This is a genomic window from Streptomyces alboniger (assembly GCF_008704395.1).
GTDB lineage: Bacteria > Actinomycetota > Actinomycetes > Streptomycetales > Streptomycetaceae > Streptomyces > Streptomyces alboniger.
In genome coordinates, this window is sequence record NZ_CP023695.1 from 916,624 (window position 1) to 1,140,516 (window position 223,893).

The following is a 223,893-nucleotide window of genomic DNA, read 5'->3' on the forward strand; positions in this document are numbered from 1 at the left end:
CCCTCGTCCCCGACCACCACATCTGTGTCGTACGCGTTCCCGGCCAGGTCGTCCCGTCCGTGCCGGGGGCCCTCGGACGGCTCGACCCGGAACGGCCGCTGACCTGGATCTCGGGACCGTCCGCCACCAGCGACATCGAGCTGGACCGGGTCGAGGGGGTGCACGGGCCGCGCACCCTGGAGGTGGTGCTGGTGAGCGGCGGGTGACGGGCGCGGCTAGCGTGAGGGCATGATCCGGTTCGAGCAGGTGACGAAGCGCTATCCGGACGGCACGACGGCCGTGGACGACCTCTCCTTCGAGGTGGCCGAGGGCGAACTGGTCACGCTCGTCGGCCCTTCCGGCTGCGGCAAGACCACGACGATGATGATGGTGAACCGTCTCATCGAGCCCACGTCGGGCCGCATTTTCGTGAACGGCGAGGACATCGCCGGCGTGGACCCGGTACACCTGCGCCGCCGCATCGGCTACGTCATCCAGCAGGTCGGCCTCTTCCCGCACCGCACGGTCCTCGACAACACGGCGACGGTGCCCGCGCTCATCGGCTGGAAGAAGGCCAGGGCCAGGGCCCGTGCGGCCGAACTGCTCGACCTGGTGGGCCTGGACCCGAAGACGTTCGGCTCCCGCTACCCCGAGCAGCTCTCCGGCGGCCAGCGCCAGCGCGTCGGCGTGGCGCGCGCCCTGGCGGCCGACCCTCCCGTCCTCCTCATGGACGAGCCGTTCGGCGCGGTGGACCCGGTAGTGCGCGAGCAGTTGCAGGACGAGTTCCTGCGGATGCAGGCGGCCGTCCGCAAGACGGTCCTCCTCGTCACGCACGACATCGAGGAGGCCGTCCGCCTCGGCGACCGCATCGCGGTGTACGGACAGGGACGCATCGAACAGTTCGACACTCCGGGGGCGGTGCTCGGGGCGCCCGCGACGCCGTACGTCGCCGAGTTCGTGGGCGCCGACCGCGGTCTGAAGCGGCTCTCGGTGACCGAGATCCAGACGGACGACCTGGAGGAGCCGCCGATCGCCCGCCTCGACGAGCCGGCCGCGCAGGCCGCGGCCCGGCTGCGCGCGGAGGAGGCGCGCTGGGCCGTCGTCCTGGACGCGGGCGGCGATCTGCACGGCTGGGTGGGCGTCGACGAGGTGGCGCTGGCCGGCACCGGCGGAACGGTCGGCGACCTGGCGCACCGCATGAACTCCTGGGTGCCGGTCGGCGCCCCGCTCAAGCAGGCGTTCGGCGTGATGCTCCAGCACGACGCGGGCTGGGTCGCGGTCCTCGACGGGGCGCGCTTCCTCGGCGTCCTGACCCCGGCGAAGCTGCACGAGGCGCTGCGCCGCTCGGTGGACGCGGACGCGCAGGGCGTGGCACGGGACGAGGTGGAGTTCGACTCGGTGGCGGACGCGTGACGCTCCGCTGGTGAGGCGGTTCTTCGCCTGCGGGCCGTCCGTGGCCGGTCGCGGGGTTCCCCGCGCCCCTGATGGGGCGCTACAGCAGGCCCTTGTCCTCCAGGTACGTCCGTGCCACGTCCTGCGGCAGCCGCCGCCAACTGTCCACCTGCTCATTCATAGACGCGAGGTCGGCCGTCGTCAGCACGGAGTTGAGCCGCCCCAGCGCAGCCGCGACCCCCTCACTGCCCGCCTGCGAGCGGTTGACGACGGGCACGATGTAGTCGGCGTTCTGCAACCGCTTGTCGTCCTTGAGGAGTACGAGCCCGAAGTCGTCGAGCGTCGCGTCCGTGGACGTCGTGAGCACCATCTGGTCCTGTCCGCTCTGCACGGCCTTCTTGGCCTGCGTCGTGCCGACGCCCTTCGGGTCGACGCCCGCGATGTCGATGCCGTAGACCTTCTTCAGGCCCGGCGCGCAGTAGGGGCGCCGTACGCATTCGTCGCCCGCCGCGAGCCGTACCCTCAGGCCCGACCTGCCCAGGTCGCCGAGGGTCTTCAGCCGGTGCTGCCGGGCGTACGACGCGGCGACGGCGAAGGCGTTCTGGTCGACCGCCCTGCCGGGGTCGAGGACGGTCAGGCCGCGCGGGGCGGCGAGGCGGCGCAGGGCCTTCATGGTCGTGTCGAGGTCGGGCGAGCCGACGGGCGGCGCGTCGGCGCCGTTCTTCTTGGCGTTGAGCCAGTCCGCGAAGGTCGCCGCGTACTCGGGTACCACGTCGATCTGACCGGCCTCCAGGGCGGGTTCATAGAGCTCGCGATTGGCCACGGAGAGGATCCGCGTACCGTATCCGGCCTTCTTCAGGAGCAGCACGTACATCTGGGCGAGCAGGTCGGACTCGGTGAAGCCCGCGGAGCCGACGACGAGGTTCTTGCTGTCGCCGGGGGGTGCGGTGACCTCGCCCCGGTTCTCCAGCGCGGGCCCGGACGCGCAGCCCGTGACCAGGACGAGGAGGGCCGCGGCCGGGGCGGTGTGCCGTCTCATCCGGCGCTCCCCCGCCCCCGCGCCCACCTCGGCGCGACCCGCTCGGCCACCTCGAAGACGCCCTCGACGAGCAGCGCGAACACGGCGACGAGCACGGCGCCCGCCACGACCTGCGGGGTGCTCGCCAGGTTGAAGCCCGCGGTGATGATCCGGCCGAGCCCGCCGCCGCCCGCGAGCGCGGCGATGGTGGCGGTGGCGACGAGTTGCACGGCGGCGATGCGCACGCCGCTGAGCACCAGGGGAAGCGCGAGCGGCAGTTCGACCCGCCAGAGCATCTGGCGCCCGGTCATCCCCATGCCGCGCGCCGCCTGCACCACACCGCGGTCGACCCCGCGCATCCCCACGTACGCGTTGGTGAGCAGCGGCGGCACGGCGAACAGCACGAGGGCTACGACGGTCGGGCCGTCGCCCCACTTGCCGAGCGGGGTGAGGAGCAGCAGGACGAGCACCGCGAAGGTGGGGACCGCGCGGCCCACGTTGGAGATGTTCACCGCGAGGGCGCCGCCCTTGCCGAGGTGGCCGAGGACGAGCGCGACGGGCAGGGCGATCATGCAGCTGATGAGCAGGCAGACGACGGTCAGTACGAGGTGCTGGGTGAGCCGGTGCCAGATGCCGTCGTCACCGGCCCAGTGGGCGGAGTCCGCGAGCCACGCCCAGGCGTCGCCGAGTGTCTTCATGGGCGGGCCGCCCCCGACGCTCTTTCCCAGGGGGTGAGGAGGCGCTGTACGCCGAGGAGCAGCATGTCGGCGGCGACGGCGATGACGACACAGAGCACGGAGGCGGTGAGCACCTGTGCCTTGAAGTAGGTGTTCATGCCCGCGTAGATGAGGTTGCCGAGCCCGCCGAAGCCGACGATCGCGCCGACGGTGACCAGGGAGACCGCGGAGACCGTGGCGATGCGGAGGCCCGCCATGGCGGCGGGCAGCGCGAGCGGCAGTTCGACGGCGAGGAGGAGACGGACCGGGCCGTAGCCCATGCCACGGGCGGCCTGCCGGGTGTCCTCGGGGACCGCTCGGAGCCCGGCGAGGATGTTACGGACGAGCAGGGTGAGCGAGTAGAGGACGAGGCCCGCGACGACGAGGGACGCGGAGAGGCCGTACACCGGGAGCAGCAGCGAGAACATCGCGAGCGAGGGGATGGTGTACAGGATCGTGGTGAGCGCGAGGACCGGGCCCGCCGCCCATCCCCAGCGGCGGGCGAGCACGGCGAGGGGCACGGCGATGACCAGCGCGATCAGTACGGACAGGGCGGTCAGCTGGAGGTGCTGGACGACCGCGTCGAGCAGGATCTGGCGGCGGGTGCTCAGATACTCGCCGCAGATCCACTCGTTGCGCGCGAGGCAGTCGTCGGGAGGCGCGGTCACCTGTCCATTCAAGGCCGGGGCGGCGGACGCGGCTCGTTCTGGTGACCCGTACGGGCGCGCCCCTGCACGGCACCGGGGTGGGCTTCGGCACCGCCGGACCCGGACTCAGCGCGAGACGAGCAGTGCCACCAGCCGTTCCGTCTGCTCGCGGGGGTCGGGCATGCCCGCCCAGCCGGTCATCAGGAGATGGTGGACGGTACCGACGAGGGCGAGCGCCATCGCGGCGGTGTCGGCACCGTCCGTCAGGCGGCCGAGGCGCAGTTCGGCGTCCAGGTAGTCGGTGAGCGCGCCCTGGATCGCGGTGAAGCCCGGCGCGCCCGCCGCCAGCGCCTCGCGGATGGCCCGGGAGGTGGCGTGGCTGGCCATGGCCAGGCCCACGACCCCGGGGTCGAGGGAGTTCAGGAGCGACAGCGCGACGCCTACGAGGTTGTCCGCGACGGTGTCCTGGCCCGCGCGGGCGGGCAGCTTCGCGGCCTCTGTCGCGGTGCGCGCGAACCGGTCGAGCACCAACTCGGCGACGAACGCGTCCACTCCCCCGAAGTGCGTGTGCAACACCCCCTTGGCGCAGCCCGCTTCGCCCGTGATCGCCCTGCTGGTCAGGGCCGACGCGCCGTCCCGGGCGACGATCCGCTCGGCGGCGTCGAAGAGCCGCTCCCGTAGGCCGGGGATCGCTACTCCGCGCGGTGACATGGATTCTCCTCCTGTGGCACGGGCACCCCTTGCCAGTATGGGCGCTCGCCCATACTGTTTGGGCGAGCGCCCATACTAGTCGAGTGGGGCGCCTCGGCCACCAGGGGGCGGACAGCGTGCGGGACATCGTCAACACCGAGCAGGCGCAGGCGTGGAACGGATACGAGGGCGACCACTGGGCGCGCAACCAGGACCGCTGGGACGCGGTGAACGGGGGCTTCGACGCCCCGCTCCTGGCGGCCGCCTCGATCGACGAGCACGACCGCGTCCTGGACATCGGCTGCGGGGCGGGCCGGACGACCAGGCTCGCCGCGCGCCGGGCGAGCCGCGGCCATGCCCTCGGCCTCGACCTGTCGGCGCCGATGCTGGAGCGCGCGCGCCCGACCGCGCGGCACGAGGGCCTCGACAACGTCACCTTCGAACAGGGGGACGCCCAGGTCCACGCCCTGGCGGAAGGCGCGTACGACGTCGCGATCAGCCGTTACGGCGTGCTGTTCTTCGCGGACCCCGTGGCCGCGTTCGCCAACATCGGCCGGGCGCTGCGCCCCGGCGGTCGCGCGGCGTTCATCTGCGGCGCGCACCCCGAGGACAACGAATGGCTGCGGGCGTTCGACGCGCTGCGCGGCATCCTTCCCGTCGGCGGTTTCGGCGCGCCCGGAGGCCCCGGCATGTTCTCCCTCGCGGACGCGGGCCGGACACGCGGTCTGCTGTCGGACGCCGGGTTCGAGCGGATCGGGACGGAGCGCGTGGAGGCGTACGGAATCTGGGGGCGGGACGCGGCGGACGCCGCAGGCTTCCTCCTCGGCTCCGGCCCCGGACGCCATCTGATGAGCCAGGTCGCGCCCGAGGTCCAGGACCGCGCCCGGCACAGGCTCACGGAGATCCTGCGCCCCTACGAGCGTGGCGGCGCCGTGCGTCTGCTCAGCACCGCCCTCCTGGTGACCGCCGTCCACCCCGGCCGGGACCGGCACCCGGCGGACTCCGCGAACTCATCTACGGGGCCACAGGGCTGCGGGAGGACCGTCAGGTCAGCAGGTCTGTGACGAACTTCCTCAGCCGGCCGCCGCGTACGGGCCGTACCCCGTGGATGACCTGGGCGCCGTAGGCGACGGCGACGCCCGCGCCGGCGTCCGTGAGCCAGCGGGTGCGGTCGGCGGCGGCCAGCCATCCCGGGACGCTGTGGTGAGGGTTGCTGTCGGGGCCGGGGGCGTGGGGCACGCTTCTGGTCAGCGGTGTCCCGGCCAGGAAGTTCTCCTTCTCGCCGACGACTCGCCCGCTCCAGATGCCGTCGTCGGCGGTGGTCTCGACGTAGAACTCCCCTCCGCTGTCCGCCTCCTCCAGCACGACGCCGATCCTGCCGAGACGGCAGTGCTCGGTCCCCGGGTCCGGTATGCCGTCCACGTGTGTCGGGATGCGCTGCCCGGCCGTCAGGACGGTGTAGGCCCAGGGTGCGGCGTACCGCAGGGACGGGATGGCGCGCCGGAGCGCGGGCATGGCCCTGGTGGTGGCCTGCTGGAGAATTTCCTGGGCCTGCGGCGGAGCGGTGACGACCTCCGCCTCGAAGCGCGGGGCCCAGTCGGCGAGTTGCGGGTCGGCGTCCATGATCTTGCGCAGGGTGGTCAGCTCGTCGGGGGTGAGGAAGCTCTCGACGGTCTGGAGCACGAGGGATTCGCTGATGTGGATCACGGGCATCTCCTCTGTCGCAGGTGCCGGACGTGATGCTGCGTCAACCGTCGGGGGATGGGCGGGCCCGGTCCATGGTTCCCGCACGTCGCGCGGGAGCACGAGGGGCGGTCGGCGGAGCGGGCGCGAGGCCCCTGTGCGCCGGTGAGCGCCCGGCACTTCAAGCCGGAAGCCGAGAGCCGAACCGGAGAACGCCCGGCGCCCGCGGGGTGGCCGCGTCCGGCCGCCCCGCGCCGCAGCGGACCGCGCCGCGCCGCACCCGCGTATACCGTTTGAAGCAGCCGCCCTCTCACCAGGAGGTCCCCCGTGAAGATGCTCATCAATGTCGCCGAGACGGTCGTCGCCGACGCACTGCGGGGCATGGCCGCCGCGCACCCCGAGCTGACGGTCGACGTCGAGAACCGCGTGATCGTCCGCAGGGACGCCCCCGTCGCCGGGAAGGTCGCCCTCGTCTCGGGCGGCGGGTCCGGGCACGAGCCGCTGCACGGCGGGTTCGTGGGGCCGGGGATGCTCTCCGCCGCCTGCCCCGGGGAGGTGTTCACCTCGCCCGTGCCGGATCAGATGGTGCGGGCCGCGGCCGCCGTGGACAGTGGCGCCGGCGTGCTGTTCGTCGTGAAGAACTACACCGGTGACGTGCTCAACTTCGACATGGCGACGGAGCTGGCCGAGGACGAGGGCATCCAGGTGGCGAAGGTGCTCGTCAACGACGACGTGGCGGTCACCGACAGCCTCTACACCGCCGGGCGCCGCGGTACCGGCGCCACGCTCTTCGTCGAGAAACTGGCGGGCGCCGCGGCCGACGCGGGCATGCCGCTGGAGCGGGTCGAGGCGGTCGCCCGTCGGGTCAACGAGAACGCGCGCAGCTTCGGCGTGGCCCTGACCGCGTGCACCACCCCGGCCAAGGGCGGCCCCACCTTCGAACTGCCTTCCGGGCAGTTGGAGTTGGGCGTCGGTATCCATGGCGAGCCGGGGCGTGAGCGGCGCCCGATGATGACCTCCCGCGAGATCGCCGACTTCGCCGTGAACGCCGCACTGGAGGACCTGCGCCCGCGCAATCCGGTGCTGGTGCTCGTCAACGGCATGGGAGGCACGCCGCTCCTGGAGCTGTACGGCTTCAACGCCGAGGTGCAGCGCGTACTCGTCGAGCGGGGCGTGCCCGTGGCGCGCACGCTCGTCGGCAACTACGTGACCTCGCTGGACATGGCCGGAGCGTCCGTCACGCTCTGCCAGGTCGACGAGGAACTGCTGCGGCTCTGGGACGCGCCGGTCAGGACCGCGGCGCTCCGCTGGGGCGTCTGACACCCGGCCCAAGCCCGCTCGACCGATCACGCAAAGCCGATCATGCAAGACCGATCACGCAAGACCGTTCACGCAAAGGAGAACCCGTGCTCGACGCCGACTTCTTCCGCCGCTGGCTGACGGCCGCCGCCGCGGCCGTCGACCGTGAGGCCGCGCGGCTCACGGAGCTGGACTCGCCCATCGGTGACGCCGACCACGGCAGCAACCTCCAGCGCGGGTTCACCGCCGTCGCGGCCGCCCTGGAGAAGGAGGCGCCCACCACCCCGGGGGCCGTCCTCACCCTGGCGGGGCGGCAGTTGATCTCCACCGTGGGCGGCGCGTCCGGGCCGCTCTACGGCACGCTGCTGCGCCGCACCGGCAAGGCGCTCGGCGACGACGCCGAGGTCGACGAGGCGAGCTTCGCCGAGGCGCTGCGTACCGGCGTCGACGCCGTGGCCGCGCTCGGCGGTGCCGCGCCCGGCGACAAGACGATGCTGGACGCCCTCGTCCCCGGGGTGGACGCGCTCAGCACGTCGTTCGCCGCGGCGCGCGACGCCGCGCGGGAGGGCGCGCTCGCGACAACGCCGTTGCTGGCGCGCAAGGGCCGGGCCAGCTATCTGGGCGAGCGAAGCATCGGGCACCAGGACCCGGGTGCGACCTCGTCGGCGCTGCTCTTCGAGGCGCTCGCCTACACGGCGGTGGGCACGGGCGGGCGGGCGGCGGGCGATGACTGACGGTCCGTTGGCCGGCCCGCTGGTCGGCATCGTCCTCGTATCGCACAGCGGCCCCGTCGCCGAGGCGGTGGCCGCCCTCGCCACGGGGCTCGCCGGGGGCGCCACCACGGCCCCGGTGGCCGCCGCCGGCGGGACGGAGGACGGGGGCCTCGGTACGAGCGCGGAGCTGATCTCGGCGGCCGCGGCGCGGGTGGACCGGGGCGCGGGCGTCGCGATCCTCGCCGACATCGGCAGCGCCGTCCTCACCGTGAAGGCGCTCATCGCCGAGGGCGACGAACTCCCGGACGGCGCCCGCCTGGTGGACGCGCCGTTCGTGGAGGGAGCGGTGGCGGCCGTGGTGACCGCGTCGGCCGGCGCCGACCTCGCCGCTGTCGAGTCGGCGGCCCGGGAGGCGTACGACTACCGGAAGGTGTGACCCGCCCTCGGAGGCGAGCGCTGGCAGCGGCGGCCCCCGGGGCCCGCCGACCGGAACGGGACACGCACGACCTCTTGATGTGGCCCGCTCACCCCTGTCCAATAGGTCCGGACCAATGGCGTCGAGTGGAAGGCGGCACCGTGCGACGGACCCCCCACCTGTCCACCCCGTCGGCCCTGCTGAGCGTCGTCGTCGCAGTGGCGCTGAGCGGTTGCGCGGGGGGCGGCCGGGACGACCGGCAGGACACCGCGCCCCCGGCGGCGCCCCGGGGCCTCACCGTGGAGGCGGGCAGCGCCACCACCGCCCACGTCATGTGGAACCAAGCCACCGACGACACCGAGGTCACCGGCTACGAGGTCTACCGCGACGCCAAGAAGGTCAAGGACGTGCCCGGCAGGAAGCACATGGTGGACATCGTCGGCCTGAAACCGTCGACTACGTACGCCTTCACCGTGCGCGCCCGCGACGCCGAGGGGAACGTCAGCCCGGACAGCAGGAGACTCACCGTCACGACGCCCGCCGCGGCCGCCGCCGACCGCAGGCCGCCGACCCGTCCCGCACGGCTTCGGGCGCGGGCCGAGGGGAGCCGGTCGGCGATGCTGTCCTGGGGGAGGTCGACGGACAACCGGGCCGTGGCCTCGTACGAGATCTACCAGGGCACCTCGAAGATCCACAGCGTGGGCGGCGGGCAGACCGCGACGCTGGTCACCGGGTTGCGGCCCGGCACCGACTACACCTTCACGGTCAAGGCCCGCGACGCCGCCGACAACTTCTCGGCCGCGAGCCCGGAGGTCCGGCTCACCACCGCGACCGGAAAGGACGCGGGGCGCGCGACGGCACCCACCGGGTTCCGTGCCGCGACACACCGCGCCGACGGGGCGTACTACATCGATCTGTCCTGGACGCCGCCGCGCACGGGCGGCGCGGTGACGGAGTATCAGATCGAGCTGGACGACCGCACCGCCACCTCGCTCGTCTTCGGCGGAACGGCGCCGCGCGGCAAGGCCGAGCACAGCTTCTACATCGGCAGGAAGGCCGGGGAACGGCACCAGGTGCGGATCCGCCCCAAGCTGCCCGACGGAACGTGGGGCGCCTACTCACCCGAGCGGACGGTCACCACGGGCTGAGGCCGCCCCTCGGCCTCGCCCGCGCTCGACGGCGGCCCGCTCGCTCAGCAGGGCCGCCGCGCGCCGGCACCAGTCACGGGACTCGCGTTCGAAGGCAAGCCCGCGCAGACAGGTCAGATAGGGGCCGACGCGCTCGCCGGTGCGCAGGAACTCGTCCTCGCCCGCGCCGCCGCGCAGCTTCACCAGGAGCTTCTCGAGAAGCTCGATCTTGGCGTCGGCCATGTCGGCGCGCTCGGTGAGCTGCTCGATCACCGGTCCGGCGGCGACGCCGTCGACGGCCTGCACCTTGACGAGCAGGTCGTCGCGGATGAAGGACGGCTTGGCGGCGCGTGCCACGAACCGCTCCATCTCGGCGAGGCCCTCGTCGGTGACGCGGAACAACCGCTTGTTCGGACGGCCCTCCTGGACCACCTCCCGGCCGGTGATCAGGCCTTCCGTCTCCAGCTTGGCCAGTTCGGCGTAGAGCTGCTGGGGCAGGGCGTGCCAGAAGTTGGCCACGCCGATATCGAAGCCCTTGGCCAGCTGGTAGCCGCTGTACTCGCCGTCCAGCAGTGCCGCGAGCACCGCGTGCCGCAGAGCCATCGCCCGGCTCCCTTCCCTTTGGCTGCCTCGCACTCCATCATAGTCATCAATCTGAATAGTCAGATTGATGACTATGCCCTGGAGGACCGCCATGCATCCCACCACCGCCACGCATCCCACCGCCGAGCGTTTCCGCTCCCTCGTCGAGAAGCGTGACCTCGACGCGCTGGAGGATCTGTTCACGCCGGACATCCGCTTCTACAGCCCGGTGAAGTTCACCCCCTTCGAGGGCAGGCCGATGGTGCTCGGGCTCTTCGGCGTGCTGCTGCGGACGTTCGAGGACTTCCGGTACGTCGGGTCGCACACCGGAGAGGCGCGGACGAGCGCCGACGGCGGCGAGGCCGAGTCGGCCGTACTGCTGTTCCGCGCGACCGTGCACGGCAAGGAGATCCACGGCATCGACCTGCTGCACTTCGACGCGGAGGGCCGGATCAAGGAATTCACGGTGATGGTGCGCCCGCAGTCCGCGGTGCAGGCGCTCGGTCAGGCCGTGTACGAGGGCCTGGTCGCGGACGGGCTCGTGCTGGCCCCCGGTGAGGCCCACAGCGGGTGACGGCGGGTCAGCTCTGCGCCGGACGAAGGATTCCGTCACCTGCCCGGAGGCAGTCCGCATGCGGTCCTCGCCCACGGCACGTTGGCTCTTCGTCAGGTAGCACGGGCGTTCCCCGATCCGCGGCGGCGCATGGGTTGTACCGCCTCCCGTGCCACCGGAGGGCAGACTCATGCGTACTAGTCAGATATATGTCCGTGCCGGCCTGACCGTAGCCGCCGCCGCGCTGCCGCTGGCGCTGGCCGCTCCGTCGGCGTTCGCGGGCGGCGGGATCTCCGTGACCGCCACCGGGTCCACTGTGCAGGTCACCACCGCCGCGTGTGCCACCGGCGGAACGGCCTCACTGATGGGCGCCGGCAACGCGAGCTTCGCCGGCGGCCAGCAGATGCCGCTGACGAATGGCAGCGCCACCTGGCGGAATGTCAGTGCCGGCTCCTACACGGTCCTGGTCGCTTGTCAGGACGGCTCGCAGGCCGGGCCTCAGACCGTCACCGTCGGCGGCACGCCGACGGCCTCCTCGACGGCCACGCCATCGCGCGGCGTCCGGGGTGGACTCGGGGGCGGTTCGGAGGACCGGGGCTCGCTCACGCTCGTCACCGGCGGGGCCCTGGTGGCCACGGCGGCCGCGGGCGGCGGCCTCTGGTACCTGCGGCGACGCGCCGCGGGCAACCGGATCTGACACCGGCCCCATCTCAACAGCGGCACCCACGGCTGCCGCCCACCCGTCATCACACCGGGTGGGCGGCAGCCGCCGCGCGGGGACCACCACTCAGGACGGCTCATCACCCCCTGGCCCGGCACGCCCTTTCCCGCCGCCCACCACCCGGACGGCCCGCCGCCCCCGCACCTTTGCCCTCCCGCGTACGCGTCGCCCCGGGAGGGGCCGCGCCTGTCGGGCATCCGGGGCGCGCGCCCCGGCGCCGACCCCGGGCCGCGGGGACCCTCCGGGACTACCCGTCGCCCCCACGGCTTTGCCCCTCGGGCGTACGCGCCATCTCCGGGAGGGGCCGCGCCCATCCGGCATCCGACACGCACGCTCGCCCCGGCCCCCGCCGGCCCCGGGCCGCGTACCTCGGCCAGCGCCCCGTCGTCAGGGCGCGTCCAGTTCCTCGATCGTCCGTGTGAGCCACTGCGTCCAGAACGTCTCCAGGTCGATGCCCGCGCGCAGCACCACATGCCGCAGCCGGTCCTCGACCGCGTCCCTCTCCGGGGGGAAGTCCCGCCGCTCGATCTCCTCGTACTCCGCCAACTGGCGTCGGTGCAGGTCGAGATGGCGGTGCAGGTCCGCCTGGATGCCGTCCATGCCGACGACCGCCGCCGCCCGCAGGCGCAGCAGAAGGGTGTCGCGCATCGGCTTCGGGTCCTGGCCGGCCGCGGTCCAGCGGGCCAGTTCGGCGCGGCCCGCCGGCAGGACCTCGTACTCCTTCTTCTGGCCGCGCGCCGCCCCCTGCCGCGGCAGCGCGCGGATCGACCCCTCGCGCTCCAGCCTGCCCAGCTCGCGGTAGATCTGCTGGTGCGTGGCCGACCAGAAGTAGCCGATCGACTTGTCGAACCTGCGGGTCAGTTCGAGCCCCGACGACGGCTTCTCGAGGAGAGCGGTGAGGATCGCGTGCGGGAGTGACATGGGGGCAATCCTAGGGACGGGCGGCCCCTCGGCGGGGGGCCGGGCTCACAGCGCCGCGGCCAGCTCCGTGCCCTGCTTGATGGCGCGCTTGGCGTCCAGCTCGGCGGCCACGTCGGCGCCGCCGATGAGGTGCGCGCCGCACCCGGCGGCGAGCAGCTCGTCGTACAGACCGCGGCGGGGTTCCTGGCCGGTGCACAGGACGACGGTGTCGACGGGGATGACGGAGGACTCGCCGTCGACCGTGATGTGCAGGCCCGCGTCGTCGATGAGGTCGTAGCTCGCGCCCGCCACCATCGTGACGCCGCGGTGGCGCAGCTCGGTGCGGTGGATCCAGCCCGTGGTCTTGCCGAGGCCCTGGCCGACCTTGGACGTCTTGCGCTGGAGCAGGTGGACCGTGCGGGGCGGGGCGGGCCGCTCGGGCCTGGTGAGCCCGCCGCGCTCGCGGTAGTCCATGTCGACGCCCCACTGACGGAAGTACGTCGCCGGGTCCAGGCTCGCCTTCTCACCGCCGTCGGTGAGGTACTCGGCGACGTCGAAGCCGATGCCGCCCGCGCCGATGATCGCGACCCGCTCCCCCACGGGCGCGCCGTCGCGCAGCACGTCGAGGTAGCCGACGACGCTGGGGTGGTCGATGCCGGGGATCTCCGGGGTGCGGGGGGTCACGCCGGTGGCGACGACGACCTCGTCGTAGGCCGCCTCCTTGAGCTGCTCGGCGGTCACGACGGTGTTCAACTCGACGCTCACGCCGCGCAGTTCGAGCTGCGTGCGGTAGTAGCGCAGGGTCTCGTCGAACTCCTCCTTGCCGGGGACCTTGCGGGCGACGTTGAGCTGCCCGCCGATCTCGGAGGCGGCGTCGAAGAGGGTCACGTCGTGGCCGCGCTCGGCCGCCGAGACGGCGAAGGCGAGTCCGGCGGGGCCCGCGCCGACGACGGCGAGGCGCTTCTTCGTGCGGGTCGGCGCGAGCACCAGTTCGGTCTCGTGGCAGGCGCGCGGGTTCACCAGGCAGGAGGTGATCTGGAGGTTGAAGGTGTGGTCGAGGCAGGCCTGGTTGCAGCCGATGCAGGTGTTGATCGCCTCGGACCGCTCGGCCTCGGCCTTGGCGACGAAGTCGGGGTCGGCGAGGAGCGGGCGGGCCAGGGACACCATGTCGGCGGCGCCGTCGGCGAGCAACTGCTCGGCGATCTCCGGGGTGTTGATGCGGTTGGTGGTGACGAGCGGCACGGAGACCTCGCCCATCAGCTTCTTGGTGACGAAGGCGTAGGCGCCACGCGGCACCGAGGTCGCGATGGTGGGGATGCGCGCCTCGTGCCAGCCGATGCCGGTGTTGATGATCGTGGCGCCCGCGGCCTCGATCTCCTTGGCGAGCTGGACGACCTCGTCGAGGGTGGAGCCGCCGGGGACCAGGTCGAGCATGGAGAGGCGGTAGATGATGATGAAGTCCGCGCCGACGCGCTCGCGGGTGCGGCGGACGATCTCGACGGGGAAGCGGATGCGGTTCTCGTAGGCGCCGCCCCAGCGGTCGGTGCGCTGGTTGGTGGGGGCCGCGATGAACTCGTTGATCAGGTAGCCCTCGGAGCCCATGATCTCGACGCCGTCGTACCCCGCGAGCTTGGCGAGGCCTGCGGCGCGGACGAAGTCCTCGATGGTCTGCTCGACCTCGTTGTCGGTGAGGGCGCGCGGCACCGAGGGACTGATCGGCGCCTGGATGGCGCTGGGCGCGACGAGGTCGGGGTGGTAGGCGTACCGCCCGAAGTGGAGGATCTGCATCGCGATCCTGCCGCCCTCGGCGTGTACGGCCGCGGTGACGCCCGCGTGCTGCGCCGCCTCCGCCTCGGTCGTCATCCTGGCGCCGCCGGGGTAGGGGCGTCCCGCGTCGTTCGGGGCGATGCCGCCGGTGACGATGAGGCCGACGCCGCCGCGCGCGCGGGTCGCGTAGAACTCCGCCATGCGCGCGAAGCCGTTCGGCGCCTCCTCCAGGCCCACGTGCATGGAGCCCATCAGAACCCGGTTGGGCAGGGTGGTGAAGCCCAGGTCCAGCGGGTTGAGCAGGTTCGGGTAACGGCTCATGCGGGCCCCTCCGTACGCGGTGTCTACAGGACAGTTGTAGACGACGCGCGAAGCGTTGTGCAACTAGTTGCATAAAGCGTGAGCGGCATCTCACGGCACGGGCTGGTTCGGGCGGACTGGGGCTGGCTCGGGCTGGCAGGGGCCGGCTCGGGCGGGCGAACGCCATGTCCGAATCCCGCCAGCCGCCGCCTCGCGCGGGACGCAGACTGGACTCCAGTCACCCAGCGCACCCAAGGAGAGTCCGATGACCGTCTACACGACGACAGACAGCCCGCTGGGCGAGTTGCTGCTGGTGGGCGAGGCATCGGCCACCGCCAAGGGCGGCACCGCGCTCGCCTCGCTGTCCATGCCGGGCCAGAAGGGCGCGGCCGTCGTCCTGGACGGCTGGACCCGCGACGACGACGCGTTCGAGGCGATCGCCGCCCAGCTGCGTTCGTACTTCGCCGGGAGCCTGACCCACTTCGACATCGAGTACGCCGCCGGGGCGGGCACCGCCTTCCAGCGCAAGGTCTGGGACGCCCTGGACACGGTCCCCTACGGCACCACGACCACCTACGGGCGCCTCGCGGAACAGCTGGGCCTGTCCCGGGCCGCGGTCCGGGCCCTGGGCACGGCCATCGGCCGCAACCCGCTGCTCGTCGTGCGCCCCTGCCACCGGGTGATCGGCGCCGACGGCTCCCTGACCGGGTACGCGGGCGGCCTGGAGCGCAAGCGCCACCTGCTCGACCTGGAAGCGGCATGACCAGCGCGCGGGCGATCACGGCGGCGGTCGACGCGGCCGACTGGACCGCGCTCGCCACCGAGCTGGACACGCACGGCTGCGCGCTCACACCGCGGCTCATCGACCCCGCCGAGTGCCGCCGGATCGCGGGGCTCTACGACGACGCGGCCCGGTTCCGCTCCACGGTCGACATGGCACGCCACCGCTTCGGCTCCGGCCGGTACCGCTACTTCACCCATGACCTCCCCCGCCCGGTGGCCGCACTGCGGGCGGCCCTCTACCCCCACCTGCTGACCGTGGCGCGCGACTGGGCGGCCCGCCTGGGCCGCCCGGCGCCCTGGCCCGACTCCCTCGACGAGTGGCTGGCGCGGTGCCACGCGGCCGGCCAGGCCAAGTCCGCGCAGATCCTGCTGCGCTACGAGGAGGGCGACTGGAACGCCCTGCACCGCGACCTCTTCGGCGACCTGGTCTTCCCGCTCCAGGTCGTCATCGGCCTGGACGAGCAGGGCGCCGACTACACGGGCGGCGAGTTCCTGCTGGTCGAGCAGCGCCCTCGGGCACAGTCACGCGGCACGTCGACCGTCCTGAAGCAGGGTCACGGCCTGGTCTTCACCACCCGCGACCGCCCCGTCCGCTCGGCGCGCGGCTGGTCGGCGGGCCCGGTGCGCCACGGCGTCAGCGTGGTGCGCTCGGGCCTGCGCAGGTCGCTCGGGCTGGTCTTCCACGAAGCTGCCTAGGCCCCTGCCCAGGCCCTTGGCCAGACGTCGGCAGCACCGGCTGGCTGACGCGCGGCCGTGTCCTACAGCGGGGGGCGTCTGGTGAGGCGGACGCGGAGACGCTGGACACGGCGGGCCACGAAGCCGCATCCATAGGTCACCCGGTCCTCGGCCAGCTCGGGTCGGCCGCGCAACAGGGCGGGGAGCATGAGCTGTGCTTCCAGCCGGGCAAGAGGCGCCCCCAGACAGAAGTGGGGTCCGAGGCCGAACGCGAGGTGTCTGCCGGTGCGCCGAAGGTCCAGGCGGTGGGGATCGGCGTAGACGCCGGGGTCCCGGTTGGCGGCGTTGAGCATCAAGGTGAGGATCGTCCCTCGGGGGACTCGGGTGTCACCCACCTCGGCCTCGGTGAGCGCGGTGCGCACCGCGATGTGAACGGGCGGGTCATAGCGCAGCAGCTCCTCCACGGCCGTGGCCATGGGAGCGGCGTCGCAGCCGGTGGCCTCCAGGCGGTCGCGCTCCTCGGGATGGCGGAACAGGGCGTACAGGCCGTTCGCGATCAGCCCCACCGTCGTTTCGTACCCCGCGGCGATGATCTGTCCACACGTGGCGACCGCCTCGCTCAGCGGTACGGGACCCTCTCCCCGCGCGCCACCGTGGGCCAGGGAGCTGATGACGCTGGCACCGCAGTCCTCGGGAGGACGGCGCAGCACCTGGGTGAAGATCCGGACGAAGTCGGTGCGGGCCCGGGCGATGCGCGACCGGGTAGCGGGATCGGTGGGCTGTTGCGGCTCGGTGCCCCGCACGAGGAGTTCCGCGATCTCCTCGAAGCGGCGCTCGTATCCAGGTGGCAGGCCCAGCACCTCCGAGAGCACCGAGGCCGCCAGCGGTCTCGCGAGGTCGGCGACGACGTCCGCCTCACCTCGTCGCCAGGCCTGGTCGATCAGCTCGGCGACACGCTGTTCCGTCCTGGGACGGAGCTGGTCGGTGGCCCGGGCGGTGAAGGCGTTGCTGACCTGGCCCCGCTGGCGGTCGTGAGCGGGCGGGTCGGTGAGCAGGAAGGAGCGCGCGGGCACGCCGTAGCCCGTGATGTCGCGAGCCGTGGCTGCCCCGTGCCCGAACCGTGGATCACGCAGCACGGCGGCGCACTCGGCGTAACCGAGGAGCACCAGCGCACCCGAGGGAAGTCGGTAGACGGGGCCGTGCCGGCTGCGCAGGCGTTCAGTGAAGTGGTTCGGGTCGTCGCGATAGGCCTCACTGAAAATATCGAAGGGTGCTTGCTCCGCGATGCGGTCGGCCCAGGAGACAGGGACGGCGGCGGTGCGCGTGTTCTCCATAGCGAGGACAGTAGGGGCTGCTCACCGGCCCCGGTCGTCATCACGGGGCCCTGGCTGCCGCCGGGCAGCCGCAGTGATTCACCCCATCGCGGGGATTGTCGCCGGCCCGAGGGTGTGTTTGGCCGCAGGGCTCCGACGAGGCCGGTACCAAGGTGGCCACCTCATGATCCTCACGATCACCGGAAGGCCGACGTGACCACCTCGGAAGCACCCTTCACCGAAGAATCGCTGAAGACGATCGTCGTCGAACAGTTCGAGATCCCCGCAGACCGACTGGCGGAGGACGCCACCCTTGAGGCTCTGGGCCTCGATTCCCTGGGACTTCTGGAACTCCTGGTGGCCATCGAAGCCCAGACGCACAAGGAGATCTCCACCCTCGACCTGCCGATCACCCCCGGTATGCCGTACAGCGAGGCAGCGCGGGTCGTGATCCAGGCCGTGGCGGACGCCCCCGTCGTCGGCGCCGGTGACCTGGTCCCCGAATGAACGCGTCGGCGGAGATCGCTGTCACCGGCATCGGTCTGGTCACCGCAGCCGGGGTGGGCGTCCCCGACACGTGGCGGCGTCTGTGCGAAGGCACCTCGACCGCGGCGCCGGACCCCGGACTCACGGGCCTGCCCGTTCCCTTCGCCTGCCGTGTCCCCGCCGCACCCGTCAAGGCGGCCGCACCCGGTCTTGCCTGGCGAGCGGACCCGTTCATCAGCTTCGCGGTGGCGGCCGCCCGGGAAGCCGTCACCGACGCGGGCCTGGATCAGGACGCCTGGGACGCGCCCCGCGTGGCGGTCGTCATCGGCGTGGGCGGCACGACCCACGACCACTCACCGGCCACGTGTACTGCCATGGACAAGGGCCGCTTCCAGGCCATCCCGCCCACACTCGTGCCGCGCAGCGCGCCCAACATGGCCGCCGGATACGTCGGCATGCTGCTGAGCGCCCAGGGCCCCACCTTCTGCACCAGCACGGCATGCGCGTCGGGAGCGACCGCCATCGGGACCGCCGCCCTGCTCCTGCGCGCGGGGATGTGCGACATCGCCATCGCCGGCGGGAGTGAGAGCGCGAGTCCGGTCACCTCGGCGGCCTTCTGGCGCATGGGGGCGCTGTCCACCCGAACCCACGACCCGGCCGGCGCCTCCCGCCCCTTCGACTCCGAACGCGACGGATTCGTTCTGGGCGAGGGCGCGGGCGTCCTCGTCCTCGAACGCGCCTCCCACGCCCGCGCCCGCCGGGCCCGCCCCTACGCGCTGCTGACCGGGTACGGCGCGACCGGCGACGCCTACCACGCCACGGCACCGCACCCGGAGGGCGTGGGCGCGCAGCGTGCGGTGCGCGCCGCCCTCGCCGACGCCGGCCTCTCCCCGCAGGACATCGACCACGTCAACGCGCACGCCACCTCGACGACGCTCAACGATCGCGTGGAAGCCCGCGCGCTGCACGGCGTTTTCGGCACGCCGCCGCCGGTCACCGCCACGAAGAGCGTCCTCGGGCATTCCCTGGGCGCGGCCGGAGCCATCGAGGCGGCGGTCAGCGCGCTCACGCTGAGGCACCAGCTGATCCATCCGACCGCCAACCTCGACCAGCCCGAGACCGGCATCGACTTGGACGTGGTGACCAAGGTTCCCCGGCCGCAGCGCATGCGAGCGGTGGCCACCACGTCATTCGGCTTCGGGGGGCAGAACGCCGCCCTGGTCTTCCAGGGCTGCTGAACCAGCCGCCCGCGCCAAGGAGCTGCCGCGATGTCCCTCCCCACGCCACGCCCCCACACCCGTGGCCAGATCGACATCCTCACCGAACTCGAACCCGGCGTCGAGCGTCGCCTCGACAGGCATCTGGCCACGGCTCGTGAATGGTTCCCGCACACCTACATTCCGTGGTCGCAGGCCCGCGACTTCGACGGCCCGCTGGACGGATCCCCCTGGCGTCCGGCCGACTCCCCCCTTCCGGATGCCGTACGTGACGCGCTGGTCGTCAACCTCCTGACCGAGGACAACCTGCCCAGCTATCACCACGAGATCCACGGCCAGTTCGGACGCGAGGGAGCCTGGCTCAGCTGGCTGCACCGGTGGACGGCCGAGGAGGCCCGCCACGCCGACGCTCTCCGCACGTACCTGCACGCGCGCCGGGCCGTCGACCCCGTACGTCTGGAACGCGACCGCATGCACCACGTCTCGGCCGGCTATCGGAGCGAACACTCCGACGTTCCGCACGCGCTGGCCTACGTGATGGTGCAGGAGATGGCCACCCGGCAGGCCCACCGCAACACCGGCCGTGCCTGCGGCGATCCACTGGGCGAGCAGCTCATGAGCCGCATCGCCGCCGACGAGAACCTGCACATGCTCTTCTACCGTGATCTGTGCGCCGACGGTCTCGACCTCGCACCCGACCTCTTCACCCAGGCTGTCACCGACGTCATCTGCGACTTCACCATGCCGGGTCACGGCATCCCCGGCTTCCGCACCCGTGCCGCCCGCATCGCCGTCTCCGGTATCTACGACCTCGCCACCCACCGCGACCAGGTCCTGCGTCCCCTGCTGCACTCCCTCCGCCTGATGGAACGGACCGGCCTCGGCCCGCGGGGAGAGCAAGCGCTCGACCGTCTCGGCCGCCATCTCGAACAGCTCGACGCACAAGCGGAACGCTTCCGTCAACGCAGCAGCGCCGTCCGGCTCCCACCGCGCACCTGACGGGCTCCGCGCCGACGCGGTGAGCGGCACGCTCAGGGCCCGCCCGGCCCGTCCTCCCCGAGGCCGCTCACCCGCAGCGTGATGTTCAGCCGCCCGGTCAGGCCCAACTCCGGCGGCGCCGTGCCGGGCAGCACCCGCGGTACCCCGTGGTACGCCAGACGGGACGGCCCCCCGAAGACCACGAGATCACCGCTGCGCAGCTCGATGTCCGTATACGGCTTCGTCCGCGTCCGCGGGTTCCCGAAGCGGAAGACGCACGTATCGCCGAGGCTCAGCGACACCACGGGGGCGCCGGACTTCTCGTCGCTGTCGCGGTGCATGCCCATGCGGGCGTCGGCGTCGTAGAAGTTGACCAACGCGATGTCGTACGCCTCCTCACCTTCGAACCCGGCCGCCTCGGCCGCCGAACGGCCCAGTGCGGCGAGCCACGACGGCATCGGTTTCACCGGCGCCCCGTCCCCGTCGACGGCTTCGCGCGCGTACCCGTACGGAAACCAGTGCCAGCCGAGGCCGAACTGCCGCGCCGTCATCGTGCCGCCCCCGGGCGTCCTGACCAGCCGCAGCCCCGCGGGCGGCTTCGCCCACCGCCGGCACGCCTCGACCAGCCGCAGCTGCGCCGGCGGTGTCAGCCAGTCCGGTAGGTGCACGGCCCCCGGGCCGATGTCGGTGCGGGCCCGGGGGAACAGCTCATCCGCCACTGGTGTGCGGCCACGTCCAGTCGGCCACCTCGGGCAGGTCGGTGCCGTGCTCGCGGATCCAGGCGTGGTGGCGCGTACGGGCGTCGGTCATCGCCTGCCGCACGGCCGTGGCACGGACGGCGAGGCCCGGCACGCGGTCGATGACGTCCATGACGAGGCGGTACCGGTCGAGGTCGTTGCGGACGACCATGTCGAACGGCGTGGTCGTCGTGCCCGCCTCCTTGTACCCGCGTACGTGCAGGTTCGCGTGCCCGGTGCGGCGGTAGGCGAGCCGGTGGATCAGCCACGGATAGCCGTGGTAGGCGAAGATCACGGGCCGGTCCCTGGTGAACAGCGCGTCGAACTCGGAGTCGGGCATGCCGTGCGGATGCTCCTCGCGGGGCATCAGGCGGGCGATGTCGACGACGTTGACGACGCGGACGGCCAGCTCGGGCAGCAGCTCCCGCAGCAGCCCCGCGGCGGCCAGGACCTCCTGCGTCGGCACATCACCCGCGCATGCCAGGACCACGTCGGGATCGCGCGTGCCGTCGTCCGTGCCCGCCCACTCCCAGACGCCCGCGCCGCGCGCGCAGTGGGCGCGGGCCGCGTCGAGGGAGAGCCAGTCGAAGCAGGGCTGCTTCCCCGCGACGACCACGTTCACGTAGTCGCGGCTGTCCAGGACGTGCTCGGTCACCGAGAGCAGGGTGTTGGCGTCCGGCGGCAGATAGACGCGTACGACGTCGGGACTCTTGTTGAGCACGTGGTCCACGAAGCCGGGATCCTGGTGCGAGAAGCCGTTGTGGTCCTGGCGCCACACGTGCGAGGTGAGCAGGTAGTTGAGGGACGGCACCGGCGCGCGCCACGGCAGGGACCGCGAGGTCTTCAGCCACTTGATGTGCTGGTTGACCATCGAGTCGACGATGTGGACGAACGCCTCGTAGCAGGAGAACAGGCCGTGGCGGCCGGTGAGCGTGTAGCCCTCCAGCCAGCCCTGGCACAGGTGTTCGGAGAGGACCTCCATGACGCGGCCGTCGCGGGCGAGGTGCTCGTCGGTGTCGAGGGTCCGCTCCTGCCAGGCCTTGCCCGTGGCGCCGTACAGCGCGCCGAGCCGGTTGGACTCGGTCTCGTCGGGGCCCACGACACGGAAGTCGCGGCGCCGCGCCGTGTCGGCCATGACCTGGGCGAGCAGCTCGCCGGCGACCCGGGTCGGCTCGTGCGAGGTCGCGCCGGGCTCGTCGACCGTGACGGCGAAGCGCTCCAGCGGCGGCAGGGGGAGCGGGCGGCTGAGCAGGCCGCCGTTGGCGCGCGGGGTGGCGCCGAGGCGGCGCTCGCCCTCGGGCACGCACGTCAGGACATCCTCCGTGGGGCCGCCCTCCGCGTCGAAGAGTTCGTCGGGGCGGTAGGAGCGCAGCCACTGCTCCAGCTGCCGCAGGTGGCCCGGGTTCTCGCGGACTTCGGAGAGCGGCACCTGGTGGGAGCGCCAGGTGTTCTCGACGGGCACTCCGTCCACGGTCCGGGGGCCGGTCCAGCCCTTGGGGGTGCGCAGCACGATCACGGGCCAGCGGTGCCGGGTGTGCGCGCCGCCGCTGCGGGCCGCCCGCTGGAGGGCGGCGATCCGGTCCAGCGCCTGGTCCATGGCCTCGGCCATCGTGTGGTGGACCGTGAGGGGGTCGTCGCCCGCGACGTACAGGGGCTCGTGGCCGTAGCCCTTGAGCAGCGCGTCCAGTTCGGCGTCGGGGAGCCGGGCGAGCAGCGTCGGGTTGGCGATCTTGTAACCGTTGAGGTGGAGGATCGGCAGGACCGCGCCGTCGTGCACGGGGTCGAGGAACTTGTTGGAGTGCCAGGAGCCCGCCAGCGGCCCCGTCTCGGCCTCGCCGTCGCCGATCACGCAGGCCACGACCAGGCCGGGGTTGTCGAAGGCGGCTCCGTACGCGTGCGCGAGGGAGTAGCCCAGCTCGCCGCCCTCGTGGATCGAGCCGGGCGTCTCGGGCGCGACGTGGCTCGGCACACCGCCGGGGAACGAGAACTGACGGAACAGCCGCGCCATGCCCTCCGCGTCCCGGGTCACGGCCGGATACCTCTGCGTGTAGCTGCCCTCCAGCCACGCGTTGGCAAGCACGGCGGGCCCGCCGTGGCCGGGCCCCCACACGCACAGCGCGTCCAGGTCGCGCTCCTTGATGACGCGGTTGAGGTGGGTGTGCACGAGGTTGAGGCCGGGTGAGGTGCCCCAGTGGCCCAGCAGGCGCGGCTTGATGTGCTCGGGCCGCAGGGGCTCGGTCAGCAGAGGGTTGCCCATCAGATAGATCTGGCCGACGGACAAGTAGTTGGCGGCACGCCAGTGTGCGTCGAGTGCCGCCAGGTCCTCCTTCGCCATGGGCGCCATGAGGTCTCCTCGCGAGGGTCGGGGGTGCCGCGGGATCCGCGGGTACGTGGCTGGGGCGCGGGTTCCACGGGAGCGCCGGGTCAGTCGTGCGGAACGGACCGGCCTCGGTTCTCCTCCCCCGACGCTGCCATCGCCCCGGCGCCGCCGCGAACGCTGGGCGGCCCCGAGAGGGACCGTCCGGCCCCGGGCCTGCGGGCCCGCGCGGCACGGGCGGGCCTCAGCGGCGGCCCCTCACCGCCCGCAGCACGACGAACTTCGGGTCGCTCGCCACGACTTCCGCGTTGCCGAAGAGCTTGCGGAGTTTCACGTGGTAGCCGAGGTGGCGGTTGCCGATGACCCACAGCTCACCGCCGGGGCGCAGCGCGGCGCGCGCACCGCTGAACATGCGCCGGGCGGTCGCGCCGGTCGTGGCCTGGTGGCTGTGGAACGGCGGGTTGTTCAGGACGAGGTCCACGGTCCCGGCGGGTACGGCGGCGAGCGCGTCACCCGCTACGAAACCGGCCTCGGCGCCCTCGGCCGCGTTGGCCCGGAAGGTGGCCTCGGCGGAGGCGACGGCCTGGAAAGACTCGTCGATGAAGGTGACCGTGGCGTCGGGTGCGGCCACGGAGGCGGCGGTGCCGAGCACGCCGTTGCCGCAGCCGAGGTCCACGACGTGCGCGCCGGGGCGGGCGCGTGGCAGGTGCTTCAGGAAGAAGCGGGTGCCGATGTCGAGCCGGTCCGCGCAGAAGATCCCCGCGTGGTTGACGACGGTCAGGCCCGCGCCCGCACCGGAGTCGGCGGGCAGCACATAACGGCCGGGCCACGGGCTGGGCCCCGGTGTGCGTGCCGGGTCCGGGGTGCTGAGGATGAGCCGCGCCTTCTGCCGGGCCAGCGTGGTCCTCGTCGGCCCGACGAGCCGCTCGAAGAGCTCCAGGGTCGACGTGTGGATCTCGGTGACCATGCCGGTGCCGATGACGACGGTGTCTTCGTGCAGGGCGGGCGCCAGCCGGTGGAGCTGGTCCTCCAGGAGCGCGAGGCTCTTCGGTACGCGGATCAGGAGTACGTCGATGCGCGGGGGCGGAGTGTCCCTGGTCGTCAGGAGCCGCGCGGCGTCCGGTGCGTGTCCCGCTCGGGCCAGGTTGGCCCGGGTGGCCTGCTGCGCGAGGAAGGAGTCGGTGATCTGCACCAGCACGCGCGCGTGGCCCGCGAGGGCGGTGGTGAGGGCTCCCCACCGGTCGCCGACGACGGCCACGGTGCCGCTGAGGTCGACGGCCGCCGCCCCCTCCTCACCCGCGAGGTGCCGCAGCAGATAGGCGTCGGCCGCCGACCAGGCGCGCAGCTGGTCGCGGGGGTCCTCCGGGAAGCGGGTGAGGTCGTACGCGCCCCATGACGTGCTCAAACGGTTCATCGTGCCCTCAGGCTAACGGAGGGCTCACGGGGCGCGGGGGTCAGCCCGCGGGCCTCATCGCTGGTGGGCCGGCTCGAACCACGTGGGGCCGTCGGCGAGCGCCAGCTTGATGCGGGACATCGAGTACTCGTGCAGGTCCGGCAGCGCGTCGACGTAGAACCACGCCACCTCCAGGGACTCGTCGTCGTTGACGCGCGCCTCGCCGCCGACGGCACGGCAGCGCAGGGTGGTGTCCATGTACTGGCACGTGTCGCCGTTGGGATAGGTGACCGGTTCGAGTGCCTGCACGAGGACGACGCGTTCGGGTACGCAGTGCACCGCCGTCTCCTCGTACACCTCGCGCACCGCGCACTCCGCGGGCTGCTCCCCCGGGTCCGGGATCCCGCCGATCACCGACCACCTGCCGTTGTCGGTGCGCCGCCCGAGCAGCACTCTGCCCTCGTCGTCGAAGACGATGGCGGTGACTCCGGGGAGCCAGAGGAGTTGCCGGCCGGCGTCGGCCCTAAGGGTGCGGATGAAATCAGGAGTGGCCATAAACCGACCCTAACGGCGTCCCGCCACCGCTCTGCGCCGACGAGGGGTCACTCTCCCCCCGCCGCGGCTACTCCGCCGCTGCCCGCCGGGTCCGCGCCGATGCCACGGCCCAGCCGAGGCCGCCGAGAGCGACCAGGACGAGGATGCCCTCGGGCAGCACGCCGAGGCGGGTGGCGGGGGTCCGCGAGGAACGCAGCGGCACGTCCTCGACGAGCGAGGCGGCGGTGAACCACTTGGTCTTCGCCTTCACCGTGCCGTCCGGCATGATCACCGCGCTGACGCCGCTGGTCACCGGGACCGTGACGGCGCGGCTGTGTTCGACCGCGCGGACGCGGGACATCGCGAGCTGCTGGTAGGTCATCTCGCTGCGGTCGAAGGTGGCGTTGTTGCTGGGCACCGAGAGGAGCTGGGCGCCGCCGGTCACGGTGTCGCGCACGGCCCAGTCGAAGGCGGCCTCGTAGCAGGTCGCGATGCCCACCTTGGTGCCCGCCATGGTGAAGACGCCGGGCTCGGAACCGCGGCTGAAGTCCTGGCGGACCATGTCGACGTCACTGCTGAAGACGCCGATGAGGCCCCGCAGCGGGATGTACTCGCCGAACGGCTGGATCTGCCGCTTGTCGTAGGTGTCGGTGGGGCCCTTCTCGGGGTCCCACAGGATCTGCTCGTTGTAAAGCTTGCCGTCCTTCCCCTCGACGACGCCGCCCACGGAGAGGGGCACCCCGATCGCCTTGACGGCGGCCTCGATCTCCTGGCGCGCGTCGGGGTTGGTGAACGGGTCGATGTCGGAGGAGTTCTCCGGCCACAGCACGAGGTCCGGGCGCTTGACCGTGCCTGCCTTCACCGCGGCGGCCAGGCGTTCGGTCTCCCGCACATGGTGGTCGAGGACCGCGCGGCGCTGGGCGTTGAAGGCGAGTCCCGCGCGCGGGACGTTGCCCTGGATCGCGGCGACGGTCGCGGTGCCGTCCTCGGCCTCGTCGCTGACGAGCGGGCGGGCGGCGAAGGCGCCGGCGAGCGGGACGAGCACGCTGAGTACGGCAGCGGCCGCCGCGCCGCGCCGCAGGACCCGGGTGGTGCGTACGTCACGGAGCCGGCGCACGATCTCGTACAGCCCGAAGCCGCTCAGGACGACCGCGAACCCGAGCACGGGGGTGCCGCCGAGCGCGGCGAGCGGCAGGAAGACGCCGTCCGCCTGACCGAAGGCGACCTTCCCCCAGGGAAAACCGCTGAACGGCACGCGCGCGCGTGCCGCCTCTCCCGCGATCCACAGGGCCGCGGCCCAGAGCGGGTAGCCCGGCAGCCGGGAGACGGCCGCGACGCCCGCGCCCACCAGGGCGACGAAGACGGCCTCGATGGCGGCAAGCGCCAGCCACGGGCCGGGGCCGACCTCGACGCCGGTCCACACCAGGAGCGGCAGCAGGAAGCCGAGGCCGAAGAGGTAGCCGAGGCCGAGGCCCGCCTTCCAGGTGCGGCCGTGCAGACACCGGGCGAGCACGGCGAAGGCCGGGAGCGCGAGCCACCACAGTGTGCGGGGCGGGAAGCTGACGTAGAGCAGTACCCCGGAGAGAGCCGCCGCGGCGGCGGGCACGAGCCCCCGCCGGACACGCTCGGCACGAGAGCCCCGCACGGGCTGCGGATCGAGCTGGTCCGGCTCGTCTACGGGAGTGGTGGTGGCGGTCACTCCGGGAGTGTACGGCGCGTCATCCGGGCGCCGACAGCGCGGTCGCGGGCGCCCTCGCCGCATCGCGTTCCCGGGCGGGGACAGGTCGGCGGGCGGTCAGCCCGAGGTGCCCGGCGTGCCCCTGACCCGCAGCCGGTCCCGGATCGCGCGGACCGCCGATTCGGCGTCGTCGACGGTCACCGTGAACTTGTGGCCGTCGCCCAGCCTGATGACCACGCCCTCGCCGCGCCGCACCACGACCGCCGTGCCCTTCTCGGGACGCCAGCGGTAGCCCCAGCCGCCCCACTGACGGGGCGTGACCGTGGGCGCGAAGTCCGCTCCCACGACATGGGAGAGGGGGATGTGGCGGCGCGGCAGGCCCAGATGGCCGCAGCGCACCTCCAGGAAGTCCTTGTCGATCTTCACGGCCACGTGGACGAAGGCGAGGGTCCCGAAGAGCATCAGAAGGCCTGCGGCGATGCAGCCCACGACGGACATGAGCAGCGGGGCGAAGCCCGAGGTCCACATGGAGCCGACCGCCAGGGCGATGCCGAGCGCCAGACAGGCGGCGCCGGCGCTGGCCAGCAGCCACTGGACGCGGTTGGTCGCGCGGCCGGTCCAGACCTCGGGCCGGCCGTCGGTCACGGCGCGCTCGCCGTGTTCCTCACGGGCTGGGTCCTTCATGCCTCCGAGCCTACTCAGGTTCCAGCGCGAAGGCACCGCGTCGCGGAGAGTGACCGCCACCCCGGCGACCTGGGGAGATCAGAGCGCGGGGCTGACCGCCGCGAGCATGCGCCCCTCGGCGTACGTGAGCGCTTCTCGCGGCAACTGCTCCGCGCGCCCGCTGAGCAGCACGGTGAGGCCGGGAGCCGCGGCGTCCGAATCGGCGACGGCCGCGGGGGCGGCGCCGGGCCGCTCTCCGGTCCTGCGCAGCGCCTGGGCCGCGACGGCGCCGGCCGAGCCGTGCAGCACGAGGGGCGGCAGCTGGGGCTGCTGCACAGCGGCGCGAATACGCTCAGCGACCAGCTCGTAATGGGTGCAGCCCAGGACGACGGCTCTTACATCGGGCGGGGTGAGGGCGGCCGCGGCGGCGATCGTCTCGTCGATGGCCTTCTCGTCCGCGTACTGCACGGCGTCGGCGAGACCCGGGCAGGGCACCTCCGTGACGGCGACGTCGCTCGCGAACTGCTCGATGAGGCCCCGCTGGTAGGGGCTCCCGGTGGTGGCGGGCGTGGCCCAGATGGCCACGGGTCCGCCGCCCGCGGCGGCGGGCTTGATCGCCGGGACGGTCCCGATGACCGGGATGCCGGGCTCCAGGCGGGCCCTGAGCGCGGGCAGCGCGTGCACGGACGCGGTGTTGCAGGCCACGATCAGCGCGTCGGGCCGGTGCGCGGCGGCGGCCTCGGCGACGGCGAGCGCCCGCGCGGTGAGGTCTTCCGTGGTGCGCGGCCCCCACGGCATCCCGTCGGGATCCGAGGAGAGTACGAGATCGGCGTCGGGCCGCAGGCGACGCACCGCGGCCGCCGCGGCGAGCAGTCCGATACCGGAGTCCATGAGCGCGATCTTCACCCGGTCACCATAGTCGATGGGCCCCACGGGCCCCGTCCCATGGGGCAGACTTCGGCGGATGAGCGCCGTTGCGTGGACCGCCGCCGGATCGCTTGCCGCGTGGCTGTGGCTGCTGTGGGGACAGGGCTTCTTCTGGCGTACGGACGTGCGTCTGCCACCGCGAAGGGACCCCGCGCGCTGGCCTTCGGTCTGTGTTGTCGTGCCCGCGAGGGACGAGGCCGCCATGCTGCCCAAGAGCCTGCCGTCGCTGCTGGCGCAGGAGTACCCGGGCCGGGCCGAGGTCTTCCTCGTCGACGACGGCAGCTCGGACGGCACGGGCGAGCTGGCCCGCGCGCTGGCCGGGCGGCACGGCGGCCTGCCGCTGACCGTCGGCTCCCCCGGTGAGCCGCCCCACGGGTGGACGGGCAAGCTCTGGGCGGTGCGCCACGGAATGGGTCTCGCCCGCGCGCGGGACCCCGAGTATCTGCTCCTGACCGACGCGGACATCGCCCATGCGCCGGACAGCCTGCGGCAGTTGGTGGCCGCCGCGGACGCGGGCGGTTTCGACCTGGTCTCCCAGATGGCCCGGCTGCGGGTGCGGAGCCTGTGGGAGCGGCTGGTGGTCCCCGCGTTCGTGTACTTCTTCGCCCAGCTCTATCCCTTCCGCCGGATCGGGCGGAAGGGGGCGCGGACGACCGCCGCGGCGGGCGGTTGCGTCCTGCTGCGCGCCGACACCGCCGAGCGGGCGCGGATCCCCGACGCCATCCGGCACGCGGTGATCGACGACGTCGCGCTCGCGCGGGAGGTGCGGCGCGCGGGCGGTCACATCTGGCTCGGACTGGCCGAGCGTGTCGACAGCGTCCGCCCCTATCCCCGCCTCGCGGACCTGTGGCGCATGGTCTCGCGGAGCGCGTACGCCCAGCTGCGGCACAACCCGCTCCTGCTCGTCGGCACGGTCGCCGGACTCGCGGTGGTGTATCTGGCTCCCCCGGTGACCCTGTTCGCGGGCCTGGCCGCCGGCAGCGCACCGGCCGCGACGGCCGGCGGCCTGGCCTGGCTGGTGATGACCGGGACGTATCTGCCGATGCTCCGCTACTACCGGCAGCCGCTCTGGCTCGCTCCCCTGTTGCCCGCCACCGCCTTCCTGTACCTCCTGATGACCGTGGACTCGGCGGTGCAGCACTACAGGGGGCGGGGCGCGGCGTGGAAGGGACGTACGTACGCGCGTCCGGACACCGTCGCGGAGCCCGCGCCGGAGCGGCGCTGAGCCGTCACTTCCTGCCGGGGGTCCAGTTCATGCCCCAGCCGTAGGCGTGGTCGATGGTGCGCTGCGGGCTCACGCCGCGCTCCGGCACGAGGTAACGGGCCTCTCGCTGTACGACGAGGTCGCCGCCGTTGTTGGTGAGGAGGGCCAGTGCGCACACCGTCGAGGGGACCGTGCACTCGTCGAGCGAGAAGTCGACCGGGGCGCCGTGCTGGGGCATGAGGGTGACCGTGGCGTTGAGGTCGGCGAAGCTGCGCGCGCCCTCGTAGATCGTCACGAAGATGACGATGCGGCGGAAGTCCTTGATGTGATCGAGGTTGATGGTGAGGTTCTCCCCGCTGTCGACGGCGCCCGTGCGGTCGTCGCCGTCGAGCAGCATGTAGGGAGGCTGGTGCAGGGCTCCGAAGGCATTGCCGAGGGCCTGGACGACTCCCTTGCGGCCGTCGGTGAGTTCGTAGAGCGCGCAGAGGTCCAGGTCGAGGTCGGCGTGCATGGCGACGGCTCTGCCGAGCTTCGCGCCCCAGCCCTTGAACTGCTTGCGCGTCTGCCAGTTGAGGTTCACGCGCATGCCGCCCGACGTGCCGCCCTGTTTCGTCAAGGAGACCGACGGGGCGTCCTTCGTGAGGGTGACCTTGGCGAGGCGCACGGGCTCGGGCGCGGGCGGGGCGGCAGCGGGCGTTCGCTGCTGCGGCTCGTCCACCGTGATCCCGTAATCCGTCGCGAGCCCCTCAAGGCCGCTGCCGTACCCCTGGCCGACGGCGCGGAACTTCCACGCGCCCTGGCGCCGGTACAGCTCGCCGAGGACGAACGCCGTCTCCACGGTCGCGTCCGCGCTGTCGTAGCGTGCGAGTTCGGCGCCGCTCGCCGCGTCGAGCACCCGGATGTACAGACCGGGGATCCGACCGAACGTGCCGCCGTCGGCCGACGCGGCGACCACCACTCTCTCGATCGCGGGCTCCACGCGCGCGAGGTCGACCGTCAGCACATCGCGGACGCCGCCGTCGGAGCGCTGCTTGCCCTCGTACCGCACCGCTCCGGAGGAGTGCGCGGGCTGGTTGTAAAAGACGAAGTCCGCGTCCGAGCGCACCTTTCCGGAGGAGGCCAGCAAGAGGGCGGACGCGTCGGCGTCGGGCACCCCGGCGCCGGAGCCCCATCCCAATTCGACCCGCACGGCGGGCGCCGGCACGGGAACATTCGATCCTTTAGGCATTGTCATGTCCGCCCCCATCGCAAGTCGCCGCGTCCGGCAGGGCCGCCGATTCCGTTCGCGGCCAACCTATTACCCCGATCACCGGGAGGCCCACGATCGCGTCTGGAGGATCCTCCTGTCCGCGCTCCCGCCAACCCTGGGTAACCCGCCAGGAACTCGGCCTTTACACGATCCGTACGCCGTTCGGCGACCGATTTTCCCAAGTTCGCTCGCATTGGGGGTCCGTCATCACTGCCGACACGGAAAACAACCCTCTTATCGGTCTCCCCAACCAACACATCTAGGGCTTAACTTATGGAGCATGACCTCCCCCCGCTCCACCTATGGCGGCGGTTACTACTCCGCGCCGTCCTTCACGGACACTCCGATCTACGACTCCCTCGTCGCAGAGCGGGGCACTCCTCAGATCGCCCCGATCCGGGTTCCTTCCGCGTACGACACAGGTAGTCACCTGCCCGCCCTCCCGGCCGCGCTGCCCGCCCTGCCGGCCGCCCCTTCCCCTCACCAGCCGTCGTACGGCTACGCCCAGGCCCAGCAGCACGCCCCGCTGCAACAGGCCCCCGCGCCGTACATCCCGCAGCAGGCCGCGGGCCCGCGCGGATACCCGGGCGCCCAGCCCCAGCGGCCCGCCGCCGGTACGGGGTACGAGGCGATGCGCCCCGCGGCGCCGCGCCCCGCCCCCGCGCCGTACGAGGATCCGTACAACCGCCCCTATCGCGGGTACTGATCGCCGGGGGCGCGGGGGCTGAACGTCCGGGGACATCACTGTCAGTGACTGCTGGCAGGATGTCCCCATGTCGAATCCAGCGCTTCTGTCGATCCATGTCCACCCGCTCAAGGCGGCGCAGGGGCACGCCCCCCGCGAAGCCGTCGTGGAGCCCTGGGGGCTCGCGGGTGACCGGCGGTGGATGCTGGTGGACACAGACGGCCGGTTCGTCTCCCAACGGCCGCATCCGCGCATGGCGCTCGTCGCCGCCGAGCCTCTGCCCGGCGGCGGCCTTCGTGTGTCCGCGCCCGGCAGGAGAGCCCTGACCATCGCGGTGCCCGACCCCGTCGAGACGGTGCCCGTGGAGGTCTGGAAGGACAAGGTCGAGGCGGTGCCCGCGAGCGCCGATGCGCATGCCTGGTTCAGTGCCCATCTCGACACGGACGTGCGGCTCGTCCACCTCGACGACCCCGCGAAGCGCCGCCCCGTCGACCTCGCGTACGGCAGGGAGGGCGAGACGGTCAGCTTCGCGGACGGCTTCCCGCTGCTGCTCACGACGCTCTCCTCGCTCGACGCCCTCAACTCCCTGATCGCCCAGGGTGATCACGCGGACGAGGGCCCGCTGCCGATGAACCGCTTCCGGCCCAACGTCGTCGTGGACGGCACCCCGCCCTGGGCCGAGGACGACTGGAAGCGCGTGGCCATAGGCGACGTCGTCCTCCGCGTCGTCAAGAAGTGCGGGCGCTGCGTCGTGACGACCACCGACCAGAACACCGCGGAGCGCGGCAAGGAGCCGTTGCGCACGCTCGCCCGCCACCGCCGTGTCGGCGACCAGCTCGTCTTCGGGCAGAATCTGGTGCCCGAATCCACCGGCGTCATCCGCGTCGGTGACGCATTCAAGATCCTCGAATGACCGGTGCCCGAATGGGGAACTCAATGGCGGAGCAAGGACGTTGAGTTTCGGGGACGCGAAGGGAGCGCGACTTCACCGGCGGACTTCGCGGGGCGGCCGCGCACGGTGATTTCGCTCTCTCTTCTCGCCATCCGCGCGCGAGCCGTGCCGTTCCTGATCAAGACGGACGCGGAAGGGGGTGCAGGTCTGTGCGGGCAATCGTCGGGCTCTGGCGCTGGCGGCACAATCCGCTGCGCCGCGGCACCGACCTCGCCGAGGCGTGGGTGGCCCTTGTCGCCCTGATGCTGATCCTCGTCGCCGTCCCCGTCATCGGCACGCTCACCACCGACCTCTCGCGAGAAGCCCTGCTCACCTCGGTGCGCGAGCAGCGCGAGGCCCGCCACGCGATCGTCGGCACGGTCCTGCGGAAGGTCTCCGCTCCCCCGCTCGACCCCGACCCCGAGACCTCGTCGGCGCGCGACGCCCACAGCCGCGTGCTCGCGCGCTGGTCGGCCCCGGACGGCACCGACCGCTCGGGGGTCGTCGTGGCCCAGCTCGACGCCCCGCGGCCCGGCGACCGCTTCAGACTGTGGACGGACGAGCGCGGCCGTGTCGTCGGCCGCCCGCTGGACAGCGCGACGGCGAGCGCGCACGCCGCCCTCGCCGGGCTCGGCGCGGCCACGGCGAGCGTCGCGCTGATCGAGGGCGCCCGCAGGCTCGTCGTGTGGCACCTCGTGCGGGGGCGTCATGCCCGCCTGGACCAGGCATGGGCCAAGGCCGGCCCCGACTGGGGCAGGACCGGCGCCGGTTCCTGACCGCCCGTTGACCGGACCCTGCGGGCGGGAGCCTGGCGATCGGGTCAACTCGCCCTGCTCACCCGCGCTACGGTGGACCGGCCGAACTCTTCGGCTCCTTGCGCATCGACGCAGCACATCGGGGCGAGATCCCGCATACGACTGAGGTGGGGGCAGAGCAACTCCATGGCACAGGGCACGGTCCAGGTGACGCACACCGGCACGTCGCGGTGGCGGCGCCGCACCGGCGAGTACGCATCGCTCGCCGCTGCCTTGGAGGCCGCGAGCGACGGCGACGTACTGACCGTCGCCGCGGGCACCTACCGCGAGAACCTCGTCGTCCAGCGTGCGGTGACCTTGCGCGGCCCCGAGGGCTCCGCCGGTTCCGTGCGCATCGCCCCGTCCGAGGGGGTGCCGCTCACGGTGCGCGCCTCCGCCGTCGTACAGGATCTGCACGTCGAGGGCCAGGACTCGTCCGCGCCCGCGCTGCTCGTCGAGGACGGCGCCCCGGAGCTGGCCGGCATCCGGGTCGTGACCCGCTCCTCGGCCGGCATAGAGGTACGGGGCGGCGCGCGCCCCACGGTGCGCCGCTGCACCGTCGACAACCCCGGCGGAATCGGCATCGCGGTGCTCGACGGTGGCGGCGGTGTCTTCGAGGAGTGCGAGATCGTCGCGGCAGGCCAGTCCGGCGTCGCGGTGCGCGGGGGTGCGCACCCCCGCCTGGAGCGCTGCCGGGTGCACCACGCCTCGGGCGCCGGTCTCTCGGTGACCGGCGAGCACACCGGCCTGGAGGCGATCGGCTGCGAGGTGTACGAGATCAAGGGCTCGGGCGTCCAGGTCACCGGGCGGGCGTCGGCGCATCTGACCGACTGCGACGTGCACCGGACCACCTCCGACGGCGTCACGCTCGACACGGACGCCGTTCTGACGCTGGCCGACTGCCGCATCCACGACATCCCGGAGAACGCGATCGACCTGCGCTCGCGCTCCGTTCTCACGCTGACGCGCTCCACGGTCCACCGCTTCGGGCGCAACGGCCTGTCGGTGTGGGACCCGGGCACGCGTGTGGACGCCAACCAGTGCGAGATCCACGACAGTACGGGCGACTATCCGGCGGTGTGGGTCAGCGACGGTGCGACGGCCGTCCTGGAGTCGTGCCGGGTGCGCGACGTGCCGGACGCGCTGTTCGTCCTGGACCGCGGCTCGCGCGTCGACGTCGTCGACAGCGACCTCTCCCAGGTGCGCAACACGGCGGTGTCGGTGAGCGACGGCGCGACCGCGCAGCTCGACGACTGCCGCATCCGCGAGGCGGCCACGGGCGCGTGGTTCCGTGACCACGGCAGCGGCGGCACGCTCGCCAACTGCACGGTCGACGCCGTCCAGACCGGTGTGATCGTCACCAAGGGCGCCGACCCCACCATCGAGCGCTGCACGGTCACCTCACCCGCCGAGGCCGGTTTCTACGTCTCCGCGGGCGGCCGCGGCAGCTTCCACGGCTGCCGGGTCAGCGGCAGCGGCGGCTACGGCTTCCATGTCATCGACGGCTGCCGTACGACGCTGAAGAAGTGCCGCACGGAGCGGTGCGCGCGCGGCGGCTTCGAGTTCTCGGAGGAGGGTCCGCTCGTCGAGGACTGCGCGAGCGACCAGAGCGGTGGCGTGCCCGCACCGGGGTCGGCGCCGCTGGAGACGCCCGCCGCGCAGACGCTCACGCAGACCGTCGGGCTGCTCGGCTCCGTCCCCGTCCAGCAGGCCCAGCAGCCGACAGCTCCTGAGAAGAGCGCCCGTGCCTCCAAGGAGGTCCTCGGCGAACTCGACGCGCTGGTCGGCCTGGACAGCGTCAAGCGGGAGGTGCGCGCCCTCACCGACATGATCGAGGTGGGCCGCCGCAGGCAGCAGGCCGGGCTCAAGGCCGCGTCCGTCCGCCGCCACCTGGTCTTCACGGGTTCGCCGGGTACGGGCAAGACGACCGTCGCGCGGCTCTACGGCGAGATCCTCGCCTCGCTCGGCGTCCTGGAGAGCGGTCACCTCGTCGAGGTCTCGCGCGTCGACCTGGTCGGGGAGCACATCGGCTCGACGGCGATCCGCACCCAGGAGGCCTTCGACCGGGCGCGGGGCGGCGTGCTGTTCATCGACGAGGCCTACGCCCTCTCCCCCGAGGACTCCGGGCGTGACTTCGGCCGTGAGGCCATCGACACGCTGGTGAAACTGATGGAGGACCATCGCGAGGCCGTCGTGGTGATCGTCGCGGGCTACACCGAGGAGATGCGGCGCTTCCTCTCCGTCAATCCGGGTGTGGCGTCCCGCTTCTCGCGGACCATCACCTTCAGCGACTACGTTCCCGAGGAGTTGCTGCGGATCGTGGAGCAGCAGGCCGAGGAGCACGAGTACCGGCTGGGCACGGGCGCGGGCGAGGCGCTGTTGAAGTACTTCACGGCGCTCCCGAAGGGGCCGGCGTTCGGCAACGGCCGCACCGCGCGGCAGACGTTCGAGGCGATGGTGGAGCGGCACGCGGGCCGGGTCGCCCAGCTGCCCGAGCCGAGCACGGACGATCTCACCCTGCTGTATCCGGAGGATCTGCCGGAGCTGGTGTGACCGCTTCCGGCGCCGCCGGCCTCGGGGACGGCACGACCGCCTTGAGGCGCGCGAGGAGCCGTGCGCGCTCCTCGGCGAAGGCGGGGTCGGCCTGGTAGCCGCCGTGGCCGTGGATGGGTGCCGGGAGCGGGTGGGTCTCCGTACGGCCGTAGGCCAGGGGGTCCTTGAGGGCGGCGCGGTCGACCTGGGGGCCGCAGGCGCCGCGGAGGTTGATGGGGCCGCCGATCGGGTCGGTGGGGCGGTGCAGATTGCGCCAGCAGTCGACCTCGCGGTGCAGGGAGGTGAGCGCCGCCGGGCCGAAGTGGGCGGGGAACCAGCGGCCGTAGAGACGCTCCAGGGGTGAGCCGTAGGTCAGCAGGGCGACGCGCCTGCGGACCGAGGGGCGCAGCTGCCAGGCGGCGGCCGCCGCGAGGACGCTGCCCTGGGAGTGCCCGGAGATGACGAGGCGTCCGCCCGTGGCGCTGGTGGCGCGGGTCCAGGCCGCCATGCGCCAGGTCAGGTCGGGGACCGCGCGCTCGGCGTAGCAGGGCGGCGCGAAGGGGTGGGCGGCGCGCGGCCAGAACGTACCGACGTCCCAGAGGATGCCGATGGTGCGGCGGGCCGAGGCGTCCTTGTAGGCGCGGCGGCCCCAGGTGACGAACAGTATGAAGCCGAAGCCGATCAGCCAGGAGCCGAGCGCCTGGGACGTCTCCCCCGCGCCCTCGACGACATCGGGCGCGCCCTGGGCCGCTTGTGCGGGGACCTTCTCCGTCAGCCACGCGCCGATGAGGGCTCCGGCGCCGAACAGCAGTGTGACGGCGGAGATGATGCCGACGAGCAGGGGGGCGCGGTCGGTGAGGGCGGCACGCGCGCGTGTGCCCGCGATGCGGCGGGTGCGCGCGGAGTCCTTGGGCTCGCCGGGGTAGTCGAGCGTCACCTTCGTCATCTCGCGGCGCTTGCGCTGGAGGGTGCGCAGGCCCAGCCAGGCACACAGTACGGCGACGACGACGAGGAGCGGCGGGATCACGGACGCCTGCCAGGTGAGCAGCACGGGCGGTCCGTCGATCGAGCCGTGGGTGCCGTCCAGCCAGTCGGCCACGCGCTGTGCGCCGCCGCCGGACATCACCCCGCCCAGCGCGCAGGACAGCATGGCGACGGCGGGGCCGCCGAGGCCGCGGATGGCGGTGCGGGCGTCGGGCGAGGTGCGGTACAGGGAGTGCGCCACCACCGCGAGGGCGACAACCAGCAGGCCCTGGGCGATCGCGATGCCGCCGAAGGTGGCGTCGCCCGGCAGCCTGCCCTCGGAGCGCCAGCCGGGGCGCGTCCAGCCCGCGTACAGGAAGGTCAGGACGAGCAGGGCGAGCGCGGCCAGGGGGAGGCCGCGCACGAGGGCCCGGTCCAGCTTGCGGTCGAGCTTGTGTTCGCTGCGCCCTCTGCGGCACACCACCCATACGACGGCTCCCCCGCCCAGGACGAGCGTCATGACGAGGGCCCAGCCGAGGATGTCGAGGAGCGCGGGGCCGCCGGGGCGCCGGTCGTGCCGCGCGGCCGAGGCGCCGACCGCCGCGGCGACGGTGAGCAACCCGGCGGCGGTGTGGGCGGCGCGCAGCCGGGCGACAAGGCGGCGGCCGTACCAGAATCCGGGCCTGCTGAGTGCGGTGCGGGTCGCCTCCTCCTCCTCGACCTCGGGCTTGTGGGGCAGCGGCTGCTGGGATTCGTACGCGCTCCAGGTGCGGTGGGAGAGGTACCAGAGCAGGCCGGTGAGGGCGGCGGGCAGCAGGGCGGCGAGGGCGAGCCGTCGGCCGGGCTGCGACCACCAGCCGCCCCGGCCCGCGTCGTCGGTCGCGAGGAAGCCGAGCCAGGCGCGGTCGGCGGCGCACCGGGGGGTGCCCGCGCACTGCCAGGCCGTGAGGTCGAGCGCGACCTCGCAGGCGGCGGCGACGAGCAGCACGGTGAGGGTGAGCCCGGTCAGCCGTACCAGGAGGCCGTAGGTGCGCACGAGGGGGCGGCGGTGGCGCGAGGTGGGGCGCATCCAGTGGGCGAGGTTCACGACCATGAAGGGCAGCAGCAGGAGCCACAGGGCGCGTGAGCCGTTGCCGGAGGTCAGGTTGCACCAGACGTAGGCTTCGGGGACCGGTTTGCCGCGGTAGTCGTCGGGGCGCTGCTCCGCGTCGGCGTCCTCGGTGCGGCGGAAGACGGCCGCCGTGTTGTCGCCGGAGATCCGCACGGTCCGCGGATCGCCCAGCATCTCTTCCGGTGTGGTGCCCCCGACTCCATGGACCAGGAGTTCCAGGGCGGTCTCGTCCTGCGTCGCACGCTCCACTGTTCCGCTTCCCCCGACATGTGCGTGGTGTGGGCACAAGGATCCCGGCTCGCGGATCCCGGCGCACCCCTCGTCACGTAATCTCCCCCTTCCGGGGCGGGCGTGAACCGCGCGCGGGGGGTGGCACCGGTGTCAGTGGCACATGCGAGGATGAGGCCCTGCGCGCCGGTCGGGCGCGGTCGGTGGACGAGGCAGAAGGGCCGGGCCGGGCGTGAGTGAGAATCAGAACCTCCTCGCCGAGCAGCGTCGTGCCCTGATCCTCGACGAAGTGCGCCGCAGGGGCGGGGTCCGTGTCAATGAACTGACCCGGAAGCTGGGCGTGTCCGACATGACCGTCCGCCGCGATCTCGACGCGCTGGCCCGTCAGGGCGTGCTGGAGAAGGTGCACGGCGGGGCGGTGCCGGTCGTCGAGGCGAGCACGCACGAGCCGGGGTTCGAGGCGAAGTCGGGCCTGGAGCCGACCGCCAAGGAGGACATCGCGCGGACGGCGGCGTCGCTGGCCGTCCCGGGCTCGGCGATCGCGCTGTCCGGTGGCACGACGACGTACGCGCTGGCGCACCACCTCCTGGACGTGCCGGACCTGACGGTGGTGACGAACTCGGTGCGGGTCGCGGATGTCTTCCACTCCGCGCAGCGCAGCTCCGGGCAGCGGCAGGGCATGGCGACGGTCGTGCTGACCGGCGGGGTGCGCACTCCGTCGGACTCGCTGGTGGGGCCGGTCGCGGATCAGGCGATCGCGTCGCTCCACTTCGACGTGCTCTTCCTGGGTGTGCACGGCATATCGCCGGAGGCGGGCCTGTCGACGCCGAATCTGGCCGAGGCGGAGACGAACCGCCGCCTGGTGCAGTCGGCGCGGCGCGTGGTCGTGGTCGCGGACCACACCAAGTGGGGCACGGTGGGCCTGAGTTCGTTCGCGGAGCTGTCGCAGGTCGACACGCTGGTGACCGACGCGGGGCTGCCCGCGGAGGCCCGTGCGGAGATCTCCGAGCGTCTGAACCGGCTCGTGGTGGCGGGCGAGCGCGAGGACGGCGGCGACGCGGAGGCTCTCCGCGCCGGGCACTCCGAGGGCGTCGAGGTCACCGCGGACGCTGAGGGCCCTGAGGGCACTTACGACCCCGGCGTCACTGAGCGGCACGAGGACTCCGCAGACATCTGACGAACCGCCAGCTATGGTGACCTTTCCCGGTCAACTACTCCGCTGGGGGGCAGAGTTCGATGACGCGCCGACTGAGCCCTGTGGGGCTCGAGTTCATCGAGTCCGCCGCGCTGCGCCTGGTGTTCACCCGCGAGCTGAGCGCCCCGCCCGAGGCGGTCTACCACGCCCTCGCCGTCGATGTGATGGCCTGGCCCACGTGGTTCTCGTCGGTCACGCGGTGCCGCCCGACCGACGGCGGCAAGGGACGCGAGGTCCTGCTCAAGGGTGGTACGCGCTTCCGGGAGACGATCCTCGCGGCCGAGGCGCCGGAGCGGTACGCCTACCGCGTCGACGAGACGAACGTGCCGGGTCCGCGGGCGCTCGTGGAGGAGTGGCGGCTCGTCCCGGCCGGGGCGGGCACCCGCGTGCGGTGGACGTTCGCCGCCGACGGTCCCGCCCCCTTCCGCCTCTCGCTCAGGATCGGCCGCGCGGGCCTGGGCCGGGCCTTCCGCGACGCGGTCACCGCGCTGGACCGCAGGCTCACGCAGAGCGAGGCGTAGCGTGTGCCCGCCGCTGCGTGGCTTGCTGAGCCTGCTTGCCGTGCCGGCGCGGCCCGACTCGGCCTACTTGGGCCACGCTCCCGTCGTCAGGAGCGTGTCGATGGCCTCGGCGTACGGCGTGATGTCCAGGCCCTGTTCGGCCAGCCACGCGTCCGAGTAGTACTTGTCCAGATAACGGTCGCCCGGGTCGCAGAGGAGGGTGACCACGCTGCCCGTGCGGCCCGCGGCCACCATCTCGGCGACGATCCTCAGGGCGCTCCACAGACCGGTGCCGGTCGAGCCGCCCGCCTTGCGGCCGATGGCCAGTTCCAGGGCGCGCACGGCGGCGACGGACGCCGCGTCCGGCACCTTCATCATGCGGTCGATCGCCCCGGGCACGAAGCTCGGTTCCATGCGGGGGCGGCCGATGCCCTCGATGCGGGAGCCGCAGTCGCTCGTGGCGTGCGGGTCGTGTTTCGTCCAGCCGTCGAAGAAGCAGGAGTTCTCCGGGTCGGCGACGCAGATGCGGGTGTCGTGCTGCATGTAGTGGACGTAGCGCGCGATGGTCGCCGAGGTGCCGCCGGTGCCGGCCGTGGCGACGATCCACGCGGGCTCGGGGTAGCGCTCCAACCTCAGCTGCTGGTAGATCGATTCGGCGATGTTGTTGTTCCCCCGCCAGTCGGTGGCCCGCTCCGCGTACGTGAACTGGTCCATGTAGTGGCCGCCGGTCTCGACGGCGAGGGCGGCCGACTCGGCGTACATCGTGCGCGAGTCGTCCACGAAGTGGCACTGCCCTCCGTGGAATTCGATCAGCCGGATCTTCTCGGCGCTCGTCGTGCGCGGCATGACCGCGACGAAGGGCACCCCGATCAGCTTCGCGAAGTACGCCTCGGAGAGGGCCGTGGAGCCGCTGGAGGCCTCGATGACCGGGCGGCCCGGCCTGATCCAGCCGTTGCACAGGCCGTAGAGGAAGAGCGAGCGCGCCAGGCGGTGCTTGAGGCTGCCGGTCGGGTGCGTCGACTCGTCCTTGAGGTACAGGTCGATGCCCCACTGCTCGGGCAGCGGGAAGCGCAGCAGATGGGTGTCGGCCGAGCGGTTGGCGTCGGCCTGGACCTTGCGGACGGCTTCTTTGAGCCAGGCGCGGTACTCCTCGTCGCTGTGGTCGACGTCGAGTGTGGGCATCGGCTCGTCGGCTCGATCCTGTCGGGGGGTGCTCACGGCGGGACTCCTTCGCGTCGTGCCGGACGCGATTCGGCGCGGCCGTACCCCTCGATCTTAAACACCCTTCACACGCTCCCCACCTGCATAAACACACCTTTGGGCGCCTCAAAGACACTGCTGGCGCAGCGGGCGGGCAGGCTCTGCGGGGAGGGGTGCGGGAGGGCGTCGACGGCCTGTCCGGACATCTCCGTGCGTACTGGTGCTCGACGCCGCGTGCGTGCAGACTGCCCCGCACGGGGCACCTGTCCCGGCAGGAGCAAATTCACCGGAGCCCATAGGTTCTGTGGAACCCATAGGTTCACCGAAGCCGAAGCGCACAAGGGGGCGGAACGTCATGGCGGAGCCGGAGTTCACGGCCACGGGCGTGCGGATCGGGCGGCGCTTGCGCTCCCTCACCCGAGCGGGGCAGGTCCGTATCGCCGACGGCAGGCTGGAGTTGCTCACCAGCTACGGCAAGGAGATCGACAGCGCGCCGGTGCAGGCGGTGCGCACGGGCAAGCCGTGGTTCGCCGCGGACGACCACGCGCTGGCCGAAGTGAACGGCAGGCGCTACCGGCTGACCCTCGGCGAGCGTGAACCGGGTCCGGGGCAGGGCGGGCCGCCGACCGTACGCCGGTTCATGGAGGCGGTACGCAGGGCCGCGGAGCGGTGTCGGCGAGGTTGAGCGCAGGGGCAGCGGAGCGGCGTCGGCGGGGCTGAGCGACAGGCAGCGGAGCGGCGTCGGCGAGGTTGAGCGGCGGTCGCGCGGCGCCACGCGCGAGTTGCACGCCCGCACCCCCTGAGTCACTCTGGTCTCACATCACTCTGGGTTTACCGGCGATGACGCTGAAGAACCAGCCCGCCGCCGGCCACGCAGCAGGCGGCAGACCACGCGGCCCCCTGCTCCGATCCGAACGTCGTCTTCTTCCGGACCTCAATTCGGGGAGTCGCAGCCGTGATCAGCCAACCAAGCAGGCATTGCACGGTAGAGCTCCAAGCTCTGCCATCGCGGATCCGCCAGGTCCGCAGAATCGTCTCTGCGCAGTTGCGCTACTGGCATCTCGATCCCTTGATAGACCAGGCAGCCCTCGGCGTGACCGAGTTGCTCAGCAACGTCCACCGGCACGCCGAGCCCGACAAGGAGTGCACCGTGGAGATCGAGCTGCTGCTCGACCGCCTCACGGTCTCCGTCCACGACCACGATCCACGGCTGCCCGAGGTCCACGAAGCCGACCCCTTCGACACCTGTGGCCGCGGCCTCGCGATGGTGGCGGCGGTGAGCGAGTCCTGGGGCGTGTGCCCGCAGGGTGACGCGGGAAAGACCGTGTGGTTCACGCTCCCCGCGCCGTGCCCCTCGGCGGTGGCGACCGTGCCGTCGTACCCCCTGTACGGGGCGGCCGGGTCGGCCGCGAAGACTCCCGCCCGGTCGGCCGTTGCCGGCTGACCGGGCGGTGACAGGCTCGCCGCGAGCGGCGGGATGGGGTTCGCCTTGTCGCGCCGGGAGCAGCGGGGCGGGCGGGGTTGTGTCCCCCCTGCTGTGCCAGGAATGGCGGGCCGCCGACTTGAGCCTCCTCCCCATGAACCTCGTATCTCACGGGACAGGGCATGCCACCCCGGCCCCCGCAGCACATCGAGGCGTGCCGCCCGCCGAGCGGGGCGCGGGCCCGCCGCGGCTCCCGCGGCCGGGCCCACCGGCGCGGCCACCGCGAGCCGCCCCGGCGGAACGGCGAACGCGAAGGCGCTGAGCCGATCTCACCGGAGGCGAAGCGGCGGAGCGGGGTCGCGGCGCCGATCACGACGGGCGTCCGGATCAGCGGGAAGACCAGGATCCACGGGCCACAGGCCCGCCGTCCTCGTGCGCCACGGTCTCCAGCCGACGCACTTCCTTCAGCCGACGCCATTCTGTACCTACTAGTATGTACACTGGCTCCATGAGCACTCCGGAGCGCCTGATCGAGTCCACGCGCGAGCTGCTGTGGGAGCGGGGCTATGTCGGTACGAGCCCCAAGGCCATCCAGCAGCACGCGGGCGCGGGGCAAGGCAGTATGTACCACCACTTCGCGGGCAAACCCGACCTCGCGCTCGCCGCGATCCGGCGTACGGCCGAGGAGATGCGAGCCACCGCCGAGGCGGCCCTCGGCGGCTCCGGCTCGGCGTACGCGCGCGTCGAGGCGTATCTGCTGCGTGAGCGCGACGTGTTGAGGGGCTGCCCGGTCGGGCGGCTCACGATGGATCCGGACGTCATCGCGAGCGACGAATTGCGCGCGCCCGTGACCGAGACCCTCGACTGGCTGCGCGACCGGCTCGCGGGGATCCTCGAAGAGGGGGTGGCCCAGGGCGAGTTCACCGATGCGCTCGTGCCCCGGGAGATCGCGTCCACGGTCGTCGCGACCGTGCAGGGCGGCTATGTCCTCGCCCGCTCGTCCGGCGCGCCGGCCGCTTTCGACGCGGCGGTACGCGGCCTGCTCGCGCTACTCGGCGCCTGCGCCGCCCCTTCCGGCACCACCCGTCACTAGGGCGTGTCCGGCTACTGCCGCCCCTACCACCACTACCGCCCACGGAGTCGTACGTTGCACATCACCCGCAATCGGCCCGACAGCCGGCGAGGGCCCGCCGAGCACTTCACCGGTACGGTCTGGCTCGACGAGCTGGCCGCACCCCCGCCCCCCTCCCGGCTGCGCATGTTCAGCGTCCACTTCGCCCCGGGCGCCCGCACCGCCTGGCACCGCCACCCGCACGGCCAGGTCCTGCACGTCACGGAGGGCGAGGGTCTCGTGCAGCGCGAGTCGGGTCCCGTCGAGGCGATCCGGGCGGGCGACACGGTCTGGATCGAACCGGGTGAGGCGCACTGGCACGGCGCGGGGCCGCGCACGTTCATGACGCACCTCGCCGTGGTCGAGGCCGCCGAGGACGGCACGACCGCCGACTGGGGCGCCCTGGCCGGCGCCGACACCTACCCCAACTGCTGCTGAAACCACGGGAGTACGCGTTGCACGCGATGCAGTACGAGATCACCCTGCCCGCCGACTACGACATGGGCATCATCCGTCACCGCGTCGAGACGAAGGGGCACCTCCTGGACGCCTTCGCGGGGCTCGGATTCAAGGCCTACCTGATGCGCGAACGCGGCAGGGACGGCTCGCCCGTCAACCAGTACGCGCCGTTCTACCTCTGGAACACCGCGGCGGGCATGAATTCCTTCCTCTGGGGGCCGGGCTTCCAGGGGCTCATCGACGATTTCGGGCGACCGGTGGTGCAGCACTGGTCGGCTGTCGCCTACGAGGATTCGGCTCCGTCCGCGGTTGCGCCGAGGGCGGCGGTGCGCCACCGCCGGCGGATCCCCGAGTCCACGCGGCTCCCTGAGCTGGCCGATCAACTCACCCATGAGGTCGAGACATTGGTCAGGGTGGACGGCGCGGTGAGCGCGATCGCCGCCGTTGACCCCCGGACCTGGGAAGTAGTGCACTTCTCACTCTGGGAGCACGAGGCGCCCGAGGGGACGGGGGACGTCTTCCAGGTACTGCACCTGTCGACGCCCGAGCGCGGGAAACTGGCGACAGGGCGGCAGTGGTGACCTCCGCCCCCGGAAAGGTCCGTACGGTTCTCGGTGACATCGCCCCGGCGGACCTCGGGGTCTGCGACGCCCACGACCATCTCTTTCTGCGCAGCCCCCAACTGCCCGGCCAGGAGCTGGAGTCGGCCGGAGCGGCCGCCGAGGAGCTGGCCGAGTTCCGGGCGGCGGGGGGACGCGGCCTCGTGCAGTGGACACCACACGGGATGGGGCGGCGCGCTGAGCTGCTTCCGGAGCTGTCCAGGGCGACGGGCGTGCGTATCGTCGCCGCGACGGGGTTGCATCAAGCCGTCCACTACGTACCGGAGTCGCTGGAGCGGCTGCGCACGGGGGGTCTCGCGGAGCTGTTCTTCCGCGAACTCACCGAAGGCATCGCGGACTCCGGGGTGCGGGCCGGGCTGATCAAGGTCGCGGGCGGCTTCCACGGGCTCGACGACCACGCCCGCTGGACGATGACCGCCGCGGCCGAGGCCCATCACGCGACGGGCGCGCCGATCGCCGTCCACCTGGAGCTGGGCACCGCCGCGCTGGACGTACTCGACCTGCTCTGCGGCGAGTTGGCGGTTCCTCCGCACCGGGTGATCCTCGGCCACCTCAACCGCTTCCCCGACCTCGGCCTCCACCAGCAAGCCGCCGAGGCGGGCGTCTTCCTGGCTTTCGACGGCCCCTCCCGGACCCACCACGCCACGGACTGGCGCATGCCGGACGCGGTGCGCTCCCTGGCCGACGCGGGCTTCGGGGACCGCCTGCTTCTGGGCGGCGACACGACCACGGCGGGGGCGCGGTCAGTGCGCGGCGGGCCCGGAATGCCGTACCTGCTGCGCGGGATGCGACCCCGGCTCGAAAGCGCCGTGGGCGAGGAGCTGACGCAGCGGATCCTCACGCTCAACGCGGCGCGCGCCTTCGGGGTCGAGTGGGCTTAGCCCCGGGCGCGGAGACCACGTATTGCACTGACTGTTCCAAAATCGTGCTTGCTGTGGAACGTGTTGTAGATGCTGCTGCGGCCCAGGCCGGTCGCTTCGCACAGGTCCTGGGTCGAGGTGTCTGCTCCGGCGCGCCCTGGCCCGCTACATGGAGACCATGAACGCCGGGCAGATCGAGATCCTGGAGGACGTGGAGCGCCCGGGCATCGAGCGCGTCCGCGCCCTGCTCGCCCGGGTGATCGAGGGCGAGTTCGAGCACCGGGAGGACGGACACAGCATCGGCTGCCTCACCGTCAACACGACCGTCGAACTCGCCGCGCGCGACCCCGAGGCCGCCGCGCTGCTGGAGCGGGACCTCGCGACGCGGCTCGCCATGCTGCGCACCGCGATCCGGTCCGGACAGCAGGACGGCGACATCACGACGCGGCGGAGTGCGGACGCCCTCGCCCGGTACGTCAACGCCGTCATCGGCGGCATGCGGATCTCCGCGCAGGGCGGCGCCGACCGGGCCACCCTGGAGTCCATCGCGGAGACCGCGCTCGACGCGCTGACGGTCCGCTAGCCACAGGCACCCCACCCGCCCACTCACTTCTCCACGCCCTTGTTTTGTACTCACCTATCTAAACCCTGCCCGACAGGAGTACACCGCCATGCCCCCCGCCGTATACGTCCTGGCCCTCGGCATCTTCGCCCTGGTGACCAGCGAATTCGTGGTCGCCGGCCTGATGCCGCAGATGGCCGAGGGACCGAACGCCACGATCCCTGAGATCGGCTATCTCATCACCGCCTTCGCCGCCGCGATGGCACTCGGCGGCCCCTTCCTGACGGTCGCCCTGCTGAGGATGCGTCAGAACTCGTCCCTGCTCCTGCTCTTCGGCATCTTCCTCGCCGGCAACGTGCTCGCGGCGCTCGCGCCCGACTACCGGACCATGCTGGCGGCCCGCGTACTCACCGCATCGCGTCACAGGCCTTCTTCGGCGTCTCCATCTGCCTGGCCTCCCGCATCACCGCGCCCGCGGTGCGCGGGCGCGCCGTCGCCGTGGCACTCAACGGGCTGATGCTGGGCACGCTGCTCGGCCTGCCGCTCTCCACCGTCATCGGTGAGCACCTGGGCTGGCGCGCCGCGTTCTGGGCCATCACCGCCCTGACCACGCTCGCCGGGGTGCCGAGCGCCGACGGCGAGTCCGACGAGGGCGGCGGCCTCCGTCAGGAACTGGGCGCCTTCCGCAATCCACGACTCTGGCTCACCCTCACCACCAGCACGTTCGTCATCGGCGCCACCTTCTCCGCCTTCAGCTACCTGAACCCGATCCTCACCGAGATCACCGGCTTCTCCGCCGGGACCGTTCCGCTGCTGCTCATCGCGTACGGCGCTGCCACCGTCGTCGGCAACACGGTCGTCGGACGGCTCGCCGACCGCCGCACCGTCCCCGTGCTCGTCGTCGGCCTCGCGCTGAACCTCGCCTTCCTCACCGGGTTCGCCCTTTTCGCCCAACTGACCGTCCCGGCTGTCGTGTTGCTGATGGGCATCGGCCTGGTCGGGGTCACCATGAACCCGGCGCTCGTGACCCGCGTCCAGCGCACCGGCAACGCACGGCCACTGGTGAACACGGTCCACTCCTCGTTCATCACGCTCGGCATCATCATCGCCACATCCGTAGGAGGCCCCGCCATCGACACCTTCGGTCTGCGCGCACCGCTGTGGATCGGCGCGGGGCTCGCGGTGCTCGGGCTCGGCACGCTGCTGCCGGACGTACTGCGCCGCCGCACCGAAGCGCGTACAGCCACAGCCGTGGTCGCGACTCCGGCAACGGAGGCAGCCACCGCCGCCGGATAGGAATCAGCCCAGCGCGCGCAGGGGGTCGTCCAGCACCGGCTGCCAAGCCAACTCCGCGGCCCCGACCAGGCTGTTGTGGTCCAGCGTGCAGGCGAGGATCGGTACGCTGCCGCTGCGCCCCCACAGGCTGCGGTCCGCGACGACGGCGCGCAGCCGCTCCGGGTCCGCCTCCAGGAGGGCGCGGTGCAGGCCGCCCAGGATGATCCGGTCCGGGTTGAGGAGGTTGACCAACCCCGCGAGGCCGAGCCCCAGCCGGTCGATCAGCGCCTCGGCGGCCGAGCGCACGGACGGGTCGTCGTACGCCTCGCGGAGCAGGGCGCGGGCCTGCACGAGCAGCCCCTCGGGCCCGGGCTCGCGGCCCGACTCCGTCAGGAAGGCGAGGGGATCCGTCTCGACGTCCAGGCAGCCCCGGCTCCCGCAGTAACACGGCCGCCCCTCGGGGTTCACGGTGAGGTGGCCGACCTCCAGGGCGAGACCCGAACTCCCGGTGTGCAGGCGGCCGTCGAGGACGAGGGCCCCGCCCACGCCACGGTGGCCGGTCGCCACGCACAGCAGGTCCCTGGCGCCGCGCCCCGCGCCGTGGCGGTGCTCGGCGAGCGCGGCGAGGTTCACGTCGTTCCCGGCGAAGGCCGGCCCCTCGATGCCCGCCGCGCGGACGCACTCGGTGAAGATCTCACGGACCTGCGCGCCCGCGGGCCAGGCCAGGTGCAGCGGATTGAGGGCGGTGCCCTCCGGCTCGGCCACCGCGGACGGCACCGCGAGGCCCGCCCCCACACAGCGCCTGCCGGTCTCCCGCAGCAGCCGCGCGCCCGCGTCGACCACGGAACCGAGGACCTGCGCGGGGTCGGCGTCGATGGTCTCGCAGCCGGGTGCGGTCGCGACCGTACGCCCGCCGAGCCCGACCAGCGCGGCCCGGAAGCCGTCGGCATGCACCTGCGCCGCCAGCACGACGGGCCCCTCGTCCGCGACCGCGAGGCGGTGCGAGGGCCTGCCCTGCGAGCCCGCGGCCGCGCTCGGCCTGGCGTCGATCCGGATCAGACCGAGCGCTTCGAGCTCGGCGGCGACGGCACCCGCCGTAGCGCGCGTGACGCCCAGCTCGGACGTGAGCACGGCACGGGTGGGAGCGCGCCCGGTGTGCACCAGTTCGAGCGCGGGACCCAGCGCGCCGCGCCCTCGCTCCAGGCGGGTACGCGTGGTCACTTCCCCCTCGGCACGGGGGTCAGCCTTGCCGTTCATGAGGGCGAGTCTCCCATGATCCGTACACGGCCTCGCCGTTCGCGCGCCATCCGTCGTTCCTCCATGAAGCCGCCCGCCTCCCCGAGACGGCCTTGTACGCCGTCGGTCCGCGCCCCTACCCTGATTTTGTGCCGCTACTAAACAAACTAGGAACCGCAGCGCCGCGGCCCACCGCCCCCGGTCTCCGCCGTCTGCGCGTGGCGCTCACCGTCTTCTTCGCCCTCGACGGCTTCGTGTTCGCCGGGTGGGTCGTCCGCATCCCCGCCATCAAGGAATAGACCGGGGCCTCCGCGAGCGGGCTCGGGCTCGCCCTGCTCGCCGTCTCCGCAGGCGCGGTCGTCACGATGACCCTGACGGGACAGCTGTGCCGTCGCTACGGCAGCCTGCCCGTGACGGTCGCCTGCGGAGTACTGCTCCCGCTGAGCGTGGTGCTGCCTCCGCTCACGGATTCGGTCCTCGTCCTCGGGCTCGTCCTGCTCGTCTTCGGAGCCGCGTACGGCGGTATCAGCGTCGCGATGAACAGCGCCGCCGTCGACCTGGTGAGCACGCTGCGGCGGCCCGTGATGCCCAGCTTCCACGCGGCCTTCAGCCTCGGCGGCATGCTCGGCGCGGGCCTCGGCGGCCTGGTCGCGGGGCACCTCTCCCCCACCCCTCACCTGCTCGGCGTCACCGTCCTCGGCCTCGCGGTCACCGCCGCGGCGGCGCCGACGCTGCTGCGGCGCGGGGCGGCGGACCTCCTGCGTGAGCACACTCCCGCCCGGCCACACGTCCCGTCCGGGGCAGGCGGTTCGCGCCGCATGGACCGTCGTACCCGCGGCCTCGTCCTGGTCTTCGGGCTCATCGCCCTGTGCACCGCGTACGGCGAGGGCGCCGTCGCGGACTGGGGCCCGCTCCACCTGGAGCAGGATCTGCACGCGCACCCGGGAGTCGCCGCCGCGGCCTACGCGTGCTTCGCCTTCGCCATGACCATCGGCAGGCTCTCGGGCACCACCCTCCTGGAACGGCTCGGGCGGACCCGCACGGTCGTCGGCGGCGGCGCGACGGCGTGCGCCGGGATGCTGCTCGGGGCCCTCGCCCCCTCCACGGGCCTCGCCTTCGTGGGCTTCGCGGTCACCGGGCTCGGCCTCGCCAACATCTTCCCCGTGGCGGTCGAACGAGCCGGAGCGCTCGCGGGCCCCGGCGGGGTCGCCGCCGCGTCGACGCTCGGCTACGGCGGCATGCTCGTCGGGCCGCCCCTCATCGGGTTCATGGCGGACCGGTACTCCCTGCCCGCCGCCCTGACGAGCGTGGCCGTGCTGGCCGGGGTCGCCGCGTGCGTCGGGTTCGCGACGCGGCAGACAGAGCGCACGGAGCGTACTGATCGTTCGGAGTACATGGAGCGCACGGGGCGCATGGAACGTACGGAGCACACAGCACATCCGGAGCGCAAGCGATCCACGGAAACGGTCTGACATATTCCGGAGGCTTCCGTTCGAGCGCGCTCCATCCGACACAATCCCCGCATGGACATTTCCCGGCACGTTCAAGTAGTCAGCGAGGAAGGGCGGTTGCTGGCCCGGGCCGCCGAGGAGGCCGGGCCCGACGCCAAGGTGCCCACCTGTCCGGACTGGGAGGTACGGGACCTGCTGCGGCACACCGGCATGGTGCACCGCTGGGCCGCGGCGTTCATCACGGAGCGGCGCACCGAGTTCCGGCTCGGCGGGCAGCTGCCCGACCTGGACGGCGCGGCACTCCTCGACTGGTTCCGCGAGGGGCACGCCACCCTGGTGGACACGCTCACCACCGCGCCGCCGGACGTCGAGTGCTGGGCGTTCCTGCCCTCCCCCTCGCCGCTGGCCTTCTGGGCGCGGCGACAGGCGAACGAGACGACCGTCCACCGGGTCGACGCCGAGGCCGCGCGCGGCGGCACGCCGTCGCCGGTGGGCGTCGAGTTCGCCGTGGACGGGATCGAGGAGCTGCTGCTGGGCTTCCACGCCCGCGAGAAGAGCCAGGTGCGCAGCGCCATCCCCCGGGTACTGCGGGTGCGGGCCACGGACGCGGCCGCCGAGTGGAGTTGGACCGTACACCTGTCCGAGGGGTCGCCGATCGCGGAGCGCGGCGCGACGGCCGCCGCCGACTGCGAGGTGTCCGGGCAGGCGGCGCGCCTCTATCTGGCGCTGTGGAACCGGCTGCCGTTCCCCGAGGTGACCGGCGATCGCTCGCTCGCGGCGCTGTGGCGGCAGAAGTCCGGCATCGTCATGCGGTGAGGGCGGGCGTCGGGGCCGGCCCGGTGGGTGCCCCGCTCAGCCGCCGCATTCGGCGCCTGCGGCACCTTCCGCGAGCATCCGCCTGAGGACCGCCCGTTGCAGCGGCCGCACCTCGCGGTGGAGTTCGCGCCCCTTGGCGGTCAGGGAGACCCGGACGCCTCGCCGGTCCTCACTGCACATGCCGCGCTCGACGAGCCCGTCCTTGTCCAGCCGGCCGATGAGGCGGGAGAGGGCGCTCTGGCTCAGATGGACCTGTGCGGAGATCTCCTGCACGCGGAACGTACAGCCGCCGTCGTCCGACGACCCTTCGGCCAGCACGTCGAGGACCTCGAAGTCGCTCGCCCCGAGGCCGTGCGGATGAAGCTCACGGTCCAGTTCGCACTGGGTGCGCGCATGTACCGCGAGGATGCCCCGCCATTGATCCACGAGCTCCTGCTCGGCCGTTTTCGCCGCCATGACATCGCACGGTAGCAGAGAAGACCCTCATTGTTGCATCGTAATTAAATGCACTTGCAGTCAATGCATGTGCATGTAAGTTACTCCGCATGACTTCTCCGCTCACGCCGGTCTCCGCGTCCCCGGAGCGCTGGACCCCCCGTCTGTGGGGCACGCTGCTGGTGCTCTGCGCCGCGATGTTCCTCGACGCACTCGACGTATCGATGGTGGGCGTCGCCCTGCCCTCCATCGGCTCCGAACTGAACCTGTCCACCTCGACCCTCCAGTGGGTCGTCAGCGGCTACATCCTCGGCTACGGGGGGCTGCTGCTCCTCGGCGGACGCGCCGCCGACCTGCTCGGCCGCCGCCGCGTCTTCCTCATCGCGCTCGGCGTCTTCGCGCTCGCCTCGCTGCTCGGCGGCTTCGTCGACTCGGGCCCGCTGCTGATCGCCAGCCGCTTCATCAAGGGCCTGAGCGCCGCGTTCACCGCGCCCGCCGGCCTGTCCATCATCACCACCACGTTCGCCGAGGGCCCGGTCCGCAACCGCGCCCTCACCATCTACACCACCTGCGCCGCCACGGGCTTCTCCATGGGACTCGTCCTGTCCGGACTGCTCACCGAGGCCAGCTGGCGCCTGACCATGCTGCTGCCCGCGCCCATCGCGCTGCTCGCGCTGCTCGCCGGGCTCAAACTGATCCCCCGTAGCGCCCGCGAGCAGAACAAGGGCGGCTACGACGTGCCGGGCGCCGTCACCGGCACGGCCGCCATGCTGCTTCTCGTCTTCACCGTCGTGGAGGCCCCCGAGGTGGGCTGGGCCTCGGCCCGCACACTCCTGTCGTTCCTCGCCGCGGCCGTCCTGCTCGCCGTCTTCGTCCGCATCGAACTGCGCACCGCGAGCCCGCTCGTCCGGCTCGGCGTGCTGCGCTCGGGGCCGCAACTGCGGGCGCAGCTGGGTGCGATGACGTTCTTCGGCGGCTATGTGTCCTTCCAGTTCCTCGCCACGCAGTACTTCCAGTCGCTGCTCGGCTGGTCCGCGCTGGAGACGGCGCTCGCCTTCCTGCCCGCGGGCGCGCTGGTCGCCCTGTCGTCGACGAAGGTCGGCTCGGTGATAGACCGGTTCGGCACGCCGCGCGTGATCGTCGCCGGGTTCGTGCTGCTCGTCGCCTCGTACGTGCTGTTCCTGCGGATCAGCCTCACCCCCTCGTACGCCGCCGTGGTACTGCCGTCGATGATCCTGCTCGGCTTCGCGTGCGCCCTGGTCTTCCCCTCGCTCAACATCCAGGCCACCAACGGCGTGGACGACGACGAGCAGGGCATGGTCTCCGGGCTGCTCAACACCTCGATCCAGGTTGGCGGCGCGATCTTCCTCGCGATCGTCACCGCCGTGGTCACGGCGTCGTCCCACGCCGACGACTCCTCGCCGCAGGCCGTCCTCGACAGCTTCCGGCCGGGCCTGATCGTGGTGACCGTCATCGCGGTCGCCGGGCTTCTCATCACCCTCACCGGCCTGCGCACCCCGCGTAGGCGGGGATCGCTCGTCGTCACGAAGTCGGTCCCGCTGGAGGCCGGGCGGGAGGAGGCCGAGCGGGAGCACGTGGCCGTACGCGACTGAGGCGCGCCCCGAGGTGAGCCGGATGCCCGGCGGCGGTCACTTGCCCGCCGGGCACCCGGATGTGACACTTCCTCCCATGGCGGCGACGGGATATTCGGGGCGGCGGTCGGCCGCCGAGCGGGACGCGATCACCATCGAGATCGGATACGCGCTCGTCAGCGGGTTCGTCGTCGCCCTCGCCGTCATCGGCGTGGTGATCGCCGGTCCGCTCCTGGCCTTCGACCCGCCGCGCGCCGTCGTGAGCGCGCTCAAGGTGACCGGGGTCTCGCTGGCGGCGGTGGCGTTCGTCGTACGGGTGGCCACCGTGCTGTGGAAGTTCCACGACCGGCGTCCTGGGGCGTCTCAGCCCAGCCAGCCGGGGCGGACCAGGCCCGACTCGTAGGCGAGGACGACCTGTTGGGCGCGGTCGCGGGCGCCCGGTTTCACCATCGTCCTGCTCACGTGCGTCTTGGCGGTGAGCGGGCCTCCCTCTCCCGCTCGGTCAGCCCGAGCGTCGTCGGCCAGAGCAGTCGGCGTCGCGCTCCCTCCGCGGGGTTCCACCAGGACGGCCCGTGGCGGGACGCTCCGGCCGCCGGGACCGGAAGCGGGCCACCGAAGTCGCGTTCGCGCTGCTCGTCCATGCCGCGCACGCTGTGCCGCACGCGGGTCGACGGGCGTCCGCCGGGCGTGGTGATCACGTGTACTCCCGCGGGAGTATCCGCGCCCGGCCCGGCGGCGCGGTCGCCTGACTAGCGGTCCATCGTGCTCAGCGCTCGGCCCGCCAGGGGGTGCGTCCGCACCAGTTCACCCAGGGTCGTCGAGCCGCGGGTGATCTTCGCGAAGGCGTTCCACGCGGGGCGGAAGCCCGTGATCGCCGCGTGGAACATGCCGGGGCGGCGCTCGAAGATCTGGAGCATGCGGCGGCCGACGCTCATCTCGACGCCGAGGCCCGCCTTGATGGCGAACGCGTAGTTCAGGGCCTGGCGGCGGGCGTCGACCGCGTCGTGCGCCTCCGCGATCCGCACCGCCCACTCCCCCGCGAGCCGTCCGGAGCGCAGCGCGAAGGAGATGCCCTCGCGGGTCCACGGCTCCAGGAGTCCCGCCGCGTCGCCGCAGACCAGGACCCGCCCACGGGACAGCGGCGAGTCGTCACTGCGGCAGCGGGTGAGGTGCCCGGAGGAGATGCTGGGCTCGAACCCGGCGAGGCCGAGCCGGGCGATGAAGTCCTCCAAGTACCGCTTGGTGGCGGCGCCTTCGCCGCGCGCGGAGATGACACCGACGGTGAGCGTGTCGCCCTTGGGGAAGACCCAGCCGTAACTGCCCGGCATGGGGCCCCAGTCGATGAGGACGCGCCCCGCCCAGTCCTCGGCGACGGTCGCGGGCACCGGGATCTCGGCCTCCAGACCGAGGTCGACCTGGTCGAGCTTGACCCCGACATGCGCCCCTATGCGGCTGGCGCTGCCGTCGGCGCCGACCACGGCGCGGGCGAGGACGGTCTCGCCGCCTTGCAGCACGACGGCGACGGTCCGCCGGTCGGGCACCTCGGACCCGTGCTGCTCCACGCGCGCGACGGTGACGCCCGTGCGCAACTCGGCACCCGCCTTCTGCGCGTGCTCGACGAGCTGCTGGTCGAACTCCGGGCGGTTGATGAGCCCGAAGAGCATCTGCCGGGAACGGCGGGTGCGCGTGAACTTGCCGTCCAGGGAGAACGTCACCGCGTGCACCCGGTCGCGCAGGGGCAGCTCGAAGCCGGGCGGCAGGGAGTCGCGCGAGGGGCCGATGATGCCGCCGCCACACGTCTTGTAGCGCGGCAGTTCGGCTTTCTCCAGCAGCAGCACGCTGCGTCCCGCGACGGCCGCCGCGTAGGCCGCCGAGGCCCCCGCGGGGCCGGCTCCGACCACGACCACGTCCCACACGTACCGGGCGTCGTCCGCTGAGTTCTCGCTGCTCACGTTGGTCTACCGCTCCTGATCCCGCTGTTGGCCGCGCTGTCCCCAGGCATCCTACGGCCGAGGCCCCGGGAACCCTCCTGTGGGAGGATCACCTGTATCCACACATACAACGTCGCACCCACGAGGAGCGTGCCCATGTCGCCGGATCCGATCGCCGGGACCATCGCCTCACTCATGCCGAAGGCGAAGGCGGAGCTGACCGAACTGGTGGCCTTCAAGTCGGTGGCGGACTTCGCGCAATACCCGAAGAGCGAGAGCGAGGCCGCCGCGAACTGGGTGGCCGACGCGCTGCGCGCGGAGGGTTTCCAGGACGTCGCACTGCTCGACACCCCGGACGGCACGCAGTCGGTGTACGGCTTCCTGCCGGGGCCTGAGGGCGCTCCGACCGTCCTGCTGTACGCGCACTACGACGTGCAGCCGCCGCTGGACGAGGCCGGGTGGGCCACCCCGCCGTTCGAACTGACCGAGCGGAACGGCCGCTGGTACGGCCGCGGCAGCGCCGACTGCAAGGGCGGCATCATCATGCACCTGCTCGCGCTGCGCGCCCTGAAGGCGAACGGCGGCGTCCCGGTGCACGTCAAGGTGATCGCGGAGGGCTCGGAGGAGCAGGGCACGGGCGGCCTTGAGCGGTACGCGGAGGAGCACCCCGAGCTGCTCGCGGCCGACACGATCGTCATCGGTGACGCGGGCAACTTCCGGGTCGGCCTGCCGACGGTGACGGCGACGCTCCGCGGCATGACCCTCGTACGCGTCAGGGTGGACACCCTTGAGGGGAACCTGCACTCGGGGCAGTTCGGCGGCGCCGCCCCGGACGCGCTCGCCGCGCTGATCCGCGTCCTCGACTCGCTGCGCGCCGAGGACGGCTCCACGACGATCGACGGACTGGAGGGCGAGGCCGTCTGGGACGGGCTTCAGTACGAAGAGGACACCTTCCGCAAGGACGCCAAGGTTCTCGACGGGGTGCGGCTGATCGGCGAGGGCACGGTCGCCGACCGGATCTGGGCGCGGCCCGCCGTCACCGTCCTCGGCATCGACTGCCCGCCGGTGGTCGGCGCGACGCCGTCCGTGCAGGCGGGCGCACGGGCACTGATCAGCCTGCGGGTGCCGCCGGGCGTGGACGCCGCCGAAGCGACGAAGCTGCTCCAGGCCCATCTGGAGGCGCGCACGCCGTGGGGCGCGCGGGTGCACACCGAGCAGATCGGGCAGGGCCAGGCGTTCCGCGCGGACACCACGAGCCCGGCGTACACGGCGATGGCCGAGGCGATGGGCGAGGCCTACCCGGGCCAGCAGATGCAGTTCGCGGGCCACGGCGGCTCGATCCCCCTGTGCAACACCCTCGCCTCGCTCTATCCGGACGCGGAGATCCTGCTGATCGGCCTGAGCGAGCCCGAGGCGCAGATCCACGCGGTCAACGAAAGCGTGTCGCCCGAGGAGCTGGAGCGGCTCTCGTTCGCCGAGGCACTGTTCCTGCGGAAGTACGCGAAGAGCTGACCGCCCGCGAGTCGTCCTCCCTCCGCAGGGGCGGCTAGCCGTCGATCGGGGCGCCCGCCTCCAGATAGAGCGCGGCGCCCCGCTCGCGTGCGCGCAGCGCCCAGCGCAGCCGTTCGTAGCGCACCGACGGCAGCAGGTCGGCGGCTTCCCGTTCGGTGACGAAGCGCCAGTCGCGCAGCTCGGGTCCTGGCAGCAGCAGGCGATGGGCCTCGGTGCTGTCGAGCCGGCCGCCGTCGAAGAGGAACCGCATCCCTCCGTAGCCGGGCGGTTTCGGTGGCTCCCAGTCGGCGACCAGCAGGCGCAGGTCGTCGGGGAGTCGGATGCCGGTCTCCTCGGCGACCTCGCGTACGCCCGCGCGCGCCGGTGCCTCGCCGGGTTCGACGACACCGCCGGGGAACTCCCAGCCCGCCTTGTACGTCGGGTCGACGAGCAGCACCCGGTCCTGCTCGTCGAAGAGCAGCACACCGGCGGCGAGGGTCTCGGCGGTGGGCTCGGGGGTCTGCACGATGTCGCAGGCGGACGCGGCGCCGGTGCGCACGGCGTCGGCGACGCGTTCGGCGGTCTCGTAGGGGGTGAGGGCGCTGGTGTCGACGCGGTGGGCGTCCGCGCCGAGCCAGCCGGCGAGGGCCGCGCGGTACGGCTCGATGTGGTCGGACGACCACTGCCGTACGCGCAGGTCGCCGTCGGGCAGGTCCGGGGGTACCTCACGGCCGGATATTCGGCCTCGCAGGATCGTTTCATCCGGGGCGAGCACGATGTGACGTACGGGAATCCTGCGCGAGGCGAGACCGCCGAAGATCTCGTCGCGGTACTCCTGGCGCAGCAGTGTCATCGGCACCACGAGGACGCCGCCCACTTCGGCGAGGAGCGCGGCCGCCGTGTCGACGACGAGACGGCGCCAGATCGGCAGGTCCTGGTAGTCGCTCACCTCGGCGAGGCGCTTGGGCGGCAGCAGACAGGGCAGTGCGCCGCCGATGACTTCCGGGTCGAAGAGCGTGCTGTTCGGGATCAGCTCGATCAGTTCCCGTGCGGCGCTGGTCTTGCCCGCACCGAACGCGCCGTTGATCCAGACGATCACGGTTCCCCCTCTTCCGTCGGCCCCCTGTGGCTTGCCCGCAACACCCTGTCACGGAAACCAGGCACTGATGGGTGAGGAAGTCTCGCGTTACCGGACGTAATGTCAAGCGGTTTGTTTAGATTTCACCCGATCGCATGATGCTGGGTTTCCGCGAATCGTTCCCGCACTCCAGAGTGCGCCGGTCCCGGCTAGCGTGGCCTTCCGGGCGCCCCGGTCCCCGGTGCTCCAAGAGAACTGGCATGCACGGCGCGCCGCCCCCTCCTCGTAGAGAGACGGCGCAAGCACTGGGGGATTGATGCGGCAGGAAGAACTGAGCGGATACGCGCGCGAGAACCTCGATCAACCGCGCGTCTACGGGCTCGACCGTACGATCGTGATCGAGTTGCACGGCGAGATCGACCTCGTGGCCTATCAGCGGATGGCCCCGCTGTTCGATGCCGTGGCCGCGGGGCCGGAGCCGGTCGTGGTCGTCGACCTGAGTAAGGTCGGCTTCTTCGACTGTTCCGGCATCTCCTTGCTGATGCGGGCCCATCGGCGGGTGAGCGACAGAGGCGGTGTGCTGCGTGTCGTCTGCACCCACCCACTGACCCTGCGCATGCTGCGCCTCACGGAGCTGACCGGGGTCCTCTCCCCGGCGCCGACCGTGGCGGCGGCGCGGGCCTCTCTCGGTGATGTCACGCAGCGCGACGCTTGAGCGAGCGCGCCGCGCCTCCTCGTCTTACGTTGGCCGGGTAAGTCCCCCAGCGGAAAGCAGAGGAGTGACCATGGGTGACAAAGGCGGCATGGACAAGCTGAAGGGCAAGGCCAAGGAGATGGCCGGCAAGGCCACCGGCGACGACCGTCGCGAGGCCGAGGGCAGGACGGACCGGGCCAAGGGCGAGGCCAAGGACGCGATGGCATCCGCCCGTGACAAGGCCAAGGGCATGAAGGACTCGATGAAGCGGGACGATTCCTAAAGACCTTTTCGGCCTTGTGCGTGCCGCGCCCCCCGCCCTGTGCGGGGGGCGCGGGCGTGTTTCCCGCCCGGGGCCGGGCGGGGTCCGGTACTCGTGGTACTGGTGGTAGTGGTGGGGGTCCGTACTCGTCGGTTCGGCTCGGTGTGACTGGCCTGTTCGTGCCGCTGTTTCTCAAAGCGACTCTTGCGGTGGCAAACGGCCCGCGGATAGTAGGAGTGCGGCTCCGGCGGCCGCGCATCCAGCAACACGCCATCTTCCGCGAGTACGGAGGAACGTAACGATGCGTCACCTTGCCTCCCGCACCCCCCATCGAAGAGCGGCCGGATCGCTCGCCGCCGCCGTGTTGTGCGCCGGTGTCCTCGCCGCCCCCGCCGTCGCACATGACGCGACCGAGCGGCCCGCCGCCGAACCCGCCGCGAAGCTCCCCGACGGTCTGGCGGCCACGCCGCCCATGGGCTTCAACAACTGGAACTCCACGCACTGTAGAGCTGAGTTCGACGAGGCGATGGTCAAGGGGATCGCGGACATCTTCGTCGAGAAGGGCCTGAAGGAAGCCGGTTATCAGTACGTCAACATCGACGACTGCTGGGCGCTGCCGGAGCGTGACGCCCACGGCAAGCTGGTGCCCGACCCCAAGCGCTTCCCCCAGGGGATCAAGGCGGTCGCCGACTATGTCCACTCCAAGGGTCTCAAGTTCGGCATCTACACCAGTGCGGGCACGAAGACCTGCAACGCGGCCGGGTTCCCCGGCGCGCTCGGCCACGAGCGCAGCGATGCCCAGCAGTTCGCGGAGTGGGGCGTCGACTACCTCAAGTACGACAACTGCAACAACCAGGGCGTGGACGCCAAGAAGCGGTACATCGCGATGCGCGACGCGCTGAAGGCCGCTTCCGAGACCACCGGCAGGCCCATCGTCTACAGCATCTGCGAGTGGGGCGAGAACAAGCCGTGGGAGTGGGCGGCGGACGTCGGCCATCTGTGGCGCACCACCGGTGACATCAGCGACAACTGGAACTCGATGTTGTCGATCATGAAGCAGAATCTGCCGCTCGACGCGTACGCGGGGCCCGGGCACTGGAACGACCCCGACATGCTGGAGGTCGGCAACGGCGGCATGACGGACACCGAGTACCGCACCCACTTCTCGATGTGGTCGATCATGGCCGCGCCGCTGCTCATCGGCTCCGACCTGCGCAAGGCCTCCCCCGAGACCTTCGAGATCCTCGGCAACCGGGAGGTCATCGCCGTCGACCAGGATCCGCTCGGCAAGCAGGGCGAGGTCGTCTCGTCGCGGGACGGCCGGTGGGTCGTCGCCAAGGAGATGAAGGACGGCAGCCGGGCCGTCGCCCTCTTCAACGAGACCGGCACCGCGCGGTCCGTCTCCACGACCGCGAAGGCCGTCGGGCTCCCCGACGCCCCCGCGTACACGCTGCGCGACCTGTGGCGGCACAAGAGCTACCACACGGCGGGCAGGATCTCCGCGACCGTTCCCGCGCACGGCACGGTCCTGCTGCGCGTGTCGGCCGACGGCAAGTGGTCCACGCACCCGCCCGCCGTCGAACTCGGCGTGGACGGCGGCGACTTCTTCGAGGCCGGCAAGCGCACGCCGCTCACCACGTCGGTCACCAACCTCGGCCGCGTACCGGCCCGCCAGGTGACCGCCGAGGTCGAGGCGCCCGGCGGCTGGCGGACCGAGGCGACCTCGCCCACCACCGCCCGGTCGCTGGCGCCCGGCAAGACCTTGCGCACCTCGTGGCAGCTCACCGCGCCACCGGACGCCACCCCAGGCTCGTACGACGTGAAGGTCGCGGCGGCGTACCGCTCCCCCACGGGAACGCGCGCCGAGAACGTCCTGCCCCTGACCGCGCGGGTGGTCCTCGCGCCGCCCTCGGGCGCCTCGGCGCTCGGCGATCTGCCGTGGCTCTCGATGAGCAACGGCTGGGGGCCCGTGGAGCGGAACACCAGCAACGGCGAGGGCGCGGCCGGCGACGGCAGGCCCATCACCATCGGTGGAAAGGTGTACGACAAGGGGCTCGGCGTGCACGCCGCGAGCGACCTCGCCTTCTACACCGGCAGGGCCTGCGAGAAGGTCACCGCGGATGTCGGGGTCGACGACGAGACACGCACCGACGGCACGGTCGCCTTCGAGATCTGGGCCGACGACAAGAAGGTGGCGTCGACGGGCACCCTCACCAACGCGATGCCGGCCCAGCCGCTCACCGCGGACGTGACCGGCGCCCAGGTCGTACGCCTGGTCGTCACGGACGGCGGCGACGGAATCTACGCCGATCACGGCGACTGGGCCGGGGCGACGCTCAACTGCTGACAACTGCGGGGCGGTCGGCTCGCGCGAGGGGCTTGGGTTCGCCGCGAGCCGCTCGGGGCTAGCGGGCACGCGTACGGGTACGGGTACGCACGGGTACGAGGGCGGGCCTCCGAAGCGGGCACGCGCCGCGGCCCCGCCCCGCACGCTGATCAGCCCACCCCGCGCGGCCGGTGCGCGGGTCAGCTGCGGGGTCGCGCCGCGACCGCGGGTACGTGTGATCGGCTCACGTAAGCCGCTCGGGGCCATCGGCAGGGGCGCGCTCGTCAAGCGCGGCTGGGCGCGACCCTCGTAAGCGGAACACGCAACACGGCTGGGCTCACGTGCCTGTTCCGGTCGGCTCCTCGTGCACTGGGTAGGCACTCCATCCGCGCACGCGTACGCCGCTCAGCTCCGCGCATCCGGCGTCGGCGCCCGCACCGGGCGGCCTCAGCCGCCCACCGCGGAACGCGAGGCGACCTCCGCGCTCGGCGTGCCGCTGAGCGCGGCCGCCGCCGCTCCCACCAGGCCCGCGTCCGTGCCCGTCACGGCGGGGGCCACGGTCAGCCGGCGTACGAAGGACAGCGTGGCGTACTCGCGCAGGGCCCGGCGCAGCGGTGTGAAGAGGATGTCGCCCGCCTTCGCCACTCCCCCGCCGATCACCGCGATGTCGATCTCGACGAGCGTGGCCGTGGCGGCGATCCCGGCGGCCAGCGCCTGGGCGGCGCGTTCGAAGGAGGCGAGCGCGACGGGGTCCCCCGCGCGGGCGGCGCTCGCCACGGCGGCCGCGGACGTGTCGCCGTCGGGGCCCGGACGCCAGCCGCCCTCCACGGCGCGGCGGGCGATGTTCGGGCCGCTGGCTATGCGCTCGACACAGCCGCGCGCCCCGCACGGGCAGGGGTCGCCGTCCAGGTCCACGCTGATGTGGCCGATGTGGCCCGCGTTCCCCGTGGGACCCGGGTGGAGCTTGCCGCCGAGGACGAGGCCGCCGCCGACGCCGGTGGAGACCACCATGCACAGCGCGTTGTCGTGGCCGCGGGCCGCGCCCTGCCAGTGCTCGGCCGCGGTCATCGCCACGCCGTCGCCGACCAGGTGGACCGGCAGCCCGTCCGTCGCCGCGCGGACCCGGTCCACCAGCGGATAGCCCCGCCAGCCGGGGACGTTGACGGGGCTGACCGTGCCCGCCGACGCGTCCACCGGGCCCGCGCTGCCGATGCCGACGGCGGTGACCTCACGCCAGAGATCGCCCGCGGTCAGCTCTGCGAGGACCTGCTCGACCGCCCGCATCACCGTGTCGCCGTCCTCACGCGCGGGCGTGGGCCGCTGGGCGCGCAGCAGGATGCGGCCCCGCCCGTCCACCAGGGCGCCGGCGATCTTGGTGCCGCCGATGTCGAGTGCGGCGACGAGGTCCATGTGCATCTGTGTCGGGTCTCCTGGTGTAAGGGCAGGCCGGAGAGTGCGAAGGTCAGTCTCCCTTGCATCTGACAACGTTGTCCAGGCCCTATGCTCGACGCCACGGGCCCAGGGACCCCCTCATGCCCCAAGCGAGTCCCCAAGAGAGCAAGGGTCCGAGAAGGCTCGTAGGCAAGACCCCGTGACCGTTCGTCGACGACAGGACAGGACAGCGCACCGTGGCCGAGACCGCCGCCCGACGACCCGACAACCGCTACGGCAACCGTCCGACCATGAAGAACGTCGCCGCCCGCGCCGGAGTCGGCCTGAAGACGGTCTCGCGGGTCGTGAACGGCGAGCCCGGCGTCACCCCCGACACCGAACGCCGCGTCCAGGAGGCCATCGAGGCCCTGGGATTTCGCCGCAACGACAGCGCGCGCGTCCTGCGCAAGGGCCGCACCGCCAGCATCGGCCTCGTCCTGGAGGATCTCGCGGACCCGTTCTACGGTCCGCTGAGCCGCGCCGTCGAGGAGGTCGCGCGTGCGCACGGCGCGCTGCTCATCAACGGGTCGAGCGCCGAGGACCCGGACCGCGAGCAGGAGTTGGTGCTCGCGCTGTGTGCGCGCCGGGTCGACGGACTCGTCATCATCCCGGCCGGTGACGACCACCGCTATCTGGAGCCGGAGATCGCCGCCGGGGTGGCGACCGTCTTCGTCGACCGGCCCGCCGGGAAGATCGACGCCGACGTGGTGCTCTCCGACAGCTTCGGCGGGGCGCGGGACGGCGTGGCGCACCTGATCGCGCACGGCCACCGCCGCATCGGCTTCATCGGCGACCAGCCGCGCATCCACACCGCCATAGAGCGGCTGCGCGGCTACCGTGCCGCGATGGAGGACGCGGACATCCCCGTCGACGAGACGTGGGTGTCGCTGGGCGTCACCGACCCGGAGCGGGTGCGCGCGGCGGCGGAGGCGATGCTCCGCGGTCCCGAGCCGGTCACGGCGGTCTTCGCGGGCAACAACCGCGTGACCGTGACGGTCGTACGGGTCCTTGCCGCTCTCGACCGCCCCGTGGCGCTGGTGGGGTTCGACGACATCGAGCTGGCCGATCTGCTGAACCCCGGTGTGAGTGTCGTGGCGCAGGACGCGGCTCAGCTGGGCAGGACGGCGGCTGAGCGGCTCTTCCGGCAGCTCGACGGCGCGTCCGTTGCTCCGGAGCGGGTCGAGCTGCCGACGCGCCTCATCACACGCGGGTCGGGCGAACTGCCGCCCGCCGACTGAGCGGACGCCGCGGAAGGTGAGCCCTCAGTTCAGCGGGCGGCTGCCGCCGGCGTCGGACAGCGCGGTGAGCGGGGTCAGCGGCGCCTGACGTCCGTCGGTCACGCCGTTGTTGGTGAGGTCCTTGGTGCCGGGGTCCTGTGCCACCGGTCCGACGAGGCCTCCGAGCAGACCGGTGACGAGGTTGAGGAGAGAGCCGAGGACACCGCCGAGCGGTTCCTGGCCGGGAGGTGTGGGGGCGGCCGTGGCCTGGCCGGGTGCCACCGCAGCGGCGGCGGGGGGACGGTCGGGGAGGGAGGTGGCGGCTGCTGCCGGGACGGTGGCGGCCAGGAAGCCGGCGGCGGTCAGGCCGAGGGCGGTCACGACGGTGGGCACACGCATGGTTGCTCCTGAGGTTCCTCGCTTCGGGGAAACAGCGGTTATTGACCGAGCTTCGTGTGCGGTCGGAGCGCGCGCACCAGGGGTGCCTCCGAATGCGCGACGGCCCGCGAGGCCGTGTCCCCCCGAGCGCCTGTCCGATCAGGGCCAGAAGACCACCGCGAGAGCGACCAGCGTGCCGACGGCGATGAGTCCGCCGAGGGCGCCCGCGACGAGTGCGGCCTTCTCGGTGGCCGGCCTGGTCTCGCGCCAGCCCAGCTCCTGCGCCACGCCCCGGATCAGGCGGTGTCCCTCGGCCGAGGAGAAGGAGTGCCGCTCGGTGCCGTCCAGTGAGCGGCTCCATGTGCGGTACCGCGCCCGGCCGCTCTCCACGGTCTTCTGCGTGGTTCCGAACGGCCCCCGCTCGTGGGTGCGGACCACGTCCGTCAGCGTGAAGGTCCCCTCGGCCGGACGCAGTCGGACGCGGTAGGTGTGCACCTGGGTGACCCGGCCGCTCGGCTGCGGGACGTCGACGACCAGGTCGAATCCCGGCTCCGTCCACCGATAGCGGTACGGCGTGCCGGTGGTCGCGGCCTCGGCGCGGGCGCGCAGCGCCTCGGCGCCGCGCGGGCCGGCGGCGTCGTTCCGGCCCGAGCGGTCGTCCGGGCCCGAGGCGTCGTTCATGAGGGCGTCGTCCGATCTCGCCGCGTCAGCAGGTGGGCAGCCCGGGCAGCGGCTTGTCGTTGTCGCCGCCCTTGATGTAGACGTCGCTGACGAAGACGCCGGTGTTGCCGCTGTCGTCGTCCGTCTTCGCCCACCAGACGTTCGTCCACTCGCCGTGCGTCTCGCGGCGGCCCAGGTTCTGCTGGCAGTAGAAGTAGTTCGTCCCCGCGTTCAGGACGCCCACCTCGGTGCCCGAGGCGGTGTAGGACTTCGCGGTCGTCCACACCGAGCAGTTGTACTTGCCGCCGCCGACGGGGTGGCAGACGGGCTCCTCGGCGGAGCCGCCGCCGTCGCCCGGCCTGCTCGCGTCGCTCGGCTTGGCGGTGGGGTCGGGGCGCGAGACCGGCTCGTCGCGGTCCTCGGCCTTGTCCCCCGCCTTGCCCTTGTCGCGCTCCGCGCCGCCGGTGTCGTCCTTGTCGCCGCCCTTGGAGCGCTTCGCGTCCGGCTCGCGGGACTTCCCTTCGTCCTGCTTGTCCGGTCGGGGGCGCTTCGACTCGCCTCCCAGCGAGCCGCGGCTGCCGTCGTCCGCGGTCGAGCCGGACCCGGCCGGGGCCGCGTCCTGCCGCGACTGGCCGCCGCGGTCGTCCTTGCCGTTCAGGAAGACGACGGTCGCGCCGGTCGCCACGAGGACCACGGCCACGGCGACGGCGGCGGGCAACGCCCGGCCTCGGCGCGGGCGTTGCGTGGAGCGCGTCTCCCCGATGGTGACGGGCGGCCCCTGCGGCGACAGGTGCGCGGGCGACGGCGCCTGCGGCGAGGGATGCGTCACCGAAGGCACTGAAGGCACCGGCATCCGGGGTGCCGGCTGGGCCACCGAAGGCGGCGGTCCGAAGCCCGGTGGCGGCGTGCTCGGGATACTGCGCTCGGTGCCGCCGCGCGGCCCGAAGCCGGCACCGGACCCGGTTCCTGCTCCCGCTCCCGCTCCGGCGACCGCGTCGAGCAGCTGCCGCGCCGACTCCGCGTCGGGGCGCGCCTGCGGGTCCTTGTCCATGAGCCGGTGCAGTACGGGTGTCAGCGCGCCCGAGCGGCGCGGCTCGGGCATCGGGTCGGTGACGATCGCGGTGAGCGTGGACCACGTCGACGTACGGCGGAAGGGCGAGGAGCCCTCGACCGCGGCGTACAGCGTGGCGCCGAGGGCCCAGACGTCGGAGGCGGGACCCGGGTCGTGGCCCTGGGCGCGCTCGGGCGCCAGGTAGTCGAGCGAGCCGACCAGTTCGCCGCTGCGGGTGAGGTGTGTGGCCGAGCCGTCGCCGGGGTCCTCCATGGTGGCGATGCCGAAGTCGGTGAGGACGACCCGGCCGCCGCTCTCCAGGAGGATGTTGCCGGGCTTCACGTCGCGGTGCAGGACGCCCACGCGGTGCGCGGCGGCGAGGGCCTCCATCACCTTGGCGCCGATGGCCGCTGCCTCGCGGGGGTCGAGGGCGCCGCTCTCGCGCAGCACGTCGTCGAGGGAGGGGCCGTCGACCAGCTCCATGACGATGAGGGGCCGTCCGTCGACCTCCGCCACGTCGTGCACGGCGACGACTCCCGGGTGGCGTACGCGGGCGGCCGCGCGGGCCTCGCGCTGCATCCGCAGGCGCAGGTCGGCCAGCTCAGGTCCGCCCGCGTCCGTGAACGTCCGCAGTTCCTTCACCGCGACCTCGCGGTGCAGCACCTCGTCGACCGCGCGCCATACGACGCCCATGCCGCCCCGGCCGAGCTGCGCCACCACGCGGTAGCGCCCCGCGAGGAGTCTGCCCGACTCGCCCGTCTGTTCCTGGTCCCCCGAAGACACCGCTACCCCGTTCCTGCGACACCGCGTTCCGTGGCGTACAGACTAAGGCTCGGCACCGCCCGGTTCCCCCGCGCCTCCGCTAGTCGCGCGCCCGCGGAGTTCGCCCCGCGCCGGGCGTTACTTGCCCGAGCCCGTGAGGTCGCCGCGGCGCGGGCCCGCGAAGCCCTGGAGGCGGGCCAGGGTCAGGCCGGTGAGCCGGGTGACCTCGCCGGCGTCGAGGGCGCCGCAGTCCAGCCCGCGCAGCAGATAGCCGGCGAGCGCCTTGGCGGTGGCGGGCTCGTCGGCCACGCCGCCGCCCTCGTGGTGACCGGCGTAGGCGGCCAGGCGCTTGGCGGCGGCCCCGAAGCCCTCGCGGTAGAAGGCGAACACGGCGGCGTAGCGCGTGGGGATGTGACCGGGGTGCATGTCCCAGCCCTGGTAGTAGGCGCGGGCCAGGGCGCGCCGGGTGAGGCCGTAGTGCAGCCGCCAGGCATCGTGAACCTGCTCGGTGGTGCCGACGGGCAGGACGTTGGTGGAGCCGTCGGAGACGCGGACCCCGGTGCCGGCGGCGGCGACCTGCATGACGGCCTTGGCGTGGTCGGCGGCGGGGTGGTCGCTGGCTTGGTAGGCGGCGCTCACGTGGAGGCAGGCGCTGTAGTCGAAGGTGCCGTAGTGCAGGCCGGTGGCGCGGCCCTCGGCGGCCTGGATCATGCGGGCGACGGCGGCGGTGCCGTCGGTGGCGAGGATGGACTGGCTGGTCTCGATCTGGATCTCGAAGCCGATGCGGCCCCGCTCGATACCGCGCGCCTTCTCGAACTCCTCCAGGAGGCGCACCATCGCGGTCACCTGCTCGGGGTAGGTCACCTTCGGCAGTGTCAGGACGAGTCCGTCGGGCAGGCCGCCCGCCTCCATGAGGCCGGACAGGAAGATGTCGAGGGTGCGGATGCCGCGGTCGCGTACCGCCTCTTCCATGCACTTCATGCGGATGCCCATGTACGGGGCGGCGGTGCCGTTCCCGTACGCCTCGGCGATCAGGCGCGCCGCGCGGGCGGCGTCCTGGTCCTCGTCGGCGCCCTTGTAGCCGTCCTCGAAGTCGACGCGCAGGTCCTCGACGGGCTCGCGCTCCAACTTGGTGCGTACGCGCGTGTAGACGGCCTCGGCGAGGTCGTCGCCCAGGCCGAGGACCGCGGCGAAGGAGGCGGCGTCCGGGGCGTGCTCGTCGAGCATCTCCAGGGCCTTGTCGCCCCAGGTGCGGATGGTGTCGGCGGCGAACCTCTCACCGGGCACGTACACGGTGTGGACGGGCTGGCGGGTGCCGGGGTCTCCGGGGTAGCGGCGCTCCAGCTCCGCGTCCACGGGGGCGAGGGAAGCGCTGATGCCCTCGCTGACCGCGCCGGCGAGGCTCGTTGCCACCTTCTCTTGCTGACCCATTCCTGCATCCTCCACACGCTCGGTGCCGCGCCCGGCAATTCCGCTCCACGGAATCAACAATCCGTATAGCGAAGTTATCCGTGACCTTCGTGCTGGTCAACACCTTCCCGTGTCCTGCATCCGTAGCCGACCGCGCGCCTTCACGCGTGTCCCGGGCCCGGTCGGCGGCCGATGCGGACAGTCTGTGGCCCATATCCTCCCCGCGCCCCCGGTGCCGACCGCGCGGACCGACCCCAAGGAGCCTGAGTGCCGATCGACTCCCCCTTCACGCGCCGCTCCGGCCTGCGGGCCGCGCTCGCCGCGGCCGTGGCGCTCCCCACGCTCGGCACCGCGCTGTCCCCCCGGCGGGCCCATGCCGCCGAGGGGGAGGCCCGCCTGGAGGTCATGTCGTACAACGTCCGCTTCGCGAGCAACAACCCGCCGCACACCTGGGCCGAACGCCGCCCGGCGACAAAGGAGATGCTCCTGCGCGCCCAGCCGCACATCATCGGCACCCAGGAGGGCCTCTACTACCAGTTGCAGGACATCGAGAGCGACATCGGCGCGAACTACGACTGGGTCGGCACGGGGGTCGGCGGCGGCAGCCGCGACGAGTTCATGGCCGTCTTTTATGACAACCGCCGACTGTTCCCGCTCGAATACGAGCACTTCTGGCTCTCGGACACCCCGTACACCATCGCCTCGAACACCTGGGGCGCCAACTCGCCCCGCATGGCCACCTGGGTGCGCTTCCTCGACCTGGTCACCAACACCCAGCTCTACGTCCTCAACACGCACCTCGACCACGTCAGCCAGAACGCGCGCGAGCGTTCGGCGACCCTCATGGCCGAACGCATCGCCCTCATGAAGACGAGCACGCCGCTCATCGTGACGGGCGACTTCAACGCGACGGCGCACAACAGCGCCGTCTACACCACGATGCTGGGCGCTGGTCTCGTCGACACCTGGGACGCCGCGAAGGAACGCGGCCCGGCGTACGGCACGTTCGGCGGCTACAAGCCGCCCGTCCTGGGCGGCGGCCGCATCGACTGGATCCTGACGCGGCCGACGGCGCAGGTCCACTCCGCGAAGATGAACACGTTCTCGCTCGGCGGGCAGTACCCGAGCGACCATCTGCCGGTGCAGGCGACGCTGACGCTGTGACGCGCGAAGGCCCCCGCCCCGCGTGCGCGGGGCGGGGGCCTCAGGAGCGGAGGGATCAGCCCTTGCGGGACTTGACCTCTTCGGTGAGGGCCGGCACGACCTCGAAGAGGTCGCCGACCACGCCGTAGTCGACGAGGTCGAAGATCGGGGCCTCGGCGTCCTTGTTGATGGCCACGATGGTCTTCGAGGTCTGCATGCCCGCGCGGTGCTGGATCGCGCCGGAGATGCCGGAGGCGATGTACAGCTGCGGGGAGACCGACTTGCCGGTCTGGCCGACCTGGTTGGAGTGCGGGTACCAGCCGGCGTCGACGGCGGCGCGCGAGGCGCCGACGGCGGCACCGAGCGAGTCGGCGAGCGCCTCGATGACCGAGAAGTTCTCGGCGCCGTTGACGCCGCGGCCGCCGGAGACCACGATCGCGGCCTCGGTCAGCTCGGGGCGGCCCGTCGACTCGCGCGGGGTGCGCGAGACGACCTTGGTGCCGGTGGCCTTCTCGGAGAAGGAGACCGAGAGGGCCTCGACGGCGCCCGCGGCCGGGGCGGCCTCCACGGGGGCCGAGTTCGGCTTGACCGTGATGACCGGGGTGCCCTGGGTGATGCGGGACTTGGTGGTGTACGAGGCGGCGAACGCGGACTGCGTGGCCACCGGGCCCTCGTCGCCGGCCTCCAGGTCGATGGCGTCGGTGATGATGCCGGACTTGATGCGTACCGCGAGACGGGCGGCGATCTCCTTGGCCTCGGCGGAGGACGGCAGCAGCACGGCGGCCGGGGAGACGGCCTCGTACGCGGCCTGGAGCGCGTCCACCTTCGGTACGACGAGGTAGTCGGCGAACTCGGGGGCGTCGGCGGTGAGGACCTTCACCGCGCCGTGCTCGGCGAGCGTGGCGGCGGTGTCGGCGGCGCCGTTGCCCAGCGCGACGGCGACGGGCTCGCCGACGCGGCGGGCCAGGGTCAGCAGCTCAAGGGTGGGCTTGCGGACGGCACCGTCCACGTGGTCGACGTAGACGAGAACTTCAGCCATGGGACTTCAATCTCCTGCGAGTGCGAAGAATCTGGGGGCGGTGGGAAAGGTGACCGAAGCTCAGATGAACTTCTGGCCCGCGAGGAACTCCGCGAGCTGCTTGCCGCCCTCGCCCTCGTCCTTGACGATCGTGCCGGCGGTGCGGGCCGGACGCTCGGCGGCGGAGTCGACCTTGGTCCAGGCGCCCGCGAGGCCGACCTCGTCGGCGTCGATGTCCAGGTCGTCCAGCTCCAGGGCCTCCACCGGCTTCTTCTTGGCGGCCATGATGCCCTTGAAGGACGGGTAGCGGGCCTCGCCCGACTGGTCCGTCACGGACACGACGGCCGGCAGCGAGGCCTCCAGCTGCTCGGAGGCGGCGTCGCCGTCGCGGCGGCCCTTTACTGTTCCGTCGGCGCCACCCTCGACAGAGACCTCGGAGAGCAGCGTGACCTGCGGGACGCCCAGGCGCTCGGCGAGAATGGCCGGGAGCACGCCCATGACGCCGTCCGTCGACGCCATGCCGCAGATGACCAGGTCGTAACCGGTCTTCTCGATGGCCTTGGCGAGCACCAGCGAGGTGCCCATGACGTCGCTGCCGTGCAGGTCGTCGTCCTCGACGTGGACGGCCTTGTCGGCGCCCATGGAGAGCGCCTTGCGCAGCGCGTCCTTGGCGTCCTCGGGGCCGACGGTCAGCACGGTGATCTCCGCGTCGTCCGCCTCGTCGGCGATCTGGAGCGCCTGCTCGACCGCGTACTCATCCAGCTCCGACAGCAGGCCGTCGACGTCGTCGCGGTCGACGGTCAGGTCATCGGCGAAGTGCCGGTCGCCGGTGGCGTCGGGCACGTACTTCACACAGACAACGATCCTCAAGCTCACGCCGGCTCTCCTACTGCATCGTCTTTACTGGGCTGCTGCCTTGGCTTGGCTACTGCCTTCTTGCAGGCAGCATAGGCGCCTGAAGCGGCGGATCCCGGTCGGGGCGGCCCGCGCTCCGACCGAAATATTACTCATGAGTACACCCAGTTCATTCCCGCTGAGCAAGCGCTTTGAACTGTGACGTTCCCAACGCTCCGTAATCGGGCCGCGCACCCGTCGGACGGGAACCCTCCGTCGCGCGGGAACTCTCAGTCGCGCAGGGCGTTGAACCGCCCCTGGTGATACAGGAGCGGGCGGCCCTCGCCCGCGGGATCGCCGGTGACCACCTCCGCGAGCACCAGGCGGTGGTCGCCCGCGGGCACGCGCGCCACGACCCGGCAGACCAGCCAGGCGAGCGCGCCGTCGAGCACGGGCACCCCCTCGGGCCCCTCGTGCCAGCTGGTGGGCGCGCCGAAGCGGTCCGCGCCGCTGCGCGCGAAGGTGGCGGCGAGATCCCGCTGGTGCTCGCCGAGTATGTGGACGCCGACGTGCTCCGCCTCGGAGACCGCGGGCCAGCTGGAGGCGCCGGTGCCGATACCGAACGAGATCATCGGGGGCTCGGCCGAGACCGAGGTGAGCGAGGTGGCGGTGAAGCCCACGGGGCGGGAGCCGTGCGCCGCGGTGATCACGGCGACCCCGGCGGCGTGCCGGCGGAAGACCGAGCGCAGCAGATCGGGGGTGGCGGTCGTGGGGGTGCCGAGGGCGGGCGATGCCGTCATCGAGTGGTCCTTCTGCCGGAGGTGCGAGCGAAGACGTCGGTGCTCAGCGGTGCGGACAGCGCGCACTGGCGTGGCGGGCGAGGTCGAGGTGGACACGCTCGTACAGCAGGAGGTCCCGGGGCATGGCAGCAGGCTCGCGACAGGTGTGGCATGCAGTCAAGTCCGTGACCGCATATGAAAGACACGTCACTGGCGGGCAGCCGGCCGGGGAGCGGACGGTCACACGGCCTCCCCCAGCGCGGCGATCACATCGGCCTTGCGGGGCTGTCCGGCGGCGCGGCGCACCACGCGGCCGTGCGCGTCCAGGACGAGCACCGTCGGCGTCTTGAGGACGCGCAGCTCCCGGACCAGCTCCAGGTGGTCCTCGGCGTCGATCTCCACATGGGCCACGCCGGGGATCATCGAGGCCACGTCCGCGAGGACTCTGCGGGTCGCGCGGCAGGGCTGGCAGAAGGCGCTGGAGAACTGTACGAGCGTCGCCCGCTCCCCCAGCCCCTGTCCGATGTCCGTCGCGCCGAGCCTTCGCCCGGTGTCGCGTCCTGCCACGTACGCCTCCCGCCCCTCGTCCTTGTTGTGGTCGCCTCCCCCGTTCAGCGCTCGCGTACCCGCGAAAGATTCCGACGTGACGAGAATCTCCCGGATTGAGGGCACCAAGGCTGGTCACTCGTCCGTTCTTGGGGCACGATCTGCGCAACGCCGAAAAACCTACGGCTGCGTAACCTCCCGCCCGGAGCCCCCTCCCCAGGCAGAAACGAAGGGCCCTCCCCACCCATGGCAGAGCTTGTCTACCGTCCGGTCATCGGTGCCGCGAAAACGCTGTTCAAGGCGTGGGACCTGAAGATCGACTGCAAAGGCTCGGAGAACATCCCACGGTCCGGCGGCGCGGTCCTCGTCAGCAACCACATCAGCTACCTCGACTTCATCTTCGACGGGCTCGCAGCGCTGCCGCAGAAGCGCCTCGTGCGCTTCATGGCCAAGGAGTCGGTCTTCCGGCACAAGATCTCCGGGCCGCTGATGCGCGGGATGAAGCACATCCCCGTGGACCGCAAGCAGGGCGAGACGGCCTACGCGCACGCGCTGGACTCGCTGCGCTCCGGGGAGATCATCGGCGTCTTCCCCGAGGCGACGATCTCGCAGTCCTTCACGCTCAAGACCTTCAAGTCGGGCGCCGCGCGCCTGGCCCAAGAGGCCGGGGTGCCGATCATCCCGATGGCCCTGTGGGGCACGCAGCGGCTGTGGACCAAGGGGCACCCGCGCAACTTCAGACGCAGCCACCTGCCGATCACGATCCGTGTCGGCGAGCCGGTCGAGGCGCCCAAGGACCAGTACGCAGGCGCGATCACCCGGCGGGTCCGGGAGCGCTGCCAGGAGCTGCTGGAGGCCGCTCAGCGCGCCTACCCGGTGCGCCCCAAGGGCCCGGACGACACCTGGTGGATGCCGGCCCACCTCGGCGGGACGGCGCCGACCCCGGCCGAGGTGAAGGCCGCCGAGGCCGGCTGACCGGCCCTCGCCCTACCGCGGCGCGTGGACGGTGACGTGCGCGCCGGGGCTGAACTTCTCCAGGAGTCCGGCGAGTTCGGCGCCCGCCGCCTCAAGACCGGCGTCCGGCCCCACGCCCTCCAACAGGAAGATCGCGTTCACCGACTCCTCGGTGAGACGGGTGCGCGGCCCCTGGCGCCAGTTCCAGCGCCGGCAGGTGACGCCCTCGTCGTCACACCAGACGACCTCACCGGCCTCGGGGTGCTCGACGACCCCCTCCCCCGCCGCGGCGGTCACGAAGTCCTCGGTGCCGGTGGCCCGCACCAGGCGCATACCGCCCTTGATCAGGTCCAGGTCCTCGCCACCGACCGGGATCAGATGGGCCACGCTGATCGCGTTGTAGACGTCGACGAGGGTGTTGATCCTGGGCAGTCCGCCGTCGGCGAGCGCCCGCTTGGCCAGCGCCTCGGCGGAGTTGCGAGTCCGCGAGGGCTTCGCGCCGAAGGCCGTGTAGGCGGCGCGCCAGGCGGCCATGTGCGGGTCCTCGTGCGGTGCGCGGCCGTCGAGTCGTACGGCGAGACGCCGCGCCGCGTCGTCGAGGAGGGCCGAGCTGTCGTCGGTGCTCGGGCCGTTGACGAGGCCGTGGGCCTCGATGGCGAGGTGGGTGAAGCCGGGCGCGAGGGTGCGCACCTCGTCGGAGACGGTGAGTGTCAGGGGTGCTCGGGGCGCTACTGGCGGGACTGTCATGTGGCGGGCCTTGCTGTGTCGGGGCTCGTCAGAGCGCGTCGGGGAGGTTCTCCCACAGGTGCGGCCGGTCCGGCGCGCTCTTCATGGCGCTCAGGACCACCGGATGTGGTGCAGCATAGAGTACTGGATAGTCCATCTCATTGGACTCGCCGTCGGGCGAAAAGGCCAGCCGCTCCCCGGCCAGTGAGAACCGGGCGTCGACGCCCGGTTTGTTGCCGCGGCAGTCCTGCCGGTGCCACTTCCCGTCGAAGCGCACGGCGACGAGGCCGTGGACGCAGTGACCGCTTCCCGCGTCATGGGTCAGCCGCTGGTAGCAGAGCGCGGTCGGGATGCCCTCGGCACGCAGCAGCGCGGCCAGCGCGTGGGCCTTCGCGTGACAGATGCCGGTGCCCTGCTCCAGGACGTCCGAGGCGCGCCACGTGACGCGCATGTCGCCGCTGTCGGCGGAGTGCGGGATGGCGTCCCGCACGAACTCGTACGCGGCCTGCGCGTATACGTATGAATCGACGGCCTGCGCGGCCAGGCGCCCAGCGATCTCGCGTACGAGGGGATGCTGATGGTCGACGACCTCATCGGCAGCCAGATAGGCGGGCAGGTCAGGGTTTTCCTGGATCAGCTGCATGAGACGGGAGCATAGAAATGCGGCCGACCGCAAGTCAATGACTTTCCGGTCGACCGCATATTCATGCAAGGAGCGAAGGGGATGCGATCAGCGCGCCATCTCCTCCTTGAGCGCCGCGAGGAACCCGTCGACGTCCTCCGCACGGGTGTCGAACGCGCACATCCAGCGCACGACGCCCGCCGCCTCGTCCCAGAAGTAGAAGCGGTACCGCTTCTGAAGCCGCTCGCTCACATCGTGCGGCAGGCGCGCGAAGACGGCGTTGGCCTGCACCGGGTAGAGGATCTCCACGCCGTGCACCGAGCGGACACCGTCCGCGAGGCGCTGGGCCATCTCGTTGGCGTGCCGGGCGTTGCGCAGCCACAGGTCCTTGGCGAGCAGCGCCTCCAGCTGCACGGAGACGAAACGCATCTTCGAGGCGAGCTGCATCGACATCTTGCGCAGGTGCTTCATGTGGCGCACGGCGTCCTGGTTGATCACCACGACGGCCTCGCCGAACAGCGCGCCGTTCTTGGTGCCGCCGAGCGAGAGGATGTCGACGCCGACCGCGTTCGTGAACGTGCGCATCGGCACGTCCAGCGCGGCCGCCGCGTTGGCTATCCGCGAGCCGTCGAGGTGCACCTTCATGCCGAGCCGGTGCGCGTGGTCGCAGATCGCGCGGATCTCCTCGGGCGTGTACAGCGTGCCCAGCTCGGTGTTCTGCGCGATCGAGACGACCTGCGGCATCGCGCGGTGCTCGTCGTCCCAGCCGAACGCCTGCTTGTCGATCAGCTCGGGGGTGAGCTTGCCGTCCGGCGTCGGCACCGTGAGCAGCTTGATGCCGGCCATGCGCTCGGGGGCGCCGCCCTCGTCGACGTTGATGTGCGCGGACTCGGCGCAGATCACCGCGCCCCAGCGGTCGGTGACCGCCTGGAGCGCGACGACGTTGGCACCCGTGCCGTTGAACACCGGGAACGCCTCGGCGGTGGGGCCGAAGTGTCCTCGGATCACCTGCTGGAGGTTGGCCGTGTAGTCGTCCTCGCCGTACGCGATCTGGTGGCCGCCGTTGGCCAGGGCCAGGGCGGCCATGACCTCGGGGTGCGCGCCCGCGTAGTTGTCGCTCGCGAAGCCCCGCACGTCCGGGTCGTGGTGGCGCCGGGCGTCGGTCTTCGGCGGGTTCACGGCGTCTTTGGCGGCAGTGGTCACGGCTTCTCGGTCAGCCACAGGCGGTTTCCGTTCACTTCCCCGGCGGGCCGCTCCCAGACGCCGGCGATGGCCTCGGCCAGCTCCTTGACGTCCGTGAAGCCCGCGAACTTCGCGTTGGGCCGCTCCGCGCGCATCGCGTCGTGCACCAGCGCCTTGACCACCAGGATGGCAGCCGCCGCGCGCGGCCCCTCCTCGCCCCCCGCCTTGCGGAAGGCGTCCGCGAGGGCGAGCGTCCAGGCCTCGGCCGCCGCCTTGGAGGCCGCGTACGCCGCGTTGCCCGCGGTCGGCTTGGACGCGCCCGCCGCGCTGATCAGCAGGTAACGTCCCCGGTCGCTGCGCCGCAGACCGTCCTCGAAGGCGAGGGTGGTGTGCTGCACGGTGCGGATCAGGAGCTTCTCCAGGAAGTCCCAGTCGGCGAGGTCGGTCTCGGCGAAGCTCTTGCTGCCGCGCCAGCCGCCCACGAGGTGGACGAGACCGTCGATCCGCCCGAACTCCTTCTCCGTGCGCGTCGCCCACTCACGGGCGGCGTCCAGGTCCAGGAGATCGACCGTGTCACCGATGACGGTGGCCCCGCCATGCGCGTACCGCGCGGCGTCCACGGCCTCGGCGAGGCGCGCGGGATCGGCGTCCGACGCCACGACCGTGGCCCCTGCCTCGGCCAGCCTCAGCAGCGTGGCGCGCCCGGCGGCCCCGGCGGCGCCGGCCACCGCGATCACGGCTCCATCGAGTACGGACATGGTCCTCGCCTCCTCCTGGCGGCCGCTCACGCGGCGACCCTCTCGGCGCCCGAGGCGGTGATCCCCTTGGTGGAGGCGATCACGTTCTTCAGCTTCTTGGAGAGCGCCTCATAGAACATGCTGAGCGGAAACTCGTCCGGAAGCACCTCGTCGACGAGCTTGCGCGGCGGCAGCGAGGTGTCCAGGGCGTCCGGGCCCTTGGCCCAGCGCGATCCGGGGTGCGGGGCGAGGTAGGTGGAGACCAGGTCGTAGGCGGCGAACCAGTGGACCAGCTTCGGGCGGTCGATGCCCGCGCGGTAGAGGTCCTCGATCTCGCCGCACAGCTGGTTGGTGACCTGCGGCGCGCGCTCCCAGTCGATGCGGAGCTTGTTGTCGGTCCAGCGGATCACGTCGTGCTTGTGCAGGTAGGCGAAGAGGAGCTGGCCGCCGAGCCCGTCGTAGTTGCGGGTGCGGTCCCCGGTGACGGGGAAGCGGAACATGCGGTCGAAGAGGACGGCGTACTGGACGTCCCGGCCGTGCCGGTTGCCCTCGGCCTCCAGCTTCACGGCCTCCTTGAAGGCGGTGAGGTCGCAGCGCAGCTCCTCCAGGCCGTACATCCAGAACGGCTGGCGCTGCTTGATCATGAACGGGTCGAAGGGCAGGTCGCCGTGGCTGTGGGTGCGGTCGTGGACCATGTCCCAGAGCACGAAGGCCTGCTGGCAGCGGTCCTGGTCGCCGACCATCTCACGGATGTCGTCAGGCAGTTCGAGCCCCAGGATGTCCACGGCGGCGTCGGTGACCCGGCGGAAGCGGGCCGCCTCGCGGTCGCAGAAGATGCCGCCCCAGGAGAAGCGCTCGGGGGCCTCGCGCACCGCGATCGTCTCAGGGAAGAGGACGGCCGAGTTGGTGTCGTACCCGGTGGTGAAGTCCTCGAAGGTGATGCCGCAGAACAAGGGGTTGTCGTAGCGCGTGCGCTCCAGCTCGGCCAGCCACTCGGGCCAGACCATGCGCAGCACGACCGCTTCGAGGTTGCGGTCGGGGTTGCCGTTCTGCGTGTACATCGGGAAGACGACCAGGTGCTGGAGGCCGTCCCGGCGGTCGGCCGCGGGCTGGAAGGCGAGCAGCGAGTCCAGGAAGTCCGGGACCGTGAAGCCGTCCTCCGCCCAGCGGCGCAGGTCCGCGACGAGCGCGTGGTGGTAGGCGGCGTCGTGCGGCAGCAGCGGGCTGATCTGCTCGACCGAGGAGACCACGCGGTCCACGGCCAGCTCGGCGGCAGCCTTCGCCGGGGCGCCCTCCGCCGCGAAGTCGATGGAGCCGTCCGCGGACTGCCAGGGCCTGATCTCCTCCACGGCCTCCTTGAGCACCGGCCACGCCGGGTGGTCCACCACCCGCACTTCAGCGGGAGGAACCGCGCCCTCCGTACCCGCCTGCACAAGAATTTCCGTCATGTCCCACCTTCCACGGGAGAACCTCGCGTATGGACACCGTATGTGTGCAAGGTTCTCCGGGACAAGGGGCACCTCCGGAAATTATCCTGCGCCACCCCCTCCTTCGCCGCGTTTTTTCCCGTCCCTCAGGAGTGAGCCGCTCGCTTCAGCGGCGGGGCAGGTCCGCCCGTACGGTCTTCCCCTGCGGGCCCGTGCTCACCTCGACCGCCAGGGCCAGGCTCCGCACCATCGGCCAGCCGAAGCCGCCGGTCCCTCCCGCGAGATCCGGCGTCCGCTCGCGCGGCGGGCGGGGGTCGGCGTCGGTGACGGCGACCGTGAGGGCGTCACGATGCGCCACCAGACGCAGCGAGCAGGCGTCGCCGCGTGCGTGTCGTATGGAATTGGTGACGAGCTCGGACACGGTCAGCTCGACGCTCGCCGCGGCCTGTACGTCCATGGCCGGACTGAGCCCGCTCATGAAGGCGCGGGCGAAATCCCTTGCCTGCGCGACGACTTCCGGCCGCTTGTCGAAGACCGTTCGGTCCAGGATCTTGCTACCGCACCGCGAATGATCCGTCCTCATACGCCCCTCCTCGATCAGGGGTGGACTGTACGAATGGGTCTCTTGCCCCCGAAGCCGACTTCTTAACGCCCGCCGCCGCGGCCGACACGGCCCGCCACCCCGCCCTGACGCGGCGTCACGAGGCCCACCAAGATCAAGCCGTGTGGTCGGCGTCACGCAACCTCTTCGCATTGATGGGGACATGAAGCGCGAGGAGGCGGGTAGTCGCTGGCTCACCAGCCCACAGGGGACGAGGGGGGCTGGCGGACAGGGAGGTAGACATGACGATGGCCACCAGAACGCAGATGGACACCGGCATCACGGAGCTGCCGGAGGTGGTGGATCCGCAGGCGGTGACGCCGAAGGACTCCCGCGCCTTGTCCCAGTTGTTCTTCGATCAGCTCGCGGTGCTCGAAGAGGGCACGGCCCAATACCAGTACGTACGCAACACCCTGATCGAATTGAACATGTCGCTGGTCCGGTATGCGGCCGGGCGTTTCCGTAACCGCGGCGACGAGATGGAAGACATCGTCCAGGTCGGCATGATCGGCCTGATCAAGGCCATCGACCGGTTCGAGCTGTCCCGCGAGGTGCAGTTCGCCACCTTCGCGGTCCCTTATATCGTTGGAGAGATCAAGCGTTTCTTCCGTGACACGTCCTGGGCGGTGCACGTCCCGCGCCGTCTTCAGGAGGCCCGTGTCGAACTCGCCAAGGCCACCGAGGAGCTGAGCAGCCGCCTGGGGCGCTCCCCCACGGTGGACGAGCTGGCCGCGCTGATGAACCTGACGCCTGAGGAGGTCATCGAGGCCCGCCTCGCCTCCAACGGCTACAACTCCGCGTCCCTGGACGCCGTCCTGCACGGCGACGGCAACGACGAGACGCCCCTGGCCGACTTCATCGGCGAGGAGGACCCCTCCCTGGAGCTGGTGGAGGACTTCCACGCGCTGGCTCCCCTGGTCGCCGAACTCCCCGAGCGCGACCGGGAGCTCCTGCATCTGCGCTTCGTGGAGGAGCTGACCCAGTCGCAGATCGGCGAACGCCTCGGGGTGTCCCAGATGCAGGTCTCGCGGCTGCTCTCGCGCACCCTGGCGAGCCTGCGCAAGGGAATGCTCCCGGCCGCCGGCTGAGACCGGGCCCCGGAGATCAGCTCCTGCCGTGCCAGTCGAGACAGACGATCATGGCGTCGTCCTCCGCGTCGATGGGACCCCGATGACCCGCCAGCTCGTGGAGCATGGCCCGCGGCACCTGCGAGGGAGGCAGCAGGCGCGTGCTGGCCATGGCGCGGGTGAGCGCTCGTTCGCTGTAGCGCTCACCCGCGGGCGAGGCCACGTTGTAGACGCCGTCGCTGACGAACAGCAGCCGGTCCCCGGGCTCCACGTGGAAGCGCTGGGTGGCGTACAGGGTGTCCTCGAACATGCCGAGCGGGAGCTGTGCCTCGAGCTCGATAGCCTCCGCCCTGCCCTGCCGCATGCGCCACATCTTGGGGGAACCGGCGTCGATGACCTCCGCCTCCCCCGTCTCCAGGTCGAACCGGAGCAGCAGCATGGAAAGGTGGACGTCGCCGCGGTAGTGGCCGTAGACCGCCTGGTCCGCGAGGCACGCCTGGTCGGGCAGCGACAGGCCGGCCCGGCGGGCGTTGCGCAGCGCGTTGATCGCCAGGTTGGTCAGGAGGGCGGCCTCGATCCCCTCCCCCATGCCGTTGGTGACCGTGAGCGTGAGGTGGTCGGCCGAGGTCGACCAGTCGAAGTTGTCACCGTAGATCGCGTACGCGGGTTCGAGCTGGGCCCCCAGTTCGTACTCGGGGCGCGAGCAGGAGCGGCCGGGCAGCAGCTGCCACTGCATCTCGGCGGCGAGGGTGAGCCGGTCGGCGCGGCGGGCCTGGAGGTAGAGGTCCGTGTCCCGCTCCGCGACGACGATCTCGTGGCCGAGGACTTCCGCGACATCCTCCAGCTCACGCGCGGTGACGCTGTCGTAGGCGTCGGCGGGGAGCCGGACGGTGAGGATGCCGAGGCGGTCGCCGCGCACGCTGACGGGCAGGTGCACGGTCACGGCACCGGCCGCCTCGTCCGTCTCGACATGGGCTTCCTGGGCGCCGAAGGCCCGGCCCGGGGCGCTGGTGTGGACGGAGATGGGGTCGGCGGTATAAGGGAGCGCGTCGACCGGCTGGAGTATGGTCATCGCGTAATCCGCCACCAGAAGGTCGACGGACACCGCGTCGTAATGGACGGTGAGTGTGTCCCGCACCGCTTCGAGGAGATCGTGCGGCGCGGCCCCGCGCAGTGCGCGTTCCACCACCCTGAATCTGTCCACCTGCCGGTTACCGCCTATCTGGAATGTCACAGTAAGAAGGAGCGAACGGCCCCGCATGTCTCAGCGACTGACAAGGCCATTGCGAAGTGTCACAGTTGAGGGCATGAATCCCGTCCCCGCCCGCAACGGCGATCGAGAAACCGCCGCCCACGCGGTCCGGGATGTCATCGAACTGCTCGAAGTGCTGTGGAACAAAGGCCGGGACATCACCACGACCGCCCCGGTGTCCTCGTCACAACTGCGAGTGCTGTACGTCCTGCACGGCGCCCAGGGGATCAACCTCCGCACGCTCGGTGAGGTGCTCGGGTCCGCCCCCTCGTCGGTGAGCCGTATGTGTGACCGCCTTCACGCGTTGGGCTTCATCGAGCGCTCTCTCAGTTCCGCCAGCCGGCGCGAGCTTGAGCTGCGCTTGTCCGGCAAGGGAGAAAGCTACCTCAAAGAATTGCGGGCACGTCGTGAAAGTGCCCTGCTCGAGGTCATCTCCGGAATGACCCGGACAGACCGGGCAGCACTCGAAACAGGTCTGAGCGGGTTCCGCACGGCCGTCGAGGAGACCTCCCCGCGGAGCGAGCCCGCGGCCGGCGACGCGGTGGAGACCGCCTGACCCCCGCCCGGCCGACGCGCTCGCCTCGCCGTACGCGATCACGTCGTCACGCACCCTCACCTCGTCGTGCGCCCCGGCCCCGCGCCCGCCGCACGCCGGTCCGCGGGATCTGTGCGCTTCCGCCTCGTTGTCCCAGTGGGGCGGGCGAGTTGACGACAGGTCACCGATGGGCGGCCTTTCGATGATCGACATCGTCGACTAACGTTTGTCGTGCGACAACAATTGCTAAGGTGGATGTAATGAACGCCAGTGAACCCGAGGCCCGGCTCAGCGTCAGTGCGGCGCTGCGCGAGCAGGGGGAGAAAGTGGCCGACCGCTGGGTGCAGCTCCAGCTGGAACGATCCGTTCTGGGAGCGGGCCTCACCGAAGCCGAGCTTCGCGAGGAGGCGGACGCCTTCGTCGACGCCCTGCGCGCGGGACTGGAGACCGGACATCCGGTCGACCGGGTGGCGACCGCCCACCCCGAACTGCGCCAGGCGATCGCCGACCTCTCGCTGCGCAGAGCGCGGGGCGGCGCCACCCCCACCGCGACCTCGCTGGCCGTCCTGGCCCTCAAGGAAGCGGTGCTCGAAGCGGTGCAGGAGCAGGCGCACGACACCCACGCCCTGTACCACGCGGCCGTGTTCGTCAACCGCCTCCTCGACACCGCGGGCGCCCTGTCCTTCGCCACCTACGTGGAGGGCCGCGAGGAGATCATCCGTCGGCAGAGCCGGCAGCTCCTGGAGATCTCCACACCAGTGGTCCGGCTGTGGGACCGGGTCCTGGCCGTCCCGCTGATCGGCACGCTCGACACCACCCGCACCCAGGTGGTGATGGAGAACCTCCTCCAGGCCATCGAGCGCGACGAGGCGCAGGTGGCGATCATCGACATCACGGGCGTCCCCACCGTGGACACGGCCGTCGCGCACCACCTCATGCAGACCGTCAACGCCGTACGCCTCATGGGCACCGACTGTGTGATCAGCGGCATCCGCCCGCCGATCGCCCAGATCATCGCCCAGCTCGGCATCGACCTGTCCGCCATCCTGACCCGCGCGACCCTCGCCGACGCCCTGGCCGCGGCCATCACCCTCACCGACCGGCCGCTGCGCTCGGCGGACCCCGTGGGCCCGCGATGACCGGCGGCCCCCGCGGCGGTGTGCCGATCCTGCGTCTGGGCGACGTACTCGTCACCGGACTGCTCAACGAACTCGACGACAAGAGCGTCATCGCCTTCACCGAGGAACTCACCGAGCGCATCGTCGACGACCGCGCCCACGGGGTGCTCATCGACATCTCCCGCCTCGAGCTGATCGACTCCTTCGTCGCCCGCACCCTGATGGAGCTCACCACGACGGCGCGCCTGTTGGGTGCGCGAGTCGTCGTGGCGGGTATGCGTCCCGCCGTGGCCATCACCCTCGTCGAACTGGGCCTGCAACTGTCAGGCGTGGAGACCACGTTGAACGCGGAGCAGGGCATGCGGGCGCTGGGCTGGGAGAAGGCGCCGGCGCCACCGACCGGGAGGGGGATCAGTTGACCCTCTACGGCGACCTCGACGAGATCCCCACGATCCCGCCCCCCACATCCGCGGACCGCCGTCCCGAGCCCGACAGCTCCCGTGTGACCCATGAGATCCGTGCCGAGGAGGACCTTCTCTCCGCGCGGCACGCCGTGCGCGAGGCCACCCTGCACGCCGGTTTCGGCCTGGTGGACCAGACCCGTATCGTCACCGCGGCCAGCGAACTCGCCCGCAACGCCTACGTGCACGGCGGAGGCGGCACGCTGGTCATCGAATCCGTCCGGCGGAGCGGCCGTCAGGGGCTGCGGCTCTCGGTGAGCGACGACGGGCCGGGCATCGCCGACCTCGACGCGGCGTTCACCGACGGCTACACCACCGGCGCGGGCCTTGGGCACGGGCTCGGTGGGGCGCGCCGCCTCATGGACGAGTTCGACGTGACCAGCGCGCCGGGTCGCGGGACGACCGTCACCGCCGTCCGCTGGAACGGGCCGCGGTGAACGCGATGAACGCCGTGGGCGGCGTGGGTGGCGTGGGTGGCGTGGGTGCCATGAACGCCTTGGTGACCCCCACCACACTGCACGTTCCCATCGATCACCACAGCGCCGTGCAGACCGCGGCGAACCGCGCCCGCGCCCTCGCCCACACCTGCCGTATGCCGGGAGCGCTGCCGGACCAGGCGGCCGTGCTGGCCAGTGAACTCGCCAGCAACATCAGCAAGCACGCCAGCAACGGAGCGCTCTTCCTCCAGCCTTCGCCCCTGAGCGGGCGCTCCCCGCTGGACACCGCGCTGGACATCGTCGCCGTGGACAACGGCCCCGGCATCCCCGACATCGGCCTCAGCCTCACCGACGGCTACAGCACCACCAAGACCATGGGCGCGGGTCTTGGCGCGGTGCGGCGCATCGCCACGGACTTCGCCCTGCGCTCCGCGGCCGGTGGCGGCACCCTCGCCCACGCGCGGCTCGCGGTCCCGCAGGGGCGGCGGCCAGGAGCCGACATCGGCGCCCTGTGCCTGCCGGCCGCCGGGGAGCAGATCTGCGGGGACGGATACGCGGTCGTCGAGGGCGACGGGAACTGGACGGGCCTGGTCATCGACGGGCTCGGCCACGGCCCCGAAGCGGCGGCGGCCAGTCAGCGGGCCGTGCGCACCTTCCTGTCCTGCGCGGACGCCCCGCTGCCCGAGGTGCTCAGCGCCCTGCACAGCGCCCTGCGGCACACGCGCGGCGCCGCCGCGGCGGCGGTCAGGGTGGGTTCCGGTCGCGCCGAGTACTGCGGGGTGGGCAACATCCGCGCGGCGGCCGTGTCCGTACACGGCGTCCACCGGCAGCTCACCGGGCACGCGGGCATCGTCGGCTACAACCTGCCCACGCCGCGGAGCCGGGTTTTCGACCTGCCCGACCGTACGGCCGTGGTCCTGTACACCGACGGGATCGACCACCGATGGACGCAGGATCCGCCCCCCGGCCGACTGAGCCTGCCGCCGGCCCTGCTCGCGGCTTCCCTGGCCCACACCCACCGGCGTCACCGCGACGACGCCACCGTCCTCGCCCTCGGCAGCCCTCTGGGGATCGGATGACCACCGCCACCTTCCGCACACCCGCCGCCCTGCGCCGCACCGTACGCGGCATCGCCCTCACCTACCGGCTGCCCGCCGAGGACAGGGCCCGGATCGTGCTGTCCCTCAGCGAGACGGCCGCCACCGCGCTGAACGCCGGACGGCCGGTCACGCTGACCGCCACCGACGACGCGGGCGACGACGGAGCCGGCCGGCTGACCCTCGCGCTGGGCCTGCCCCGCCGTGAGGACGTCCAGGTGATGACCGATCAGCTTCCGCTGCCCGGCGAGGCGACCGCCGACGGCACGGTGGTGTGGCGGGTCCCCCTGCCCCAGGTCACGGCCCCGGCGGCCGCGCCGGTCACCGCCGTACTGCCGTGTCCTGCCGCGGCGCCCGTGGGCGCCGCCGCTCGCCGCAACGGCGACGCCGACCTCGCGCTGCTGGAGGAGGAACTGCGCGCCGCGCTCGCTCGCGCCGATCTCCTCGCCGACGAGCACCGCAAGCTCAAGCACGAACTGGCCGAGACCAACAGCGGGGTGCTCGCCCTCTACGTACAACTGGAGGAGCGGGACGAGGAGCTGCGCAAGGCGCACGGGCGGACCCTGCGCGCCCTGGAGGACGCGCTGCGGCCGCGTCCGCTGCACGTCGACGGCCTCGACCTCGCCGTCCACTACGCTCCCGCGAGCGACGACACCCCCACCGGCGGCGACCTCTACGACTGGTTCACCCTCCCGGACGGGACGGTGCACATCACCATCGTCGACGCCCTCGGCCACGGCATCACGAGCACGCGCACCGCGCTGACCGTCACCCACGCCGTGCGCACGCTCGCGCTCGAAGGCCACCCGCTGGAGAGCATCGTGGCGCGCACGGACGACATCCTGGCCCCCTTCGACCAGAACGTGATGGCCACGCTGCTGCTCGCCCACCTCGACCCCGCGAGCGGGCGGCTCTCGCTGGCCAACGGAAGCCATCCGCCGGCCCTGCTGATGCGCGCCGACGGGGAGGCCGACTTCCTCGAAGTCCGCGGCCGGGGCGTCGGCTTCCCCCTGCCGGGGAGCGAGCGGATCCTCACCACCACGCTCCGCCCCGACGACCTGCTGATCCTGTACACCGACGGCCTCACCGAGAGCCGCAGGGACCCGCGCGAAGGCGAGCGGCGCCTGGTGTCGACCGCCCGCCGTTACCGCGCGCGGCCCACGCAGGACGTCCCGGGCTCCATAGCGCGCGACATGCTGACCGACGTCCTCCACGAGGACGACACACTCGCCATGGCCGTCCGCTTCCGCTCCCCCACCGGCTGACGGCGTCCGGCTATCCCCTGCGCCGCAAGCGCGCCGAGAGGTGGTGCCGCAGCGACTGGCCGACGGCCGCGAGGTCGTGGGTGAAGGTGAGGGCGCCGGGGTCGGTCAGGGTGTAGCGGCGGCGGGTGGCGTCGACCTTCTTGGCAGTGGGCGTCAGGGCCACCTCGTGAGTGGCGAGGTCCACCGTGTCGCCGGCCGCGTGGCCGACCGCGATCTCAGCGATGCCGGTGGGCTGGGTGATCAGCGCCTCGACCCGGCCGTCGGGCTGGAGCCGCCACCAGCCGCTCTCCCTGGCCGAGGGGCGCAGGGGCCGGTCGTCGGCGTCCAGGAGCCAGGCGCGTGCCTCGTAGTGGAGGAAGGGGCGGCCGTCGTGGCTGAAGGTGACCTCCTGCGCGTAGGCGAAGTCCCCGTCGAGCGTCGGGTAGCCGCCGCTGCCCCGGCCGTGCCAGGTGCCCAGGAGGCCGAGCACCGGCGTGAGCAGCGGGTGCGGGGCCGGTGTCTCGTCGGGGCCGTGGGCGTCGGGGTACGGGTGCTGCGGTGCGGGGTCGAACACGGTTTCGGGCTCCTGGGGGTTGGGGGCGGCCGTCGGCGGTGACGGTGGCAGCCTAGGGCGTGTCCGGGACGGTGGGCCGCAGGAGTGACAAGGAGCGCGCTAACCGGCGGTTACGGGGTACTCATCGCAGCGAGCCCCACCCACCGGCCGAGAAGGAGCACTGGCATGGCGAGCAAGGACACGGCGAAGGACGTCGTCGAGCTGATCCTCGACGACCACCGGCGTATGGAGGACCTCTTCCGCGAGATGCGCAGCGTGGAGGGCGAGCGGGCCGCGGCCCTGCGGGAGTTCGCGGACCTGCTCATCGCACACGCGCTCGCCGAGGAGGCCGAGGTCTACCCCGCGCTCAAGCGCTACCGGGACATCGAGAACGACGAAGTCGAACACGGTGTCGAGGAGCACGAAGAGGGCAACAAGGCGCTCCTCGCTCTCCTGGAGGTCGACGAGATCGGCTCCGACGACTGGGACGAGAAGCTGGAGGAGCTGGTCGAGGCGGTGACCCACCACGCCGACGAGGAGGAGCGGACGATCCTCAACGGCGCTCGCGAGAACGTCGCGATGGAACGCCGCGAGGAGCTGGGCGCCGCCTTCACCGAGGAGCGCGCCAGGCAGCTCAAGGCGGAGTGCGGAAGCGTCGAGAACGTCCGTCGCATCGTGAAGTCCTGAGCGGCCCGCCCCGATCAGTCCTGGGTGGGCGGCCAGACCGGGCGGTGCGGTTCCGGCAGTTCGGCCAGGGCGTGGGCGACGGTCCTGTGGCTGGGGAGCAGTTCGTCGCTGCGGGTCTGCGCCAGCAGCTCCGTCAGCCGGCGGCCCGCCCCCGCCAGGAGGAGCCTGCCCTCACGGCGGTCCAGCAGCCACCGCATGGCCAGCAGACAGTTGAGCCCGCGCGAGTCGCAGAAGGTCAGGGCGGTGGCGTCCAGAACCAGGTGCCGGTGGCCCGAGTCGACGTACGCGCCGAGCGTACCCAGGAAGTGCGCCTCGCCGCTCTGGTCCAGCTCGCCGGTGACACGCAGCACCGCGCACGCGTCACAGCTCGCCAGCTCGGTGATGGCCAGACGACGGATCTGCGTGGACATCGGCGCCTCCATCTCTACGCGGCGCCACCCTACGCCCGCGACGCTCGGTGATCGGCACTCTTATGGGGGAGTGTGCCCCGCATCTCGCCGGGCATCCGACGCGGGCGGCCGACCGTCGCGGGCGCCGAGGCCCTTGGCGGGGAGCGGACACTCCCGGAGATACTCCTGGAGATGCTCCTGGAGACAGCGGTGCCCAACTGCCCTGACATAGAGGTGTTTTCGGTGGTTCGGGCCGGGCCCGCGGCTACCCTTGTCGGGTCACCACCCCGCAGGCGGGGGCGGCTCGGCAGAGGGAGGGTGCGTGGATGGGGGCACTGTAGGGCTGCGTATCGCGTCGGCGGTGATCGCGCCGCTGCTCAAGCGGTTGCTGCTGCCTCCCGCCAAGGCGCCGGGCGCACAGTTCCAGGACCGGCCGATCCCGGTCCGGCGCCTCATGGCCTTCTCCCGCGAGCACCGCACCCTCACCGAGGACGACCTGCACCGGATCGCCCGCGAACTGGTGCGGCGCGCGGTGCGGGCGGCGGGTCCCTACGACCCGCCGGTCGGCGCCGACGAGAAGGACGCGGTGGGGCTGGCGCTGACCCGGACCCTGCACGCGCTCGGCGACCTCGACATGGACGACGTCCAGGCGTTCGCGCTGGGTCCCGAGCAGCTGGCCGCCGAGCTGTCGAGGCGGGCGGGGCCCGAGACCCGCAGGCTCCTCAGCGACGACGCCGCCCGCTTCCACGACCGGCTCCTGGAGACGGCCTGTGTGCACGTGGTGCGGTTCTTCAGCGAGCAGCCGGGGTTCGCGGCCCGCACGCAGATCGAGCAGAGCCGCGAGGTCCGTGAGCAGAGCGAGCGGCTCGACCGGATCCTGGAGCGCCTTCCCGACATCTCCGCGCAGGACGCCCGGTTCGAGGAGGAGTACGCGCGCTACGTCGTCCGGAGCCACGGCAGGCTCACCATCCACGGCGTCGACCTGCGGGAGCCCGCGGGCCAGGAATGGCCCCTTGAGGCGGCCTACTTGAGCCTGGAGGCCACCCCCTACCGCAGCGGCCCGTCGGAGGCCGCCCCGCTGGCGGACGGCGAGTCGCCCGAGCGTGCGGCGGCGCCGGTGGAGACCACCCTCGCCACCCACGACCGAGTCCTGCTGCGCGGCGTGGCGGGCACCGGCAAGACGACGCTCGTGCAGTGGCTGGCCCTGACCACGGCACGGCAGGACCGGGTGCCCGGCTCGCTCTCCCAGCTCCTGGGCCGCGTGCCCTTCGTACTGCCGCTGCGCGCCCTGGCCCGCAAGGGCGCCGAGCTGCCGATGCCCCAGGACTTCCTGCGCTGGATCGACTGCCCGCTGCTGGGCACCGACCCCGAGGGGTGGGCCACGCGCGTGTTGCAGAACGGCCGCGCGGTGATGCTGATCGACGGGGCTGACGAGATCCCGAAGGGTGAGCGCGGCCGCGTCAAGACGTGGCTCAAGAAGCTCCTCGCCGTCTTCCCCGGCAACCTGTGGCTGCTCACCTCGCGTCCCTCCGCCCTGGAGCAGGGCTGGCTCGGCCAGGAGGGCTTCCACGAGTTCGTGCTCAGCGAGATGCGGCCCGCCGACATGCGGCGTTTCATCGAACGCTGGCACTCGGCGGCGGGGGCGCCCGCCCGGCTCGGCGAGTCGTTGACGCTCGCGCTGCGCAGCAGGCCGGAGCTGAGCCGCCTCGCGACCAATCCGCTGATGTGCGGGCTGATCTGCGCCCTGCACCGGGAGCGCCGCGGTTTCCTGCCGCGCGGGCGCGCCTCGCTCTACGAGGCCGCGCTCGCCATGCTCCTGGAGCGGCGCGACGTGGAGCGCGAGGTGTACGGCGGCGGCAACGGCACCCCGCAGCTCGACCAGAGGTCCGCCACCGAGCCCCTGCGGCGCCTCGCGTACTGGCTGATCCGCAACGAACGGACCCAGCTGGACCGCGCGGACGCCGTGGACGTCGTACGCCGTCTGATGCCGTCGGTGGAACGCCTCGCGGAGATCGGAGAGGCGGAGGACGTCCTCCAGCTCCTCCTGGAGCGCTCGGGACTGCTGCGCGAGCCCGCCCAGGGCGCCGTCGACTTCATCCACCGCACCTTCCAGGACTTCCTCGGCGCCCAGGCGGTGCTCGAGGAGCGGGACATGGGCATGCTGGTGAACAACGCCCACCTGGAGCAGTGGGAGGACGTGGTGCAGATGGTCGTCGCCCAGGCCCGCCATCACGAGCGGGGCGAACTGCTCACCCGGCTGCGCGAGCGCGGCGAGCGCGAGAGGGACCCCGGCGTCCAGGCGCGGCTGCGGCTGCTCGCGCTCGCCTCCCTGGAGCAGGCCACCAGCGTCGCCCCGGCGGTGCGCGAGGCCATCGAGGACCAGGCGGCGCGCATGGTGCCGCCGCGCAGTCTGCGCGAGGCGAGGTCCCTGGCACGGACGGGGCCGCTGCTGCTCGGCCTGCTGCCCGGCGCCGACGCCTTGACGGGCGACGAGGAACTGGCCACCGTCCACGCGATCTGCCAGATCGGCGGGGACGCCGCCATCCCGCGCCTGCGACAGTTCCTGCACACCGGCCAGAGCGCCGTACGCGCCCAGCTGCTGCACCACTGGGACCGCTTCGACCCCGAGGTGTACGCGGAGGAGATCGTCCGGCCGCTCCTGGACATCGCGCCCGAGGAGATGGTCACCGTGCGCTCGCGCGCCGAGCTGGACGCGCTGCGCACGATGTCCGGCTACCAACGCGTCAGCCTGCGGGGCGACTTCACGCCCGACGACGTCCGTTCGGCGTTCGACGCACGCCATCTGCGGGAGCTTCGGCTGCGCGACATCCTGTCGCTGGACTCCCTGGAGGTGCTGTCCGGCTACACCGAGCTGGAGTCGCTCGGGCTGCGCGGCTGCCGCAACCTCCAGGATCCGCTGCCGCTCACCCGGCTCCCGCGGCTGCGGCGGCTCGCGCTGCGGGACCTGCCCCGCTTCGAGCCGCTGCACGAGCTGGCCGGCTGCGCGCGGCTCGACACACTCCTGATCGGCGCGGACGTTCCCTGGCGCGGCCTCACCGACCTGCCCTGCCCCGAGCGGCTCCAGGTCCTCTCGCTGCCGCCGACCGCCACCCGCCTCACGGACATCGCGGCCTGCGAACGCCTCGCCGAGCTGCACCTCCAGGAGGCGAGCGAGCGGCTGACGCCGGATTCCTGGGGAGCGGAACTGGGCAAGCTCACCGGACTGCGTACGCTCACGCTGACCTCGGCGCAGCTGAGCATGCTGCTGTTCGCGCCGCGTACGCAGCTTCCCCATGTCACCCGGCTGAGCGTGCACGCCGGGGCGGGCGCCGCCGTGCCACTGCGCCGGATCGCCCTGCGCCTGCCCGGGCTTGAGGAGATCCAGCTCCTGGAGGCGGCCGAGGTCGACCTCGCCTCGCTCGGCTCGCTGCACCGGCTGCGCCGGGTGCGGCTGGCGTATCCCGGTGAGGTACGCGGTTCGGAGGCTCTCGCGGGCGACGTGGAGCTGTCCGTCTACCCGCAGCCTTGATATCTGACCGCGGATATCCGCCCGCGGCCTTGATTCTGTCCGCGGCCTTGATCGACGGACTGACACCGGCTGTGCGCAAAGGGTAAGTTCTATGGCCCCAAGCACGGTTGACAAGGAGCGGTACCACGGAGACGGGGGATCCAGTCGGATGGACAGTGCGGAAGACGTGCCGCTGTACGGCAGGGACCCTCTCCTGCGCGCGCTCGTCCCGCGGCTGACCGGCCTCAAGTACGACGAACGCGCGCGCACCGCACGCGAGTTCCAGCACGACCTGCCCGTCGTCCTGGTGACGGGGCGGCACGGCATGGGGCGCAGCGCCGTGCTGCGAGAGCTGGCCGCGCACTACCGCGACCGGCTTCCTCTCGCCCATGTCAGGATCGCGCCCGCCGGTTACACGTCGTTCTCGCCGGCCGCATCCGACGCCGACGGTGACGTCGCCACCGATCTGGTCGGCGTCCTCATGGAGCTGGCGCGTCAGCTGGCGCCTTCCTACCGGCGCCCCTTCCCCGTTCTGCTGCCCGGCCTGTTCGCCGTCTCCAGCTGGGACCCGGGAGACGACGCCGACCGGGACGCGGCCTGTCTGCGGCTGGCCCGGCTGCTGATCGCCTGCCACCTGGCCGACGGGCCCGAACAGGAGCTGCGCCAGGCGTGGGCCGGCGCGGTCGAGGCCCGTGTCGAACCGGTCGTCCCCCGGGCGCCCGGGGGGCCGGGGAGCGGAGCCGCGAGCATCTCCCGCGCGCTGCACCGCGAGTACGCGCACCGGTACCGCGCGGGCGCCGAGCGGGACTGGTACCGCGGCCGCTTCCCCCAGCTCACCGAGGACGCCGACCCCGTGGAGCTGCTCGGTGACTGGTACCACCAGGGCGGGGACTACCGGCGGTCGGTCGAGCGGACGCTCGTGGCCGCTTTCCGGCACGATGTCGCCGGTTCCTACGGCCGGTTGCAGCGCTGGAACCGCGAGCCGTGGCCCCTGGTGCTCCTCGACGACGTGCATCTGCCCGCCGGGCGGCGCTTCCTCGACCTGCTCCTCGAACACCGGGCGATGCCCGAGTCCCCGGAGCGCGAGGAACTGGTCGTCGTGGCCACCCGGCTCGGCGAACCGCCGGGCAACGACCCCGGCCCGGTCCGGCGCCAACTGGCCGATCTGGTGCGCACGTCCGGCTGGGAGCGCCGCGGCACCACGCCGTCCGCGGGCCTGCTCACCGTCCCCCTCACCCCGTTGAGCCGCGACGACGTCCTGCCGCTTCTGGAAGCCGGTTCGGCGGGCGCTCCCCTCCACCCCTATCTCGCCTCCGCCCTGCACACGCTGACCGGCGGCCATCCCGCGGCGACGACCATGCTCTGCTCCGCGGTGCGCGCCGCGACCCGCGCGGGTCTGGCCGTGGCGCCGCGGGACCTCCTCGAACTGTCCGCGAAGGACGGCCGCCCCGTCGGCGAGGCGCTGCTGGAGCGGCTGCTCCCGGACCGGCGCCAGCGTGACCGGCTGACGCTCCTGTCCCTGGCGAGGGACAGCACGGCCGCCGAGGAGCTGGCGACCCGGCTGCGTCTTGAGGGCCCGGAGCAGCTGCCCGCGAACGCGGTCACCGACTACCTCGAACAGCAGCACTGGCAGCGCCTGACGCCGCCCGAGAGCCCGCTGGTGACGGACCCGCTCCTCCAGAAACTCCTGGTGCACGAGGCCCGTCGGCTCTCCCCGGGGCCCGACGACAGCCGGGGCTGGCAGGAGATCCACCGTTTCCTGCACGACCACCACGCCCGGCGCGCCGACGAGGGCGAGGCCGACGCCCTGCGGCACATGCTCGCCGCGGGCGGCGTCGAGACGGTGGTGGCCTCGCTGGCGGAGTCGTTCCAGTCCGAGCGGGACGAGCGGGGCGCGGGGCACTGGCTGCGCTGTCTGCGGCATGCCGCGACCGCGCCCACACCGCCCGCGCGGGACTGGGAGGACGACCGTCTGCGGATCGCGCTCGGGGCGCACGACGGCCGCCGCTACGCCCATCTCGACGACACCGAGCGGTGCGTCAACCGACTGCTGCACGCCTTGTGGTACCTGTCCGAGCCGCACACGGAGCCGGATCCCGACACGTGCACGGCCATCGAGCAGGAGCTGGCCTATCTCTCCCTGCGCCATCCTTCCTGGCGCGTCACGCTCGGCCAGGCGGCCCGCCGATGGCCCGCCGCCGCCCGGGACAAGCGCCCCCTCCCCATACCAGGACAGTGAGGAAGCATGCTGTTCCGTCGCCATCCCCGCGAGTGGGGACCGATCGAGTGGGCCGCCGTTCTGGGTCTGGCCCTGGTGGCCGGGGTCGCCGTCGTCGTCGTCACCCTCGGCGCGCGCGGGCCCGGCAAGTGCGGTGACGACCTGCGCGAGCTGGGCGGGGACTGTGTCGGGGTGACCGAGAGCGCCTTCCACGCCGACCCGCGCCTCAAGAGCCTCATCGCGGCGGTGGCCGAGGAGAACGCGGAGGTGAGGCGGGACGCCGAGTCGCCCGCGGACAACGGCGCCAAGATCCCGTACGTGCGGATCGCGCTGATGATGCCGTACACCTCGGACGAGTCCAGCGCGATGACCACCGACATGATCCGCCGCGCTCTGGCCGGGGCGCTGGCCGCTCAGCAGGAGGCCAACAGCGGTAGCGGGCCCCACTACCAGCTGCTCCTGGCTCCCGACGGCCGCAACCTCGACCACTGGGAGCCCGTGGTCGAGCGGCTCAGCGAGCTGGCCAAGGACAAGAGCGCCCCGCTGGTCGGCGTGACGGGGATTCCCAGCAGCACTCCGGAGACACGGCGGACGATCGCCGCGCTCAGCGAGCACGGCATCCCCACCGTCGGGCCCGTCATCACCGCGGCCGACATGAACGCCGGCCACTTCTTCAAGACGTCCCCGAACAACGACCAGTTCGCCCGCGCCCTGAAGCAGTACCTCGAGAAGCGGCCCGAGCGGGGCAAGGGCTTCCTGGTCTGGGACAACCGCAGCGAGGACGTGTACTCGCGGAATTTGCGGCGGGTCTTCGAGAAGCACTTCGACGACGCGTACGACTTCAAGGGCCACAACTCCAACTTCACGGGCTCCTCCGGCGCCGACAAGGGCATCCCCCAGCGGTTCACCGACGCCGTGCAGAAGATCTGCACGGCCCGGTCCGACACCGTCTTCTTCGCCGGACGCGACCAGGACCTGCCGGCCTTCGTCAAACGCCTGGCGCAGGAGGGCGATTGCGGCCGCGGCTCGGTCCTGCGCCTGCTCAAGGTGGGCATCGGCCTCGAACCGACCCTCACCACGGACGAGACCACGCGCTGGCTCAAGGAGGCGCGGGCCACGATCGTCGACGCGTCGTCCGTGGATCCGGCCTGGTGGGACGGTAAGAACGATCCGCCGCGGGCGCTCGGCCGCTTCCTCGACCGCTTCGGCAAGCTGGACAGGCAGCACGAGTTGGGGACCGCGCCGCTCAACGACGGGTACGCGGTGATGTACCACGACGCGTTCACGCTGCTCGCCGACGCCGTGGACCGCACGTACAGCGAGATCAACGAAGGCGCGGGGAAGCCGAAGGGGAAGGGTGCTCCGCTGATCCCGACGAAGAACGACGTCTACAACACCCTGATCATGCCGAGCATCTCCGCGAACGGGTGCAGCAACTGCCTGCGGGGCGCCGCGGGCAGTTACGGCTTCGAGGGTCCGGGGGCGAACGACCAGTGGGCGGTCTGCAAGCCGGTGCCGATCGTCGAGTACCCGGCCGCCAGGAGCGGTAGGGCGTCGAAGGAACCTCTGCCGCTGTACCGGACGTTCAGGGACGGCGACAAGGGCGGCAAGAAGGCCTGCCCGGACTGAGCACTTCGTACGGCACGGGCCGTGCCGTTGTCAGTGGCGGCTGGCAGCCTGGGCGGCATGGAGAGCGACGACGAGCAGTTGCTGCGCGGCCGGGTCTACGGCCAGGATCACGACAGTCCGGGCCCGCGGCCGGGGCAGCGCTACGCCGAGCTGGTCGGCGGCCCGCTGGACGGCCTGCTCCTGGACGTCACCGCGTGGACGAGCGCGGACTGGGTGCGGGCCGAGTCGGACACGGGGATCGCGCTGCCCACCGAGTTGGGGCGGTTCGGCGCCGGGGGCCGGGCGATGTACCGCCCCCGGCGGGGCGATCCGCGCCGCTTCGACTGGTCCGAGGACATTTTTTGAAGCGTGCGCGCCGGGCCTCGGCGGTAATATGACTGTCATGGCACGAGGTATCTGGTCGCAGAAGGTCCGCTCCGCCCGCTGACGGCGGCGCCCCTTCCCTGCTGAATGCGCGCTCGCCGTCCCGGTTCCCGCCGGGCGGCCCCTTCTTGCTGCCCGGCTCCACTGCGAGCTGCGGAGCATCCGTTGAACCTCAACCCGACCCCCGAAGCCCTGTCCCTGCCCGTCCGGGCAGGCGGCGGCGCGCACGTCCGTGCCGAGGGCGTCACCGTCAGCCGCGGGTTCCGGCGCGTCCTGGACGACGTCTCCCTCACCGTCTCCGCCCGGTCCCGGGTCGCCGTCGTCGGCGAGAACGGCCGCGGCAAGACGACGTTGCTGCACGTCCTCGCCGGAGTGCTCACGCCCGACGAGGGCAGCGTGCACCGGGCCGGCACGATCGGCCTGGCCCGCCAGGAGCTGTCCGCGCGGGACGGTGAGACCGTCGGCACCCTGACCTCCGAGGCGCTCGCCGCCTCGCTCACGGCACTCGCCGCGCTGGACGAGGCGACCCTCGCGCTGGCCGCGGGCGAGCCCACCGCCGACGACCGCTACGCCCTCGCGCTCGACGCCGCCACCCGGCTCGACGCGTGGGACGCCGAACGCCGCGTCGATGTCGCCCTGGAAGCCCTCGGCGCCTGCACCGACCGCGACCGCCCGCTGTCGACGCTGTCGGTCGGGCAGCGCTACCGGGTCCGCCTCGCGTGCCTGCTCGGCGCGCGCCACGACGTCCTGCTCCTGGACGAGCCGACCAATCACCTCGACGCCGGCGGCCTCGACTTCCTGACCCGCAGGCTGCGCGAGCACGACGGCGGCCTCGCCGTCGTCAGCCACGACCGGGCGTTGCTGCGCGATGTCGCCGACCGGTTCCTCGACCTGGATCCGGCCCGCGACGGGAAGCCGCGCCTGTACGCGGGTGGCTACGACGCCTGGCAGGACGCCCGGCGCCGCGAGCGTGAACGCTGGGAGCAGGACCACGAGGAGCAGCAGGCCGAGCACCGGCGGCTGAAGGACTCCGTGGCGAGGGCCCGCGACCGGCTCTCCACCGGCTGGCGTCCTGACAAGGGGACCGGCAAGCACCAGCGCCAGTCCCGCGCGCCGGGCGTCGTACAGGCCCTGAAGCGGCAGCAGGACGCCCTGGAGGCGCACCGGATCGACGTACCGGAGCCGCCGCCCGCACTGCGCTGGCCGGATCCGGGTGTCCGGCCCGGCGCCCCGCAGGTGCGGGCGCACGGCGTCGCGGTCGGCGGACGGCTCGCGGGACCCGTCGACCTCGCCGTCGACGGCGGCGACCGGCTGCTCGTCACCGGGCCGAACGGCGCCGGGAAGTCCACGCTGCTCGCGGTCCTCGCCGGGGCGATCAGGCCGACGGACGGGCACGTCCGTGCGGCGCGCGGGGCGCGGATCGTCCGGGTGACCCAGGAGACCGCCGCGTACGACCCCGGCCTCACCGCCCGCGAGGTGCACGCCCGCCACGTGGGACGGCTGGTGGCGCGTGGCGTGCTCCGCGACGCCGACGCGGTCCCGCTCGGGGCGCTCGGCCTGCTGGACTCCGACGCGGTGCGCACGCCGGTCGGGCGCATGTCGCAGGGGCAGCGGCGGCGCCTCGACCTGGCGCTCGCGCTGGCCGGCCGGCCCGGTCTCATCCTGCTCGACGAGCCGACCAACCATCTGTCGTCGACGCTCGTGGACGAGGTGACGGAGGCGATCCGCGCCACGAGCGCCGCGGTCGTCGTCGCGACGCACGACCGGCAGTTGCTGCGGGACCTCGCGCACTGGCCGCGTCTGGAGGTCGGTGCCTCTGCCGGGGTCAGGGCACGGTGATGTACCCCGGGGCGGGCAGGCGCGTGGCCGTGGTGGGCTCGTGGATGTCGGCCAGGGCCATGAAGAGCAGGGCCACGGCGAGGGCGCCGGGGTCCGGGACGCCGAGGGCGTGGTCCCCCACGTAGCTGGCCCGGCCGCGGCGGGGCCGCAGGGAGGCGGTGGCGAGCGCCCCGCGGATGGCCGCCTGGGCCGCTTCGGTGAGAGGCGCCTCGGCGGCCTCGTCCCGCGCGGAGGCGGCCAGCGACTGTGCGGCGGGGGCGAGGGCGTCGACCAGCGTGCAGTCGCCGGGGCTCGCGCCGCCGACCCGGTGGATGGCGGCGAATCCGGCCTCGGCGGCCTGCGCGAGCTCGGCTGCCGACGGTGCCCGGCCGTCCGCGGGCGAGGCCGAGGCCAGGTGCTGGAAGAGGAGGCCGAACAGCGGGCCGCTGGTGCCGCCGACGTCGTTGAGGAAGGCCTCGGCGAGGGCCGCCGTGCCGTCCAGGCCGCGCTCGTCGGCCAGCTTCACCGCCCGCCGTACGCCGCCCGCGAGGTTGTCGCCGAAGTCGCCGTCGCCGACGAGCTGATCGAGCTTGGTCAGGTTGTCGCGGACCTGCGTGACCGTCTGGGCGTAGCGGTCGAGGAGGGCCCGGTCGCCGCTCGGGTCCGACGCGGGGGCGGTGTCCCCCGGCGAGGCCGACGGGGCCGCGGACTCCTGCGGGGACCGCTCCAGGCCTTCGGCGGTGAGGGTGGGGCGCGGCAGGACGAGCGGGGTGCGGGTCGGGGCGGTCCACAGCTCGGCCCAGCCCTCGTCGAGCCGCGTCAGGGTGAGGGAGAAGCCCGCCATGTCCAGGGCGGCGGTGTAGGTGCCGGGCACGATGAGGACCGGCCGGACGCCGCGGGCGATCAGCTCGTCGTTGAGCAGGACGCCGATGGCGTTCAGCTCCAGCTCCGTGGTGGCGCCGAGGCCGTTGACGAGGGCGAGGACCTCGCTGGGGCCCTCGGGGAGCGCGTCGAGGAGGTCGTCGGTCATCCGCCGGACGAGGTCGCCGATGGCGGGGCGGGCGATGGTGCGGGTGCCGCGTTCGCCGTGGATGCCGACGCCGTAGTCGAGGGTGCCCTCGTCCAGGGTGAAGGCCGGGCCGGCGGTGGTGGGCGAGGTCTGGGCGCGGGCGGCGACCGCGATGCTGCGGGACGCGGCCACGATCCGCCGTCCCAGACCGGCCAGTTCTTCCAGCGTGGCGCCCCGGTCGGCGGCGGCGCCCAGCAGCTTCTCGACGACCACCGTGGCGGCGGTGCCCCGGCGGCCGGTCGCGCTGTCCACGCTGTCGGTCGCGAGGTCGTCGTCGACCAGCACCGTGGCGACCGGGATCCCGTCGTGCCGCAGGCGCTCCGCCGCGATCTGAAAGTTGATCACGTCGCCCGTGTAGTTCTTGATGATGAGCAGGACGCCGCCGCTCTTGGCCGCGGCCGCGCTCGCCTCGTAGATCTGCCGGTTGTGCGGGGAGGCGAAGATCTCGCCGGGACAGACGGCGTCCAGTCCCCCGCGCCCCAGGAGCCCGGTGTGCAGGGGCTCGTGGCCCGAGCCGCCGCCCGAGACCAGCGCGACGACGCGGTCGGGGTGCGGGTCGCGCGCCCGCAGGTACAGGGGGGAGCTGTGCACCTCGATCATCCCGGAGTGGGCGAGGGCCAGACCGCGGGCGGCGGTCAGCACGGGGTGGGTCTCCGGCAGGAAGTAGCTCATCGGTGAGTCTCTCCGTACGTGTGCGGGGCCTGCGGCGGGTGTGCGGTGGCGCAGGGTGTGCGGCCCTTGGGGGGCGTGGCCTTTCGGTGGGGCGGGTGCGGCCTCTCGGTGCGGCTGGTGCGGCCTCTCGGTGTGGCTGGTGCGGCCTCTCGGTGTGGCTGGTGCGGCCTTTGGGGCGCGGCGCCCACCATGGACCTCCTCCCGCCGTGAAGAACGGCACGCTCCGCTACCGGCATTCTCCCGTTCCGGTCCTCGGTTTTCTGTGCGACGCTGTCAACCTGCCTCGGCCCGGGCGCGCGATCGCGCAGGCCACGCGCTCCCGCCCGTCCGACAGCCCCCTCATCGGCCCCATCTTTGCGAGGTCTTTACCCTTGCCCGACGCACGACGCGAAGACCTCGGGCGGATGCTGCGCGCCTGGCGGATGGCGCGGGACCCGCGACTGCTGCCGGACCCCGTCCCGTTCCGCGGCCACCGCAGCTATCTCACGCAGCTCGACATGGCCCTGCTCCTCGGCGTGTCCGAGCGCTGGTACCGCGCGCTGGAGCGGGGCGAGGACCGCGGGTACGCGCCGGAGATGATCGCCGGGGTGGCCCGGATCCTGGACCTCTCCCCCGCGCGGGCGGACGCCCTGTACCGCGGCACGGGGCACCGGCCGCCACGCCGCCCGGCCGGCGACGCGGGGTCCGCGGGGTCCGGTCCCGACGAGGCGATGCTCGATCTGCTGCACCAGCAGCGCCGCGTGAGCTGGATCTGCGACCAGGCCTGGGACGTGGTCGCGGCCAACGCCGTGGCCGCGCGCCACTGCCCCTGGCTGGTCCACCCGGACGCGAACGTCATGACCTGGGCCTTCTCGCCGCAGGCCCGCTATCAGCTGCGGGACTGGGAGACCCGCTGGGCCGGTCCGCTGCTCGCCCGGCTGCGCCTGGCCTGGCAGCGCTGGCCGGACAACGAACGCCTGGACGAGGTGGTGCGGGCCGTGCGCGGCGAGCCGGGCGTCGCCGCGCTGTGGGACGGCGCGGCCGACGTCCCGGACCCGGATGACGCGCGGGCCCGCCCGATGTACTTCCCGCTGGTCTCGCCCGACCCGGTCGACGTACGCGTCATGGCCTACGGCCGTTTCGACGACACCGCGCTGCGCTGGATCGTCCTGACGCCCCTGGACACGGGCGTCACCTTCCCCTGACCCGGGGATGTCAGTCGACCATCGGGCGGTACACCGTCAGGGCCTCGGGGAGCTTGTCGATCAGGAGCGCGGTGGGGGCGTCCGCCACCTCGCCGTCGAACGCCATCTGGGTGCCCTCGGGCAGGCCGGAGATGAGGAGCCGCTGGGGCCGGGCGGCGGCGTAGACGCGGGTCCGGGTCAGCTGGCCCGCGAGCGCGGCGGCCAGCAGCCTGCTGCGCGCGAAGCGTCCGCCGTGCGCGATACGGACGTCCAGCAGGCCGTCGGCCAGGTCGTGGCGGCGGACCGGGGCGATGCCCACGCTGCGGTAGGCGCCGTTGCCCGCGAAGAGAAGCCATATGGAGCGGCGGCGGCCGTTCACCACGGCCCGCAGCGGGCGGCCCGTGCGCAGGATCTGGACGACGCCGAGCAGCGTGGCGGGCGGGCCGCCGATCTTCGGGGACCAGTGCTCCCTGCTGCGGACGAGGTCGGGGTAGCTGCCGAGGCTGAAGGTGTTGAGGAAGTAGGACGGTTCGGCGTGGGTCCTGCCGGCCGGACCGATACCGGCCAGCGGCTTGATGCGCCCGACATCGGCGCGCACCGCGCTGCCCTCGGCGACGGCGGCGCAGGCGTCCGCGACCGTGTCGACCCCGAGGTCGGCGGCGAAGTGGTTGAACGTGCCGCCGGGCAGCACCATCAGCGGCACCTTGAACCGCAGGGCGGGCGCCACGGCGGCGTTCACCGTGCCGTCGCCGCCGCACACCCCGAGCACGCCGCCGCGCCGGGCGGCCTCCCTCGCCGCCTCTTCGAGGACCTTGGGCAGGGCCCCCGCCTCCTCCTCGTACAGCACCACCTCGGCACGCGGCAGAGCGGTCCTCAACTGGCGTACGGGATCGGCGAGCTGAGGCTGCGCCCCGGAGGACGGATTGACCACCACGACCAGGCCCTCGCCCTCAGGCAGCGCGGGCGCGTCGACGCGCGGCCGTGCGGGCGGCGGGAGTTGGGCACGCGTGGGCACCATGCCGCGCACCGCGTAGGCGGCGCCGACGCCGAGGGCCGCGCCGACCAGGACGTCCCGGGGGCCGCGCATGCCGCCGCGGGCCTCGGCGTACGCGAGCGACGCGGCGACCGGGGCCACGGTCGCGCCCCAGCCCGGCGACTCCAGCGCCGCGCCCGCCGCGAAGGCGGCCGCCGAGGCGGAGGGGCCGGAGGGGTAAGGGCCTGTCAGCGGCTGCCGGGGCAGGCGCCGCAGCAAGGGGGCCGCGCCCTTGGCCGGGCGCGACTGGCCCACCGTGTGCTTGCCGAGGGCGTTGACCGTGGCCGAGGCCAGTGCCAGGGACGTGACGCCGCGCACCGCCGCGCGCCGCCCCCGCACCCCGCCGAACGCCCACATCCCGGCGGCGATCCCGCAGAACAGAAGTCGGTGGTCGGCGCCGAGCAGGCGCTGGGCACGGTGCGTCAAGAGATCTTTCATGCCCCCCGTATACCCCGCTTGTCGCCGGCGAGGCCAGAACGGCCGAGCCGGGTGATGTCGGCATTGTCATCCCGATGGGAGGTGGCCGCGCGCGTGACCCGTTCGGGCGAGCAGCGCGGGCCGCGGGCCCCGGGCCCTGTTGCAGTGAGGCCATGACAGGACGCATCGGCAGGATCGACCGGCGGTGGTTCGAACGGGTGGCGGCGGCGCGGCTGGCCGGGGCGGAGCAGGTGCTGCCGCCGCTGAGTTCCGCGGCGAACCGCGGGCGGCTGTGGTTCGGCGCGGCCGCGCTGCTCGCGGCCGCCGGCGGGCCCGCGGCCCGGCGCGCCGCGCGCCGTGGCGTGGGGGCCCTGGCGCTGGCCTCGCTGACCACCAACGCGGTCGCCAAGTACGCCGTACGCCGCAGCCGTCCCGTGCACGACGCGGTGCCCCTGGTACGGCGGCTGGCGAAGGCGCCGTGGACGTCGTCGTTCCCGTCCGGGCACGCGGCGTCGGCGGCCGCGTTCGCGACGGGGGTGGCCCTGGAGTCACCCCCCTACGGCGCCGTCGTCGCGCCGGTCGCCGCGGCCGTGGCCTTCTCGCGGGTGTACGTGGGGGTCCACTACCCCGGTGACGTGCTCGCCGGAATCGCGCTGGGCGCGGCCGCCGCGGCGGTCACCTGCTACTGGTGGCCGCCCCGTCCCGCGCCCGCGCGGATCGAGCGGACCCGGGTCCCGGCGCCCGCGCTGCCGGACGGCGAGGGACTGGTGGTGGTCGTCAACTCCGGCTCCGGCAAGGGGGTTCCGGGACGTCCGCCGGCCCGGGGGTATGTGGAGCTGCTGCTGCCCGGGGCCGAGGTCCTGGAGTGCGGCTCGGGCGACGACCTGGGCAAGGTCCTGGACAAGGCGGTCGCGCGGGCCGCCGAGTCGGGCGGGGCGCTCGGGGTGTGCGGCGGCGACGGCACGGTCAACGCCGCAGCGCGCCGGGCCGTCGCGGCCGGGCTTGCGCTGGCGGTGTTCCCGGGCGGCACCCTCAACCACTTCGCGCTGGACGCGGGCACGGCCACCTTCGAGGACACCGCGCACGCCGTGCGGCGCGGCGAGGCCGTGCGGGTGGACCTGGCGCGGGTCCGCGACGGCGCGGGCGCGGACGTCACGGGCTTCGTGAACACCTTCAGCATCGGGCTCTATCCGGAACTGGTGCGCAGGCGCGAGCGGTTGGAGGGCCGCATCGGCAAGTGGCCCGCCGCGACAGTGTCGTTGCTGGGCGTGCTGCGCGATGCGACGCCGCTGCGGGTCCGCCTCGACGGCCACGACCGCGTCCTGTGGCTGCTCTTCGCGGGCAACGGCCGCTATCTGCCCGACGGTCTCGCCCCTTCGCACCGGCCCCACTTGGACGAGGGGCTGCTGGACGTCCGTACGGTCGACGCCGAGGCGCCGCTGGCCCGCACCCGGCTGGCCCTCTCCGCGCTGGCCGGGGCGCTGCGGCGCTCCCACGTCTACCGGGCCGAACGCGTCGAGCAGCTGCGGATCAGCGGTCTGGAGTCCGTGGCCGACCTGGCGTACGACGGCGAGAGGGCGCCGGCGCCGGACGCCCTGCTCCTCGACAAGCGGCGGGGGGCGCTGACGGTCTACAGCCCGGCCGATCCGGAGGACGAGATCACCCAGCTGGCCCGGACTGCCTCGCTGGCGGCGGCCCGGCGCCGCCCGGTCAACCCGTGACGGACTCGCCCACCTGCGGGTGAAGCGGCTCGCCCCGGTGGCCCCGCTGCCGGTAGGACGGGCGGGGTCACCTTCCCCGCCCGTAGGGAGCAGCGCACCCGTGAGCACCCGTGCCGTCCTTGTCGCCGCCCTCGTCACCGGACTGGTCCTCGGCATCGTGGGAACGAGAGCGGAGGACTCCGTTCACCCTCGTCCGGCCGGTTCCGTCGCCGAGGCGGGCCGTTAGGCTGCGACATTGCCGCGTGGCTTCCTCCGTCCTCGCCCCGCGGTCGCCGAGCCGCCGTCGACGGAAGCGAGTGAACCTTGAACTTCCTCACCATCGGTCATCGCGGGGTCATGGGTGTCGAGCCCGAGAACACCCTCCGTTCCTTCATCGCCGCGCAAGCCGCGGGCCTCGATCTCATCGAGCTCGATCTGCATCTGAGCAAGGACGGCGCCCTCGTCGTCATGCACGACGCCGACGTGGCCCGTACGACCGACGGCAAGGGACCGATCGCCGAGAAGACCCTCGCCGAACTCCGGGAACTCGACGCGGGCCGCGGTGAGCGCGTCCCCGTGTTCGAAGAGGTCCTGGACGCCGTGCGGGCACCGCTCCAGGCCGAGATCAAGGACGTCGCGGCCGCGCGCGCCCTGGCCGAGGTCATGCACCGCCGCGACCTGGTCTCGCGCGTGGAGGTGATCTCCTTCCACGACGAGGCGATCGCGGAGATCGCCCGCCTGGTCCCCGGGGTGCGCACCGCGCTCGTCGCCAGCCGCTACGGCACCGACGTCGTGGAGCGTGCCACCGCCGTCGGCGCCACCACGCTCGTCCTCAACATCCGCCGGCTGACGCTGGAGATCGTCGAGCACGCCAGGAAGGCCGGCCTGCGGATCATCGGCTGGGTGGTGAACACGCAGGACGACCTGCGTCTGGTGCGCGCGCTCCAGCTGGACGGCGCGACCACCGACTATCCGGAGATCAAGCGGACGGGCCGCTTCACGGCCTGAGGTCCTTGACCAGGAGTTCGAACTCCAAGTCGGGGCGGCGGGGGATGCCGAAGCGCTCGTCGCCGTACGGGAAGGGGCTCATCCGTCCCGTACGGCGGTAGCCGCGCCGCTCGTACCAGGCGATGAGGTCATCGCGTACGGAGATCACGGTCATGTGCATCTCACGGGCGTCCCACTCCTCGCGCGCGATGCGTTCCGCCTCGGCGAGGACCAGCCTGCCGAGGCCCGCGCCCTGCTGGGACACGCTCACCGCGAACATGCCGAAGTAGGCGTGGTCGCCGCGGTGTTCGAGCCGGCAGCAGGAGACGATCCCGCCGTCCCGTTCGACGGTGAGCAGACGGCCGCCGGGTGACTCGATGGCCTCGAGGACACCCCGCGGGTCGGTGCGCTGCCCGTCCAGGATGTCCGCCTCGGAGGTCCACCCGGCGCGGCTCGTCTCTCCGCGGTACGCCGACTCGATGAGGGCGACGAGCGCGTCGGCGTCACGGGGCGCCGCGTCGCGGAAGGTGAGTTCACCGGCGGGGGGACGCGGGGCGGGGTCCATCGGTCTCTTTCTCCGATCTGGGCGCGGCTTGCTGCTCCGCCGAGCCTAACGCGCCACTAAGGTGCGGCTGCATGGTGCATGTACTGAGCAGCAGGACCCTCCTCCACCCCACCGACCCGGAGCGTTCCCGCGCGTTCTACGGCGACGCGCTGGGCCTCGCCGTCTACCGCGAGTTCGGCACGGGACCCGAGCGCGGCACGGTCTACTTCCTCGGCGGCGGCTTCCTCGAACTCTCCGGGCGCTCCGACAGCCCGCCCTCGCCCGAGGTCCGGCTGTGGCTCCAGGTCCCGGACGTCCACGCGGCGCACGCGGAGCTGGCCGGGCGGGGGGTGGAGGTGGTGCGGCCGCCGGTCAAGGAGCCGTGGGGCCTGATCGAGATGTGGATCGAGGACCCGGACGGCCTCCGGATCGTCCTCGTCGAGGTCCCGCACGACCACCCCGTCCGCTACCGGCCGGGCATCTGACGGGCCCCGCGCCGCGGGGGGCGCGGCGCGCTGTGAAGCACGTCACACGATTCATCCATCCGGGATGCAGGGGTACAAGGCCACAGGTACGGTCCCGAGAAGGTCCAGCAAGACGATCTCCCACAGTCTTGGAGTGACATCACATGGCAGCTCCCCGGATCCTCATCGTCGGCGGCGGCTTCGCCGGCATGGAGTGCGCGCACAAGCTCGAGAGGAAACTCGCGCCCCACGAGGCGGAGCTGCGGCTGATCAGTCCGATGGACCATCAGCTCTATCTGCCCCTTCTGCCACACGTCGCCTCCGGGGTGCTGACCCCGCAGTCGGTCGCGGTGCCCCTGCGCCGGATGCTGCGCCGCACGGCCATCGTGCCGGGCGGCGCCATCGGCGTCGACACCAAGGCGAAGGCCGTGATCGTGCGGAAGATCAACGGCGAGGAGGTCGTGGAGCGTTACGACTACCTGGTCCTGACGCCGGGCAGTGTGACGCGGCAGTTCGACATCCCGGGCGTCGACAAGTACGCGGTCGGCGTCAAGACGCTCGCCGAGGCCGCCTGGATCCGCGACCACGTCATCTCCCAGCTGGACCTGGCCGCGGCCAGCTCGCACCGCGAGGAGCGCGAGCAGCGGTTGCAGTTCGTCGTGGTCGGCGGCGGGTACGCGGGCGTGGAGACGGCCGCGTACCTCCAGCGGCTGACGTGCGCCGCCGTCAAGCGCTATCCGGGTCTGGACGTGTCGCAGATCAAGTGGCATGTGGTGGATGTCGCCCCGAAGCTGATGCCCGAGCTGGGCGACCGGCTCGGCGAGAAGGCGATGGAGATCATGCAGCGCCGCGGCGTGAACGTCTCGCTCGGGGTGTCCGTGGCCAAGGCCACCGAGGACACCGTCACGCTCACCGACGACCGCGTCCTGCCGTGCCGCACCCTGATCTGGACCGCCGGCGTCGCGCCCAGCCCGCTCATCGCCACGCTCGGCGCCGACACCAACAAGGGCCGTCTGGTCGTGCGGCCCGATCTGACGGTGCCGGGTCTGGACGGCGTGTTCGCGCTCGGCGACGCGGCGGCCGTGCCGGACCTCGCCAAGGGCGGCGACGCCATCTGCCCGCCGACCGCGCAGCACGCCATGCGCCAGGGCTGGGCCGCCGCGAAGAACGTCCTCGCGGCGCTGCGCGGCTTCCCGCTCACCGACTACCGGCACAAGGACATGGGCCTGGTCGTGGACCTCGGCGGCATCCAGGCGGTGTCCAAGCCGCTGGGCGTGCAGCTGACCGGGCTGCCCGCCCAGGTGGTGGCGCGCGGCTACCACCTGGGGGCGCTGCGCACGCTGACCGCCCGCTTCCGCACGGCCGCCAACTGGGGGCTCAACGCGGTCGCGGGCGACGACTACGTCCGCACCGGCTTCCAGGCGCAACGCCCCGCCACGCTCAAGGACTTCGAGATGACGGACGCGTATCTGTCACGGGAGGAGATCAGCGCGCGGGTGGCCTCAGCCGGGCTGTGACCGTCCCGCGGGCCGCAGCCTGAGGGTGCGGACCGTGTGCTTCTCCACCTCCTGCCGGGAGTAGAGCAGCGGGAAGGAGCCGTCGGCCGCCCAGGCGTCGAACAGGTCGGCGTAGTGCGGGTCGCGCGGGTCGCCGGACTGGCCCGGGGAGTTCATCGCCACCGAGTTGTCCCAGGCGCCGACGTCCACGACCAGGCGGAAGGTGGCGCCCGTCGTCTGCCGGAAGCCCGGTCCGTAGGCTGCGGCGCCGACCGTGTCGCCGCTGCCGCCGCGCGGAGCGGGCCCGACAGAGGCCCACGGCGGGGCGGGGCGGCCGTCGAGCAGGGCGGCGACGGGGTGGTGCGGATGGGCGTGGAGGAGGGCGCCCCAGGCCCAGTGGGCCGGGTCGGGGCCGAGCAGCGCGGAGACCTCACCGACCGCGGCGGCCAGGGTGGCGCGCAGCAGGGCGGGGTCCGGGTCCGCGGTCAGCAGGGGCAGGTCGACGCGGGGGTCGGCGGCGGCGTCCTCCGCGGGCAGGATCCGCGCCAGGGCCCCGGGGCCGATCCCCGCGGCCCCGAGCGCCCGCTTCAGCAGGGCGGGGCGCAGATGCCGCCTGTACCAGACCTCGAAGAGCGCGGCCGCCGCGGAGCCCGGCGTCAGGCGGGTGTCCCAGTCACGGAGCAGGTCCAGCGCGGCGGCCACGGTGGCGTCCTGGGCGCCGAGGCCGGTGAGCTGTGCCTGGACGCGGCGCGCGGGGAGACTGACGTAGTCCGTCTGGAGGCGTACGCAGTCCCGCACCGTCCAGTCGTCGCGCGCGGCGAGTTCCTCGCGGATCCGGTCGTGGCGCGTCGGGGCGTACCAGTCGTACGTGATGGTCGTGGCGTCGCCGGGACGGCCGGGCGGCAGGTTCATCTGGTTGGCCGTGGCGAACCAGCCCTGCTCGGGGTCGCGCGCCGAGGGCAGTTCCTCGCTGTCGAGGAAGCCGTCCCATTCGTAACGCCCGTCGCCCGGCACTGGGAGCGTGCCGTCCCAGCCGCGGCGCACCGGGACGCGGCCCGCGGGGCGCCAGCCGATCGTGCCGTCGGGGGCGGCGTAGACCTGGTTCTCGCCTGGCGCGCCCCAGCGGCGCATGGCGGCGACGAAGGCGTCGGGGTCGCGTGCCCGCAGGTACTCCATGCTGCCGAGGTAGGGGGCCATGCCGGGGCCGAGCCAGGCGGCACGGACCGCGAACGCCGCGTGGCGCTCGGGGCGTTCGCGGATCACCGGGCCGTGCCGGGTGAACCACAGCTCTGCGGTGACCGGTTCGCCGCCGCGCACCGGGATCTCCTCGGTGACCAGGGTCATCGGCTCCCACCGGTCCTGGTACCAGTACTCGTGCGGGTTCGCGGGGTTGGTGCGGTAGACGTACAGGTCCTCCTGGTCGATCGGGAAGATGGTCAGGCCGAACGCGAGGTGGCCGTTGTGGCCGATGGAGATGCCGGGCAGTGCGGGCTCCCCCGCCCCGATGACGTCGATGCCGGGGGCGCTCAGATGGGCGAGGTAGCGCAGGGCGGGCAGGGTGATGCCGCGGTGCGGGTCGTTGGCGAGCAGGGGGCGTCCGGTGGCGGTGCGGGCGGGGGCGATGACCCAGTTGTTGGAGCCGTCGAGGCCTTGGCGCGGTGCTGTGCCGGCGGCCCAGGGCGGGATGGTCGCGAGGGTGTACACGCGCAGGACGTCGTCGGGGATGACGGACAGGTCGAGGCCTTCGGGGACGCGCAGCCGGTGCGGCTCCGGTTCGCGGCGCCTGCGCAGCTCCTCGGCCTCGGGCCCGTGGTCGCGCAGGGTGAGGGCGCGGGCGACTTCGTCGTGGAGGTTGTACTGGAGGCCGTGGCTGCGGACGCGGGCCACGTCGGAGGGCTCCCAGTACGCCGGTTCGTACCCCAGCAGGGCGAATTCCGGGGGGCTTTGGGCGGGGTCTCGGCGGCAGAGTGCGACGTAGGCGTTGATGCCGTTCACGAACGCCGTCGTGACGCGCTCGGTGTCGTCGCCGTAGGCCCGCCACTCCTCGGCCATGTCGCCGCGGTAGAGGAAGAGGCGGGCGGCGCGGTCGTGTTCGGTGTAGGCGTCGCCCAGCACCTCGCCGAGCAGGCCGAGTCCGCGCCGCCGCCACAGGTCCAGCTGGAAGAGCCGGTCGCGGGCGGCGTTGAAGCCCTGGGCGAGGAACAGGTCGTCCGGCGAGGCGGCGTACAGGTGCGGGACGCCCCACCGGTCGATGAGGATCTCCACCGGCTCGGCGAGCCCCGGGACCTCGAACTCCGTCGCTTCGGTACCGGTACTGCTGTCCGCATCGGTATGGGTCATCGTCCTGCCTCCACCTTGACGTGCTCGGCCGATGGGCGCGCGGGGGCCGGGCCCGGGGCGAGCCGGGTGACCGCCACCGTCACCGCGAGGTTGGCGGCGAGCGCGATGATGCCGCCGTTGATCCCGTGCCACGGATCGTTCTCCGTGCCCCACAGCCCCAGCATCACCGCGAGGCCCACCAGCATCCCCGCGACGGCCGCACGCGCGGTCAGCCGGCGCCAGAACAGGGCGAGGAGCACGACGGGCACCAGCTGCGCGAGACCCTCGTACGACAGGACGGACAGCTCCACCAGGGTGTTCGGGTAGAAGAGGCTGCCCGCGAGTGCCACGAGTCCGGCGAGGACGCACACGGCCTGGGAGAGCCGCTTGGCGCGGATGTCGCGTGCCTCGGCGCGGCCGTCGGCGGCGGGAGGCCGGCGCGGGTCGGATCCGTTTCCGCCGCCCAGGACGGTGCGCCCCCAGAGCGTGCCGATGGACAGCATGAAGACGCTCATCGGCACGATGGCCGACAGTGCGCCCGCGACCCCGATGACGGCGACGACGGGCGCGGGCAGCGAGTCGGTGACGAGGCTGAACAGGGCGAGGTCGGGGTTGCCGAGGGCCGGCATCACGAAGAGGGCGGTGGCGCCGACGACCATCGGCACGAAGAGCAGCAGCTGGTACCAGGGCAGCAACAGGGCGTTGCGCCGAAGGGCGTTGGGGCTCTTGGCGCTCAGATAGCCGGCGACCGTCGTGGGGAAGACGGTGATGGTCACGGCGTTGAGGACGACGGTGCTCAGGAACCACACCGAGTCCCGTCCGCCCGACGCGTGCCCGGGGAAGGTCAGCCACTCGGGCTTCTCGGTCACCATGCGCTGCATGAGGTCGCCGACACCGCCGAGGTAGTGCGTCGGGATGTACACGGCGAGGAAGACGACGGCGAGGATCACCAGGACGTCCTTGAAGGCGCTCACCCAGGCGGAACCCCGCAGTCCGGAGACGAGGACGAACACCTCGGCCACGACGAAGGAGATGACGGCGGCCACCTTCAGGTCGACGCCGCCGTACGTCATGGCGTTGACGACGACGCCCATGCCCTGGATCTGCACCTGGATGTACGGAACGATGAAGATCGTCGCGACGACGGCCACGAGGATTCCCACCGGCCGTGACCTGAAGCGGAATTCGGCGATGTCGGCGATCGAGATGAGCCCGTGCCGGGAGGCGTACGTCCACAGGGCGGGGCCCACGACGTAGGCGACGGCGAAGCCGACCGTCAGATACGCGACGAGGTAGAGGATCGGCGCGCCGAAGGAGTACGACCAGCCGGCCGTCCCCAGGAACGAGAAGCTGGTGTACGTCTCACCCGCCATCAGCAGCCAGATGAACAGCACGCCGAGTCCGCGGCTGGACACGGACCACTCGGTGAGGCCCTTGGAGCGGCCGCGCGCGCTGAGCACGCCGATGGCGATGGTGGCGACCATGGCGAGCCCGAAGACGGTGGTCGCGATCGCGGCGGACCCGCTCATCGGCCCTCTCCCCGGGGCCGGTCGAGTGCGTCGTCGTCCGCGGGGATCGGCTCGACCGCGTTCAGCCGGTACGCCGGGTCGAGGCGGGCCGCGAGCCAGATGGCGAGCGGGCTGACGATCGTCGCGGCGATGACCCAGGCGAGCAGGAAGGGGACGCCGAGGACGCGCGGCTCGACGCGGTTGGCGACCAGCGGGGCGGCGCCGTAGAGCAGGACGGGCACGAGCAGCAGCCACAGGGAGGGGCGGGCGGCGCCGCGGAGGCTCGGCAGGCCGTCGAGGGGGTCCGCCGGGGGCGGGCCTGGGTTCTCCGGGCGGGACATCGTGCTCCTTCTCGGTCGTGCGGTGGTGCGTGGGGCGGGGGCGTCACAGCGAGGGGTCGTACCGCCCGTCGACCGCTGTCCAGCCGCCGTCGACGGTCAGGACGCTGCCGGTGACGAAGGTAGCCGCGTCGGATACGAGGTAGACCACGGCCCCCGCGATCTCCTCGGGCCGCGCCCACCGCTTCAGCGCGGAGGCCTCGGCGTACGCCGCGAACCAGGCTGGGTCGGCGGCGATCTGATCGGTCAGCGGGGTGCGGACGACGCCGGGCGCGACGGCGTTGAACCGCACCCCGCGCGGCCCCCACTCGGCGGCGGCCGTCCGCAGGAGCTGGATGAGCCCGGCCTTCGACGCGGCGTACGCGCCCTGCCCCGGTTCGACCTGGAAGGCCCGCATGGACGCGAACCCGACGACACTCCCCCGCCCGCGTGCGGCCATGCCGGGGGCGACGGCCTGGAGGAGCGTGAGATAGGCCCGCAGGTTGAGCCCGATGACCCGGTCGAACTCCTGGAGACTGTAATCGGCGACGCGCTTGCGGACGTTGACGCCGACGGTGACGACGAGGCCGTCCAGCGGGCCCCACGCGGCGGCCGCGTCCCGTACGGCCTCGGGGTCCAGGACGTCGAGGGGGTAGGGGGTCGCACCGGGGGCCTGCCGTGCCGTCTCCGCCGCGCCCGCCTCGTCACGGTCGGCGACGATGACATGCGCGCCCTGCGCGGCCAGCGCGCGCACCGCCTCGCGGCCGATGCCGCTCGCGCCGCCGACGACCGCGACGCGGCGCCCGTCGAGCCGGAACAGACTGGCGTACTCCATTGTGTCGCTGCCTCTCTCACTCGCCGGGTGTCACTGGTGGCGGGGGCGGGCCGGCGGTGGCGGGGGCGGGCCGGCCGGTCAGGGCCGGACGACCGTCATCCGCGTCACCGTCAGCTCCTCGATCGCGAAGCGCGGGCCCTCGCGGCCGATGCCCGAGGCCTTGACGCCGCCGTAGGGCGCAATGTCACTGCGGTAGCCGGGCACTTCGTTGATCACGACGCCGCCCGCCTCCAGTTCCTCGACCGCGCGGAAGGCGGCGCCCAGGTCGCGGGTGAAGAGCGCCGCGTGCAGGCCGTAGCGGCTCGCGTTGACGACGTCGTACGCCGTCTCCAGATCGGGCACCGTGCGCAGGCAGACCACCGGGCCGAAGATCTCCTCGTCCCAGGCGGGCTCCCCGTCCGGCACGCCCGCGAGCAGCGTCGGCGTGAGGCAGCGGCCCTCCCGCGTGCCCCCGGCGACCACGCGGGCGCCCGCCGCGCGGGCCCGCCGGATCCAGTCGGCGACCCGCTCGGTGGCCGCCTCGTCGATGAGGGCGGAGACCCGGGTGGCCGGATCGCGCGGGTCGCCCACGACCACCGCCCGCAGCCGCTCGGCGATCTTCCTCTCCAAGGTCTCGGCGACCGCGTCGACGGCGACGACCCGCTGCACGGAGACGCAGGCCTGCCCGGACGCGTAGTACCCGCCGCGCACCACCGCGTCCGCCGCCGCGTCGAGATCGGCGTCCGCGGCGACGACGAGCGCGGCGTTGGAGCCCAGCTCCAGGACGACCTTGCGGGGCGCGGCGTCGCGCGCGATGCGGTGGCCGACGGCCGCGGAGCCGGTGAAGGAGACCGCGGCGACGTCCGGGTGGGTCGTGAGGGTGCGGCCCACCTCCGCCCCTCCGGTGACCAGTTGGACGGCTCCGACGGGCACGCCCGCCGCGGCGAGGCGCTCGCGGACGAGGTGGACGAGGCGCAGGGTGGCCAGGGGGGTCGCCGGGGCCGGTTTGACGATGACCGGGCAGCCCGCGGCGAGCGCGGGCGCGATCTTGTGGGAGGCCAGCAGCAGGGGGTAGTTGAAGCCCGCGATGCCGACCACGACGCCGACGGGGCGCCGCGTCCAGAATCCGAAGAGCCCCTCGCCGGACGGCTGGACGTCCAACGGCACGGTCTCGCCGTGCAGATGGCCCACCTCGTCGGCGGCGGCCTGCCAGGTGGCGACGGTCCGCAGCATCTCGATGTCGCAGTCCACGCGCGGCTTGCCGGTCTCCAGGACCAGTTGGTCCACGAGGCCCGGCAGCTCGTCGGTGAGCGCCGTCGCGACGTCGGCGAGCACCTGCCGCCGGGTGTGGGCGGGCAGCGCGCCGACCGTCCTGCGCAGCTGGGCCGCGTGCTCGACGGCCTGCCGCGCGAGCGCCGCGTCGCCGACGGGCGCGTGGGCGATCTCGCTGCCGTCGTAGGGGAAGGTGACGGCCCGGCGGCCCGGCGCGGGGACCCAGGCGTCCCCGATGGGCAGCCCGTCCAAGGGCGGGGTGTACGTCGTGGTGTACGTCGTCACCGGGCGCCCCCGGTGAGGAAGGTGCGCGCCGCGGCGGCGTACACGCGCGCGTACTCGCCGATCTCGCGCACCTCGACGTACTCGTCCTTCTGGTGCGCGATCCACTTGCCGCCGGGGCCGTAGACGACGGTGGGCAGTCCGGCGTCGCGGGTGAGGATCGTGCCGTCCGTGGTGCCGGGGACGGCGCCGAACGGTGGTGCTGCGCCGTGGACTTGGCGGTGCCCGGCCACCAGCGCGCTCACCACGGGGTGATCCTCGGCGATCTCGACGGCGGGCCGGTCGTCGACCACGGTGAGACCGACGTCCACGCCCACCGCGGCAGCCGCCTCGCACGCCGACTTCCCTACCCGGTCGATGAGTTCGGTGTGGTCCGTCCCCGGAACGGTGCGCACGTCGACGCCGACGACGCCGTGCGCGGGGATGACGTTGAGCTGGTCGGGGTCGCCGCCGAGCAGCACGGTCGGCGTGACGGTCACGCGCCCCGCGTGCGGATGCGTGCCGTAGCGCTCCTCGGCCCAGGTCTGGACGGCGGCCAGCGCGTCGACGACACGGGCACCCGCCACGATCGGGCTCCTGGCCTCCTGCGGCATCGCGCCGTGCGCCATGACGCCGTGCAGGTCCAGCCGCAGCCGGATGCCGCCGCGGGCGGACGTGCACACCTCGTACCCCTCGGGTTCGCACACGATGACGGCGTCCACGGACCGTGCGAGCGGCGACGCGGCGAACGCCTTCGCGCCCAGCATCAGCCCTTCCTCGTCGCACAGCACGCCCACGACGATCCGGCCGGGGAAGGGCCCGGCGAGCTGGAGGGCGCGTACGGCGTAGATCATGGCGGCGACGCCGGACTTCATGTCGGCGGCGCCGCGGCCCCAGAGCCTGCCGTCGCGGATCAGCGCCGCGTACGGGTCGACGCTCCAGTCGGCCGGATCGCCCTCGGTGACGACGTCGATGTGCCCCTCGAACATCAGGGTCGGCCCTTCGCCACCCCCGCCCTCGACGACGGCCACGGTGTTGGGCCGGCCCGGGGCGACCTCCACGACGTCGTACGTCCATCCGAACGCGGTGAAGAGGCGCTGGACGAGGAGCGCCGCCGGCCGCTCGACCTCGGCGGCTCCGGCGGCGTTGACGGTGCGCAGCCGCACCAGGTCCTGGGTGAAGGCGACGGCGGCATCGATGTCGACGGCGGGGACGGTGGGGGGTGCGGTGGCCATGGAGAACCTCCAAGTCGTCCGGCTGACCGCGTGATCGACCGCGGGCGCCGTTCGGGACGCGCCGTCCGGTCAGCTGGTCAGACCAGTTGAACTCCCGTACTCTGCCGCCACGTTCAGGCCCGGGTCAACCATCGGATCCTGGGCGGCGCGTGCCGATCAGCCACCGTGGAGGGGGACATGGCCGCCGACGAGGATCTCTTCAGGCCCGTGCGGCCCGTACGTGCCTACCAGCGCGTGGCGGAGCAGATCGAGGAGCGCGTCCTCAGCGGTGAACTCCCGCCGGGGGCCCGGCTCCCCGGGGAGCGTGAGCTGGCCCAGCGCTTCGGTGTCGGGCGCTCCACGGTCCGCGAGGCGCTGCGTGTACTCCAGTCGGCGGGGCTGATCCGCTCACGTCCCGGTGACCCGCTGGGCGCGGAGGTACTCGGCGTCTCGACCGGCGGCCTGAGCCAGGCGCTCGGCCGCCTCACCCGCTCCGGTGCCTGCTCGGTCGGTGAACTCGTGCGGTTCCGCATGGTGCTGGACGCCGAGAGCAACCGTCTCGCCGCGCGCCTGCGCACCGAGGACGACCTCGTACGGATGCGGGAGCAGATCACCCGTATGGAGGCGCTGGGCGCGTCGCCCTCGGGACTGCGCGCCTTCAGCGAGGCGGACGCGCTGTTCCACCGGGCGATAGCGGAGGCGGGCGGCAACGCGCTGCTCGGGCTGTGCGCCGGTGCGGTGCACGACGCGGTCGTCGAAATCACCGAAATCACCGAGGTCACCGAGGTCACCGAGGTCACCGAGGTCACCGAGAAGCAGATCGCGGGGGCGGCGGACCCGGTCCCCTGGATGCGGCGCTCGGTCGCCCACCACCGCGAGATCCTCGCCGCGATCGAGACGAGCGACAGCGCACGGGCGGCCCGCCTCGGCCGGGCGGCCCTGCACGAGTACTACGCGGGGCATGCCGAGCCGGAGACCCGCCGGTTGCCGGCGGCGGAGGTAGCGGATGGCTGAGACGGGGCCGCTTCCCCTCCCAGGACCGCCCGGCCCGCCTCAGCCCCGTCGCACCCCGAGTCGGCCCTCCAACTGCGCCAGCAACTCCCCGAGCAGGCCGCTCAGTTCGCGTTGTCCGGTGCCGTCGAGTACGGACAGGACCACCGTCTCGTAGGCGAGTTGTTCCGGCAGGATCGCGTCGACCAGGTCGCGGCCCGCGTCCGTGAGGCGGACGTGCGCGACGCGGCGGTCGCGGGCGTCGGGGCGGCGGTCGACCAGTTCGCGCTCCTGGAGCTGCTTGAGCCGCTTGGTGACCGCGGCCCCGGAGGAGAAGGTCTCGCGGGCCAGTTCCCCGGGCGTCAGCTCGTGGCCGGTGCGGCGCAACGCGCCGAGCAGGTCGAACTCGGCGCGGGTCAGGCCCGCCCTGCGCAGCGGGGCGTCCTCGGCCTGCCGGAGGAGGGCCGCGCAGCGGTTGATGCGGCCGATCACCTCCATCGGCCCGGTGTCGATGTCGGGGCGCACCGCCTGCCACTGCCGCACCACCGCGGCCACGGTGTCCCCACCGAGGCCCGCCACCGGACCGTTCTCTGCACTCATGCTCGTGCGCCCTCCCAGGCGTCGGCCGCCTCCGCGCGAGGCCGCGTCCCCTGACCGTTCTCGTCACTCCGTCGTCGGACCGTCGCCGCGAGCGTACGGTGTCCGGCGCGCTCGGCCGTGATGACCCGCTCTTCGGGCAGGGCCCCCGGCCACCATTCCCCGGCGGCCGCGTCGGCTGCGGCTCGCAGGTCGACGAGGGCCGCGGTGAGCGCGCGCCGGGCCGGTTCGACCGCGCCCGCCCCGGCGAGTCCGGCCTCGGCCCGCTCCCTGGCCCGGTCCACGGCATCGACGGCCTGTTCGATCTGGTCGACGGCCCGCCGGTTGGTGACGAGGACGGCGGCCGCGACGCCGAGCACGGCGCCGAGCAGGGTGTCGACGACGCGGTCGAGGATCAGCTCGCCGGGCTGCTGGAACCGCGCGAACTCGGTGACGAGCAGCGCCATCGGCGTCACGCACACGGTGCCGAGCCAGTAGTTGCGGCTGATCAGCGCCTCCGCGCCGAAGGCGAGCGCGAGGCAGCTCACGACGAGTTCCGCGTGGCCGAGGTGGGCGAACGGCGCGATGGCGGCGAAGGCGAGTACGCCGACGAGGTTGCCGACCACCCGCTGCACGCCCCGGTTCCAGGTGAGCGTCACGTTGGCCTGGTAGAGGGCGGCGGCGGTGACCAGGGCCCAGTAGGGGCGGCCGACGCCGAGCGCGAGCGAGCCGTATCCGGCGAGCGCGCAGCCCACGGCGGTGCGCAGCGCGATGGGCAGCAGGGGGGACCCGGGCGCGAGCCGACGCCACGGCGGCACCTTGGGCCCGGCCAGTTCGGCGGCGACGCCGAGGAGTTCGTCGCGCTCACCGGGGCGTACGCCGCCGGGGCGCGGGACGGCGCCCGTGCCGCGCAGGCCGGCCGCCCAGGCGCGCAGCGCCGCGGGGTCGGCGGTGGCGGGCGCGGCCAGGGCCTCCTCGGCGCGGATGACGAGGCGGGCCAGGGCGCGCCGGGCCTCGGCGGTCCGGGCGCCGGTGGTCCGCGCGCCGGTGGCGAGCAGCGACTGCCAGGCGGCGTGCACGGCACCGGCCGCGGCGGCACGGGCCCGCTCGACAGCAGGCGCGCGGTCCTGGTGGTCAGCGGGCCCGGAGTCCCCTCGATCGGCGGGCCCCGAGTCCCTGCGGTCAGCGGACGCGGCCTGAGCGCTCTCGGCGTACGCCGCGACCGCGTTCAGGGCGCGTGCCGTGGCCCGGCGCTCGGGTCCGTGCGGCCGTACGACGGCGGGCGCCATGCCGACCAGCCAGGCGAGGGCCCCTCCGGCGAGGGTGAGCGCGAGGTGGCCCGGGACCTGCCCGAGGCTCTGCGGGGCGAAGAGGGTGGCCGAGCTGATGAAGGTGAGGATCAGATGGCCGGGCGGCCCGATGCGGGCCGCGTCGCACAACGCCTTCTGCGCGGCGGCGAGGACCGCGCCGACGGCGACGAGGGCCACGGCGGAACCGGTCAGCGAGGCCGTGACCAGCGCGACGGCCACGCTCGCCGACATCCCGGCGACGACCCCCGCCAGGGCGCGCGCCCGGGCGGCGTACGGGAGGTTGTGGGCGTACAGCGCGCAGAACGAACCGGCCATCGTGTACATCACGAGGTCGAGCCGCCCGAGGGCCAGCAGCGTCAGGTTCGGTATCGCGGTGGCCACGACCACGCTGCACGCGGGCTTGAACCAGATGTCGGACGGCTTGCCCGGACGCAGCACCCCGGCGATCGGGAACCGACGCGGACGGGTGGAACGAGGGGACGGCGGCGATGACGGGGGCGGGGGCAAGGGTGGCGTACTGCTCATGCCTAAAACATTAGCAAGTGTTTTACCTGGAAAATATACCTGCCCCGGCGGACGGCGTCTCGCTCCCCCTGTGCTCCCCGTGCTCCCCGTGCACCCCCATGCGCTCGCGTACGGCTCCGCGGGCCTGGGCATCGACCCGACGACACCGTCGACAGGGGGAGGTGCGCGGTGCACGGACCGACGCAGGCCGCCTGGCTGCTCGTCGCGCTGTGCGCGGCGACCGGGGCCTACTGTCTGCTGCGGATGCGCAGCCGGATCGAGGAACAGCGCCGTACCGCGGGCGGCGAGGCGCTCATGGGGTTCGGGATGGCGGTGATGGCCGTGCCCGCCGCGGTGGTCGCGCTGCCGCGCTGGGCCTGGCTCGGCTACGCCGCGGTGTTCGGGGCGGCCGCGCTGCACGCGCTGTGGGCGGCCCGCACGAGCCGTCACCACCTGCACCATCTCGTCGGCGCGTGCGCCATGGTCTACATGTCGCTCGCGATGATCACGACCCCCGGCGCGCACGCGGGACACGGGGGCGCGGGCCTGCCCGTACTGACCGGCGCCCTCCTGCTCTACTTCGCCGGATACGTCCTGTGGTCCGGCGCGCGCCTGGCCCCCGCGGGCACCGTGACGGCGGTCCGGGGTGGCAGCGGCGGCCCGCCCGCCCTCGGCTGGGGCGACCGGCCGGAGCTGGCGCTGGCGTGCAGGCTGTCGATGGGGATCGGCATGCTGGCGATGCTGCTGACGCTCTGACCGCGCCCCGACCGGCCCCGTCGCGCGCTCCCCGGCCGGGGCCTCAGTGCCCGATCAGCGCGGCCAGCGCCGTGAGGCTGTCGATCTGCCAGTCCGCCGCCTCGGCCACGGCCGCGTCGTCCGCCCACAGATGGCCCCACGGGCCGCGGCGGATGTGCGCGGTGCGCAGTCCCGCCTGCTTGGCGGGGAAGACGTCGTGCGCGGGGTGATCGCCGACGTAGAGCGTCTCGCGGGGCCCGGCCTGGGCGACTTCGAGCACCCGCGCGAAGAAGGCGGGGTCCGGTTTCGCCACGCCCCAGTCCCCCGAGGTGACGACGAGGTCGGCGGGCAGATCGAGGTCGCGCAGGAGTTCGGCGGCGCGCGATGTCGCGTTGCCCGCGACGATGACGCGGACGCCGAGCTTGTGGAGACCGCCGAGGGCGGGCCGCACATCCGGATAGAGGTCGCTCTCGGCCAGATGCTCACCGCGGCCCGCCGACTCGCGCGCGTGGTAGGCGGAGGCGATGTCCATGTCCGGGCTGATGAGCCGCAGCGCGTCCAGGCCGTCCCCGCCCTGCGCGACGACGGCGCCGACGAGCGCGGACACCGTGTGCCTCGGCATCTTCAGCCAGTCCGCCCACGATGCCCAGTAGCGGTCGTCTTTGGTGAGGGTCTCCCCCACGTCGAACACGATGGTCTCGATCATCTTCCGACACTACGGCGTCCGCCCGCGCGTACGGCGGCCGCCACTCGGCGGCGGAACGGAGCGATCCGATCGGAGCCCATTTCGTATGCGAGGTGCGCACATCGGCCGTGGCGTCCATCACTTGAGGAGACAGCCCATACCCCTCGGTAGCCCGGCCCTCATAGGCTGGGCGGCATGATGGTCCCCGTCGCACTGTTGCTGCTGGGCGCCCTGACGGCAGTCGTCGCCCCCCGGATGCTCGCGCGGGCCGACTGGCCGGAGCGCGAACCGGTGGTCGCGCTATGGGCCTGGCAGTGCGTGGTGGCGGGCGTCCTGCTCTGCTGCGCGCTGTCGATGACGCTCAGCGCGGCCGCCGCGTGGCAGGCCGTGCGCGGCCACGTCTTCGCGCCCGCCCCGCACGCCGTGGTCGAGGCGTACGCTCTCCAGGCGCCGGGTCCCTGGGCGGCCGCCACCGCCGTGGCGCTGGCCTGCGGCGGCGTGTGGACCGCGGCGATGCTGACCCGGGAGATCGCACTGGCGCGAGCCCGCCGGGCCGGGCGCCGGGCCGAGCTGCTCGTGCGTGCCCCGCTGTTGCCCGGGGAGGAGCCGGGCGCCGACCGCCTCGTCGTCCTGGAGGGCGAGCGCCCGGACGCCTGGTGGCTGCCGGGTCAGGCGCCTCAACTGGTCATCACCACCGCCGCGTTGCGTCGCCTGAAGGGCCGTCAGCTCGATGCCGTGCTCGCGCACGAGCAGGGGCACGCGCAGGCCAGGCACGACTGGCTGCTGCACTGCTCGGGCGCGCTGGCCGCCGGCTTCCCGCAGGTACGGGTGTTCGCCGCGTTCCGCGACCAGATGCACCGCCTGGTGGAGCTGGCCGCCGACGACGTGGCGTCACGCCGCTTCGGGCGGCTGACGATCGCGCTCGCCCTCGTCGAACTGAACGAGGACCGCGGCGTGTTCGGCCCCTGCCCGACGCCGCACGCACACGTCCCGCACCGCGTGCACCGGCTGCTCTCCGCCCACCCGCGCCTCACCACCGCCCGCAGACTGCGCCTGACGGCCACCGCGGCGCTGGTCCCGGTGATCCCCGTCCTCGTCACCTTCGTACCGGGTCTGCGGGCGCTGGGCTAGGCCACGTCCCGCGGGCCGGGGTGCGTGCGCCCGGAAGCCTTCCGCGAGGCGGGCGCGGGGCGCCGTGGGCACCCCGCGCGATCGCGGGTACCCGCACCGGGCCGTCCCGGGCGACGCCGCGCCGCCGGCCCGGAGATGGTTTCCATCCCATTCCGTCGGCGAGGATCCCCTTATGCACCCCGCGTCACTGGACTCCCCCACCCGACCGCCCGCCCACCGGGCCGCGCGCGCCGCGGCGCTGTTCTGCGTCCCCTCCCTCCTGCTGCTCCTGCTGGTGGCGCTGGAGTGGAAGCCGCTGATCTCGCTCGACGAGGGCATCGCCCGCACCACGCACCGCTGGGCGGTGGCCGACCCGGGTCTCACCCGGGCGAGCCGGATCCTCACCGACTGGGTGTGGGACCCATGGACGATGCGCGCGCTGTGCGCGGTGACCGTCCTCTGGCTCGCGGCACGCGGCGCCCGCCGGCTCGCGCTCTGGTTCGCGGGCACCTGTGTGGCGGCCTCGGTGGTGCAGCAGGCGCTGAAGGCCGCGGTGGACCGCCCTCGTCCGGTGTGGTCGGACCCCGTCGACTCCGCGCACTACGCGGCGTTCCCCTCCGGCCACGCGATGACGGCGGCGGTCGTCTGCGGAATGCTGCTGTGGCTGCTGCGTCTGTACGGGGTGGGCCGCACCGCGTGGCGCGCGGCCGTGACCCTCGCCGTGCTCTCGGTGACCGGGGTGGGGGTGACCCGCGTCTGGCTCGGCGTCCACTGGCCCACGGACGTCCTCGGCGGCTGGCTGCTCGGCGCACTGACGGTGGCGCTGGCCGTCACGACGTACGCGTACGGGCCCGGCAGGCATGGCGCGAGCGGCTCTTGACCGGTCGTCGGGCACCCCCGGAGGATCCTGGCTATGACGATCAAGGGCGCACTCTTCGACTTCTCCGGAACCCTCTTCCGCATCGAACCCACCGAAGCCTGGCTGCGCGCCGTGGCCGACGATCTCGGAGTGCCGTTCGCCGAAGACGAGTTGGCGCGGGCCGCGGCCGGCCTGGAGCGGGTGGGAGCGATGCCCGGCGGGGCCGTACCGGTCGCGGTGCCCGCGCGTCTGGCCGGGCTGTGGGCGCAGCGCGACCGGAGCGCCGAGCAGCACCGCGCCGCCTACACGGGGGTCGCCCGGGAGGTGGCGCTGCCGGATCCCCGGCTGTACGACGCGCTGTACGAGCGGCACATGACACCCGAGGCGTGGCGTCCCTACGGTGACGCGGCGGAGGTCCTGGCCGGACTGCGCGACCGGGGTGTCCGGGTAGCGGTGGTCAGCAACATCGGGTGGGATCTGCGGCCCGTCTTCCGCGCCCATGGGTTCGACGCGTATGTGGACGCGTACGTCCTGTCGTACGAGCACGGCATCCAGAAGCCGGACCCGCGCCTGTTCGCGCTGGCCTGCGAGGCGCTGGGAGCCGATCCCCGGGACACGCTGATGGTGGGTGACGACCGACGGGCCGACGGCGGGGCGGCGGCGCTCGGGTGCGCGCTGCACTTCGTCGACCATCTGCCGGCCGACCGGCGCCCGGACGCGCTGCGGCCGGTGCTCGACCTGGCCGGGTGAGGCGTCGAAGACCTCGTCGAACCACCGGTGGGCCCTGTGGAACCACCTGGGAGCAGGCAACACTCCCCCGCGGTGCTGCCTGCCCCAGGCTGGTTCGACCCACGCGTGGCCTGATGAAGGCCTCGGTGCGGGACACGCCGAGTATACTGGCTCAGAGCCAGTCAACGCAGGAGTTACGGAATGTCCCCGCGTAGCCCGTCGGTCAATGAAGAGTTGCGCAGGCGTTCGCGCGAGCGGTTGCTCCAGGCCACGGTGGAGCTGGTGGGCGAGCGGGGTTACGAGGCGACGACGCTCGGGGACATCGCCGACCGGGCGGGCGCGGCCCGCGGTCTGGTGTCGTACTACTTCCCGGGGAAGCGCCAGCTCCTCCAGTCGGCGGTGCACCGGCTGATGCACCGCACTCTGGAAGCCGCCCTGGAGCGGGAGCCGATCCCCGAAGACGGCACAGACAGCACGGGCGGCGCGGAGGGTGCGGAGCGGCTGGCGCGCGCCATCGACGCGATCCTGGGCCTGGCCCGGGACGAACCGCTGCTCATGCGCACGCACATGGCGGGCATTCTCCAGGCGGAGGGGTTCGTGCAGTGCCCCGAGCAGCAGCGTCTGGCGGAGCTGCTGCGGGACACCGTCGTGCGGTACGGATCGGATGACGTCGACAGGGACTATCCGCTGCTGCGCGCTCTGCTCATGGGCGCGGTCTTCGCCCTGCTCATCCCGGGCGCGCCGATGCCGCTCGCGACGCTGCGGGCCGAGCTGTTCCAGCGGTACGGCCTGGACTGGGCGCTCGGCGTCCCGCCCAGCGGCGCTCCACCCGATGCCGACGGCGGCGGCGCGGAACGGCTGGGCCGCGCACCCTGACAGCGGGCACCCCGAGTGCGATCCTGAAACCGTCCCGGGGTCGCCTCGCGGAGGGAGCACCAGCGTGCTGCACGTCGCCGTCGTCGGTTCGGGTCCCAGCGGGGTGTACGCCGCGCAGTCCCTCGTCCAGCAGGACCTGGTGCCGCGGGTGCGGGTCGATGTGCTCGACCGGCTGCCCTGCCCGTACGGCCTCGTGCGCTACGGCGTCGCGCCGGACCACGAGAAGATCAAGTCGCTCCAGAACAATCTGCGGACGGTCCTGGAGCACGAGCGCGTGCGCTTCCTCGGGTCCGTCGAGATCGGCCCCGGCGCCCTGCCCCCGGCCAGGCTCCTCGATCTGTACCACGCGGTGGTGTACTGCGTGGGCGCGGCGGCGGACCGCAGGCTCGGGGTGCCCGGCGAGGATCTGCCGGGCAGTCATTCGGCGACCGAGTTCGTCTCCTGGTACAGCGCGCATCCGGACGTGCTGACGGACGGTTTCGAGCAGGACGGTTTCGTACGGGGCGTGGAGTCGGCCGTCGTCATCGGCGTGGGGAACGTCGCGGTGGACGTCGCCCGGATCCTCGTCCGCGGCGTGGCCGAGCTGCTGCCCACGGACATGCCGGACGCGGCGCTCGGCGTCCTCGCGGGGAGCCGGGTGCGCGAGGTGCACATGGTGGGGCGGCGCGGGCCCTCGCAGGCGCGGTTCACCACCAAGGAGCTGCGGGAGCTGGGCGCGCTCCCGGACACCGAAGTCGTCGTGGATCCGGCGGAGTTGGCGCTGGACCCCGCGTACGCCGACCCGTCCGGGCTGCCCGCCGCGAGCCGTCGCAACATCGAGGTGCTGCGCGGCTGGGCCGAGCGCCCGCCACGCGGTCTGCCCCGGCGGATCCGCCTGCGCTTCTTCCTGCGTCCTGTCGCCCTGACGGCCGGGGCCGCGGGCCGCGTCGCCGGGGCGCGCTTCGAGCGCACGCTGCCGGACGGCCGGGGCGGGGTGAGCGGTTCGGGGCAGTACGAGGACATCCCGGCGCAGTTGGTCCTGCGCTCGGTCGGTTACCGCGGGGTGCCACTGGACGGGCTGCCGTTCGACCCCGAGCGGGGCACGGTCCCGCACGCGGCCGGGCGGGTGCTGCGCGACGGGGCGCCGTCGCCGGGCGAGTACGTTGCCGGGTGGATCAAGCGGGGCCCGACCGGCGTCATCGGCACCAACCGCCCCTGTGCCAAGGAGACGGTGCAGTCCCTGCTGGACGACGCCCCCGATCTCGTACGCAGGGGCGTTCCGGAGGATCCGCTGGCGGGGCTGCGCGCGGCGGGTGTGCGGCCGGTGGAGTGGCCGGGGTGGCTGGCGATCGAGCGCGCGGAGGCCGAGCTGGGGCGCTCGCTCGGCCGGGGCGTGGTGAAGATCCCGGACTGGGCGGGGCTGCGGCGGGCGGCGCAGGGGCAATAGGCGGCGGGCGGGCTTTCTCGCGGCTCCCGGTCAGCCGTCGGCGCCGAGCCTCTCCGCCTCGCGGGCGGCCGCGGCGAGGACGCTGTCGAGGAGGCCGGGGAAGAGCGCGTCCAGGTCGTCGCGGCGCAGCACGCTCAGCTTGGCCGTACCCCGGTAGATCTGCCGGATCACACCGCTCTCGCGCAGCACCCGGAAGTGGTGCGTGCTCGTCGACTTGGTGACGGGCAGGCCGAAGTGCGAGCAGGCCAGCTCCGCTCCCTCTTCCCTGGCGAGGTCCCGGACGATCCGCATCCGCATGGGGTCGGCGAGGGCGTGCAGCACCGCGTCGAGCCGGATCTCCTCGGGCTCGGGGTGGGCGAGCGTCCTGCTGCTGGCGGCGGTCGTCATGGCGTCATCGTACGACAGTCACCGTAGTTCGGCATTCACCGTAGTTTGATGTTCGCCGTAGTTTGACATTCACCGTACTACGAGGTCTATCGTACGACTAGAAGACCAGCCGCGAGTAATGGAGTCCGCCGTGAGCGCCCTGTTCGAGCCGTACACCCTGCGATCGCTGACCGTCCCGAACCGGGTCTGGATGCCCCCGATGTGCCAGTACTCGGCGCTCCCGGAGGGGCCCGAAGCAGGTGTCCCGCAGGACTGGCACTTCGCGCACTACGCGGCGCGTGCCGCCGGCGGTACGGGCCTGATCATCGTCGAGGCGACCGCCGTCAGCCCCGAGGGCCGCATCAGCCCGTACGACCTCGGCATATGGAACGACACCCAGGTGGAGGCGTTCCGCCGCACGACGGCGTTCCTCAAGAGCCAGGGCACCGTCCCCGGCATCCAGATCGCGCACTCCGGACGCAAGGGGTCCACGGGGCGCACCTGGACGGGCGGCGGCCCGGTGGGTCCGGAGGAGTACGGCTGGCAGCCCGTCGCGCCCAGCCCGGTCGCCTTCGACGAGCGCCACCCCGTGCCGGCGGAGCTGACCGTCGAGCAGATCCGCGAGGTCGTCGGGCAGTTCGCCGACGCGGCGCGGCGCTCGCTCGACGCCGGTTTCGAGGTCGCCGAGATCCATGGCGCACACGGCTATCTGATCGGCGAGTTCCTCTCCCCGCACAGCAACAAGCGCACCGACGCGTACGGCGGTTCGTACGAGAACCGCACGCGTTTCGCCCTGGAAGTGGTCGATGCCGTACGGGCCGTGTGGCCCGAGGACAAGCCGCTGTTCTTCCGCATCTCGGCCACCGACTGGCTGGAGGAGGCGGGCTGGACGGCCGACGACACCGTGCGCTTCGCGACCGGACTCAAGGAGCACGGGATCGATCTGCTCGACGTGTCCACGGGCGGCAACGCGGCGGGCGTCCGCATCCCCGTCGAGCCCGGCTATCAGGTGCCGTTCGCCGCGCGGGTGAAGGCCGAGACGGATCTCGCGGTCGCCGCGGTCGGCCTCATCACCGACGTGGAGCAGGCCGAGAAGATCCTCGCGGGCGGCGAGGCGGACGCGGTCCTGCTGGGCCGGGAGCTGCTGCGCAACCCGTCGTGGGCGCGGCACGCGGCACGCGAAGTCGGCGCCGAGGTGCACGTGCCGGACCAGTACCACCGGTCCGTCTGAGCACGCCCCGGCCGTTCACGCGGGTCATTCGGGGATGGCCGCCAGGGTGAAGGAGTGGCCCGCCGGGTCGGAGTAGGTGCGGGTGTCCCGCGGACCGCTGTTGTTCTTCGTGTCCACGGGGCGCGCGCCATGGCCGACCGCCTCGCGCTCCGCCTCGTCCATGTCGTGCCGGGCCACCATGATCCTCAGGTGCGCCTGCTGCGAGTCCTCGGGGCGGGGCCAGCTCGGCGGGATGTAGTCGCGCTCCCGGTGGACGGCCAGGCAGACCCCGTTCTCGTTGGTGATCTCGACGTAGTCGGGGTCCTTGCTCAGCCGGACCTCCGCGCCGAGCAGCCCGGCGTAGAACTCGGCGAGCTGCTCGGGCTCCGAACAGTCCAGGACAAGCACGGCGTTCTTGTGAACGGTCATGACGGCCGGGTCCCCCCGCGATTCCCGGCCAAACGGGGGTGACGGGTTACTTCATCCACTCCGCCTCGTACTTCGCGTACGTCCCGTCGTGCGTGGCGAGGTGCACGAACTGGTCGACGTACGCCTTGAACTCGTCGTCGCCGCGCGGGATCGCGTACGCCTTCTCCGAGAAGGTGAACGGCTTCTCCGGGTGGAGGGAGCAGAGTTCGGGGTGGATCCTCGACTGGTAGCGGGTCTCGCTCGCGTCCGTCATCATCACGTCCGCCCGGCCGTCGATGATCTCCTGGAAGATCGTGGTGTTCTCCGGGTGGAGCGTGATCGTCGCCCGCTTGATGTGGGCGCGCGCGAACTCTTCGTTGGTGCCGCCGGGGTTGACGATGACCCTGGTGCCCGGTTTGTCGATGTCCTTCAGCGTCCCCGCGCCGAACCTGCCCTTGTCGGCGCACCGCACGATCGGCGTCTTGCCGTCCTCGCGCGTGGGCTCGCCGAAGTAGACCTGGCGGGCGCGCGGCAGGGTGATCGAGACGCCGCCGACGCCGATGTCACAGCGGCGCGCGGCGACGTCCTTGGTGAGGTTCGCCCAGGTCGTCGCCACGAACTTCGTTTTGGCTCCGAGGCTCTTCGCGAGGTCGCGCGCCATCTCGATGTCCACGCCGCTGTACTTCTTGCCGGCGGGGTCCAGCTTGGTGAACGGCGCGTAGTCGCCGGTCGTGCAGACCTTCAGGACGCCCTTCCTCGGCACGGAGTCCAGCAGGCTGCCGTAGTGGCGGTCCGGGCGCGCGCCCGCGTCGGGCAGAGCGGGCGCGGCGGCGGTGGCGGCCAGCAGGCAGACGAGGGCGGCCAGGGTGGCGGCACGCTTCACGGAGGGCTCCTTCGCGCTACGGACGACGGCTCGTAGGGATCACCCTCGCAGACCCGTTCCCGCCGGTGGACCTTCTTCTCACCCGTCGAGCGGCGCAAGCCGCACGGCGGTCAGATCGGGGCCCCCGCCGGCGTACGCGTCCTCGTCGAACGGGTACAGGGGCCGCTCCACGCGGTGGTGCCCGAGGCGGAGGAGATCCTGGTCGACGCCGCCCGGAGTGAGCGCGAGCAGCCAGTCCGCCGCCATGTCGTACAGCTCGGGCTCCAGGTAGCCGATCTTCACGGCCACGATGTCGTACGTACGAGGGTCGATGCCGAGTCCGCCGTCCCGCGGGCCCATGAAGTCGGCCAGGGTGTGGAACGGCTTGCGCCGCTCGACGAGGATCACGGTGAGGCCGCCGGTGCGGACGGCCGCCATGTCGACCCCGCGGTCGTAGGCGCCGCCCTCCGCGCGGTCCTTCTGATCGGTGGCGTGCTGCAACGCGACGACGGTGCCGGTGAGTTCGTACGGCCCGCCGTGGTGCGCGTCGACCTTGCCGCCGACGCTCAGCGTGACCTCCGCGCCCACGCCCGCCTCGAAGCAGCGGGCTACGGCGGCCGGGTCGGTGATGCCGGGGTGGACGGCGGTGACCCGCCCGGAGCGGATCGCGTCGTTCTCGAGGAGCTTGCCCAGCATGTACGCGAGGTCACCCGCGCCGCCCGCCGTCGGGTTGTCGCCCGAGTCGCTGATCAGGAAGGGGCGCCGGGACGAGACGACCGCCCGCTCGACGCACTCCTCGGCGCTGCCCGTCGGTCCGACGAAGACGAAGTCGCGGCGGGCGTCCCAGTAGCGGCGGGCCAGCTTCTCGGCCTCGGCCGCGGCCAGTCCGGCGTCCTCGCCGGTGACGACGACGGCGGCCTTGCAGCGCGGCTCGTCGGCCCAGGCGTAGCCGACCCACAGCGCGGCGTCGAGGATGCCGGGCAGCTTCTCGATCTCGGCGAGCGAGGCGTAGAGGGACTTGGCGGGCTCCAGGCGGGTGCTGGTCTTCTCGCCGGGCAGGAGCACCGGCACCTGTACCCAGGCGCGGTGCGGGCGGACGCCGTCGCGCAGACAGCGGACGAGGTTGCGGGCCGCGCGCTCGCGGGTCTCCCAGGCGTCCTCGTGCGGGGCGAGACGGTGGGTGGTGAGCAGGTCGACGGGCTCGGCGAAACGGCGCGAGACGTTGCCGTGCAGGTCCATGGCGGCGGAGATCATCGGTCGGCCGGTGCCGTCCGGGGTGCCGACGGAGTCGAGAGCGGCGCGCACCGCCTCGGTGAGGTCGGCCTCGGCGTCGGTGAGCCCGACGACGCTCATCGCGCCGTGGATGTCGTAAACGAGGCCGTCGAGCGGGCCCGCTCGCCGTATGCGCGTGACCAGTTCGTCCTTGAGGGTCAGATACGACGCGGCCTCGACCGGGCCGCCGGGCAGCGAGGTCGCGTGCAGCAGCGGCACCCACTCGACGGCCGCGGCGAGGTCGGAGCCGGGGCGCGTCCAGGTGTAGCGGTCGAGGAGGTCCTGGCCGCGGGTCTGCCGGAAGTCGTCCGTGGTGGAGCGGTGCGGGCAGAAGGTGGACGACTCGATGCCGATGCCGCCGATGCCGATGCGCAGGCGGCGGTTCGTGGTGGGCGTCATGCGGGGGCACTCGCTTCCTGGGGGGCGGGGGCGGCCGGCGAGGTCGGCAGGTGGTGCCGCAGGGCGGTGAGGCCGGCGCCGAGGAGGCCGGCGTCGACGCCGGTGACGGTGGTGGTGATCTCCAGGTCGGCCGTGGCCAGCGGCAGGCACCGTTCGTAGAGCACGCCCCGCACGGCGGCCACCAGGGGTTCGGCGGTCGCGAGGACGCCGCCGAGCGCCACGGCCTGCGGGTTGAAGAAGTTGACGACGACGGACAGGACGGTGCCGATGTGCCGCCCCGCGGTGCGGACGAGGGTGGTGGCCTGCGGGTCGCCGTCCGCGACGAGGCGCAGCAGGTCGCCGGTGTCGGCGGCCTCGACGCCCTGGCGGGCGAGTTCGCGGATGAGGGCGGCGCCGCTGGCGACGGTCTCCAGGCAGCCGATGTTGCCGCAGCTGCACGGGCGGTCGCCCGCGGCGTCGACGCGGACGTGGCTGATGTCGCCCGCGCTGCCGTTGGCGCCGCCGTGCGGGCGCCCCGCGGAGATGATGCCGCTGCCGATGCCGCGTCCGGCCTTGACGACGACGAGGTGGTCGAGTCCGGGGCGGGCGACGCGGTGCTCCCCCACGGCCATCATCGTGGCGTCGTTGTCGACGGTGACGGGGATGCCGAGCCGCTCGGCGAGGACGTCCCTGAGCGGGTAGCGGTGCCAGCCGGGCATGCGGGACGGGCTCAGGACGCGGCCCGTATCCGGTTGCACCGGGCCGGGGAACGCCACACCGAACGCGCGTACGGCACGGCCCTCCTCGCACTGGCGGGCGATGAGGCGGTCGACCTGGCCGCAGAGCCAGTCCACGGCGGACTCGGGTCCCGCGGTGATGTCATGGGGCAGATCGACGGCGTCCGTGACGGTGCCGCCCAGGTCGACCACGCCGAGCCGCGCGTGGTGGCTGCCGAGGTCGGCTGCGACCGCGACGCCTCCGTGCGCGGCGACCCGCAGGAGACGTGGCCTGCGACCGCCGCGCGAGGCTCCCTCTCCGGACTCGCTCAGGAGCCCCGCGTCGACCAGTTCCTGCACGCGCAGAGAGACCGTCGAGGGGGCGAGGCCCAACTCGCGTACGAGATCCGCCCGGGAAGTGGCCGCCCCCGATGAGACCAGGTGGACGATGTGCTGCGCCGACCCCGGTTCGCCGAGTGGTGTTCCGGCCATGCCGCCCCCCGTTGTTGCCTGTTGCTTCGAGTTTCTACTTCGACCGCGGCACGAAGACTAGGTCTCCTCGAATCAAGTCCGCTACCCCCGCCGGGTTTTCGGGTCTCTTCCGAACGAAGCTATTGACTTGTTTTTCGCGTGCGGCCTAGCGTTCGGGCGCCGCCCCGTCGTTCTCCGGCACGGGGCCGCCCCCGTCCCCCTGGGAGGCCCATCGCCATGCGTTCACATCGTTCCGCGGCGGCAGCTCTGCTCGTCCTCGCGATGGTCCTCACCGGCTGCGTCCGCGAGGGCGGCCGCATCGACATGGGCCCCACCGGCGGCACCCCCGTCGAGGGCGGCACGGCGACGATGGCCCTGCCCCCGGCCGCGACACCCAACTGGATCTTCCCGATCGGCGCACCCGGCTACGGCGCCTCGTACAACAGCGGCATCTACTCACTGCTGTTCACGCCGGTGTACGACGCCGTGCAGGACAAGGCGAAGGGCGAGCTGAGCACACACGGCCCCGGCACGCTCGGTCTCACCCCCAGGTACGGCGACGGGAACAAGACGGTGACGGTGCCGCTGCGCGAGGGCGTCAAGTGGTCCGACGGGAAGCCCGTCACCGCGCGCGACGTGGAGTTCTGGTTCCGTCTCGTCAAGGCCAACAAGGCGGAGTGGGGCGGCTATTCGGTGGGCGCGATGCCGGACAACGTCAAGCGGTTCGAGACGCTCGACGACCACACCGTGCGCCTTCACCTGGCGCGCGCGTACAACCCGGACTGGTTCACCGCCAACCAGCTCACGCTGATGAGGGCCCTGCCCCAGCACGCCTGGGACGCGAGGACCGACGGCGGGCGGATCGGCGACTGGGACCGCACGACCGAGGGCGCCAGGGCGGTTTTCGCGCGGCTCACGAAACACGCGAAGAGCCTCGGCTCGTACGGCTCCGACCCGCTGTGGAAGACCGTCAACGGGCCCTGGAGGCTCGCGGGCTGGCGGGACAGCGGTCAGGTCACGATCGTGCCGAACGAGAGGTACACCGGCCCGGCGTCGGAACGCCCCCACCTGGACAAGGTCGTCTTCAAGCCGTTCACGACGGCCGACTCCGAGTTCAACGTGCTGCGTTCGGGCGGCGTCGACTACGGCTACATCCCGCCGTCGGTGATGGCGCAGAAGGAGAAGTTCGAGGACAAGGGCTACCGCGTCGATCCGTGGGAGGGGTGGGCGGCGACGTACATCGTCTACAACTTCAACTCCACGCACGGCGGCCCGATGATGGACCAGCTCTACATCCGGCAGGCCATGCAGCACCTCGTCGACCAGAAGGCGATGAGCGACGTCATCTGGCAGGGCAGCGCCACCCCGACGCTCGGCCCCGTACCGACGACACCGAAGAGCCAGTACCTGTCCGAGGCCATGGAGCGGAACCGGTACCCGTACGACGTACGCGAGGCCCGGCGTCTCCTCGCCGCGCACGGCTGGCGCACCAAGAACGGCACGGCCCGCTGCGTACGCCCGGGGACGGGCGAGGACCAGTGCGGCAAGGGCATCGAGAAGGACGCGCCGCTGGAGCTGACCCTGCTCTCCCAGTCCGGCTCCACCGAGACGACGAACATGATGCAGGAGCTGAAGTCGTCGCTGTCCAAGGCCGGCATCGAGCTGACCGTACGTCAGCAGCCGCTGAACTCCGTCCTCGGCAACTCCGTCCCGTGCGGGGCGAAGGACCCGGGCTGCGACTGGGACATGTCCTTCTTCGGGACGGCCGGCAGCTGGTACTACCCGCTCAACCCCAGCGGCGAGCAGCTCTTCTCGACCGGGGCCTCCGCCAACTTCGGCAACTACAGCGACAAACGGGCCGACCGCGTCATCCGGGGCGTGCAGTACTCCCCCGACATGAAGGCCGTGCACGAGTACGGCGAGTACCTCGCCGAGCAGCTGCCCGTGATGTGGATGCCCAACCCGGCGTACCAGGTCTCGGTGATCCGCAACGACCTGCGCGGCGTCGCGCAGAACCCGACGGTCAGCTTCGCGCCCCAGCACTGGTACTACGTCAAGAAGAAGGGGGCCGGGAAGTGACCGGCAGCAAGGGCTCCACCGGCTTCACCGGCTTTCTGGTCAAACGCTTCCTCCAGGCGATCGTCGTGCTCTTCCTGGTGTCGGTCATCGTCTTCGTGCTGCTGCACCTGCTGCCGGGCGGCCCCGCGCGCGCCATCCTCGGCCCGAAGGGCACGCCGCAGCAGATCGAGCACTTCAACCACCAGCAGGGGTACGACCGTTCACTGCCCACGCAGTACGCGATGTATCTGAAGCGGCTGCTCACGGGCGACCTCGGCGAGTCCTTCAAACTCAACTCGCCCGTCCTCGACCTGCTCAGGCAGCGCCTGCCGAAGACGCTGCTCCTCACCGTCCTGTCCACCACCCTCGCGGTGATCATCGCGGTCCCGCTCGGCCTGCTCCAGGCCGTGCGGCGCGGCAAGGCGTCGGACTACGCGCTGACGGGGCTCGCCTTCCTGATGTACGCGACGCCGGTGTTCTTCCTCGGTCTCATCATGATCATCCTGTTCGCGCAGGTCATGCCGGTCCTCCCGGCGGAGGCACCCCAGGGCGAGACGGTCGGCGAACTCCTCGGCGACCTCTCCGGTCTGGTGCTCCCTGTGGTCACCATGGCCTTCGGCATCATCGCGATGTTCAGCCGCTACATGCGCTCGGCGGTGCTCGACAACCTCACCGAGGAATACGTCCGCACGGCGATGGCCAAGGGCCAGTCGAGCCGCCGGATCATGGTCAGGCACGTCCTGCGCAACGCGCTGATCCCCCTCGCGACGCTCCTCGGCCTCTACCTCCCGACCCTCTTCAGCGGCGCCCTCGTCGTCGAGTCGATGTTCAACTACCCGGGCATGGGGCTGCTGTTCTGGAACGCGGCCCAGGGCTCCGACTTCCCCGTCCTGCTCGGCGTGACGCTCGTCGTCGGTGTCGCCACCGTCGTCGGCTCGCTGCTCACCGACGTCCTGTACGCCGTTCTCGACCCCCGGATACGGAGCGTGGCATGAGTACCACGGCAGCCCCTGTCACCGCCCCCGGCCATGAGGAGGCGGCGCGCGCAACACCCTCGCTGGCACGCCGCACGCTCCAGGTCTTCACCGGCAACAAGCTCGCGTTGACGGGCGTGGTGGTGCTGCTCCTGCTGCTCGCGCTCAGCTATCTGGGCCCGCTCCTGTACTCCACCGAGCAGGTCCACACCGACCTCTCCCGGGCGAACCTCCCGCCCGGCAGCCCGGGCCATCTCCTCGGCACCACCGACCTCGGCTACGACATGATCGGCCGGCTGATGGTGGCCGGGCGGACGTCGCTCGAGATCGGCCTGGCGGCAGGCCTGCTGGCCACGCTCTTCGGCACCGTCTACGGCGCGGTCGCCGGCTACTTCGGCGGCTGGGCCGATGCCGTGATGATGCGGATCACGGACGCGGCGCTCGCCATCCCGGCGATGTTCCTGCTCGTCGTCGTCGCCGCGATCGTCACACCGAGCAAGGGCGTCCTCATCATGATCATCGCGGCGGTGGCGTGGCTGTCCCCCGCCCGCCTGGTGCGCGGCGAGGCCCTGGCGCTGCGCGACCGCGAGTACGTCCAGGCCATGCGGATGATGGGCGGCAGCGGCGCGCGGGCCGTCTTCAAGCACATCGTGCCGAACGCGATCGGCACGGTCATCGTCAACTGCACGTTCCAGATCGCCGACGCGATCCTCTACGTCAGCTACCTCGCCTTCCTCGGGCTGAGCATCCCGCCGCCCTCGGCCGACTGGGGATCGATGCTGTCCGCCGGCATCACCTACACGCAGAACGGTTACTGGTGGCTGATCTTCCCGCCGGGCATCGCGATCGTGCTGGTCGTCGCCGCGTTCAACTTCATCGGTGACGGGCTGCGGGACGCCTTCGAAGTGCGGCTGCGGAAGTAACGGGAGACACGACAGATGACCGAGCCCCAGTGCGCGGCCGAGCCCCGGCCCACGACCGAGCAGCTGCTCACCATCGAGGACCTGCGCGTCGACATCATCTCGCGCGAGCGCACCGTCCACGCCCTCGACGGCGTCCGCCTGACCCTCGCCCCCGGCGAGGCCCTGGGCATCGTCGGCGAGTCCGGCTGCGGCAAGACAATGACCGCGCTCAGCGTCCTCGGCCTGCTGCCACCGGGCGGCGCGATCACCGGTGGCCGCGTCCTGTTCGACGGCCAGGACCTCGCCACCGCTCCCGAGCCGGTCCTGCGGGACGTACGGGGCGACACCATCGGCATGGTCTTCCAGGACCCGCTCACCTCCCTCAACCCGACGATGACCATCGGCGCGCAGGTGGCCGAGCCGCTGCTGCTGCACCGCCCCGGCATCGGCGGGAAGGAGGCCCGGGCGCGCGCCCAGGAGATGCTGCGCCTGGTCGGCATGGACCAGCCCGCCGAGCGCATGAAGGCCTACCCGCACCAGCTGTCCGGCGGCATGCGCCAGCGCGTGGCGATCGCCATGGCCCTGGTCTGCGAGCCGAAGCTGCTGATCGCGGACGAACCGACCACCGCGCTGGACGTGACGACGCAGCACCAGATCCTGGAGCTGGTCGACGACCTGCGCTCCCGGCTTGGCATGGCGATGATCCTGGTCACCCACGACCTGGGCGTCATCGCCAACCGCGTGGACCGGGTCGCGGTGATGTACGCGGGCAAGGTCGCCGAGGAGTCGGACGTACGCGACCTGTTCGCCCGCCCGCGCCACCGCTACACCGAGGCGCTGTTCGCCGCACTGCCCGAGCGGGCGGCGGGCAGCGGCACCGAACTGCACACCATCCCGGGCCTGCCGCCGAACCTCGCGGCGCGCCCCACGGGCTGCCGCTTCGCGCCGCGCTGCACCTTCGCCACCGACGAGTGCCGCACCGGGGAGCCACCGCTCGCCGACGACGAGGTCCGCGGCGTGGAGCACCGGTTCGCGTGCTTCCACCCGGTGCCGGACAAGGCCGTCACGCCGGAGGAGGTCGTGGTCCCACCGCCCGTACCGCCCACCGCCGGCCCCGGGGGCGTACTCCTCGAACTGGACGCCCTGGTCAAGGAGTTCCCGCTCAAGGGCGGCCCGTTCTCGCGCGGTCGGGGCGCGGTCAGCGCGGTCGGCGGGGTGTCGCTCAGGATCCGCGAGGGCGAGACGTACGGCATGGTCGGCGAGTCCGGGTGCGGCAAGACCACGCTCGGGCGGATCGTCGCGGGCCTGGAGGAGCCGACCGCCGGGGCGGTGCGCTTCAGGGGCGCCGATCCGGCGCGGATGTCGCGGGCCGAGCGGCGCGCGCACCGGCGCCGCGTGCAGCTGATGTTCCAGGACTCCACCGCCGCGATGGATCCACGCATGCGGGTCGGCGAGATCCTGCGCGAGCCCCTGGTGATCCAGGGCGTCGGCAGCCGCGCCGAGCGGGAGAAGCTGGTCGCCGGACTCCTCGACGCCGTCGGTCTGCCGCGCGGCGCGGTGCACCGCTACCCCCACGAGTTCTCCGGCGGTCAGCGTCAACGCCTGGGCCTGGCTCGGGCGTTGACGCTCTCGCCCGATCTGGTGGTCGCCGACGAGCCGGTCTCCGCCCTGGACGTGTCCGTGCAGGCGCAGATCCTGAACCTGATGCGGGACCTCCAGCGCGAGCGCGGCCTGACCTATCTGTTCATCTCGCACGACCTGGCCGTCGTACGCCATCTGGCGGACACCGTCGGCGTCATGTACCTCGGCAAGCTGGTGGAGTCGGGCCCGGCCGAACAGGTCTACGCGCACCCCCTGCACCCCTACACACGCGGTCTGCTCGACACGGTCAACCTCCCCGACCCCGAGGCCGCCTCCGATACGGAACGCGCGCCGCTGAAGGGCGAGACCCCCTCGGCGGCGAAGCCCCCGTCGGGCTGCCGCTTCCGCACCCGGTGCACCCTCGCCCAGGACGTGTGCGCCACGGCCGAGCCGCCCGTGAGCACACCGAACGGGCAGGGCCACCAGGTGGCCTGCCACTTCCCGCCGGCCGCGCCTTCGCTAGCGTCGACGGTGTGAGATTCGCCGATGTCCTTTCGCGTCGCCCGGTCGTGCTCGACGGCGGCCTCTCCAACCAGCTGGAGGCCGCAGGTCACGACCTGGGTGACGCGCTGTGGTCGGCGCGGCTGCTCGCCGACGAGCCCGGGGCGATCGAGGCCGCCCACCGCGCGTACTACCGGGCGGGCGCCGAGGTCGCCATCACCGCGAGCTACCAGGCGACGTACGAGGGGTTCGCCCGGCACGGCATCGACGCGCGCCGCACCACGGAACTGCTCCGCCTGAGCGTGGAGTTGGCGCGGGCCGCCGGATCCGGGCTCGGGCGCGAGGTGTGGGTGGCCGCGTCGGTAGGCCCCTATGGGGCGATGCTCGCCGACGGCTCCGAGTACCGGGGGCGGTACGGCCTCACCGTGGACGAGCTGGAGCGCTTCCACCGGCCCCGCCTCGAAACCCTCGCCGCGGCGGAACCGGACGTGCTCGCTCTGGAGACGGTCCCCGACACCGACGAGGCGCGGGCCCTGCTGCGGGCGGTGCGCGGCCTCGGGGTGCCGGCCTGGCTGTCGTACAGCGTGGCGGGCGCCCGCACGCGCGCGGGCCAGCCCCTCGACGAGGCCTTCGCGCTCGCCGCCGACGTGGACGAGGTCATCGCGGTCGGCGTGAACTGCTGCGATCCGCGAGACGTCGACGCGGCCGTGGCGCTGTCCGCGCGCGTCACCGGCAAACCCGTGGTCGTCTACCCGAACAGCGGCGAGACGTGGGACGCCGGGGCCCGGTCCTGGCGCGGTCCCGCGCGGTTCGCGGCGGGTCAGGTGGCGGGCTGGCGGGCGGCGGGGGCACGGCTGGTCGGCGGGTGCTGCCGGGTGGGCCCCGCGGTCATCGCGCAGGTGGCCGCGGAGCTGGCGTCGCCGGGGCGGCCGACGGGCTGAGGCCCGCGGCCGACGGGCTGAGGACACGGCGTCTACCTGCGGGAACGTCGCGTCGGAGGGTGACTGTCAGTGGTCGGGTGCAGACTGACGAGTACCTGAGACAACGACGTCGCGGAGGTGGCCGCCATGGCCGATGTACTGCTGACCGTAGGCACGCGCAAGGGCCTGTTCATCGGCCGAAGGCGCGCCGGCGCCTGGGAGTTCGACGACAGCCCGTACTTCAACGCGCAGGCGGTGTATTCCGTCGCCATCGACACCCGGGGCCCCGCCCCCCACCTCCTCGTGGGCGGAGACAGCGCGCACTGGGGCCCCTCCGTCTTCCACTCCGACGACCTCGGCCGGAATTGGACGGAGCCCGCGAAGCCCGCCGTGAAGTTCCCCAAGGACACCGGGGCGTCGCTGGAGCGGGTGTGGCAGCTGCACCCCTCGGCCGCCGAGCCGGACGTGGTGTACGCGGGCACGGAGCCCGCCGCGCTGTACCGCTCGGAGGACCGCGGCGAGAGCTTCGCGCTCGTACGTCCGCTGTGGGAGCACCCCACCCGCTCCCAGTGGATGCCGGGCGGCGGCGGGGAGGGCCTGCACACCGTGCTGACCGACGCCCGCGACGCCGGCGCGGTGACGGTCGCGGTGTCCGCCGCCGGGGTGTTCCGCACCCTGGACGGCGGCACGAGCTGGGCCCCTTCGAACAAGGGCGTCTCCGCGGTGTTCCTCCCGGACCCGAAACCGGAGTTCGGCCAGTGCGTGCACAAGGTCGCGCGGGACGCGGCCGATCCGGACCGGCTGTATCTACAGAACCACTGGGGGGTGTACCGCAGCGACGACGCGGGCGCGCACTGGACGGACATCGGCGGCGGCCTGCCCTCCGACTTCGGCTTCGCGGTGGTCGCGCACCCCCACCGGGCCGACACGGCGTACGTCTTCCCGATCACCGCGGACAGCGACCGGGTCCCCGCCGACCACCGCTGCCGCGTCTACCGCACGGCCGACGCGGGCAAGAGCTGGGAGCCACTGAGCGCGGGCCTGCCCCAGGAGGACCACTACGGCACGGTGCTGCGCGACGCCATGTGCAGCGACGACAACGACCCGGCGGGCCTCTACTTCGGCAATCGCAACGGCGAGGTGTACGCCTCGGCGGACGACGGCGACAGCTGGCGGCTGCTCGCCTCGCACCTGCCGGACGTGCTCTGCGTGCGGGCGGCGGCCATCGATTGATCGGCGCGCGCGTTACGGCAGTAGGGTGACGCCGTGGCACCACGACCCTTGCATGAAATCGTCGAATCCGGCTGGGCCAAGGCCCTGGAGCCGGTGGCCGAACGGATCGCCGGGATGGGCGACTTCCTGCGCGCGGAGATCGCCGCGGGACGCACCTACCTCCCCGCGGGAGCGAACGTGCTGCGCGCGTTCCAGCAGCCCTTCGACGACGTCCGCGTCCTGATCGTCGGCCAGGACCCCTACCCCACGCCCGGCCACGCGGTGGGGCTGTCGTTCTCGGTCGCGCCCGACGTGCGGCCACTGCCCGGCAGCCTCCTCAACATCTACCGCGAGCTGAACACGGACCTGGGCCTGCCCCCGCCGTCCAACGGCGACCTCACCCCCTGGACCCAGCAGGGTGTCCTGCTCCTCAACAGAGCGCTCACCACGGCCCCGCGCAAACCCGCGGCGCACCGCGGCAAGGGCTGGGAAGAGGTCACCGAGCAGGCGATCCGGGCGCTGGCCGCGCGCGGGAAGCCGCTGGTGTCGATCCTGTGGGGGCGTGACGCGCGCAATCTGCGGCCGCTGCTCGGGCAGTTGCCGTCGGTGGAGTCCTCGCACCCCTCCCCCATGTCGGCGGACCGCGGCTTCTTCGGCTCGCGCCCCTTCAGCCGGGCCAACGACCTGCTGGTGCGGCAGGGGGCGGAGCCGGTGGACTGGCGGCTGCCGTGACCGGCCCGGCGTGGGTGCTGGGCGTGGACTCGGGGGGCTCCGGGCTGCGGGCCGCCCTCGCCCCGCCGGACGGCACGCCCCGCCGGGACCCGGCGCACTCCAAGGGGCCTGTGCACTCCGTGGAACCCGTGCGCTCCACGGACCCGGTGCGCACCGGGTCGCGCGGCATCGACGCCGGGCACTTCATGGAGCGGTTGCTGCCCATGGCACGGACGCTGCTGGAGCGGGCGGGCGGCGGGCGGATCACGGCTGTCGCGGTCGGCGCCGCGGGGATGGCGGCCCTCGGTGAGGACCTGCGCGCCGAGCTGCCGTCCGCGCTCCGGGAGACCTTGGGCGTACGGCGCCTGGCGCTCGCGGCGGACGCCGTCACCGCCTACGCGGGCGCGCTCGGGGAGCGCCCGGGAGCGGTCGTCGCCGCGGGCACCGGGATGATCGCGATCGGCACCGACCTCACCGCCTGGCGGCGCGCCGACGGCTGGGGCCACCTGCTCGGGGACTGCGGCGGCGGGGCCTGGATCGGCCGCGCGGGGCTCGAAGCGGCGATGCGGGCGCACGACGGCAGGCGGGGCGGCTCCCCGGTGCTCCTCGCACGCGCAGAGAGGATGTTCGGCCCCCTGGCGGGCCTGCCGGGCCAGCTCTACCCCCGCGCGGACCGGCCCGCGGTCCTCGCCTCCTTCGCGCCCGAAGTGGCCCGCTGCGCGGCGGACGACGCCGTGGCGTGCGGCATCCTGCGGGACGCGGCCCGCCACATCGCCGAGGCCGCTGCGGCGGTCTGCCCGGCGGCCGGGGCAGGTGAAGTCGCCTTCACGGGCGGCCTGTTCAAGCTGGGCGAGCCGCTGCTCGCCCCACTGCGCGAGGAACTGGCCGGCCAACTGCCGTACGCGCGAACGGTTCCCGCGGTCGGCGACCCGCTGGACGGCGCCCTGCGCATAGCGGTCGAAATCGCCCGGGGCGGGCTGCGGCTGCCGCTCGACGCGCGCATGCTCTCCGTCCATCAGGAAGGCGACAGTTGACCTCTACGTAATTCATCAGACAAAAACGGACTTATACCGCCCACCTGCACCCTCCCCGAACAGGGAGGTCCCGCAAGCCAGTAGCATGCGGGCGCATGAGCTCCTCCACTGGGCCCGCATCCGGCCTGCCCGTACGAATGCCGCGCCCCCGTCAGCCGGGCCGGCACCGCCGTCCGGAGCCCGTCGCGGCTCCTGAGGGCGCGCCCGCACTGGTCCTCGCCGTGCCGGGCGCCCCCAGCACCACCACGCGCAGCCTCGCCGAGGAAGTCGTGAGCATCGCCCGCTCCGAGCTGCCCGGCCTCGACGCCAGAATCGGTTACGTCGACGGTGAGGAGGATGCCACCGTCACGTCCTTCCCCGAGTTCCCCTCGCTCCAGTCCGTGCTCGCGCACGCGTCCGCCGAGCGTGCCGCCCGCGTCGAGCGGGCGCGGGCCGCCGGTGCCGAGGTGGCCGAGCCCGACGGTCCCGTCGCGGTCGTCGTACCGCTCCTCGCGGGCCCCGACAGCGCGCTGATGCGCCGCATCCGGCAAGCCGTCGTGGAGAGCCGCGCCGCCGCCGAGCTGACCGACGTGCTCGGCCCGCACCCGCTGCTCGCCGAGGCCCTGCACGTGCGCCTCTCGGAGGCCGGGCTCGCCCGCGCCGACCGCGCCCGCCTGTTCACCGTGGCCACCGCGGCGGACGGCATCGTCCTCGCCACGGTCGGCGGCGAGGAGGCCGTCCAGGCCGCCGGGATCACCGGCATGCTGCTCGCCGCGCGCCTCGCGGTGCCGGTGATGGCCGCCGCGCTCGACCAGGAGGGCTCCATCGCGGCGATCGCGGAGCAGCTGCGCGGCTCGGGCTCGGCCCAGCTGGCGCTCGCCCCGTACCTGATCGGCCCCGAGCTCGACCCGGGTCTGCTCGACGTGGCCGCGAAGGACGCGGGCTGCTCGGTCGCCGAGCCGCTCGGCCCCTACCCGGCCATCGGCAAGCTGGCGCTCTCCAAGTACACGACGACGCTCGGCATCACCCCGCAGCAGCCGTCGGGCACGCCGGTGCACTGAGCCCCGCGCACGTACGCCGATGGGCCCGCCCCGATGTGGGGGCGGGCCCATCGGCGTACGCACCGGAGGGGCCGCCTCAGTTGAAGATCACGCAGGAGGCGGCCGGTGCCTCGATCGAGCCGGACTTGCGGGGGATACCCGTAGCGGCGTCGATCGTGAACCAGGTGACGTCGCCGGACCGCTCGTTGGCGGCGTACAGTCGCCGCCCCGAGGGGTCGATGGCCAGGTCGCGCGGCCAGTGCCCGCCGCACGGCACCGTGGCCGTCAGCCGCGGCGCCTCGCCCGCCTCGTCGAGCGCGAGGACCGAGATGAGGTCCGCGCCGCGCGTGGCGGCCCACAGGAAGCGCCCGTCGGGCGCGATGACGACCTCCGAGGGGTAGACGTCGCCGTCCGGGACGTCGACGAGGACGGACACCTCGCCGAGCGGCTTGAGCGTGCCGCCCTCGGCGTCCCAGGCGCAGACGGTGAGCGTGGGGGTCAGCTCGTTGAGGACGTACGCGCGGTCGCCGCGCGGGTGGAAGACCAGGTGCCGCGGCCCCGAGCCGGGACGCAGCGCCACCTCGCGGTGCAGCGTGAGCCCGTTCTCCCCGAGGGCGCACACGCGTACGGAGTCCGTGCCGAGGTCGACGCTGACGGCCCAGCGGCCGCTCGGGTCGGCGAGGACCTGATGGGCGTGCGGGCCCTGCTGGCGGTGCGGGTGCGGCCCGGAGCCCGTGTGCCGCAGCTCGCCCGCCGGGGCGGCGAGGCTGCCGTCGGCGCGCAGCGGGACGGCGGTGACGCTGCCCGAGCGGTAGTTGGCGGTGAGGACGTGGCCGTCGTACAGGGCGAGGTGGGTGGGCGCCGAGCCGACCGGCACGGGGCGGCCGGCGAGCTGCGGCTTGTCCCCTTCGAGCCGGTACGCGGCGAGGGCGCCGTCGGAGGTCTCGCTCACCGCGTAGAGCGTGTCGCCGGTGGGCGAGAGGGCGAGGTAGGACGGGTCGGCGACCGCGTCGGTGGCGCCGAGGACGGTGAGCGCTCCGGTGTCCTCGTCGACGGCCGCGGTGAGGACACCGAGGCCTCCCGCGGCGGTGAAGGATCCGATGTACGCCCGTCCGGCGTGCTTGCCGTCGCCCACTGCTGTCCCCTCTCGGCCGGGGCGCCGCGTCCCTGGCGCCGCCCGTGCGGCCGACGCTAGCAGGCGGTCTAGACCAGGCGGTCTCCCCCGCGCCGGTCGGACCGCCGTACCGGCCCGCCTGCTTGCACGTGTCACAGGTCACGCGGGCGCCGGGCGGCCGGCCGGAACAACGCGGTGTGGTCCGCCGTTCTTACCCATGTGGCTGCGGAGGGGACAGTGTCCCCGGGCCTCACCTATAGCCCATGGGGACGATCGTTCGGCTGAAGCCCCATGGAGCCTTTCGCCGAGAGGCGACCGCCCTCCGCACGTCACCATCGACGACCCCGGCTGGTCTCCCCCGTCCAGCCGGGGTCTTCTCATGTCCGGCGGGGCGTCCGGGTCCGGCGCGACGTCCGGGTCCGGCGCGATGTCCGGGTCCGGCGGGGCGTCGCCGGCTCTCAGGCCCCGATCAGCGGCGTGCGGGTGGGGCTGTGCAGGGGGTCGGCAAGCTCCGCGAGCGCCTTCTCCAGGCCGTGCAGGTGGGCCAGCGCGGGTTCGGCCACGGCACCGTGCGGCACGGTGGCGGGCCCGAGCGCCCGGCCGCGCGCGCCCTCCGCCGGGGCCGTCAGCGCCTCCACTGCGGCCTCCACCCGCCAGCAGGCGGCGGCGAGGCGGTCGTCGTGGGAGGCCTCGGGGTCGGCGGCGATGGAGGCCAGGCCGCGGACCTGGCGGGCGCAGTCGTCGAGCAGCAGGAGCACCTGGCGCGCGCGTTCCTTGCGGGCGCGCAGCGGGCTGAGCGGGTGGACGAGCGGCGCGAGCGAGAGCCGTACCTTCCCGAGGAGCTGTTCCAGTTCGGCGACGCGCGGCGCCGGGTCGGCCGACTCGGACCCGGCGAGGCGTGCGGCGGCCTCCGCCGTGCAGGCGTGCACGCACCGCAGGGCCCGCTGGATCCAGGCGTTGGTGGTGGCGTGGGTGGTGACGGGCAGGACGAGGAGCACCGCGAGGGCGGCCCCGAGCGCCCCGACTCCGGTCTCGGCGACGCGCAGGGCGAGGAGGGCCGGGTTCAGCACGCCGAGCAGGCCGTAGAGGACCCCGGCCATCACCGTGACGGCGAGCATCATCCACGTATAGGAGACGGCAGCCGTGTAGAAGATCCCGAAGACGCTGAGGGCGACGATGATCGCCGAGGGGACGGGCGCGCCGTTCAGCGGGACCGCGACGACGAGGCCGAGGGCGATGCCGAGCACGGTCCCGAGCACCCTGCGGAAGCCGCGGACGAGGGTCTCGCCACTGGACGCGGTGTTCACGAAGACCCACCAGGTGGCGCCGACGGCCCAGTACCACCGCTCGTCGGACAGCACCTGGCCGACGGCGAGCGCGAAGGCGCCGCCGGTGACCGCCTGGATCGCCTGGCGCGTGGTGGTCCGGGCGAGGCCGGTCCCGGCGGGCGCCGCGGGAAGGACGGGGGGCGGCAGCCGGCGTTCGTAGCACCACGCGCCGAACCGCACGGCCGACGAGGCGCACAGTGACAGCAGTACGGCGGCGTACAGCTCGGGGAGCTGCGCGGGGACGGTGTGCAGGAACTGCGTCGCGAAGAACATCATGAACGCGAACACGCCGAGCGAGTGCCCGCGCGGTCCCCACCGCCGCGCGTAGACCCCGGCACCCATCACGGCCAGGAACGCGGCATCCCGCGCGACGGGGACGTCGTGCAGAGCGGCGGCGAGAGCGAGTACCGGAAAGCCGACGGCCGGCAGCAGCGCGGTGGTGGCCGCCTGCGCCCGCACGGTCGAGTCGGTCACCGTGAACAGGGCGAGCAGCGCGGCGAGACCGCCGGTGATCGCGGCCACCAGCGAATGACCGAGCAGACCGCACACGGCCACGGCCAGCGCGATGCCGAGGACGGCCCGCGACGCGAAACGCAACCGCGCCCGCCCCGGATCCGGCGCCACGAACACCCTCTTCAGCACAGCTCTTCCGCCCCTTTCGGTTGTCGCTCGGTACGCCCGCGATATGTCCGCATGAAAAAGGCGCCACGGGGATCCGCAGCGCCATCGACAGACCCATCAGACCATTAACCCACCACCCGGCTCAACCGAAGCCCCTTGAGGTGGGCCAATGGCTCAGTCAACGCGCCACTGGCGTCGGTGGCGCCAGGCCAACGGATCACAGCGTCCGGGGCCCGGCGGGGGCCTCCGTCTCGCGGGTGGTCTTCGTCCAGCCGGTCCGGCCGCGCAGCATGCGGAAGAGCGCGCGCCAGGCGCAGAGGAAGGAGAGGTAGTTCATGAGGACGAAGGAGTGGCCGAGGAGGAGGGCTCTGGCCGGGCCCACCTCTTTGTCGCGCCGCAGGTAGGTGAAGGACGTGGCGAGCGCGGGCGCGAAGGTGAGGAGGTACCAGGCGAGGAGGTTGGCCGGCCACTTGAGCCAGGTGGCGTTGAAGGCCGAGGCCCGTCTGCCGCGCAGGACCAGGACGTTGGGGCTGCGGAGGAACCAGATGAGGCAGTACTGGAAGAGCAGGGACCAGGGGAGGTCGAGGACCCAGGGGACGAGGAGGTAGGCGGCCATCTCCAGGGCGGCGAGGTGGCGCATGCGGGGCGCCCGCCAGATCTCGCCCATGCGGGTGATCGCGGTCATGTGGCCCTGGTACCAGCGGGTGCGCTGGCGGATGAGGCGCCGCAGGTCGCTCACCCCTTGCTGGTCCACGGAGGCGTGGGCGGTCGTGCGCAGCCGCCAGCCGCGCACGGCCAGGCTGATGGCCAGGTCCAGGTCCTCGGTCAGCGACTGGGACCACGGGCGCTCGCCCAGGGCGTCCAGCGCCGTCAGGCGGGTGAACTGGCCGTTGCCGCCGAGGCTGACGGTGGAGGTGAGGTTGCGGCCGAACTGGGTGACGGCGGCCATCGCCCAGAACTGGTAGTCCTGGAACCAGGTCAGGAAGTTGCCGCGGCGGTTGCGGATGCGTACGCCCAGCTGTACGCCGCCGACCCGGGCGTCGTCGAAGAGCGGCAGGATGTGCCGCAGCGCCCGGTCGGAGAGGCGGCCGTCGGCGTCCATGACGCAGACGATCGTCTCCGCGGGGTCCTGGCCGCGGGCCGCGACGCGCTCGCGGATCAGCCGGATGCCGTGGTTGAGCGCCTCACCCTTGCCCTGGCGGGCGTCGGGAGGCTCCCGGCGCAGCACCGTCGCCTCCCCCTCCCGGCCGGCCGCCCGCGCCTCCTCCCCCGCCTGCCGGGCGACCTCGCCGGTGGCGTCGTCCGAGCCGTCGTCGATCACCACGACGGTGGTACGGGGTCCGAGCAGCCCGGTGACGGTGGTGCCGATCACCGACTCCTCGTTGAGGCAGGGGACCAGGACGTAGAGATGACGGCGGTCGCGTCGCCCCGCGTGCGGGCTGCCGTAGGCGGTGTCGCCCTGGACCCGTAACGCGGCTTTCTGGCGCCGCAGTTCGAGCAGCCCGGCGCCCATGGCGAGGGCCAGGTAGCCCGCGGACATGCCGATGACGGTGTAGCCGATGGTGTCAACGGCCTTGAGCAGAGCGCGTCTCACCGGTGGACCTCCCACTTCCGCCGCTGCCGGTGTCCCGGTGCCGGCACCTGCCGATGCCCGCCCGCCGGCACCGCCACGGGAACGGCGGGCAGTGGCTCTCCACGGGCGGGCGGCAGCGGTTCGTTACCGGTCTCCCGGGCCGGTGCCGGGCGCCCTATTCCGGTCAGCCTGCGCTGCGTCTCCCGCCCCAGGACGAAGCCGACGGGCACCACCGACGCGCCGATCAGCGCCAGCAGGGCGCCTCTGCCGGGCCCCGTGCCGCCCATGGCACGGGCCGCCGCCATACCGCCCACCAGCGGCCAGGTGAATCCCGTGTACATCGTGCGGCGGCACCTCCGGGCAGCAGGGAGCACGTCATGTGCGGAGCGTGGGAGCCGGTTCACTCTCGCTCAGAAAACCGCCGGTGACCAGACCCCGATGCGGAACGAATACGACATCGGCAGTTAGTTTCACGCCGACTCCGGAGGAACCGGACTCCGTTATCCGCCAGGCACAGCAGGGAATTTCCGCCCAGGAAATGCGCATGCGGCACCGATCCGGCCATTCACCCGGGAACCACCATTGCACGACGCACACACAGGGAGTTAGCTTCAGCAGCGGCCCTCGCCCCGACCCCGCGAGAGGCCAGTATCCCTTTCAACTTCCGCGCCCTTTCCCGATCTTCCGCACTACTAAGTGAGGGACGGTGATCCAGTGCGCCACCATTCCCTGTTCGACGCCATCGAAATAGTGTTCTAATTTCCGGCGCGACGGATGGAGATAAGAGAACGTTGAATGTCCGACAGCGCATCGCAATGGTCGTGGGCACCCGCCCGGAAGCCATCAAACTCGCGCCGGTGGTCCAGGAGTTGAGCCGACAGGACTGGGCGGAGCCGGTCGTGGTCACCACCGGGCAGCACGGCGAGGTGGTCCGCGAAACCCTCGCCTGCTTCGGGTTGCGCGCCCAGGTCGAGCTGACCCTGCCGCCCGGCGGCACCTCGGTCACCGACCTGACCGCCGGGCTGCTGAGCGGGCTCGGCACCCAGTTGCGGTCCTCGGCCGCCGACGCGGTCATGGTGCAGGGCGACACCTCGTCGGCGCTGGCCGGCGCCTTGGCCGGGTTCTTCGCCCGCCTTCCCGTCGTCCACGTGGAGGCGGGGCTGCGCTCAGGGGACCTGCGCAGCCCGTTCCCCGAGGAAGCCCACCGCCGGATGATCGCCGAGCTGAGCGATCTCCATCTGGCGCCCACCCACACCGCGCACCGGAACCTGCTCGCCGAGAGCATGGCACCGGATCGGATCGTGGTGACCGGAAATACCGTCATCGACGCGGTGATCGCGGCGAGCCGACGGCCCGTCAAGGGCCGAGATCCGCTGGTGCGCGGAATCGAGCTGTCCGGGGCGCCGCTCGTCCTGGTCACCGCGCACCGCAGGGAGAACTGGGGGGAACCCATCCGCCGGATCGGCAGGGCCGTGGCCGATATCGGCCGTCGGTATCCGGAAGTGGTGTTCGTAGTGGCCGCGCACATGAACCCCTCCGTCCGGTCCGCACTTGAGCATTCATTGCGCGGGCTGCCCAATGTCCACCTTCCCGGGCCGATTCCGTACGGCTCCTTCGCCCGGTTACTGGCACGTTCGGCGCTCGCCATTACCGACTCCGGCGGGATACAGGAAGAGGCGGCCGCGTTCGGTGTTCCGGTTCTGGTGACCCGCGATCACACCGAACGTACCGAAGGGATTGATTCCGGTCTGGCCAGGCTGGTGGGTACCGAGGAATCCGAGATCGTGGCGGCCGCGGAAAAGGAATTCGCCCGGGAGGGCGTTCTTTCGGGCGGCGCCATTCGGCCACGCACCACGCCGCGCGGAAATCCGTACGGCGACGGGCGGGCCGCGGCCCGCTGCGCGGCGGCCTGCGGCTGGCTGCTCGGCGCCCGGCCCCGGCCCGACGACCTTCCGAAGGACACCGAGGAGCAGCTGTGAGCACACCCCAGCAGATGGCGGACGGAACGATCGCGACGGTGGCGGGCACCGGCCGGGCCGAGTCCGCGGGCGACGGCGGGCCCGCGGTCGACGCCCGCATCAACACGCCCTTCGGGGTGGCGGCCGACCGGAGAGGCACGCTGTACATCACTGAGCGGGGCAGCCGACGGATACGCAAGGTCAGCTCCGACGGCACCATATCGGCCTTCGCGGGGACCGGGCAACCCGGGTACTCCGGGGACGGCGGCCCGGCCACCGCCGCCCAGATCAACGGCCCCAGCCAGCTCTCGGTGGACGACTCCGGGACCGTCTACTTCGCGGACACGCTCAACCACCGGGTCCGCAGGATCACCCCGGACGGGAGCATCAGCACCGTCGCGGGCACCGGGCAGGCCGGGCACGACGGCGACGGCGGCCCGGCCGCCAAGGCGCGGCTCAGCCATCCGATGTCGGTCGTGACGGACGGGGCGGGGAACATCTTCATCGGGGAGTTCTCGGGCCACCGCGTCCGCAAGGTCACCCCGGACGGGATCATCCGTACGGTGGCGGGCACCGGGCAGGCCGGCTACTCCGGGGACGGCGGCCCGGCCACCAAGGCGCAGCTCAACTTCCACGAGGGCATCGCGCTGGGCCGGGACGGCAGCCTCTACATCGCCGACCGCGAGAACCACCGCGTCCGCAAGGTCGCCGCCGACGGCACCATCACCACCGTCGCGGGAACAGGACAGGCCGGTTACGACTCCGACGGGCAGCCGGCGGTCCGGGCCAAGCTCAACATGCCCCTCGCGGTGGCGGTGGACGAGGACGGCAATCTCTACATCGCCGACCTCGCCAACCAGCGCGTCCGCAAGGTCACCCCGGACGGGATCATCCACACCGTCGCGGGCAACGGCCTCGGCGGCTACGACTCCGATGGCGGCCCGGCCCACGAGACGAAGCTGTACCAGCCCAACGCCCTGGCCCTGGACGCGGCCGGGAACCTGTACATCAGCGACCGCGGCAACCACCGCGTCCGCATGGTGGCCAGGGCGGGCGCCGAGATGCCGCTGAAGCCGTACGAGGCGGACCTGTACGGGAAGGCGGTGGCCCCGCACACGGTCCAGCGCGGCCAGGAGTTCGACCTGGGCGCGTACGTCGAGAGTCGCCTAGGGGGTGCCGACGGCGCGAAGGTGACCGTCGTGCTGACGCTCGCAGACGGTCTCGTCGACGCGACCGGCACCTCGGGGCGGCGGCTCAGCCGCACCTTCCCCGGCACCTCCCTCGTCCCGTACTCGGGGATTCGCGCGCCGGGGCCGACGTCCTACTCGCTGAACGGGGTGTTCCGCGTCACCGCCCCCCGGACCACCCCGCCGGGCACGTACGTATCGACGCTGGAGATCCAGTACGCCGGTGAACTCAACCTCAAGGACAACGTCTTCACGCTCCCCGTGGCGGTCGTCGTGCCGTCCCTCGTACAGGACGAGACGGCCCTGGAGATCCGGCAGGAGACCGTGCCCGAGGTGGCTGCCGGTCAGGGGGCGAAGTTCAACGTCATCCTCAACTCGCCCACGGGGCAGCCGGTCAACCCCGGTGTCATCGCCCAGCGGTTCACCGCGCCCACCGGCTTCGTCTTCACCGGCCAGCCGTCCTACGGCTACTACGACACCGTCCACGGCGTGATCACCGGCAACCTCGTCCACCGCATCGAGGACGACGGCCGGACGCTGATCGTCACCGACAACCCGCACGTCAACACCACGACCAGCGACACCGGGCCACTCGTCTACACCATCGGCGTGCGGGCCCTCCCGGGCGCCCACCCCGGCACCGTCGCCGACGGCAGCGCCAGCGTCGGCAAACACGTCCCCGTCCAGCTGTCCGCGAAGGTCACCGGACCCGTCGGGGACGAGACCCCGCTGCGCTACGCACAGGAGAGCGTGCCCGAGCTGGAGCCCGGCGGGAGCACCACCTTCAACATCGAGATCCGCTCGCTGGACAACCAGCCGGTCAACCCCGGCACCTTCCCCCAGCGGTTCACCGCGCCCACTGGATTCGCCTTCGACCCCGGTGCCTCGTACGGCTATTACTACGTCAAGCCCGCCGTCACCGGGAACCTCTCCACCCGCGTCGAGGACGGCGGCAAGACCCTGGTCGTCGAGTCCAACCCGCACCTCAACACGGGCACGACGGACACGACCGCGCTTCTGTACACCCTCTCGCTGCGCGCGCTCCCCGACGCCGGGCCCGGCACGTACGACGACGGAAGGATCAGCGTCGGCCGCTTGGCGCCGACGCCCATCACGGCACGCGTCAAGTAGCAGACGAGGAGCACCAGTCATGGCCACCCCGCCCGGCGACGGACAGGCCGCCGTCGGACGGCTCATCCCGATGTCCCCATCCGCGCACGTCCGCTGATCTCAGACAGGAGTGCTCTCATGACCACCTCCACCAGCACCGGAACCGGTCCGCAGCCCGCGGGCCTGATGGAAGGCGCCATCGCGACGGTCGCGGGCAACGGCGTGGCCGGGTTCATGTCCGACGGCGGGCCGGGGGCGCTGACCCGGCTCTACCACCCGATGGGGGTGGCCGTGGACAAGAACGGCAATCTCTTCATCGCCGACCGGTACAACCACCGGATCCGCAAGGTCACCCCCAACGGCAACATCACCACCGTCGCGGGCGACGGCACCGCCGGATACATCTCCGACGGCGGACCCGCGGTCGCCACCCGGCTCCACTACCCCGCGGACGTGGCCGTGGACGACGCGGGCAATCTCTTCATCGCGGACACCAACAACCACCGCGTCCGCAAGGTCACCCCCAACGGCAACATCACGACCGTGGCGGGCAACGGCGAGGCCGGATACGTGTCCGACGGCGGACCCGCCATCGCCACCAGGCTTCACTACCCCCACGCGCTGACCGTGGACCGCGCCGGAAACCTCTACATCGCCGACCACCACAACCACCGGATCCGCAAGGTCACCCCCAACGGCAACATCACGACCGTGGCGGGCAACGGCACCGCCGGATACGTCTCCGACGGCGGACCGGCGATCTCGACACGGCTCTACCACCCCATGGGGCTGGTCGTGGACGCGGAAGGAAACCTGTACATCGCCGACCGGTACAACCACCGGATCCGCAAGGTCACCCCCAACGGCATCATCACCACGGTGGCGGGCAACGGCACCGCCGGATACATCTCCGACGGCGGGCCCGCGATCGGCACCCGGCTCCACTACCCCTGGGGGCTGGCGCTCGACGAGGCCGGCAGCCTCTACATCGGCGACGGGCACAACCACCGCATCCGCAAGGTCACTTCGGACGGGATCATCACGACCGTGGCGGGCAACGGCACCGCCGGGTACGTGGACGACGGCGGCCCCGCCGCGGGCACCCGCCTGTACCACCCCTGGGGGATAGCGCTGGACCGGTCCGGCAACCTCTACATCGCCGACAGCCACAACCATCGGGTCCGGGGCGTCACGGCCGTCGCCCAGATGACCCCGCCGCCCCCGCCCGCCGCCGACCTGTACGGCGAGGTCGTCAGCCCCTACCGGGTGCAGCGCGGCCAGGAGTTCGACCTCGGCGCCCGGATCCGCAACCGCGGCCCCAACTCCGCCGACGGACGGTACGTGACCGTCGTACTGACCCTCGCCGACGGCCTGGAAGGTGGGCCCGGCACCACGGGCCGACGGCTCACCCGCACCTTCACCGGGCAGCAGCTGGCGGCCCACCAGAGCGCTTTGGACGGGGTGTTCCGGATCAGCGCACCGGAGAGCACTCCTCCGGGCACGTACACCTCCACACTGGAGATCCAGTACGGCGGCGACCTCAACCTGAAGGACAACGCCTTCGTCCTCCCCGTGACCGTCGTCGTACCCGCCCCCATAGCGGACGAGACGGCGCTGACGATCTTCCAGGACACCATCCCCGACGTCGCGCCGGGCCAGTCCACCGCCTTCAACCTGAAGTACACCGCGCCAGCGGGCCAGCCGGTCAACCCCGGCACGATCACCCAGCGCTTCGCCGCCCCCAGCGGCTTCATCTTCACCGGCCAGCCCACCTACGCGTACTACGAGACCATCCACGGAGTCATCTCCGGGAATCTCAGCCACCGCATCGAGGACGGCGGGCGCACGCTGCTCATCACGGCCAACCCGCACCTCAACACCACCACCAGCGACACCGGTTCACTCATCTACACCATCCCGGTACAAGCCCGGGCCGACGCCGCCCCCGGACGGTACGACAACGGTTCGGCCAGCGTCGGCAGGCACACACCCGTCCAGCTCTCCGGAAAGATCACCGGCAGCGCACAGAACGAGACCGCCCTGCGCGTGGTGCAGGAATCCATCCCCGAAGCCGCACCGGGCCAGACCACCACCTTCAACCTGGAGATCCGCTCCCTCAACAACCAGCCGGTCAACCCCGGCACCATCGAGCAGCGCTTCACCGCCCCCACCGGCTTCGCCTTCACCGGCGGCGCCTCCTACGGCTACTACTTCGTCACCCCGTACGTGACAGGCAATCTGGAGACCCGGCTGGAGGACGGCGGCAAGACCCTCGTCATCTCCTCCAACCCGCACCTCAACACCGGGACCACCGACAAGACCGCCCTGATCTACACCCTCGGCATCCGCGCACTGCCCGACGCCGAATCCGGCACCCGGCCGGCCGACGGACAGGCCGTCATCGGACGGCTGGCTCCCGTACCGCTGAGCGCCCACGTCCTGTGAGGTGAACTCGTGGCGGCCGCCCCGGTGTTGGCCGGGACGGCCGCCGCTCCCCCGTTTCCCCCTTCCCCCGTGTTCCCCCGTGTTCCCCCGTGTCCCCCGTGTCTGTGGTCGCGTCGTGAGACGTCGTGTGAGTGTCAGGGCTTGGCCGCGTCGGCCGCCTCGCAGTGGTAGAGGGTCGGCGAGCGACGGTCGCCGTCGTCACCGGCGCCACGGCCGCCGTACGTTTTCGGATCGACCTCGGCGCAGGCCGACCTGACCCAGGAGCCGATCCTCGACCTCTTCGCGCCGTCCTCGGTGACCAGCGCGAACCTGACGTCACCGGCGGCTATGAGTTCCTGGTACTCGGCGAGAGACAAGGCGTCGCCGCCGTGCATGGCGGCGACGGGCAGGACGGGCACCGCCTCGGCGTAGATGTACGGGGCCGCGAACATCGTCTTCTCGGCGGACATGGTGTATTCGGCGTCGCCGTTGTGCTTCTGGACGTAGGCGAGGAGCTTGCTTTCCTCGGCGGTCAGCGAGGTGCGCGTGTCCTGGGTCGTGGTCACAAGTCCTGCGCCGTCGCCCGTACCAGCGCCACCGCCCGTACCAGTGCCGTCACCCGCGCCGCTCGCACTGCCCGCGTCGCTCGGACTGCCGACGACCCTCCCGGGCCCCGCCCCCGCGCCCTCGGGAGGCGGACCGGCTGACGCGTCGAACGCGGACCCCGCATACCGCTCGTTCAGCACGGACAGGGACCACGCCGTCGGCGCGGCGAACATGGCCACGCACCCGGCAAGCAGCCCGACGAGCCCGGCCCTGCGGACGTTCCCCCGCGGGAAGCCGAGGGCCAGGACGGCGATGAGCGTGGCCACCACGAGCGCGGGGATGAGCCAGGGCGCGAAACTCGTGTAGTCGTAGGCCAGATACACCGTCCAGCAGGCTTCGGTGGCGATGACCGCGGGCAGCACCCAGGACCGTCGGCCACCGGGCGAGGCTCGGTACGCGCGCCACAGGGCGACGGTCCCGGCGGCGGACAGGGCGGCGAGCGGGGGCGCGAGGATGGCCAGGTAGGCGGTGTGGAAGAGGTTGCCGATGGCGCTGAGCACGAAGGCCGCGGTGACCAGCCATACGCCCCACATCAGAAAGCCCGCGCGGGCCGGATGGGTGCGGGCCGCCCCGCGGTACTTCGCCAGCCCCATGGCGAGGGCGATCACGGCGAGCGGATACAGCCAGCCGATCTGGGGTGCCAGAGGCTCGCGCACCAGCTTGAGCCAGAGGGCGGCATCGGAGAGCTTCGGAGGCTCACGGGTGCCGTCAGATGCCCCGCCGGAAGGCGCGCCGGACGGTTGGGCCGTGGACGGCTGCCGTCCGGCGCCTCCCTTCTCTGCGTCCCCCTTCTGGCCGCTCCCGGGCTGCCCCGGCCCGCTGCTCGCGGGCGGGGCCGTCGGTGCGCTCCCCGCACCGTTCTTGTCGCCGGCGTCGCCGGCGTTCCCGCGTCCGTCGCCGGGCACCGTGCGCCCGGACGCGGGCGCGCCGCCTTCGATCAGTCCGGCATGCAGACGGTTGAAGCCGTTGTAGCCGAAGACCATCGCGACGGCGCTGTTGTTGGTCGAGCCGTCCACGTAGGGCCGGTCGTCCTCTGGAGTGAAGGTCAGCAGGGCCACCCACGACAGCGACACCGCGAAGAGCACCACGCCCGCCGCCGCGAGCCTGCCAAGGCGCCGCCCGAGCCGCGCCGGGGCCGCCACGAGGTAGCCGACGAAGAAGGCGGGGACGACGATCCAGGCCTCCATCATCTTCGTCTGGAAGCCGAGGCCGACCCACAGGGCGCTCAGCAGCAGCGGCCGGAGCCGGGCGGTGTCGACCGCCTTCTGGTACTGGTCGGCAGCCAGCACGAGGCACATGATGAGCGAGCCGTCCATCATCGCGTGGCCGAACATCGAGGCCGCGACGGGCGTGACCGTCAGCAGGCCCGCGGCGAGCAGCCCGGCGGCGGGCCCCCGCCAGCGGCGCACCACCCGGTACATCACCAGCACGGAGACCACGCCCATGACGCACTGCGGCAGCGTCAGGGCCCAGTCGTGGAAGCCGAGGACCCGCGCCGACAGGGCCTGCGGCCACAGGAAGCCGCCGATCTTGTCCATGGTGAGGGTCGCCGCCGGATCGACTGTGGTGAACAGGAACGCCTTCCAGCTCTCGGACATACTGCGGGCGGCCAGCGAGTAGTAAGGGGCGAGCCCGCTGCTGGTGATGTTCCAGGCGTAGAGCAGGGCCGCGAGGGCGGCGATCCCGAGGAGTCCGGGCCTCGCCCAGCGCGGCTGGTCGGGCGGCGAGCGCCAGAACCGCCCCCGGCGCGGCGTTGGCGGGCCAACCGAGGGCGCAGTCGTGCTCGACGTACTGGTCAGAGACGTCATGGTCGCAGCTGGCTCCTTGTTCCCGGGCGTGGCCGCCAAGTGGTCGACGTCTCGCTTCTACCGGTGCGGGATTGTCCGGCGCCGGGGGCCGGGCACCGGACAACAAGCGCCGGACAACGCTCCACGAGCCGGACGGCTCGCACCGGCCGTGTCAGCGCGCGCACGCCCGGCGGGGCGACTGCTGGTAGGGATCGTGCAGATAGCGGGCGCGTTCCTGCGGACTGAGGTCCCTGCGCAGGGACCGGCAGATCCTGCTGATCGCCTCGTCGGCACTGAGGAGCACGTTCCACAGCCGCAGCGCGCCGTCGTCGCCGCCGCTGGCGACGGTGCGGCCGTCCGGGCTGAACGCCACCGTCCGCACCGGGCCGGCGTGCCCGGGCAGCACGGCCTTCTGCATGCTGGTGGACGCGTCCCACAGGCGTACCGTCCCTTCGCGGCCGCTGCTGGCCACCGTGCGGCCGTCGGGGCTGAAGTCCACCGTCTCGGCGCCGCGCCGGACTCCGGTCAGCTCGCCGCGGGCCCGTCCCGACTCCGCGTCCCACAGCCGCACGATGCCGTCGTCGCTGCCGCCGGCCACGGTGTACCCGGCCGGGGCGAACGACACCGAGCGGATGGGGGAGCCGCCCCCGCCGCGGACGCTCCGGGCCCTGCCGGTGCCCGTATCCCACAGGCGCAGGGTCCCGTCGAGCCCCCCGCTGGCGAGAATGCGACCGTCGGGGCTGAACGCGACGGACCCCACGCCTCCTTGATGGCCCGTCAGCACTTTTCGCCGCCTGCCGGTAGCGGTGTCCCAGAGCCGTACGGTCCCGTCGCTTCCCGCGCCGGCGACGGTACGGCCGTCCGGGGAGAACGCGACGGACAGCACACCGCCCCGATGGCCGGTCAGTACGTCCTGTTGCTCACCGCTGGCCGTGTCCCACAGCCGTACGGTCCCGTCGCCTCCCGCACCGGCGACCGTGCCGCCGTCCGGGCCGAACGCCACCGACCGCACGGGCCCCTCGTGACCGTCGAGTGTGGCGCGCGGCCTGCCGGTCGCCGCGTCCCGCAGCCGTATCGTGCCGTCGTCCCCGCCGTCCGCGACCCTGCGGCCGTCCGGGCTGAACGCCACCGAGTTCACCGCCCCCCGGGGCCCGGACACCGTGATGCGCGCCTTGCCGGTGGCCACGGCCCACAGTCGGACGGTCCCGTCGCGGCGGCCGCCGACGATCGTGCTGCCGTCCCTGCTGAACGCCACGGACCGCACGCCGCCCCCCGGCCCGCTCAGCACGGCACGCCGTGCCCCGCTCGCCGCGTCCCACAGCCGTACGGTCCCGTCGCGGCCGCCGCTGACGACCGTGCGCCCGTCGGGGCTGAACGCCACCGACTCGACGTCACGGCCGTGTCCGGTCAGCGTGAGGCCGTCCTCGCCGGTCGTCCGGTTCCACAGTTTCACCGAGCCGTCGTGGCCCGCGGTGGCGGCGGTGCGGCCGTCCGGGCTGAACGCCACTGATTTCACCGCCCCCTCGTGTCCGTCGAGCGCGGTGCGTGTCCCGCCGGTGCGCGTGTTCCAGAGCCGGACGCCTCCGCCCTCGCCCGCGCCGGCGACCGTGCCGCCGTCCGGGCTGAACGCGACTGACAGCACCGCGCCCTGATGCCCCGTCAGCGGCTTGCGCAGTTCGCCGGTCACCGTGTTCCAGAGGCGTACGGTGCCGTTGCGTCCACCGCTCGCCACCGTGCGGCCGTCCGGGCTGAACGCCACCGACCGCACCATGCCCTGATGCTCCGCCAGCAAGGCTCGCTGTTGGCCTGTTCGCGTGTCCCACAGCCGTACGGTCCCGTCGCGGCCGCCGCTCACCACCGTGCGGCCGTCGGGGCTCAACGCCACCGAGTGCACCGCCCCCTCGTGCCCCTCGAGTGTGATGCGCGCGCTGCTGGTGGCCGTGTTCCACAGCCGTACCGTGCCGTCCTGGCCGCCGCTCGCCACCGTGCGGCCGTCCGTGCTGATGGCCACCGACCCCACTTCCCCCTTGTGGCCGGTGAGCCTCTGCTGGAGAGGGCGCGAGGCCGCGGCCAGGAGACTGGTAGTGGCCTCGGCGGTGGGGCGGATGCGGTAGGCGTAGACGGCCAGGAGCGAGGCCAGGTCGGACTCGTCGGCGAGCAGGACGGACGCCTGGGCGGCAAGCTCCCGCGACAGGGCGCTGCGCTGTTCGGCGACGGCCTCGCGCCGGTGGCTCTCGCTGGTCCGGTACTGGTCCCAGGCGATCAGGCCCGCCACGAGCGCGATGACCAGCAGCACGGACAGGGTGACGGTGAGCCGGCGCAGACGCCGCGTGGTGCGGACCGCGGCGCGCCGCTCGCGGTCGCGGGCCGAGGTGCTCGCGGCCAGGAAGTCCCGCTCCAGTGCGCTCAGGGCGCCCTCGGGCGTGGCGGAATACTCCTCGGCCGCCGCCAGCCGTGTGCCGCGGTACAGCGCCCCCGGGTCGCGGCCCTCGCGGTCCCAGGCGGTGGCCGCCTCGCTCAGCCTCTGGTGCAGCAGCAGTCCCGCCCGGTCCTCGTCGATCCAGTGCCGCAGCCGCGGCCAGGCGTGCAGCAACGCCTCGTGGGTGAGTTCGACGGTGTCGGTGTCCAGCGTGATCAGGCGGGCGCGAGCCAGCGCGTCGACGACCGCCCCGACGCACGCCCGGTCCTCGCCGAGGGAGTCCAGGTCGGCACGGGGCAGGCGGCGTCCGGTGGCGTCCGCGTCCTCGCCGATCGCGACGAGGCGCAGCAGGACGGTGCGGGCCAGGCGGCGCTGTTCGCCGGTGAGCCCGGCGTGGACCGCCTCGGCCGTCTGGGCGAGGGCGTGCCGGATGCCGCCCGCGGCCTCGTACCCGGACAGGGTGAGGGCGCTGCCGCGTCGACGGCGCCAGGTCTCGCGCAGCGCGTGGGAGACCAGCGGCAGCACCGTGGCCCGGCCGGTGGCGTCGGCGATCACGCGGGCGAGGAGCGCCCCCTCCACGGTGCAGTCCGCGCGGGCGGCGGGCCGGCTGATCGCCCGGCGCAGTTCGTCGGTCGTCATCGGCCCCACGAGCAACTGGGCGTCGCGCAGCGCCTGGACGAGGTCGGGGTACTGGGCGCAGCGCGCGTAGAAGTCGGCCCGCACGCCGAGGACGACGCGGGTCCGGCTGTTGGCCGCCTGGGCCGCGGTGAGCAGGGCGGTGATGAACCGGGTGCGTTCCGCGGCGTCGGCGCAGAGGGTGAACACCTCCTCGAACTGGTCGACGACCAGGAGGAGTTCGGCGTCGGGCGGCCGGTCGGCCAGCGCTTTGAGCACGGTCAGATGCAGGGCCCGGGGGTCCGCCGCCAGCTCCCGGCGCAGGGCGGTGGCCGAGTCCGCGCCGACGGCGGCGAGCCGGGCGGCGCACTCCTCCAGGGGGTGGGCGCCGGCCGCGAACAGGACGGTGGTCCACTCGGCGTGGGGCCCTTCGCGCAGGCGCGGCAGCAGGCCCGCCCGCAGCAGCGAGGACTTTCCCGCCCCCGAGGCGCCGAACACGGCGAGGAAGCGGCGCTCGCGGATCCGGCGGACCAGGTCGTCGGTCAGCTGCTCCCGCCCGAAGAACCAGGCGGCGTCCTCCTGCTGGAACGCGGCGAGCCCCACATAGGGTCCGCGGCGCTCGCCGTCACCGGCGGCCGGGGCCTCGTCGGCTGCCTCGTCGGCGGCGAGCCGGGCGCTGAGCGCGTGCCAGCGCGCCTCCCAGGCGGTCGCGTCCCCGCCGCAGGCCCGGACGTAGGCGAGGGTGACCGGCAGGCTCGGCAGTCTGCGGCCGCCCGCCGCGTCGGCCAGCGTCGTCGACGAGTAGTGGGCGTCGCGCGCCAGCTGGCGGTACGGCGGGCCGCCCGCCTTCTCCCGCAGCTTGCGCAGGTCGGCCGCGAACGCGGTCAGCTCGCTCCCGTCGTCCTCCAGCGGACGCTCTCCGCGCGGCACAGCTACCACCCCCGGCCCACCGTGGCTCCGAACGTCATTGTCCGCGCCGGTCGGCGGGGCTCGCGCCACCTGATCCGGACAACGGTCGAGGCGATTCCTGCGAGGTTGCCGCTCGATATGGGGGTAGACAGTGTTACTCGGCGGTGAGGTGATGTAGCGATGAGAGGAGACGCCATGGCATCGGACGACGCTGGGGCCGAGGAGGAGGGTGAGCGCCTGCTCGACGGGCTGCGGGTGGACGAGGCCCGGCCGGAGCGTCCGGTGCTGCTCGACGAGCAGGGCGAGCCGTTGCGGACCTGGCAGGAGAACTACCCCTACCGGGAGAAGATGCGGCGGAAGACCTACGAGCGCCGGAAGCGTTTCCTCCAGATCGAGCTGCTGAAGTTGCAGAAGACGGTCCGCGAGCAGGGGCAGCGCATCGTGGTCGTCTGCGAGGGGCGGGACGCCGCGGGCAAGGGCGGCACCATCAAGCGCTTCACCGAACGCCTCAACCCGCGAGGCGCTCGCGTCGTGGCCCTGGACAAGCCCACCGAGCGCGAGGCGGGCCAGTGGTACTTCCAGCGTTACGTGGCGCAGCTCCCGTCGGCCGGGGAGATCGTCTTCTTCGACCGCTCCTGGTACAACCGCGCCGGCGTCGAGCCCGTGATGGGCTTCTGCACCCCGCAGGAGCACCGGCAGTTCCTCCAGCAGGCCCCGCTGTTCGAGAAGATGCTCACCGACGACGGGATCGTGCTGATCAAGTTCTGGCTCTCCGTCTCGCAGGCGGAGCAGCGTACGCGCTTCGCGATCCGTCAGGTGGATCCCGTACGGCAGTGGAAGCTGTCCCCGACGGACCTGGCCTCGCTCGACCTCTGGGACGCGTACACCAAGGCCAAGGTGGAGATGTTCCGGGCGACGGACACGGTTCACGCCCCGTGGTCGGTGATCAAGTTCAACGACAAGCGCCGGGGGCGTCTTGAGGCGATCCGGCACCTGTTGCTGCGTATGGACTACGAGGCGAAGGACAAGGACGCCGTGGGCGAGGCGGATCCGCTGATCATCGGCCCGGCCGACACGCTTCTGGAAGCGGGTGAGGACCCCACGGACCTGTCCCCCAGCAGGATCGCCCACTACGAGCAGGGGCCGGGCCAGCATCCCTGACGCGCCGCTCGGCCCCGGCGGGCGTCACGGCGCGTGCGCCGGGATCCGGCGGTGGACGTCCTCCAGCAGGTTCCGCATGGCGGCGCGGAAGATCTCGGCCTGATGGTCGCCGGTGAAGGAGGTGTGGCCGAAGACTTCGAGGACCACGAGGCCGTGCAGATGTCCCCACGCGCTCAGGAGCAGCGTGGTCGCGGATGGCGGCAGGTCCCCCAGGCCGTCAGGGGGCAGCTGTTCCAGGTGTGCCCGGAGTGCGGGCGAGAGCGCGGGGGTGTCGGCCGCTGCGAGCTGCGCCGTGGTGAACCCGGCGAACATCTCGCGTTCGAAGATCGTGCTCATCCGGCGCATGGCCCGGGTCGTCGGGCCGTCGGCGGGCGCCTCGTACTCCCGCAGTGGCGTGCCGTAGAGGAGCTGGAAGTGCTCGGGGTGGGCGATGGCCCATCGGCGGTAGCCCTCGGCCGCGACGACCAGGCGCGGCGGGTCCGCGCCGTCCGCAGCGGTGTCGACGGCCGTCTGCACGGCGTCGGCCAGGTCGTCGTACGCCTTGGTGATGAGCGCCGTGACGAGGGCGTCCCGGTTCGGGAAGTAGTGGTAGAGGGCCTGGACGGTCATGCCGAGGCTGCGGGCGACGGCGCGCAGGGACAGAGCCGCGGGCCCGTGTGCGGTGATGTGCTGCTCGGCGGCGTCCAGGATCTCCTGAGTGGCTGCGGCCCTTCGGCGCTGGCGCAGGGTGGGCGGGGCGGCGGCTTCTCGGTCGGCGAGCATGCGGCGACGGTACGACGGTAACGCCCGCACCGCCAGGGCCAGTTGCCTGCCGTGAAGAAAATCTGACACTGCCAAATCTTCCGTGTCCTCACTAGCGTCACTCGCGGCGGCGAAGCGTGCGACCCCCGTTTCATCCGCCTTCATCCGTAGGAAACGCGGGGACACCAAAGGAGAACGTGCGTGTTTGAACGCATAGCCGAACTGGCGATCCGCCGGTCCCGGCTGGTACTCGTCATCGCCGTCGTGGCCGTGGCCCTCATGGGCGCCCTGGGCGCCGGCGCGTTCGGGAAGCTGCTCGGCGGCGGTTTCGACGACCCGTCCTCCCAGTCCTCGCGGGCCAGGGAGGTCATCGACGAGAAGTTCGGCGGAGAGACGAACCTGGTGCTGCTGGTCCGTTCCTCCGAGGGCCGCGTCGACAGTCCTGAAGCCGAACGGAACGGCCGGGCCCTGGTGGCCGAGCTGAAGGAGGAGCAGGACCTCGACAACGTGGTCTCGTACTGGGACACGAACAGTCCCGGCCTGCGCTCCGAGGACGGCCGCGAGGCCCTCGTCCTCGCCCGGGTGAAGGGACACGACACGGAGCGGCAGGAGAACGCCAAGGGCGTCATCGACGTCTACGCCGGAACGTACAAGGACGCGCTCACGGTGAAGGCCGGTGGCAGCGCCGGCGTGAGTTACGAGATGGGGCCGCAGACCGGCGAGGACCTCGTCCTCGCGGAGTCCATCGCCGTACCGCTCGTCCTGCTGCTGCTCCTGGTCGTCTTCGGCACCGTGGTCTCCGCGCTGCTGCCACTGGCCATCGCGCTCATCGCCATCGTGGGGGTGTTCGCCGAGCTGTACCTCGTCGGCAGCGTCACCGACGTGTCCGTCTTCGCGGTCAATCTGACCACGGCCCTCGGTCTGGGCCTGGGCGTCGACTACGCCCTGCTGATGGTCAGCCGGTTCCGGGAGCAGCTCGCGGCGGGGGTGGGCGTGGAGGACGCCGTCCGCGCGACGATGAGCACCGCGGGGCGTACGGTCGCGTTCTCCGCCGCGACCGTGGCCGCCGCGCTCGCGGCGCTCATGGTGTTCCCGCAGTACTTCCTGCGCTCGTTCGGCTACTCCGGCGTCGGTGTCGTCGTCATCGCGGCCCTCGCCACCCTGTTCGTGATGCCGGCGCTGCTCAACGTCCTCGGCCACCGGGTCAACCGCGGCCGGATGCCGTGGGCGCAGCCGGGGCGCTCCGGATCCGGGGCGTCCTTGTGGGGGCGTCTTGCCAGGACCGTCATGCGCCGGCCCGCGCTCACCGCGCTGCCCGTGCTCGCGGTGCTGGTCGCGGCGGCGAGCCCGCTGCTCGGCATCACCTTCGGCACGGCGGACGAACGCGTGCTGCCCGAGGGCGCCGAGAGCCGCCAGGTCTCGGTGTCGCTGCGGGAGAACTTCAACGGCAACGACGCCGCGGCCCTGCGCGTCGTCATCGACGAGTCCGTGGACAGGGCCCCCTTGGAGGCGTACGCGGCCGGACTGTCCCGGCTCGACGGCGTCACCCGCGTCGAGGCCAGCACGGGGGTCTACGCCGAGGGGCGGGCCACGGCGGCCGGCCCCGGCAACGCGGCGCTCGGCCGCCCCGGCGCGCAGCAGCTCAACGTGGTGAGCGCCCTGACGCCGAAGTCGGACGCGGCCAAGGAGCTGGTCGAGGAGGTCAGGTCGGCCGCCCCGCCCTCGGGGACCGAGCCGCTGGTGGGCGGCGGCGACGCCGAACTGGTCGATTCCAACGACTCGATCGGCGGCAGGCTCCCGCTCGCCGTGGGCCTGATCGTGGTCACCACCTTCCTGCTGCTCTTCCTGTTCACCGGCAGCGTCGTCCAGCCGCTGCGTGCGCTGGTCCTCAACGCGGTCGGCCTGGGAGCGACCGTCGGCGTCATGACCTGGATCTTCCAGGACGGCCACCTCTCCGGTCTGCTCGGCTTCACGCCGCAGCCGATGGAGACGTCGATGACCGTGCTGATGTTCTGCGTCGCCTTCGGCCTCTCGATGGACTACGAGGTGTTCGTCACCAGCCGGATCAAGGAGCTGCACGAGCTGGGCGAGGACAACGAGTCGGCCGTGGTGAACGGCCTCGGACACACCGGGCGCGTCGTCAGCGCGGCGGCGGCGCTGATCGCGGTGAGCTTCTTCGCGTTCGGGACGGCCGAGATCAGCTTCATGCAGCTGTTCGGTCTGGGCAGCGGCCTCGCCATCCTCATCGACGCCATCGCCGTACGCGGTGTCCTCGTCCCCGCGTCGATGCGGCTGCTCGGCCGCTCGGCCTGGTACGCGCCCGGTTTCCTGCGCGCGTTCCACGGGCGCTTCGGCCTCTCGGAGGCCTGACCGGGTGTCAGGCGTCCTGCGGGTACCAGCGCAGCTCCACGGTGTTGCCGTCGGGGTCCCGCACGTAGAGGGAGAGGGCGGTGCCCCGGGCGCCGAAACGCTCGCCGGGGCCGTCCAGGACCGTGAAGACGCCGGAGTCGATGACCTGCTGCCAGTCGAGCGGCTCGACCGCCAAGCAGATGTGGTCGACGCTGGAGCCCGCCGGCTGCCCTTCGGGGGCCTCGACGAGGTCGATGATGGTGGTGGGGCTGACCCGCACGGACGGGAAGGGGGCCTTGCCGGCCCGCCACTCCTCGACGCGCAACGGCTCAAGGCCCAACGGGCCGGTGTAGAAGGCGAGTGAACGCTCGATGTCGGCGACGTTCAGGACGAGGTGGTCGAAGGCGAGCACACGCATGGTCTCTCCGCGGGTCGCGGCGCCTGGGCGCCGGGGGTGTACGACGGTCTCGCCGTCGCGCTTCGGCTGCGCCCCATGATCGCCGAGCGGAGATCCATCGGTCCACCACGTGGTTACGGATGCAGCGCCGCCCAGGTGTTGGGCCCGACGAACCCGTCCGCGCTCAGGCCGACGCTCTGCTGGAAGTTCTTGACCGCGGCCAGGGTGGCGTCGCCGAAGATCTTGTCCATGGTGACGCTCTTGTAGCCGTAGACCTTGTTCAGGACGCACTGAAGGTGCCCGACGGCGTCGTTCGCGTGGCCCTTGCCCAGTTCCGGGTGGGTTCCGGTGTACGGGCAGTGGCGCCACTCCCCGTTGGTGGCCTGCTGGACGCGCACGTCGTCCGCGGCCCCGTCCAGTGCCACGGCGGGTCCCGCCAGCAGCGCGCAGCCGAGCAGCGCGGCGGCGAGCGTACGGACGCGGTCGCGTCGGTTGGGTCGTGACGTCACGGTGAACTCTCCCGAACGGTGTGGTGGGGTATGCGGATCAGAACCACGGGCAGCGGGGCAGCCCGGGGTAGGGGTGCTTCTGGGTCTCCACGACCCTGGCCGGCACCATGCCCCAGCCCTTGATGCCGGGCAGGCTGACGACCTCGTCGCCCTGCGTGTAGTACCAGACCTTGTTTCCGTCGGGCGCGGGGTCGCCCTCGGTCCAGCACACGAACCAGCTCGGCGTGTACTTGAGGCGGCCGGTGACCGGCGCGTTGAAGGCGGGGCGGCCGAACGTGTCGGAGATCAGGTTGTCGCAGTACAAATCGAGGCTGAAGACGTTGCCCAGGGTGTCCCTGTGCGGCTGGTTCTGCCGCAGCGAGCAGGTCGCCGACGCGTCGGCCGCACCGGCGCGGGGCGCTGCCTGGCTCGCCTGTGCGGCCGGCACCGGCCCGGCGGCCAGCGTCAGACAGAGCGCGGCTCCCGCGAGGGCGGCACGGCGCTTCCGGGGGTGCTGTGCGAGTGCGGGGCTCATGCGCGTACTCCAGAGAACGGCACTGGTCCTCACGACCAAGTGCACTGCTTCAGGCCCGGCACCGGGTGCGTGGCCGAGGCGAGTTCGGCGGCCGGGAGGTACCCCCAGCCCTTCGCGGTCCTGGCGCCGGAGACCGTGTCGCCCTGCGTGTAGTACCAGATGTCCCCTCCCTGGTACGGGCTGCCGCGCTTCCAGCACACGAACCAGCTGGGAGAGAAGGCGATCTGGCCGTTGACGGAACTCTCGGTCGTGGACTGCACCCGGATCGAACCGGTGTTGTGCGGACAGACCACGTCCCCGAGGAAGTGCATCCCGGTCCAGTCGGTGTGCCGTGCGTCGGCGCGCGCCTGGCAGCCCGCGGTGGTGGCGGACCTCGTGACGGCGGTGGCCTGCGAGGCCGGTGAGACGGCCAGGGCCGCGGCGCAGGCGACGGCGCCCGCGAGGGCGGCCCGCAGGCCTCGCCCGCCCCGGCGGCGGCACGCGCCGGGCGTGTTCCCGTTCCGGTCGGCTGCGTGGTGTGCGACGGCCATGTCAGCTGCCTCCTGGCGGCTTGGTTCCGTGTCGTCGCGATCCTCGCCGGGAGCGCTGACGTGCCCCTGACGCCGCCGTGATCGGCGTACGCCGCACGGGACGGCGCGGGTCGCACGAGTACGCGCCTTTTGGCCACCGCCGTACGTCCTCTCCCCGGCGGTGACCGCGCGTGCCATGGTGGCGGCCGTGGCGGACGGCGTAGGGATGAGGAGCGTACGCAATGCGCACAACGGTCTTGCCCGGCGAGGGGAACAGCGGGGAGCCGACCGGGGACGGCATGCCGACGCACCGCCTGGAGGTGCCGATGCCCAACGCGCTGCCGTTCGCCATCGGCACGTTCGACGTCTTCGGGCCGATGGCGCGCGCGCCGTTCCCGCACCGGCACACCTTCCACGAGATCGTCCACGTCACCGGCGGCACCGGCAGGCATGTCGTCGACCTCACGGGCTTCACGCTGCGGCCGCCCAACCTGTGTTTCATCGCCCCCGGCCAGGTCCACCACTGGGAGGGCGTGACCGGCCTTGAGGGTCACGTCGTCCTCTTCACCGACGACTTCCTCCTGGACCACCCCGCCGACCGCGCCCTGCTGCGGGGGCTCGCGCGGCGCTCCTGGCTCGAACTGTCCGACGAGGCGGCGGAGTGGACCGCTCGCCTCGTCGCCGAACTGGACGGCGAGTACCGCACGGGTGCCGCGGGGTTTCCCGGCGTGCTGCGGGCCCTGCTGCACGTCCTGGTGGTGCGGGCGGCGCGGCAGCCCGCACAGCAGCCCGCGGTCCTGCCGCCGCCCTCGCGACCCGGTTCGGTGGCCGCGGAGTTCGTGGCGCTGCTGGGCACTCCCGAGGGCGTCCCGCACTCGGTACGGACGTGCGCGGAGCACCTGGGCGTCTCGGTGAGCTATCTCAGCGAGGCGGTGAAGACGTCCACCGGCCGTACGCCCGGCGAACTGATCCGGCAGGCCCGGGTGCACGAGGCCAAACGCCTGCTGCTGCGCACGGAGTTGTCGGTACGTCAGATAGCCGGGCGGGTCGGGTTCGGGGACCCGGCGTACTTCTGCCGCTTCTTCCGCCGCGAGACCGGCGCGAGCCCCGGGGACTTCCGCCGCGGCACCGGCGATATTCACCACGACCACCGGGTCCAGTCCATCGCCCGGCCCCGCTCCCCCGCATAGCTTCTTAGCCGATCCGGAATCCACCCCGCCCTTCTGGAGGAGCGATGGACGACAAGACCGGCAAGGGACCCAGCCGCAAGACGGTTCTGCGAGCCGCGGCCGCGGTCGGCATGGCCGTTCCCGTGAGCCTCATGGGCGTGCCCGCCCTGGCCCGCACCGCGGGTGAGCGGGGCGAGGCACCGGCGCTGACGCCGTCGTGCGACGACGGCGACGATCCGACGCCGCCGCAGACGGAGGGCCCCTACTTCAAGCCCAACTCCCCGCGGCGCACCTCGCTCCTCCAGCCGGGGACGCCAGGGGTGAGGTTGACCGTCACCGGGTACGTCTTCGGGCGTGCCTGCCGGGCGATACCCCAGGTCCTCCTGGACTTCTGGCAGGCCGACACCTACGGGACGTACGACAACGTCGGGTTCCGCTTCCGCGGGCACCAGTACACGGACGCGTCCGGCGCGTTCAGGCTCACCACGGTCGTACCGGGCCTCTACCCCGGCCGCACCCGCCATCTGCACGTCAAGGTGCAGGCCCCGGGCCGCCCGGTGCTCACGACACAGCTGTACTTCCCCGGTGAGCCGCGCAACAACACGGACCCGATCTTCGACTCCCGGCTGCTGATGAACGTCCGTACCGTCGGAAACGCGAAGGAGGCCGACTTCGACTTCGTCCTGAACGTGCCGCAGTAGTCGCGCGGTTGCCGGGGAGTACCGGGCCGGGGCGCCGTACAACCTTCGGGAATGGTCGCGGGTCGTCTCAGAGGCACAGCCGATCTTTGACCAAGGGAAGTCGTATGCCGCGCAGCAGTCGCACCGTCCGTCTCACCATGCCTCTGATAGCCGCGTCGCTGCTGGTGGGCGGCGGTCTCTCGGCCCTCACCCTCGGGCAGGGAAGCGCCCGGGCCGCCGCCCCCGCCACCTCGCCGGCCGAATCGGCCGGCGCCGCGGCGAAGGCGACGGACGACTTCAACGGCGACGGCTACGGCGACCTGGTCGTCGGCGCCCCCGGCGGCACGGTCTCCGGCAAGGCCAAGGCCGGGTACGTGGTGGTGACGTACGGGTCGAAGAACGGCCTCGACCCGGCCCGCAAGAAGGTCATCAGCCGCTCCACCGGCGGCGTGCCCGGCGCGGCCACGGCGAAGGAGGAGTTCGGTGGGACGTTCACCAAGGGCGACCTCGACCGCGACGGTTTCGCGGACCTGGTCATCGGTGTGAGCGGCAGGAGCGCGTCGGAGGGCTCGGTGATCCTGTGGGGTTCCGCCTCCGGTCTGACCGGCGGCACCAGGATCGCTACCTTCGGCCGGTCCCCGCAGGCGGGGGACTTCGACGGCGACGGCACGACCGACCTCGCCCTGTTCGCCGGGGTGGAGTCCTACGGCGACGACCCGGTCGGCCAGCAGGCCCGCCTGTGGAAGGGCCCTCTCCAGCGCACCGGCACGCCCGCCAAGACCCTCGACTTCATGGACAGGTCGGAGTGGTGGGACTACGGCAGCCGTCGCCCGGACCCCACCTGCGCCGACCGGGACTGCGTCGACGGCCCCAGGAGCCTGTCGGGGCCGTCCTCGCCGCAGGCCGTCGGTGACCTCAACGGCGACAGCTACGACGACCTCGCCATGGTCCGTTACAGCGGCGACGGCGAGGCGTCCAACGGCGTCCTGTACGGCTCGCCCACCGGTTTCACGAGGGGCGACGCGCCGGGCGCGGGCGGCGACATGGCTGTCGGTGACATCAACGGCGACGGTTACGACGACCTGGCGCTCGGAAACGTCTACAGGTCGACGGTCAGGGTCGCCTACGGCTCGGCGAGCGGCCTCAAGGACGACACCCAGGTGATCAACCAGGACCTGCCGGGCGTTCCCGGCGCCGAGGAGAGCGGGGACGCCTTCGGCGCCTCGGTGGCCGTCGGCGATGTGACGGGCGACGGATACGCCGACCTCGCCGTGGGTGTCACGGGTGAGGACGTGGGCTCCGTCGCCGACGCGGGCGCGGTCGTCCTGGTGCACGGCAGCGCCGACGGCGTGACCGGGGCCGGGGCCGGGGCGCAGGTCTTCCACCAGAACACGGCGGGTGTTCCCGGCGTCGCCGAGAAGGACGACACCTTCGGGTCGGCCACCGCGCTGCTCGACGTCACCGGCGACGGCCACCGCGACCTCGCCGTTTCCTCCGTCCGGGAGAACGCGCAGGCCGGCGCGCTCTGGTCGCTGCGCGGCACGGCCACGGGCGTGACCGCCACCGGCTCGGCCGCCTTCGGCCCCAAGGACGTCGCGGCCCCCGCCGCGGCGGCACTCTTCGGCAGCGAGCTGCGCTAGTACCAGGCGCGGGCCCGGTCCGAGACCACCCCCGTGGGCCTCAGACCGGGCAGATCAGTTCCCACGTGTCGACCGCGTGGTCAAGTGCCATGCCGTGCCGCTCGTACAGGGCGAGCGCGCCGCTGCTGTTGTCTGTGTCGACGCCGAGGCCGATCCGGTCGCGGCCCCGCGCCGCGTAGTGGCCGAAGGCGTGGCGCAGGAGATGGCTGCCGAGGCCGCGACCGCGGGCCTCGGGCAGAACGCCGAGGTTGCCGACCCAGGCCATCGACGGGCGGTCGTCGTGGGTGCGCAGCACGCCCGCGTCACCGACGCCGTCGACGTGGGCGATCCAGATCAGCGACCAGTCCGCGCGCTCGGCGCCGATGTCGTCGAGCCACTGCGGGTAGCTGCGCGGCTGGAAGTCGAAGTGCTCGGTGAAGCACTCCTGGAGCAGTCCGTGGGCGTGCCTGCGGTCCTCTTCCGCCGAGCAGTCCCGCAGCGTCACGCCGGGCACGGGCTTCGGCGGCTCGTCGGCGTGGACGCTGATGTGGCGGGCCATCACGTTGTAGCGGCGCACGGTGCGCCAGCCCCGCGCGGCCAGCGCCGACAGGTCCATGGTGGGCGTGCTGTTGAGGTGCAGGTGCAGCACGGCGCGCGCCGCTCCGCCCGCCGCCGCGCGCTGTGCGGCGCGGGCCTCCATCAGGTCGAACAGGTACAGGGCGCCCCGCGGCCGGCCGGGGAGCACGTAGTGGTCGACGTCGATCCGCTCACCGCCCGACTCGTCCCACAGCAGGGCGTACCCGACCAGGCGCTCCCCCTCGAACAGCAGCCAGGAGTCACGCTCCAGGTCCACCTCGGGGTGCTTCAAGTCGGCCTGCACCTCGGCCAGTTCGGTGTCGGCGCGGCCGATCTCCAGCAGGTCGACCTCGTTGAGCAGGGCGCACACCGCCGCCGCGTCGCCGAGCGTCGCGGCCCGCACGGTCAGGCCGGGCGGCGGCGTGAGAGACGTCGTCATGCGCCCACTGTCCGCCGCCACGCCCTGTGCCCGCAACGGACTTTTTCCAGGCGCCCCCGGGCTCCGTCAGGCCAGCACCGCCCGCACCGTCTTGCCGCCGCGGCGCGCGGTCACGACCTCCAGGCGGTGGGTGAGCTGGCGGACCATCGCAAGCCCCCGGCCGTTCTCCCGCTCACTGCTCGGTTTGCGCACGCGTGGGCGCACCGGGCTCGTGTCGTAGACCTCGACGGTCACCCGGTCACCGGAGACCTCCACGCGCAGGCGGCAGCCGCCATGCGCGTGCTGGACGGCGTTGGATACCAGCTCGGAGACGACCAGCGCGGCGTCGTCCACGCGCTCGGCGGTCAGTTCGGTCTTACGGTGGTGCGCTCTGACGAGGAACGCGCAGGTCAGCCTCCGTGCCCGCCCCGCCGAAGCGGCTTCCTGCGGCAATGCGTACTCCACCCTGGTGGTGGGCCGATGGGCGCGCTGGTGCGCACGCATGGCAACTCACTTCCCCTCCCGTGGACAACCGGTACACCCGCGATCACTGTCGCCACCGGGGCCGCGGCGTGTCTTGCGCGACCGGTCCTGCCTCACGGTGATGCCCCCCTCGACTGATCGCCAATCCGCCCGTCCAGTGCGCCCTACAGCACCAGGCGGATACGCCCTCAACAACCACCCTGGTGGTCCTTGTCCTTGTCACGTGCCCCAGTGCCGCGACGGCGCTCACCTGGGCGAAGATCCCCTAGGGCCTGCGCCCGCGTCCGGAGCGGCGCCGCCCCACGGCGCCCAACTGACGTCACCCGCACCGCACTTCACGCCTATCATCTGTTCGACCCCGGGACGTCCCAGCGGCGAGTCCCGGGGCGGCACATGCTCTTCAGCGAGAGGACGGCGGGGACTTGAGTTCGATACGGAAGCGCGTCGCCCGCAGGCGCCGTAGGACCGTGGCCGCCGTCGGCGCCGCGGCGGCGGTCGTCGCCGGGCTCCAGCTGTCACCCAGCGCGTTCGGCACCGACGACGCCGATGCCACCGATGACAGAGCGCCCGCATCCTCGCGCCCGGCCACGGCGCCCACGCGCGCGGAGGCGAGCCACGCGGGGCGGCAGGACTTCGGCTCCTCCGGATCCGACGGGACACGCTTCAGGGACGGCGTGATGTCCCTCACGCCGGCGCCCCCGGCGGCCTCCGCCCGGCGCGCCGCGCCCGCCGCCCCGCACGGCGAGGGCTGGACGTCGGCCGGCGCGGCCAGGCTCCTCGGCACCGGCTACACCGTCAGGTTCTACGACAAGAGGGCCGCCGACTGGCTCGGCCCCTACGTCAAGCGGTCGGTCGCCGACCTGCGGCGCGTCACGAACCTGCCGGTCACCGTCGACTCCCGGCCGGTCGGCTGGGACCACGTCAGGACCAGGGGCGAGGTCGTCATCGGGCTGCTGCGGCGTCCGTGCGTACCGCCAGCCGACGGCGGCGGCTCGGGCTGGAAGGTCGTCCGTGACGGATCCGGCAGCAAGAACCTGAGCTGCGGCTTCTACGCCTCCTCCCTCCCCGCCACGGTGACCAGCGGGCACGCGTACATCAACGACGAGTTCTTCACCGCCGACGGAAAGCCCGCGCCCTCCATGGGCGAGACCTATCTGCGCAACCACATCAGCCACGAGCTGGGGCACACGATGGGCCTCGCGCACGCCAACCGCGGCGCGGCGCCCGGCGACTGCGTCAAGGGCACCGACTCGGGCCAGGCGCCGGTGATGTGCACGCCGGGCAAGGCCGCGCAGGACGACCGGAAGGACGCCCGCGCCGTCCTGGCGGCTGCGGCGAGGAAGACCGCGGCGCAGTCCTCGTACAAGACGGTCCAGACGGGGCAGGGCGGCACCGACCGCTCCGAGATGCTGTACCAGAAGAAGCCCGCGGCCTCGGTCATCAAGGCGGAGGTGTCGAAGTCCGCGGCCAACCCGACGGGCGTGAGCCACATGCTCTCCATGGGCGGCTCGACGTACGTGAAGACGGACAAGGTGCCGGGCAAGAGCTGGTACAGCATGGATCTCGGCGGCGGTGCGGACGGGGGCGGTGGCGCTCCGCGCGCGGCCGGGTACGTCGCCGAGTTCGCGGGCGCGCTCGCCGCGACGAAGTCCACCGCTTGGGTCGCCGAGGAGAAGACCGGCGGCCGGGCCGCCGACCACTACCGCGGCAAGGTCGTCCTCGACGAGCTGGCGGAGTACACCGGTCCCGCGCTGTCGAAGGATCTGAGGGACCTCTACGTCTCGGTGGCGAAGAAGCAGGGGTTGGAGTCGGTCGTCATCGACATGTGGGTCGGCAAGGACGACCTCGTCCTCAAGTCGCGGGAGACCGGCGAGGGCAAGAAGGGCCGCGAGGTGATCAACGAGGAGTACTCGGACTTCGGCGCCGTGCCGACGATCTCCGCGCCGCCCGCCGGGTCGGTCGCCACGTGGGACGAGTTCATCGCGGCCCAGGCGCGGCCGTAGCGGACCGCCCAGCGGCTACAGTCACCAGCGATCAGCCTCGCTCACCTGGGAGTACCTCGGACCATGGCCGTCGACGAACTCGACACCCGCATCCTGCGCCTGCTCCTCGAACAGCCCCGCACCAGCCTGCGCGAGTACGCGCGCGTGCTCGGCATCGCGCGGGGCACGCTCCAGGCCAGGCTCGACCGCCTGGAGCGGGACGGCGTGATCACGGGCACGGGTCCGTTCCTCTCCCCCGCGGCGCTCGGCCACCCGGTGCTGGCGTTCGTCCACATCGAGGTGACGCAGGGGCACCTGGACGAGGTGGGTGACGCGCTCGCGGCCGTGCCCGAGATCATCGAGGCGCACTCGATCACGGGCGGCGGCGACCTGCTGACGCGCGTCGCGGCACGGGACAACGGCCATCTGGAAGACGTCATCCAGCAGTTGATCAAGTTGCCGGGCGTGGTGCGTACGCGGACCGAGATGGCTCTGCGGGAGCGGGTCCCGCACCGGCTGCTCCCCCTCGTCGAGTCGGTCGGCAGGGCGGCCTCCGGGCAGCGCTGAGGCCCTCCCCGCGGCGACGACCTGCGCCTTTGGCATCCTGGTCGGCATGAGCAGCTTCGGCAGGACCTCGGTCATCTTCGATCTCGACGGCACTCTCGTGGACAGCGAGCCCAACTACTACGAAGCCTCACGGGCCCTGCTCGCCGAGTTCACCGGCCGGGAGTACACCTGGGCCGACAACGAGCGGTACGTGGGCATCAGCTCCCACGAGACGCTGGCGCAGTGGCGAACCGAGTACGGGATCGACGCATCGGTGGCCGAGCTGATCGCCGACCTCGACCGCCGCTATCTGGAGCTGGCGCGGGCCGGGACGCATGTCTTCCCCGAGATGCGGGGGCTCGTGGAGCGGCTGCACGAGGCGGGCGTGCCGATGGCCGTGGCGTCGGGCTCCTCCCGCGCGGCGATCGAGGCGATCCTGGCCGGTACGGGCCTGGACGCCCAGCTGACCACGTTCGTCTCCGCCGAGGAGGTGCCGCGCGGCAAGCCGGCGCCGGACGTGTTCCTCGCCGCGGCCGCGCTGCTGGGCGCGGAGCCCGCGGACTGCGTGGTCTTCGAGGACGCCGCACCCGGCGCGATGGCGGCGCGGGCGGCCGGGATGCGGTGCGTGGCGATCCCTTACGTCGCCGCCCACGCCGACGACCAGGCGTTCGCGGAGGCGGAGCTGCTGGTCCGGGGAGGCCAGAGCGAGTTCACGGCGCAGGCAGCGCTGAACGTACTGGCATCCGCGAAGGCGCCCCGTTAGGGGCGCGGGGAACTGCGCGACCAGCCACACCCGGCTCGCACGGAAAGGGCTCAGGCCGCCCCGGCCACCCGCTCCGGGGTCAACAGCTCCGCAAGCCGCTCCGGCGGCAACAGCCCCTTCTCCAGGACGAGTTCGGCGACCCCCCGCCCCGTGGCGAGCGCCTCCCGCGCGATCTCCGTAGCGGCCGTGTAGCCGATGTGCGGATTGAGCGCGGTGACGAGCCCGATGGACGTCTCCACGGAGTGGCGCAGCACCTCGGTGTTGGCGGTGATGCCCTCTACGCACCGCTCGGCGAGGGTCAGGCACGCCGCACGCAGCGAGGTGATGCTCTTGGCGAGCGAGTGCAGGATGACCGGCTCGAAGGCGTTGAGCTGGAGCTGGCCCGCCTCGGCGGCCATGGTGATGGTGACGTCGTTGCCGATGACCTCGAAGCAGACCTGGTTGACGACCTCCGGGATCACCGGGTTGACCTTGCCCGGCATGATGCTCGAACCGGCCTGCACGGGCGGCAGGTTGATCTCGTTGAGTCCGGCGCGCGGGCCGGACGACAGCAGCCGCAGGTCGTTGCAGCTCTTGGAGAGTTTGACGGCGATCCGCTTCAGGACGCCGGACAGATGGACGAAGGCACCGCAGTCCTGGGTCGCCTCGACCAGGTTGGCGGCCGTCACCAGCGGCATGCCGGTGATCTCGGCGAGGTGGCGGCGCGCGGTCTCGGCGTACCCGGCGGGGGCGTTGAGTCCCGTGCCGATCGCGGTGGCGCCGAGGTTGATCTCGTGGATCAGCTCGACGGCCTCGGCGAGGCGCATGCGGTCCTCGTCGAGCATCACGGCGTACGCGGAGAACTCCTGGCCGAGCGTCATCGGCACCGCGTCCTGGAGCTGCGTGCGCCCCATCTTCAGGACGTCACGGAACTCCAGGGCCTTCGCGGCGAACGCGTCCTGCACGACCGACATGGCGCGCAGCAGCCCGTGCACGGCGCTGATCGCCGCGACCTTCACGGCGGTCGGGTAGACGTCGTTGGTGGACTGGCTGAGGTTGACGTCCTCGTTGGGGTGCAGGTGCTCGTACGCGCCCTTGGGGTGGCCGAGGAGTTCGAGCGCGCGGTTGGCGACGACCTCGTTGGCGTTCATGTTGGTGGAGGTGCCCGCGCCGCCCTGGATGACGTCGACGACGAACTGGTCGTGCAGGTGCCCGGCCCGGATCTCCCGGCAGGCGGCGACGATCGCGTCGGCCTTGGCCTTGGGGAGCAGGCCCAGTTCCTCGTTGGCGCGGGCCGCGGCCTCCTTGACGGCGGCGAGCGCGTCGATGAGCTGCGGATAGACGGAGATGGGGATGCCCGTGATGGGGAAGTTCTCCGTGGCGCGCAGGGAGTGGATGCCCCAGTAGGCATCGGCGGGGACGTCACGGTCACCGAGCAGGTCGTGTTCGCGACGGAGGGCGGGGGCGGCGGTCATGGTGTTGTTCTCTTCCGGGGCCGAAGCGCCCCCGACGGGGCGCGAGGAACTGCGCGACCAGCCACATACGGCCCGCAGACTGATACGTGTTCCAGCGTGCCGCTCAGGCAGCCGCAGCCTCGTCCAAGGCCGCCGCCCCCTCACCGACGACTTGGCGCAGAAGAGCCTCGCGCTCCCCCGGCCGGGAGGCCGAGAGCAGCGCCGCGAGCACCGCGCTCCGAGCCTGCCCGGCGCGCAGGGTACCGGTCAGGACCGCCCCGGCCCCCGCGAGGTCGACCGCGCCGCCATGGGTGTAGATCTCGGTGACGGGCCCGGCCTGTACCCGGGTGGTGAGGGCGACCAGGACCCCGCGCTCGATCGCGGCGGAGATGGCGGCGACGAACTCCGGCGTCGCGTTGCCCGCGCCGGTGGCGACGAGCACGATGCCCTGGGCGCCCGCCTCGACCGCCGTCTCCACGAACAGCGCGTCGGCGTCGACGTGGTGCATGACCATGTCGACGCGGGGCAGCGTGGCGGTGGGCTCGGGCAGGGGCAGCGGTTCGGGGCGCTCCGGGCGGTGTTCGATGGAGACCTTGCCGAAGCCGACCTTGCCGACGCGCGGCCCGGACGGGTCGGCGAAGGCGTCGGCGGCGAGGGTCTGGGTCTTCACGGTGCCGCGCGCGGCGTGCACCTTGCCGTCGAAGACGACCAGCACACCGAGGTCGCGCACGGTCGCGGCGGTGAGCAGGGCGTCGTAGAGGTTGCCGGGCCCGTCGCCGCCCTCGGCGCCGAGCGGCTTCTGGGCGCCGGTGAAGACCACCGGGCGGGGGTCGTGGTGGTGCAGGTCGAGCAGGAAGGCGGACTCCTCCAGGGTGTCCGTGCCGTGGGTGACGACGATGCCGTCGACGCCGGGGTCGGCCAGCACCTCGTGCACGGTGCGCAGCAGGGTGAGCTGCTGGGCGGAGGTCAGCCGCGGGCTGTTCACGTTGAACAGGTCGATGATCTCGGAGGTGATGCCGTGGGGTATCGCGGCCGTGGCCATGACCTCGCGGCCGGGGGCGTCGGCGGCGAAGCCGGTTCCCTGCCAGCGGCTGGCGATCGTCCCGCCGGTGCTGATGACGACGATCCGTCGCGCCTGCGTTTCCACGTCCGCGTACCTCCCAGGAATCCAGAGGATCAACGGCCCCCCGAGTGGTGGCCGACCTCGGCGCAACGATAGATCGAACACCGCGCAATGTGCTTGCCTGTATCCGCTCGGTCAATCGATCACAGGGGTGGATAATTGCGTCATGGACGCGATCGATCGCAATATTTTGCGCGAGCTTCAGAACGACGGACGGCTGACCAATCAGGAGCTGGCCCAGCGGGTCGGCCTCAGTGCCTCCCCGTGCATGCGGCGCGTGCGCCAGCTGGAGCTGGACGGCGTGATCCAGGGGTACCGCGCGGTCGTCGACCCGGAGGCGCTCGGCCGGGGCTTCGAGGTGCTGGTCTCGATCGAGGTGCGGCGCGACCGCGAGACGGTCGAGGCGTTCGAGGCGGCGCTCCAGGACATCCCGGACGTCATCGAGGCGTATCGCCTCTTCGGGAGCCCCGGCTGCCTGCTGCGCATCGCCGTCGCGGACCTTGCCGCGTACGAGCGTCTGTGGATCGAGCGACTCACCGCGCTCGCGGGTGTCACGGAGGTCAACTCCCAGATCATCATGAAGCGGATCAAGGAGTCCAAGGGCCTGCCGGTGGGCGGCTAGCCCTCCCGGGGGCACCTTCCCCCACTCCTCTTTGGTACAGACCTATTGACGGCTGGTCCGGTCCTTCCTACCGTGACGCTTCGCACCACGCACGTCTCCTCCCCCCTCGCACGCAAGGAGCACAGTGTGATCGGTCGGACGTTACGCCTGCTGGGGACCGCCCTGGCGATGGTCTGTGTCGCACAACTGCCGGCCGCCGCGGCGGCCCCCTCCGCCCGCCCGGCCCCTTCCACCCCCGCCGCCGACACCTGCGCGGTCAAGTCGAAGCCCGCGGGCAAGGTGCTCCAGGGCTACTGGGAGAACTGGGACGGAGCGGCCAACGGCGTCCATCCGCCCTTCGGCTGGACCCCGATCACCGACTCCCGCATCCGCCAGCACGGCTACAACGTGATCAACGCGGCTTTCCCCGTGATCCGCTCCGACGGCACCGTCCTGTGGGAGGACGGGATGGACTCGACGGTCAAGGTCGCGACCCCGGCCGAGATGTGCCAGGCCAAGGCGGACGGCGCCACGATCCTCATGTCCATCGGCGGAGCGACGGCCGGCATCGACCTCAGCTCGAGCCGGGTCGCCGACCGCTTCGTCGAGACGATCGTGCCGATCCTGAAGAAGTACAACTTCGACGGGATCGACATCGACATCGAGACCGGACTCGTGGGCAGCGGCAACATCAACCAGCTCTCCCCCTCCCAGTCCAACCTCGTCCGCATCATCGACGGCGTCCTCGCCCGGATGCCCGCGAACTTCGGCCTGACCATGGCCCCGGAGACGGCGTACGTCACCGGAGGCAGCGTCACGTACGGCTCGATCTGGGGCGCGTATCTGCCGATCGTCAAGAAGTACGCGGACAACGGCCGGCTGTGGTGGCTCAACATGCAGTACTACAACGGCAGCATGTACGGCTGCGCCGGCGACTCCTACCCGGCGGGCACCGTCCAGGGCTTCACGAAACAGACCGACTGCCTCGACAAGGGCCTGGTCATCCAGGGCACCACCATCAAGGTCCCCTACGACAAACAGGTCCCCGGCCTGCCCGCCCAGCCGGGCGCGGGCGGCGGCTACATGTCACCGAGCCTCGTGGCCCAGGCCTGGAACCACTACAACGGCGCCCTGAAGGGCCTGATGACGTGGTCCATCAACTGGGACGGGTCGAAGGGGTGGACGTTCGGGGACAACTTCAAGCGATTGACGTAGGCCTCACGGGCCGGAGCGGGCCGCGGCCTGCCGTCGGTGGTGTGCGGGCCGCGCCCGTGACCGACCGGTGCGCGGCGGCCGCCAGCGCCCGCCGGTCCGTCCCCCACAGCGGCGGATGCGCCGTGATCCGTACGGTGAGATCGCGGGCCGCGGCCACACGGCGCAGTGAGGTGGTGAAGTCCTCGGCTCCGAGGAAGGCCGCCGCCGTGGTGGCTGCGCCGCCCTCGCGGTAGGCGACCGTCACCGGGCGCACCGGAGCGCCCGCGTCGGCCGCAGCCTGGAACGCGGCCCGGCGGAAGCGCCCGGCCGCAGCGGAGCACCACGTCGTCGCCTGGGGGAAGACGGCGATCGACGTGCCGGCGCGCAACCCGCACGCCAACTGCGCTACGACCGCGGGGAGTTCGCGCGGGCTTCCGCCCCTGTCGATGAATCGAGTGCCCGCGCGCCGGGCCAGCGCGCCGATCACCGGCCACTGGCCCACCTCGCGTTTGGCGAGGACGCACACCGGCTCGACGGCGAGCAGCGCGACGACATCGAGCCAGGAGATGTGGTTGGCCACGACGAGGGTGCCCGCGCCGCCGCCATCCGCACCCAGCCGCACGGCGGACCCCGCCTCCAGCCGCACCCCGAGCGCGTCGAGCACCGCACGCGCCTCGCTCCGCAGGATCCGGGGTGCGGCGAGCCGGTCGCCCCGCGCGGCGGCCCGGGTCAGCACGTACGTCAACGCGGCGTACCGTCGCGCCAGTTCACCCGGCGGTACGCGCCCCACCGGGTCGGCTGCGCAGCTCGCCGGGCAGCCGGGGTCCAGCGCCCAGGGGCTCACCGCGCCTCCTCGCCCAGGAAGAAGCGGCGGTGCCGCGCGCTGAGCCGTTCCATGTCGAGCAGTACGAAGAAGTCGGCGACGTCGAACTCCGGGTCGTGCGCCGGGGCCCCGCACATCCACGCGCCGAGCCGGAGGTAGCCGCGCAGCAAGGGCGGCAGGTCGGGGTAGGCGGGGCGCTCCGGGGCGGGTCCCGTCGGCGTCCAGGGGCGCCGGGGGTGCACGCGCAGTTCGGGCGGCGCCGCGTGCTTGGCGGTGCCGAGCAGCCAGGCGCTGGACGCGGCCCGCCCGCCGTCGGCCAGCGGCACGGAGGCGCAGCCCGCCAGGTGGCGGTGGCCGGAGAGCAGGACGTAACGGGCGAGCGCGGACCACATGAGGTTGATGACGGCACCCGAGCGGTGATCGGGGTGCACGCAGGAGCGGCCCGCCTCGACGGTGGAGGAGCGCAGGCCGTCGAGGGCGCGCAGATCGAACTCCCGGTCGGAGTAGGACCGTTCGGTCCGGCCCGGCGGCAGCAGCCGGTAGGTGCCGACGACGTCGCCGGTCGCGGTGTCGGTGACGATGAGGTGGTCGGCGAGGTCGTCGTAGTCGTCGACGTCGTGCCCGGGCAGGGGCGTGTCGAGCGCCGCGCCCAGTTCCTCGCCGAACACGTGGTGGCGCAGCCGCTGGGCGGCCCTGATCTGTTCGGTGGTGTCCGCGATGGAGGTGACGTACGAACTGGTGACCGTCGAAACGAGTGATGTCGAGGGCATGACACTTCCGTTCTCGGTTCGGTGGGGACGTGCAAGCGCGGATGCGCGCCACCCGCGAGCCCCTACTCGCGAGCGGCACGTTCAGCACGGTGGCGGCCCAGCCTGAACTTCGCACTTCGGACGCGCGTCCGCGGAACGTCCGGCGCACGTCGGGAACACGTTCCTGAGGGCGCCGGCGGGCCCGTCACGGTGACCGTACGGCCGTAGCCGGGCCGGGCGGCGGGCCGGGCGGCGGTCACCGGTTCCGCGACCCTTCTCGGCCGCCCGGCGCGGGGCCCCATTGACCGGCCCCCGGCCAACGCCGTACAAACGCCGCATGCCACCTCCCCTCCCCCTCGCCGGTATCACCGTCGTCAGCCTTGAGCAGGCCGTCGCCGCGCCCTTCGCCACCCGGCAGCTCGCCGATCTGGGGGCCCGCGTCATCAAGGTCGAGCGGCCCGGCGGCGGTGACTTCGCGCGGCGGTACGACACCACCGTGCACGGGCAGGCCAGCTATTTCGTCTGGCTCAACCGCTCCAAGGAGTCCCTCACCCTCGACCTCAAGTCGGAGCGCGGCAGGGAGATCCTGGACGAGCTGCTCGCGGGGGCGGACGTCTTCGTGCAGAACCTGGCCCCGGGCGCAGCCGTCCGCATGGGTCTTGGCGCGGACGAGCTCCAGGCCCGCCACCCCTCCCTCATTCCCTGCACCATCAGCGGCTACGGCACGGACGGGCCCTGGGCCGACCGCAAGGCGTACGACCTGCTCGTGCAGTGCCAGACAGGACTCCTCCAGCTCACCGGCACCCCCGACGAGGCGGTGCGCGTCGGCATCTCGGTGGCCGACATCGCGGGCGGGATGTACGCGTACAGCGGCGTCCTGTCGGCCCTGTTCACACGGGCGACGACCGGCCGCGCACCGGCCGTCGAGGTCTCCCTCTTCGACGCGCTCGCCGAGTGGATGAGCCAGCCCGCCTACTACACGCGGTACGGCGGCACCCAGCCGCCCCGCGTCGGCGCCCGGCACGCGACGGTCGCCCCCTACGGCCCGTTCACCGCGTCCGACGGCAAGGACGTGCTGCTGTCCGTGCAGAACGAGCGCGAATGGGTGGCGCTGTGCACGGAGTTCCTCGGCCGTCCCGAGCTGGCGGCCGACCCGCGGTTCGCCACCGGGTCCGACCGCGTGGCGCACCGTGAGGCCCTCGACGCGATCATCTCCGTACGCTTCGCAGAACTCGGCAGCGAGGAGGCGATGAAGCTGCTCGACCGGGCCGGCATCGCCAACGCGGGCGTCAATTCGGTCCATGAGTTCCTCAACCACCCCGTGCTGACCGAGCGCGGGCGCTGGCAGGAGGTGAAGGTGCCGGGAGCGCCGACTCCCGTGGAGGCGCTGCTGCCGCCCGCCGCTCTCTCCGGGGTCGCGCCGCGCATGGACCCGGTCCCCGCAGCGGGCGAGCACACCGAGGCGATCCTCGCCGAGCTGGGGCGCGACCCCGACGCCATCGCGCGGCTGCTCGCGGAGGGGGTCTGCCGGTGAGCGCCCTCGACAGTCTCTCCCCTGACGAGCAGTTGGTCATCAAGACCGTGCGGGACTTCGTCGAACGCCACGTCAGGCCCGTAGCAAGGGAGTTGGAGCGCGCCGACGCCCATCCCGAGGCGCTCATCGAGACGATGAAGGAACTCGGCGTCTTCGGGCTCGCCGTGCCGGAGGAGTTCGGCGGCACCGCCGTCTCCACCCCCTGCTACGTCCTGGTCACCGAGGAGCTGGCGCGCGGCTGGATGAGCCTGGCGGGCGCGATGGGCGGGCACTCGGTGGTCGCGAAGCTGCTCCAGCACTTCGGCACCGACGCGCAGAAACGCCGCTGGCTCCCCCGCATGGCCACCGGCGAGGTCCGCGCCACGATGGCGCTGACCGAACCGGGCGGCGGCTCCGACCTCCAGGCGCTGCGCACGATCGCCCGCCGCGACGAGGACGGCGGCGGCTACGTGGTCGACGGAGCGAAGACCTGGATCACCAACGCCCGCCGCTCCCAGCTGATCGCGCTGCTCTGCAAGACCGACCCGGACGCCGAACCCCGCCACCGCGGCATCTCCGTCCTGCTCGTCGAGCACGGCCCCGGCCTGACCGTCTCGCGCGATCTGCCCAAGCTCGGCTACAAGGGCGTGGAGAGCTGTGAGCTGTCCTTCTTCGGCTACCGCGCCCCGGCCGAGGCGCTGCTCGGCGGTGTCGAGGGCAGGGGGTTCGGGCAGATGATGAAGGGCCTGGAGACGGGGCGGCTCCAGGTCGCGGCCCGCGCGCTCGGCGTGGGGCGGGCCGCCTTCGAGGACGCGCTGCGCTACGCCCAGCAGCGCGAGTCGTTCGGCGTACCGATCTGGCAGCACCAGTCCATCGGCAACTACCTGGCGGACATGGCGACTTCGCTCTCCGCGGCCCGGCAGCTCACCCTGCACGCGGCCCGGGAGGCCGACGCGGGCCGGCGCGTCGACATGGAGGCGGGGATGGCCAAGCTCTTCGCGTCGGAGGCGGCCATGCGGATCACCCTGGACGCGGTCCGCATCCACGGCGGCCACGGCTACTCCACGGAGTTCGACGCCGAACGCTACTTCCGTGACGCGCCGTTGATGATCGTCGGCGAGGGCACGAACGAGATCCAGCGCAATGTGATCGCGCGTCAACTCGTCGCGCGCGGCGGGCTGGACGCCTGAGCCATCCCTCAGGCGGCGGTGCCGAGCCCCTCGATGACCACCGCGTTCGGCAGCCCGGCGAAGACCTTGCCGGGCACGATGAGCTTGCCGCGGCGGCTTCCGCTGCCCACGAGGACGTACGGCAGATCGGCGACGACGGCGTCGACGAGCAGCGGCCACGCGGCGGGCAGCCCGATCGGCGTGATGCCGCCGTACTCCATGCCGGTCTCGCCCGTGGCCGTCTCCATCGGAGCGAACGACGCCTTGCGGGCGCCGAGTTGGCGCCGCACTACGCCGTTCACGTCCACTCGCGTCCCGGACGGCACGACGCACGCGGCGAGCGTGGTCTCCCCACCGCGCTTGCCCGCGACGACGACGCAGTTCGCGGACTGATCGAGCAGTTCGGGGCCGTAGTGCTCAAGGAAGGTCGCGGTGTCGGCCCACCGCGGGTCGCTGTCGACATGGATCAACTCGTCGGCGGGGACGGGCCCGTTCCAGCCTCGTACGGCTTCCGCGACGGGCGCGACCAGCAGGTCGAGGACTTCGGGGGCGGGGTGGACGACGTCGAAACCACCAAGAGGAGCACGCATGGCGGCACGCTAACAGCCGTCGATCGGTCGGGCCGGCGGCGGTCAGTAGGCGGACGCGTGGGCGGGCGGCACCGAGACCGACATCGTCATCTCGACGGGCTCGGCACCCTTGTTGTGGTAGCCGTGCGGCACGTTGGCCTCGAAGGTGGCGCCCGTTCCCGCCGTGACGAGGTGCTCGGCGCCGTCCACGACGAGCGTCAGTTCACCCCGCGACACGTGCAGCAGCTCGACGGTGCCCGGCGGATGTCCGTCGGAGTCGCTGCCCTCGCCCGGCATCAGATGCCAGGACCACAGCTCGAAGGGGCCGCGCGCCTCGGCTCCGACCAGGAGCGTGGTGCTGCTGCCCGCCTCCGTCGACCACATGCGCACCGCCTGCTCCGCCGGCACGAGCCGGACGTGGGAGCCCTGTTCGTAGTCGAGCAGCGTGGTGATGCTGACGCCCAGCGCGTCCGCGAGCTTCACCGTGATGCCGACGCTGGGGTTGGTCCTGGCCTGCTCGATCTGAATGATCATGCCGCGGCTCACGCCCGCGCGGGCCGCCAGGGCGTCGAGGGTGAAGCCCCTTTCATTGCGCCAGCGCTTGAGGTTGCGTGCGAGCGACTGGGTCAGCTGGTCGAGGTCCGACACATTCCGTCCACTGTGTTGGCCGTCCAATATTTTGGATGACAGAGTTCACGATAGTGCACTACGGTGTGGTGCACCTGATGCTTCCCGATGGTTCAACACACTGTACTGCGAGGCCCCTCCATGACCGTACTGTTCGCCTTGGCCACCAGCCTTCTGTGGGGCCTCGCCGACTTCGGCGGCGGACTGCTGACCCGGCGCGTCCCCGCCCTCACGGTGGTCATGGCCTCGCAGACGATCGCCGTGGTCGTGCTCGGCGTGATCGTGGCGGCGACCGGCGGCTGGACGGAGTGGGGACCGCAGCTGTGGTTCGCGGTGGGCGCGGGCCTGGTCGGCCCGGTCGCGATGCTCGCGTTCTACAAGGCTCTCGCCCTCGGCCCGATGGGCGTCGTCTCGCCGCTCGGCTCGCTGGGCGTCGCCGTGCCCGTCGGCGTCGGGCTGCTGCTCGGTGAGCGGCCCGGGGTGGCGCAGTTCGCGGGCATCGCCGTGGCGGTGGCGGGCATCGTGCTCGCGGGCGGCCCCGAGCTGCGCGGCGCGCCCGTCCAGCGGCAGGCCGTCCTGCTCACGCTGGTCGCGGCCTTCGGCTTCGGCGGCGTCATGGCGCTGATCGCCGAGGCCTCCAGCAGCCTGACCGGCCTGTTCCTCGCCCTCTTCGTGCAGCGCGTGACGAATGTGATGGCGGGCGGTACCGCGCTGTACGTCTCGGTGAGGCGCGGCGGCAGGGCGCTGCCCGAGGGCTCCGGAGTGGGCGTCCTGTGGGCGCTGGTCCCCGCCCTCGCCTTCGTGGGCCTGGCGGACGTGGCGGCCAACGGCACGTACTCGGTGGCGGCCCAGAACGGCCCGGTCACGGTCGCCGCGGTGCTCTCCTCCGTCTACCCGGTGGTCACGGCCCTCGCCGCCATGGCGGTACTCAAGGAACGGCTGCGCGGAATCCAGGCCGCGGGCGCGGGCCTGGCCCTGGTCGGCACGGTCCTCCTGGCAAGCTGAATCCCCTGGGCCCGCGCGGCGGAGCGCCCGGCTCAGCCCTCCCTCAGCTCGCCCAGCTCGCCCAACTCCCCGAGGGCGATCAACTGTTCCGGCGTGATCCCGTCAGGAATCGGCACCGGCGCGGGCGTCCGCAGGGGCGGCTGCCACCCCAGATCGGCGTCCCACGTACGCACGACCCGCGCCGGCGCCCCCGCCACCACCGCGTGATCGGGCACCTCGCCGCGCACGACCGCCCCCGCGGCGACCACGACGTTCCGCCCGATCCGGGCCCCCGGCAGGATGACCGCGCCCGTCCCCACCCAGCACCCCGGGCCGATCTCCACCGGATCCATCCGGGGCCACTGCTTGCCGATGGGCGTGTGCGGATCGTCGTACGAGTGGTTGGTGGACGTCACGTACACATAGGGGCCGAAGTAGCAGTCGTCGCCGATGGTGACCGTGGTGTCCGCGATGACGTGGCTGCCGCGGCCGAGTACGACGCCGTTGCCGATGCTCAGTATCGGCTCGGGACCGAGGTCGAGGTCCGGCATCATCCCGGCGGTCAGCGTGACGTGCTCGCCGACGACGCAGTGGTCGCCGAGCCGGATCCACGGCTCCCCGAAGACCGTGCCCTGCGGGAAGGCGAGCTTCGTGCCCTCGCCGATCGCGGCGAAGCGCAGCCGTCCGGGGTGCGCGGCGGTCACCGCGCCCGTGCGCTGCACCCACGCCCAGCCCGCGTGGACCGCGCGCTGCGCGAGGCGGCGCTGCGCGGCGGCAAAGGACGAGAACGTGTTCCTGTTCTTGGGCACGCGCTCACGTTACTCAGTGCCACCGGACCCCGCAGGCCCACGGCCTGTGATCTTCACCCCACACGGCCGCGTCCCGTACGGTGCCGTCAGCAACGACGCATAGGGACGTACCGAAGAGGGAGCGAGTCGATGGGCCACGAGGCACTCATCACCGGCATCGGCGGCAAGGACCCGAAGATCGACCAGGACGCCTTCACCGCGCCGACATCGGTCGTGCTCGGCGAGGTGACGCTGCACGCGGGGGCGAGCGCCTGGTACGGCGCGGTGCTGCGCGCCGACTGCGGGCCCATCGTCGTGGGCGCCGACAGCAACATCCAGGACAACTGCACCCTCCACGTCGACCCCGGCTTCCCCATCACCATCGGCGAGCGCGTCTCGGTGGGGCACAACGCCGTGCTGCACGGCTGCACCGTCGAGGACGACTGCCTGATCGGGATGGGCGCGACGGTCCTCAACGGCGCGGTGATCGGCGCCGGTTCGCTGGTCGCCGCGCAGGCCCTGGTGCCGCAGGGCATGCGGGTGCCCCCGGGCTCACTGGTCGCGGGCGTGCCCGCCAAGGTGCGCAGGCCGCTCACCGACGAGGAGCGCGAGGGCATCTCCTACAACGGAACGATGTACGTCGAGCTGGCCAGGGCCCACCGCGAGGCGCACACCACCGAGTGACTCGGTCGCTGGGTGACTCAGTCGCCGAATGACTCAGTCACCGACGGAGACGGGCTCCCGCTCGGGCACCGCCGTCCCGGCGGCCTCCGCCTCGGCCGCCGCCTTCTTCGCCCTGCGCTTGACGAACAGCATCGAGCCGACGCCGATCAGGACGGCGATGGCGAGGCCCAGGTAGGAGAAGCGCTTCAGCCAGTCCTCGGCGACCACGCCGATGTAGTAGATGACGGCGGTGGTGCCGCCGGCCCAGACGATGCCGCCGAGGACGTTGGCGACGAGGAACTTCCAGTACGGCATGCGCAGCACGCCCGCGAGCGGGCCCGCGAAGATGCGGAGCAGGGCGACGAAGCGGCCGAAGAAGACCGCCCACATGCCCCACTTCTGGAAGGACCGCTCGCAGGTCGCGACGTTGGCCGCGCTGAAGTGCTTGGGGAACTTCCGCTCCAGCCAGGCCAGCAGCGGCCGACCGCCCTTGCGCCCGATGGCGTACCCGATGGAGTCGCCGATGATGGCGCCCGCTGTGGCGCACACGCCCAGGATCACCGGGTCGATGTCACCGTGCTGGGAGGAGAGGAGGGCCGCGGAGACCAGGACGATCTCACCGGGCAGCGGAATGCCCAGGCTCTCCAGACCGATGACGATTCCCACCAGCGCGTAGATGCTGACGGCTGGCACCTGCTCCAGCCACTCCTGGACGTGCAACGCCGGTTCCTCCCGTAGTCCAAGTACCTGCCCGGCGTACGCGCCACACGGCCGCGCACGCCGGGCAGCCTACCCGTCCGGGATCACCGGGGGCGGCTCGGGCGGGGCGCCGCCGTCAGCTCGGGTCGTTGGGCCGCAGGGTCCACAGGACCGTCATCTCGCCGGTCACCGCGCCGTCCGCGCGCTGGATCTCGATCGCGACCGGGAACTCCGGGCGCTGTCCCGCGTCGAGCTCGGCGACCACGTCGGCGGCGGGGCGGCCGAGAGTGGCCGTGGCCGTCACGGGGCCCATGGCCAGCTTCTTGTACGCGATCTCGGCACTGACGGCGAGCGGCACGGCGCGGGAGAGCTGCGCGCCGAACGCGGCGAGGACGATGGCCCCGCTCGCGGACTCGCCCAGCGTGAACATGGCGCCGGCGTGCGGGCCGCCGACGTGGTTGTGGTAGTCGCTCTGGTCCGGCAGGGCCACCACGGCCTTGTCCGGCGTGGTCTCCCGGAACTCGAGGTTCAGGGTCCTGGCCATCGGCACCGTGGCGGCGAGCATCTCGCCGATCGACATCTGGTCTGCGCTCATGGCCGCGATGTTACCCATGGGTAGCCTCGCTTGACCAGGGCCCTCCATCCCGGTGGTCCCCGGGATCGCCGGGGATCACCGTCACCTATCGTTGACGCCCATGTGGCATGGACAGCAGCCGCCCGGGGGCGAACAGAACCCGCGGGTCCAGGAAGAGAACCCGTACCGGCGGCCCGGGTACCAACAGCCCAACCCCTATCAGCAGCAAGCCCCTTGGGACGCTCCGACCATGCCCGGCGACCCGCGGGGCGCGGCGCCCGAGCCCCCGCCGGGCAACGGCAGGCGGACCAAGGTGATCGCCCTGTCCGCGGCCGCGGCCGTCGTCGTGGCCGCCGGCGTCACCGGGTTCCTGCTGCTCGGCGGCGACCAGGACGACACCGCGAAGCCGGACCCGACGCGGTCCGCCGCCTCCGCGAGCCCGTCCGGCTCCGCCGACAACCCCCGCGCCGGGGGCGGCGACCCCGAACCGACCGTGCCCGGCTGGAAGGTCGTGGTGAACCCGCGGCGCGGCATCGCGTTCGACGTGCCTCCCGAGTGGTCCCTGGGCGCCAGGGACTGGGCCGGCGGGATCGTGGAGGAGAAGGACGCCGACGACGAATCGGCCCCGCTCATCGCCGCCTTCGCCGCTCCCGCCTACTTCAAGGAGAAGTGGTGCGCGAGCGACGACGACAGGGACGGCGTCAAGGACCACACCGCGCTGGCGGCCGCGGGCACCCGGGGCAACAGGGGCGTCAGGAGCACCGAGGAAGCCGCGCGGCACGACGCCACCATGTGGGTCTACGGCGCGTACACGCAGCCCGACAAGAAGAAGGTCACGACCGGCGCCGTGGAGTCGTACACCACGAAGTCGGGTCTCAGCGGCAGTCTGGTGAGCGCCAGTTCGGCGGGCGTCGAGAAGCAGGACACGTGCGACTCCGACGGCAAGGCCACGGTGTTCGCCTTCAAGGGCTCGGGCGGGGAGTTCGCCTCCTGGTCCTTCCACGGTGCCAAGGGGGTCGCGGGCGAGCTTCCCGACGCGACCGTGAAGAAGATCCTCTCGACCGTGCGCGAGTACGAGATGCCCGAGGACTGAGCGGCGCCGATGCCCTCCGGGGCGACCCGACGGAATCCTGACGCTTTTCCCCGCTATCTCCGTACGTACCGCCCGCGCTCCGCGCCCGCGTTCCCCCGTCGGCGGACGCCCGACGGGGACGCCCGTGGCAACCGACGCCCCGGCACCTCTATGGTTACTGGCCATGTGGCCAGAACAGCAGCCGCCCGGGGGCGAGCAGAACCCGCAGGACCAGAATCCGAACCCGTACCAGCAGCCGGGGTACCAGGCGCCGAACCCCTATCAGCAGCCGGGGTACCAGCAGCAGCCCATGGGGGGTTACCCGCAGCAACCGCCGGCCGGTGGCTACCAGCAGCACCAGCCGGGCGCGTTCTCGCAGCCCGAGCAGCCGCAGTGGGCCGCTCCGACGCCGCCGCCCGGGATTCCGCAGCAGAGCGCCGGCGGCCAGGGTGGCGGTGGCCTGGGCGGTGGCGGCAACAAGACGAAGATCACGGCCATCGTCGCCTCGCTGGCCGTGGTGGTGGCGGCCGGCGTCACCGGCTTCCTCGTCCTCGGCGGTGACAAGGACGAGAAGGACGACAAGGCGGGCCCGGCGAAGCCCTCGAAGTCCGTCACCGAGAAGCCGAGCCCGACGGCCACCGATGGTGGCAACGAGCGCGGTGAGGGCGGCGAGGACAAGCCGACGGTCCCCGGCTGGCAGGTCGTGGTGAACCCCAAGTGGGGCACCGCCTTCGACGTCCCGGCGGACTGGGAGGTCAAGACGCCGGGCACGTTCATCGGTTTCGACGACCGCAAGGACAACGGCACCAAGGCGATCATCGGCATGTCCGCGCCCGCGTACTACAAAGAGAAGTGGTGCACGTCCGACAGCGACGACGACGGCAAGCCCGACGACACCTCGCTCGCCGCGGTCGGCACCAAGGGCCAGAACGGCGCCAAGAACACCAAGGACGTCGCGCGCAACGACTCGGCCTGGTGGGTCTTCGGCGGCTACACCGAGCAGACCAAGGCCGACAAGAAGAAGATCAAGATCGGCAAGGTGGAGGAGTACACCACCAAGTCGGGCGTCAAGGGCAGCGTCGCCACCTCGACGACGTCCGGCGCGGCCACCTCCGCCAAGTGCGACTCCGAGGGCAAGGCCACCACGTTCGCCTTCAAGAACGAGGCCGGCGAGTACGTGGCCTGGACCCTCTACTCCGCCAAGGGCGTCAAGGACGAGGTCTCCGACGCCACGGTCAAGAAGATCCTCGCCACCGTGCGATGGAGCGAGGCGGCTTCCGAGGAGTCCTGAGCGGGGCACGTTCTGAGTCACTGCACGTTCTGAATCACTGCGCGTTCCGAGTCATCGCAGAAACGGTTTGGCAAGTTGGCCGACCACCGGGGATAGTCCCTGGGTGACGACGACTCCCGCCTCCGCGCCACGCCGCCGCCCCTCCTGGGCGGGGCGGAATTACACGCTGCTGACCGCCGCCGCGATCGTGACGAACCTCGGAAGCCACGGGGCGTTGATCGCGGCGGCGTTCGCGGTTCTCGACGCCGGGGGCGACGGCGGGGACGTCGGGCTCGTGGCGGCCGCGCGGACGCTGCCGCTCGTGTTGTTCCTGCTCATAGGCGGGGCGGTCGCCGACCGGCTGCCGCGTCACCATGTGATGGTCGCCGCCAACGCCCTCAACTGCGTGTCGCAGGCGGCGTTCGCGGGGCTCGTCATCGCGGGCGAGCCACAGCTGTGGCAGATGATGCTGCTCACCGGTCTCGGCGGCGTCGGCCAGGCCTTCTTCGGGCCCGCGGCCGAGGGCATGCTGATGTCCTCGGTCAGCGGGGAGCAGGTCAGCAGGGCCTTCGCGATGTACCGGCTCGCGATGCAGGGCGCGGGGCTCGGCGGAGCCGCGCTCGGCGGGCTGATGGTCGCGGCGATGGGCCCCGGCTGGGTGCTCGCCGTGGACGCGGTGGCGTTCGCGGCCGCGGGGGCGCTGCGTTCGTTCCTCGACGTCAGCCACATCCCGGAGCGCGCGCCGGGCGGCGGGCTCCTCTCCGATTTGCGGGACGGCTGGCGGGAGTTCACCGGCCGCCCCTGGCTCTGGTCGATCGTGGCGCAGTTCTCCGTGGTGGTGGCGGTGGTCGGCGCCGCCGAATCGGTGTTCGGGCCGCTGGTCGCCCGCGACGAGCTGGGCGGCGCGGGGCCCTGGGGCCTCGCGCTCGGCGCGTTCGGCGCGGGCACGGTCGGCGGCGCGTTCCTGATGATGCGGTGGAAGCCGCGGCGGCTGCTCTTCGCGGGCACCCTCTGCGTCTTCCCGCTGGCCGCGCCCTCGGCGGCGCTGGCCGTGCCGCTGCCGGTGGCCGGGCTCGCCGCGGTGATGTTCGTCAGCGGGGTGGCGATCGAGGTGTTCGGCGTCTCCTGGATGACCGCGATGCACCAGGAGATCCCCGAGGAGAAGCTGTCGCGCGTGGCCGCCTACGACTGGTTCGGCTCGATCGCGATGGTCCCGCTGGCTACGGCCCTCGCCGGCCCCGCGGAGTCCGCGTTCGGGCGCTCCTCGTCGCTGTGGGGATGCGCGGCGCTCGTGGTGCTGGTGACTGCGGCCGTCCTGTTCGTCCCCGACGTACGCAACCTGACACGGCGTACGAAGGAGGTGACGAGGGTGCCCGCGCCCCGCGCCGTCGGCTCCGCGGACGCCGTCGCCGCGACCTCAGCCGATGCTGAAGGCCCCGCCGGGCGGCTCGGGTGAGGGGACCGCGTCCTCGTCGCGTACGGCCTTCGCGTCGCCGATGAGGCGCCGCAGCGGCTCGCCGTGTTCGACGCGGGCGGGGAAGGCGTCGCACGCCGTGCGCCGGGCCAGTGCCGCGATGTCGATGGGGGCGTGCGAGGCGATGAGGACCGCGTTCCCGAAGCGGCGGCCGCGCAGCACGGCCGGTTCCGCGATCAGGGCCAGTTCCTCGAAGACCTCGGCGAAGGTGGCCAGCTGGGAGCGGAGGAAGGCGAAGGGCGCGCCGTCGGCGAGGTTCGCGGCGTATTGGCCGTCCGGGCGCAGCACGCGGTCGGCGGCCCTCGCGTAGGCGACCGTGGTGAGGTGCGCGGGCACGCGGGAGCCGCCGAAGACGTCGGCGACGAGGAGGTCGGCGCTGTCGTCGGGCGCGGCGTCGAGCCACTGCCGCGCGTCCGCGCCGTGCACGGTGATCCCCGAGTCCGCGGGCAACGGCAGTCGCTCGGCGACCAGTCGGAGCAGCCCGCGGTCGGCCTCGACGACGTCCTGCCGGGAACCGGGCCGGGTGGCGGCGACATAGCGGGGCAGGGTGAGGGCGCCGCCACCGAGGTGGGTGACGTCGAGCGGAAAGCCCGGTCCGGCCGCGGTGTCCAGGACGTGGGCGACGCGGCGCGCGTACTCGAACTCCACATGGGTGGGCGCGTCCAGGTCCACGTACGACTGGGGCGCCCCGTCGACGGTGAGCAGCCAGGCCCGCTCCCGGTCGACGTCGGGCATCAGCTTGGCGGTGCCGTGATCGACCTCCCGGATCACCGGAATCGCCTCGTCCGGAGGCCCGGCCCCGGCGGCGGTCTCGAACTCGTGCTCGTGCTCGTCCACGTGCTCCATTGTGCCCGCCCGCCCCGGGGGCCCGATGCTCCCGGGGCGGGCGGTGCGGGGTCATGGCCCGTCAGACGACCTCCGTGACGGTGCCCGCGCCGACGGTGCGGCCGCCCTCGCGGATCGCGAATCCGAGACCCGTCTCCAGCGGGACGTCGCGGCCCAGTTCGACCGTCATCGTGACCGTCTCGCCGGGCCGGGCCACGGCCGCCCCGCCGAGGTCGACGTCGCCGACCACGTCCGCGGTACGGATGTAGAACTGCGGCCGGTACCCCGTGGCGATCGGCGTCGTACGGCCGCCCTCGCGGGTCGACAGGACGTACACCTGCGCGGTGAAGCGCCGCTTCGGGCTGACGCTGCCGGGCGCCGCGACCACGTGGCCGCGGCGGACCGCGTCGCGTGGCAGGCCGCGCAGCAGCAGCGCCACGTTGTCCCCGGCCTGCGCCTCCTCCATGGGCTTGCCGAAGGTCTCCAGGCCGGTGACCACCGTCTCCGTGTCGGCGCCGAGGACCTCCACGCGGTCGCCGACGCGGACGGTGCCGCGCTCGACGGCGCCGGTGACGACGGTGCCGCGCCCGGTGATGGTGAGCACGTTCTCGACGGGCAGCAGGAAGGGCGCGTCGACATAGCGCTCGGGCATCGGCACGTACGTGTCCACCGCGTCGAGGAGCGCCTCGATCGCGGCGGTCCAACGCGGCTCGCCCGCCAGCGCCTTGAGCCCGGAGACCCGTACGACAGGGACGGAGTCCCCGCCGTACCCGTGCGCGGAGAGCAGGTCGCGGACCTCCAGCTCGACGAGGTCGGTCAGCTCCTCGTCCCCGGCGTCGGCCTTGTTGAGGGCGACGACGATGTGGTCGACGCCGACCTGACGGGCGAGCAGGACGTGCTCGGCGGTCTGCGGCATGATCCCGTCGAGCGCCGAGACGACGAGGATCGCCCCGTCGAGCTGGGCGGCGCCGGTCACCATGTTCTTGACGTAGTCCGCGTGGCCCGGCATGTCCACGTGCGCGTAGTGCCGGGTGTCCGTCTCGTACTCGACGTGCGCGATGTTGATGGTGATGCCGCGCTGCGCCTCCTCCGGCGCGCGGTCGATGCGGTCGAAGGGCACGAACGTGCCGGTGCCGCGCTCGCTGAGGACCTTGGTGATGGCGGCGGTCAACGTGGTCTTGCCGTGGTCGACGTGGCCCATGGTGCCGATGTTCAGGTGCGGTTTGGTGCGGACATAAGCCGTCTTGGGCATGGTGGTTCCTTCTCCGGAACTCGAAGCTGTTGCCCCGGCCCCGCGGCGTGCGCGCGGGCGGGACGGGGACCCCGGGGCCGGACCGACCCTCCCCCTGCGGGGTCCGCCGGAGTGTCCGGGGAGGGTCAGCTTCGGGCGCCGTCGAAGGCGTCGGGGGCGACAGGGGCGAGGTCGGCAGCCTTCGCAGCGCCCGCGACTGCGGGCGTGGCTGCGAGGAAGGCGTACCGGAACATGCGTCTGATCCTCACCGAAGGGGGCGCCCGCGTCGAACGATTTTCGCTCGCACCCGGTTCAGAGGTTCTTCAGCGCTTCCCGCACCGAAAGCGGGGAGAGCCGGTCCCGTTGGCGCCCGACGAAGGCGCGTACCGCTTCCGGATCGGTCTTGGCGTACTCCCGAAGGGACCAGCCGATGGCTTTCCTGATGAAGAAGTCGGGGTGCCCGGACTGCCGTACGCAGTAGGCGAAGAGACGCTCCGCGTCCGTCGCCGACTTGTGGCGCAGCTGATGGAGGAGAGCCGTGCGGGCCACCCAGAGGTCCTCGTCCTCGATCCACTCGTCCATGGCCGCGCGCAGCCCGGGGTCGGCTGCGACCAGGCCGCCGACGACGTGCGCGGCGAGCAGATCGACGGTGTCCCACCAGGAGCGCGTCGTCACGAGGTGACGCGCGACGGGCAGGAAGGCGGACGAACAGCGCTTCACGTGACTGCGCAGGTAGTCCACGGCGAAGTAGGCGTACTCCCGTTCGGGCAGTGCCCAGCAGCGCAGCGCGATCGCCGCGCAGTCCGCCTCGTCGGGGCGCGGCGTCCCGGCGAGCACGGCGCGGGCCAGCTCGCGGCGCACGGGCGAGGTCAGCCCCAGGAAGGGGGCGATGTCCTTCATATACGCGCGCATCCGAGCGGCCTGCGGCCGGTCGGCCGCCGCGGAGTAGCTCTCGACGAGCCGGTCGAGAACCGCGTCGGCCAGGTCACTTCTCGGGACTGTGACGCTCATGAGACGCACCATACGGCGATCAGACACATCAGCCCGTTAGTCTTCCCAAATGTTCGAGACCGCAACCGCCCGACCCCAGGGCTTCGCCGTGCGCTGCACCAGGGCGCTGCTGTCTCCGTGGTCACGGCTGTCGCTGCTCGTGGTGCTGCTCGCGGCGGCGGGGACGTGCGTGCTGCTGTTCGAACCGCAGCGGCTCCTCTCCGACGGGTGGCCGGCGCAGCTGGGCGGCGCCACGGCGGTGGCCCTGTTCGCGGTGGCGTACGGGGCGTGCACCGCCGCGTTCGTGCCGCGGCCGCTGCTCAATCTGGCGGCCGGCGCGCTCTTCGGCTCGCAGGCGGGTCTCGTCGCGGCGGTCGCGGGCACGGTGTTCGGTGCCGGGATCGCCTTCGGGCTCGGCCGGATGCTGGGCCAGGACGCGCTGCGGCCGCTGCTGCGGGGCCGCTGGCTGAAGGCCGCGGACGGCCAGCTCAGCCGGCACGGCTTCCGGTCGATGCTGGCCGCGCGGCTCTTCCCCGGCGTGCCGTTCGCCGCGGCGAACTACTGCGCGGCGGTCTCCCGCATGGGCTGGCTGCCGTTCCTGATCGCCACGGGCCTCGGGTCGATTCCGAACACGGCGGCGTACGTCGTCGCCGGTGCCCGCGCCTCGACGCCGACGTCGCCGGTCTTCCTGATCGCGATGGGCTTCATCGCGGTGACGGGTCTGGCCGGGGCCACGGTCGCCTGGTTCAAGCGCCACCACTTCCGCAGCGGCCGCTGACGCCCACTGGCCCCGCGGGCTTCGGGGCCCTTCAGAGCGCTTCGAGGATCGTCGCGTTGGCGAGCCCGCCGGCCTCGCACATGGTCTGTAGGCCGTACCGGGAGCCGCGCAGGCGCATCGCGTGTACGAGCGTGGTCATCAGACGGGTGCCGCTGGCGCCGAGCGGGTGGCCGAGGGCGATGGCCCCGCCGTGGACGTTGACCTTCTCATGGTCGGCGCCGGTCTCCTGCAACCAGGCCAGAACTACGCTCGCGAAGGCCTCGTTGACCTCGAACAGGTCGATGTCGTCGAGGCTGAGCGACGCCTTGCGCAGCACCTTCTCGGTGGCGGGCAGGATGCCGGTGAGCATCATGAGCGGGTCGGAGCCGGTGACGGCGAAGCTGTGCAGCCGGGCGAGCGGGCGCAGGCCGAGCCGGGCCGCGTGCTCGCTGGTGGTGATGAGGACGGCGGACGCGCCGTCGTTGACGGGGCTGGAGTTGCCCGCCGTCACGGACCAGTCGATCTGCGGGAAGCGTTCGCCGAACTGGGGGTCGTAGTAGGCGGGCTTGAGACCGGCGAGGACCTCGGGGGTGGTGGCGGGGCGCACCGACTCGTCGCGGGTGAGGCCCGCGACCGGCGCGGTCTCGGCGTCGAAGAGGCCCGTGTCCCAGGCGCGCGCGGCCCGCTGGTGGGAGGCCGTGGCGAAGGCGTCCATCCGGTCGCGCCCGATGGACCACTTGGCGGCGATCAGCTCGGCGCTGATGCCCTGCGGGACCAGGCCGTCGGGGTAGCGCTCGGCGATGCCGGGCCCGAACGGGTCGGCTCCCGCGGGCACGTTCGACCACATCGGTACGCGGCTCATCGACTCCACGCCGCAGGCCACGACCATGTCGTACGCCCCCGACATGACGCCTTGCGCCGCGAAGTGCACGGCCTGCTGCGAGGAGCCGCACTGCCGGTCGACGGTGGTCGCCGGCACGGACTCGGGGAAGCCCGCCGACAGGACGGCGTAGCGGGTGGTGTTCATGGCCTGCTCGCCGACCTGGTCGACGGTGCCGCCGATCACGTCGTCGACCAGGGCGGGGTCGATTCCGCTGCGCTCGACGAGGGCGCGCAGGGTGTGGGCGAGGAGTTCGACGGGGTGGACGCCGGCGAGGGCGCCGTTGGGCTTGCCCTTGCCGACGGGGGTGCGTACGGCTTCGACGATGACGGCGTCACGCATGGTGCGGCCTCTTTCGACTACCGAGGGAGATACCAGTGAGTAGGAAATCTGGACTCACCATAACTTCGTGAGTTGGAAAATCAAACCCTCTCGGACGCGCCCCCTAGACTGCCCCGCATGAAGGATCCGCGTCCCTGCTCCATCGCCGATGCCCTCGCCCTGGTCGGCGAGAAGTACTCCCTGCTCGTATTGCGCGAGGTGTGCCTCGGCAACGAACGCTTCGACCAGCTCGTACGCAACATCGGCGCGCCCCGCGACGTCCTCGCCGCACGCCTTCGCCGACTGGTGGAGGCCGGCGTCCTGGAGAAGGTCGTCTACAGCGAGCGTCCGCAGCGCTTCCGGTACCGGCCGACGCGGGCGGGCCTCGAACTGGAGCCGGTCCTGATGACCCTGATGGCGTGGGGTGACCGGCATCTGCGCGGGGACGACGGCCGCCCGATGATCCTTGAGCACGTGTGCGGTCATGAACTGGTCCCCGTGGTGACCTGCGCGGCCTGCGGCGACGCGGTCCGCCACGAGGACCTCACCGCGCATCCCCAGACCCCGGGCTGGACGACGACGGGGCCCTCGGCCGCCTGAACGGCGGCCCGACGCGGGGCCGGGACGCGGCCTGCGACACGGTCGGCGCCGGGCGGCCCGGCGCAGACGAGGCGGCCCTCCCGGCGGTCCCGTAACCCAAGGCCGCTACGCTGCCCCACGACGAGGGGCACGATCACCCCTCGCGTCCCGGCATTCCGCCTCCCGCACGCTCTTCCCCGCACGGCTCCCGCACGCTTCTTCCCGCACGCCCCAGCCACGCTCCTCTACGACCTTGATGACCTCGATGACCGCTGTGACCGCTCGCGCGGTCTGATGATCAGTACTTGGACGGCGCAGTTCTCATGTCTTGGCTTGAATCCTTCATCCTCGGGCTCGTCCAGGGACTGACCGAGTTCCTTCCGATCTCCTCCAGCGCGCACCTGCGGCTGACGGCGGCGTTCGCGGGCTGGCACGATCCCGGCGCGGCCTTCACGGCGATCACGCAGATCGGCACCGAGACCGCCGTGCTGATCTACTTCCGCAAGGACATCGCGCGGATCCTGTCGGCGTGGTTCGGCTCGCTCCTCGGGAAGGTGCCGCGCTCGGACCACGACGCGCAGATGGGCTGGCTGGTCATCGTGGGCTCGATCCCGATCGGCGTCCTCGGCGTGACGTTCAAGGACCAGATCGAGGGCCCCTTCCGCGACCTGCGCCTGATCGCCACCACGCTGATCGTCATGGGCATCGTCCTCGGCATCGCCGACCGCCTCGCGGCCCGTGTCGAGACGGGCGGAAAGCACCGCGCCGTACGCCACCGCAAGGGGCTCAAGGAGCTGGGCGTCAAGGACGGCCTGATCTTCGGCCTCTGCCAGGCGATGGCGCTGATCCCGGGCGTCTCCCGCTCCGGCGCCACGATCAGCGGCGGCCTCCTCATGGGCTACACCCGCGAGGCGGCGGCCCGCTACTCCTTCCTCCTGGCCATCCCCGCCGTGCTCGCCTCGGGCGTCTTCGAGCTGAAGGACGCGGGCGAGGGGCACGTCTCCTGGGGGCCGACGATCTTCGCGACGGTCGTGGCGTTCGTGGTCGGCTACGCGGTCATCGCCTGGTTCATGAAGTTCATCACCACCAAGAGCTTCATGCCGTTCGTCTACTACCGGATCCTGCTCGGCATCGTGCTCGTCGTGCTGGTCAGCATGGGTGTGCTGAGCCCGCACGCGGGCGAGTCGGCGGGCTGAGCGGCGCGTCGTCCGCTTCTGCGCCCCTCGCCGGCCTGCGCTAGGCCTCCGCCCCCTTTACGTACTCCTGGGCCATGCCCCCCGCGAAGTCGTACAGCACGACCGGCTCGTCGCCGACGACCCAGGCGTCGTGACCGGGCGAGCACACGAAGACATCGCCCGGTCCGACTTCGCTTTCGCCTCCGTCGTCCATGCGGATGTGCATCCGCCCCTGGATGACGCAGCCGTTGTGGTGGATCTGGCAACTCTCGGTACCGGTGAGCGGCGCCACGGACTCGGACCAGCGCCAGCCGGGCTCGAAGGTGGCCACGGCGAAGTCCAGTCCTGTGAGATGGACGGCTTCGAGGTGGCCATGGGGGAACTCGAGCTGTTCGTCCGGCTTCTCGACCGTCTTGACCTCCATCATGATGACTTCCTCCGTTCGGGCCATACCCTGCCCATGCTCCGGGAGTCAGTCGTCGCCGCCGCGGGGTCCACGGCCGACATCACCAGCCGACCCCTTTCACTCCATCCTCTGCCTGTCAACCGGAGGATGCCAACCGGGGTCTCGCCCCGGCTCCAGGGGCTCGGGGCCCTCGGAACCTCAGGACTGAGGGCGGCTGCCGTGGTTGGCCGCGTGCTTGCGGCGGGCCTTCTTCTTGCGGCGTCGCTTCGAGGACATGTCGCCACCTCTTCCGGTAGGGACCGATGGGTCGTTTTCCACCGTTCCATACGGATATGGGCGTGGCGACCCGGGAGCCGGTGACGTGATTGATCACGGGGTGGAGGTGTGTGGTAGCTGACAGTTCCGATTGTCGTAGGTATCCCCTAGGCTTGGCGCCATGCCCTTAACCCCACCACCCCGTGGTTCCGTGCGGTCTTCTGTCGAACTGAACGAGAGGATCCGCGGCCTGTGGCTGCGCGCCGGCGGCCGCCTCAGCGCCGAGCAGCGCAGAGAGTACGAGCAGTTGGTGACGGAGTGGGCGGCCGCGGTCCGCGAAGAGATCGTCAAAGCGGCCTGAGGTGCCGCCGTTCACCCTCGCCCCCGGGGTCCGGGTGCCCGTTCCCGCCGCCGGGGAGACCTGGGCCGTCGGCGCGGTCATCCTCAATGAGCGCGGCGAGGCCTTCGCCCAGAAGCGGGGGCCCGGCCGTCGCCTCTTCCCCGACAGCTGGGACATCGTCGGCGGTCATGTCGAGCCCGGCGAGGCGCTTCTCGACGCTCTCGCGCGCGAGATCGAGGAAGAGACCGGCTGGCTGCTGCGGCATGTGCGGCTGTTCCTCGGCGTTGCCGAGTGGACCGGGGACGATGGCGGTGGCGTGCGGCGTGAGGCCGACTACGTCGTCGAGGTCAAGGGGGACCTGAACCGCCCCGCTCTTGAGTGGTCCAAGCACAGCGCGTACGGCTGGTTCGGCCCCGGGCAGCTGCAACGGCTGAAGGAGAACCGTTCCCCCGGGGAGTTCCTGATCCACGACCTCGTCAGCCGCGCGCTCCAGGATCGCTCATCGGCGCGGTGACGTCGGGGCCGCCGTCCGTCCACTCCCGGCCGCCACGCCGACTCCTCTTCATTGCAAGCCCCTTGGCTCGGCACCGCCCGTGCCCAACACTGAGCCGATGACGCAGCGCGTGGAACTCGCCGCCGTGATCGACCGGTTGGCCATCGATGCCCTCATCACCGAGTACGCGGTGACCGTCGACGACGGTGACTGGGACGCCTACCAGCAACTGTTCACCCCGGAAGGACGCGCCGACTACCGCTCGGCCGGCGGCATCGAGGGCGGGTACGCCGAGGTAGCCGCGTGGCTGGCCGGGACGATGCGGATGTTCCCGATGCGCCAGCATCTGATCGTCAACCGCAGGCTTGAGTTCGGCGCGCTGGACCAGGACATCGGTGACACCGCGCGCCTTCAGGCCGACTATGTGAACCCCATGCGGTTCGCCGCCGGCCCCGGCGACCCCGATGCCCCCGGCGCCTCCACGGCCCCCGACTTCATCTGCGGCGGGCGCTACGCCTTCTCGCTCGTGCGTACGTCCAGCGGCTGGCGGATGCGGGCGGTGGCCGTGCGGGAGAAGTGGCGCCGGGGCGGCGACCGGCCGCGCTCGACGCCTGTCGACGACTGACGCCTCCCGCACGGCAGTTCGCCCGCCGCGACCCGCCACGCCACGCCCGCCATGCCACAGCCCGCCACGCCCCTCAGCAGCCCGTGCCACCCGAACAAATGCCCACTGTTCTAGATCGTCAGCGGCACGCACACTGGGTACACGACCGGGCGTCGGGGACCGAGGGAGGCGCTGCATGGATCTGTTCGGCGACGACCGGCGGGGGCGGCCCGCGCTCCGCGCCGAGCCGCTGCTCACCTCACGTTGGTGGCGGGGCGGCATCGCGGTCCTGACCGGGGCGCTGCCGGCCCTCGCGTTCCCCGCCGCGTCACTGTGGTGGTTCGCGTACGTGGCGCTGGTGCCGTGGATCCTCCTGGTCCGTACGGCCGCGACCGGGCGGCGGGCCATGCTCGACGGCTGGCTCGGCGGCCTCGGCTTCATGGTCGCCGTGCATCACTGGCTGCTGCCGAGCCTGCATGTGTTCACGGTCGTCATCGCCGCGTTGCTCGGCCTGTTGTGGGCCCCGTGGGGCCGGCTGGTGCGCAGGTTCCTCGGTGGCGTACCCACGCCGGGGCGCGCCGCGGCCGCGCTGGTGGTGCTCCCCTCGGCCTGGCTGATGGTCGAACTGGTCAGGTCCTGGGAGGGCTTGGGCGGGCCCTGGGGCCTGCTCGGCTCCAGCCAATGGCAACTGCCCCCGGCCCTGCGGCTGGCCTCGGTGGGTGGGGTGTGGCTGCTGAGCGCGCTGGTGGTGGCCGTCAACACGGCCATCACGCTGCTGGCCGTCGCGTGGATGGCGCGCGGGGTGCCGACTGCGAGGCGCCTGCGCCGGCCGGCTTCCCGAGAGGGCGGGGCGCCGGGGCTCGGCGAGCGGAAGACGGTCGGTGCCGGTGTGTCGGGGACGCCCGCGACGGCGCGGCCGGAAACGTCCGTGGCCACCGTGCCGAAGGCACAACGGACCACTGGCCTCCGGATATCCGGTACAGCGGAACTGCCGTCGCCCCGGGCCCGAGGCGCCGAGGAATCCGGCGCCGCCGGGCCGGAAATACCCCTCGCCTCAGCCCCCGAGGCATCCATCACCGCCGGGCCAAGGGCGCCCCAGGCCTCAGCCCCCGAGGCCTCCGGCACCCACGGACCGTCCGCACCCCACCCGACGCCCGCTACATCCGGCCCCACCGCACCCCACCCGACGCCCACTACACCCGGACCGACAGCAGCCCACCCCTCACCCCTCACACCCGCACCAACCCCTCTGCACAAAGGCCCCGCCGCCCCCGCCCTGGCCGGGCTCGTCGCCGTCGCCGTCACCGCCGTCGCGGCCTGGGCCTGGGCGCCCCGGCCCGAAGTCGCGGGGCACGTTCGGGTCGCCGTCGTGCAGCCCGGTGTCATCGACGGCGCCGGGAAGCGGCTGGAGCGCGAGGAAGCGCTGACCCGCTCGCTCGCGGGGCGGGACCTCGACCTGGTCGTGTGGGGCGAGAGCAGCGTCGGTTTCGACCTGGCGGACCGGCCCGACGTGGCGCGCCGCATCACCGCGCTCTCCCGCGACATCGGCGCGGACATCCTGGTGAACGTGGACGCTCGCCGCTCCGACCGGCCCGGCATATTCAAGAGTTCCGTGCTCGTGGGCCAGGACGGCCCGACCGGCGACCGCTACGACAAGATGCGTCTCGTGCCCTTCGGCGAGTACATACCGGCGCGTTCCCTGCTCGGCTGGGCCACCTCCGTCGGCAAGGCGGCCGGCGAGGACCGCAGGCGCGGCGACCGCCAGGTGGTGATGGACGCGGGGCACGGCCTGCGGGTCGGGCCGCTGGTCTGCTTCGAGTCGGCGTTCCCCGACATGAGCCGTCAACTGACCCGTGACGGCGCACAGTTGCTGCTCGCCCAGTCCGCCACCTCGTCGTTCCAGGCCAGCTGGGCCCCCGAGCAGCACGCCTCGCTCGCCGCGGTCCGCGCCGCCGAGACCGGCCGCCCGATGGTGCACGCCACCCTCACCGGCGTCTCCGCGGTGCACGCCCCGGACGGCTCACGCCTCGGCACCCCGCTCGGCACCTCGGCGAGCGCCGCCGCGGTGTACGACGTACCGCTGGGCAAGGGCACCACCGCGTACGTCAGATGGGGCGACTGGCCCGTGCACGGCGCGCTCGTGGTGCTCGGGGCGCTCTGCGCGGCCGAGGGTGCGCGAGCCCTCAGGCGGCGCCCTGTCCCTGAGCGGCGCGGACCACGCGCTCGCACAGCTCATGGGTCGCCAGTGCGTCCCGGGCGCTGAGCACCTTCCCCGCGCGTACGGCGTCGAGGAAGGCGAGGACGGCCTGCTCGATGCCGCGCTGCCGGGCCACCGGAACCCAGTCGCCGCGCCGCCGCACACTGGGCTGGCCCTTGTGGTCGATGACGTCGGCGAGGTTGACCACCTGCCGTTTGGTGTCCTGCCCGGAGACCTCCAGGACCTCCTCGGTGGAGCCGCTCAGCCGGTTCATCACGCCGAGCGCGGTGAAGCCGTCACCCGCCAGTTGCAGCACGACGTGCTCCATGAGCCCCTCGACGACCCGGGCGCGCACCCCGACGTGGTCGATCGGCCCCGGCGCCAGGAAGCGCAGCGTGTCCACGACGTGGATGAAGTCGTCGAGCACGAGGGTGCGCGGGTCCTCGGGCAGCCCGACGCGGTTCTTCTGCATCAGGATCAGCTCGCGCGGGTGGTCGGCGCACTGGGCGTATCCGGGCGCGTAGCGGCGGTTGAAGCCGACGGCGAGGCTGACACCGCGGTCCTCGGCGAGGTGCACGAGGCGCTCGGATTCGGCGAGTTCGTACGCGAGGGGCTTGTCGACGTACGTCGGCACGCCCGCCTCGATGAGCCGGGTGACGATCTCCGGGTGCGCGGCGGTCGGCGCGTGCACGAACGCGGCGTCCAGGCCCTGCGCGAGCAGCGCGTCCAGGTCGGTGTGGCAGTGGGCGTCGGGGATGTGGTGGACGCCCGCGACCCGCGCGAGCGTGGCGGGCGTGCGCGTCTGAAGGTGCAGCTCGACGCCGGCCTGGGTGGTGAGAACCGGCAGATACGCCTTTTGGGCGATGTCCCCGAGTCCGATGCAGCCGATCTTCACCACTGTCTCCCTACCGTCCACTGCTCGCCTACCGCTGTGCTGGCTCGCGACCCGGGGCCCGCGCGGTGCGCGCGGCGGCTCCGGTCGCCGTTCCCGCAGCATACGGGGCCTGCGGCGGGCTCCAGTCGGCGATGGAGGCGAAGCCGCGCATGATGAGGTTCGGCCCGAGCCGCGAGGCCGTCGCGGCCAGGGCGTCGCGCATGGCGATGAGGGGGCCGCTCGTGAGGTGGGTGACGCGGGAGGCGCGCGCGGCCCGCCGGACGATCTCCGTGGTGCGGGGGATCCGCGCCGCGCTGTAGGCGGCGAGGCCTGCCGCGAGGTCGCCGCCGGGCGCCGCGTGGTGGGCCAGCACGACACCGTCCTCGATGGCTTGGTTGCCGCCCTGACCGAGGCTCGGTGTCATGGCGTGCGCGGCATCGCCGACGAGGGCGACGCGGCCCCGGTGGAAGGCGGCGAGCGGCGTCGCGAGGTAGCGGACGTCGTTGCGCAGGATGGCCTCGGGCCTGACAGCGGCGATCAGGCCGGGGATCGGGTCGTGCCAGTCGGCGAAGCGGCGCAGCAGTTCGGCCTTCTCGTCGTCGGGCGCCCTGCCGCCTTCGGGGAGCCGGGCCGTGGCGTACGCGTACACCCGGCCGTCCTTGAGCGGATGCGTGCCCCAGACGCCGCCACGGCCCCAGGTCTCGTGCGGCGTGAAGGGCTTCTCGGGCGCGGGAATGACGAAACGCCACGCGGTGAATCCGGCGTACGCGGGCCCTGGGTGTGCCGGGAAGAGAGCCGCTCGCACGGCGGAGTCGATGCCGTCCGCGCCGACGACGAGGTCCGCCTCGATGTCCCCGTCGTCGGTGGCGACGACGGCCCGGCGGTGGGCGGCGCCGGGATCCGCGAGGCGGGCGCCCGTGCCGGTCCGCAGGGCGTCGTCCGGCAACGCCGAGGCCAGCAGGTCGACGAGGGTCGCGCGGTGCAGCGTCACGAGCGTGCCGCCGTACGTCTTCTCGGCCTCGGCCGCGCTCGTGCGCACCAGCCAGCGGCCGTTCGGGGCACGCATGCCGCCCTGGCCCTGCCAGGAGGCCAGGGCGCGGACCCGGTCCCCGAGGCCGAGGACGTCCAGGGCGCGCTGGGCGTTGGGAGCGAGCCCGATGCCGGCGCCCACGGGCTCCAGGGAGGCGGCGCGTTCCAGGACGCTCACGCTCCAACCGGACTCGTGCAGACCGATGGCCGCGGTGAGGCCGCCGATGCCGCCGCCGATGACGACTGCGTGGGGCTGCTCGTTCATGGCTCCTCCTCCGTGGTGCCGTACCCGGTGGCCGCGTACGTGGCATCCACCTCGTGTCACCCAGCTCGCCACTACAGCTGTAGTGACCGATAGGGAGACCGTACTACACCTGTAGTGAACGGGGTAGTGTTTCCGCCATGTCCGTACGCAGCGCGGGGGCGCCCCGCACCGAACTGATCGCCGACACCGCTCTGGCCCTGCTCGCCGAGCGGGGCATGCGCGGCCTCACGCACCGGGCCGTCGACGAGGCGGCGGGGCTGCCGCAGGGCTCGACCTCCAACCACGCACGCACCCGCCTCGCGCTCCTGGAGGCGGCGGTACGACGGCAGGCGGAGCGGGAGGCGGACGTACTCGTCCCCGCCGGGCTGCCCGACCCGGCGGCCGGCCGGGACCACCTCGCCGCGGGCCTGGCGCTGGCCCTGCACCGCTTCCTGGCCGGCGAACACCGCCGCCTGCTCGTCTCCCGCTACGAGTTGGCCCTCGAAGCGACCCGCAGACCGGAACTGCGTACGTACTACGACGCCGCGGGCGCCCAGTTCAGAGAGCCGCTCACGGCCGTCCTTCGAGCAGCGGGCTCACCTACCCCCGAACGCCACACGCTCTCCCTGGTGGCCTGGTGCGACGGCCTGATGTTCTCGTGCGTGGCGGGCTCGTACCACGCCACGACGCCGACAGAGGAAGATCTGCGCGTGGCGGTGGGTGAACTCCTGCGCGGGATGCTCCCCGCCTGATCGGGCTGTCCGAACGGGGCCGCTCCCCCCACGGTCCTGCCGCGCCGTGCACGAACCACCCCGTCACCCGTGTGGGGCAATCCCACCTCGTCCCGGCCCCAACGTCCGCTGGAACCCCGAGAGTTGTGCGGATGCCTCGACCGACCGCCTCCGCCACCACCGCCCTCCTCCTCTCCCTGGCCGTCTCGGTCACCGCCTCCGGTTGCGTGGGCGTCGATCGGCCGGCCGGGCCCGGGCCTGCCGTGACCACCCCGTCGCCGACCCCACCCCGCACGGACGGGAGAAGCCGGCCGCAGATCGAGGAGCCCCCGGCGCGGGAGGTGTTACAGCGCGTGGACCCGCCCCGCCGTCCCGCCCCCCGGATCCCCGCCGCCGAGACCCGCGCCGCTCTCCCGCCACCCCGCTCCGAGCAGCCGAAGCCGCCGCCGGTGCCGGAGCGCAGGCCCCCGGCGACGCGGCCCGACGCCGGAGCCACTCGGCCCGCACCGTCCCCCAGGCCGCCCGTCGCCGACGTGTGCGCGCTCGGCGAGGCCTACGGAGGGTGGCAACCGGGCAGCCCCCAGTCAGTCATCTGCCGGAAGACGTACGGCCGCTGAGGCGACGCGCCAGGCCTCCGGGCGAGTACCGGCCCCGGGCGGGCGGGGTTCAGCCCCTCGGCGAGGCCTCGAGCCCAGCGGCGAGGCTCCGAGCCCAGCGGTGGGGCCCGGAGGCCTTCGGCGAGGCCCCCGAGCCCCTCGGGGGCCTTGGGCCCAGCGGCGACACCCCCGTGTCCGCCGCTGAGCGACCTCACCCCCGAGCCCTCCCCTGCACCCCGCCCCTCCCGGCCGCTCCCCCACTCCTCCCCACTCCCCCCTCCTCCTCACTCCTCCTCGCTCCCCTCCCCCACCTCCCGCTCCAGCCTCGCGATGGCCGCCTTGATGCCGTTGCCGTACCCGTCGTCCTCCAGCGCGCCCACCGCGCCGCGCGCCCGGCGCAGATGGCTGCGGGCCGCTTCGGGGCGGCCCAGTTTCATGTAGTCCGCCGCCAGGTTGAGGTGCAGGGAGGGGTAGAAGCCGCGCACCGCGAGCGACTGGTGGTGTGCGTTCAGACGCTCGTCCGTCAGTTCGTCCGCCGCCGACAACGCCCGCAGGTCCCACGCCAGTTCGGCCGACGGGTCCTCCTGTGTGTCCGCCATGTAGTGCGCGAGGGTGCATCTGTGCAGCGCGTCGCCGTCCTCGCCGATCTCCCCCCACAGACCCAGGAAGCGGCCCTGCGCCTCCTCGCGGTCGCCGCCGTGGTGCAGCATGACCGCCTGCCCGATCCGCGTCATCATGGCGTCCTCCGCCGTCTGCTCCTGCTGCTCCGTCACCGGGTCCTCCATGGTCGTACGGCCATCGCCCCCATCCCTCACGACGCTAGCGGCCACCACTGACAATCATGGTCAGGCACGTTCACCGGCGGCGGCGCTCACGCGTACCGCTGGGCCAGCCCGGTGACTCTCCTGGCCACCGCGGCGCGCAGTTCGGGCGGCGCGAGCACCTCGGCCTCCAGGCCGAGCCTGAGCATGTCGCTCACGGCCACCGGCAGCGACTCCACTTCGAGCTCGGTCTCGGCCCAGCCGTCCGCGGCGCCGCGCCCGCCCGCTCCACGGCCCGCTCCCCCGCCGCGCCGAACATCACGGGCAGCAGCCGCAGCCCCGTCCGGGTCACCCTCAGCCGCGCGGTCCCCCGCAGGATCCGAGCCTCAAGCCCGCGCGACGCCTCTTGCCAGTACGCCGCCAGATCGAATCCGGCGGGGCGTCTGCCCGCCTCCTCCGCCACCGTCACCGCCAGGAACCGCGACACCCGATACGTACGTACGTCGCCGTCGGCGGCCGCCACCAGGTACCAGTTGCCCGCCTTGAGGACGAGCCCCAAAGGATGCAGGTCCCGCCGGACTTCGCCGCTCCAGCGCCGGTAGCGCGCCCGCAGCACCCGCTGGCGCCACACGGCTTCGGCGACCACCGCCAGCTGCGGCGCGGGCTCGGCGGTGCGGAACCACGCCGCCGCGTCGAGGTGGAAGCGCTCCTGGATGCGCCGGGAACGCTCCCCGAGGCCGGCGGGCAGTGCCGCACTCAACTTCAGCTGGGCGGTGGCCAGTTCCGCGCCGAGGCCGAGGTCGGCCGCGGCCCCGGGCATCCCGGCCAGGGCCAGGGAGTCGGCCTCGTCGTCGGTGAGGCCCGTCAGCCGGGTGCGGTAACCGTCGACGAGCCGGAAGCCGCCCGCCGGGCCCCGCTCCGCGTACACGGGCACTCCGGAGGCGGCGAGCGCCTCGACGTCCCGATAGACGGTCCTGACCGAGACCTCCAGTTCCTCGGCGAGTTCGGGCGCCGTCATGCGCCCGCGGTTCTGGAGCAGCAGAAGGAGGGCGAGAAGCCGGTCGGCGCGCATGGGCCCCAAGTCTGCCCGTACCTGACAGAAGATGTCAGGTACCCGCGGCAGAGTCCTCCCGACGGCGAAAGCCCCGTCCAGCCGCTCGGCGGCCGGCACTTCCAGGAGGACTACTCACGTGACCAGGACGACGACCACGCCCACGACCGCCACCGCGACCAGCGCCGAGACCACGCCCGCCACCGCGACTACCACCGAGACCACCGCCGCCACCGGGAGCTTCACCTTCGCCGCCTGGGACGAGCAGCCCGTCGCGGGCGCGGAAGGCGGCCCCCGCATCGCCCACGCCGCCGTCGCCAACGACTACAGCGGCGCCATCGAGGCCGCGGGCACCTCGTGCGAGTACACCATCGCGTACACCAGCGAGACGACCGGCGGATACGTGGGCTACGAGTTCATCGAGGGCACGCTCGACGGCCACAAGGGGTCGTTCGTCATCGAGCAGCACGGGTCGTTCGTCGCCGACGGCATCGAGTGCGCCTTCACCGTCGTGCCCGGCTCGGGCACCGGTGAGCTGGCGGGGCTCACCGGGACCGGCACGTTCACCGCGCGGCACGGGGAGAAGTCCACCCCGTACACGTTCGACTACGCGATCCGCGGCTGAGTGGCCGAGCGGCCGCGCAGTCACACGGTCGCGCGGGCGCGCGGGCGCGCGGTCGCGTCACGGACCTGCTCAGCCGATGTCCGGGATCCGCCAGTCGATCGGCTCGTGCCCCTGCGCCGCCACCGCTTCGTCGATCTGCGTGAAGGGACGCGAGCCGAAGAACCTCTTCGCGGAGAGCGGCGAGGGGTGGGCGCCCTTCACCACGACGTGCCGCTCCTCGTCGATGAGCGGGAGCTTCTTCTGGGCGTAGTTCCCCCAGAGCACGAAGACGGCGGGGTCGGGGCGGTCGGCCACCGCGCGGATCACCGCGTCCGTGAACTTCTCCCAGCCCTTGCCCTTGTGGGAGTTGGCCTCACCCGCGCGGACGGTGAGCACCGCGTTCAGCAGCAGGACGCCCTGCTCGGCCCATGGCATCAGATAGCCGTTGTCCGGCACGGGGTGGCCGAGTTCCTCCCGCATCTCCTTGTAGATGTTCCGCAGCGAGGGCGGGGTCTTCACTCCGGGGCGCACGGAGAAGCACAGCCCGTGGCCCTGGCCCTCGCCGTGGTAGGGGTCCTGGCCGAGGATCAGGACCTTCACCCGGTCGTACGGCGTCGCGTCGAGGGCGGCGAAGACCTCCTCGCGCGGCGGGTAGACGGGACCCCTCGCCCGCTCCTGCTCGACGAACTCGGTCAGCTCCTTGAAGTAGGGCTTCTGCAGCTCCTCGCCGAGGACTCCGCGCCAGGACGCGGGCAGCATGGCGATGTCGGTCACGTCAACAACCTCCGGTGTGCGATCACTTCCTCGAAGAACCTACCGGCGGCCACTGACAATCGGCCCCGCGCCCGCCGGGCCCGGCCCCGGTCGCCCGCTACCAGCTGGTCTTGCGCTGCAACTCCCACATCATCATGATCGACGAGGGGTCCAGGGCCCGCTCGCCGCCCGCGATCTCCTCGCTCGCCATGATGTACTGCTTGCCCTGCCAGAGCGGCAGCAGCCTGACGTCGTCGACCAGGATCTCCTGGGCCCGCTCGAAGTCGTCGATCACCGCGCCCCGGTCGGTCTCCCTGCGCTGGCGCGGCAGCAGCTCGTCGGTGATCTCCTTGGAGACGTACGGCGTGTTGAGCACGTTCTTCGGGCCGACGAACGGCGCGATGAAGTTGTCCGCGTCGGGGAAGTCGGGGAACCAGCCGCGCCCGAAGACCGGGTACTCGCCGTTGCTGTAGCCCTCCTGGAACTCGGTCCACGGACGGCTCTTGATCGTGATCTTGAAGAGCCCCGACGCCTCCAGCTGCCGCTTGAGCTCCGCGAACTCCGGGGCGGTGGCCGATCCGTAGCGGTCGGAGGTGTGCCAGAGGGTGAGCGGCACGGGCTCGTTGATGCCGGCGTCGGTCAGGATCTTCCTGGCCTTGGCCGTGCTGGGGTTCCCGTAGTCGTCGAAGAAGCCGGTGGCGTGGCCCGTCAGGCCGCGCGGCACCATCGAGTACAGCGGCTCGACGGTGTCCTTGTAGATCTTGTGGGCGATGGCGCCGCGGTCGATGATCTGCGCGAAGGCCCGCCGGACCGGCAGTTTCCGCGCCCAGGGGTCCTTGGTGTTGAACACCAGGTAGCGGATCTCGGTGCCCGCCCCCTCCACCAGTTCGATGTCCTGCTCGCGCCGGCCCTTGCCCTGCATGGCGACGATGTCCTCGGAGTCGAGGCCGCGGAAGGTCACGTCGATCTGCTTGTCCTTCAGGGCGTCGACCATCGCCGACGACTTCTTGAAGTAGCGGATGGTGACGCCTTCGTTCTTGACGTCGGCCGCGCCCTGGTAGTGACTGTTCTTGACCAGCTCGGCCTTCTGGTTGGGTGTGTACGCCTCCAGGACGTACGGCCCCGAACCGGTGATCTCGTTGCCCTCGCGGAGCTTGTCCGCCGGATAGTCCTGAGGGTCGACGATCGACATGGCGGGCGTTGTGAGTACGAACGGGAAGGTGGCGTCCGCCTTCTTGAGCTTGAAGACCACAGTCCGCTCGCCCTTGGTGCGGACCGTGTCGAGCGAGCCGAGCAGCCCCATCGGTCCGCCCTTCACCACGCCCTTGGCCTCGAGCGTCCGCATCCGGTCGAAGGAGTACTTGACGGCGGCCGCGTCCAGTTCGTCGCCGTCGGAGAACTTCAGCCCCTCGCGCAGCTCACAGCTGAAGACCGTGCTGGTGGCGTCCGTGAACTTGCAGGACTCCGCGGCGTCCGGCTCGGGCTCGGTGGCCCCCGAGGGGAAGCTGAGCAGCGTCTGGAAGACGTTCCTGTACAGCTCCCAGGAGCTGTCCCAGGCCTTGGCCGGATCCAGGGTGCTGGGGGCGCTCATCGTGCCGACGGTTATCCGCTGTTCCTCGTCCGGTCCTTCGGAGGACAGCACCCCGCAGCCTGCGAGCAGGGACATGGACGCGAGCGCCGCGAGCTGGCGCCGACCCCTCATACGCTTCGCGGGGGGAACTTCACTGAACACGCGCACGCTCCTCGATCGGCCATGCCATGGGATCGGCAGACAATATCGCAGCACCCCGCCGTGCCAACTGCTGGCGCCGACGGGGCACTTGATGAGCGTGTACGTCTCTTTTGACCGCGTACCCGACGGTTGTACGTCCTACGTCAGCCGACGCCCGCATTGAGGAAGATGCCGCCATCGACCACGAGTGTCTGCCCGGTGATCCAGTCGGACTGGCTGGAGGTGAGGAAGGCGGCCGCGCCGCCGATGTCCTCGGGCACGCCGAGCCTGCCGAGCGGGTAGGAGGCGGCCGCCTCGGCCTCGCGGCCCTCGTAGAGCGCCTGGGCGAACTTGGTCTTGACGACGGCGGGCGCGATGGAGTTCACGCGCACCTTCGGCGCGAACTCGTGCGCCAGCTGGAGGCTGAGGTTGACCATGGCGGCCTTGCTCATCCCGTACGCCCCGATGAAGGGCGAGGCGGAGACGCCGGCGACGGAGGCGATGTTCACGATCGCGCCGCCGTTCTCGCTCTGCCAGGCCTTCCAGGTCTGCTGGGCGAAGCCGAGCGCCGAGATGACGTTGGTCTCGTACACCTTGCGTGCCACGTCCAGGTCCAGCTCGGCCAGCGGGCCGAAGACCGGGTTCGTACCGGCGTTGTTGATGAGGAAGTCGACGCGGCCGAACGCCTCCATCATGCGCTCGACGACGACTGCCTGGTGGGCCACGTCGTGGGCCTTGCCCGCGACGCCGATGACCCGGTCGGAGCCGAGCTTCTCGACGGCGTCCTTGAGAGCGTCCTCGTTGCGTCCGGTGATGCAGACGCGGTCGCCCCGGGCGACCAGTGCCTCGGCGATGCCGTAGCCGATGCCGCGGCTCGCGCCCGTGATGAGCGCGGCCTTCCCGCTGTCCCGTCCAGTCATGGTCTTAGCCTTCCCGGTCAGTTGAGGGGGCCGCCGGCGACGTACATGACCTGCCCCGAGACGAAGCCCGCGGCGTCGCCCGTGAAGAAGGCGATGGCGTTGGCGATGTCCTCGGGGCGGCCGACGCGCTGCACCGGGATCTGGGTGGCGGCCGCCGCCTGGAACTCCTCGAAGTCCATGCCGACGCGGTCGGCCGTGGCCTTGGTCATCTCGGTGACGATGAAGCCGGGGGCGACGGAGTTGGCGGTGACGCCGAACTTGCCCAGCTCCTTGGCCAGGGTCTTGGTGAGGCCCTGGAGTCCGGCCTTGGCGGCGGAGTAGTTGACCTGTCCGCGGTTGCCGAGGGCGGAGGACGAGGAGAGGTTCACGATCCGGCCGAACTTGGCGTCCACCATGTGCTTCTGGACGGCGCGGGACATCAGGAACGCGCCGCGCAGGTGCACGTTCATGACCGTGTCCCAGTCGCTCGCGCTCATCTTGAAGAGGAGGTTGTCGCGCAGCACTCCGGCGTTGTTGACGAGGATCGTCGGCGCGCCCAGCTCCTCGGCGATGCGGGCGATCGCCGCCTCGACCTGTGCCTCGTCGGACACGTCGCAGCCGACGGCGAGCGCCTTGCCACCGGCCGCGGTGATCTGCGCGACGGTGTCCTTGCAGGCGGCCTCGTCGAGGTCGATGACGGCGACGGCGCGGCCCTCGGCGGCGAGCCGGAGGGCCGTCGCCGCGCCGATGCCCCGCGCCCCTCCGGTCACGACCGCGACGCGCTGCTCAGTGGTGGACATGCTGGTTCTCCTCGCCCTTGGGATGCGGCTCCACGGTACGCCCGACAGATGAGCGACCGCTTAGTACCTTCAGCTGGACGAGACGCTAGAAGCCCTGGCACCGGGTGTCAACGGCCCGCAGGGCAGCTGTGACGCGTTACCTCACCAACAGGTCGAGAAGTCGGTTCACCTCGGCCTCGGGGTCCGCCGTGAGACCTGTGTGGACCGGCCCCGGCTGGACGACCGTGGAACGGGGCGCGATGAGCCAGCGAAAGCGCCGCCCGGCGTCGTCGCGCTCGGCCTGGCCCGCGGCTTCCCCGCCCTCGCAGATCCGCTCGACGGCGCCGAGCGCGGCCTTGACGCCGTCGACGTCGGCCGCCGGGTCGAGCGCGAGCAGCTTGTTCTCGTCGAGGTGCGTGCGGGCGGCCACGAAGCTCTTGGCGCGGCAGTAGACCACGACGCCCGCGTTGAACTGCTCGCCGCGCTCCACGCGCGGCACCACGCGCACCAGCGCGTACTCGAAGACGTCCCGCTCGGTCACTTCGTGGCACCCTTCGGCCGCGGCTCGCCGAGGGCGATCCGGTCGTGAATGGTCTTGGCACGCGGCAGCAGGGCCGCCACGTAGGCGCGGCGCACGTCGTCCGGGTCCTCGAAGCCGGGCTCGTCGACGAGCCACGCGTCGGGCACCTGTGCGGTGACCTCGGTGAGCAGTTCCTCGGTGACGAGCGGGGCGAGTTCCGCGGCGGCGGACGCCACATCGGGCCCGAAGGGGGCGAGGACGTGGTCCGAGGCGTCGTACGGCTTGGCGGCCGCGGTCCCGGCGGTGCGCCAGTTGTGGTGCCAGATCATGCTCGCCCCGTGGTCGATCAGCCACAGGTCCCCCTGCCACAGGAGCAGGTTCGGATTGCGCCAGGACCGGTCCACGTTGTTGATCAGGGCGTCGAACCAGACGACGCGCCCCGCCTCGGCCGGGTCCACGCCGTAGGCGAGGGGGTCGAAGCCGAGCGCGCCCGAGAGGAAGTCCATGCCGAGGTTGAGGCCGCCGCTCGACTTCAGGAGTTCCTGCACCTCCTGGTCGGGCTCGCCGAGGCCGATCACCGGGTCCAGCAGGATCTGGACCAGCCGGGGCATCCGCAGCCCGAGGCGCCGAGCCAACTCCCCGCAGATCACCTCGGCTACGAGTGTCTTGCGGCCCTGGCCGGCGCCGGTGAACTTCATGACGTACGTGGCGTTCACGCCGTCGCTGTCGGCGGCCTCCACAACGCCGGGCAGCGATCCGCCCTCCCGCAAGGGGGTGACGTATCGGACCGCGGTGACTTCGGTGAGCATGGACCCAGGTTATAAGTCCTCGTTCCGGTGAACGCGGCGGCCCGGGCACCCGTACCCCAGGGCATGACGACTACCGAAGAAACCGTCTCCGGGCCCCGCCGCCGCACCGTCGTGGCCACGTTGGGCGCCGCGGGGATCGCCGCCGCCCTGACCGCGTGCGGCAGCGATGACAAGGACGCTTCCGAACCGGCGGGCGCACAGGCTCCCGAGGGCGGCGGCGGGGCCGCCGGGACCGTGCTGGCCAGGACGTCGGACATCCCCGTGGGCGGCGGCAAGATCTTCAAGGACGAGGGCGTGGTGGTCACCCAGCCCGCCAAGGGCGAGTTCAAGGCGTTCTCGAATCTGTGCACCCACAAGAAGTGTCCGGTGACGAGTGTCGAGGGAGGCACCATCAACTGCACGTGCCACGGAAGCAAGTTCGACATCACCGACGGCAGCGTCAAACAGGCCCCCGCGCCCGGCCCGCTGCCCGCGGCCGAGATCTCCGTGGACGGTGACTCGATCAAGCTCGCCTAGGGGTTCCAGACGCCGAGTACGTCTTCCGTGCGGGTGATGGTGGCGACCAGGGCGAGGGTGTTGCGGACCATCGCGGGGGTGTAGTCGGCGGGCACCCCCGCGATGGCGTCGGCGGGTACGACGGCGGTGTAGCCGAGGTTCACCGCGTCGAACACGGCGTTGGGTATCGCGACGTTGGCCGAGACCCCGGTGACCAGGAGCGTGCGGCAGCCGATGTTGCGCAGCAGCGGGTCGACGTCGGTCCCCGCGAGGGGTGACAGGCCGTGCAGACGCCGTACGACGAAGTCCTCCTCGGCGACGTCGACCGGCGGCGCGATCCGCACGGCCCGGGTGCCCGACAGCTGCTGTACGGGCAGCCGTTCGGCGGCGCGGAAGAGCCGGGCGTTGTGGCTGGCCCCGCGGCCGTCGGGCCGCCGTTCGGCGACGGCGTGCAGGACCTGGACGCCACTGCGGTGGGCCGCGGACACCAGCCGCGCGACGTTGGCGAGGGCACCGGACGACCGTGCCTCCTCGGCGAGTTCGGGCAGCGCGCTCCCGGTGCCCACCACTCCCTGCTGGCACTCGACGGTCAGCAGGGCCGTGGTGGCGGGGTCGAGTAGCTCCCTGAGCTGTGCGTACGACGGCATGGCTCCCCTTGTCGCGGACGTGCCGGACGTCGGGCCCCCGGCGGCGGGCGGTCGGCGCCCACACAGGGCCGGCGCCCGGAATCCGCGGGAGGCTAACGGCCATTGCGTCACGAGGGAAGAGCCTCCATCCTTTCCTGACGCGTAGTCAGTCGAGCGCCACTGGGGAGGACGTATGGCCGTCACACAGCGCCGGGGTCAAAGGATCCTGATGACGCCGGAGGAGCTCGACGCGTTCCTGGCCACTGAGCGCACCTGCCGGGTGGCGACGGTCTCGGCCGAAGGCGCCCCGCACGTCAGCACGCTCTGGTTCGCCTGGGACGGCACCTCGCTGTGGCTCTACTCGATCACCCGCAGCAAGCGCTGGGCCGATCTGCGCCGGGATCAGCGGATCGCGGTGGTGGTGGACACGGGCGAGGAGTACGGAGAGCTGCGCGGCGTCGAGCTGTCGGGGATCGTCGAGTTCGTCGGTGAGTCCCCGCGTACGGGCGAACCGTGCCCTGAACTCGACGTTCCCGAGCGCCTGTTCGCCCGCAAGCTGTTCGGCCTGGACGAGATGCCGCATGACGGGCGCCACGCGTGGATCCGGCTGACGCCGGACGCGATCGCCTCGTGGGACTTCCGCAAGCTGGCGGGGCTGTAGCCGGCCACCTCTCCCCGCGGCGACGAGCCCCGCCCCCCGGCTCCGCGCCGCCACTCGCCGCCCCACCGCCCTCGGCCTCCACCTGCGGGCTGCGGGACTCGCCCCCTACCGAAGCCCCGCCCCGGCCGCCCGCAGCGCCTCCACCGCCGCCCTGATCGACGGCCGCCGGTCCGCGTCCGCGCGCCACACCACGTACACATGGCGCCGCACCCGCTGCCGCACCGGGACCATGCGCACCCCGGCGGGCATCGGGTCCCGGCCCAACCGCGGGGCCACGCAGACGCCGAGGCCCGCCGCGACCAGCGCGAGCTGGGTGTGGTGCTCCTCGGCACGGTGTGCGACGCGCGGCTCGATGCCCTTGTCGCGCAGCGTGAACATCAGCCACTCGTGGCAGAACTCGCCCTCCCCCCAGGTGATCCACTCGTCGTCCGCGAAGTCCTCCAGGTCCACTTCGGCGCGGTCCGCGAGCGGATGCGCGGCGGGCATCGCGACATCGGCGGGGTCGTCGAGCAGGGGCGCTTTGGCCAGGACGTCCGGGATCGGCAGCGGCTTGTTGTACCAGTCGAGGACGACCGCCAGGTCGATGTCGCCGCGCACCACGGCCGTCACCGCCGGCGCCGGCTCCAGCTCGTGGCAGCCGACCCGCAGCCCGGGGTGGTCCGCGCGGAGTGCGGAGAGCGTGGCGGGCAGCAGGCCGCGCATGGCGGTGGGGAAGGCGGAGACGCGCAGTTCACCGACGGCCTTCCCGCGCTGCTCCTCCAGGTCGGCCTGGGCCAGCTCGACCTGCGAGAGGATCCGCGCGGCGTGGTCGGCGAGCAGCCGCCCCGCGTCGGTCAGGCGCACGCCCCTGCCGTTCTTCGCGAGCAGTTGCTGGCCGACCTCCCGCTCCAGTTTCGCCATCTGTTGCGAGACCGCCGACGTCGTGACGTGCAGGCCCGCGGCAGCGCCGCTGACCGAGCCGTGCCGGGCGAGGGCGTCGAGCGTACGCAGGCGCTCCAGGTTCAACATATAAGCGATGCTACGGCGTACAGCCCAATAAAACTTGCTTGTGCTAAGAGATCATCGAGGCCCATCGTGAGACGCATGAGCACCTCGCCCTCCCCCACGGCATCCACACCGGCACCCTCCGCTGCCCCCGCCCCTTCGGCCACACGCACCGCCGCCACCCCTGTGGTCACACCTTCGGTCGCGCCCCCCACGAAGGCTCCCGGCCGCCCCGCCCTCGGCTGGCGCGTCCGCTTCGGCGTCCTCTCACTGATCTGGGGCTTCAGCTTTCTGCTGATCAAGGTGGGCACGGAAGCGTACGCCCCCTTTCAAGTCACCCTGGGGCGACTCGTGTTCGGCACGGTGGTGGTCGCCGCCGTACTCGTGGTGAAGCGGGAACGGCTGCCGCGCGGGACGCGCACCTGGCTGCACCTGACGGTGGCGGCGCTCCTGCTCAACGCCCTGCCGTTCTCCCTGTTCGCGTACGCGGAGCTGACGATCCCCTCCACCCTCGCCGGGATCTGCAACGCGACATCGCCCCTGTGGGGCATGGCCCTCTCGCTCGTCGCGCTCTCGGAGGACCGCCCGACCAGGCGCCGCGTCGCGGGCCTCGGCATCGGCTTCCTGGGGGTCCTCACGGTCCTCGGCGCCTGGCAGGGCTTCAGCGGCCTGGACTTCACGGGCACGGCGATGGCGCTGCTCGCCTCGCTCAGCTACCCGGTCGGCTGGATCTACGTCCGTCGCACCCTGGCCGGTTCCGGGCACTCGAACCTCTCCCTGACCGGAGCGCAACTGCTGCTCGCGACCGCCGAACTGGCCGTGGTGACCCCGCTGTTCACCTCGTTCCCCGACAGCTTCCCGGTCGTGCCGCTGCTGGCGATCGTGGCGCTCGGCGCCCTTGGTACGGGGCTCGCGTTCCTTCTCCAGTACTCCCTGGTTTCCGACGTCGGTCCGACCACCGCCCAGATGGTCACGTATTTCGTCCCTGTCATCGCCACGGCCGCGGGGGTCGCCGTGCTCGGTGAGTCCCTGAGCTGGTCGACGCCGGTCGGCGCGGTGATCGTGCTGGCGGGCGCGGCCCTCGCACAGTCCCGGACGCGCGTGAGGGCGGCCCGGCCCGCGGCATCCGGCCGCCCGTAGCCCCTCCCCGCGCCCGCGGCCCGCCCCGTCACCCGTAGCGCCGCGCCGGGGCGGGCCCGACGGCCGAGGCGACCGCGTCCGCCACCGGCACGATGTCCTCGTCGGCGAGCGCCGCCACGGTGATGCGCACCCCGGGCCGCGCGCTCAGCCGGAACCGCGCCCCCGGAGCGACCGCCCACCCGGCGTGCAGCAGCCGAGCCACCGCCCCGGTCTCGTCCGGAACGGGCACCCATACGTTCATGCCACTGCGCCCGTGTGCCGGTACCCCCCGCTCGGCGAGCGCCGCGATCAGCGCGTCGCGCCGTCGCCCGTAGGACGCCGCCACGACAGCCGGATCGACCGCGCCGTCGGCCCAGAGCCGAACCACAGCACGCTGGAGCACCCGGCTCACCCAGCCGGGACCGAGCCGCTGCCGCCCTTGGACCCGGTCGACGGTGACGGGGTCGCCCGTGAGGACGGCGAGGCGCAGGTCGGGGCCGTACGCCTTGGCGGTCGAACGCACCAGCGCCCAGCTGCGGGTCGCCCCGGCGAGCGGGTGCAGCGGCACGTCGACGAAGCCGTGGCCGTGGTCGTCCTCGATGAGCAGCGCCTCCTTGTGCGCCGCGAGCGCTTTCCGCAGGGCACGCGCGCGTGGAGCGCTGATGGCGGCACCCGTGGGGTTCTGCGCGCGGTCCGTCACGATGACCGCGCGGGCACCGCCCGACAGGGCGCGCTCCACATCGGCGGGCAGCGGCCCCTCGTCGTCCAGGCCCACCGGGACCGCGCGCAGCCCGAGAGCGGAGACGAGGTCGAGCAGGCTGCCCCACCCCGGGTCCTCGACAGCCACTGCGTCGCCGGGCTTGAGGTGCGCGGCGAGCACTCTCTCGATGGCGTCGAGCGAACCGGAGCTGACGGCGACTGGTCCGTCCGGGACCCCGTCCGCGTCGAACGCCACGCGCGCGTGGCCTTCGAGTTCCGGGTCGACGGCCACTTCTCCATAGAGGACCGGCGCCTCGTCGCCCTGGGCCGCGGCCGCCGCGAACGCCCCGGCCAGCGGGGGCAGCAGCCGAGGATCGGGGTTGCCCTGGGAGACGTTCCGCACCCCGGGCGGCGCGTCCGCGCGGATCAGCTCGCGGGCGGTCGTGGCGGGCTTCGGCCGTACGCGGCTGCCGCGCCGCCCCGCGGTCTCGATCACCCCGCGCTCGCGCAGCGTGCGATAGGCGGCCGCCACCGTATTGGGATTCACGCCCAGGCTGGCCGCCAACTCCCGCATCGAAGGAAGGAGTTGACCCGGCTCCAGGCCTCCGTCCCCCACCGCGCGCTCCACGCTGGCCGCGATATCGGCTGCGCGTCTACCTTCGATCCGATACTCTCCTAGCACAAAACAGATTATGCACTAGTGCAATCCCGTCGACAAATGCACGGCGACGGCACATGCACAGCAAGGACAGGGAGAGGCCATGCAGACGACGCCGACCACCACCGACACCGCTTCACCGGGCAGCGCCGCCTACGCACCGACCGACCGCACCGTTCCCACCCGCGCGCGGGAGCGCGCTTCGTACGACCGCGAGTCCGTGCACGCGATACTCGACGAGGCCTACGTCTGCCATCTCGGTTTCATACGGGACGGCTCCCCTGTGGTGCTGCCGACGCTCTACGGCCGCGTGGGTGAACGCCTGTACGTGCACGGCTCCACGGGCTCCCGGCCCCTGCGCATGGCGGGCACCCCCCAGGAGGGGCAGGAGGACCCGGGGCTCCAGGTGTGCCTGACCGTCACCCATGTCGACGGCCTCGTCCTGGCCCGCTCCGCCTTCCACCACTCGCTCAACTACCGCTCGGTGATGATCCACGGCATTGCCCGCCAGGTCACGGACCCCGAGGAGAAGCGGACCGCCCTGGACGCGCTCGTCGACCACGTCGTGCCGGGCCGCTCCACCGACTCGCGTCCCGCCAACGCCAAGGAGCTGGCCGCGACCGCCGTGCTCAGCCTCGACCTCAACGAGGTGTCGGCGAAGGCCCGCACCGGCGCCCCGAACGACGAGCCGGAGGACATGGACCTCCCCTACTGGTCGGGCGTGGTCCCGCTGCGCAAGGGATACGACGCCCTGGTCCCCTCCCCCGACCTCGCGCCCGGCATCGAGGTCCCCGACTACCTCGCCGAGCGCTGACGCCGACCCATCCAGCCGGCCCACGCAGCTGACCCGCCCAGTTGCCCACCCAGCTGACCCACCCCTGGGACGCCACGCGGGGCGGGCGCGCGACGCCGCACACCCGCCCCGCAACTCCCGGTACTGGTATCGGGACCGGTACCAGTACGAGCACTCACCCGGCGACAGCTACACCGGCGCCGCCTCCCTGCGCGCCGCCACCACGCCCCGCGCCTCCGCGACCGCGAGTCCCGTCACCGCGGCCAGCATCAGTACCGTGCCCGCGACCGTCGCCACGGTGAGCGCCTCGCCGAGCAGGCCGACCGCGATGACGGCGGCGCTGACCGGTTCCAGGAGCGTGATCACGGAAACGGTCGCGGACCGCACGACGGCCGCGCCGGCGAAGTACAGGGTGTACGCGACCGCGGTCGGCACGGCCGCTATGTAGAGCAGGTAGACGCCCACGCGCGCGGGTTCGACGGTGTGCGGCACCAGTCCCTCCGCACCGGCGAGCGGCAGCAGGCAGAGCGCGACGACGGCGAACGACCAGACCGTGGTGTCGGCCGAGTCGGCGCCGCCGTCCCGTCCCCACCGCCGGGTGAGCAGCGTCATCGCGGCGTACGCGGCGGCGGAGACGAGCCCCCAGAGGACGCCCGCCGGCCGCACGGTGGCGCCACCGTGACCGCCACCGCCACCACCATCGCCACCGAGGACGAGCACCACGAGTCCGGCCAGGGCGCCCACGACGGCGACGACCCCGCCGCGCCCGAGCCGCTCCCCGAGGGTGAGCCGCGCCCCGAGGGCGATGAGGACGGGCCCGGCGCCCATGGTGACGACGGTGCCCACCGCGAGGCCGGTCGCCTCGACGGAGGCGAAGTAGGCGGTCTGGAACACCGAGAGGGCCACGCCCGTCACGACGATCCGCCGGACCCGGCGGACCCTGTGAGCCCTGCGGACCCCGCGAGTCCTGTCGGCCCCGCGAACCCGGCTGCCCCGGCGGTCTGCGCCACCCGACTGCGCGGGATGCGACCCGTAGGGCTTCGACCGGCGCGGCCGCACCAGGCGCACGACGAGCAGCAGCACGAAACCGCCCGCGCACCGCCAGAAGGAGAGACTGACCGGCCCCATGTCGCTGGCCTGGAAGACCAGCGCGGCGGCGGCACCCGCGGTGCCCCAGGCGATTCCGGCGACGATCAAATAGAAGAGGCCTCGCCCGACGGGCAGGCCGAGTACGGCATTCGACACGTGAGTTCTCCGCAGCAGAGAGGGATGTTCTGACTCCGTCTGCGGGCAGCACCGTTCCGCCCGGCCACCGGCCCGGGCGTGATCCGAGAGCGCCCCGCGCTAGGCGGGGGGCGGAAGAACGAGTGCTCGTGGCTTCATGATCGGCACACTAGGCCGCGCTGCCGCTGCGCGACAACTCCGTTTCCGAATCCGGGACACCGGCCTTCACGGCCCGCTCGGCGGGCGCGGAGGACTGGGCGATGAACGCGCCCGCGAGGACGACCGCGCCCCCGATGATCTGCGGCGCGGAGAGGTGCTCGCCGAGGATCACCCAGGCCAGGGCGGTCGCGATGACGGCCTCGAGACAGGCCACGACGCCGGCGACCGGGGGCGAGAGTCTGCGTACCGACAGCACCCCGGTGACGTACGCGACGACCGTGGCGACCAGCACGATCCACCCCAGCAGGATCCAGGCGGGCACGGTCGAGCCGTTCAGGTCCGCCCCGCCCGCGAGCACCGACCAGTCCATGCCCCACGGGCGCGCGACGAGGCTCAGCACGGCGGTGCCGACGAGCAGGCCGTACGCGATGACACCGAGGGGGTGGGGCGCGTCGGCACCCGCGTCGCTGCCCTGGTCGGACAGGACGAAGTAGCCGACCTGACAGCACGCCGCGCCGAGGGCGAGCAAGAGGCCGACGGCGTCGAAGCTCAGCCCGGCCCAGACCTCGACGACGCAGGCGAGCCCGCCGACGGCGAGCACCACGCCGAGCGCGGCCGCACGCGTCACCGACCGCCGCTGCACGAAGCGCACCCAGCCGAGGACCAGCGCGGGAGCGAGGTACTCGACGAGGAGCGCGACGCCGACGGGGATGCGGGAGAGCGCGGCGAAGTAACAGGCCTGGACGCCCGCCACGGCGAGCAGGCCGAAACCGGCGAGAAGCGCCGGCCTGCTCCGCGGCAGACTGCGGTGCCGCCAGGCCACGGGCAGCATCACCAGCGCGGCGCCCGCCACCCTGAGCCACACCACGTGCAGGGGGTCGAGGCCCGCTTCGATCAGCGGTTTCGCCGCGACGCCGGAACCGCCGAAGGCGACCGCCGACAGCAGGGCGAGCCCCAGCCCGAGGCCTCGGCCCCGGTGCTCCTGGCTTCTGCGACCTGTCTGGCCTGCCTGGCCTGCCCGGCCTTCCTGAATCCCCTGAGACGCATGCACCGGCACATCATGGCAGGCCGCGTAATGACCGTCACCCCACTTGACGCCTGTCTCAATCGGCGGACGCCATACGGACTTCGGGCCGTTCCGGGGGGCGTTTCGTACGCCCTACCGGCGCCGGTCAGCCCACCGAGCCGTGCCCGCCCGCGAAACGGTGGCCTCCGGAGACGTACTGCCGGCAGCCGGCCTCCACGCGGCGCAGCAGCACCTCGACGTCGACACCGGCCCGCCCCAGGACCTCGACCGCCCGGCACTCGGGGTCGGCGGTGAGACCGGCGAGCAGGTCCATGCCGAGGGCCCGCGGGTCCCCGCGTACCTCGGCACGCTCCAGTGCCACGTCCATCGCCGAGACGGCCGCGGGCGACCAGCCCGTCTCCTTGTGGGACGTCACCACCGGCACGGCCCCGGAGTCCTCGACGGTGCCCCGCCACTGGAGGCCGTACCCGATGCTGCGCTGTACGAGGTAGCCGAGGAGGCGCACCACCTGCGCGCCGTTCTCGAAGACGGCGCGGACCTCGGGGTCGGTCTCCAGGAGGGAGTGCAGCAGATGAGCGGTGTCGATCTGCCGGTCGCCGTCCCGCACGGCCCGGCGGCGCGCGCCGGCCACGACCGATGCCAGCTCGGCGCTGAGTCGGGAGTCGAGTTCTGCTCGGATGGGGTCGGGCTCGGCGCCCGGCGAGGTACGGCTTTGCACACTCCCACCCCATCAACCCCCGGTGGCATATGCATCGGCGGCGGGAAGCATCTTCCCGTCCGACACAGGTTGGGCATGCCTGCGGTGGTTGTCCTCCTTACGGATGAGATCCACCCGGACCGTCCCGGGCGGCGCGCGCCGCCTTGCCACCGGGCTTGCTTCCCGGCTTCCTTCCGGGCGCGCGCCGCCCCGCTCCGCGTCCGGAGGGCAACCACAGCACGGTCTCGGGCGTCTCACTTGCATGGAGAGCAGGTTCTGGATGGTCGCCCTGCCGGCGGTCGACGGCAGGCAGTACGTGTACCGGGTGTACGCACCCGACGACGCAGTGCCCGCCGACCTGTTCTGGGACGCCTGGCACTGTCATGACGAGAGCCCGTTCCCCAGGGCCTCCGATCTCTTCGACGCGGCGGTGATACGACGGGTGGGCTGACCGGGGCCCGTGCTCACGCCCGTCGCGTGCCGATGACGACGGTGGCGTACAGCTCCTCGTCCTCCACGACCCGCGCCACCAGTCCGGCCCGCTCGACGGCGGTGACGGCGGCGGGCACCTGCGCCTCGCTCGTCTCGAACAGCAGATGGCCGTCGGCCGCCAGCCACCGCGGGGCCTCCGCGGTCACCCGGCGCAGTACGTCGAGCCCGTCGCTGCCGCCGTCGAGCGCCACCCGCGCCTCGTGGACGCGGGCCTCGGCGGGCAGCAGGCCGACCTCGCCGGTGGGGACGTAGGGGACGTTGGCGAGCAGGACGCCGACGCGGCCCCTGAGGGTGCGGGGCAGCGGGTCATAGAGGTCACCTTCATAGACCTCGCCCCCGACGGCGACGACATTGCGGCGGGCGCAGCGGACCGCGGCGGGGTCGATGTCGGCGGCGTGCAGTTCGACCCGGTCGAGGCCCGCGGCGAGCGCGGCGCCGAGGGCACCGGACCCGCAGCACAGGTCGACGACGACGGCCTCGCGCCCGGCGAGCGCGGCGGCCTGGGCGACGAGGAACTCGGTCCGGCGGCGCGGCACGAAGACCCCCGGGTCGACGGCGATCCGAAGCCCGCTGAACTCGGCCCAGCCGACGACGTGTTCGAGGGGCAGCCCACCGGCCCGGCGCTCCACCATGGAGCGGACCTCGGCGGGGTTGCGCGCGGCGGAGAGGATCAACTCCGCCTCGTCCTCGGCGAAGACGCACCCCGCGGCGCGCAGCGCCGTGACCACGGCGGCGGGGTCCGCGGGCGACAGGCGCGAGGGGGAGGTCTGCGAAGAGGAGGGCGACTGCGAGGTGGAGAAAGACGAAACCGACATAAGAAAAACCTTCCGGGATCCCGATGGGGCTCCCTCGGATCACCTATGCCGGGCGAACCGCGCGGTCGCGAGGAGGAAGCACCCGACCTGCTACTGCGGTAATGGGTCTCACCTCCAAGGCGTGTCCCCTGCGTCCGTCACAGGGCAGGAGAACAGTACCCCACCCCCGTCGAGGTTGGCGTAGTCCGGCCGCTCCACCAGGCCTGACGGTTCATCCAGCAGAGCTGACGGTTCATCAGTATTGAATGTTCAGGACCCTGCGGCTACGTTCCGCGCCACCGTAGCTGCGGCTGCCGCAGCGCCCGACGAGAAGGGGTGGCCGCATGGCCGAAGTCAGCGCGGAGGCACGGATGGAGGCACCCGCGGAGAAGGTCTGGGCCCAGCTCACCGACTTCTCCACGTACGGCGAGTGGAACGCCACCCACACCAGCTTCCCCGAGGGCGCCCCGGCGACCCTGGGGACCGGTGACACCTTCCTGGAGAACATGAAGTTGATGGGCTTCCCTGCCGAGGTCGACTGGGCCGTCGAAGAACTCGTCCACGCCCGCACCCTGGCCATCGCGGGAAAGGGCCCGATGGGCGTCCACGTGGCGACCCGCTACACCGTGACTCCCGACGGCACCGGCACGCTGGTCCGCATCGACGGGGAGTTCACCGGCGCGGCCGTCTCCCTGATGGCGGGCAAGCTGAAGGACTCGGCGACGGCAGCCCTCAACGAGTCACTGCGCAAGCTGACCGCCCTGGTGTCCTGAAGCGCGCGGGCTCCCGCACACGAACGAGGCGCCCCGCACACACAGTGCGGGGCGCCTCATCGGTGACGGGGGCCGTGGCCCCCGGCCGCCTCAGTCCTCATCGGCGAGGATCAGATACAGCTTCTTGCGGGCGTCGTTGATGACGGAGACCGCCTTCTCGCGCTGCTCCTTGCTGCCGGTCTTCCAGACCTGGCCGAACGCCTCCATCAGGCCGAAGCCGGCCTGCCGGATCTCGTTCAGCGTCTCCCAGTCGACCCCGCGCCCAGCCTCTTCCCAAGGGGCTTCGGGCCCTTCACCGGCCGCTTCACGACCGGCGTCGGTGAGCGAGAAGAGCTTCTTGCCGCCCTCGCTGGCGCTGCTGATCAGCCCCTCGTCCTCCAGGAGCTGGAGGGTCGGGTACACCGAGCCGGGGCTGGGCTTCCACGCCCCGCCGCTGCGCTCGGCGATCTCCTGGATCATCTCGTAGCCGTGCATGGGGCGGTCCTTGAGAAGGGCCAGGATCGACGCGCGTACGTCACCACGCCGCGCCCTGCCCCGCGGGCCACCCCGCCCGCCGCGACCACCCCAGGGGCCACCGGGCCCACCGGGGCCTCCGAAGCCGGGACCGAACGGGCCGAACGCGCCGCGCCGCCCCTCGAATCCGCCGAGGCCTTCCCGTCCCTGACGGCCGCCGCGACGGCCACCTCCGTGCTCGTGTTCAAAACCGTGGGAACGCATAGCGATCACTCCTTGTGCCGTTCGTCGAATCGCTCATCGAGTCGTTCATAGAAACGATCATCGATCAATCGCGTATCGATCGCGATGCGTCAACGATATATCGGAACAGTTCGCCTGGCAAGAGGAAGGCCACCAGCCAGTCCAGCTCCCTCGGATTGGCCTTACCGCGACCGCTCCGCGGCGCTCTACCGTCGGCGGTATGCCGACTTCCCACCGCATCCGCGTCGTCGACGCCTTCACCGACCGCCCCTTC

Annotated in this window: 217 protein-coding genes and 5 pseudogenes (2 of these 222 cut by a window edge); 114 read left to right on the forward strand and 108 right to left on the reverse strand. The window is 72.4% G+C overall.

From position 1 onward, the window contains the following. Together CP975_RS03770 and CP975_RS03775 are read left to right on the forward strand one after the other, a co-directional pair. Positions 1-206, forward strand: partial view of a LutC/YkgG family protein gene (locus tag CP975_RS03770; protein WP_055535363.1) — the 3' portion only. 442 nt of this gene lie to the left of the window's left edge; only the last 206 of its 648 coding nucleotides appear in the window; the start codon falls outside the window, past its left edge; the stop codon is at positions 204-206. A gap of 22 nt (positions 207-228) precedes the next feature. Continuing rightward, positions 229-1,392: an ABC transporter ATP-binding protein gene (locus tag CP975_RS03775; RefSeq protein WP_055535365.1), complete on the forward strand. Its 1,164-nt coding sequence runs from the start codon at positions 229-231 to the stop codon at positions 1,390-1,392. A gap of 79 nt (positions 1,393-1,471) precedes the next feature. Here CP975_RS03775 and CP975_RS03780 read toward each other — a convergent pair whose 3' ends face one another. The 4 genes from CP975_RS03780 to CP975_RS03795 all read right to left on the reverse strand — a co-directional run bounded on the left by CP975_RS03780 (position 1,472) and on the right by CP975_RS03795 (position 4,463). After that, a complete protein-coding gene (locus CP975_RS03780; RefSeq protein ID WP_055535389.1) occupies positions 1,472-2,410 on the reverse strand; it encodes an ABC transporter substrate-binding protein in 939 nt (312 codons plus the stop codon). Continuing rightward, on the reverse strand, positions 2,407-3,087 hold the full coding sequence (locus CP975_RS03785; protein WP_055535368.1) for an ABC transporter permease: 681 nt from the start codon (positions 3,085-3,087) through the stop codon (positions 2,407-2,409). The genes CP975_RS03780 and CP975_RS03785 overlap by 4 nt, the downstream gene beginning before the upstream one ends. After that, positions 3,084-3,773, reverse strand: coding sequence for an ABC transporter permease (locus CP975_RS03790; RefSeq protein WP_055535370.1), 690 nt, complete (start codon positions 3,771-3,773; stop codon positions 3,084-3,086). Before CP975_RS03790 ends, CP975_RS03785 begins: the two co-directional genes overlap by 4 nt. Positions 3,774-3,878: 105 nt before the next feature. Next, on the reverse strand, positions 3,879-4,463 hold the full coding sequence (locus CP975_RS03795) for a TetR/AcrR family transcriptional regulator (RefSeq protein WP_055535372.1): 585 nt from the start codon (positions 4,461-4,463) through the stop codon (positions 3,879-3,881). Positions 4,464-4,579: 116 nt separating this feature from the next. Here CP975_RS03795 and CP975_RS03800 point away from each other — a divergent pair, with 116 nt between their 5' ends. Continuing rightward, on the forward strand, positions 4,580-5,506 hold the full coding sequence (locus CP975_RS03800) for a class I SAM-dependent methyltransferase (protein WP_055535392.1): 927 nt from the start codon (positions 4,580-4,582) through the stop codon (positions 5,504-5,506). On the opposite strand, the gene CP975_RS03805 is transcribed toward CP975_RS03800, so the two are convergent. Then, a complete protein-coding gene (locus CP975_RS03805; protein ID WP_055535374.1) occupies positions 5,487-6,149 on the reverse strand; it encodes a hypothetical protein in 663 nt (220 codons plus the stop codon). The genes CP975_RS03800 and CP975_RS03805 overlap by 20 nt on opposite strands. Positions 6,150-6,452: 303 nt before the next feature. On the opposite strand from CP975_RS03805, the gene dhaK reads away from it, so the two are divergent. From dhaK to CP975_RS03825, 4 genes are all read left to right on the forward strand, one after another. Next, positions 6,453-7,445 carry a dihydroxyacetone kinase subunit DhaK gene (gene dhaK, locus CP975_RS03810; RefSeq protein ID WP_055535376.1) on the forward strand — a complete coding sequence of 331 codons (993 nt, stop codon included), beginning with the start codon at positions 6,453-6,455 and terminating at the stop codon, positions 7,443-7,445. A gap of 86 nt (positions 7,446-7,531) precedes the next feature. Then, positions 7,532-8,158, forward strand: a complete 627-nt coding sequence (gene dhaL / locus CP975_RS03815) for a dihydroxyacetone kinase subunit DhaL (RefSeq protein ID WP_055535377.1) — start codon at positions 7,532-7,534, stop codon at positions 8,156-8,158. After that, a complete protein-coding gene (locus CP975_RS03820; RefSeq protein WP_055535379.1) occupies positions 8,151-8,573 on the forward strand; it encodes a PTS-dependent dihydroxyacetone kinase phosphotransferase subunit DhaM in 423 nt (140 codons plus the stop codon). Before dhaL ends, CP975_RS03820 begins: the two co-directional genes overlap by 8 nt. Positions 8,574-8,713: 140 nt before the next feature. Next, on the forward strand, positions 8,714-9,700 hold the full coding sequence (locus CP975_RS03825) for a fibronectin type III domain-containing protein (protein ID WP_055535393.1): 987 nt from the start codon (positions 8,714-8,716) through the stop codon (positions 9,698-9,700). On the opposite strand, the gene CP975_RS03830 is transcribed toward CP975_RS03825, so the two are convergent. After that, complete coding sequence (locus CP975_RS03830) at positions 9,671-10,282, reverse strand: PadR family transcriptional regulator (RefSeq protein WP_055535381.1); 612 nt, start codon at positions 10,280-10,282, stop codon at positions 9,671-9,673. The two genes, CP975_RS03825 and CP975_RS03830, sit on opposite strands and share 30 nt — an antisense overlap. Positions 10,283-10,373: 91 nt before the next feature. Here CP975_RS03830 and CP975_RS03835 point away from each other — a divergent pair, with 91 nt between their 5' ends. Continuing rightward, on the forward strand, positions 10,374-10,835 hold the full coding sequence (locus CP975_RS03835) for a nuclear transport factor 2 family protein (protein WP_055535383.1): 462 nt from the start codon (positions 10,374-10,376) through the stop codon (positions 10,833-10,835). A 169-nt stretch (positions 10,836-11,004) separates the two neighbouring features. After that, positions 11,005-11,511 (forward strand): hypothetical protein, encoded by a 507-nt coding sequence (locus CP975_RS03840; protein ID WP_055535385.1) that lies wholly within the window; start codon positions 11,005-11,007, stop codon positions 11,509-11,511. Positions 11,512-11,922: 411 nt separating this feature from the next. Here the strand turns inward: CP975_RS03840 and CP975_RS03845 are convergent, their stop codons facing one another. After that, entirely contained in the window at positions 11,923-12,456 is a 534-nt protein-coding gene (locus tag CP975_RS03845; RefSeq protein ID WP_150476573.1) for a PadR family transcriptional regulator, read from the reverse strand. Between the two features lie 45 nt (positions 12,457-12,501). Then, positions 12,502-14,523, reverse strand: a complete 2,022-nt coding sequence (locus CP975_RS03850) for an NADPH-dependent 2,4-dienoyl-CoA reductase (protein ID WP_150476574.1) — start codon at positions 14,521-14,523, stop codon at positions 12,502-12,504. Between the two features lie 244 nt (positions 14,524-14,767). Here CP975_RS03850 and CP975_RS03855 point away from each other — a divergent pair, with 244 nt between their 5' ends. Both CP975_RS03855 and CP975_RS03860 read left to right on the forward strand, forming a co-directional pair. Then, complete coding sequence (locus CP975_RS03855; RefSeq protein WP_055529468.1) at positions 14,768-15,265, forward strand: methylated-DNA--[protein]-cysteine S-methyltransferase; 498 nt, start codon at positions 14,768-14,770, stop codon at positions 15,263-15,265. Beyond that, the gene (locus tag CP975_RS03860; protein WP_055529470.1) at positions 15,262-15,981 is read left to right on the forward strand and encodes a 2OG-Fe(II) oxygenase; all 720 of its coding nucleotides are present in this window, start codon (positions 15,262-15,264) and stop codon (positions 15,979-15,981) included. The genes CP975_RS03855 and CP975_RS03860 overlap by 4 nt, the downstream gene beginning before the upstream one ends. A gap of 62 nt (positions 15,982-16,043) precedes the next feature. Here CP975_RS03860 and CP975_RS34950 read toward each other — a convergent pair whose 3' ends face one another. Next, positions 16,044-17,294, reverse strand: coding sequence for a cytochrome P450 (locus tag CP975_RS34950; protein ID WP_055529472.1), 1,251 nt, complete (start codon positions 17,292-17,294; stop codon positions 16,044-16,046). 192 nt (positions 17,295-17,486) lie between these two features. Between CP975_RS34950 and CP975_RS34955 the strand changes: the two genes are divergently transcribed. From CP975_RS34955 to CP975_RS03880, 3 genes are read left to right on the forward strand one after another with little or no spacing between them, the layout of a single operon-like run. Beyond that, on the forward strand, positions 17,487-17,780 hold the full coding sequence (locus CP975_RS34955; protein ID WP_055529473.1) for a phosphopantetheine-binding protein: 294 nt from the start codon (positions 17,487-17,489) through the stop codon (positions 17,778-17,780). Continuing rightward, on the forward strand, positions 17,777-18,997 hold the full coding sequence (locus CP975_RS03875) for a beta-ketoacyl-[acyl-carrier-protein] synthase family protein (RefSeq protein ID WP_055529475.1): 1,221 nt from the start codon (positions 17,777-17,779) through the stop codon (positions 18,995-18,997). Before CP975_RS34955 ends, CP975_RS03875 begins: the two co-directional genes overlap by 4 nt. Positions 18,998-19,027: 30 nt before the next feature. Next, positions 19,028-19,975 carry an acyl-ACP desaturase gene (locus tag CP975_RS03880; RefSeq protein WP_055529477.1) on the forward strand — a complete coding sequence of 316 codons (948 nt, stop codon included), beginning with the start codon at positions 19,028-19,030 and terminating at the stop codon, positions 19,973-19,975. A 32-nt stretch (positions 19,976-20,007) separates the two neighbouring features. On the opposite strand, the gene CP975_RS03885 is transcribed toward CP975_RS03880, so the two are convergent. From CP975_RS03885 to CP975_RS03915, 7 genes are all read right to left on the reverse strand, one after another. Beyond that, entirely contained in the window at positions 20,008-20,673 is a 666-nt protein-coding gene (locus tag CP975_RS03885) for an alpha-ketoglutarate-dependent dioxygenase AlkB family protein (RefSeq protein ID WP_055529479.1), read from the reverse strand. Next, on the reverse strand, positions 20,663-23,026 hold the full coding sequence (locus CP975_RS03890; protein ID WP_055529527.1) for a phosphoketolase family protein: 2,364 nt from the start codon (positions 23,024-23,026) through the stop codon (positions 20,663-20,665). The genes CP975_RS03885 and CP975_RS03890 overlap by 11 nt, the downstream gene beginning before the upstream one ends. A 226-nt stretch (positions 23,027-23,252) precedes the next feature. Further along, positions 23,253-24,422: a methyltransferase gene (locus tag CP975_RS03895; RefSeq protein ID WP_055529481.1), complete on the reverse strand. Its 1,170-nt coding sequence runs from the start codon at positions 24,420-24,422 to the stop codon at positions 23,253-23,255. Between the two features lie 54 nt (positions 24,423-24,476). Beyond that, the gene (locus CP975_RS03900; protein ID WP_055529483.1) at positions 24,477-24,956 is read right to left on the reverse strand and encodes an NUDIX hydrolase; all 480 of its coding nucleotides are present in this window, start codon (positions 24,954-24,956) and stop codon (positions 24,477-24,479) included. A gap of 67 nt (positions 24,957-25,023) precedes the next feature. Further along, a complete protein-coding gene (lnt, locus tag CP975_RS03905; protein ID WP_055529485.1) occupies positions 25,024-26,634 on the reverse strand; it encodes an apolipoprotein N-acyltransferase in 1,611 nt (536 codons plus the stop codon). A gap of 96 nt (positions 26,635-26,730) precedes the next feature. Further along, a complete protein-coding gene (locus tag CP975_RS03910; protein WP_055529486.1) occupies positions 26,731-27,297 on the reverse strand; it encodes a hypothetical protein in 567 nt (188 codons plus the stop codon). A gap of 78 nt (positions 27,298-27,375) precedes the next feature. Next, positions 27,376-28,182: a glutamate racemase gene (locus CP975_RS03915; protein WP_030776388.1), complete on the reverse strand. Its 807-nt coding sequence runs from the start codon at positions 28,180-28,182 to the stop codon at positions 27,376-27,378. Positions 28,183-28,240: 58 nt separating this feature from the next. Between CP975_RS03915 and CP975_RS03920 the strand changes: the two genes are divergently transcribed. Beyond that, the gene (locus CP975_RS03920) at positions 28,241-29,428 is read left to right on the forward strand and encodes a glycosyltransferase (RefSeq protein WP_055529487.1); all 1,188 of its coding nucleotides are present in this window, start codon (positions 28,241-28,243) and stop codon (positions 29,426-29,428) included. A 4-nt stretch (positions 29,429-29,432) separates the two neighbouring features. Here CP975_RS03920 and CP975_RS03925 read toward each other — a convergent pair whose 3' ends face one another. Continuing rightward, positions 29,433-30,635 (reverse strand): TerD family protein, encoded by a 1,203-nt coding sequence (locus CP975_RS03925; protein ID WP_478492171.1) that lies wholly within the window; start codon positions 30,633-30,635, stop codon positions 29,433-29,435. A gap of 301 nt (positions 30,636-30,936) precedes the next feature. Here CP975_RS03925 and CP975_RS03930 point away from each other — a divergent pair, with 301 nt between their 5' ends. The 4 genes from CP975_RS03930 to CP975_RS03945 all read left to right on the forward strand — a co-directional run bounded on the left by CP975_RS03930 (position 30,937) and on the right by CP975_RS03945 (position 35,619). After that, positions 30,937-31,362, forward strand: a complete 426-nt coding sequence (locus tag CP975_RS03930; protein WP_055529489.1) for a DUF6643 family protein — start codon at positions 30,937-30,939, stop codon at positions 31,360-31,362. A gap of 67 nt (positions 31,363-31,429) precedes the next feature. After that, positions 31,430-32,254 carry an MOSC domain-containing protein gene (locus tag CP975_RS03935; RefSeq protein WP_055529490.1) on the forward strand — a complete coding sequence of 275 codons (825 nt, stop codon included), beginning with the start codon at positions 31,430-31,432 and terminating at the stop codon, positions 32,252-32,254. 188 nt (positions 32,255-32,442) lie between these two features. Next, the gene (locus tag CP975_RS03940) at positions 32,443-33,048 is read left to right on the forward strand and encodes an Rv1733c family protein (protein WP_055529491.1); all 606 of its coding nucleotides are present in this window, start codon (positions 32,443-32,445) and stop codon (positions 33,046-33,048) included. A gap of 165 nt (positions 33,049-33,213) precedes the next feature. Next, positions 33,214-35,619 (forward strand): right-handed parallel beta-helix repeat-containing protein, encoded by a 2,406-nt coding sequence (locus CP975_RS03945; protein ID WP_055529492.1) that lies wholly within the window; start codon positions 33,214-33,216, stop codon positions 35,617-35,619. On the opposite strand, the gene CP975_RS03950 is transcribed toward CP975_RS03945, so the two are convergent. Beyond that, the gene (locus CP975_RS03950; protein WP_150476578.1) at positions 35,579-37,921 is read right to left on the reverse strand and encodes a hypothetical protein; all 2,343 of its coding nucleotides are present in this window, start codon (positions 37,919-37,921) and stop codon (positions 35,579-35,581) included. The genes CP975_RS03945 and CP975_RS03950 overlap by 41 nt on opposite strands. A 211-nt stretch (positions 37,922-38,132) precedes the next feature. Here CP975_RS03950 and CP975_RS03955 point away from each other — a divergent pair, with 211 nt between their 5' ends. Together CP975_RS03955 and CP975_RS03960 are read left to right on the forward strand one after the other, a co-directional pair. Next, positions 38,133-39,077 (forward strand): DeoR/GlpR family DNA-binding transcription regulator, encoded by a 945-nt coding sequence (locus CP975_RS03955; protein WP_246201393.1) that lies wholly within the window; start codon positions 38,133-38,135, stop codon positions 39,075-39,077. A gap of 59 nt (positions 39,078-39,136) precedes the next feature. Beyond that, on the forward strand, positions 39,137-39,616 hold the full coding sequence (locus tag CP975_RS03960) for an SRPBCC family protein (protein ID WP_055529496.1): 480 nt from the start codon (positions 39,137-39,139) through the stop codon (positions 39,614-39,616). Between the two features lie 63 nt (positions 39,617-39,679). On the opposite strand, the gene cds1 is transcribed toward CP975_RS03960, so the two are convergent. Continuing rightward, complete coding sequence (gene cds1, locus CP975_RS03965; protein WP_055529498.1) at positions 39,680-40,777, reverse strand: L-cysteine desulfhydrase Cds1; 1,098 nt, start codon at positions 40,775-40,777, stop codon at positions 39,680-39,682. A gap of 373 nt (positions 40,778-41,150) precedes the next feature. Here cds1 and CP975_RS03970 point away from each other — a divergent pair, with 373 nt between their 5' ends. The 6 genes from CP975_RS03970 to CP975_RS03995 all read left to right on the forward strand — a co-directional run bounded on the left by CP975_RS03970 (position 41,151) and on the right by CP975_RS03995 (position 45,289). After that, a complete protein-coding gene (locus CP975_RS03970; protein WP_055529500.1) occupies positions 41,151-41,480 on the forward strand; it encodes a hypothetical protein in 330 nt (109 codons plus the stop codon). A 270-nt stretch (positions 41,481-41,750) separates the two neighbouring features. After that, the gene (locus CP975_RS03975; RefSeq protein ID WP_055529502.1) at positions 41,751-42,239 is read left to right on the forward strand and encodes an ATP-binding protein; all 489 of its coding nucleotides are present in this window, start codon (positions 41,751-41,753) and stop codon (positions 42,237-42,239) included. Between the two features lie 487 nt (positions 42,240-42,726). After that, positions 42,727-43,311 carry a TetR/AcrR family transcriptional regulator gene (locus CP975_RS03980; RefSeq protein ID WP_246201394.1) on the forward strand — a complete coding sequence of 195 codons (585 nt, stop codon included), beginning with the start codon at positions 42,727-42,729 and terminating at the stop codon, positions 43,309-43,311. A gap of 54 nt (positions 43,312-43,365) precedes the next feature. Beyond that, positions 43,366-43,767, forward strand: a complete 402-nt coding sequence (locus tag CP975_RS03985; RefSeq protein WP_055529506.1) for a (R)-mandelonitrile lyase — start codon at positions 43,366-43,368, stop codon at positions 43,765-43,767. A 17-nt stretch (positions 43,768-43,784) separates the two neighbouring features. Further along, positions 43,785-44,369, forward strand: a complete 585-nt coding sequence (locus tag CP975_RS03990) for a DUF4865 family protein (RefSeq protein WP_055529509.1) — start codon at positions 43,785-43,787, stop codon at positions 44,367-44,369. Beyond that, positions 44,366-45,289 carry a phosphotriesterase family protein gene (locus CP975_RS03995; RefSeq protein ID WP_055529529.1) on the forward strand — a complete coding sequence of 308 codons (924 nt, stop codon included), beginning with the start codon at positions 44,366-44,368 and terminating at the stop codon, positions 45,287-45,289. The genes CP975_RS03990 and CP975_RS03995 overlap by 4 nt, the downstream gene beginning before the upstream one ends. A 41-nt stretch (positions 45,290-45,330) precedes the next feature. Here the strand turns inward: CP975_RS03995 and CP975_RS35680 are convergent. Next, positions 45,331-45,393: pseudogene (locus tag CP975_RS35680) on the reverse strand (TetR family transcriptional regulator); the annotation flags it as partial. A gap of 53 nt (positions 45,394-45,446) precedes the next feature. Between CP975_RS35680 and CP975_RS04005 the strand changes: the two are divergent. Then, positions 45,447-45,851, forward strand: a complete 405-nt coding sequence (locus CP975_RS04005; RefSeq protein WP_199782943.1) for a TetR family transcriptional regulator C-terminal domain-containing protein — start codon at positions 45,447-45,449, stop codon at positions 45,849-45,851. A gap of 88 nt (positions 45,852-45,939) precedes the next feature. Beyond that, positions 45,940-47,126 (forward strand): annotated as a pseudogene (locus tag CP975_RS04010) (MFS transporter). Between the two features lie 3 nt (positions 47,127-47,129). Here the strand turns inward: CP975_RS04010 and CP975_RS04015 are convergent. Then, complete coding sequence (locus CP975_RS04015; RefSeq protein ID WP_055529511.1) at positions 47,130-48,362, reverse strand: ROK family protein; 1,233 nt, start codon at positions 48,360-48,362, stop codon at positions 47,130-47,132. 128 nt (positions 48,363-48,490) lie between these two features. On the opposite strand from CP975_RS04015, the gene CP975_RS36550 reads away from it, so the two are divergent. The 3 genes from CP975_RS36550 (at position 48,491) to CP975_RS04025 (ending at position 50,608) form a co-directional block, all read left to right on the forward strand. Next, a complete protein-coding gene (locus CP975_RS36550; RefSeq protein WP_425474224.1) occupies positions 48,491-48,640 on the forward strand; it encodes a hypothetical protein in 150 nt (49 codons plus the stop codon). A 66-nt stretch (positions 48,641-48,706) separates the two neighbouring features. Further along, positions 48,707-49,813, forward strand: a complete 1,107-nt coding sequence (locus CP975_RS04020; RefSeq protein ID WP_425474225.1) for an MFS transporter — start codon at positions 48,707-48,709, stop codon at positions 49,811-49,813. Positions 49,814-49,864: 51 nt separating this feature from the next. After that, a complete protein-coding gene (locus CP975_RS04025; protein ID WP_055529513.1) occupies positions 49,865-50,608 on the forward strand; it encodes a maleylpyruvate isomerase family mycothiol-dependent enzyme in 744 nt (247 codons plus the stop codon). Positions 50,609-50,644: 36 nt separating this feature from the next. Here the strand turns inward: CP975_RS04025 and CP975_RS04030 are convergent, their stop codons facing one another. Then, complete coding sequence (locus CP975_RS04030) at positions 50,645-51,064, reverse strand: MarR family winged helix-turn-helix transcriptional regulator (protein ID WP_055529515.1); 420 nt, start codon at positions 51,062-51,064, stop codon at positions 50,645-50,647. Between the two features lie 89 nt (positions 51,065-51,153). On the opposite strand from CP975_RS04030, the gene CP975_RS04035 reads away from it, so the two are divergent. Both CP975_RS04035 and CP975_RS04040 read left to right on the forward strand, forming a co-directional pair. Then, complete coding sequence (locus CP975_RS04035) at positions 51,154-52,656, forward strand: MFS transporter (RefSeq protein ID WP_055529517.1); 1,503 nt, start codon at positions 51,154-51,156, stop codon at positions 52,654-52,656. 76 nt (positions 52,657-52,732) lie between these two features. Then, complete coding sequence (locus CP975_RS04040; protein ID WP_055529519.1) at positions 52,733-53,038, forward strand: DUF6332 family protein; 306 nt, start codon at positions 52,733-52,735, stop codon at positions 53,036-53,038. Here CP975_RS04040 and CP975_RS04045 read toward each other — a convergent pair. From CP975_RS04045 to CP975_RS04050, 3 genes and pseudogenes are all read right to left on the reverse strand, one after another. Further along, a pseudogene (locus CP975_RS04045) lies at positions 52,999-53,118 on the reverse strand (DNA-binding response regulator); the annotation flags it as partial. The gene CP975_RS04040 and the pseudogene CP975_RS04045 overlap by 40 nt on opposite strands. Then, positions 53,094-53,333 carry a hypothetical protein gene (locus CP975_RS34960; protein ID WP_167532630.1) on the reverse strand — a complete coding sequence of 80 codons (240 nt, stop codon included), beginning with the start codon at positions 53,331-53,333 and terminating at the stop codon, positions 53,094-53,096. The pseudogene CP975_RS04045 and the gene CP975_RS34960, both read right to left, overlap by 25 nt. Before the next feature lie 51 nt (positions 53,334-53,384). Next, positions 53,385-54,587, reverse strand: coding sequence for a geranylgeranyl reductase family protein (locus tag CP975_RS04050; protein WP_030776454.1), 1,203 nt, complete (start codon positions 54,585-54,587; stop codon positions 53,385-53,387). A 135-nt stretch (positions 54,588-54,722) separates the two neighbouring features. On the opposite strand from CP975_RS04050, the gene CP975_RS04055 reads away from it, so the two are divergent. Next, the gene (locus tag CP975_RS04055; RefSeq protein WP_055529521.1) at positions 54,723-56,078 is read left to right on the forward strand and encodes a dipeptidase; all 1,356 of its coding nucleotides are present in this window, start codon (positions 54,723-54,725) and stop codon (positions 56,076-56,078) included. A 34-nt stretch (positions 56,079-56,112) separates the two neighbouring features. On the opposite strand, the gene CP975_RS04060 is transcribed toward CP975_RS04055, so the two are convergent. Continuing rightward, the gene (locus CP975_RS04060; RefSeq protein ID WP_055529523.1) at positions 56,113-57,156 is read right to left on the reverse strand and encodes an NUDIX hydrolase; all 1,044 of its coding nucleotides are present in this window, start codon (positions 57,154-57,156) and stop codon (positions 56,113-56,115) included. Between the two features lie 295 nt (positions 57,157-57,451). On the opposite strand from CP975_RS04060, the gene CP975_RS04065 reads away from it, so the two are divergent. From CP975_RS04065 to CP975_RS04075, 3 genes are all read left to right on the forward strand, one after another. Then, entirely contained in the window at positions 57,452-57,850 is a 399-nt protein-coding gene (locus CP975_RS04065; RefSeq protein ID WP_055529525.1) for an STAS domain-containing protein, read from the forward strand. A gap of 70 nt (positions 57,851-57,920) precedes the next feature. After that, entirely contained in the window at positions 57,921-58,112 is a 192-nt protein-coding gene (locus tag CP975_RS04070) for a CsbD family protein (protein ID WP_055529531.1), read from the forward strand. Positions 58,113-58,392: 280 nt separating this feature from the next. Further along, the gene (locus tag CP975_RS04075) at positions 58,393-60,438 is read left to right on the forward strand and encodes an NPCBM/NEW2 domain-containing protein (protein ID WP_055527338.1); all 2,046 of its coding nucleotides are present in this window, start codon (positions 58,393-58,395) and stop codon (positions 60,436-60,438) included. Positions 60,439-60,864: 426 nt separating this feature from the next. On the opposite strand, the gene CP975_RS04080 is transcribed toward CP975_RS04075, so the two are convergent. Next, positions 60,865-61,833 (reverse strand): ROK family protein, encoded by a 969-nt coding sequence (locus CP975_RS04080; protein ID WP_055527336.1) that lies wholly within the window; start codon positions 61,831-61,833, stop codon positions 60,865-60,867. Positions 61,834-62,045: 212 nt separating this feature from the next. On the opposite strand from CP975_RS04080, the gene CP975_RS04085 reads away from it, so the two are divergent. Next, entirely contained in the window at positions 62,046-63,086 is a 1,041-nt protein-coding gene (locus CP975_RS04085; protein ID WP_055527334.1) for a LacI family DNA-binding transcriptional regulator, read from the forward strand. A gap of 24 nt (positions 63,087-63,110) precedes the next feature. Here CP975_RS04085 and CP975_RS04090 read toward each other — a convergent pair whose 3' ends face one another. The 4 genes from CP975_RS04090 to CP975_RS04105 form a co-directional block, all read right to left on the reverse strand. Next, entirely contained in the window at positions 63,111-63,464 is a 354-nt protein-coding gene (locus tag CP975_RS04090; protein WP_150476579.1) for a hypothetical protein, read from the reverse strand. Positions 63,465-63,602: 138 nt separating this feature from the next. Next, positions 63,603-64,124, reverse strand: coding sequence for a hypothetical protein (locus tag CP975_RS04095; RefSeq protein WP_055533155.1), 522 nt, complete (start codon positions 64,122-64,124; stop codon positions 63,603-63,605). Positions 64,125-64,149: 25 nt separating this feature from the next. Continuing rightward, positions 64,150-65,937 (reverse strand): serine/threonine-protein kinase, encoded by a 1,788-nt coding sequence (locus tag CP975_RS04100; protein WP_055533153.1) that lies wholly within the window; start codon positions 65,935-65,937, stop codon positions 64,150-64,152. 117 nt (positions 65,938-66,054) lie between these two features. Then, positions 66,055-67,347 (reverse strand): DUF6986 family protein, encoded by a 1,293-nt coding sequence (locus CP975_RS04105; RefSeq protein WP_055533151.1) that lies wholly within the window; start codon positions 67,345-67,347, stop codon positions 66,055-66,057. 246 nt (positions 67,348-67,593) lie between these two features. Here CP975_RS04105 and CP975_RS04110 point away from each other — a divergent pair, with 246 nt between their 5' ends. Further along, the gene (locus tag CP975_RS04110; protein WP_055533148.1) at positions 67,594-68,490 is read left to right on the forward strand and encodes an endonuclease/exonuclease/phosphatase family protein; all 897 of its coding nucleotides are present in this window, start codon (positions 67,594-67,596) and stop codon (positions 68,488-68,490) included. Between the two features lie 55 nt (positions 68,491-68,545). On the opposite strand, the gene CP975_RS04115 is transcribed toward CP975_RS04110, so the two are convergent. From CP975_RS04115 to CP975_RS04130, 4 genes are all read right to left on the reverse strand, one after another. Further along, complete coding sequence (locus CP975_RS04115; protein ID WP_055533146.1) at positions 68,546-69,508, reverse strand: electron transfer flavoprotein subunit alpha/FixB family protein; 963 nt, start codon at positions 69,506-69,508, stop codon at positions 68,546-68,548. Positions 69,509-69,568: 60 nt separating this feature from the next. Next, a complete protein-coding gene (locus tag CP975_RS04120; protein ID WP_055533144.1) occupies positions 69,569-70,363 on the reverse strand; it encodes an electron transfer flavoprotein subunit beta/FixA family protein in 795 nt (264 codons plus the stop codon). Positions 70,364-70,611: 248 nt separating this feature from the next. Continuing rightward, complete coding sequence (locus tag CP975_RS04125; protein WP_055533142.1) at positions 70,612-71,121, reverse strand: flavin reductase family protein; 510 nt, start codon at positions 71,119-71,121, stop codon at positions 70,612-70,614. A gap of 219 nt (positions 71,122-71,340) precedes the next feature. After that, the gene (locus CP975_RS04130; RefSeq protein ID WP_055533157.1) at positions 71,341-71,715 is read right to left on the reverse strand and encodes a thioredoxin family protein; all 375 of its coding nucleotides are present in this window, start codon (positions 71,713-71,715) and stop codon (positions 71,341-71,343) included. 177 nt (positions 71,716-71,892) lie between these two features. On the opposite strand from CP975_RS04130, the gene CP975_RS04135 reads away from it, so the two are divergent. Continuing rightward, positions 71,893-72,621, forward strand: a complete 729-nt coding sequence (locus tag CP975_RS04135; protein WP_055535410.1) for a lysophospholipid acyltransferase family protein — start codon at positions 71,893-71,895, stop codon at positions 72,619-72,621. A 12-nt stretch (positions 72,622-72,633) separates the two neighbouring features. Here the strand turns inward: CP975_RS04135 and CP975_RS04140 are convergent, their stop codons facing one another. From CP975_RS04140 to CP975_RS04165, 6 genes are all read right to left on the reverse strand, one after another. Beyond that, positions 72,634-73,347: a B3/B4 domain-containing protein gene (locus CP975_RS04140; RefSeq protein ID WP_055535412.1), complete on the reverse strand. Its 714-nt coding sequence runs from the start codon at positions 73,345-73,347 to the stop codon at positions 72,634-72,636. A 28-nt stretch (positions 73,348-73,375) separates the two neighbouring features. After that, positions 73,376-73,969, reverse strand: a complete 594-nt coding sequence (locus tag CP975_RS04145; RefSeq protein WP_055535414.1) for a transglutaminase domain-containing protein — start codon at positions 73,967-73,969, stop codon at positions 73,376-73,378. A gap of 87 nt (positions 73,970-74,056) precedes the next feature. Then, the gene (locus tag CP975_RS04150; protein WP_055535424.1) at positions 74,057-75,127 is read right to left on the reverse strand and encodes a threonine aldolase family protein; all 1,071 of its coding nucleotides are present in this window, start codon (positions 75,125-75,127) and stop codon (positions 74,057-74,059) included. Positions 75,128-75,147: 20 nt separating this feature from the next. Further along, positions 75,148-75,888 carry an SDR family NAD(P)-dependent oxidoreductase gene (locus tag CP975_RS04155; protein WP_055535415.1) on the reverse strand — a complete coding sequence of 247 codons (741 nt, stop codon included), beginning with the start codon at positions 75,886-75,888 and terminating at the stop codon, positions 75,148-75,150. Between the two features lie 26 nt (positions 75,889-75,914). After that, positions 75,915-77,315: a DUF6421 family protein gene (locus tag CP975_RS04160; RefSeq protein ID WP_150476581.1), complete on the reverse strand. Its 1,401-nt coding sequence runs from the start codon at positions 77,313-77,315 to the stop codon at positions 75,915-75,917. 145 nt (positions 77,316-77,460) lie between these two features. Beyond that, positions 77,461-77,877, reverse strand: coding sequence for an ATP-binding protein (locus CP975_RS04165; RefSeq protein ID WP_150476582.1), 417 nt, complete (start codon positions 77,875-77,877; stop codon positions 77,461-77,463). A 260-nt stretch (positions 77,878-78,137) separates the two neighbouring features. Between CP975_RS04165 and CP975_RS04170 the strand changes: the two genes are divergently transcribed. After that, complete coding sequence (locus tag CP975_RS04170; protein WP_055535417.1) at positions 78,138-78,983, forward strand: RNA polymerase sigma factor SigF; 846 nt, start codon at positions 78,138-78,140, stop codon at positions 78,981-78,983. Between the two features lie 16 nt (positions 78,984-78,999). On the opposite strand, the gene CP975_RS04175 is transcribed toward CP975_RS04170, so the two are convergent. Further along, the gene (locus tag CP975_RS04175) at positions 79,000-80,166 is read right to left on the reverse strand and encodes a PP2C family protein-serine/threonine phosphatase (protein WP_055535418.1); all 1,167 of its coding nucleotides are present in this window, start codon (positions 80,164-80,166) and stop codon (positions 79,000-79,002) included. A 103-nt stretch (positions 80,167-80,269) separates the two neighbouring features. On the opposite strand from CP975_RS04175, the gene CP975_RS04180 reads away from it, so the two are divergent. The 6 genes from CP975_RS04180 (at position 80,270) to CP975_RS04205 (ending at position 85,127) form a co-directional block, all read left to right on the forward strand. Further along, positions 80,270-80,770, forward strand: coding sequence for a MarR family winged helix-turn-helix transcriptional regulator (locus CP975_RS04180; RefSeq protein ID WP_055535419.1), 501 nt, complete (start codon positions 80,270-80,272; stop codon positions 80,768-80,770). 239 nt (positions 80,771-81,009) lie between these two features. Further along, the gene (locus CP975_RS04185) at positions 81,010-81,888 is read left to right on the forward strand and encodes an STAS domain-containing protein (protein ID WP_055535420.1); all 879 of its coding nucleotides are present in this window, start codon (positions 81,010-81,012) and stop codon (positions 81,886-81,888) included. Next, positions 81,885-82,286 (forward strand): STAS domain-containing protein, encoded by a 402-nt coding sequence (locus tag CP975_RS04190; RefSeq protein ID WP_055535422.1) that lies wholly within the window; start codon positions 81,885-81,887, stop codon positions 82,284-82,286. The genes CP975_RS04185 and CP975_RS04190 overlap by 4 nt, the downstream gene beginning before the upstream one ends. 83 nt (positions 82,287-82,369) lie before the next feature. Then, positions 82,370-82,765, forward strand: coding sequence for an anti-sigma regulatory factor (locus CP975_RS04195; RefSeq protein ID WP_167532799.1), 396 nt, complete (start codon positions 82,370-82,372; stop codon positions 82,763-82,765). A 5-nt stretch (positions 82,766-82,770) separates the two neighbouring features. Further along, positions 82,771-83,844: a SpoIIE family protein phosphatase gene (locus CP975_RS04200; protein ID WP_342788013.1), complete on the forward strand. Its 1,074-nt coding sequence runs from the start codon at positions 82,771-82,773 to the stop codon at positions 83,842-83,844. Next, entirely contained in the window at positions 83,841-85,127 is a 1,287-nt protein-coding gene (locus CP975_RS04205; protein ID WP_055535443.1) for a PP2C family protein-serine/threonine phosphatase, read from the forward strand. Before CP975_RS04200 ends, CP975_RS04205 begins: the two co-directional genes overlap by 4 nt. A gap of 10 nt (positions 85,128-85,137) precedes the next feature. Here the strand turns inward: CP975_RS04205 and CP975_RS04210 are convergent, their stop codons facing one another. After that, the gene (locus tag CP975_RS04210; RefSeq protein WP_055535446.1) at positions 85,138-85,680 is read right to left on the reverse strand and encodes a heme-binding beta-barrel domain-containing protein; all 543 of its coding nucleotides are present in this window, start codon (positions 85,678-85,680) and stop codon (positions 85,138-85,140) included. 165 nt (positions 85,681-85,845) lie between these two features. Between CP975_RS04210 and CP975_RS04215 the strand changes: the two genes are divergently transcribed. Then, the gene (locus tag CP975_RS04215) at positions 85,846-86,346 is read left to right on the forward strand and encodes a hemerythrin domain-containing protein (protein ID WP_055535448.1); all 501 of its coding nucleotides are present in this window, start codon (positions 85,846-85,848) and stop codon (positions 86,344-86,346) included. Between the two features lie 14 nt (positions 86,347-86,360). Here CP975_RS04215 and CP975_RS04220 read toward each other — a convergent pair whose 3' ends face one another. Next, positions 86,361-86,756 carry an STAS domain-containing protein gene (locus CP975_RS04220; protein ID WP_055535450.1) on the reverse strand — a complete coding sequence of 132 codons (396 nt, stop codon included), beginning with the start codon at positions 86,754-86,756 and terminating at the stop codon, positions 86,361-86,363. Between the two features lie 301 nt (positions 86,757-87,057). Between CP975_RS04220 and CP975_RS04225 the strand changes: the two genes are divergently transcribed. The 5 genes from CP975_RS04225 (at position 87,058) to CP975_RS04245 (ending at position 96,292) form a co-directional block, all read left to right on the forward strand. Beyond that, positions 87,058-90,264, forward strand: a complete 3,207-nt coding sequence (locus CP975_RS04225; protein ID WP_055535452.1) for an NACHT domain-containing protein — start codon at positions 87,058-87,060, stop codon at positions 90,262-90,264. A gap of 148 nt (positions 90,265-90,412) precedes the next feature. After that, complete coding sequence (locus CP975_RS04230) at positions 90,413-92,482, forward strand: ATP-binding protein (RefSeq protein ID WP_055535454.1); 2,070 nt, start codon at positions 90,413-90,415, stop codon at positions 92,480-92,482. A 6-nt stretch (positions 92,483-92,488) separates the two neighbouring features. Then, entirely contained in the window at positions 92,489-94,090 is a 1,602-nt protein-coding gene (locus CP975_RS04235) for an ABC transporter substrate-binding protein (RefSeq protein WP_055535456.1), read from the forward strand. A 57-nt stretch (positions 94,091-94,147) separates the two neighbouring features. Beyond that, the gene (locus CP975_RS04240; protein ID WP_055535477.1) at positions 94,148-94,435 is read left to right on the forward strand and encodes a hypothetical protein; all 288 of its coding nucleotides are present in this window, start codon (positions 94,148-94,150) and stop codon (positions 94,433-94,435) included. A gap of 183 nt (positions 94,436-94,618) precedes the next feature. Then, positions 94,619-96,292 (forward strand): ABC-F family ATP-binding cassette domain-containing protein, encoded by a 1,674-nt coding sequence (locus CP975_RS04245; protein ID WP_055535458.1) that lies wholly within the window; start codon positions 94,619-94,621, stop codon positions 96,290-96,292. On the opposite strand, the gene CP975_RS04250 is transcribed toward CP975_RS04245, so the two are convergent. Beyond that, a complete protein-coding gene (locus CP975_RS04250; protein WP_055535460.1) occupies positions 96,279-98,012 on the reverse strand; it encodes a dihydroxyacetone kinase family protein in 1,734 nt (577 codons plus the stop codon). The genes CP975_RS04245 and CP975_RS04250 overlap by 14 nt on opposite strands. A gap of 371 nt (positions 98,013-98,383) precedes the next feature. Here CP975_RS04250 and CP975_RS04255 point away from each other — a divergent pair, with 371 nt between their 5' ends. Then, positions 98,384-99,196 carry a helix-turn-helix domain-containing protein gene (locus CP975_RS04255; protein ID WP_150476585.1) on the forward strand — a complete coding sequence of 271 codons (813 nt, stop codon included), beginning with the start codon at positions 98,384-98,386 and terminating at the stop codon, positions 99,194-99,196. A gap of 10 nt (positions 99,197-99,206) precedes the next feature. On the opposite strand, the gene CP975_RS04260 is transcribed toward CP975_RS04255, so the two are convergent. Continuing rightward, a complete protein-coding gene (locus CP975_RS04260) occupies positions 99,207-100,646 on the reverse strand; it encodes a diacylglycerol/lipid kinase family protein (RefSeq protein WP_150476586.1) in 1,440 nt (479 codons plus the stop codon). A gap of 152 nt (positions 100,647-100,798) precedes the next feature. Between CP975_RS04260 and CP975_RS04265 the strand changes: the two genes are divergently transcribed. The 3 genes from CP975_RS04265 (at position 100,799) to CP975_RS04270 (ending at position 103,333) form a co-directional block, all read left to right on the forward strand. After that, positions 100,799-102,346 carry a bifunctional phosphatase PAP2/diacylglycerol kinase family protein gene (locus tag CP975_RS04265; RefSeq protein WP_055535463.1) on the forward strand — a complete coding sequence of 516 codons (1,548 nt, stop codon included), beginning with the start codon at positions 100,799-100,801 and terminating at the stop codon, positions 102,344-102,346. Between the two features lie 100 nt (positions 102,347-102,446). Continuing rightward, positions 102,447-102,572, forward strand: coding sequence for a hypothetical protein (locus CP975_RS36220; RefSeq protein WP_267883629.1), 126 nt, complete (start codon positions 102,447-102,449; stop codon positions 102,570-102,572). 77 nt (positions 102,573-102,649) lie between these two features. Beyond that, complete coding sequence (locus CP975_RS04270; protein ID WP_055535465.1) at positions 102,650-103,333, forward strand: glycerophosphodiester phosphodiesterase; 684 nt, start codon at positions 102,650-102,652, stop codon at positions 103,331-103,333. Here the strand turns inward: CP975_RS04270 and CP975_RS04275 are convergent. Further along, positions 103,323-103,877, reverse strand: coding sequence for a GNAT family N-acetyltransferase (locus tag CP975_RS04275; RefSeq protein WP_055535467.1), 555 nt, complete (start codon positions 103,875-103,877; stop codon positions 103,323-103,325). The genes CP975_RS04270 and CP975_RS04275 overlap by 11 nt on opposite strands. Positions 103,878-103,948: 71 nt before the next feature. Between CP975_RS04275 and CP975_RS04280 the strand changes: the two genes are divergently transcribed. Both CP975_RS04280 and CP975_RS04285 read left to right on the forward strand, forming a co-directional pair. Continuing rightward, positions 103,949-104,341: a VOC family protein gene (locus tag CP975_RS04280; protein WP_055535469.1), complete on the forward strand. Its 393-nt coding sequence runs from the start codon at positions 103,949-103,951 to the stop codon at positions 104,339-104,341. Positions 104,342-104,484: 143 nt separating this feature from the next. Beyond that, positions 104,485-105,837 (forward strand): NAD(P)/FAD-dependent oxidoreductase, encoded by a 1,353-nt coding sequence (locus CP975_RS04285; protein ID WP_055535471.1) that lies wholly within the window; start codon positions 104,485-104,487, stop codon positions 105,835-105,837. Here the strand turns inward: CP975_RS04285 and CP975_RS04290 are convergent. The 6 genes from CP975_RS04290 to CP975_RS04315 form a co-directional block, all read right to left on the reverse strand. Next, positions 105,823-108,156: a penicillin acylase family protein gene (locus CP975_RS04290; RefSeq protein ID WP_055535473.1), complete on the reverse strand. Its 2,334-nt coding sequence runs from the start codon at positions 108,154-108,156 to the stop codon at positions 105,823-105,825. The genes CP975_RS04285 and CP975_RS04290 overlap by 15 nt on opposite strands. Continuing rightward, on the reverse strand, positions 108,153-109,664 hold the full coding sequence (locus CP975_RS04295) for a sodium:solute symporter family protein (RefSeq protein ID WP_055535475.1): 1,512 nt from the start codon (positions 109,662-109,664) through the stop codon (positions 108,153-108,155). The genes CP975_RS04290 and CP975_RS04295 overlap by 4 nt, the downstream gene beginning before the upstream one ends. Then, positions 109,661-109,984: a DUF3311 domain-containing protein gene (locus tag CP975_RS04300; protein ID WP_150476587.1), complete on the reverse strand. Its 324-nt coding sequence runs from the start codon at positions 109,982-109,984 to the stop codon at positions 109,661-109,663. Before CP975_RS04300 ends, CP975_RS04295 begins: the two co-directional genes overlap by 4 nt. Before the next feature lie 43 nt (positions 109,985-110,027). Then, entirely contained in the window at positions 110,028-110,795 is a 768-nt protein-coding gene (locus CP975_RS04305; protein WP_150476588.1) for an SDR family NAD(P)-dependent oxidoreductase, read from the reverse strand. 78 nt (positions 110,796-110,873) lie between these two features. Then, a complete protein-coding gene (locus CP975_RS04310; RefSeq protein ID WP_213085617.1) occupies positions 110,874-112,331 on the reverse strand; it encodes an aldehyde dehydrogenase family protein in 1,458 nt (485 codons plus the stop codon). Further along, on the reverse strand, positions 112,328-113,542 hold the full coding sequence (locus CP975_RS04315) for a M20 family metallopeptidase (protein ID WP_055530659.1): 1,215 nt from the start codon (positions 113,540-113,542) through the stop codon (positions 112,328-112,330). The genes CP975_RS04310 and CP975_RS04315 overlap by 4 nt, the downstream gene beginning before the upstream one ends. A gap of 177 nt (positions 113,543-113,719) precedes the next feature. Between CP975_RS04315 and CP975_RS04320 the strand changes: the two genes are divergently transcribed. After that, positions 113,720-114,535 (forward strand): FadR/GntR family transcriptional regulator, encoded by an 816-nt coding sequence (locus tag CP975_RS04320; RefSeq protein WP_055530657.1) that lies wholly within the window; start codon positions 113,720-113,722, stop codon positions 114,533-114,535. Between the two features lie 39 nt (positions 114,536-114,574). Here CP975_RS04320 and CP975_RS04325 read toward each other — a convergent pair whose 3' ends face one another. Both CP975_RS04325 and CP975_RS04330 read right to left on the reverse strand, forming a co-directional pair. Then, positions 114,575-115,111 (reverse strand): MarR family winged helix-turn-helix transcriptional regulator, encoded by a 537-nt coding sequence (locus CP975_RS04325; RefSeq protein WP_055530655.1) that lies wholly within the window; start codon positions 115,109-115,111, stop codon positions 114,575-114,577. After that, positions 115,108-116,922 (reverse strand): FUSC family protein, encoded by a 1,815-nt coding sequence (locus tag CP975_RS04330; protein ID WP_055530653.1) that lies wholly within the window; start codon positions 116,920-116,922, stop codon positions 115,108-115,110. The genes CP975_RS04325 and CP975_RS04330 overlap by 4 nt, the downstream gene beginning before the upstream one ends. Before the next feature lie 168 nt (positions 116,923-117,090). On the opposite strand from CP975_RS04330, the gene CP975_RS04335 reads away from it, so the two are divergent. Continuing rightward, complete coding sequence (locus CP975_RS04335; protein WP_055530651.1) at positions 117,091-117,657, forward strand: DUF5134 domain-containing protein; 567 nt, start codon at positions 117,091-117,093, stop codon at positions 117,655-117,657. A 43-nt stretch (positions 117,658-117,700) separates the two neighbouring features. Here CP975_RS04335 and CP975_RS04340 read toward each other — a convergent pair whose 3' ends face one another. Continuing rightward, on the reverse strand, positions 117,701-118,342 hold the full coding sequence (locus CP975_RS04340) for an HAD family hydrolase (RefSeq protein ID WP_055530649.1): 642 nt from the start codon (positions 118,340-118,342) through the stop codon (positions 117,701-117,703). 174 nt (positions 118,343-118,516) lie between these two features. Here CP975_RS04340 and CP975_RS04345 point away from each other — a divergent pair, with 174 nt between their 5' ends. The 5 genes from CP975_RS04345 (at position 118,517) to CP975_RS04365 (ending at position 123,321) form a co-directional block, all read left to right on the forward strand. Continuing rightward, a complete protein-coding gene (locus tag CP975_RS04345; protein WP_055530647.1) occupies positions 118,517-119,452 on the forward strand; it encodes a M56 family metallopeptidase in 936 nt (311 codons plus the stop codon). 172 nt (positions 119,453-119,624) lie between these two features. Then, on the forward strand, positions 119,625-120,311 hold the full coding sequence (locus CP975_RS04350) for a phosphatase PAP2 family protein (protein ID WP_055530645.1): 687 nt from the start codon (positions 119,625-119,627) through the stop codon (positions 120,309-120,311). A 33-nt stretch (positions 120,312-120,344) separates the two neighbouring features. Next, positions 120,345-121,040 (forward strand): HAD family hydrolase, encoded by a 696-nt coding sequence (locus CP975_RS04355; protein ID WP_055530643.1) that lies wholly within the window; start codon positions 120,345-120,347, stop codon positions 121,038-121,040. Positions 121,041-121,220: 180 nt separating this feature from the next. Continuing rightward, positions 121,221-121,895 (forward strand): TetR/AcrR family transcriptional regulator, encoded by a 675-nt coding sequence (locus tag CP975_RS04360; protein ID WP_055530641.1) that lies wholly within the window; start codon positions 121,221-121,223, stop codon positions 121,893-121,895. Between the two features lie 64 nt (positions 121,896-121,959). Next, positions 121,960-123,321: an FAD-dependent oxidoreductase gene (locus tag CP975_RS04365; RefSeq protein ID WP_055530640.1), complete on the forward strand. Its 1,362-nt coding sequence runs from the start codon at positions 121,960-121,962 to the stop codon at positions 123,319-123,321. 30 nt (positions 123,322-123,351) lie between these two features. On the opposite strand, the gene CP975_RS04370 is transcribed toward CP975_RS04365, so the two are convergent. After that, entirely contained in the window at positions 123,352-123,708 is a 357-nt protein-coding gene (locus CP975_RS04370) for an ArsR/SmtB family transcription factor (protein ID WP_055530639.1), read from the reverse strand. Between the two features lie 130 nt (positions 123,709-123,838). Here CP975_RS04370 and CP975_RS04375 point away from each other — a divergent pair, with 130 nt between their 5' ends. After that, complete coding sequence (locus CP975_RS04375; RefSeq protein ID WP_055530661.1) at positions 123,839-124,918, forward strand: NADH:flavin oxidoreductase/NADH oxidase; 1,080 nt, start codon at positions 123,839-123,841, stop codon at positions 124,916-124,918. A 24-nt stretch (positions 124,919-124,942) separates the two neighbouring features. Here the strand turns inward: CP975_RS04375 and CP975_RS04380 are convergent, their stop codons facing one another. The 4 genes from CP975_RS04380 to CP975_RS04395 all read right to left on the reverse strand — a co-directional run bounded on the left by CP975_RS04380 (position 124,943) and on the right by CP975_RS04395 (position 129,025). Further along, entirely contained in the window at positions 124,943-125,326 is a 384-nt protein-coding gene (locus CP975_RS04380) for a VOC family protein (protein WP_055530638.1), read from the reverse strand. 46 nt (positions 125,327-125,372) lie between these two features. After that, positions 125,373-126,188, reverse strand: coding sequence for a transporter substrate-binding domain-containing protein (locus CP975_RS04385; protein WP_055530637.1), 816 nt, complete (start codon positions 126,186-126,188; stop codon positions 125,373-125,375). A 78-nt stretch (positions 126,189-126,266) separates the two neighbouring features. Further along, the gene (locus CP975_RS04390) at positions 126,267-127,838 is read right to left on the reverse strand and encodes a M81 family metallopeptidase (RefSeq protein ID WP_150476589.1); all 1,572 of its coding nucleotides are present in this window, start codon (positions 127,836-127,838) and stop codon (positions 126,267-126,269) included. Continuing rightward, entirely contained in the window at positions 127,835-129,025 is a 1,191-nt protein-coding gene (locus CP975_RS04395) for an ROK family transcriptional regulator (protein ID WP_150476590.1), read from the reverse strand. The genes CP975_RS04390 and CP975_RS04395 overlap by 4 nt, the downstream gene beginning before the upstream one ends. 216 nt (positions 129,026-129,241) lie before the next feature. Here CP975_RS04395 and CP975_RS04400 point away from each other — a divergent pair, with 216 nt between their 5' ends. The 9 genes from CP975_RS04400 (at position 129,242) to CP975_RS04440 (ending at position 139,937) form a co-directional block, all read left to right on the forward strand. After that, on the forward strand, positions 129,242-131,083 hold the full coding sequence (locus CP975_RS04400) for a peptide ABC transporter substrate-binding protein (protein WP_055534459.1): 1,842 nt from the start codon (positions 129,242-129,244) through the stop codon (positions 131,081-131,083). Beyond that, positions 131,080-132,057, forward strand: a complete 978-nt coding sequence (locus CP975_RS04405) for an ABC transporter permease (protein WP_055534457.1) — start codon at positions 131,080-131,082, stop codon at positions 132,055-132,057. The genes CP975_RS04400 and CP975_RS04405 overlap by 4 nt, the downstream gene beginning before the upstream one ends. Beyond that, positions 132,054-132,959, forward strand: coding sequence for an ABC transporter permease (locus tag CP975_RS04410; protein WP_055534455.1), 906 nt, complete (start codon positions 132,054-132,056; stop codon positions 132,957-132,959). Before CP975_RS04405 ends, CP975_RS04410 begins: the two co-directional genes overlap by 4 nt. A gap of 15 nt (positions 132,960-132,974) precedes the next feature. Next, a complete protein-coding gene (locus CP975_RS04415) occupies positions 132,975-135,056 on the forward strand; it encodes an ABC transporter ATP-binding protein (RefSeq protein WP_055534453.1) in 2,082 nt (693 codons plus the stop codon). After that, positions 135,053-135,961 (forward strand): homocysteine S-methyltransferase, encoded by a 909-nt coding sequence (gene mmuM, locus CP975_RS04420; RefSeq protein ID WP_150476591.1) that lies wholly within the window; start codon positions 135,053-135,055, stop codon positions 135,959-135,961. Before CP975_RS04415 ends, mmuM begins: the two co-directional genes overlap by 4 nt. A 126-nt stretch (positions 135,962-136,087) precedes the next feature. Beyond that, positions 136,088-137,173 (forward strand): WD40/YVTN/BNR-like repeat-containing protein, encoded by a 1,086-nt coding sequence (locus tag CP975_RS04425; RefSeq protein WP_055532438.1) that lies wholly within the window; start codon positions 136,088-136,090, stop codon positions 137,171-137,173. Positions 137,174-137,206: 33 nt separating this feature from the next. After that, a complete protein-coding gene (locus CP975_RS04430) occupies positions 137,207-137,884 on the forward strand; it encodes a uracil-DNA glycosylase (RefSeq protein ID WP_030776658.1) in 678 nt (225 codons plus the stop codon). Next, positions 137,881-138,897 (forward strand): N-acetylglucosamine kinase, encoded by a 1,017-nt coding sequence (locus CP975_RS04435; protein ID WP_055532439.1) that lies wholly within the window; start codon positions 137,881-137,883, stop codon positions 138,895-138,897. The genes CP975_RS04430 and CP975_RS04435 overlap by 4 nt, the downstream gene beginning before the upstream one ends. Before the next feature lie 95 nt (positions 138,898-138,992). Beyond that, positions 138,993-139,937 carry a sirohydrochlorin chelatase gene (locus CP975_RS04440; RefSeq protein ID WP_150476593.1) on the forward strand — a complete coding sequence of 315 codons (945 nt, stop codon included), beginning with the start codon at positions 138,993-138,995 and terminating at the stop codon, positions 139,935-139,937. A 76-nt stretch (positions 139,938-140,013) separates the two neighbouring features. Here CP975_RS04440 and CP975_RS04445 read toward each other — a convergent pair whose 3' ends face one another. The 4 genes from CP975_RS04445 to CP975_RS04460 form a co-directional block, all read right to left on the reverse strand. Further along, positions 140,014-141,051, reverse strand: a complete 1,038-nt coding sequence (locus CP975_RS04445) for a lactonase family protein (protein WP_055532441.1) — start codon at positions 141,049-141,051, stop codon at positions 140,014-140,016. A gap of 437 nt (positions 141,052-141,488) precedes the next feature. After that, entirely contained in the window at positions 141,489-143,000 is a 1,512-nt protein-coding gene (locus tag CP975_RS04450) for an FUSC family protein (protein ID WP_055532442.1), read from the reverse strand. A 196-nt stretch (positions 143,001-143,196) separates the two neighbouring features. Beyond that, positions 143,197-144,573 carry a glycosyltransferase family 2 protein gene (locus CP975_RS04455; RefSeq protein WP_055532444.1) on the reverse strand — a complete coding sequence of 459 codons (1,377 nt, stop codon included), beginning with the start codon at positions 144,571-144,573 and terminating at the stop codon, positions 143,197-143,199. Beyond that, on the reverse strand, positions 144,570-144,893 hold the full coding sequence (locus CP975_RS04460) for a hypothetical protein (RefSeq protein ID WP_055532446.1): 324 nt from the start codon (positions 144,891-144,893) through the stop codon (positions 144,570-144,572). Before CP975_RS04460 ends, CP975_RS04455 begins: the two co-directional genes overlap by 4 nt. Before the next feature lie 474 nt (positions 144,894-145,367). Here CP975_RS04460 and wecB point away from each other — a divergent pair, with 474 nt between their 5' ends. From wecB to CP975_RS04475, 3 genes are all read left to right on the forward strand, one after another. Next, entirely contained in the window at positions 145,368-146,531 is a 1,164-nt protein-coding gene (gene wecB, locus CP975_RS04465) for a non-hydrolyzing UDP-N-acetylglucosamine 2-epimerase (RefSeq protein WP_055532448.1), read from the forward strand. Continuing rightward, positions 146,528-148,828, forward strand: coding sequence for an NHL repeat-containing protein (locus tag CP975_RS04470; protein WP_246201396.1), 2,301 nt, complete (start codon positions 146,528-146,530; stop codon positions 148,826-148,828). Before wecB ends, CP975_RS04470 begins: the two co-directional genes overlap by 4 nt. A 117-nt stretch (positions 148,829-148,945) precedes the next feature. Then, positions 148,946-151,252: an NHL repeat-containing protein gene (locus CP975_RS04475; RefSeq protein WP_150476594.1), complete on the forward strand. Its 2,307-nt coding sequence runs from the start codon at positions 148,946-148,948 to the stop codon at positions 151,250-151,252. Positions 151,253-151,386: 134 nt separating this feature from the next. Here CP975_RS04475 and CP975_RS35365 read toward each other — a convergent pair whose 3' ends face one another. Both CP975_RS35365 and CP975_RS04485 read right to left on the reverse strand, forming a co-directional pair. Then, the gene (locus CP975_RS35365; protein ID WP_208835536.1) at positions 151,387-153,645 is read right to left on the reverse strand and encodes an ArnT family glycosyltransferase; all 2,259 of its coding nucleotides are present in this window, start codon (positions 153,643-153,645) and stop codon (positions 151,387-151,389) included. A gap of 151 nt (positions 153,646-153,796) precedes the next feature. Next, complete coding sequence (locus CP975_RS04485; RefSeq protein WP_055536136.1) at positions 153,797-157,588, reverse strand: WD40 repeat domain-containing protein; 3,792 nt, start codon at positions 157,586-157,588, stop codon at positions 153,797-153,799. A gap of 174 nt (positions 157,589-157,762) precedes the next feature. Between CP975_RS04485 and ppk2 the strand changes: the two genes are divergently transcribed. Next, positions 157,763-158,728 carry a polyphosphate kinase 2 gene (gene ppk2 / locus CP975_RS04490; protein WP_055536137.1) on the forward strand — a complete coding sequence of 322 codons (966 nt, stop codon included), beginning with the start codon at positions 157,763-157,765 and terminating at the stop codon, positions 158,726-158,728. Positions 158,729-158,752: 24 nt separating this feature from the next. Here the strand turns inward: ppk2 and CP975_RS04495 are convergent, their stop codons facing one another. Further along, complete coding sequence (locus CP975_RS04495; RefSeq protein WP_055536138.1) at positions 158,753-159,490, reverse strand: TetR/AcrR family transcriptional regulator; 738 nt, start codon at positions 159,488-159,490, stop codon at positions 158,753-158,755. Between the two features lie 180 nt (positions 159,491-159,670). Here CP975_RS04495 and CP975_RS04500 point away from each other — a divergent pair, with 180 nt between their 5' ends. Beyond that, complete coding sequence (locus CP975_RS04500) at positions 159,671-161,839, forward strand: MMPL family transporter (protein WP_055536139.1); 2,169 nt, start codon at positions 159,671-159,673, stop codon at positions 161,837-161,839. A 7-nt stretch (positions 161,840-161,846) separates the two neighbouring features. On the opposite strand, the gene CP975_RS04505 is transcribed toward CP975_RS04500, so the two are convergent. The 4 genes from CP975_RS04505 to CP975_RS04520 form a co-directional block, all read right to left on the reverse strand. Beyond that, complete coding sequence (locus CP975_RS04505) at positions 161,847-162,236, reverse strand: VOC family protein (RefSeq protein WP_055536140.1); 390 nt, start codon at positions 162,234-162,236, stop codon at positions 161,847-161,849. Positions 162,237-162,349: 113 nt separating this feature from the next. Next, on the reverse strand, positions 162,350-162,724 hold the full coding sequence (locus CP975_RS04510) for a peptidoglycan-binding domain-containing protein (RefSeq protein WP_051819213.1): 375 nt from the start codon (positions 162,722-162,724) through the stop codon (positions 162,350-162,352). 37 nt (positions 162,725-162,761) lie between these two features. Further along, the gene (locus tag CP975_RS04515; RefSeq protein ID WP_055536141.1) at positions 162,762-163,238 is read right to left on the reverse strand and encodes a hypothetical protein; all 477 of its coding nucleotides are present in this window, start codon (positions 163,236-163,238) and stop codon (positions 162,762-162,764) included. 29 nt (positions 163,239-163,267) lie between these two features. Then, positions 163,268-163,768: a hypothetical protein gene (locus tag CP975_RS04520; RefSeq protein WP_055536142.1), complete on the reverse strand. Its 501-nt coding sequence runs from the start codon at positions 163,766-163,768 to the stop codon at positions 163,268-163,270. Between the two features lie 221 nt (positions 163,769-163,989). On the opposite strand from CP975_RS04520, the gene CP975_RS04525 reads away from it, so the two are divergent. The 3 genes and pseudogenes from CP975_RS04525 to CP975_RS04535 all read left to right on the forward strand — a co-directional run bounded on the left by CP975_RS04525 (position 163,990) and on the right by CP975_RS04535 (position 167,236). Beyond that, a complete protein-coding gene (locus CP975_RS04525; RefSeq protein WP_150476595.1) occupies positions 163,990-164,937 on the forward strand; it encodes a helix-turn-helix transcriptional regulator in 948 nt (315 codons plus the stop codon). 44 nt (positions 164,938-164,981) lie between these two features. After that, positions 164,982-165,614 (forward strand): annotated as a pseudogene (locus CP975_RS04530) (dioxygenase family protein); the annotation flags it as partial. A gap of 107 nt (positions 165,615-165,721) precedes the next feature. Then, a complete protein-coding gene (locus CP975_RS04535) occupies positions 165,722-167,236 on the forward strand; it encodes an FG-GAP-like repeat-containing protein (protein ID WP_150476597.1) in 1,515 nt (504 codons plus the stop codon). Positions 167,237-167,276: 40 nt separating this feature from the next. Here the strand turns inward: CP975_RS04535 and CP975_RS04540 are convergent, their stop codons facing one another. Beyond that, complete coding sequence (locus CP975_RS04540) at positions 167,277-168,230, reverse strand: GNAT family N-acetyltransferase (protein WP_055534938.1); 954 nt, start codon at positions 168,228-168,230, stop codon at positions 167,277-167,279. A 66-nt stretch (positions 168,231-168,296) separates the two neighbouring features. Continuing rightward, the gene (locus CP975_RS04545) at positions 168,297-168,713 is read right to left on the reverse strand and encodes an ATP-binding protein (protein WP_246201397.1); all 417 of its coding nucleotides are present in this window, start codon (positions 168,711-168,713) and stop codon (positions 168,297-168,299) included. A gap of 401 nt (positions 168,714-169,114) precedes the next feature. On the opposite strand from CP975_RS04545, the gene CP975_RS04550 reads away from it, so the two are divergent. From CP975_RS04550 to CP975_RS04560, 3 genes are all read left to right on the forward strand, one after another. Then, on the forward strand, positions 169,115-170,695 hold the full coding sequence (locus CP975_RS04550; RefSeq protein ID WP_150476598.1) for an SCO4651 family lipoprotein: 1,581 nt from the start codon (positions 169,115-169,117) through the stop codon (positions 170,693-170,695). A gap of 63 nt (positions 170,696-170,758) precedes the next feature. Further along, positions 170,759-171,241 carry an Lrp/AsnC family transcriptional regulator gene (locus CP975_RS04555; protein WP_055534942.1) on the forward strand — a complete coding sequence of 161 codons (483 nt, stop codon included), beginning with the start codon at positions 170,759-170,761 and terminating at the stop codon, positions 171,239-171,241. 46 nt (positions 171,242-171,287) lie between these two features. Beyond that, positions 171,288-171,983, forward strand: coding sequence for an HAD family hydrolase (locus CP975_RS04560; RefSeq protein ID WP_055534944.1), 696 nt, complete (start codon positions 171,288-171,290; stop codon positions 171,981-171,983). Between the two features lie 50 nt (positions 171,984-172,033). Here CP975_RS04560 and aspA read toward each other — a convergent pair whose 3' ends face one another. Together aspA and CP975_RS04570 are read right to left on the reverse strand one after the other, a co-directional pair. Continuing rightward, positions 172,034-173,437, reverse strand: coding sequence for an aspartate ammonia-lyase (gene aspA / locus CP975_RS04565; RefSeq protein WP_030776736.1), 1,404 nt, complete (start codon positions 173,435-173,437; stop codon positions 172,034-172,036). Positions 173,438-173,540: 103 nt separating this feature from the next. After that, the gene (locus tag CP975_RS04570; protein WP_055534952.1) at positions 173,541-174,563 is read right to left on the reverse strand and encodes an asparaginase; all 1,023 of its coding nucleotides are present in this window, start codon (positions 174,561-174,563) and stop codon (positions 173,541-173,543) included. A gap of 142 nt (positions 174,564-174,705) precedes the next feature. Between CP975_RS04570 and CP975_RS04575 the strand changes: the two genes are divergently transcribed. Together CP975_RS04575 and CP975_RS04580 are read left to right on the forward strand one after the other, a co-directional pair. Continuing rightward, positions 174,706-175,161, forward strand: a complete 456-nt coding sequence (locus tag CP975_RS04575) for an Lrp/AsnC family transcriptional regulator (RefSeq protein ID WP_055534955.1) — start codon at positions 174,706-174,708, stop codon at positions 175,159-175,161. A 126-nt stretch (positions 175,162-175,287) separates the two neighbouring features. Then, a complete protein-coding gene (locus CP975_RS04580; RefSeq protein WP_150476599.1) occupies positions 175,288-176,355 on the forward strand; it encodes a chitinase in 1,068 nt (355 codons plus the stop codon). Here CP975_RS04580 and CP975_RS04585 read toward each other — a convergent pair. Both CP975_RS04585 and CP975_RS04590 read right to left on the reverse strand, forming a co-directional pair. Continuing rightward, positions 176,339-177,178, reverse strand: a complete 840-nt coding sequence (locus CP975_RS04585; RefSeq protein WP_208835538.1) for a lysophospholipid acyltransferase family protein — start codon at positions 177,176-177,178, stop codon at positions 176,339-176,341. The two genes, CP975_RS04580 and CP975_RS04585, sit on opposite strands and share 17 nt — an antisense overlap. Then, a complete protein-coding gene (locus CP975_RS04590; RefSeq protein WP_150476600.1) occupies positions 177,175-177,927 on the reverse strand; it encodes a GNAT family N-acetyltransferase in 753 nt (250 codons plus the stop codon). Before CP975_RS04590 ends, CP975_RS04585 begins: the two co-directional genes overlap by 4 nt. Positions 177,928-178,243: 316 nt before the next feature. On the opposite strand from CP975_RS04590, the gene CP975_RS04595 reads away from it, so the two are divergent. Both CP975_RS04595 and CP975_RS04600 read left to right on the forward strand, forming a co-directional pair. Continuing rightward, positions 178,244-179,440, forward strand: a complete 1,197-nt coding sequence (locus tag CP975_RS04595; RefSeq protein WP_055532244.1) for a CaiB/BaiF CoA transferase family protein — start codon at positions 178,244-178,246, stop codon at positions 179,438-179,440. Then, positions 179,437-180,609 (forward strand): acyl-CoA dehydrogenase family protein, encoded by a 1,173-nt coding sequence (locus tag CP975_RS04600; protein ID WP_055532246.1) that lies wholly within the window; start codon positions 179,437-179,439, stop codon positions 180,607-180,609. The genes CP975_RS04595 and CP975_RS04600 overlap by 4 nt, the downstream gene beginning before the upstream one ends. Positions 180,610-180,617: 8 nt before the next feature. On the opposite strand, the gene CP975_RS04605 is transcribed toward CP975_RS04600, so the two are convergent. Both CP975_RS04605 and CP975_RS04610 read right to left on the reverse strand, forming a co-directional pair. After that, positions 180,618-181,178, reverse strand: a complete 561-nt coding sequence (locus CP975_RS04605; protein ID WP_055532248.1) for a YbaK/EbsC family protein — start codon at positions 181,176-181,178, stop codon at positions 180,618-180,620. Positions 181,179-181,220: 42 nt separating this feature from the next. Next, positions 181,221-181,805, reverse strand: coding sequence for a helix-turn-helix domain-containing protein (locus CP975_RS04610; RefSeq protein ID WP_055532257.1), 585 nt, complete (start codon positions 181,803-181,805; stop codon positions 181,221-181,223). A gap of 120 nt (positions 181,806-181,925) precedes the next feature. Between CP975_RS04610 and CP975_RS04615 the strand changes: the two genes are divergently transcribed. Continuing rightward, positions 181,926-182,789, forward strand: a complete 864-nt coding sequence (locus CP975_RS04615) for a DMT family transporter (protein WP_055532260.1) — start codon at positions 181,926-181,928, stop codon at positions 182,787-182,789. Positions 182,790-182,821: 32 nt separating this feature from the next. On the opposite strand, the gene CP975_RS04620 is transcribed toward CP975_RS04615, so the two are convergent. Beyond that, complete coding sequence (locus CP975_RS04620) at positions 182,822-183,577, reverse strand: acyltransferase (protein WP_055532262.1); 756 nt, start codon at positions 183,575-183,577, stop codon at positions 182,822-182,824. A 129-nt stretch (positions 183,578-183,706) separates the two neighbouring features. Here CP975_RS04620 and CP975_RS04625 point away from each other — a divergent pair, with 129 nt between their 5' ends. Further along, positions 183,707-184,240 carry a gamma carbonic anhydrase family protein gene (locus tag CP975_RS04625; protein WP_055532264.1) on the forward strand — a complete coding sequence of 178 codons (534 nt, stop codon included), beginning with the start codon at positions 183,707-183,709 and terminating at the stop codon, positions 184,238-184,240. A 33-nt stretch (positions 184,241-184,273) separates the two neighbouring features. On the opposite strand, the gene CP975_RS04630 is transcribed toward CP975_RS04625, so the two are convergent. After that, positions 184,274-184,939 (reverse strand): DedA family protein, encoded by a 666-nt coding sequence (locus CP975_RS04630; protein ID WP_055532266.1) that lies wholly within the window; start codon positions 184,937-184,939, stop codon positions 184,274-184,276. A gap of 115 nt (positions 184,940-185,054) precedes the next feature. Next, positions 185,055-185,513, reverse strand: coding sequence for a DUF4442 domain-containing protein (locus CP975_RS04635; RefSeq protein WP_199783072.1), 459 nt, complete (start codon positions 185,511-185,513; stop codon positions 185,055-185,057). Positions 185,514-185,613: 100 nt separating this feature from the next. Here CP975_RS04635 and CP975_RS04640 point away from each other — a divergent pair, with 100 nt between their 5' ends. The 3 genes from CP975_RS04640 to CP975_RS04650 all read left to right on the forward strand — a co-directional run bounded on the left by CP975_RS04640 (position 185,614) and on the right by CP975_RS04650 (position 189,290). After that, a complete protein-coding gene (locus CP975_RS04640) occupies positions 185,614-186,585 on the forward strand; it encodes a DUF8017 domain-containing protein (protein WP_055532273.1) in 972 nt (323 codons plus the stop codon). A gap of 163 nt (positions 186,586-186,748) precedes the next feature. Beyond that, complete coding sequence (locus tag CP975_RS04645) at positions 186,749-187,855, forward strand: DUF8017 domain-containing protein (protein ID WP_055532275.1); 1,107 nt, start codon at positions 186,749-186,751, stop codon at positions 187,853-187,855. A gap of 103 nt (positions 187,856-187,958) precedes the next feature. Continuing rightward, on the forward strand, positions 187,959-189,290 hold the full coding sequence (locus tag CP975_RS04650; RefSeq protein ID WP_055532277.1) for an MFS transporter: 1,332 nt from the start codon (positions 187,959-187,961) through the stop codon (positions 189,288-189,290). Here the strand turns inward: CP975_RS04650 and CP975_RS04655 are convergent. From CP975_RS04655 to CP975_RS04665, 3 genes are all read right to left on the reverse strand, one after another. Continuing rightward, positions 189,252-190,043 (reverse strand): spermidine synthase, encoded by a 792-nt coding sequence (locus CP975_RS04655; RefSeq protein WP_055532294.1) that lies wholly within the window; start codon positions 190,041-190,043, stop codon positions 189,252-189,254. The two genes, CP975_RS04650 and CP975_RS04655, sit on opposite strands and share 39 nt — an antisense overlap. A gap of 172 nt (positions 190,044-190,215) precedes the next feature. Beyond that, positions 190,216-191,385, reverse strand: coding sequence for an elongation factor Tu (gene tuf, locus CP975_RS04660; protein ID WP_055532280.1), 1,170 nt, complete (start codon positions 191,383-191,385; stop codon positions 190,216-190,218). 291 nt (positions 191,386-191,676) lie between these two features. Continuing rightward, positions 191,677-192,375 (reverse strand): DNA alkylation repair protein, encoded by a 699-nt coding sequence (locus tag CP975_RS04665; RefSeq protein ID WP_055532296.1) that lies wholly within the window; start codon positions 192,373-192,375, stop codon positions 191,677-191,679. Positions 192,376-192,424: 49 nt separating this feature from the next. Here CP975_RS04665 and CP975_RS04670 point away from each other — a divergent pair, with 49 nt between their 5' ends. Then, positions 192,425-193,132 carry a TVP38/TMEM64 family protein gene (locus tag CP975_RS04670; RefSeq protein ID WP_055532282.1) on the forward strand — a complete coding sequence of 236 codons (708 nt, stop codon included), beginning with the start codon at positions 192,425-192,427 and terminating at the stop codon, positions 193,130-193,132. Positions 193,133-193,163: 31 nt separating this feature from the next. Here CP975_RS04670 and CP975_RS04675 read toward each other — a convergent pair whose 3' ends face one another. Further along, positions 193,164-194,333, reverse strand: a complete 1,170-nt coding sequence (locus tag CP975_RS04675; RefSeq protein ID WP_055532284.1) for a thiolase family protein — start codon at positions 194,331-194,333, stop codon at positions 193,164-193,166. Positions 194,334-194,441: 108 nt separating this feature from the next. On the opposite strand from CP975_RS04675, the gene CP975_RS04680 reads away from it, so the two are divergent. Both CP975_RS04680 and CP975_RS04685 read left to right on the forward strand, forming a co-directional pair. After that, positions 194,442-194,912: a winged helix-turn-helix transcriptional regulator gene (locus CP975_RS04680; RefSeq protein ID WP_167532801.1), complete on the forward strand. Its 471-nt coding sequence runs from the start codon at positions 194,442-194,444 to the stop codon at positions 194,910-194,912. Between the two features lie 302 nt (positions 194,913-195,214). Next, complete coding sequence (locus CP975_RS04685) at positions 195,215-196,087, forward strand: undecaprenyl-diphosphate phosphatase (RefSeq protein WP_055532288.1); 873 nt, start codon at positions 195,215-195,217, stop codon at positions 196,085-196,087. Positions 196,088-196,127: 40 nt separating this feature from the next. Here CP975_RS04685 and CP975_RS04690 read toward each other — a convergent pair whose 3' ends face one another. Next, complete coding sequence (locus CP975_RS04690) at positions 196,128-196,493, reverse strand: cupin domain-containing protein (RefSeq protein ID WP_055532298.1); 366 nt, start codon at positions 196,491-196,493, stop codon at positions 196,128-196,130. A 177-nt stretch (positions 196,494-196,670) separates the two neighbouring features. Further along, positions 196,671-196,748, reverse strand: coding sequence for a 50S ribosomal protein bL37 (locus tag CP975_RS36745; RefSeq protein ID WP_466231358.1), 78 nt, complete (start codon positions 196,746-196,748; stop codon positions 196,671-196,673). Positions 196,749-196,938: 190 nt separating this feature from the next. Between CP975_RS36745 and CP975_RS04695 the strand changes: the two genes are divergently transcribed. The 4 genes from CP975_RS04695 (at position 196,939) to lnt (CP975_RS35685) (ending at position 200,427) form a co-directional block, all read left to right on the forward strand. Then, positions 196,939-197,088 carry a hypothetical protein gene (locus CP975_RS04695; RefSeq protein WP_420712218.1) on the forward strand — a complete coding sequence of 50 codons (150 nt, stop codon included), beginning with the start codon at positions 196,939-196,941 and terminating at the stop codon, positions 197,086-197,088. Position 197,089: 1 nt separating this feature from the next. Further along, entirely contained in the window at positions 197,090-197,581 is a 492-nt protein-coding gene (locus CP975_RS04700) for an NUDIX hydrolase (protein WP_055532290.1), read from the forward strand. Between the two features lie 97 nt (positions 197,582-197,678). Continuing rightward, positions 197,679-198,185 carry a nuclear transport factor 2 family protein gene (locus CP975_RS04705; protein WP_055532292.1) on the forward strand — a complete coding sequence of 169 codons (507 nt, stop codon included), beginning with the start codon at positions 197,679-197,681 and terminating at the stop codon, positions 198,183-198,185. Between the two features lie 175 nt (positions 198,186-198,360). Further along, complete coding sequence (gene lnt / locus CP975_RS35685; RefSeq protein WP_246201399.1) at positions 198,361-200,427, forward strand: apolipoprotein N-acyltransferase; 2,067 nt, start codon at positions 198,361-198,363, stop codon at positions 200,425-200,427. Here the strand turns inward: lnt (CP975_RS35685) and CP975_RS04720 are convergent. Both CP975_RS04720 and CP975_RS04725 read right to left on the reverse strand, forming a co-directional pair. Further along, complete coding sequence (locus tag CP975_RS04720; protein ID WP_055535891.1) at positions 200,348-201,256, reverse strand: Gfo/Idh/MocA family protein; 909 nt, start codon at positions 201,254-201,256, stop codon at positions 200,348-200,350. The two genes, lnt (CP975_RS35685) and CP975_RS04720, sit on opposite strands and share 80 nt — an antisense overlap. A 28-nt stretch (positions 201,257-201,284) precedes the next feature. Further along, positions 201,285-202,529 (reverse strand): FAD-dependent monooxygenase, encoded by a 1,245-nt coding sequence (locus CP975_RS04725; RefSeq protein ID WP_055535889.1) that lies wholly within the window; start codon positions 202,527-202,529, stop codon positions 201,285-201,287. 137 nt (positions 202,530-202,666) lie between these two features. On the opposite strand from CP975_RS04725, the gene CP975_RS04730 reads away from it, so the two are divergent. Together CP975_RS04730 and CP975_RS04735 are read left to right on the forward strand one after the other, a co-directional pair. Beyond that, positions 202,667-203,260 (forward strand): TetR/AcrR family transcriptional regulator, encoded by a 594-nt coding sequence (locus tag CP975_RS04730; protein WP_055535887.1) that lies wholly within the window; start codon positions 202,667-202,669, stop codon positions 203,258-203,260. 131 nt (positions 203,261-203,391) lie between these two features. After that, complete coding sequence (locus CP975_RS04735; protein ID WP_150476601.1) at positions 203,392-203,856, forward strand: hypothetical protein; 465 nt, start codon at positions 203,392-203,394, stop codon at positions 203,854-203,856. A gap of 263 nt (positions 203,857-204,119) precedes the next feature. Here CP975_RS04735 and CP975_RS04740 read toward each other — a convergent pair whose 3' ends face one another. The 3 genes and pseudogenes from CP975_RS04740 to CP975_RS04745 all read right to left on the reverse strand — a co-directional run bounded on the left by CP975_RS04740 (position 204,120) and on the right by CP975_RS04745 (position 205,668). Then, positions 204,120-204,608: a tetratricopeptide repeat protein gene (locus CP975_RS04740; protein ID WP_055535306.1), complete on the reverse strand. Its 489-nt coding sequence runs from the start codon at positions 204,606-204,608 to the stop codon at positions 204,120-204,122. A 98-nt stretch (positions 204,609-204,706) separates the two neighbouring features. Then, positions 204,707-204,871 (reverse strand): annotated as a pseudogene (locus CP975_RS36750) (WCX domain-containing protein); the annotation flags it as partial. Beyond that, on the reverse strand, positions 204,811-205,668 hold the full coding sequence (locus CP975_RS04745) for a helix-turn-helix transcriptional regulator (protein ID WP_481059255.1): 858 nt from the start codon (positions 205,666-205,668) through the stop codon (positions 204,811-204,813). The pseudogene CP975_RS36750 and the gene CP975_RS04745, both read right to left, overlap by 61 nt. A gap of 118 nt (positions 205,669-205,786) precedes the next feature. Between CP975_RS04745 and CP975_RS04750 the strand changes: the two genes are divergently transcribed. Beyond that, complete coding sequence (locus tag CP975_RS04750; RefSeq protein WP_055535280.1) at positions 205,787-206,272, forward strand: DUF3224 domain-containing protein; 486 nt, start codon at positions 205,787-205,789, stop codon at positions 206,270-206,272. A 69-nt stretch (positions 206,273-206,341) separates the two neighbouring features. Here CP975_RS04750 and ung read toward each other — a convergent pair whose 3' ends face one another. The 6 genes from ung to CP975_RS04780 all read right to left on the reverse strand — a co-directional run bounded on the left by ung (position 206,342) and on the right by CP975_RS04780 (position 211,722). Then, positions 206,342-207,025 (reverse strand): uracil-DNA glycosylase, encoded by a 684-nt coding sequence (gene ung / locus CP975_RS04755; protein ID WP_055535286.1) that lies wholly within the window; start codon positions 207,023-207,025, stop codon positions 206,342-206,344. 97 nt (positions 207,026-207,122) lie between these two features. Then, positions 207,123-208,706 (reverse strand): ABC transporter substrate-binding protein, encoded by a 1,584-nt coding sequence (locus CP975_RS04760; RefSeq protein ID WP_055535289.1) that lies wholly within the window; start codon positions 208,704-208,706, stop codon positions 207,123-207,125. 173 nt (positions 208,707-208,879) lie between these two features. Then, entirely contained in the window at positions 208,880-209,635 is a 756-nt protein-coding gene (locus tag CP975_RS04765; RefSeq protein ID WP_055535290.1) for an SDR family oxidoreductase, read from the reverse strand. Positions 209,636-209,652: 17 nt separating this feature from the next. Further along, the gene (gene fabG, locus CP975_RS04770; RefSeq protein WP_055535291.1) at positions 209,653-210,414 is read right to left on the reverse strand and encodes a 3-oxoacyl-ACP reductase FabG; all 762 of its coding nucleotides are present in this window, start codon (positions 210,412-210,414) and stop codon (positions 209,653-209,655) included. Positions 210,415-210,550: 136 nt separating this feature from the next. Next, entirely contained in the window at positions 210,551-210,934 is a 384-nt protein-coding gene (locus tag CP975_RS04775; protein ID WP_055535296.1) for a DUF3037 domain-containing protein, read from the reverse strand. Further along, positions 210,931-211,722 carry a HipA family kinase gene (locus CP975_RS04780; protein WP_055535298.1) on the reverse strand — a complete coding sequence of 264 codons (792 nt, stop codon included), beginning with the start codon at positions 211,720-211,722 and terminating at the stop codon, positions 210,931-210,933. The genes CP975_RS04775 and CP975_RS04780 overlap by 4 nt, the downstream gene beginning before the upstream one ends. Positions 211,723-211,785: 63 nt before the next feature. Between CP975_RS04780 and CP975_RS04785 the strand changes: the two genes are divergently transcribed. Continuing rightward, positions 211,786-212,238 carry a Rieske (2Fe-2S) protein gene (locus CP975_RS04785; RefSeq protein WP_055535300.1) on the forward strand — a complete coding sequence of 151 codons (453 nt, stop codon included), beginning with the start codon at positions 211,786-211,788 and terminating at the stop codon, positions 212,236-212,238. On the opposite strand, the gene CP975_RS04790 is transcribed toward CP975_RS04785, so the two are convergent. Continuing rightward, complete coding sequence (locus tag CP975_RS04790) at positions 212,235-212,864, reverse strand: cysteine hydrolase family protein (protein WP_055535302.1); 630 nt, start codon at positions 212,862-212,864, stop codon at positions 212,235-212,237. The genes CP975_RS04785 and CP975_RS04790 overlap by 4 nt on opposite strands. Positions 212,865-213,036: 172 nt before the next feature. On the opposite strand from CP975_RS04790, the gene CP975_RS04795 reads away from it, so the two are divergent. Continuing rightward, positions 213,037-213,504 (forward strand): pyridoxamine 5'-phosphate oxidase family protein, encoded by a 468-nt coding sequence (locus CP975_RS04795; RefSeq protein ID WP_055535304.1) that lies wholly within the window; start codon positions 213,037-213,039, stop codon positions 213,502-213,504. 105 nt (positions 213,505-213,609) lie between these two features. Here the strand turns inward: CP975_RS04795 and CP975_RS04800 are convergent, their stop codons facing one another. Next, positions 213,610-214,512, reverse strand: a complete 903-nt coding sequence (locus CP975_RS04800) for a LysR family transcriptional regulator (RefSeq protein WP_150476603.1) — start codon at positions 214,510-214,512, stop codon at positions 213,610-213,612. Between the two features lie 75 nt (positions 214,513-214,587). Here CP975_RS04800 and CP975_RS04805 point away from each other — a divergent pair, with 75 nt between their 5' ends. Next, positions 214,588-215,628, forward strand: coding sequence for a DMT family transporter (locus CP975_RS04805; protein ID WP_150476604.1), 1,041 nt, complete (start codon positions 214,588-214,590; stop codon positions 215,626-215,628). Between the two features lie 28 nt (positions 215,629-215,656). On the opposite strand, the gene CP975_RS04810 is transcribed toward CP975_RS04805, so the two are convergent. After that, positions 215,657-216,988: an aminotransferase class I/II-fold pyridoxal phosphate-dependent enzyme gene (locus CP975_RS04810; protein WP_055534208.1), complete on the reverse strand. Its 1,332-nt coding sequence runs from the start codon at positions 216,986-216,988 to the stop codon at positions 215,657-215,659. A 79-nt stretch (positions 216,989-217,067) separates the two neighbouring features. Here CP975_RS04810 and CP975_RS04815 point away from each other — a divergent pair, with 79 nt between their 5' ends. Continuing rightward, positions 217,068-217,778, forward strand: coding sequence for a pyridoxamine 5'-phosphate oxidase family protein (locus CP975_RS04815; RefSeq protein WP_055534209.1), 711 nt, complete (start codon positions 217,068-217,070; stop codon positions 217,776-217,778). A gap of 168 nt (positions 217,779-217,946) precedes the next feature. Here CP975_RS04815 and CP975_RS04820 read toward each other — a convergent pair whose 3' ends face one another. The 3 genes from CP975_RS04820 to CP975_RS04830 form a co-directional block, all read right to left on the reverse strand. Then, a complete protein-coding gene (locus CP975_RS04820; protein WP_055534211.1) occupies positions 217,947-219,002 on the reverse strand; it encodes a DMT family transporter in 1,056 nt (351 codons plus the stop codon). A 148-nt stretch (positions 219,003-219,150) separates the two neighbouring features. Continuing rightward, positions 219,151-220,173, reverse strand: a complete 1,023-nt coding sequence (locus CP975_RS04825) for an EamA family transporter (RefSeq protein ID WP_055534228.1) — start codon at positions 220,171-220,173, stop codon at positions 219,151-219,153. Positions 220,174-220,312: 139 nt separating this feature from the next. Continuing rightward, complete coding sequence (locus CP975_RS04830) at positions 220,313-220,885, reverse strand: Clp protease N-terminal domain-containing protein (RefSeq protein ID WP_055534213.1); 573 nt, start codon at positions 220,883-220,885, stop codon at positions 220,313-220,315. 241 nt (positions 220,886-221,126) lie between these two features. Here CP975_RS04830 and CP975_RS04835 point away from each other — a divergent pair, with 241 nt between their 5' ends. Beyond that, positions 221,127-221,315 carry a hypothetical protein gene (locus CP975_RS04835; RefSeq protein ID WP_055534215.1) on the forward strand — a complete coding sequence of 63 codons (189 nt, stop codon included), beginning with the start codon at positions 221,127-221,129 and terminating at the stop codon, positions 221,313-221,315. A gap of 13 nt (positions 221,316-221,328) precedes the next feature. Here the strand turns inward: CP975_RS04835 and CP975_RS04840 are convergent, their stop codons facing one another. Beyond that, positions 221,329-222,171: a putative protein N(5)-glutamine methyltransferase gene (locus CP975_RS04840; protein ID WP_150476605.1), complete on the reverse strand. Its 843-nt coding sequence runs from the start codon at positions 222,169-222,171 to the stop codon at positions 221,329-221,331. A gap of 323 nt (positions 222,172-222,494) precedes the next feature. Here CP975_RS04840 and CP975_RS04845 point away from each other — a divergent pair, with 323 nt between their 5' ends. Continuing rightward, positions 222,495-222,923 carry a type II toxin-antitoxin system Rv0910 family toxin gene (locus CP975_RS04845; protein ID WP_055534220.1) on the forward strand — a complete coding sequence of 143 codons (429 nt, stop codon included), beginning with the start codon at positions 222,495-222,497 and terminating at the stop codon, positions 222,921-222,923. A 90-nt stretch (positions 222,924-223,013) separates the two neighbouring features. Here CP975_RS04845 and CP975_RS04850 read toward each other — a convergent pair whose 3' ends face one another. Then, positions 223,014-223,640, reverse strand: a complete 627-nt coding sequence (locus CP975_RS04850) for a PadR family transcriptional regulator (protein WP_150476606.1) — start codon at positions 223,638-223,640, stop codon at positions 223,014-223,016. A gap of 199 nt (positions 223,641-223,839) precedes the next feature. On the opposite strand from CP975_RS04850, the gene CP975_RS04855 reads away from it, so the two are divergent. Beyond that, a protein-coding gene (locus tag CP975_RS04855; protein ID WP_055534222.1) for a PhzF family phenazine biosynthesis protein crosses the window boundary here: on the forward strand, positions 223,840-223,893 show its beginning. 768 nt of this gene lie beyond the right edge of the window; only the first 54 of its 822 coding nucleotides appear in the window; its start codon is at positions 223,840-223,842; its stop codon lies off the right edge, out of view.

What these genes read in the sequence shown, in the direction of transcription:
- CP975_RS04525 (WP_150476595.1), top strand. Translation starts at nt 163,990, where the DNA reads ATGCGCACAACGGTCTTGCCCGGCGAGGGGAACAGCGGGGAGCCGACC.
- CP975_RS03785 (WP_055535368.1), bottom strand. Translation starts at nt 3,087, where the DNA reads ATGAAGACACTCGGCGACGCCTGGGCGTGGCTCGCGGACTCCGCCCAC.
- CP975_RS04575 (WP_055534955.1), top strand. Translation starts at nt 174,706, where the DNA reads ATGGACGCGATCGATCGCAATATTTTGCGCGAGCTTCAGAACGACGGA.
- CP975_RS04665 (WP_055532296.1), bottom strand. Translation starts at nt 192,375, where the DNA reads ATGAGCGTCACAGTCCCGAGAAGTGACCTGGCCGACGCGGTTCTCGAC.
- CP975_RS03830 (WP_055535381.1), bottom strand. Translation starts at nt 10,282, where the DNA reads ATGGCTCTGCGGCACGCGGTGCTCGCGGCACTGCTGGACGGCGAGTAC.
- CP975_RS04155 (WP_055535415.1), bottom strand. Translation starts at nt 75,888, where the DNA reads ATGTCCGTACTCGATGGAGCCGTGATCGCGGTGGCCGGCGCCGCCGGG.
- CP975_RS04230 (WP_055535454.1), top strand. Translation starts at nt 90,413, where the DNA reads ATGGACAGTGCGGAAGACGTGCCGCTGTACGGCAGGGACCCTCTCCTG.
- CP975_RS04200 (WP_342788013.1), top strand. Translation starts at nt 82,771, where the DNA reads ATGAACGCCGTGGGCGGCGTGGGTGGCGTGGGTGGCGTGGGTGCCATG.
- CP975_RS04015 (WP_055529511.1), bottom strand. Translation starts at nt 48,362, where the DNA reads ATGAACGGCAAGGCTGACCCCCGTGCCGAGGGGGAAGTGACCACGCGT.
- CP975_RS03945 (WP_055529492.1), top strand. Translation starts at nt 33,214, where the DNA reads ATGGCACAGGGCACGGTCCAGGTGACGCACACCGGCACGTCGCGGTGG.
- CP975_RS04350 (WP_055530645.1), top strand. Translation starts at nt 119,625, where the DNA reads ATGCACCCCGCGTCACTGGACTCCCCCACCCGACCGCCCGCCCACCGG.
- CP975_RS03890 (WP_055529527.1), bottom strand. Translation starts at nt 23,026, where the DNA reads ATGGCGAAGGAGGACCTGGCGGCACTCGACGCACACTGGCGTGCCGCC.
- CP975_RS04520 (WP_055536142.1), bottom strand. Translation starts at nt 163,768, where the DNA reads ATGGCCGTCGCACACCACGCAGCCGACCGGAACGGGAACACGCCCGGC.
- CP975_RS04305 (WP_150476588.1), bottom strand. Translation starts at nt 110,795, where the DNA reads ATGGAGTACGCCAGTCTGTTCCGGCTCGACGGGCGCCGCGTCGCGGTC.
- CP975_RS04340 (WP_055530649.1), bottom strand. Translation starts at nt 118,342, where the DNA reads ATGATCGAGACCATCGTGTTCGACGTGGGGGAGACCCTCACCAAAGAC.
- CP975_RS04745 (WP_481059255.1), bottom strand. Translation starts at nt 205,668, where the DNA reads ATGCGCGCCGACCGGCTTCTCGCCCTCCTTCTGCTGCTCCAGAACCGC.
- CP975_RS04040 (WP_055529519.1), top strand. Translation starts at nt 52,733, where the DNA reads ATGGCGGCGACGGGATATTCGGGGCGGCGGTCGGCCGCCGAGCGGGAC.
- CP975_RS04765 (WP_055535290.1), bottom strand. Translation starts at nt 209,635, where the DNA reads ATGACTGGACGGGACAGCGGGAAGGCCGCGCTCATCACGGGCGCGAGC.
- CP975_RS04240 (WP_055535477.1), top strand. Translation starts at nt 94,148, where the DNA reads ATGGAGAGCGACGACGAGCAGTTGCTGCGCGGCCGGGTCTACGGCCAG.
- CP975_RS04295 (WP_055535475.1), bottom strand. Translation starts at nt 109,664, where the DNA reads ATGAGCGGGTCCGCCGCGATCGCGACCACCGTCTTCGGGCTCGCCATG.
- CP975_RS04125 (WP_055533142.1), bottom strand. Translation starts at nt 71,121, where the DNA reads ATGACGGCATCGCCCGCCCTCGGCACCCCCACGACCGCCACCCCCGAT.
- CP975_RS04260 (WP_150476586.1), bottom strand. Translation starts at nt 100,646, where the DNA reads ATGAAAGATCTCTTGACGCACCGTGCCCAGCGCCTGCTCGGCGCCGAC.
- CP975_RS03925 (WP_478492171.1), bottom strand. Translation starts at nt 30,635, where the DNA reads ATGCCTAAAGGATCGAATGTTCCCGTGCCGGCGCCCGCCGTGCGGGTC.
- CP975_RS04785 (WP_055535300.1), top strand. Translation starts at nt 211,786, where the DNA reads ATGACGACTACCGAAGAAACCGTCTCCGGGCCCCGCCGCCGCACCGTC.
- CP975_RS04605 (WP_055532248.1), bottom strand. Translation starts at nt 181,178, where the DNA reads ATGCGTGCTCCTCTTGGTGGTTTCGACGTCGTCCACCCCGCCCCCGAA.
- CP975_RS04615 (WP_055532260.1), top strand. Translation starts at nt 181,926, where the DNA reads ATGACCGTACTGTTCGCCTTGGCCACCAGCCTTCTGTGGGGCCTCGCC.
- CP975_RS03795 (WP_055535372.1), bottom strand. Translation starts at nt 4,463, where the DNA reads ATGTCACCGCGCGGAGTAGCGATCCCCGGCCTACGGGAGCGGCTCTTC.
- ppk2 (WP_055536137.1), top strand. Translation starts at nt 157,763, where the DNA reads ATGGCATCGGACGACGCTGGGGCCGAGGAGGAGGGTGAGCGCCTGCTC.
- CP975_RS04180 (WP_055535419.1), top strand. Translation starts at nt 80,270, where the DNA reads ATGAATCCCGTCCCCGCCCGCAACGGCGATCGAGAAACCGCCGCCCAC.
- CP975_RS04290 (WP_055535473.1), bottom strand. Translation starts at nt 108,156, where the DNA reads ATGACCCATACCGATGCGGACAGCAGTACCGGTACCGAAGCGACGGAG.
- wecB (WP_055532448.1), top strand. Translation starts at nt 145,368, where the DNA reads ATGGTCGTGGGCACCCGCCCGGAAGCCATCAAACTCGCGCCGGTGGTC.
- CP975_RS04215 (WP_055535448.1), top strand. Translation starts at nt 85,846, where the DNA reads ATGGCGAGCAAGGACACGGCGAAGGACGTCGTCGAGCTGATCCTCGAC.
- CP975_RS04540 (WP_055534938.1), bottom strand. Translation starts at nt 168,230, where the DNA reads ATGACGACGTCTCTCACGCCGCCGCCCGGCCTGACCGTGCGGGCCGCG.
- CP975_RS04705 (WP_055532292.1), top strand. Translation starts at nt 197,679, where the DNA reads ATGACGCAGCGCGTGGAACTCGCCGCCGTGATCGACCGGTTGGCCATC.
- CP975_RS04070 (WP_055529531.1), top strand. Translation starts at nt 57,921, where the DNA reads ATGGGTGACAAAGGCGGCATGGACAAGCTGAAGGGCAAGGCCAAGGAG.
- CP975_RS03835 (WP_055535383.1), top strand. Translation starts at nt 10,374, where the DNA reads ATGCATCCCACCACCGCCACGCATCCCACCGCCGAGCGTTTCCGCTCC.
- CP975_RS04355 (WP_055530643.1), top strand. Translation starts at nt 120,345, where the DNA reads ATGACGATCAAGGGCGCACTCTTCGACTTCTCCGGAACCCTCTTCCGC.
- CP975_RS04815 (WP_055534209.1), top strand. Translation starts at nt 217,068, where the DNA reads ATGCAGACGACGCCGACCACCACCGACACCGCTTCACCGGGCAGCGCC.
- CP975_RS04440 (WP_150476593.1), top strand. Translation starts at nt 138,993, where the DNA reads ATGAGCTCCTCCACTGGGCCCGCATCCGGCCTGCCCGTACGAATGCCG.
- CP975_RS35365 (WP_208835536.1), bottom strand. Translation starts at nt 153,645, where the DNA reads ATGACGTCTCTGACCAGTACGTCGAGCACGACTGCGCCCTCGGTTGGC.
- CP975_RS03910 (WP_055529486.1), bottom strand. Translation starts at nt 27,297, where the DNA reads ATGAAGGACCCAGCCCGTGAGGAACACGGCGAGCGCGCCGTGACCGAC.
- CP975_RS04395 (WP_150476590.1), bottom strand. Translation starts at nt 129,025, where the DNA reads ATGGCCGGAACACCACTCGGCGAACCGGGGTCGGCGCAGCACATCGTC.
- CP975_RS04250 (WP_055535460.1), bottom strand. Translation starts at nt 98,012, where the DNA reads ATGAGCTACTTCCTGCCGGAGACCCACCCCGTGCTGACCGCCGCCCGC.
- CP975_RS04800 (WP_150476603.1), bottom strand. Translation starts at nt 214,512, where the DNA reads ATGTTGAACCTGGAGCGCCTGCGTACGCTCGACGCCCTCGCCCGGCAC.
- CP975_RS34950 (WP_055529472.1), bottom strand. Translation starts at nt 17,294, where the DNA reads ATGGAGAACACGCGCACCGCCGCCGTCCCTGTCTCCTGGGCCGACCGC.
- CP975_RS04495 (WP_055536138.1), bottom strand. Translation starts at nt 159,490, where the DNA reads ATGCTCGCCGACCGAGAAGCCGCCGCCCCGCCCACCCTGCGCCAGCGC.
- CP975_RS03850 (WP_150476574.1), bottom strand. Translation starts at nt 14,523, where the DNA reads ATGAGCCGTTACCCGAACCTGCTCAACCCGCTGGACCTGGGCTTCACC.
- CP975_RS04285 (WP_055535471.1), top strand. Translation starts at nt 104,485, where the DNA reads ATGGCAGCTCCCCGGATCCTCATCGTCGGCGGCGGCTTCGCCGGCATG.
- CP975_RS04400 (WP_055534459.1), top strand. Translation starts at nt 129,242, where the DNA reads ATGCGTTCACATCGTTCCGCGGCGGCAGCTCTGCTCGTCCTCGCGATG.
- CP975_RS04730 (WP_055535887.1), top strand. Translation starts at nt 202,667, where the DNA reads ATGTCCGTACGCAGCGCGGGGGCGCCCCGCACCGAACTGATCGCCGAC.
- CP975_RS03820 (WP_055535379.1), top strand. Translation starts at nt 8,151, where the DNA reads ATGACTGACGGTCCGTTGGCCGGCCCGCTGGTCGGCATCGTCCTCGTA.
- CP975_RS04105 (WP_055533151.1), bottom strand. Translation starts at nt 67,347, where the DNA reads ATGGGTCAGCAAGAGAAGGTGGCAACGAGCCTCGCCGGCGCGGTCAGC.
- CP975_RS03930 (WP_055529489.1), top strand. Translation starts at nt 30,937, where the DNA reads ATGACCTCCCCCCGCTCCACCTATGGCGGCGGTTACTACTCCGCGCCG.
- CP975_RS04735 (WP_150476601.1), top strand. Translation starts at nt 203,392, where the DNA reads ATGCCTCGACCGACCGCCTCCGCCACCACCGCCCTCCTCCTCTCCCTG.
- CP975_RS04370 (WP_055530639.1), bottom strand. Translation starts at nt 123,708, where the DNA reads ATGACGACCGCCGCCAGCAGCAGGACGCTCGCCCACCCCGAGCCCGAG.
- CP975_RS04235 (WP_055535456.1), top strand. Translation starts at nt 92,489, where the DNA reads ATGCTGTTCCGTCGCCATCCCCGCGAGTGGGGACCGATCGAGTGGGCC.
- CP975_RS04685 (WP_055532288.1), top strand. Translation starts at nt 195,215, where the DNA reads ATGTCTTGGCTTGAATCCTTCATCCTCGGGCTCGTCCAGGGACTGACC.
- CP975_RS04035 (WP_055529517.1), top strand. Translation starts at nt 51,154, where the DNA reads ATGACTTCTCCGCTCACGCCGGTCTCCGCGTCCCCGGAGCGCTGGACC.
- CP975_RS04160 (WP_150476581.1), bottom strand. Translation starts at nt 77,315, where the DNA reads ATGACGGAAATTCTTGTGCAGGCGGGTACGGAGGGCGCGGTTCCTCCC.
- CP975_RS04275 (WP_055535467.1), bottom strand. Translation starts at nt 103,877, where the DNA reads ATGGACCCCGCCCCGCGTCCCCCCGCCGGTGAACTCACCTTCCGCGAC.
- CP975_RS04265 (WP_055535463.1), top strand. Translation starts at nt 100,799, where the DNA reads ATGACAGGACGCATCGGCAGGATCGACCGGCGGTGGTTCGAACGGGTG.
- CP975_RS04325 (WP_055530655.1), bottom strand. Translation starts at nt 115,111, where the DNA reads ATGAGTGCAGAGAACGGTCCGGTGGCGGGCCTCGGTGGGGACACCGTG.
- CP975_RS04675 (WP_055532284.1), bottom strand. Translation starts at nt 194,333, where the DNA reads ATGCGTGACGCCGTCATCGTCGAAGCCGTACGCACCCCCGTCGGCAAG.
- CP975_RS03960 (WP_055529496.1), top strand. Translation starts at nt 39,137, where the DNA reads ATGACGCGCCGACTGAGCCCTGTGGGGCTCGAGTTCATCGAGTCCGCC.
- CP975_RS04115 (WP_055533146.1), bottom strand. Translation starts at nt 69,508, where the DNA reads ATGGCTGAAGTTCTCGTCTACGTCGACCACGTGGACGGTGCCGTCCGC.
- CP975_RS04205 (WP_055535443.1), top strand. Translation starts at nt 83,841, where the DNA reads ATGACCACCGCCACCTTCCGCACACCCGCCGCCCTGCGCCGCACCGTA.
- CP975_RS04065 (WP_055529525.1), top strand. Translation starts at nt 57,452, where the DNA reads ATGCGGCAGGAAGAACTGAGCGGATACGCGCGCGAGAACCTCGATCAA.
- CP975_RS04030 (WP_055529515.1), bottom strand. Translation starts at nt 51,064, where the DNA reads ATGGCGGCGAAAACGGCCGAGCAGGAGCTCGTGGATCAATGGCGGGGC.
- CP975_RS03900 (WP_055529483.1), bottom strand. Translation starts at nt 24,956, where the DNA reads ATGGCCACTCCTGATTTCATCCGCACCCTTAGGGCCGACGCCGGCCGG.
- CP975_RS04795 (WP_055535304.1), top strand. Translation starts at nt 213,037, where the DNA reads ATGGCCGTCACACAGCGCCGGGGTCAAAGGATCCTGATGACGCCGGAG.
- CP975_RS04760 (WP_055535289.1), bottom strand. Translation starts at nt 208,706, where the DNA reads ATGAGGGGTCGGCGCCAGCTCGCGGCGCTCGCGTCCATGTCCCTGCTC.
- CP975_RS03875 (WP_055529475.1), top strand. Translation starts at nt 17,777, where the DNA reads ATGAACGCGTCGGCGGAGATCGCTGTCACCGGCATCGGTCTGGTCACC.
- CP975_RS04655 (WP_055532294.1), bottom strand. Translation starts at nt 190,043, where the DNA reads ATGCCCGACGTCGACCGGGAGCGGGCCTGGCTGCTCACCGTCGACGGG.
- CP975_RS36745 (WP_466231358.1), bottom strand. Translation starts at nt 196,748, where the DNA reads ATGTCCTCGAAGCGACGCCGCAAGAAGAAGGCCCGCCGCAAGCACGCG.
- CP975_RS04095 (WP_055533155.1), bottom strand. Translation starts at nt 64,124, where the DNA reads ATGAACGACGCCTCGGGCCCGGACGACCGCTCGGGCCGGAACGACGCC.
- CP975_RS04725 (WP_055535889.1), bottom strand. Translation starts at nt 202,529, where the DNA reads ATGAACGAGCAGCCCCACGCAGTCGTCATCGGCGGCGGCATCGGCGGC.
- CP975_RS04640 (WP_055532273.1), top strand. Translation starts at nt 185,614, where the DNA reads ATGTGGCATGGACAGCAGCCGCCCGGGGGCGAACAGAACCCGCGGGTC.
- CP975_RS04165 (WP_150476582.1), bottom strand. Translation starts at nt 77,877, where the DNA reads ATGAGGACGGATCATTCGCGGTGCGGTAGCAAGATCCTGGACCGAACG.
- CP975_RS04315 (WP_055530659.1), bottom strand. Translation starts at nt 113,542, where the DNA reads ATGGCCACCGCACCCCCCACCGTCCCCGCCGTCGACATCGATGCCGCC.
- CP975_RS04080 (WP_055527336.1), bottom strand. Translation starts at nt 61,833, where the DNA reads ATGCACATGGACCTCGTCGCCGCACTCGACATCGGCGGCACCAAGATC.
- CP975_RS04415 (WP_055534453.1), top strand. Translation starts at nt 132,975, where the DNA reads ATGACCGAGCCCCAGTGCGCGGCCGAGCCCCGGCCCACGACCGAGCAG.
- CP975_RS04545 (WP_246201397.1), bottom strand. Translation starts at nt 168,713, where the DNA reads ATGCGTGCGCACCAGCGCGCCCATCGGCCCACCACCAGGGTGGAGTAC.
- CP975_RS04590 (WP_150476600.1), bottom strand. Translation starts at nt 177,927, where the DNA reads ATGCCCTCGACATCACTCGTTTCGACGGTCACCAGTTCGTACGTCACC.
- CP975_RS04535 (WP_150476597.1), top strand. Translation starts at nt 165,722, where the DNA reads ATGCCGCGCAGCAGTCGCACCGTCCGTCTCACCATGCCTCTGATAGCC.
- CP975_RS03935 (WP_055529490.1), top strand. Translation starts at nt 31,430, where the DNA reads ATGTCGAATCCAGCGCTTCTGTCGATCCATGTCCACCCGCTCAAGGCG.
- aspA (WP_030776736.1), bottom strand. Translation starts at nt 173,437, where the DNA reads ATGACCGCCGCCCCCGCCCTCCGTCGCGAACACGACCTGCTCGGTGAC.
- CP975_RS04805 (WP_150476604.1), top strand. Translation starts at nt 214,588, where the DNA reads ATGAGCACCTCGCCCTCCCCCACGGCATCCACACCGGCACCCTCCGCT.
- CP975_RS04425 (WP_055532438.1), top strand. Translation starts at nt 136,088, where the DNA reads ATGGCCGATGTACTGCTGACCGTAGGCACGCGCAAGGGCCTGTTCATC.
- CP975_RS04055 (WP_055529521.1), top strand. Translation starts at nt 54,723, where the DNA reads ATGTCGCCGGATCCGATCGCCGGGACCATCGCCTCACTCATGCCGAAG.
- CP975_RS04635 (WP_199783072.1), bottom strand. Translation starts at nt 185,513, where the DNA reads ATGAGCGCAGACCAGATGTCGATCGGCGAGATGCTCGCCGCCACGGTG.
- CP975_RS03895 (WP_055529481.1), bottom strand. Translation starts at nt 24,422, where the DNA reads ATGAACCGTTTGAGCACGTCATGGGGCGCGTACGACCTCACCCGCTTC.
- CP975_RS04140 (WP_055535412.1), bottom strand. Translation starts at nt 73,347, where the DNA reads ATGACAGTCCCGCCAGTAGCGCCCCGAGCACCCCTGACACTCACCGTC.
- CP975_RS04380 (WP_055530638.1), bottom strand. Translation starts at nt 125,326, where the DNA reads ATGACCGTTCACAAGAACGCCGTGCTTGTCCTGGACTGTTCGGAGCCC.
- CP975_RS03970 (WP_055529500.1), top strand. Translation starts at nt 41,151, where the DNA reads ATGGCGGAGCCGGAGTTCACGGCCACGGGCGTGCGGATCGGGCGGCGC.
- CP975_RS04020 (WP_425474225.1), top strand. Translation starts at nt 48,707, where the DNA reads ATGACCCTGACGGGACAGCTGTGCCGTCGCTACGGCAGCCTGCCCGTG.
- CP975_RS04345 (WP_055530647.1), top strand. Translation starts at nt 118,517, where the DNA reads ATGATGGTCCCCGTCGCACTGTTGCTGCTGGGCGCCCTGACGGCAGTC.
- CP975_RS03780 (WP_055535389.1), bottom strand. Translation starts at nt 2,410, where the DNA reads ATGAGACGGCACACCGCCCCGGCCGCGGCCCTCCTCGTCCTGGTCACG.
- CP975_RS04300 (WP_150476587.1), bottom strand. Translation starts at nt 109,984, where the DNA reads ATGTCCCGCCCGGAGAACCCAGGCCCGCCCCCGGCGGACCCCCTCGAC.
- CP975_RS04840 (WP_150476605.1), bottom strand. Translation starts at nt 222,171, where the DNA reads ATGTCGGTTTCGTCTTTCTCCACCTCGCAGTCGCCCTCCTCTTCGCAG.
- CP975_RS03920 (WP_055529487.1), top strand. Translation starts at nt 28,241, where the DNA reads ATGAGCGCCGTTGCGTGGACCGCCGCCGGATCGCTTGCCGCGTGGCTG.
- fabG (WP_055535291.1), bottom strand. Translation starts at nt 210,414, where the DNA reads ATGTCCACCACTGAGCAGCGCGTCGCGGTCGTGACCGGAGGGGCGCGG.
- CP975_RS04780 (WP_055535298.1), bottom strand. Translation starts at nt 211,722, where the DNA reads ATGCTCACCGAAGTCACCGCGGTCCGATACGTCACCCCCTTGCGGGAG.
- CP975_RS04330 (WP_055530653.1), bottom strand. Translation starts at nt 116,922, where the DNA reads ATGAGCAGTACGCCACCCTTGCCCCCGCCCCCGTCATCGCCGCCGTCC.
- CP975_RS04515 (WP_055536141.1), bottom strand. Translation starts at nt 163,238, where the DNA reads ATGAGCCCCGCACTCGCACAGCACCCCCGGAAGCGCCGTGCCGCCCTC.
- CP975_RS04220 (WP_055535450.1), bottom strand. Translation starts at nt 86,756, where the DNA reads ATGTCCACGCAGATCCGTCGTCTGGCCATCACCGAGCTGGCGAGCTGT.
- CP975_RS04190 (WP_055535422.1), top strand. Translation starts at nt 81,885, where the DNA reads ATGACCGGCGGCCCCCGCGGCGGTGTGCCGATCCTGCGTCTGGGCGAC.
- CP975_RS03980 (WP_246201394.1), top strand. Translation starts at nt 42,727, where the DNA reads ATGAGCACTCCGGAGCGCCTGATCGAGTCCACGCGCGAGCTGCTGTGG.
- CP975_RS04595 (WP_055532244.1), top strand. Translation starts at nt 178,244, where the DNA reads ATGCCACCTCCCCTCCCCCTCGCCGGTATCACCGTCGTCAGCCTTGAG.
- CP975_RS04170 (WP_055535417.1), top strand. Translation starts at nt 78,138, where the DNA reads ATGACGATGGCCACCAGAACGCAGATGGACACCGGCATCACGGAGCTG.
- CP975_RS04555 (WP_055534942.1), top strand. Translation starts at nt 170,759, where the DNA reads ATGGCCGTCGACGAACTCGACACCCGCATCCTGCGCCTGCTCCTCGAA.
- CP975_RS04075 (WP_055527338.1), top strand. Translation starts at nt 58,393, where the DNA reads ATGCGTCACCTTGCCTCCCGCACCCCCCATCGAAGAGCGGCCGGATCG.
- CP975_RS04845 (WP_055534220.1), top strand. Translation starts at nt 222,495, where the DNA reads ATGGCCGAAGTCAGCGCGGAGGCACGGATGGAGGCACCCGCGGAGAAG.
- CP975_RS04625 (WP_055532264.1), top strand. Translation starts at nt 183,707, where the DNA reads ATGGGCCACGAGGCACTCATCACCGGCATCGGCGGCAAGGACCCGAAG.
- CP975_RS04475 (WP_150476594.1), top strand. Translation starts at nt 148,946, where the DNA reads ATGACCACCTCCACCAGCACCGGAACCGGTCCGCAGCCCGCGGGCCTG.
- CP975_RS04460 (WP_055532446.1), bottom strand. Translation starts at nt 144,893, where the DNA reads ATGTACACGGGATTCACCTGGCCGCTGGTGGGCGGTATGGCGGCGGCC.
- lnt (WP_246201399.1), top strand. Translation starts at nt 198,361, where the DNA reads ATGGATCTGTTCGGCGACGACCGGCGGGGGCGGCCCGCGCTCCGCGCC.
- CP975_RS04690 (WP_055532298.1), bottom strand. Translation starts at nt 196,493, where the DNA reads ATGATGGAGGTCAAGACGGTCGAGAAGCCGGACGAACAGCTCGAGTTC.
- CP975_RS04645 (WP_055532275.1), top strand. Translation starts at nt 186,749, where the DNA reads ATGTGGCCAGAACAGCAGCCGCCCGGGGGCGAGCAGAACCCGCAGGAC.
- CP975_RS04410 (WP_055534455.1), top strand. Translation starts at nt 132,054, where the DNA reads ATGAGTACCACGGCAGCCCCTGTCACCGCCCCCGGCCATGAGGAGGCG.
- CP975_RS03860 (WP_055529470.1), top strand. Translation starts at nt 15,262, where the DNA reads ATGACCAGCGCGCGGGCGATCACGGCGGCGGTCGACGCGGCCGACTGG.
- CP975_RS04560 (WP_055534944.1), top strand. Translation starts at nt 171,288, where the DNA reads ATGAGCAGCTTCGGCAGGACCTCGGTCATCTTCGATCTCGACGGCACT.
- CP975_RS03880 (WP_055529477.1), top strand. Translation starts at nt 19,028, where the DNA reads ATGTCCCTCCCCACGCCACGCCCCCACACCCGTGGCCAGATCGACATC.
- CP975_RS03855 (WP_055529468.1), top strand. Translation starts at nt 14,768, where the DNA reads ATGACCGTCTACACGACGACAGACAGCCCGCTGGGCGAGTTGCTGCTG.
- CP975_RS04005 (WP_199782943.1), top strand. Translation starts at nt 45,447, where the DNA reads ATGAACGCCGGGCAGATCGAGATCCTGGAGGACGTGGAGCGCCCGGGC.
- CP975_RS04390 (WP_150476589.1), bottom strand. Translation starts at nt 127,838, where the DNA reads ATGACGCCCACCACGAACCGCCGCCTGCGCATCGGCATCGGCGGCATC.
- tuf (WP_055532280.1), bottom strand. Translation starts at nt 191,385, where the DNA reads ATGCCCAAGACGGCTTATGTCCGCACCAAACCGCACCTGAACATCGGC.
- cds1 (WP_055529498.1), bottom strand. Translation starts at nt 40,777, where the DNA reads ATGCCCACACTCGACGTCGACCACAGCGACGAGGAGTACCGCGCCTGG.
- CP975_RS04135 (WP_055535410.1), top strand. Translation starts at nt 71,893, where the DNA reads ATGGCAGAGCTTGTCTACCGTCCGGTCATCGGTGCCGCGAAAACGCTG.
- CP975_RS04850 (WP_150476606.1), bottom strand. Translation starts at nt 223,640, where the DNA reads ATGCGTTCCCACGGTTTTGAACACGAGCACGGAGGTGGCCGTCGCGGC.
- CP975_RS04320 (WP_055530657.1), top strand. Translation starts at nt 113,720, where the DNA reads ATGGCCGCCGACGAGGATCTCTTCAGGCCCGTGCGGCCCGTACGTGCC.
- CP975_RS04145 (WP_055535414.1), bottom strand. Translation starts at nt 73,969, where the DNA reads ATGCAGCTGATCCAGGAAAACCCTGACCTGCCCGCCTATCTGGCTGCC.
- CP975_RS03775 (WP_055535365.1), top strand. Translation starts at nt 229, where the DNA reads ATGATCCGGTTCGAGCAGGTGACGAAGCGCTATCCGGACGGCACGACG.
- CP975_RS04360 (WP_055530641.1), top strand. Translation starts at nt 121,221, where the DNA reads ATGTCCCCGCGTAGCCCGTCGGTCAATGAAGAGTTGCGCAGGCGTTCG.
- CP975_RS04090 (WP_150476579.1), bottom strand. Translation starts at nt 63,464, where the DNA reads ATGCGTGTGCCCACCGTCGTGACCGCCCTCGGCCTGACCGCCGCCGGC.
- CP975_RS04280 (WP_055535469.1), top strand. Translation starts at nt 103,949, where the DNA reads ATGGTGCATGTACTGAGCAGCAGGACCCTCCTCCACCCCACCGACCCG.
- CP975_RS03845 (WP_150476573.1), bottom strand. Translation starts at nt 12,456, where the DNA reads ATGTCACTCCCGCACGCGATCCTCACCGCTCTCCTCGAGAAGCCGTCG.
- CP975_RS04025 (WP_055529513.1), top strand. Translation starts at nt 49,865, where the DNA reads ATGGACATTTCCCGGCACGTTCAAGTAGTCAGCGAGGAAGGGCGGTTG.
- CP975_RS04835 (WP_055534215.1), top strand. Translation starts at nt 221,127, where the DNA reads ATGGAGAGCAGGTTCTGGATGGTCGCCCTGCCGGCGGTCGACGGCAGG.
- CP975_RS04505 (WP_055536140.1), bottom strand. Translation starts at nt 162,236, where the DNA reads ATGCGTGTGCTCGCCTTCGACCACCTCGTCCTGAACGTCGCCGACATC.
- CP975_RS04790 (WP_055535302.1), bottom strand. Translation starts at nt 212,864, where the DNA reads ATGCCGTCGTACGCACAGCTCAGGGAGCTACTCGACCCCGCCACCACG.
- CP975_RS04670 (WP_055532282.1), top strand. Translation starts at nt 192,425, where the DNA reads ATGTTCGAGACCGCAACCGCCCGACCCCAGGGCTTCGCCGTGCGCTGC.
- CP975_RS04185 (WP_055535420.1), top strand. Translation starts at nt 81,010, where the DNA reads ATGAACGCCAGTGAACCCGAGGCCCGGCTCAGCGTCAGTGCGGCGCTG.
- CP975_RS03840 (WP_055535385.1), top strand. Translation starts at nt 11,005, where the DNA reads ATGCGTACTAGTCAGATATATGTCCGTGCCGGCCTGACCGTAGCCGCC.